Consider the following 230,686-nt stretch of genomic DNA (forward strand, 5'->3'; position numbering starts at 1 on the left):
ATTATTTTCGATCATGGTCTGGGTGATCTGTTCGTGATCCGGGTAGCAGGAAATATTGTTGCGCCGTCGCAGGTGGGCAGTATTGAATTCGCGGTTGAGTCGTATGATACGCCTTTGGTCGTCGTCTTGGGACATACCAGCTGTGGTGCAATTCAGGCTACATTGGAGGCACTGAAGAATCCAGACGCTAAGCATTCGCATAATTTGAATTCAATCGTCTCACGAATACGCCCATCGTTAGAAACACTCTACGAAACGGATCTGTCGAAAGATCCTGAAAATCTTGCCAAGTACGCCGTTCGGGCAAACATTCGTGCCTCTGTAAATCAAATTCGCTACTCGTCTCCGAGCCTGGAACAGCGAGTGCAAAGCGGTCAACTTAAGGTGATTGGCGCGCAGTACTCGATAGAAACTGGTGTCGTCGATTTTCTCGACTGAACTGTTACTGGTTGAATACTAGTGTCCCGAGTCGGAAGTTCGTAAAGTTTCAGAGCTAACGGTAAGCGCTAGTACAAGGCGCTCTTTGTAGAGAATATCGAGATCTTTTCAAGAAGAGCAACGCCGTAGTAGCGTTTACTACTAACTCCCTTCGGACGCGACATTAAAGCTCTATAGCGTTGTTCTGCCTCTTGTCAATGGAACAACCATTGACTACGAGACACGCCTAACTATAAAGCTTGAATGGCACGCTGAATTCATGCGAACTTCTGACTCAGGACACTAGGGCAACTTTGATTAATTCAAATCACCTCAGTCCTATCAGTTCGATGGTAGAGCAAGGCGTGTGTTGCAGGGAATGGGAAGTTCTTTTCAAAACACACAACAAAGCTCATTCATCGCTCTGAAGGACCCTGAAGGCGGGCCTGAAATGCCAAATTTCTTTGTTAAGTCCTTTGCTAAGATAATGAATATTGCCTGCAGAACTTGCCTCGAATTTTGCGCATTTCTTCACCCGCTGGGGTAGATAGCAATTATTCAGAGTTACCCTAGAGCTTTTGAAAGAAGGTTTGATCAGTCGCTTTTATGGCTCTGAGACTCAGAGTGTATCAGTTTACCTCTGCGATAGAATTTTTTGCCTGTTCGCCTAATGCCAACTCTTAAAAAGCTACGAAGCTTTGTAGAGCTCTGTCCGACAACAAAGCCGGAGTACATTGAAGATTAAGAAATTCTTTGAGGGAATCCACGTTGAGCAGTCACTAAACAAGTGTCACGGTGAAGGCGCTACGGGCGTCTGGGTATGTTTAGACCCTGTTCCGTCAAGGATATAGCCCCGATATCAAAGGATATTAATAACCACACCGCAAATAGGAGCAGCAGTGAGAGTGCAATTGCTCCAACCAGCTTCATACCAAAAATCATAGAGCGTTTTAGTTTCTCAACTGGATTCGCGGGTTGTTGAAACATCGCCTGAATAAAGGCAAATGATTCCGTGTACTGTTCTGGTTTATTAGGTTTCTTTTCGTTCATAGTTTCTTCGGTGGTCATGGTACTCGATTAAGAATAGACGTTGTTTTGAGGGGCAAAAATTAGATCCATCGTCTCAAATTTTTCTGCCACTGCGTGTTGCTCATTCCGAACCTATGTTGTGATACGAAAACGAATGCTGATCATGGTCGTCTTTCGCGCTTGAGTTCATTTTTCCCTAACGCCGGTCTGAACGCCACCGCTGGATTCGCATTTCCTGAGTTCCCGTCTAAACTGGTGATCGTTATTTGGTCAGAAAGTAACCGGAATGTAGTATACTTTCGAAAATTTACTTGATTTAGGGCAACAAAACCCCCTCAGGTGCTTGACCTTTGCCTCGAATTTTGTAATTTTACTACCAAATTAATTCACTCAAATCACACAGCAAACAGGGGATATAAAGCCCATGACTATCAAAGTAGGTATTAACGGCTTTGGCCGTATTGGTCGTTTCGTTTTCCGCGCTTCTTGTGAACGCGACGATATTGAAGTTGTTGGTATCAATGACTTGATTGATGTTGACTACATGGCATACATGTTGAAATACGACTCTACACACGGTCGTTTCAACGGTACTGTTGAAGTTGACAATGGTCATCTGATTGTAAACGGTAAAAAAGTTCGGGTGACTGCGGAGCGTGATCCAGCAAACCTAGCTTGGGGCGATCTGGGTGTGGACGTTGTAGCTGAAGCAACGGGTATCTTCCTGACTGATGAGACTGCTCGTAAGCACATCGAAGCTGGCGCTAAGAAAGTTGTACTGACCGGTCCTTCTAAAGACGCTACTCCAATGTTTGTTATGGGTGTTAACCACGAGTCTTATGCTGGACAGGACATCGTTTCTAACGCGTCTTGCACAACTAACTGTCTGGCACCGATTGCCAAAGTTCTGAACGATAAGTGGGGCATTAAAGATGGTCTGATGACCACTGTTCACGCCACCACCGCAACTCAGAAAACTGTCGATGGTCCTTCTGCTAAAGACTGGCGCGGTGGTCGTGGTGCTTCTCAGAACATCATTCCATCATCAACTGGTGCAGCGAAAGCAGTAGGCGTCGTTATTCCTGAATTGAATGGTAAACTGACAGGTATGTCTTTCCGCGTACCAACAGCTAACGTTTCTGTTGTTGACTTGACCGTTAACCTGGAAAAACCAGCAACTTACGAAGAAATCAAAGCTGAAATGAAGCGTGCTTCTGGCGCTGAGTTAGCTGGTGTTTTGGGCTACACAGAAGATGCTGTTGTTTCTCAGGATTTCATTGGCGAGACACAAACGTCAGTATTCGACGCAGCTGCTGGTATTGCATTGACAGATACGTTCGTGAAACTGGTTTCTTGGTACGATAACGAAATTGGTTACTCAAACAAGGTATTGGACTTGGCTGCTCACATCAGCAAGTAAGTTCAAACGTGATGTAGATAAGACCGCGCAAATAGCGCGGTTTTTTTTCGCCTAAAGATATCCTGATTCGGTATTTCATATTTTGGCGCTGACTGGAACGTATTGTCCCCGTGCCAACAATTTCAACCTTCTTTCGACCCATCAGCGTTTTTCATGAGACTCAACGCGTGAACTAAGATCGTTTAGGACTGATGAGCATTTTGTTGCAAACCCTTGTTGTTTGACCATACTGATCAGAGCCAGGCTTTTATTGCTGTCGAGACTGGCTTTTAAACCCACTAATTCTATAATCAGAATACCCCTGTCAAAATTGTGACTATTCGGTTTATGATTGGGTTCTGGTCGCTGAGTTTTCAGCGAGTTTCCATAAATCCCAGTTTAAATTGGTTTATCGATGTCATCCTGTTGCTGCACGTCTCAGCACAATGGATTAGTCGTGAGCTGGTGAGCGAGAAGGTAGTATTGCATGAATCGGCAATGTGTTCGTTCAACTTGGCTATGGCTCTTACTGAGCATATTGCTGCTGGGTAGTGCCTTGGGTGAAACAGAAGGTAATGTGAGTAACAGCCCGTTATTTGCTGAGTTGCTTGCTCAGGATCTGTTGCCAAAAAATAAGCTGATCGAGGTATTTGGGGCACTTGAGGTTATGCCGCTCGACCAGTTTAATGAGGAAATGTCTCAATTCAGCACTATGGTTCGGCAGCAAAAAAGGCATGAACTTACTCTTCAGTTTGCGAATCAGCTGGCCACGGCCGACTTTTCTGACTGGCAGCAGGAAAAACTGAATTATCTATATATGATTCTGAGCTACGATCTGATGTTTTTCGCAGAATTTCAGGTTGCATTTGACCTGTTGAGTTCGCATTTGGACAGAGTGCAGGCTTGGTCCGCAAATGAAACGTTCGGTCTTACTTCAAAAGCCAATCTACTGCATATTTACGGTCAGTTACTGGTCCGAAAGCAGCGGGTCTCAGAGGCACTACCTTTCTTCTATAGCGCAGAAACCATTTTTAAAAGACTTGATAAGCATCATCCGTCTATATTTACGATTCAGGTCATTGTTGGTGAGGCATTTCTCGAAGCAGAGCATTACCAAAGTGCCCTTGAATATTTACAAAAAGCCATTGCCATTTTTCCGGAGCAGCGCCTTGATGCACGCAGTTACGTCGCCGGATTATTGGCCAAGACGTACTTAAAATTAGATCGGTTCCAAGATGCCCATCGGGCAATACACGAGTATTTGGACAACCCGGTCGACCCCCGCGAAGACTATTTCCTGTTTTTTTCGTTGATTCATTTACAGGTTCTGCAGGCAATACAGGAATATGAAGAATACTCTGTATTGGCGAATGAAACTTACCAACTCGCGCAAAAAATTGGTAATGAGGACTATCTGAATGAAGCCAGGTTGCACCTAGGTTTTGAACAATTGAGGACGGGGAAATTGGACGCTGCGATTAATCTGTTAAACCAGGCTATCAATGGATCCTCTGATATTCGTAATCATGTGCTTCTCGATGGATACCTTTGGTTGGTTGATGCTTACAAGCGAACAGGGCTAATTCAGGAAGCGTTACAGAGTTATGAGGAGTATGTGACTTTGTATAAACAGCAGCAGAAGAGGTTGAATCAACGCGCTATTGCCGAAATATCCGCTCAATATGATGTCGAAAAAGCGAAGGTACAAGCCCAGACCGCTCAGCTGCAATTGTCTCTCCAACAGGAACAGGAAAAGCGCACTAAATTGGTGTTGTTCTTTTTGTTGTCATTGGTTTTATTGTTGATCACGACAACCTGGCTGATCAGTCTGGCTTTGTTGAACTTGCGTCGAAAAAATTCTGTATTGGATGAGATTTCCACAAAGGATCCTCTGACAAAAATTGGAAACCGCCTCGCGTTGTCGCGAGATACTCAAGATAACGTTCCTGCGTGTGTGGTACTGGCGGATATCGACTATCTGAAGTTTTATAACGATAAATTCGGTCATGATGCGGGTGATAAACTGATACAGACATTCGTACAGCAGTTGCAGCTGAAGCTGGAAGAGTATTCCGCTCAACTGTATCGAATTGGTGGCGATGAATTTGTGATTACATCCGATACTGATATAAGACAAAGTTTAGCGGCAATATTCGAAGATATTGAGCAAGAACTGAAGAAAACGGGCTTCAGCATGGCGGGCGTCAGTTACGGTGCCGCTTGCATTGCGGAGGCCCATTACTTTAGTAAACAGTTGTCCCTGGCCGACTTACGTATGTATGAAGCCAAAGCCAGGAAGAAACAACGAGACAATCACGCGGATCTTTCAACCGACAATCCCCATTCTTGAACCTTGGGGCGTCCATATACGTCCTAGATGAGCTGGTCGAAGAGCCAGATTGTGACTGTTTCACCCATCGCAACATCTCCTCTATCTTCTTCCAGTGCGATATAACAGTTGGCGTCGGCTAGGCTTGTTAAAATGTGTGATCCTTGAGCTGTTTTGGTTAATGCGACTTCCGCCGCCTTGCCATTCCATTGCCATTTGCCACGTTGAAAATCCATCCGTCCGGGTGACTTCTGAATGGCGGTTGAGCTGACAGCCTGCAATGCCGGCATGCGTCGACAGCCGAGATGTTGATGCTGACGAATGGCTTGACTGCCCAGTATATGGAACGTAACCATTGCGCTGACCGGGTTGCCCGGAAGGCCGATAAAGTAGCTGTTTGGCAATTCACCGAATGCGAAGGGTTTGCCAGGTTTAATGGCCAGTTTCCAGAAATTTATCTGACCTATTTCTTCCAGTATGTCTTTGGTGTAATCCGCTTCTCCTACTGAGACACCCCCGGAAGTGATGACGAAGTCGCATTCCTGATCAGCTTTAAGAAACGCCTGCCTGAACAGGTCTGGATCGTCTTCAATAACGCCGTAGTCTATTAACTCAACATTTAAGTTGTTGAGCATTACGGTCAGCGCGGGACCGTTTGAATTATAGATGTCGCCGAAAGCCAGTGCTTCGCCAGGAGTTTTCAATTCATCACCGGTCGATAATAGCGCAACACGGGTTTTCTTATAGACCGTTACCGCTTCGCAGCCAACACTGGCCAGAAGCGCAAGATGAGCCGCTTTGAGTTCGCATCCTGCGTTGAGAATCAAATGACCGGGCGGAATATCTTCGCCCTGTTTACGAATATTGTTGCCGACGTTGGCCAGCTTTTTAAAAGTGACTTCTGAATCCGTCGCCACCGTGTTTTCCTGCATGATGACGCAATCTGCTCCCGGTGGTATGGCGGCACCGGTCATGATTCGAATCGCGTGCCCAGGTTTTATCTGTTCCGTATAGGGTTTGCCAGCAAATGATTTGCCCTGAATTGGGTAAGCGATGTCGCATTCGACCCCGTTTCGTTGAATGGCATAACCATCCATTGCTGAGTTATCAAATCCGGGAACAGGTGCTTGGGCAAAAACATCCTCTGCCAGAACCCGATGCGCGCATTCCTGCAGAGACACTTTTTCGGTTTCCAGAGTCGGAGTAACAGCTGCCAGTAACATTTGTAAGCCGGTTTCTAATGGCATTAGGCCGGGTTGATCACAACAACTCATAATAATTCCTATAATTCTTTTGCGTGTTCATGAGCGAAAATGGCCGCTTCGACCCGAGAGCGAAGCCCGAGTTTCGCCAAGACCCGTTTCACATGAACTTTCACCGTACCTTCGGCAATGGTCAGCTGATTGCCAATAGCCTTGTTGCTGAGCCCTCCGGCAATCAGCCGCAACACTTCTTTTTCTCTGTCTGTTAAGTATTGCACTGCGGGATGTAGATTTTCCGGCAACCGTTTTGCCAAAGCGCTACGGACAACATCCTGAATTCCCGGACTGATAACCTGTTCATGGTTCATGCAGCGTTTTAACGAGGCCAGAAATTCTTCGGGATCAATATCTTTCAACAGGTAACCATCAGCACCATTGTGAATAGCTCTGTGAATATCGGCTTGGTCGTCGGATACGGTAAAAACGATGATCCGCGAATCGACCCCGGCATCCCTTAGTTGATTCAGTGTTTGCAGTCCGTCCTGTCCAGGCATGTTCAAATCCAGCAATATCAGGTCTGGTTCATGTTGCAGAACTACTTCCAGTGCTTTTCTGGAATCACCCACTTCAGCCACCAGATGAAACTCATCTTCTAATTCCAGTAGCTGCGAGAGCCCCTTACGCAGCATTGGGTGATCGTCAATGATTATAATATCGGTCATGGATTGGCTTCTTCTTTTATATAGTCTGGTTTAAAGGACAGGGTAACGCCAGCACCACCATAGCTCAGACGTTGATACTGAATCTTGCCTGAGATTCGTTCAGCGCGTTCGCGCATGATGTTCAAGCCATAGTGCATGGGCTTTTCCAGTTCAACATCGAAACCGATGCCGTCATCGTTGATTTTAATTTCCAGATCACCATCGTCCCTTACTTTTAGCGAAACTACCGCGTTTTCGGCTTGCGCGTGCTTGATGACGTTGGTTAACGCTTCGCGAATCACGTGGATACAATGGATCTCCTGGCTGGGAGCAAGATCTTGTGGCCATTGTTCATCGATATACAGGTGTACTTTGGTTTGTTGTGATATTCGGTTGATCTCATCTGCGGCGGACTTAACAGAGGGTATCAGTCCGGGTTCATCCGAATGAGCACGGAAGGTGACCAGCAGTTCGCGCAGTTTTCGGTAGCTTGAGTTCAAGCCTTCGCGCAGTTCATGGACAATCGCGTCCAAGGTCGCGTCGTCGGCGTTACGCTCGCGCAACTTGATCCAGCGAACGATTTGAATTTTAAGATAACTCAATTGTTGTGCCAGAGAATCGTGCAGCTCACGAGCAATAGAGGAGCGTTCATTTAACAGTGCGATCCGATTCTCTTTGGCCTGACTGCCTAGCCGGTTATTGGCGTTGTCGAACATTTCGCCCACGGTATTTAAAATGCGGACCTGCCAATCAGGGAGGCTGCTTGCAAAGCGGCATACTAAGTGAGTACGGTCTGATGTGCACTTCACCACATACTGATGTTCGTCTGAGAAAGTATCCTTGGTTGTCCAATAGATCTCACAGGGCTGACACAGTGCGCTCAGGTCCTTGGTTGTTCTTTGTTTCAATTGGGTGATATCAGGACGTTCGATGCTGAGCGCCTGGCTTAAGCTGAACAGAAATTCCAGAATCTGATTGTTGCGATACAGTTCCTGAGTCTGCACGTGAATTGTGTTTTCAAGTGAGTTGTGTACATCAGCTATTTCATCCGCCATCTTATTGAACGTTGTGGTCAACTCGCCGAATTCATCATTTCGGTCATAACTGGCACGGGCACTGCGATCGCCCTGACTGATATTGATCACGGTCCGCATCAAGGCCTGCAATGGTGAAACCACTCGGAAGAAAATGATCAGCGTGAATAAGCTGGCTGCGAATAGAGTAAAGCCATTAATGACAACCTGTTGCTGGCGCAGTCGCTTAACTTTGCCTTCGGACCATTTCTCCAAGCTTGCTACCAGTCTGTCAATATCTGCGACAAAGGCGGCAACTTCACTCAGATAGGTGTCAGGTTGATGCAGGGCAGTGTGTTTCATGGTCAGAAAGTGAGACTCAATACGACTGAATAGCTGGTTTAGCTCGGGTTCTGTGCTGGGTATGTGTCCTTTCAGCTGCGGTGATGTCAGTCTTTGTTCAAATTCTGCCAGCAAAGCTTGACGTTCTGTGGCAGGGGCGTTTTGCGCTATGGCAAACGCAATTCGATAAGACTGCATCCGCAAAGAGCCTGAAACGTTGACGGCTCCAGCATCACCAGACAATACCGTGGTCATCCAGATCGAATAGAGACTGGCAAGAATAGACAGCGAGGCGACGAGAATCAGGCCTAAAGTCAGCGATATGGCAATCGGATAACGAGTAAATTTCAACATGTCCTCAGTTTACCCAAAAATACAGCTTCATGAAGCGGATTCTCCTAACGGTTGACGTCAGACAATGGAGGTACCCCCTACTAGGTACGCAGAAAAGCTGGTACCCCACTAAGATGAAGACCGTAAGAATAATGTCAACAATGTATTGAATTAGTGAGGTCTTCATGTCATCTGAAACCCGTGCCAAGAATAGCGAACTTAAGGCTTTTCTGTTTATAGCCGTTTTTCTGTTTCCCCTGTTATCCGTAGCTTTGGTGGGTGGATACGGCTTTATCATCTGGATGTCGCAATTATTGTTTGGCACTGGTACTTACTAATTTATGGCTGAGCAGTCAGTAACGTCCCGTCGGGAGTTATTCAGAGGGTTTGCCCGCCGGGTGCAGGGTAAAAACGCTGAATTACAAGTCATCCGGCCACCAGGGGCATTGGAGGAGTCTTTGTTTATCGAGACGTGCGAACGTTGCGATAAATGTATTCGCGCCTGTACGCCCGAGATTATTAGGCCAGGTGATGGCGGCTTTCCTCAGCTGGACTTTGCCAAAGCCGGTTGCACGGGTTGTTCGGACTGCATCACGGCCTGTCCGTCTGGCGCGCTAGCCCAGCCGATACAGTGGCCATTGGGGCAGCTCGCGTTTACCGACCGGTGCCTGGCTCAACAGAGCATTACCTGCCAATCCTGTAAGGATGCCTGTGACTTGCAGGCAATTTCATTTCCGGTAACAACCAAAACGCCAACCCCCGTGCTGGCTTCGAACCTGTGTTCCGGATGTGGTGAATGTGTATCAGTATGCCCGGTGAACGCTATATCTATAACCCCTGTGACTCAACAAGAGCGAGTAATTGCCTAATGAAAAATGCAGTTTCCATTACCCCTTGGAACGATGAAGAGCACATTGTCAGTGTGGTCGTTCATATTCGACCGGAATACAGCGCTGCGGCCGAACAGGTCATGGACCGTCTGACTGGCGTCGAGCGCATCACGAATGATCCTGCAGGAAAGTATGTGGTCGTGATCAGCGCGCCCACGGCTCGCCAGGTGATGGAACAGATTGAAAGAATTCAGGACATCGACGGCGTACTGAGCGCAGCGATGATTGCCCATCACACCGAATCCAGTGAATCGCTGGATGAATCGATTGAACTATCCGATGTTTTGCTTGAGCAAAATATTGAAAATAAAAACACCAGGAGACTCCAATGAAACTGACCCGTCGAGATGTGGTTAAGGCGCAGGCAGCGGCAGCGGCAGCGTCGGTTGCTGGCATATCAATGCCAGCCCAGGCTACGAACTTAATTGCCAGCAGTAAAGAAAATCGAATTCAGTGGGATAAAGCCCCTTGTCGATTTTGCGGAACCGGTTGTTCGGTGTCTGTCGGTACAAAAGAAGGGCGGGTCGTCGCTACTCACGGCGATCAGTTGGCACCGGTAAACCGTGGTTTGAACTGTATTAAGGGTTACTTCCTGGCCAAAATTATGTACGGCAAGGATCGATTAACCCAGCCTCTGTTGCGAAAAACCAACGGCAAGTACGACAAAAATGGTGAGTTCACTCCGGTAAGTTGGGATGAAGCCTTCGATATCATGGCTGAGAAGTGGAAAACCACGCTGAAAAGCAAAGGTCCGGATGCGATTGGAATGTTCGGTTCTGGTCAATGGACTGTTTGGGAAGGATACGCGGCATCCAAATTAATGAAGGCGGGTTTCAGGTCCAACAACATTGAGCCCAATGCACGTCATTGTATGGCTTCTGCGGTAGCCGGGTTCATGCGTACTTTTGGTATTGATGAGCCAATGGGGTGTTATGACGATTTTGAACATGCGGATGCTTTTGTCCTTTGGGGCTCAAACATGGCGGAGATGCACCCGATTTTGTGGACGCGCCTGACGGACCGTCGATTGTCGTATCCCCACGTGAAAGTGGCTGTGATGTCGACATTCCAGCATCGCAGTTTTGATCTGGCGGATATTCCGATGGTGTTCAAACCACAAACGGATCTGACTATCGCCAATGCCATTGCTAACTACATTATTCAGAACGACAAAGTAAACAAAGACTTTGTCGGTAAACACGTGAATTTCCGGGAAGGGATGACGGACATTGGTTATGGCTTACGACCAGAACATCCACTTGAGAAGAAGGCAAAAAATGCCAGTAAGGCAGGCGCATCCGAAGGCATCGACTTCGCTACCTACGCAAAATACGTGTCTGAATACACTATGGAGCGGGCCGCGCGTGAATCCGGCGTTCCTGAAAATCGCTTAATTGAGTTGGCCGAGTTGTATGCAGACCCTAATCGGAAGGTGATGTCCTTGTGGACGATGGGTGTTAATCAGCATACTCGCGGTGTTTGGATGAACAACCTGATTTATAACCTGCATCTGTTGACTGGTAAGATCTCTGAACCAGGTAACAGTCCATTTTCCTTGACTGGTCAACCCTCTGCATGTGGTACCGCACGGGAAGTGGGAACCTTCGCCCACCGGCTGCCAGCAGATATGGTTGTTGCGAATGATAAGCACCGCGCTATTGCAGAAAAAATTTGGCGTCTACCCGAGGGTACTATCCCATCAAAGGTCGGGGCACACGCAGTACTGCACAACCGAAAGTTGAAAGATAGTGAAATTAATTGTTATTGGGTGCAGGTTAATAACAACGTTCAAGCGGCGCCGAACCTCAATGAGGAAACGCTGCCGGGTTACCGCAATCCCGACAACTTTATCGTTGTTTCCGATGCTTACCCCACAGTGACTTGTGAAGCTGCCGATCTGGTTTTACCAACGGCGATGTGGGTAGAAAAAGAGGGTGCTTTTGGTAATGCTGAGCGTCGCACGCAGTTCTGGCACCAGCTGACGAACGCACCGGGAGAGTCGAAGTCGGACTTGTGGCAATTGATGGAATTCTCTAAGCGTTTCACTACAGAAGATGTGTGGCCAGCTGAGCTGCTCGATGCCAATCCCGATTATAAAGGTATGACTCTGTTTGACGTGCTGTATCGCAACGGCAATGTTGACGCTTTCGGCATCGATGAGGTCAACAAAGAGTATGCTAACGACGAAGCTGAACACTTTGGTTTCTATGTACAGAAAGGATTGTTTGAGGAATACGCTGCTTTCGGACGAGGCAAGGCTCACGATTTGGCCCCATTTGATACTTACCACGAAACGCGTGGTTTGCGTTGGCCGGTGGTTGGCGGAAAAGAAACGCAATGGCGCTTCCGTGAAGGTTATGATCCATATGTTGAAGCTGGGAAGGGCGTGCAGTTCTATGGTAAGCCGGACGGGAAAGCGATCATCTTTGCATTACCGTATGAGCCACCTGCGGAAAGTCCCGATAAAGAGTTTGATCTTTGGTTGTCCACCGGTCGCGTGCTGGAACATTGGCACTCAGGTTCGATGACTCAACGTGTCCCCGAGCTATATAAGGCAGTTCCTGATGCGCTTTGCTATATGCATCCAGAAGACGCGCGCGAACGTGGGCTGCGGCGCGGTGATGAAATCAAAGTCGTTTCACGCCGTGGTGAAATTCGTACGCGCGTGGAAACGCGTGGTCGAAACAAACCACCAAGAGGGCTGGTTTTTGTACCGTGGTTCGATGCCAGTCAGTTGATTAACAAGTGTACGCTGGATGCTATCGACCCGATTTCTAAACAGACAGACTTTAAAAAATGTGCTGTGAAAGTGACGAAGGTTTAAGGAGACGATCATGAAAAAAATAATCGCTTTACTCAGCATGGTTGGCGTGATGGCCTATGTCCTTGCCGAACCTCAGATTGCCACCTTAAGGGGAACCACCGATTTGGATCAGGAAGGTCAGGCTCCGAGAATGGCTGCGGAAGTTAATGATGACAAACGCACCGACCGGGACTACCCAATGGCGGCACCCAGTATTCCACATAAGATTGACGGCTATCAGATCGACCTAAATGCCAATAAGTGTTTGTCGTGCCACAACCGACAACGGGTAGAGGAGTCGCAGGCGACCATGGTGTCGGTAACACACTTTATGAACCGAGATGGAAACTTCCTGGCGGATGTTTCTCCTAACCGTTACTTCTGCACCCAATGTCACACCTCCCAAATTGATGTGCCTGCGCTGATAGAAAATGAGTTTATCACCATGGATGAACTCCTCAACCGAGCTGGAAGCAGCCATTAAGGAGTACGCTATGTGGAGTCGAATAAAAGACATGTTGCTGCAGGGGTGGCAGTTGCTGGCCAAACCATCGGTGCATTTTTCGCTGGGATTTTTAACCTTAGGCGGTTTTATTGCCGGGGTGATTTTCTGGGGCGGTTTTAACACGGCCTTAGAAGCGGCGAATACCGAAGAGTTTTGTATCAGCTGTCACGAAATGCGCGAGAATGTCTATGTTGAACTGCAGGAGACCATTCACTGGTCAAATCGCTCTGGTGTCAGGGCGACCTGTTCGGACTGTCATGTCCCTCATGAGTGGACCTATAAAATTGCACGAAAAATGCAGGCTTCAAAAGAAGTGTGGGGGAAAATTTTCGGGACCATTGATACCCGTGAGAAATTTCTCGACAAGCGCCGTGAGTTGGCGGAACACGAGTGGGCGCGGCTGAAGAAAAACGACTCTCTGGAGTGTCGTAATTGCCACCAATTTGAATCGATGGATTTCACTCGACAAAGTGAGCGTGCTTCTGAACAGCACAGTAGCGCATTGGCGAACGGTGAGAAAACCTGTATCGATTGCCACAAAGGTATCGCACATCACCTGCCGGACATGAGCGGCGTTCCCGGTTGGGAATAAAAGTGCAATCACGACAGGCACGGTAACCCAACCGAGCCTGTCGTTTTCTCGTCATCGGCATCCAGGCAAATGAACTTTTTGCGACAGATCAATACTACCACACAGCGGTGAGGTGAGCTGAGTGAATCAGAGATATTCTGACCTTCAATTTTCTTCCAAACAGATGGCCACAGCAGCGGTATAGGATTTCCAGTTAATCGGGATCACATACGCTCGTGAGTTCTTTGGCAAATGCAGGGTAGATGGTGTGCCTTCTATGACCACGGGCACAGAGATCATAAATTCCTTACCCAATGATGCTCGGGCATTGCCAGCAATGGTATTGGCGACTTCGCCCACCAAATCAACGAGGTTCGCTTCTGAGGTATCAGGCTCTCCGATACTCAGTAACAAATGTTTCAACAGGACTCTGGGGGCGGAAAAATAAACGCACCCTTTGTCCGGACCAGATACGCCGATTAAACCCGTCATGTCCAGTGCCATGGGTTTGCCTTTTTCAGCAAGATAGGGCGTGCCGACCTGCACTGATTTGTCTGGTGTGTGATTGAAGTAGCGGACCACACCGTCAATGAATATTTGAATTTTATCTTCAGACATAGAGAAAATCCGTTAGCTCAAGTAAGGCTGCATTAATGTCTTGCTCCGTGAATGGTTTCAGAAGAAATCCTCGAGCACCTTTTTCCAATGCTTCAATGCCGGTAGCTTTGTCGGAAAGTGCCGATACCACCAGAATAAGAACATCTGGATTCAAACGGATCAATTGTTCGATACAGGCAATGCCGTCCATGTTCGGCATCGTCAGGTCCATTGTGACGACATCGGGTTTTGTAGCTTTAAAATGGGTGATGGCTTCAGCGCCATTGCTGGCGGACGCGACCAGTTTAAAGCGCTCGCTTTGCACAGATCGGCGGATCTTGCTGCGGATGACATTGGAATCATCCACAATCATTAGTTTTTGCATGTCATGGTTCCTGGTGGTCAGAATTTTACGCCGCCTGCGTGGCGAGGTTGGTGGCGGCTGGCAAAGTAATGGTGAAGGTGCTGCCCATGTGCGCACGAGTCGCCACGTTGATTTTGCCGCCCTGATCTTTCACTAAATCCCGGATGACCGTCATTCCCATGCCTCGACCAGCGTCCATATCTGCTGCTGACTGTGTTGATAGGGTTGGCGAGAAAATGAGCGCAATCAGTTGTTTTTGGCTCATGAGTTCGGATTGCTGTTCCGTCACCAGACCCGATTGAATGGCCTTCAATCGAATTTGTTCCGTATTAATGCCTGCGCCATCATCCTGCACCGTTAACCGCCAATGACCGGAGCGTAAACGGCAGAAGTGTATGTTAATTTCACTGCGGGGCGTTTTTTGCAAGTCCATTCGATCCTGTACCGTTTCAATACCGTGGCTGATTGCATTACGGATAAATTGAATGCACAAGCGGTTTACGGTAGACGCTAACTCAGCGGGAAGCGGGTAGTCGTTTAATCCAGAGCAGACGATTTCGACCTCCTTTCCTTGTCGTTGTGCCATATCATCGGCCAGGTTTTGAAAATGCGTCCAATCGGGTTTTTCGGCAATTTCAGGTTGCGCTGCCACCTGACTCAGTTTAGCCAGTCGTTCCAGCAGTTTTTCTGCGGCATCTAATTGCCTGAGTATCTGATTTAGCAGGACCGTAAGGCTGAGAAAATCATTCCCGGTCAGGTTTTCATTGGTTGCCAGGGCTTCCAATTGGTCTTCAAACTTGTGTGCCAGTTCGGCAAAAGGGGTTAGCCCAAGTGAGGTGGCTTCGCCTTTAAATCCGTGAATCAACGCGTAAATCTGATGTACCTTGCCCATATGCTGTACGTGCGAACGTGATGGCAGTTTCAGAATATTATTGATTTTCTCCAGAGATCCGACACTGTTGCGCACAAACATCGGCATCAGGTCCCCGTTGGCGTGCATGATGGTAGACAGCAATTCCATTTGAGATTCACTTTGCCGACGGGCATTGTCCAGATCGCGGCTCAACATAACTTGCCGCGTAATGTCTGAAACCGTCGCCAGGACGTGGGAAATAGTGCCGGTCACCACCACACGGGAGAACTGAAAATTCAGGAATTTGGATTGATATTGACCATTGTCATCCGCGATGTGAATTTCAATTTCGTTCAATGGGTTCAGTTCGCCGATCAGTTTTTGGTTGACCGTGGGTTTAAACAGTAACTTGATAAAGCTTTCTGCGGTGCTCATATCCTTTTCTGAAATGAGTGATTTCAACAAGCTTTGGAATGACGTACCGGCGATATCTTCACGGTGAAATATTTGCGTCAGCTTTTTCGAATACTGCTGTCCGATGGTCAGATGTTCATCTAGGAGAAAAAGGCCTTCATTGACGGTTTCAAGAATTTCTTCAGTTTCCTGTCTGGACTGTTCAATGATGGCGTCGCTTTGTTTCAGTTGTTTCAGGAAATGAAACAGAATCAGCAAAAAATTCAGAATGGCCAATGACATACCCACGGTTTGAATCATCCGCAGTCTGGACGCCTTCGCCGTCGCTTTGTCTTCCAGCGCAACGGTTAACTCGTTCATCAGGCGCAACAGTTCGAGATTGTTGGCAGTGCCGTATTGAACGGCGTCTTGCAGTCGAGCCGTAAAGTTGGGGTTATCAATATTTGAACCTTGCAACAGCAATAATTTGATGCCCGCCAGAAAAGGACGCCAGATTTCATCCGCCGCGTTCAAGGCATTTTGGGCTTTACCCGGATCTGCGGGGTTAAGCTGCACAGGAAACCCGTTTGCATCGGTGGTGACACCACCATTTTTAAAGGCTTTCAGTGTGTTGTCGAATAGGTTTACCGAGCGTTGCAGTTCATCGAGAGCATTTTGGCGAGCGTCGGAATTGAACAGCGAGACATCCGTTTCCAGTAAGGATTTCATGATGCGTTGGCTGAGCATGCGTTGCCGACCAGCCAGGTTAACGGCGGTGGCGTCCTCACTGATTTGAAATGACATATAAAAGTTGGTCAGCAGAACGCTGGCGTCCAGCAACAGAAATAACGCGACTGAAACTATGATGTTTCTGTACTTACCAATTCCGAATTTCTGCATCGTGGCATCCTTTAAACGGCATGGGCGGTTGTAACAAGACAGCAAAGGCTATGCCATACCGAGTCCTCATAAGATTCCCATGCGTTAAGCCCGTTTTGCGATTCTGTCGGTAAATCGTAAGCACTGATAGCTGGCACAGGGTAAACATTTGCCCAGTTACGGGGCGTGCAGGATTGTTGGCTTTTTTTTGCTATGATTGGCCCGTTTCCACTGTGTGTATTGTTATGGCTATTGTTTGCAGAACCGCGAAAGCTGAAGATTTAGATGACATCAACGTGTTGTTTCAGAGCGTCCAGCGTGGGGCGGTAGCATTCAGTCGACGTCAGGAGATCGTGTTTCAACGACTTCTGGATGAAGCACTTGTCGACTTATTGGTTGTTGAGCAGGATGAGTTTGTGGTGGCTTGCTGTCACTGCGCCATCATTCCAACGCTGGGGTTTGATGGACGACCTTATGCGATGTTAAATCATTTGATTGTGGATCCCCTTAACCGGCGACAGGGGCTGGCGACTCGCTTACTGTCCTACGCGTCGGAATACGCCAAGAAGAGCGGGTGCTATCAGATTTATCTAGCTGCCGATGCGACACAAGATTGGCAGCAAGCCTTTGTACGGAAATCCGGGTTTGTCGTCGATCAGAGTATTTTTGTTTATCGTTAAACGGGAAGAAGAATGGCTGAAAAATTATGCTTATTGGTGGGTGGTTCTAAAGGTCTCGGGCGAGCGTTGCTGAAGACTTATTGTGAGAAGGGTTATTCTGTCGTTGAGTTCTCTCGCACCGGTAATAGTGAGAACCACCGGACAGTGGATTTGTCTCGGCGGGAAACCGCCATCGATACCATTGATGACTCCTTTGCGGAGGCTGCTAAGGGCCGCTGGGATGAAATTCAACTCATTATCAATGCCGCCATATTGTCACCAATAGGACCGTTATCCATGAGCGAACCGAAAGAGTGGTGGCAACAAATCGATATTAATTTTACGTTGCCGATCTCGACTTTAGGGCGCTTTCAGACCCACATGAAAGAGATGCCTTGCCGTAAGGTCGCCGCCTTCGTGTCTTCAGGTGCAGCAGATCATACGTTTGACGGATGGGGCTTGTACGGTGCCAGCAAGGCAGGGGTCAATCAGTTTATCCGCAGTATGGCGCTGGAACAGGCGCGTTTGCCATCTCCAATATTGTGTGCGATTCTGAACCCCGGCGTTATGGACACGGATATGCAAGCGAGTATTCGCAATGCTCGTCCTGATCAGTTCAGCCAACTCAACAGTTTTGTGCAGCGATATGAAGCCGGTGAGTTAGCGCCACCGGAAGTCGTTGCTCATAATATCTATACTGCGCTGTCCCAACCTTTTTCTAACGGTGTTGAAATTCGGGTGGCGGGCTAACAGCCTCAAGCTGGTTTTGTACCCAATGGATGGCCGCGACGACATGCTCAGGTTTGGAAAAGGGGATAAAGTGATTCCCTTTCGGATCGTAGTCGAGCATGACTGCTGATCGGGTTAACTTGCGCTGCAAATAAAATGCATTTTCCGGTGCAACCAACCAATCTTTTTTGCCCTGTAAAATTGCGGTGGGTTGGGTGACGGAGTCGAGTTGTTGCGCCAGTATCATCAGTTCCGTATCCAATATCAGCATCTCTGCGTTTGAGCGAGTCATGTCCCGACCAATGATCCATTGGACCGGTTTTAAACGAGCCACCTTGTGATACCAACGAGGCTCGCTGACGAATGGGTCCGCCGGTGACGCGATCAGCACCATGCCATCCACCAGTTTTGGGTATTCAATGGCCAGTTTCAGAGCAACCGGACCACCCCAGGAGTGGGCGACGAGAATAACCGGTTTTTGCAAGGCTTCGGATTGTATCGCTCTGGCCAGAATGGCCGCTTGATCGGCCAGTTTCGGAAAAACATGGTTGTCGGCACTGAGGGATGTACCCCATCCGGGGCGGTCAAATGCGTGAAAGCTGAATGTGGTGGCGATCTGTTCTTCTGCCATTAGCGGTTTCCAGGCATCCCAACTTCCGGGTGTGCCATGAATGCCGATCAGTGTTGCCTTGGTATGGCCTGAAGATGGCTGCGTCACCCAGCCAATGGAACCGGCAAATTCGCCTACGTTGATGGGTGCTACCGTCATGGTTTGTTCGGCAAACGACTGCGCAGGCAATACAAGTAAGCCAGTAAACAACAATGCACTTACCGATTTCTGTAGCCTCATGACGCGTTCACCGGACATTGGGTTCTTAATAACAGGACCAGATATCCGGTTCCCCAGATTAAACCCGGCAAGATTGATTGGACGATATTGGGTGTCCCCGCCAGCGTATGCAAACCAGCTGGCACGGTACACAATACGGCAAAACCCAGCAGGAAACTTCCGATACGGGCTGCATGTGAGCTGCCCAGGCGACGAAAAGTGTGGATGACGGCAACACCCAGGGCAAGCGTCGAGACAAAGGCGTAGCCGCCCTGAATCAAGAAGGCGATAAGCGCAGTGTTATACCCATAGCTGACATTACTGAACGCCGCCCAACTGCCGTATACGATTAACGCCAGGACAGCAGAGATGTGAGGTTGGAGCAATTTGTGAATCATATGGGCCGTCATTTGGTTGAAATGACGTCAGACCGTTGCTCGCGTTAAAAGTTCAGTGCTTCGACATAGACCCATCGGTTTTTCAGTTTTCGGAACAACGATCGTTCGTGTACACAGGCTTCCCCTTCATCCGCAGCGTAATAGGCTTTAAATTCAACCGTTGCTTTTTTTAAGCCCGGTTTGTGATGAAGAACCTCTAAGCGTAACCATTGCGTGGCATTCAGCTCGGTCTGATTGAGTTCCGGACAATGATCCGGGTGCCAAGTTTTGATCAAATAAGGTACGTTCATTTGAGTGTAGGCGGTGTAGCGTGAACGCATCAGCTGTTCTGCCGTGATAGCATGGGCGCCCTGTTCAAGGTATCGACTGCAACATTGTGAGTAGGTCGTGGGTTGACCGCAGGGGCAAGGTTCAGTGTTTAGCATGGTTTTGCCCTCGTGTTCGCTGAATCAGAAGGCTCAATGCATTAGCCAGGTTTTCGGTTAAGGCCGGGTTTGCCAACGTGGTCATTACAATGCCTGCCATGCCTGGTTGCATCGCTAAATTGGTCATGACACGTTGGAACCCATCGGCGTCGGCCACTCGGGCTAAACGATCCAGTATTTGCGTGGCATAGGTTGCGTCTTGGCACAGGTGTGGAAAGCGAGTGAGCACCGTAAGCAGTAATTCGAGATCGACCGTTTCGTTGTCGATCCTGGCTGCAATAACGGGCTCAATCAGTTTACGGGCGGGCGATTGGGCGCACGCTCGAAGGCAGGCGGACGTCAATTCTGCGTTATCCGGGTTCTTCTGCGCGATCGACACCAGCATTTCAACGGTGGATGTTGGTAACTCTCGATGTTCAAATTGTCGCAGCAGGGCTAACAGGGGAGCTTGATCCAGTGTCAGCAAGGACGGATTCAGTTGTTGGATGTCGTTATCCTTGAGTCGGCAAACGAAGTCGGCAATACCTTGGATGCCCAGTTCCTGCCAGTGCAGCCCTGTATTAGGGGAAAGATAAAACCGATGCACGTCTTCAAAGTAAGGGCTGGGGGGTAATCCCAGAATTTTGGTCGCCCGAGCGTGCAACGCCGCCATCTTCTCTGGCTCTGGTTTGAACTGATAGGGGTGGTCGGTTAGTAATCTTTGTCGCTCTTTCGAATCCTGGACCTGTAATGCACGGTACAGCCGGTTGACTAAATCGCTGTGCACGGCGGCGGGCAGGATGCCCTGTTCATCCAGCGGCAATTTCAGGAACCAGAGACTGTTCTGCTGACTTTCGTGTTCATTCCACAGAAAAATGACCAGCCAGGCATAACCCAGATGCGGGCAGGGATAAGGCTGACCTTCATCGAAGCGTTCGAGAGTTGAGTCGGGCATTTTGCGCAGTTGAATGCCAAGGTCAAACAGTCGATAACTGGCTTCTGTCATGGTAAGAAAGCCAGAAAGGCTGGGTACATTCATGTGTCGATCCGTTTGCTGATTTACGGCGTTGTATTATACCTACTGCCATCTCGATAACCACGTTCAGGTCCGGGTGAATCTTATGTATTCTCTTTAGGATTCCTGATACTTCGTTAACCTTGTGTCCAGACCGTGCGACTACACAAATCAATCTCATATCTACAATGTTATGGTTTCAGCTTACCCGCCAGGTTTTCGAATTTCCCGTTGGTGTTGATATCGCTCTATGCTCCAGAGTCGGATACACTTTCCCGTTATGTCTTTGAGTAACAGGCTTGAACCATGGCGGAGTTGTATTTCACGATCGCGGTAAAATTTGTATTTCTGTTCGCCCCATTTTTCGTGGTCTCAATGTTCCTGGCGTTAACCCGCGGGGAAACGGTCGCGGTGAAGCGTAGTATTGTTATGCGTGCCATTCTGGCGTCTGCTTTTATCGGGGTCGTGTTGTTTTTTGCAGGTCCGGTACTGTTTGAAGTTATCGGTATTACGTTGGATTCATTCCGTATTGGTTCGGGTTCTTTGTTGTTTTTAACCGCAGTAAGCCTGGTGAACAGCGGCACCCGCAATCATGCCAAAGGATTGCCCGATGAGGAGCGTGATGATGTTTCAGTCGTGCCTCTGGCGATGCCGGTCATTGTTGGCCCCGCCACCATCGGTACCATACTGGTCTTGGGTGCGGAATTGCCGACATTCCGGGAAACTTTCGTCGGTATGTTGGGTATGTTGTCTGCGTTGTTGGTTTTGGCCGGAATGCTGTTGTTGTCCGGTATGCTGGAGCGGGCACTGGGAAAAACAGGGTTGAATATTTTATCGAAAGTCAGTGGTTTGATTCTGGCCGCCATGGCCGCTGAAATAGTCTTTACCGGTGTCGCTGGTTTCCTGGCTTAATTTTCATTGGCGTTTGGCTTGCCTTAGGGTATTCCCGCTTCTTTTTGACTTAGGTTTCAGGATTCTACTATGACACAGGCTGTTCTTGAATTACTGGCAGAGATTGAAGGACTGCTGCAGAAACACAACCAGTGGCAGACAATTCCACCAACAGCTGAAAAAATGGCCAGCACAGAGCCGTTCAGTATTGACACGTTGACCTTCCTTGAGTGGTTGCAATGGGTCTATTTGGCGAGGTTAAGGGCTGTTATTCACGCTGGTGCGACCCTCCCGCAGGGAGCTATGGTATTGCCATACGCTCAGGAAGCTTTGCGAGCAGACGGAATCCAGATTCCCGGGCTTTTGTCACTCATTGAACAGTTAGATGATGCTTTGCAATAGAACCAGGCAAAGAGGAGCATGCGGAAAATAAGGTGGCAAATGGAGGCGCCCTGGCGCCATAGCTTTCGTTGAAAAAGTTTGATATCGCACCACTGATGTCGTCGTCTATTTGCCTTGCTTTCGGGGCGACTGCTGTGCAATTTACTTTCATCACGTCACACACGAACCACTGATGGCGGCGCTCGCGTTGGATTTACGCGAAATACTCCTGCCAAACCCTGGCTGCAGTCTGATGCACAATACTGTGAATACGTGCTAGGTGCTGGCGATCTTTCATATAGCCTCCCCCAATCACACACGACACGGGAATACGGCGTTGAACACACTCAGTCAGGACAAAGTAATCGCGTTTTGCCAAGCCTTCCGCACTGATATTGAGTAACCCCAGGGCGTCGTGTTCGTAAGGGTCGCTGCCTGCGTCGTACAACACCAAGTCCGGCTGATGTAGTTCCAGCAAATAAGGCAGGTGGCCTTTTAAGAGTTGCAGATAGTGTTCATCTTCGGTGTGCCGATCGATGTCAATGTCATAGTCACTGGTTGCCTTGCGGGCGGGAAAATTCTGTTTGCAGTGAAATGACACGGTTATGGCTTTCGGCTCGTTTGCTAAGATATTGGCAGTACCATCGCCTTGATGCACATCCAGATCGATGATCATGACCCGTTCGACGTCATCACGGCGTAAAGCGTGCAACGCGCAAACGGCAAGGTCATTGAAAATGCAGAAACCACTGCCAAAATCCCGATGAGCATGGTGGGTGCCGCCGGCAAGATGGGCGGACAAACCACGCTCCAGGGCAAGTTCCATACTCAGCACGGAACCACCGACGGCAAGTCGTGTTCGCCTGACAAGGGCTTCGCTCCAGGGTAAGCCAATCCGGCGTATCTCTTTATCGGTCAATAGATTGGTTTTGAATCGCTCGATATAGTGTTTGTCATGAGCCAGTTCGAGCAGCGAGTCGTTGATCAGCGTTGGTGCAAACAGATCGCATTGCTTAATAAGGCCAATGTCATATAGGTGCTGGTGAAGTAGATGAAATTTTTCCATCGGAAAGCGGTGTGCGGGGTCGAAAGCAGGGCTGTAATCGTGATGGTAAACCAGCGGTAATTTCATCAAATCTATCATTCTCTGGGATGAATCTCTCGTTGATCGGAATGTGGCACAGGAATGATGATGAATTCAAGAAAATGAGACCATAAAAAAAGCGGCCAATGCCGCTTTTTTTGTCACACCTGAGTGAATTACTTGGCGAAGTTTTCTGCCGCGAATTCCCAGTTGGCCAAAGCCCAGAATGCTTCCAGGTACTTCGGACGCAGATTACGGAAATCGATGTAATAAGCGTGTTCCCACAGGTCAACCGTAATGATTGGTGTTTGATCACCCGTGATCGGCGTTGCTGCGTTACTGGTGTTAACGATATCCAATGAACCATCGCTGTTTTTTACCAGCCAAGTCCAGCTAGAACCGAAGTTGTTTACTGCTTTTTCATTGAATTCAGTCTGGAATGCTTCAAATGAACCCCACTTCGCCGTGATAGCATCAGCCAAAGCACCTGTTGGTTCGCCGCCGCCGTTCGGGCTCAGGCTGTTCCAATAGAAGGTGTGGTTCCAGATTTGTGCAGCATTGTTAAAAACACCGCCAGTTGAAGACTTGATGATTTCTTCCAGGCTCTTACCTTCAAACTCAGTACCAGGAATTAAACCGTTCAGTTTGGTGACATAAGTCGCGTGGTGTTTGCCGTGGTGATATTCAAGCGTTTCAGCAGAAATATGCGGCGCTAATGCATCTTTTGCGTAAGGTAATTCAGGTAATTCAAAAGCCATGGATACTCTCCCTTGGATGTTATCGTTCTGAAATGTGGCCACAGCCTATGATCGGGTCTTAAGTCCTGAGATTCAAGGTCTCATTGATGAATTTTAGCTATCGGCTTGTTTGGCTGTTCAAAACGACCAAGGTGTTAAATTTGCCGCTTTTTCACAGATTAAGGTAAGCGGTTGTGAATAATCTAGGTATGGAATAGGGGGGCTCAAACCCGAATAACTGCTATTAGGCACCGGCGTTTAAAAAGGAAAAGAGTGACATCCGTCTCGCTCCAGAGTTGCATCAGTGTTAGTTTAAGCCAGATAATAGTCCGTATTGTTCTGGTAATTAAGGTATAGGTTGACAGATGGCAGAGAAAACACCGGTAGGCGATATGCCTCGCATGGTTCCTGATCGTGAAGATATTCGCCGGCGTGTCGTGCCCGCTCAAGCGGATCGCAAACCGAATGTGAGTAAAAAAGAACCAGACGCCAAAGGTTCTTCGTGGCTGATGGCCGTGCTGTTAATCGTCGCGGGTATCGCAATTGGGTACCTGGCCCTGCAACAATATTCCCTGACTCAGTTATTGAACTCCTATGAAGAACGGCTGGAACTGGCCGATGAGCGCATTGTCAGCTTAGAACAATCCCTGACGCAAACAGATGAATCCGTGGCTCTGAACGGTACAGCCATCAATGCTCAGTTCAAAGCAATTAAATCTGAAACCGATCTGCACATGTCTGAGATCCGCAAGTTGTGGGATGTGACCAACAAGCGCAATAAAACGTGGATAGAAGAGAATCAGGCCAACCTGGCGGCGCAGACGAAAACCGTTGCGGCACTCGAGGCGTCTATCAAAACGCTGGAATCAGGCCAGACAACAAGCCAAGCCGAGGTTGCTGCGTTGAAGCAGCAATTGGATGAGCAGATCGCCGTATTTGCCAAGGTTGAACAGCAGATAACTCAGACAACAGAGGAAATGGCGACGGTTAATCGGGCTATCGAAAGCTTGATTAATGGGAATTATGAAGAGCGGTTGTTGACCTTAACTCTGAATCAGGAAAATCTATTGGCTGAATTGGGCAAAGTGGATCAACAGTCATCCGCAAATGCTGATCAAATAAGCGAAATGTTGGTGACCCTGAACGCGATAGATACCGGACGACTGGAAACCAATCAGCGATTGTCGGCATTATCAACCCGCCTGGATACGCTAAATGCCAAGGTGACTGCGTTGACCGGCACCAGCCAGTAACCCAACGAAGAGACCCTAGGTACAGCAGATTTACTGCATTTGCCCCTAAATCTTCTGTACCTATCTGAGCGCAAGCCTTTGGATTTGGAGTGCCCCCCTTGACTGAGTCAGACTTGAATGATCGACAGCGAAATATCCTTCGTTGGGTGGAGTCTGATGGCCATGTTCGCGTCGAGGATATGGTCCGTCGCTACGAAGTCACAGAACAAACTATACGTCGTGATCTGACTTTTTTGGAAGCGCAGCAATTGTTGCGGCGCGTTCATGGCGGCGCTAAGCCGACAAACTCGACTGAGAATATCGCGTATTCTGATCGTCAGATCATGAACTTCGCTGAAAAACAGAAAATTGCCCGCGTTATTGCCGAGCACATCCCAGACAATGCCAGTCTGTTTATCAATATTGGTACAACGACGGAAACCATTGCGCATGAGCTGATGCAGCATAAGGGCTTGCAGATTGTGACCAATAATCTGCACGTTGCCACCCTCATGAGTCAGAAGCCGGACTTTCGCGTCATTGTGACCAGCGGCGAGGTAAGAGCGAGTGATGGCGGTATAGTGGGTGAGGCGACGCTCGACTTCATTCAGCAATTTAAACTGGATTACGGATTGATCGGCATCAGCGCCATAGATAATGAAGGGACCTTGCTGGATTTCGATTATCGGGAAGTGAAGGTCGCACAAGCCATTATTCAACACAGTCGACAGGTGTTTCTCGCGGCAGACCACAGTAAATTTGGTCGTAAAGCCATGGTTCGCTTGGGCAACATCAGTCAGGCGGATATGTTTTTTACTGACAGGGCGCCAGGGCCGGAAATATTGGCAAAGATGAATGACGCCGATGTGTCATTGCAGATTTGTCGTTAACGGTGGCATTATGACGCGTCAGCAACGTGCGTTTGTTACTCAATCGCACAAATCTTTTCTTCACTCATGTCTTTACTTCATCGTTGAGCGCCTCAGAATACAGGGTTTAGATACTCATTCGATGAGATTGGGCAAATTTACGAGGGTTTACGGTGTTTTTAGACGAATTTCATGACGTGATTGATGACCAGGTGGTGGTTTCCGCAGAGCAGGCCAGCCGTTTCGCAAAGGAAGTCGCCGGTGATTTCAATCCGATTCATGACCCTGAGGCTAAACGTTTCTGTGTGCCTGGTGATTTGCTGTTTGCACTGGCCTTGTCGAAATACGGTCTCAGTGAAAAGATGTCTGTCACTTTTTCTGGTATGGTCGGAAAAGACAAACCACTGATTTTGCCTGAGAAAGATAACGGTGTGATCGAAATTAAAGACGACAGCGGTAAGGTTTATACCCATGTCGATCACAGTGGGGCAGTCAGTCATGATGCTACCCTGATTGAGCATTTAATCCGTCGCTACGTCGCCTTTTCCGGTCGTAACTTTCCCTACATTCTGGTGCCATTGTTAGAAAAACATCAGGTTATGTTTAATCCGACCCGACCGTTGGTTATCTATGAAAGCATGGCATTTCAATTGGACACGCTGGACATTGTTGAGCCTAATCTGGAACTGGTGAATTCAACGTTGGATGTGAATGGGAAGCGTGGTGATGCGCATTTCCTGTTTGAGATCCGTGACGGTGATAAAGTGGTTGGAAAGGGCGATAAAAAACTGATCGTCAGCGGCTTGCAACCGTACGACGCTGAGGTTATGCAGGGTGTAGTCGATAATTTCAATGGCTTGAAATCGACCTATCTCGCCAGCTTGTAATTCTTTTTTGATGGCGACGCGCCCTTGACTGAGGGCGCTTGTTGCGCTTCTTTCCGTGGCCGCTAACGTCCATTCTCCCGTCAATTATCACTTTACAAAAAATTACATCGCTAACTGATTGATTTACAACGACTGCAAAAACATGCCTTAAAAAACCTTGGATTTGCCAGTGCATTTTTAAACGGTTTGCTTATAATCCGCCGCCCTTTGTTACTAGCTCACTTTAAGGTTGATTGTTTGTATGATGAATGAGTATCAGGTTGAACAGCCACAAGGTCATCTGTGTCTGGCCTCTAGTTTGATATTGAATGAGCGTCCGATGCCAATTCGTTTTTTCTACAAGGAAGATCCGCAGCATGCCAATGATACCGGTTTCCGTTTTTACAGCGGTCAGGAAACCGATGAATTTTTAATGGAAGAGAATGCGGCTTGTGTCGCACCGTTAGACTGTATGGAGCGTCTGGACCCGAGCATTCGTGAGTTGTTAAAAAAGTCGGAAGTGGGAAGTGTTTGGGAGCGTTTGCCAAACAGTAACGATTGGGTGCCGGTTCACGATTATCAGATTCCAGACTGACGTCGCAGCCGTGAGTTGATGTGATAGGGCGATGCAGTGGGCCGGCATGACCTGCCTGCATCGCTAATTTTAGTAAAACCTTTCTTGCAATTTCATGCATTCAGTCAAGTCATTACAACCAAACCTTTTCTTGTTGGAAATCCTGAGCCCGCCTGCTTAAACGCAGTTTTGATGGTTTTCAATTAATAACGGGGTCAATGTCTCAACGTTGGTCTGGATAGATTAACCATGGTTTGGAGAACCAGTAATAGAAGTCACCACTTCGGCTTTGTGACGTGCAGTTGTAACGATGGCGACCGTCACTTAATTCAGAGGAACTGGTCAGGGTAAAGTGATTATCATCTTGCCATCCGGCGTCCTGCCAATGCCCATCGACAAAGCAGTTTAATGCCCGCGACAGATCTGACGTCTCAAGGAGGCTTGCGGTAAGCTGAGGTTTTTTTTCTGAGGTCAACATGTCTGGCAACAGAGTTTCATCGACCGGCATTGGCTTGGATTTCAGCTTCACTAACAGGGTTTCTGTATTGGCATAAATGCCAGCGGCAGCAAAACGAGGGATCGACCGCATGTCGGTACCGTGCCACAACCCACCGGAATGTTGCGCAAAGCCGATATAATCCATTTCATTTAGTAATGAGCGCAATGCGTCGTTGAACTCACCATAGGGATAAGCAAACCATCGTGGAATGTCGGTTCCCAGTTCGTCGGTGAGTCGTGTTTGCGCATGTTCAATATTCTGTCGAGTATTTGCCAGCCAGGTATCATCCCGTTTTGGATGTCGAACCAAGTAGGCATGATCCGAACTATGGTTGGCAATAGTGACGCCATTAGCATGCATTTCCCGTATCTGGTCCCAGCTCAGCATGTCGCCATATTTCTGGTCGATCGCATCCGTCGCGATGAACACGGTAAAGGGGTAACCAAATTCTTTCAGAAGCGGCCAGGCATTGTCGTAAATGTTGCCATATCCATCGTCGAAGGTTATTGCGACAGCGTGGTCTGGCAAGGGTTGTTGATTCTGGATGGCTTTTACCGCGTCCTGCAGATCAACCACGGTAAAGCCTTGGTCGTTGAGCCATTGCAGGTGCCCCCTGAATTGGGCTGGACATCACTGATGTACTGGCGGGTGTGCTTTCAGACACGTGATGATAAACCAGTATGTTGACATGGTTCGCTGCGAACAGCGGTTGCACGCAACACAAAAAAATCAGGCAGAGGCGTTTCACAGCATTTCTCCTTCCAGTCCCGTGGCGATAGGGCGTTGGTCGTCTGTTACCCATTCGCTCCAGCTGCCGGGGTAGAGTCTGGGCATCGCGAAACCAGCTTCGACCATAGCGAGGATGTTGTGGCAAGCTGTAACGCCTGAGCCGCAATAGCAAATCGTTGACTTTTCGGTGCTGAGTTGGAATCGTGCTTTGAGTTCAGCCCGGCTTTTAAATAATCCATCGGGCATCAGGTTTTTGCTGAAGTCTGCATTCCATGCCCCCTGGATGTGTCCCGCTTTAGGGTCCAGCGGCTCTGTTTCTCCGCTGTATCGATTCACGGCGCGGGCATCCAACAGCAGCGTATCGGTTGGAGGGTCGATCAGGTCGTCCGCGGTCACCGTCCAGTCTGTTTGAACTTCTATTGTAATCTGACTCGCTGGTGGCAATTGGACTTTCGTTTCAGGAATCCCTCCGGTTTTCAACCAGTGTTGAAAACCACCATTCAGCACTTTGACATTTGTCACGCCAGCCCATTTTAAAAGCCACCAGGCACGTACGGCAAACATGCTGTTCCTATCGTCGTAAACGACGACGGGCGAATTTGTTTCGATGCCCCAGTGGCGGAGGGTCGTTTCAAAATCTCCTTCTGCGGGCATTGGATGTCGACCGGTTTTGCCTGGGATGATCGGTCCGCTGAGGTCAGTTTCAAGGTCTGCAAAAATGGCGCCTGGAATGTGTCCTTCGGCATACAGCAAGCGAGATTTGGTTCGATCCTGTAAGTCGCTTCGACAATCCAGTATTCGCAAATTTGGATCGTCCAACTTGGTATTAAGTTCGGTGGGGCTTATAAGCTGAGACATGAGTAACCTCGTTGCAATTTTTAACTATGGTAACCCAGTTAAAGAGTGACTGTTAGCATATTGCCAGACACTGTGAAGCAGGTTGCAAAACGGTTTAACTCAGAAGGTAATCCGTTGTAGCTAATAAGTCTTCGAATTTTTTGTTTCTTATCTCGTGCTGGCTGAACGGCTGTCTGCAACTGGTCTGACTTTGACCACGAATGCTTCATACAGTTACGGTTTTAAATTGGGCATAGCATTCTCGTTATGTTTCTGCGGCAAGCCCTGTCTGCATCAGCGCTTCAAATTCCGGTTTACGGATAGGTTTTGACCAGTAATACCCTTGGGCCTGTTCGCAACCCCACTGTTTAAGTAGTTCAATGGTGCCACGATCTTCCACGCCTTCTGCAACCGCGCTCATGTCCAGTCCTTTGCAAATCTGTAAAATGGCTTTGACGATGGTTTTGTTGGAATCGTTGTCGGGTAGTTCATAGATGAAGGATCGATCAATCTTCAGGGTTTCAACATTGAATTTTTTCAGGTAGCCAAGGTTGCTGTATCCCGTACCAAAGTCATCGATGGAGATGCTGATCTCTCTCATTTTCAGGGCGGCAAGATTTTCTCTGATGGTTGTCTCCTGATCAGCGATTAGCGATTCGGTTATTTCTATGTCCAGTGTTTTTGGGGGGAGTTGATACCTTTCTATTTGCTCGTCGATGTCTTGAATTAATGAGGCGTGTTTGAATTGGGCGACGGATACGTTAATGCTCATCGTAAAGCCAGGCTTTTGTTTCATAAAATCTGCCGCGTCTTGGCAGGCGCGTCGAATGACCCACTGGCCCAATTCTACGATGAAGCCATTTTGTTCCGCCAGCGGAATGAACTCTGTTGGTGAAATCGTACCAAAGTCCTGGCTGTGCCAACGCAATAATGCTTCGGCACCGACAATGGCGTCGCTGGCAAGATCGATCTTGGGTTGATACAACAACTCCAGTTCCTGCGTTTCAATCGAGCGTTTCAACGCATTGGTTAGAATAATGCGGTATTGCAGTTTTTCCTGCTGCTGAACATTGAAGTAATGAAACTGATTACGACCATTTTCCTTGGCGTTGTACATCGCAATGTCCGATTTCTTTAACAAGGACTCAAAGGTCGTACCGTCTGTCGGGGCAATGGCAATACCGATAGATGTCGTACAGGTAACAGTACCCCCCTGAAGTTCAAAGGGGACGTCAAATGATTTCAGAATTTTCTGCGCGAGTTTGGAGGCTTGCCATTCTTCCTGTAAGTCTTCGGCAATAATTAAAAATTCATCGCCACCAATGCGACAGATGGTATCGAGTTCCCGGCAACGAGTCTCCAGTCGCTGTGCAGCCTGGATGAGTAAATCATCACCGGCGTCATGACCAAGGGAGTCATTGGTGGATTTAAAATCGTCCAGATCCAGAAACAAAACAGCAACCTTGTGTCCGTTGCGCTGGCTGCTGATGATGGCGTGTTCCAGTCGGTCTTTTGCCAGAATTCGGTTGGGGAGGTTTGTCAGTGAGTCGTGATGGGCAAGGTGTTCAATAATGGCTTTGGATTCCAACACCCTTTGGTTTTCCTGGGTAATGGTTTTAGCGGCGCTGACTAAATCCCGGTGCAGTGAAATGATCGCATAACCGATCACATTGAAAATCACTGCTAGCGAAAAAGCTGTTTCCAATCCGGTTAGTTGCTCGGGAACGATGATGATATTTAAATGGTACAGCAAACCATAGACAACACAGAGCAAGGTAATATAGCCAAGTAGGATCATGGTTAACCTGGGCCGGCCGATCATGGTCGAAAAAATCACCACGCCCACAAAGCCGAACATGGCAATATCCCTAAGACCGGCACCCTCGATCAACAGAACGGTCAGTGTCGCAACCAGTAGGAAAATCAACAGGTTGGCACCTTCATTGATGTAATCTTTGCGGGCCAGGAAAATGACACTACCAGACAGACAGGCGGAAGAGAGCAGAACAATACCTTCGAATAAGAAGCGATACCAGAATTGCGCCAAACCGATGAGTGTGAGGCTGAAAGCAACAGCAAATGTCAGTTGCAGAAGTCGCTTCTTGCGTATGCGTTCAAAATCCAATGCTTCGCCCAAGCCATGAGGTAACCGTTTAGCGTAAGCATAGATCAAAATAAGAAGGGAGAGTTGCTAGCAAAGATGGCTGGTCCGGCAGGATTCGAACCTGCGAATGACGGGATCAAAACCCGTTGCCTTACCACTTGGCGACGGACCATCATGCTAGCGTTGCGGTGTAAAAAACGGTGTTGTCCAATCTGTCAGACAAGTGTTTTGAACAAGCGCGGGGAACTGTTGTTGAAGTTGGCTGGTCCGGCAGGATTCGAACCTGCGAATGACGGGATCAAAACCCGTTGCCTTACCACTTGGCGACGGACCAGTATAATTGGTGGCTATAGCTGGACTTGAACCAGCGACCCCAGCATTATGAATGCTGTGCTCTAACCGACTGAGCTATATAGCCTCAACAACGGTCGCGTATTATCCTCATATTTATCCAGCTGTCAACAACAAAGAAATAATTTTTTTAAAGAATATCAAGGGCTTAGCAAGCTTCTTATTGCTGGCTTGCGCGGCGCTGTAATCTATTGTCCGCGTTGCCATGAATGCGCGCTCTGCCCATCGTTGGAAGACGATTAGGGGTTTAAAACTCAATCCCTTCAAAAAAATGTCATATGCCTGTGCTGATATAGTCGAAACATCAGTGGAGATTCGGCATGCAAACCGTTATTTCATGGCATGAACACCGGGTAGAGCGGCAGGCGCGCGCTGCGCAAAAAAACCAACGGCCCTGCGTGCTTTGGTTTACCGGACTCAGTGGCGCCGGTAAGTCGACCCTGGCCAATGAAGTGGAACAGTGTTTATTCCGATTCGGTCACCACAGCTTCCTTCTCGACGGCGATAACATCCGCCACGGATTGAACCGAGATCTCGGCTTTTCGGATGGCGATAGGGCTGAGAATATCCGGCGCGTCGGCGAAGTCGCGAAGTTGATGACGGATGCCGGGTTGATCGTGTTGTCCGCTTTTATTTCACCATTTCACAAAGAGCGTGAGTCGGTCAGGCAGATGTTTGCCGAAGGAGAGTTTATTGAAGTCTATGTTGATGCTCCCTTGGAAACCTGCGAACGACGGGATCCCAAAGGGCTCTACCGTCGAGCACGTGCTGGAGAGATTCGCAACTTCACTGGAGTCGACTCTGTCTACGAGCCGCCGTTGCATCCTGAAATTCATCTGCGTACTCATCTGCATTCGGCCAGCCAGTGTGCTGAACGCATAGTGCAGCAACTGAAGTTGCACGGGTACCTGAGAAGTTACCCGCGAAGTTAGGCCGGAACTGTAGATTAGTGTCATTAGTCTGTCATTTTCAGTGCATAGACTACAGATCTTGGTTATTGGTAAGGAGGTGTTGGTATGGATAATGGGTTTTGGTTAGCCGTCGGCCAGATGTGTCAGCTGTGTTTTTGGACTGTACGTTATTTGCCAATAGGTGATTGGCGTCAGTTACCGCGTAGAACCTTGATGTTCGGGCTGATTATCCCAGTACTGGTGCTTTTTCAGGTCATTCATTGGTTTGGTTTCGCATTGGATGAGCTGTTGTTTCTCCGTTATCGTCAAATAACCGTGCGCCAACCCATTTTCGTCACAGGCATACCGCGCAGTGGGACAACCCACTTGCACAGGGTGCTGGCCCAACATGAAGCCCTGACCACCATGCAACTTTGGGAGTGTCTTTTCGCTCCCAGCATAACGGAACGTTATTTATATCGCTTTGTCGGTTGGCTATCTATGCCTCTTGTACGCGCCGTGAGGAATCGTAAGTCACTGGCATTTTTTAGAAAAATGAGAGCAGTTCATACGCTAGGTTTGCACGAAGCCGAGGAAGACTTTATTGCTTTGCTGCCGGTTAACGGCTGCTTTTTACTGGTGTTAATGTTTCCGCAGGTGCAGTGGTATTGGCAGTTGGTGGATTTTGATGACCATGCTTCTAAACGTCAGAAGCGTCCTATTCTGAGTTTTTATCACCGCCTTCTGCAGAAACATCTGTATTTTCATGGCGCCAATAAACGTTACCTGTGTAAAAACCCGTCCTTCACTTCTTGGATTGGAAGCTTGATAGCGCAATACCCGGATGCCTGTGTTGTGGTTTGCGAACGCGAGCCGCAAAAGACCGTTCCATCGCAAATCAGTTCATTGCAGCCCGCCTGGTACCTGTTGCATGGTGGCGAGATGCCAGCGGACGTGACGGAAAAGTTTATCGCTATGTTGGCGCACTATTATGAGCTGGTGGATAGGCTGCCTTTTGGTGACACATTGATGCGTTTGCCTATGAAAGTATTGGTAGCGGATCTGCAGGGTGCTGTTGGGCAGGTACTGGAGCATTGTCGATTGTCGGGCTCGGTTATGTTTATGAATCGCCTTACCGATGCGGCAGAGCAGGCCAGACGGTTCAGAAGCGCTCATCATTATGAACAAAGTGCGGGTTTATGGAGTCAATACGCCAGCTGGTTTAATGCTGTCGCCACCGAATCTTCAGGGGGCCGCTTGTGACGCTGTCTTCGTTTTCCCTTGCTGAACAGCCTCAAATAAGCGGCCGGGTTCTCATTATTTCGGATGCTGCGCCGCATCGAAATGGTGTAGGTGCCTATTACGCGGACCTGATGGATGATTTAAGCGACCATGTTGATGCGATTCAGATGATTAGCCCAGAGTTGATTGATGAAAAATGGCAAGGCGGGTGGATGTTGCCCTTGCCCGGCGATAACACGCAGAAGTTGTGTTTGCCAAATGCGTTTGAATTACAGCAGAAAATACGCGATTTCCGACCCACGGTGATCGTGATTCCAACACCGGGTTTGTTTGGGTTAGTTGCTGCCCTGTTAGCCAAACGGGCGGGTCTGCCCATTATTATTGGCTTTCATACTTGGTTTGAAAAGCTCGCGGGTCTTTACTGGAATGGGGTGCAGAGCGGGCTTACTCGTACATTCTTCGAATTCTCCAATAAAGCCCTGTTTCGGCTCGCACAGAAAACATTGGCGAATTCCCATGAGATGGTTGCCATCGCCGATCAATTGGGCGCGCCTAATGCAGCGTTGATGGGCACGCCGCTGGATCAACGTCTCCTGATATCGCCGGTTGTGCCAGTACCGAAATCGGTGCGGCGTGTGTTGTTTATGGGGCGCTTGGCCGCTGAAAAAAATGTCATGGCGGTTGTTGAGGCCGCAAATGCCTGCCCGGATTTGACCTTTACCATAGCGGGTGATGGTCCATTGCGGGAGGACATCGAGACTCAAGCCTCCGTGGTTGACAACCTTCGGGTGTTGGGTTGGGTTGATCGATCACGAATTGTCGAGTTGATTGATGAACATGACGTTCTGGTTTTGCCCAGTCAGGTGGAGAGCTTTGGTACGGTTGCGTTGGAAGCGATGGTTCGTCAGCGCTTGGTGCTGGTTTCGGACGCTTGCGGCATCGTTGAATGGCCGGACCTGACCAGAGGGTTAAAGGTGATTTCGGACTCTAAAATTCTGGCAACCGAATTGTCGCGCTGCGCGGATTGGAGTGAGTTTGAATTGTACAGCCATTGCACCCGTGCCCGAGCATGTGCATTGCGTCATGTGCAGTGGAATCGCCGACAATGGCTGGACCACATCCGCGAATATAACCTTCTTGACCCGGATGCTTGCCCGGTGTTGACGGTTCAGGCGCGGTGAACATGACACGCCAAATTCCTGCCTTAATCAGTATTCATGACGTAATGCCATATACGTTGTCGCGGGTACAAGGAATACTTGAGGGGCTGTTAGTTGAAGTGCCTACTGATCATGTCATGTTGTTGGTTGTGCCGGGTTTGCCGTGGTCCGAGCCGCAAATTGGTGTGCTTAAGTCTTGGCAGCAACAGGGTTTTGTCATTGCCGGGCACGGTTGGCAGCATCGGGTCAGAAAAACGACGACCTGGTTTCATCGTTTGCACAGTGCTTTAGTCTCTAGGCAGGCTGCAGAGCATCTCTCACTTTCAGAAGACGAACTGGTCCGGCTTATGACGGCCAATTATCAATGGTTTATTCGACATGATTTTAAAGCACCACACTTTTATGTGCCGCCCGCATGGGCAATGGGCTCCATCAGCCGGCAGGCGCTCAGGCGCCTTCCATTTTCTGGGTACGAAACCACAACCGGCTGGATCTCCAATACAACTGGAAGAAGACGACGGTTACCGCTACTTGGGTTTGAAGCAGATACTGCAGTGCGTGCCTTCTGTTTGTGGCTCTGGAACCGAGTCAACCGACGACTCGCCCGAAAGAACCGTCCCGTCAGAGTAGCTATACATCCTTTTGATGATGAATTCCGGTTGGCGAGGCAACTGGTCGCGACGCTGACTCAAGTCGAAAGCCTTGCTTGGGGGGATTATTGGCGGGGCAATAAGAGTATATGCACTATCGAAGACGGAAGTCACAAATACGGTTGAAAGGCAGGACGCATCAGAATTCTGTTGATACACTTTAAGCGGATCTAATAACAAGCATGAGGTAGATATGGAATTCATTGGACCTGTGATTACCTGGGGTGTCCCAATTTTAATCATCGTCTTTTTGGTGGCGATTTATAACAAGTTGGTGGCATTTCGAAATCGTTTTAAAAACGCGTTTGCGCAAATCGATGTGCAGTTGCAACGGCGGCATGACTTAATCCCGAATCTGGTTGAAACAGCAAAAGCCTATCTGAAACACGAAAAAGAAACGTTGGAAAACGTAATTTCTGCGCGAAATCAAGCGGTTTCCGCGCAAAAAGCAGCCGCTGCGGACCCTGCGGATGGCGGCTTGGTCGGTAAGCTGTCCCAGGCTGAAGGTTTGTTGACTGGTGCGCTCGGCCGCTTGTTTGCCGTGTCAGAAGCCTATCCGGACCTCAAAGGTGATGCCACTATGCGAGACTTAATGGAGTCTCTTGAGAGCACCGAAAATAAAGTTGCATTTGCGCGTCAGGCCTACAATGACGCCGTGATGAATTATCAGACCTATAAGGAGTCTTTTCCCAATAATATCGTGGCTAATTTCGGGTCTTTCAAAGACGCTGCTATGTTTGAAATAGAGAACCCCGAAGCCAAGGTTGCCCCAAAAGTTTCATTTTAATCTGAAGTTGACGTCCAACCGACCGGTTGGGCGTCCTATGCCCGAGTATTGTTATGGATTTCTTCGATCACCAGGATAGAGCCCGGCGGAAGACGGGGCAGTTGATCTTGCTGTTTGCGTTGGGTGTGGCTGCAACCTTGGTGGCTGTTAACCTGATCTGTTTTGTTGGTTATTGGTTCTTTTATCAGCCTGAATCTGTCAGCCATTCTATCGACACTCGTCAGTTACCCTCCCTGTTTCAGTCGTTGCTGAATGGTCAGGATTTCCGTGCAACCTCGCAGAGCAATGACTTTTTAACCATATGGCGGGCCTGGTGGGGTTCTAATCTCAATTGGCAGGTTAGTATCGGGGTTGTTGCTGCAGTCGGAATCGGGACGCTTTTCCGTTTTCTGGAGTTGGCGGGTGGTGGTCGAAAGGTTGCCGAATGGGCCGGTGCACAACCCGCGGATATGACCAGTAAAGACCCGAAAGTCAGGCAGTTTATGAACGTCTGTGAAGAAATGGCGATTGCCGCAGGCATGCCCGTTCCGGAACTTTTTGTGATGGAGCGGGAGCAGGGGATTAACGCCTTTGTCGCAGGGTACAGTCCCTCTGAGGCAGTCTTGGTGGTCACTCGCGGCGCTCTGAACCGGCTGAATCGTGACCAGCTGCAGGGGGTCATTGGGCACGAATACTCGCATATTCTGAATGGGGATATGCGATTGAATGTAAGGCTGATGTCTTTCCTGGCTGGTTTAGTCATGATCGGCCAAATGGGTATGTGGCTCATGGAAAGCAGTTTTGGTTCGCGTCGACATTATTACGGGCGCGACTCGAGCCGCGGAATGGGTTTTGCCTCTTTTGGCGTAGGACTGGTGCTCGCCGTTGTCGGTTATATTGGCGTGTTGGTTGGGCGTATGATTAAAGCAGCTGTGTCCCGGCAGCGGGAATTTCTGGCAGACGCGAGTTCCGTACAATTTACCCGGAATCCAGACGGTTTAGCTGGTGCACTTTATGAAATCAAAATCAGTTCGGAAGGCTCGCAACTTGGACACCGACATGCTGAGGATATGTCACACTTCTGTTTTGGTGAAACTATTGCCCTCAGTGAAAAACTCGCCACACACCCGCCGGTTGCGGAGCGTATTCGTCGAATTAGCCCTAATTTTATTGCCAAAGAACGGACGCGCCGTCGGCAAACGGAAACCGCGGAACAAAGCGTGTCGCGGAACCGTCCGGATATGTTTGAATCGGTGTTGGCCTCTACGGGTATTGCGGCCATGGTTGGCCAGGTGACCCCCGATCATTTGCAGTACGCTCAAGGTTTGTACAAGCACATTCCAGAACAGCTTAAAAATTGGGTGCATCAATCGGACGGGGCAAGAGCCTTCGTTTACAGCCAGATTCTGCTGGGTAGCGAAGGTGTTCGTCAGGCGCTGGTTAATTTGATCAAAAAAGAGGATCCGCAAGTCGTCGCAACGCTACAGAAATTGTGGCCCTACAGTCAGCAAATTGACGAACAGTTGCGTTTGCCTCTGTTGGAAATGGCGATACCGACTTTAAAACGCTTTCCAGAAGCCGATCGGGTCATTTTTCTTGACCGGCTTGACCGTATGGTGGTTCTTGATGGCCGCGTGGACTTTGTCGAGTGGGTGACCATGACTCTGCTGCGTTTGCGGTTGGCGCAGAACCCCGTTGACCGTTCAGGCAAGCTCAACAGTAATATCGCGAATTTCGCGACGTCATTACACACATTATTTGCGGCCATTGCCCGTTTCACCCCAGATCAGGCTCTGGCTGAACAGGGTTATACTCAAGTCTGTCAACAACTGGGGATTGAGGAAGAAGGCTCTGGCTGGCCGTTGCGAATGACTTACGAGCAGCTGGGCGAGGCGTTGGCGGAGCTCGGCGGCATCAGTTTTATGTGGCGAAAAGTCATTTTGCAAGCCTGTGCCGACTTGATTCAGCAGGATGGGCATATAGCTTTCCGGGAATATGAGCTCCTGAGGATTGTGGCTGAATGTCTGGAAAGCCCGCTGCCTGTGTTGATGGTCAGTTTGGAAGCACATGACCCGAGAGATGAGTTGATTCCGTTTGAATAATGACCGGTTTTGTGGATAAGCCCTTTGTGGTGGGCTTTCCGAGCTATTAGCAGGGATTTAGGTTGATTCTTGACCGTCAATTCTATAGACTGCGCGCCCTCTGCTCTCACTGAGTAGAGAACGTTGTGCTTTACATACCCGTAAAGCTCGTTACTCCTTACCTTACTGTGTGTTCGACACAGGAGGTTTTTAAACCGAAAGGAGCATTTATGCGCCATTACGAAATCGTTCTGCTGGTTCATCCTGACCAGTCCGAACAGGTACCTGCCATGGTTGAGCGTTACACGTCTGTTGTAACGGAAGCCGGTGGTTCTGTTCACCGTAACGAAGATTGGGGTCGTCGTCAGTTAGGCTTCCCAATTCAGGATTTACACAAAGCTCACTACGTTTTGTTGAACGTTGAAGTTTCTGACGAAACCATCGACGATCTGAAAACGACCTTCCGTTTCAACGATGCTATCTTGCGTAGCATGGTTCTGCGTCGTAAAGAAGCAGTCACTGAAGCATCTCCAATGATGAAGTCAGTTGAAGCGAAGAAAGCAAAAGATGAAGCTCAGGCCGCTGCTCGCGCACCGCGCTCTGAAGATGAAGCCACTACTGAAGAAGCTGAAGAATCAGCCTCTGAAGAATAAGAGGAGCAAACACTATGGCACGTTTTTTCCGCCGTCGTAAGTTCTGCCGCTTCACTGCAGAAGGCATAACTGAGATCGATTATAAAGATGTTGACCTGTTGAAAGGTTACATTACTGAAACTGGCAAGATCGTACCAAGCCGTATTACTGGTACCAGCGCTAAATATCAGCGTCAGTTGGCGACTGCTATCAAGCGCGCTCGCTACCTTGCCTTATTGTCTTACACCGATTCACACAAGTAAGTTGGTGTAGGAGGAGGGTGACCCAGTGCTAGGTCTTGCGCGTTTTGCGATGAAGAGCCCGCTGCACACAGGCATCCTCGCAGCATTATTTGCTGTGGTGCCATTGCTGTATGTTGTTAGTGCAGCACTGGTGGCGTTAACCACGCTGAGACAAGGGTTAACTGCCGGCACGCGAATCTTGGTATTTGCGATGGTTGGTGGCCTGGTTTCCTGGCAATTGTCCGGAATCCCTTTGTCTTTGCTGGTTTTAGTGATTGTGACCTTGTTAGCTGGTGTGCTGCGAGTGTCGCAAAGCTGGAACCGTACCCTGTTGGTTGGTGCGTTTTTGGGGCTGTTGTTCGCGTTCTTAGCGCAGATGCTGTTTCAGGAACAATTCAACAACCTGGTTGAAATGGCCCAAAAGTTAGTTTCAACCGGTGCTGGTGATGATCAGACCAGGCAATTTTTCGAACTTTTAAAACCAATGGTTGGGTTCGTTATTTTGTCTTCGCAACTATTGGAAGCATTGCTTTCACTGTTGCTGGCAAGGTACTGGCAAGCCGGATTGTATAATCCGGGTGGGTTGACGACAGAAATGCACGCAATGCGTTTCACCCGGCACGAAGTGGTAATATTGTCTGGCGCAGCTTTGGTCGCCTTACTGTATTTACCCGGTGCGTTAATGCTGTTTGGTATTCCGTTTATTTTTGCCGGTATGGCGCTGATGCACGGAATAGTGGCGAAATTAAAATTGGGTGGGCAGTGGCTGGTAGCCTTGTATATAGGTCTGGTTCTGTTCAATCAAATAATTGTACCGTTGTTGATGGTTGCCGTTGTTGCGGATTCTTTTTTCGATGTTCGAAGCAGAATCCCGGAACGCAGCAGCCAAGACGACAAATGAGGTAAGCGAGATGGAAGTTATCCTGCTTGAGAAAGTTGGTAAGATGGGTGTTTTGGGCGATACCGTAAACGTTAAAAACGGTTATGCTCGTAACTTCTTGATTCCAACAGGTAAAGCTGTTTCTGCAACTGCAGACAACGTTAAGTATTTCGAAGAGCGTCGTGCTGAGCTTGAAAAAGCAGAAGCTGAGAAGCTGGCTCTTGCCAATTCACGTGCTGAGCAATTGGCTGAGTTGGAATTGACAGTAACTGCGAACGCTGGTGACGAAGGTAAGTTGTTCGGTTCTATTGGTCCACGTGACGTTGCTGACCTGGTGTCTGCAGCTGGCGTTGAGATTGAGAAATCTGAAGTTAAAATGCCTGAAGGCCCGATTCGTGCAGTTGGCGAATACAACATTACTGTGCAACTGCACAGCGACGTTACTTCTTCAGTTCACGTAATCGTGGTTGCTGAAGCTTAATCGAGCTATGACATCTCAGCCTGATGGTCTGGGATGCCTGCTGAATTAAGAAATTAAAAAGCGTGTCTTCTGACGCGCTTTTTGCGTTTTATGGGCAGTGAAAAACTGTGCGTAACTGGGTACACTAACGTCCTTCTTGCTTTTTTGGGTGTTCATCCGAATGACTGAAAATTTCGATGATGATTTGCTGCCGTCACTGGATGATGAAATCAATCAGATTAAAACGCCACCGCATTCGGTAGAGGCGGAACAGTCGGTTCTGGGCGCACTGATGGTAGACAACGAGCAATGGGATAACGTCTCCGAGATCCTCATGCCGGATGACTTTTTCCGCAATGAGCATCGGTTGCTGTTCCGCATGATGATGAAGCTGGCCGAAGCCAATTCACCACTTGATGTGATCACCATGGGGGAAACCCTGGAAAAGGAAAAGCTGCTCGAATCAACCGGTGGAATGAGCTACCTGACCGAGTTGGCTGAAAATACGCCCTCTATCAGTAACCTGGTTGCCTACGCAAAAATTGTTCATGAACGGAGTTTATTGCGCCAGTTAATATCGGTCGCCACCGATATCGCCGGCAAAGCTTACGACCCACGCGGTTTGAATGCGGAAACTATTTTGGACGAAGCAGAGCGGGCCGTGTTTAAAATTGCGGAAGCTCGGCCGAATCAGGGTGGGCTTATTCACGTGAATCCACTTGCGGACCAAGCGCTGGCGCGTATTGAAGAACTGTCCAAGATGGATTCCGACATTATCGGGGTTTCTTCAGGCTTTACCGATCTGGATAAAAAGACCAAAGGTTTTAAGGGCGGTGAATTGATCATTGTGGCCGCGCGTCCGGCTATGGGTAAAACCACTTTTTCGATGAACTTGGTGGAAGAGGCGATTTTAAACCAAGAAAAATCGGTGGTAGTGTTCAGTCTGGAAATGCCCGCTGAGCAATTGCTCAACCGTTCCTTTGCCTCTCTAGGACGTATCGATTTGGGGCGGGTGATTACCGGTAAATTGGCCGATGATGATTACCCTAAGCTGGTAAAAGCCATCAATCTACTGAAAGATAAAAAACTGTTTATCGACGATACCGCTGGCTTGTCGCCATCTGACATGCGTTCTCGTTTACGTCGTTTGGTGCGTGAACACGGTGATGTCGGTTTAATTATGATCGACTACCTTCAGCTCATGCAGATCAAAGGTTTTTCAGAAGGGCGTACCAACGAAATCTCTGAAATTTCACGAACCTTAAAAGCCATTGCCAAAGAATTTGATGCGCCGGTAATCGCTCTGTCGCAGTTAAACCGTTCACTTGAACAACGTCCGAATAAACGGCCAATTGCATCCGACTTACGTGAATCCGGAGCTATCGAACAGGACGCTGACTTAATTATGTTTATCTATCGGGATGAGGTCTACAACGAAGACTCGCCCGAAAAGGGCACTGCCGAAATTATTATTGGTAAGCAACGTAACGGTGAGATTGGTACCGTGCGCTTATCGTTCCAGGGGCAGTATTCCAAGTTCAGCGATTTGGCGCCGGAATACATGGGTGAGTACGACAATCAATGAGCCGAGGAACCCGCGCCCTGATCAGCCGATCTGCACTGAAGCACAATTTTGCACAGGTTAAGTTGCGTGCACCGTCGTCCCGAATATGGGCAGTTGTAAAAGCGAATGCTTACGGGCATGGTGCCAGTGCTGTTGCCAGAGTTCTGTCTGAAGCAGACGGATTTGCAGTGTCGACATTCGATGAAGGCATTGCGTTGCGCAATGATGGCATTTCAAAACCCATTATTCTGTTGGAAGGCGTTACCGACGGCAGTCAGTTGGCCGAAGTCGCCCGGCAGCGTTTTCATTGTGTTGTGCATTGTCGCGAACAGGTAGAACAGATTGCGTCACAGTCCACCACAGATCCGTTAATCGTTTGGTTGAAAGCAGACACGGGGATGCATCGACTGGGATTTTCACCAAGCGAAGTTAAGGCGGTACGATTGCAATTGCAGTCGTTCTCCCATGTTGAATTGAACGGGTTAATGACGCATCTGGCCTGTGCTGATGATCAGGCAAAAAATGAAACAACGAATGCTCAGGTCAGTCAGTTTCAAGAAATTACGCAATCGTCGGATATTACCAGTATCGGTAATTCCGCGGGCATCATCATGAATGAACGTTGGCATGGTGATTGGGTGCGGCCCGGAATCATGCTGTATGGCGCTTCACCGGTTGCGACGAAATCAGCGGCGTCCTTGGATTTGCAGGCTGTGATGACATTTCAATCGCCGGTTATCGCTGTCCGGCGTATTCAACGTGGTGAAGGTGCTGGCTATGGTCACCGCTGGCACGCACCAAGAGATTCGGTGATCGCCACCTTAGCCGCGGGCTATGGTGATGGTTATCCACGGCATGCACCCGATGGCACACCGGTTTGGTTAAATGGCCAAATCGCACCTTTGGTCGGACGCGTGTCTATGGACATGTTGATGATTGATGTAACTGATCTTGCACAGGTGCAGGTCGGTGATATGGCCGAATTGTGGGGTGAACACTTACCTGTCGATCAAGTTGCGTCTGCGATTGATACCATCGGATACGAATTACTAACCCGGTTATCGGGTCGTGTTCCGCTGGAGTTCGCAGACTGACTCGATATGACCTGCAGAACATGCCTCGATTGTTGCGAATGTTTGCACCCGCTGAGATCGATGGCCATTGTTTAGCAGTGACCAAGTCTCTGCGTTCTAAAACAAAAGCGTCAGAATCTGGAAACGATTCTTCTTTTCAGGTCAAAATGACTTTCTTGATTAGTCTGGCTGTTTTCAAATTTGGGACAGTCAGATAACTTCTCCTTGTTTGTCGCGACGGTTATTTTTTATTCTGGTGTGGATTCGTACTGATAACGAACACGGAAAAATAATAATGATCCGAAATATCCGCGGCTACTTCGTAGCAGCGTCTTTTAAACCTTTCTATCTCAGCGAGTGGTTCGACGAATAGCCACCGCGTCCTTGGGATACGGCTGCAACGTAAAGTCCAATTTGGATTGAGCGGCGGCATTCGTCCCGATATCTAACGGTACCATCGAGTTAACAGATCCCGTACCACAATCAAAACTCACGAAAAAAAATGATAAGCATCGATACGCAAATCGATCATGCTTTGTGAGAGGTCAAAATGAAAAGAATACTTGTTGTAGGCGCAATTGCGTCGGTTAGTTTGTGGCTGTCTGCCTGTAATCCAGATAAAAAAGATAACGACGATGATCAGGGTAATGAGACGGAAGTCGTCCAGGTTGGTCAATTGGCGTTAGTCGGTGGTGCATTGCACGGCTGCTCTTCGATGGTCACCAGTGATTGTGTTGATTGGGACGCCTATCGTACGACTGAACTGGCCAGTTTAACGGATGAAGAAATCCGCTCTCCTGTCGAGCTCGGGGTTTCACTGACGAATGCGAATATTGACGCTGTACTCAACGATGCAGCTTGGGACACCAATCTGTATTTCGCCGAGGCTGCTGAAGAAATTTTACTCGCGTTGCAAAATGGCTTAACGTCCCCTGATTATCTCTACGCCAGTTGGGAAGATTTCCGATCTGCCTTTATTAATTATGGCGACACCAGCATTGTCGATGGTGAAGGTAACACCATTACCGGTAATGACCTGTGGTTCAATTCATCCGATGCGCAATACAGCACACTGGAACGACTCGAACGGGTAGATGAAACATTTCAATATACCGTCACTGCGGAAAAAGTAGATGCGGTGTTAGGGCAACCGGATATTGCCGCGCTGGATTCCGTTTTATTGAACGCGTTGTCCGTGACCTTGGACGACTCTGTCTATGCATCACCTGTGTCTCAGGCCGATCTCATTGATTACTTTGGCGAAATTAATGTGGTCGATGCCTCTGTCAACGGCTGGAAACTGTTTAAGAAATACCTGAGTGATGATGAATTTGATTTTATGTTGGCTACGCTGGATCCGGAAAACGACGATACCTTTTTGGTTGATGCCACTCATATAACAACCATTGAAAACGACACGACTGTTTATAACGGTGGGGCTGGTTGGGATGAATACAATCGATCAGATTTGGTCACGGTATTGAATTATCTGCGGAATCAAGCCGGCGGTGACATTACATACGCCAGTTACGCAGAATTGAAAGCAGCTATCACCAGCACCTATCTGGATGAAAGCAATCAATCGGTTGCTTTTGACTATGAGCTGGGTTCCGATGTTTGGGCTGAACTTAGCACATTGGAGCAAACCCTTGTTTTACAGGGACTGGTAGATCCGTTGGTTAACTATTCACGCCCCGTCGAATATGTTCACTTAGAAGGCTCTGGCAGCACCGAATCGATTAACGTGGTCAAGGCCATTGTTGAGAAAGCAAAGGGTGATTCTGCGGAAACCCCCAAATTTTTGATCATGACATCCTCGTCCAACAACAGCTATGACGCTGTTGATTTCTACGTGTCCCTGTTCAACCAAGCCGGAGCAAGTGCACAGTGGTTGCCCATCGACCGGGCCTATCAGGATGCACGTATGTTGCAACGTTGCGATTTGCTGAATGCGATCCACGCGGACTATGCCAGCGATGCGCACGTCAATTTGTTGTATCCCGATTACGCTGCCGTGCATAACGCGGCGTGCGAAGACCCACAGTCGGTACTTGAGATGATCGCCGATGCCGATGCGATATTCATCAATGGTGGCGGTCAGCGCCGTTCCCTCGATGCGTTGATGCCCATCGTAAACGGAGATCGTATCGACAGCGCTGAAATGGCGTTGATCCGGGAGCGTTTTAACGCCAATGAATTGTTGATCAGTGGAACGTCCGCCGGCACAGCGGTGCAAGGGGGTGGTTACCTGAATAACGATAGTCATGTGAATCCGATGATTGATGGTGGCACCGCCCACGATGTTTTGGTCTCAGGCTACGATGAAGGGATCGCGGTGTTCGAAGGTGGCTTGGGTCTGTTTAATTACGGCATTACTGACACCCACTTTTCCGAACGTGCTCGTGAAACTCGACTTATTAAATTGGCGCAACAGACAAACGTGCAACTTGGTTTTGGCGTTGACGAAACGACGGCGTTGTTTGTCGACAAGTTGGAAGAAGACGGTCACGCCAGGGCTGAATTTCGGGTAGTGGGTAAGAGTGGTGTTTTTATCGCAGATCTTGCCGATGCTCATGTGCGCTCTGGCGAGAGTGATGTGTTGGAAGTTGAGCAGGTGAGTATTCACTATCTGCGCCAGGGTGACCGTGCTGAGTTGTCAGCCGACGATGGCAATTTAGATGTGATGTTAGCGGGTGACAATGTGTCCGTGGATGGTTCCGCCGCAACTGTTCTGGATAATGATGTGTTGTATGAAGATCATTTCCGCGACATGGCGTCGGACTTTGTACTGACCGGTGCTATGCATGCAACCGGGACATCCTATGAAGACAATCCAACTATTCAGGTCGAGTTGTCACGCAGTGCAGCAACAGTCACCGCAAAACAGGGTGATAGTGCCAGTTATACTAATGTACTAATGCTCATCTCGGCGCCCCAATGAACTAAACCCTTTCTCGGAAAGCCCCATAACTTGGGGCTTTTTTTATGTGACGCCTGCGAACCAATGCTTTTCGCATCATTATCATCCCCATGGATGATGGATATTAGTCCCGATATTCAAGACATTTATGATTGAATCCGTATAATCTGCGCAAATATGAGAGTAGGACGCATTTCTATTGGAAATGGACCCGTCCGAATCAATTCCCGGAACGTAACTCATTTTGTAATCCGAAATGGGGCTCGGGCCGTCAGTGAATTATCGCCCAATTTGATCAAAAACTAAGGGTTTCAACATGTCAGTAAAGTCTGTCGATGTTTTATTGGTCGGCGGTGGCGTCATGAGCGCAACGCTAGGTGTCCTGTTAAAACAATTGGATCCATCTATTAGTATGTTAATGGTGGAAAAGAATGAAAAAGTCGCCCTGGAAAGTTCTGACGGCTGGAACAATGCCGGTACCGGGCACGCTGCCTACTGCGAATTGAATTACACACCCATGATGCCGGATGGCAGTATCGATACCCAAAAAGCCGTCAACATTAACGCCGCATTCGAAGTGTCTCTTCAGTTCTGGTCTTATCTGGTTAACAAAGGTTTTTTCCCTGACCCAACCCATTTTATTAATCGGACACCTCATCAAAGTTTTGTCTGGGGTGAAAAAAATGTCGAATTTCTACGCAAGCGTTTTGCTGAGCTGAGTAAATTGCCGATGTTTTCAGCCATGGAATATTCAGAAGATCCAGACGTCTTACGTGAATGGATGCCGCTGGTGATGCAGGGGCGGGATCCGCAAGAAAAGGTTGCCGGCACTCGTGTACAGCATGGTGCGGACGTGGATTACGGTTCCATCACCCGGGATTTGATTTATAACCTCAGCAAAGAAACTGGTTTCGAGTTGCTGGTCAGTCATGAGGTTAAGGCGTTCCGCAAACGTCCCGATCAACGATGGTCGGTTGCAGTAAAAGACAAAATTATGGGCAAGACCCAATACATTAACGCGAAGTTTGTGTTTTTGGGTGCCGGGGGAGGCGCTCTGCCGTTGTTACAAGCCAGCGGTGTTCCGGAAGGTCTCGGCTATGGCGGTTTTCCGGTTAGCGGTCAATGGCTGGTCTGTAAAAAAGCAGAAATCGTCGAACAACATAGCGCCAAGGTGTATGGCAAGGCGCCAATTGGTGCGCCGCCGATGTCGGTTCCCCATTTGGATACCCGAGTGATTGATGGTGAGAAAGCGCTACTCTTTGGGCCATTTGCTGGTTTTACAACGAAGTTTTTGAAGCAGGGGTCGTATCTCGATTTAATCAAGTCGGTTCGACCGAACAACCTGTTTCCCATGATGCGCGTTGGTTTACGACACACAGATCTTACCCGATACCTGATCAGTGAAGTGATGCTGTCTCATGAAGATCGCGTTGAGTCTCTTCGCAATTTTTTCCCGGATGCACAGCTGGATGATTGGCATCTGGCGATTGCTGGCCAACGAGTACAGATCATAAAGAAAGATCCGAAACTGGGGGGCAAACTGGAATTTGGAACAGAAGTCATAACCACGCAAGACGGCTCTCTGGCAGCATTACTGGGTGCTTCACCTGGTGCTTCGACCGCGGTCGATACGATGGTCGGAATTTTGGAAATCTGTTTTGCAGACCGAGTTGGCAGTGAGGCCTGGCAGACCAAATTGAAGGAGATGATTCCTTCTTACGGGCAGTCTCTGAAGGAGAACCCAGAGTTGCTTAAAGAGGTTCGTCAATACACCTTATCGTCGTTGAAACTGAATCCTTAAATCTTTCTGACGGTATTGGAGCAGGGTGTTAGAACCCTGCGTCAGCTCATTCAGTTTTCACAAATTGAGCGTTCGCAAAGAATGTTGACATTTTTCTGACGTCCGCGCGGTCTTGCCGATAAACCTATGGTAAACTTCCGAAAAACCGGCCAATTGGTCGGTTTTTTGCGTTTTAGTGCAGTTAAAGTTGACCGAAAGGTTAATAAAAGGTTTGGAAGTATCAGGACATGCTTCTTAATTAACTGATCCGCCGGTTATCAGGGAGACAAAAAAGCGGACAGTTCTGGGAATCTCACCATGCTGGAAAAGTTATTTAAACTGAAAGAACACGGTACGAATGTCCGCACAGAAATGCTGGCTGGCCTTACCACCTTTTTAACGATGGCATACATCATTGCCGTCAACCCGGGCATTTTGTCTGAAACAGGCATGCCATTTGATGCGGTATTTGTCGCGACCTGTATCGCTGCTGCGTTCGGTTCGGCTGTTATGGGTCTGTGGGCAAACTACCCAGTCGCATTGGCACCGGGAATGGGTTTGAACGCGTTTTTCACGTTTGGCGTTGTCTTCGGTATGGGGCAAAGCTGGGAAGTGGCGCTTGGCTGTGTGTTTTGGTCAGGTATCATCTTTACCTTGCTGAGCGCATTTAAAGTTCGTGAATGGATTATCAACGCGATCCCTTCTTCGTTGAAAACCGGTATCTCTGTGGGTATTGGTCTGTTCTTAGCCATCATTGGCCTGCAAAATGCTGGCGTCATTGTCGATAACCCAGCCACTTTGGTCGGTTTGGGTGATGCTTCCTCGGTTTCTGTCATTTTGACCTTTGCGGGTTTTGTCTTAATTACTGCTTTATATCATCGCGGTGTTATCGGATCTGTCATTATCGGTATGGCAGTGGTGACTATTATTGGAGCGTTTTTCGGACTGGTTGAATTCAACGGCGTGATGAAAATGCCATCCGGATTGGGTGCAACCTTTCTTAAACTAGACATCATGGGTGCGCTTGAGGCCGGTTTATACGCCGTTATTTTTGCATTTCTGTTTGTCGATCTGTTCGATACCTCTGGTACATTGGTTGCTGTCGCGCAAAAAGGCGACTTGATGGATAAAGACGGCAAACTCCCTCGTTTGGGCAAAGCATTAATGGCAGACAGTAGCGCGTCCGTTGCCGGTTCCCTGTTGGGCACGTCCACAACGACCTCTTACATTGAAAGCGGCGCGGGTATCGCAGTCGGTGGGCGCACGGGTCTTACTGCGGTGACAACGGCAGTTTTGTTTTTGGTGGCACTGTTCTTCTCTCCGGTGGCACAAATGATTCCCTCGTTTGCGACATCTGCGGCGTTGATTTTCGTGGCGGTTTTGATGATCTCCACCATTACCAATGTTGCTTGGGACGATCTGACTGAGTCTGCTCCCGTGGTGATTACGGCAGTGATGATGCCGTTGACCTACTCCATTGCAGAAGGTATCGCCATTGGTTTCCTGACGTATGTGGCAATTAAACTATTGTCTGGTAAGGCAAAGGAAGTAAACGTTAGTGTTTACGTGATAGCGGCGCTGGCGTTATTGAAGTATATCTTTCTGTAATTAAGCTGCGCATCGCCTAATAAGTGGGGGGGGATCCCCCCCTGATCATTTGAGGTAATTATGTTTGATCCAAAACCCTTTATTCGTACTGTGCCTGATTGGCCAAAACCCGGGGTTCAGTTCCGGGACATCACGACGTTACTCGCGGACAAAAAGGTTTTTCGCCAGCTAATCGATGCCTTTGTCCATCAATATATTGAGGTCGATTTTGACGCTGTTGTGGGCATAGATGCTCGGGGGTTTATTCTGGGCGCACCCATCGCGTATGAGCTGAATAAGGCATTTATCCCGGTTCGTAAGAAAGGCAAATTACCCTTTGCGACATTAGAAGAGTCCTACGAACTGGAGTATGGTCAAGCCGAAGTACAGATACACGCAGATGCGTTATCTGCGGGTCAGAAAGTGTTGGTGATCGACGATTTAATCGCCACAGGCGGTACGCTGCAGGCGACCTGTCGTTTAGTTGAGCGCTTAGGCGCCGAAGTCCTGGAATGTGCGGCCATTGTCGATTTACCGGATCTGGGTGGCAGTCAGGCACTGATCGAGGCTGGCTACCGCATTTTTTCGCTGTCTAGTTTTGAAGGTGAGTGAGCTTTTATACCCGACCAGAAGGCATAGTGGAGGGCTACCCTCGGGTTTGTATTCTGCTGCTTTTTAAAGCGTTTTGTTGAATCCTGGCGATCTGCCTTAAGCTTACGTTTCGTTATTTCTCGGACCGTATTCATGTTCCTCAGTAACCCGATGTCTTCACGTCAACGCTCTTCATTGTCTTATCGGTGGAGCGCCTTGATCGGTTTGATTTTGATCGCGCCGGTACCCACCTTAGGTGTTGGGTTAGCTGTGTTCGGTGACAGTGGACCCGTGTCCAGCATAGTTTGGATGTTCGCGAAGGTTTGGTTGTTGGTCGGTCCCGGTCTTTGGTGGATACTGGTGCAAAAACACCCGATCGAGCGTCCGACCATTCATGTTAATGGATTGATTCCCGGCGTGCTCAGCGGATTATTACTCAGTCTGATCATTTTCTCAGCTTACTGGTTTATTGCGCGCCCTTACATGGATTTTACCGCTTTGCGGACATTTACCAGCCAGGTTGGAATAACCTCAGTCTCTGTCTATCTAGGGTTAGTGCTTTACTTAACTGTTTTGAACAGTCTGATTGAAGAGTATGTATTTCGTTGGTTTATGATTGAACAGTTAAAAGCTTGGCTCTCGCCCCTCATAGCGATAATTGTGTCCGCCATCATATTTACGATTCACCATACTGTCGTCCTATCGGCATATGTACCCTGGTATTTTAATTTATTGGCCAGTGTTGGCGTATTTACCGGCGGGTTGCTTTGGTCATTTTTGTACCAGCGTTATGGTCAGATTTGGCCCTGTTACCTGAGTCATATTGGTGCGGATATAGGGGTCTTTCTGATTGGCTACCATGCTTTATTCGGGTAAATGGGAATGAAAATAATAACACTATTAGGTGCAGAGAGTTCCTTATGCGCCTAATAGTGAGGCAAAGAGTTGGAATTATTTCTTAGCCCGGAATGATTGATGGCAGCCCCCACAGTTCTTTGCCATAGCTCGGAACTTCACGTTGAATTCGCTTTCATCACTGATTTGGCTCAGCTCTTTCGCGGTAGTCTCTAATCCGTAAGCTAACGATGAAAACTCGCTCCAATCTTCCCAAATAGCGGCTCGTGATTCACTTTTTTCATCGAGACTGCCTTCTGGAAACAACGCTAATAATGATTCACCAGAGTGTTGAGCAATGGTTTGTGCAGATGCCACGACGATGTCGAGATCGAAGGCTTCCCGCCCCCTGGAAATAGCGGTCAGTTTCAGATTGGCGTCGCCGATGGCTTCCATCGCATCCATACGTTCTTTGACGACGCCGGTGGCTCCGTTATGGGCGAAGGTTAAAGCGCTGACGGCCGTTAATGAAGCAATTGCGATGTTTTTCGTTATCATGGTGTGTACTCTCTCTCTGTCATTTTATTTTCAGTATTAACATCAAAATGCAGCGATTAGGTTTTTTTTTCAGTTCCTTTGCACGCTGGAAATTAAGGACGAAGAAGCCGATTTTCGGGAAAAATGGCCAATTAAGCAAATCTAGGCCGGAAATCTAGTAAGATGATAGCCATTACTCTAAGTTACAAAGATCACAAATTAAACAATGGTATCAATATTAAGTACATTAACCGGTACAACATGGCATGACATTCTGCAAACCGCGTTAACTGAAGATTCTAAGCACGATTTGCCGGCGTTTTTACAGGGTGAATTGGATGCCGGAAAAACTGTCTACCCAGACCAGAAATTTTGGTTTCGCGCACTCAATGACGTGTCCATTGATGATGTCAATGTGATTATTTTGGGGCAAGACCCTTATCATAGTGAAGGGTTAGCGCAGGGCTTGAGCTTCAGTGTAGCAGGCAGCACCAAACTGCCCCCCAGTTTGCGTAATATCTTCAAGGAAATTCAGTCTGATACCGGCATCAACAATGAAAATGGTGATTTAAGTGTCTGGTCGGTTCAAGGTGTCCTGTTACTTAATGCGGTATTAACGGTCGAAGCGGGCAAGGCTGGCAGTCATGCTAAGAAAGGTTGGGAAACCTTAACCGATGCCATTATCGCAGCCATCAGTGAGCGGCGCAGTGGTTGTGTGTTCATGTTGTGGGGTGGTTACGCAGAATCTAAACGCGTACTCATCGACGAATTACGGCATTTGGTGCTGACCGCCGCGCATCCTTCACCTTTGTCGGCCTATCGGGGATGGTTTGGCTGCCGTCATTTTTCGGCAGCAAACCATTTTCTGAGTGAACAGGGAAAGCAACCTATTGATTGGGCAACGCGCCCAGTCGCGCAAATATCGCTGTTGTAAAACAGTTAGATTGTTAACGTTTGGTGCCAGCGTTGGTCGTGTTTCTGGTAAGCAAAGTCGAATGCGGGCTTCTCAGGATGCGCATAAGATTCACGCCAACACTTGTCCAAAAAAGCAACCAAATTACCGATCACGTTTGATCGACTCTCTCAATATCGAACTTAGCGGGATAGGTATCAAGAAACTCATATTTTTCTTTTTATGAGGAATGCTCTGCAAAAAGTGCAGTACAGGTGAGCGTCAAGTTAACAACGATGTAAATATTTAGTAGCGCCAGAAAATCCTATCATTGATCGAAAAGCGCGCTTAAATCAGGCATCAACATGTCATCGAGCGCGGATTTCTGAACTTAAACTGACTATCGGTGTGTAAAAAAATCAGCAAGGAGTGAACAGCTGAACTAAGCTTTACGTAAATAGAACGGAGATCAATGACGATCCCTTTGTCCAACTGTTCATTGTAATTGTCATCAAGGTGGCACAAACGATGCACTGGATTTTTTTACCGTCAGTGTCGTGTCACTTGCTCATTTGTTTAGGAGAATCGTATGGATCTGTTTAAGCATTACCAGGAGCGTTACGAAACAAAACAACACGAAGAGTTTTCGCTTCAGGAATATCTCGAAATCTGTAAAGGCGACCCAATGGCCTATGCTACCGCACCAGAGCGTATGCTTGCAGCCATTGGGCAACCCGAAGTTATTGATACCTCGCGCGATTCAAGGTTAAGCCGGATCTTTTCCAATAAGGTCATTCGCCGTTACCCAACCTTTGCCGAGTTTTATGGCATGGAAGAACCGATAGAGCAGATTGTTTCGTACTTTCGGCATGCTGCGCAGTCACTAGAAGAGAAAAAACAAATACTCTATTTACTAGGTCCAGTTGGTGGTGGTAAATCGTCCTTGGCTGAGCGCCTCAAGCAGCTGATAGAAAAAATCCCCTTTTATGCCATTAAGGGTTCACCGGTGTTTGAATCCCCGTTGGGTTTATTTGATCCGACGGAAGATGCCGATATCCTTGCCGAGAGATTCAATATCCCAGCACGATATCTTGGGTCTGTTATGTCACCCTGGGCTGTGAAGCGTCTGCATGAATTTGGCGGTGACATCAGTCAGTTTCGCGTCGTAAAGTTGTATCCGTCGATCATCGATCAGGTAGCGGTGGCCAAAACTGAACCCGGGGACGAAAACAATCAGGATATCTCTGCATTGGTCGGTAAGGTAGATATTCGTCAACTGGAAGATTTTTCGCAGAATGATCCGGATGCCTACTCGTTTTCCGGTGCCTTATGTAAAGCGAATCAAGGGTTAATGGAATTCGTGGAAATGTTTAAGGCCCCCATCAAGGTGTTGCATCCGTTGTTGACCGCTACACAGGAAGGTAACTACAACGCGACCGAAGGCATGAGTGCTATCCCATTCAATGGCACTATCTTAGCTCACTCAAATGAATCCGAATGGCAACAGTTCCGTAATAACCGGAATAATGAGGCGTTTCTCGATCGGGTTTATATTGTTAAAGTACCTTATTGTCTTCGAGTTTCTGAAGAGGTTAACATCTACGAAAAATTATTGGAGCACAGTTCACTGCGTGAATCACCCTGTGCACCGGATACATTGAAAATGCTTGCTCAATTCAGTGTGCTTTCACGTATGGCCGTGCCGGAGAATTCAAATCTGTATTCCAAAATGCGGGTGTACGATGGTGAGAATCTGAAGGACACCGACCCGAAAGCGAAAACGATTCAGGAATATAAAGACGCTGCGGGCGTTAACGAAGGAATGGATGGGTTGTCGACTCGCTTTGCCTTCAAGATACTCTCTAAAGTGTTTAACTTCGACGCTACCGAAATAGCCGCTAACCCAGTGCATCTGCTTTATGTCCTGGAAGAACAGATTGAGCAACAGCAATTTCCTCAAGAGCTTCACGATCGATATCTGTCCCACCTGAAAGAATTTCTGGCACCTCGGTATGTCGAATTCATCGGCAAAGAAATACAAACCGCTTATCTGGAGTCCTACTCTGAATATGGTCAGAATATTTTTGATCGCTATGTAACCTACGCGGATTTCTGGATCCAGGATCAAGAGTACCGTGATCCGGAAACTGGGGAGATTCTGAATCGATCTGCCTTGAATGATGAATTGGAAAAAATCGAAAAACCAGCCGGTATTTCGAATCCAAAAGATTTCCGGAACGAAATTGTTAATTTTGTCTTGCGTGCTCGAGCCAATAATGAAGGCCGTAATCCGAATTGGCAGAGTTATGAAAAACTGCGCGCTGTGATCGAGAAAAAGATGTTTTCCAATACCGAAGACTTGCTGCCGGTTATTTCCTATGCTGCGAAATCGTCAAAAGGGGACGAGAAAAAACATCAGGACTTTGTCCGTCGCATGGTGGAACGGGGCTATACCGAAAAACAGGTACGCTTATTGAGCGAATGGTATCTGCGCGTTCGTAAATCTTCGTAGCGGGTGATTCTATGATGAATACCTATGTGATTGACCGCCGCTTGAACGGTAAGAATAAAAGCGCGGTCAATCGAAAACGGTTTTTGGAACGGTATAAAAAGCACATTAAGCGCGCTGTGAACGAAGCGGTAAATTCTCGCTCGATTACCGATATGGAACACGGCGAGTCGATTTCAATTCCTGCGGATGATATCCGTGAACCTATTTTTGGCCACGGTCAGGGTGGACGGCGCAATATTGTCAATCCAGGTAATAAAGAATTTGTCTCCGGGGATCGCATTGCCAAGCCACCGGGCGGGCAAGGGTCAGGAAGTGGTAGTGGCCAGGCATCAAATTCTGGTGAAGGATTAGACGATTTTACTTTCAATATCACGCAGGATGAATTTCTTGAGTTTTTGTTTGAAGATCTTGAGTTGCCCAATCTGGTGCGCAAAGAGCTCAAGTCGATGGACGATTTTGTCTATCGCCACGCTGGATTCACCAATACTGGCGTTCCCGCGAAAATTAATGTCGTCCGTTCTCTGAAAAATGCTCACGCTCGACGCATTGCATTGAGCGGAAAATCCCGTCGTCGGTTGAAAGAAGTCAGCAAGTTGATCGAAGCCGAAGAAGCGAAAGATAAAACGCTGCGTAATAAAAACTTATTGCTTGATTTGATCGCGGAAAAAGAAAAACTGGAAACAAAAATCGGTCGCCTGCCCTTTATTGATGATTTTGACTTACGTTACAACCTCAGTGCCAAAGACCCGGTGCCTAGTAACGCTGCGGTCATGTTTTGTCTGATGGACGTTTCTGGTTCCATGACTCAGGCGACAAAGGATATTGCCAAGCGTTTTTTTCTGTTGTTATACATGTTTCTAAGACGTAACTACGAAAAAATTGAAGTGGTGTTTATTCGCCATCACACCAGTGCCAAAGAAGTCGACGAAGAAGAGTTTTTCTACAGTCGTGAAACAGGCGGCACCATCGTTTCCTCAGCCCTGCGCATGATGCAGGATATCGTTAAGGAGCGGTATCCGGCCAATGCCTGGAATATTTACGCTGCTCAGGCATCGGATGGCGACAATTGGAATGACGATTCACCCATTTGCCAGCGGATTCTGGAAAAAGAAATTTTGCCCAAGGTGCAGTATTTTTCCTATATCGAAATTACACCAAGAGATCATCAGGCGCTTTGGCACGCCTATGAGAATGTCCGCTCTTCATTTCCTAATCATTTTGCCATGGAGCAGATTGTCGATCAGAGCGATATCTTTCCGGTCTTCCGGCAATTGTTTCAAAGGAAGGTGACATGAGTAAAACCATACAGCCACCTAAAGACCCTCGTCATGAACCGATCACCACGTCCAGTGAGTGGACTTTCGCTCATATTCAGGAATTTGATCGGGTCATTGGTAACATTGCGCGGGAATACCGATTAGATACTTATCCAAACCAGATCGAGATCATCAGTTCAGAGCAAATGATGGATGCTTATTCTTCTGTTGGCATGCCGGTGGGTTATCATCATTGGTCATTCGGTAAACAGTTTTTACAGACGCAAGGGAATTACGAGCGCGGCTTCATGGGTTTGGCCTACGAGATTGTCATTAACTCGAATCCCTGTATCGCATATTTGATGGAAGAAAATACAATGGCGATGCAGGCGTTGGTTATTGCGCATGCCTGTTATGGACACAACTCATTCTTTAAAAATAATTATCTGTTTAAAACCTGGACCGACGCGACGGCCATAATCGATTACCTGGTGTTTGCCAAAGATTATGTCGCCAAATGTGAGAATCGTTACGGAGTCGAAACGGTTGAAAAAATTCTCGATTCTTGTCACGCATTGCAGAACTACGGGGTTGATCGCTACAAACGACCTTCACCCATTTCTGCCGCGGAGGAGCGAGCCAGACAGGAAGAGCGTGAGTCCTATATGCAACAGCAAGTAAATCTGCTGTGGCGCACCATTCCCATTACCAAAGAGGAAAGCGAGCAACAGAAAACGCGTCGTTTCCCGCAGGAGCCACAAGAGAATATTCTGTATTTCATTGAAAAAAACGCCCCCTTGTTGGAACCATGGCAACGAGAGTTGATTCGGATTGTTCGTAAGATAGCGCAATATTTTTATCCGCAACGGCAAACGCAGGTAATGAACGAAGGCTGGGCCAGTTTCTGGCATTATACGTTGATGAACACGCTCTATGATCGGGGTTATGTGAACGAAGGCTTTATGTTTGAGTTCCTGTCCAGTCACGCTGCTGTTGTGTATCAACCACCTTACGATTCTAAATATTACTCTGGGATAAATCCCTATACACTTGGTTTTAATATCTTTTCCGATTTGCGCCGTATGTGCGAGAAACCGACTGGAGAGGATTATGAGTGGTTTCCGGACATCGCGGGTAAGGATTGGCTCGATACATTGCACTTTGCCATGGAGAATTTCAAAGACGAATCGTTCATTCAGCAGTACCTGTCGCCTAAAGTCATGCGGGATATGAAACTTTTCTGCGTTTACGATGACGAAGAGTCACCGGAGTATGAGATAAAGGCGATACACGATGACCCGGGTTACCGTCAGGTTCGCTCAGCGTTGGCTGACCAGTACAATCTTAGTACGAGGGAACCGAATATTCAGGTTGTTAATGTAGATTTGCGGGGTGATCGCTCCTTGACCTTGAAACACACCCGTCACAATAACATTCCGTTGAACAAGGAATGTAATGAGGTGCTGAAGCATGTGCACCGACTCTGGGGCTTTGACGTACACCTTCATTCCTACGATGGTGATGAGTTGATGAGCAGTTATCAGATCCCTGAACACTTGAACGCGGAAGACGACAGCAGCCTGGAGAATTTACGTTATGTGTAGCTTGGCGAGTCATTTTGAACGATTTGGTGAATAGGGGAGGTGCATACATAGTTGTTGTTCAACGCATTGACTGAGGTATGATGTAACGCAGTGAAATTACCTCATAAGGGGTACGTGCTTGCAGCGCGGATCCATTAACATGAATACATTACACCGAGTGACCGTCTTCTAAGTGGTTTACCATAAGAGACTGTCACCTCGCATTTTGCGACAGGGTCCTGACTGGAAACGGCATGGCCTCCCGGATTTGGAAAGGTGATCGATGTTACAAGACACATTTGGGCGCCGGTTCTATTACCTGCGTCTCTCGGTAACGGATGTTTGTAATTTCCGTTGTACCTACTGCCTGCCTGATGGTTATCAGGGTCGGCCAGAAGACGCCTTTCTCTCGCCCGCTGAACTTGAAAAGACAGCGCAGGCGTTCGCCAGAATGGGCACTCAAAAAATTCGCCTAACCGGTGGCGAGCCCAGCTTGCGTCGCGATTTGCCCGAGATTATTGATCGGATTAACCGGATTGATGGCATTCAGACTCTGGCGCTGACCACCAATGGCTATAAACTCCCTCAACGCATTCAGGAATGGGCCCGTGCGGGTCTGTCGCAGTTGAATGTGTCGATTGACTCCCTAGATGCGCACCAATTTCAGCAGATAACCGGCCATGATCGGCTGGATGAGGTATTGGAAGGTATTGAGATAGCGCAGTCGCTTGGACTGAAGGTCAAGGTCAATTCGGTGTTAATGAAGGGAGTTAATGACGACCTTTCCAGCATTCTCGCCTGGCTTAAACAGACGCCGGTGACCTTACGTTACATCGAAGTGATGGAAACCGCAGATCAGCAAGTGTTTTTCCGTGAGCACCATGTCAGTGGCGGCGAGGTAAAAGAACGGTTATTGGCCGATGGTTGGCAGGCTGTGTTGCGCGACGTTGCAGCCGGACCCGCGCAGGAATTCTGGCATCCCCACTATGAAGGCAGAATTGGCCTGATTATGCCGTACAGCAAAGATTTCTGTGCCAGTTGCAATCGGTTACGGGTGTCCAGTTTAGGGAAGCTGCATCTGTGTTTGTTTGCTGAACACGGCATCGACATACGCCCCTATTTGCAGCCATCCGTGCCGATAGATGATTTGATCCATGCCGTGACCAATCATGTACAGGGTAAGTCCGCCGCCCATTCGCTGCAAAACCATATCAGCGGCGCTATGGCCAACCTAAGTCAGATCGGTGGCTAAATGTCGGCCAGTATTCTGTTACTCAGCGGTGGCGCGTCGACCCGAATGGGCCAAGACAAGGGCTCATTACCGTTTGCAGAAGCCGATCTGCTCAGCTGGCAAGAACAACGGTTTGCACAGGCTGGTTTCCACGTGGTCAGCCGATTGCCTGACGTTCATACCGGTTATCTTGGGCCTTTAGCAGGTATTCATTCTGCGCTTTGGCATTGCCCAACGGTGGCGAACTGGATTGTTATTCCCGTTGATATGCCCTTGTTGTCGATCGCCGCAGTGCGCTATTTACAGGCTCAGGGTACCCATCATCAGCGCCCAGTCAGTTTTGAAGGCTGCCCGCTGCCTCTGTTTCTACCCAAGACCAATCAGTTAACCCTCACTCTGGACCAGTGGTTAGAAGACGAGCAGGGCAAGCGCTCGGTGTATGCCCTGGTCAATGTGCTAAACGGCCTTTGGGTCAAGCATCCGGACGTGCAGAAAGAACTAACAAACATTAATACGCCATCCCAATGGCAACATTTTATTGAAGGAGTCAGCAAGGTATGAGTCATGCTGCAAAAGAGTTTGAAGCTTTGAATATCGCCGTATTAACCGTTTCTGATACGCGCGATGAAAGCAACGATACGTCTGGTGCTCTTCTGGTAGAACGTGCCATAGAAGCCGGGCACCGCATCAGCGAAAAACGCATCGAAAAAGATGATGTGTTCCAGATCCGCTATCAGGTCTCAAAGTGGATAGCGTCAGCCGATACTCAGGTTGTGTTGATCACTGGTGGAACCGGTTTTACCGGCCGGGATTCCACACCCGAGGCAGTATCTGTGTTACTCGAGAAGCAGGTCGATGGCTTTGGTGAGTTGTTTCGTCAATTGTCGTTTCAGGACATCGGGACATCAACGGTCCAGAGCCGGGCTCTGGCTGGGCTGGCAAACGGAACATTGGTCGTATGTATGCCAGGTTCGACAGGTGCCTGTCGCACCGGCTGGGACGGTATTTTGCAGCAACAATTAGACGCCCGACATAAACCCTGTAATTTTGTTATGCACCTGAAGCAGACCTCTACTGAGTTATGCGAGACCCGCGGATGAGCTCGTTCAGTCATGTAAACGCATCAGGTGAGGCCAACATGGTCGACGTGTCTGGCAAAGCCGTAACGACTCGTGAGGCGAGGGCAGAAGCCTATGTCTATATGAGCGAGTCCGCTATTGAGCTGATTCAGCGGGGTGATCATCACAAGGGTGATATTTTTGGAGTATCGCGTGTGGCGGGTATACAGGGTGCCAAACGCACCAGTGATCTGATTCCATTGTGTCATCCGCTGATGTTGTCAAAGGTAGCAGTAGATTTGGAACTACAAGCCGCGAAGAAACGCGTTCGTATAGAAGCATTTTGCAAGCTCGATGGCAAAACCGGCGTCGAAATGGAAGCCCTGACAGCTGCGTCCGTGACCGCGTTAACGCTATTTGATATGTGCAAAGCTGTCGACCCGGCCATGCGCATCGAAGGTCTTCGGGTGCTGGAAAAACTGGGCGGTAAAACCGGACACTGGCACGCTGGCGGAGAGCAACAACCATGAATACGTTTACCTTGAAATTTTTTGCCCGTTTGCGCGAAGAAACGAAAACAGACGCGCTGGAAATTCCGTTAGGTGAGGTTGCCAGTCTCGGTGAACTCAAAGAATATCTTCAGAAGCAGTACCCACATTGGTCGGGATTTTTAAGTGGAAAATTATTGTCTGCTGTGAATCAACAGATGGTGAATGACGATGTTCCGCTGCAGGCCGGAGACGAGGTGGCGCTGTTCCCGCCGGTGACGGGTGGTTAGCATGATTCATATCTCGGTGCAGACAGAAGACTTTAATGTTCAGGACGAATATGACGCTGTTTGTCAGCAAAACAACGACGATGGTGCCGTGGTTTTTTTTGTCGGGCGGGTTCGGGATCTCAATCAGGGTGACGCGGTTTTTTCCATGACATTGGAGCATTACCCGGGTATGACCGAGTCGGCTCTGGCCGATATCATCAGCGAGGCACAGCAACGCTGGCCGCTGAACCGGGTCAGGGTGGTGCATCGGGTGGGTCCGCTGCAACCGTCGGATCAGATTGTGTTTGTCGCAACGTCCAGTCCGCATCGGGAAGCCGCCTTCGCCGGGGCAGAGTTTATTATGGATTACCTGAAAACGCGTGCGCCGTTCTGGAAAAAGGAGTCAACGGACAAAGGCGAACGCTGGGTCGATGCAAAGGACAGCGATGCCAAAAAGGCTGACACATGGTAGCCGTGTACCGGCTGCTGTTGCTGTTGGTGCCCTGTTTGGGGTTGGCGCAGGAACAACTCAATATAGCGGTAACCGCCAGTTTTAAGCCCGTTTTGGAAGCGTTGGCAGACCCCTTCACAGAAAGTACAAATATTCAGTTATCGCTGTCATCTGCGTCCACCGGCGTTCTGTTTCAGCAAATTATTTCAGGTGCCCCTTTTGATGTTTTTTTTGCGGCCGATGTCGAACGCCCCCGCCTGTTGGTTGACCGACTGCAGTTACCGGCGAATGCTCGCCGCGATTACGCAATGGGTCAGTTGGTGCTGGTAATCAATAACACGGCGTTGAGCGGCATCGCTGATTTAAAGGATTACTCGAGACGTGTGATACATGCGAACCCCGCACATGCGCCTTATGGCTTGGCCGCGCAACAGGTACTCGATCGGGTCGGTTTCCGGGGCGAACGGGTTCTGGCCAATAATGTCACCCAGGCAAGGCAGTACTTGTCACTTGGGCTGGCGGATGTCGGCCTCATTGCTGCGTCGGTTGCTCAGGGTTTTGATGACGTTGTTGAACTGGACAGAACAGAGTACGATGCCATTCGTCAGCAGTTGGTGATCGTCAAACCTTCCAATAGGGTAGATGCCTTAATACGGTTTCTGGACACACCATTCGCCAAAGACATTATTCAACAACAGGGTTATCGATTGCCGGAATCCCCATGATTACCAGTGCACTGTTTCTGACATTAAAACTTGCCTTAACGACCACACTTTTCTTATTGATCATTTGCTTACCCCTCGCCTCATGGTTGGCCAATACCCGGTCCTGGTTGAAACCCTGGGTGGAGTCGGTGGTGGCATTACCCTTAGTGCTACCACCCACGGTACTTGGTTTCTATTTGCTGTTATTAATGTCGCCTCAGCATCCTGTTGGCGCATGGTGGCAGAGCACATTTGGGCAGACGTTGGCATTCAGTTTTTGGGGGCTGGTCATTGGTTCCATGGCGTACTCATTGCCATTCGTATTGCAACCGTTGCAGAGGACCTTTGAAGGTCAGGGGCGGCAAATATCTGAAGCCGCCTACACACTTGGGGCCAGCCCCTGGCGGGCTTTCTGGGATATTCGTTTGCCTTTGGCTCTGCCGGGCCTGGTTGCAGCCACGGTGCTCGGCTTCGCGCATACCGTTGGCGAATTTGGCGTCGTGTTGATGATCGGCGGGAATATTCCCGGCCAGACTCAGGTGTTGTCCATACTGTTGTTTGATCAGGTTGAAAGCCTCAATTATACGTTGGCGCATCAGATTGCCGGTGGACTGGTCGTCACCTCATTGTTAACCCTGTTTTCGCTGTACCGTTGGAACAGTCATGCCGCCGTGAGGGTGGGCTGATGCAGTTTGATATTCGCCATACCATCACAGCAAATAATACCTTGATCTGCCGGGGTGAGTTCAGTCCGGGTGAAAAGGTTGCCTTACTGGGTAACAGTGGGGCGGGAAAAACGACGTTGTTGCGCTTGCTCTCGGGACTATTACCTTCGACTCAAGGGGCGGTGACTGATGCCGGCGTCCCGATGGGTCATGGCTGGCAGAATCAGGTAACGCTGGTACATCAGCAACCGGTCATGTTTGCTCATCATACCGTTGCGCAGACCATCGCTTATGGCGCTAAGTATAACCGGGTGCATGCGTTGCCGATGTCGCATTGGCTGCAACGATTGGATCTCGAAGCGTTGACCGACACATCCTGCGCCAAATTATCTGGTGGGCAAGCTCAGCGAGTTGCGTTGCTGAGAGCGCTGGCCACTGGGCGCCGGTGGGTACTGTTGGATGAAGCTTTTTCTGCGCTGGATTCTGCACGGTTATTAGCTGCCTGCGACATTGTCGCGGATTATTGTCGGTTAACCGGGGCTGGCTTGGTGGTGGCCAGTCATCAGGAAGCACCACAGCGGTTTCTTTGCCAAAGCGCTTATCTTATCGACGAGAATGTCGGCCGGTATGAGGCTAACGTATTCAGCGCTTTGAACAGTCGTATCGAAGGGCAACTCTGGTCGACCTTGTACGTTACCGCTGATCAGATTGAACACGGATTTTTACGCGTTTGCCTGGGTGACGATCCCTTGTACGTGTCGCAGCCAGAACACTGGCAGGAAGGGCACGCACGAGTATCTATCGCCGCAGGTGATGTCAGCTTGGCCATTGGGGTTGAGCATCAGACATCGATGGTCAATCGCCTCGCAGCCACCATTATCGAGATTCGCCCCCGTGAGGATGATCGAATGCTTGTCTCTCTCGATGTTGGCGGTCAACTGTTGCGGGTGCTCATCTCACCATGGTCGTGTGCACGGTTGGGATTACAGCAAGGGCAAGCGGTATTTGCGGAATTTAAAGTGGGTGCGGTACAGTGGCACGGTCAATTATAGGGCCTGACCGGTCGTACTGAACGCTCCGGGCTATTTACTGGAAGGGAAAAATCAATCATGGAAGCACTTGCTGCATTTTTGGGGTTGCTGTTACTGCTGGCGCTCGGTTTCGCGCTGATCGGTGTCCCCCTGTTGTTACGGCGTGTTGGACAGTTATCGCATCGTCTTCAAACGTTGGAAACCAATCTGACTCGGTTGACGCATGCAACCGCCGTCGACAAGCCGGCCGAAAGCACATCACCTGTCCTTCAACCGACGCATCAGAAGCCCGTTGAAGAACCTCGTTCAACGCCGCCATCTTATGAATCAAGCGTTATCGATGCGCTGTCGGGTGGCGAAACATCGGAAACTGAGGGCTGGGCCAGTACCCGAGCAGCCGTAAAACCAGTACCAGCGGCGGATTCGGTTGATATCTATGTTGCCGTCAAAGATGAAAAAGCCGCCTGGTGGCAACCATTACTGGATCGTTTGTTGGCAATGAATGTCACGGCGCAAGTTGGTGCCGTAGTATTGATTTTTGGCGCTATTTTTTTGGGCAAGTACGCATCGGATATCGGAGTGCTGACGCTGCAGGCAAAACTGATTCTGATGGCCACGGCATCGGTTGTTTTCGCAGGAGGCGGGAGTTATCTCTATCAACGACAGCCCCTGTATGCGCAGATCATGCAAGGTGTCGGCTTCGCTGGCTGGTTAGTGACCCTGTTCGTCGCCCATGTGTTGTATCAGCAGATCCCGTGGTTAGTCACCTTGATTGCCGGCGTTTTTGCGGTCGTTTTAATTGGCTACCGAGCTATCCGGCAAGACAGTCAGTGGTTGGCCATGCTCGCCTTTCTGGGCGGGTTCATGACGCCGTTTATTGCCAGTTCTGAGGTGTCTTCATTGTGGCGGCTGTTTGCCTTCCTCAGTGTATTGAACGTGGCAGTTGTTGGTACCGCCTTGAGCAAACCCTGGCGCTGGCTGGTCCGAGAAGCCTACGTCGCCAGTTTCGGCTTGTTGGCTGCTTTAATGCTGGCTGAACACCTGCAAAACGATTTGAATCAGGCGTCTACGCAGTGGCCTATGTTGAGCTTCATTGGCGTAACATTAATGGCGTTTTCGATATTGGCCTGGCGTTGGTTAGCCACCCAGCAATTGGTGTTTATCCGACATGCCTCTGGTTTGCTTTTTGGTGTGCCCGCAGCGGCAACCCTGGCACTGCAAGCTTTGTTTCACGAATCCGCCGGAACAGTGGCGTGGTGTCTGGGGTTGGCCGGTCTTTGGTATGCCGGGCTCTTTCAGGTCAGTCGTCAGAAAACCTTGCTGGCCATTGCCGTTGTATTGGCTACCGCCGCCGTCCCCTATGCCTTAAGCGATAATCTGACCAGTTTAACTTACGCGATAGAAGGCGCAGCATTTGTTTATTGGGCCGTTCGTTTTAATCGACGTGTCGGTTTTGTGTGGGGATGTTTGCTGCAATTGGTGGCCGCTGCGTTTGCGTTTCATCTGTTTCTGGAAGCGGAGATTCGCGCGGATCATTTGTCGGTTTCCTGGCTGCTTTACGGGGCGATTACGCTTGCCGGTTTTAGTTCGGCCGTGTGGCTGCGACGGTACCGACAACCTTTTTCGGGACTGCAACAGTATCTACAAGGGGCGTTACTGGTTTGGTCTGTCTCTATCTGGCTCTACCAGTGGGCATTCTGGCTCAGTGAGCTCTATTCTATGCAGTACACGCTGTGGTACCTGACCTGGGTTGTTGCTGGGACCTTGGGCGCGGTGTTTGCTGCCGCCATTGTCTGGCGGTGGACGCTGCTGCGTCAGGGTTTGCCCTTGTTGCAACTGCTTTTTGTCGTGCTAGGCATGTATTTTTTAGCCGAGTACGCGGAAGTGGCGTCTGGGTTGAAACTTTGGGTTTTGGCTGCGTTGTCGGTTGGCCTGTTTGCGGTACGGGGTTATCAAGCAAAATCGGATCACGGATTGGCCGATTGGGATGCGTTAATCGTTTGGGTTGTGTTGCCTGCCTTGACCGCATTGTCGTTGTTTCATGCACCTGTGATTCAAACCGATTGGAATCTGATTTGGCTGATGGTTTTCCCATTGGTTATCGCTTTTTATCTGCAACGGGGGCTGGCACTTTTCTTTCAAGCCGGCAAGGTACGCCGTTTCAGCCGCGTGCTGTCGCTGCTGATTATCAGTGCACTCAGTCTGGCCACGTTGAGTCGGCTGGGCAATTACTCGCCTTTACCCTTCTGGCCTTTGTTGCACCCGCTGTTGCTAGCAGCGATTTTCTGTGCAGAAATTTTGTACCGCTTTATTCGCCGGCACCGCTTATTGCGACTGGTTTGGGTGATGTGGCTGGGGGCTGTTTTGACCATTGAACTTAATCGTTGGCTGTTTCATTACGCAGGCGTCGCTTTTAACGTGGATGCGTGGTTATCGTCAGCACTGACCCAAACAGTCTGGTCATTGGTCTGGACCGTTATTGGCGGTCTGTTAATGATCACTGGCGCACGACTGCAACCCAGCCGAAGCCGATGGATGCTCGGCGCATCGGTGTTGGGCATTATTGTTCTGAAGATGTTTGTTTTAGACTTGGCGCAGGTGGGTACGCTTTACCGCATACTGTCGTTCATTGGGGTCGGTGGTCTGTTGTTGGCCATTGGCTTCATTGCGCCAATACCGGACACCGCGCAAGGAACCCGGCAAGACGCCGCTGATGCTCAGAACACGGCACCATAGAGTGCAATGAATGCCGAAATTGAGCAGAGCACAAGTAACAGTGGCCGGAATCGCAAATCGACCCAGCCGCGGATGTTGATTCCTACGACATAACCCAAAAAGGCGACCGGGATAAAACTGAACCCGGTCAGCCACAAAGTGGTATTCATGACGCCTAGTAATTGATAACTGATCAGCGACGTTATGCAGCTGTACACGAAATAGATAGACAGATTGGCGCGTGTGTTATGGCTGGCTGCGTGTTGCATGACCAGAGCCATTGGTGGGCCACCAATGGAGGTGGTGGTACCGGTAATACCGGAAATAAAGCCCGCCAGCGTCAGGTTTTTCGCGGTTGCCGGGAAGGGCCTGGCAAAGGCGGTAACAAAAATGGCGGCGAAGACCATGATCGCGACCATAACCTGCAACATCTCCACAGGCATTAGCGTGAGTACCCATGCGCCGAGAATCGTGCCGGGTATTCGACTGATCATGGCGGGGGAGATATGTTTCCACTCGATGCCCGATCGCTGACTCAAGGCATTCTGCACGCTGAGCACCAAGGCGACAATGGTCATGATGACCGGTACCCATTCTGGGCGGAATAAGACAATGATCGGGGCTGCAATGACCGCCATTCCGAATCCCAGCGCTGTTTGCACGGCGCAACCCAGGAAAAGTGCGCCAGCGGCCAGCCACCAATAGAGATCAAACATTCATTATTCCTTCTGCTCCAAACCCGTATTCTCAATTCAGGCGCGAAGACTATCGTTGATCCTGAGTACATACAATGATTCCGAAACAGGCGATGCGTTATGCCATGAAGTGGCTATGATTTGGCCCAATTTTTAAGCAAGGTTTTTTGCTTTTGAGCCCTGGCTGACCGACTCAGGTTTGTTATGGGTTAATGCACAAGTGTATAAAATTCTTGCAAGTTTTAAGTGAAATCGGTAAAACCCCGTTTCCCTGATTTGGAGTGACAGTGTGAAATTTGTATTGCGAAATATTCTGGGTGCCGTTTCTATGGTGTTGTTGGTTATCCATACGTTGATCATCGGCATATTCGTGTTTTCGTCGATTATCTGGAAAGTGTCGCTGCCGGCAAAGCATCGAGGTAAATACGCCGATCCTTTTGTTGTCGGTGTTGCCAATGTCTGGCTTGCGGTGATTCTGTTCTGGTTGCGCCACGTATTGCGGATTCGTTTCGAGGTCGAAAACAACGTCGAGTTATCCATGAACCAGTGGTACATGGTGATTTCCAACCACCAAAGTTGGGTGGACATTTTCGCCTTATTTCATGTGACCAAGGGCAAAATCCCGCTGTTGAAGTTTTTTATCAAGAAGGAGTTGGCTAAGGTGCCGGTCGTCGGACAAGCCTGGTGGGCGCTCGATTATCCTTTCATGCAACGCCATTCACGTGCCTATCTGGCAAAGCATCCAGAAAAAGCGGATGACGATCTGCGAGCGACTAAAAAAGCCTGCGAAAAGTTCTCTCACAAGCCCACCAGTATCGTGAATTTCTTGGAAGGAACCCGGTTTACTCAGGAAAAGCATGACAAGCAAAAAGCGCCTTACCAGTACCTGTTGCGCCCGAAAGCCGGTGGGATTGCCTTTGCTATACAGGCGCTAGGGGAACGGTTTTCATCCATGATCGATACCACCATTGTTTATCAGGGGACGCCCCCCAGCTTCTGGGATTTGGCGTGCGGTCGGGTCGGTACGGTGCAGATGCATTTGCGTCACGTTGAAATTCCGCATCAGTTTCATACGATGGACTATCAACACAATCGTCAGGACAAGAAAGACTTTCAGCAATGGCTGCACGAACTGTGGTTAGTGAAAGACGCGCACATCGCGCAAATCAAAGCATCCTGATTAAAACGGAGGACGGGGCTGCTGCTCAAGCAGCCGCCGTAAGCGGCGACGAATCGCTGGAATAAAAGCGAACCCAAGAATCAGCCCTGAAAGCAGACCACCAATATGGGCCGCGTTGTCGACTGGGAGAATAAACCCCATCCCCAGATTGATCACCAAAATAGTGCCGACGCTCTTCAGCCACTCATCTCGCAATTCCTTACGGATGATGTTACTTAACAGTATCGCAATAAAAACGCCAAACAAGCCGAAAATAGCCCCGGAAGCGCCGGCACTGAACACATCTTTATTGAACGTGAAGCTGGCGGCACTAGCGATAATGCCCGTTACAAAATAGAGCCCGGCAAAATTGAAATACCCCAAGAGCGGTTCGATGATGCGTCCCAGAAACAAAATGGATACGCAGTTGAAAACTAAGTGCATTGGACCGAAATGCAAAAACAGGCTGCTGATAAACCGCCACCATTGTCCCTGTTCTACCCAATTGGAAAAATTAGCGCCAAACCAATACATACTGGCCGGGCTGAATTGAGTAAAGGATAGATTGGCAATGGAAAAGGCAATAAACACCAAAATATTGGCCGCGACGAGTGTCGGGCTTACTTTGTAGCCGGGTTCGGGTTTTAGCAGATTCATGAATACTCACAGCGGTAGATAGCGATACTGGCTTTTGGGTCACTATGGTAGCGCTTTCCGATGGATACAACGGCCAGAGTTCAGTCTTACATCAATGTTACAAACGTCGAAAAAATAGTCAGGGTCTGCTAGTATTACCGGTCGAGTTACGTTTTAGCGAACAGTTATGAAACCGGTACGAACAAAAAAAGATCTGCAGGCTGATCTGCAAGCGCAGGTAGAGGCGTTTTTGTCGCATGGGGGCAATATCCGGCAGGTAGAGCGTGGTCAAAGTGGCTTGTCGCATGAAAAGCCTTGGATCAACCCCTTTAAATCGGGTGAAACCGAAAAGGCGGCCAGCCGAACGCCGCTCCCGGATGTCGTCGCTGCTATTGACGCCCGTAAACAAAGTAAAAAGAAACCCACGCCGAAACGACGTAAGCCGGAAAAAATCTGGATACTGGATGATTTTGGTGAGCCCGTGCGTTGGGTCTGGTCTGACCAATCTTAGTTCCTGCGCAGTGACGCTCGTTCTTTAGTTTCACCCTATAATTTTCTTCGTTGCACTTGGTATCATGCACGCAAAACCTGTTGGATACCTTCATGAAAGCGAATGCCGCTGATTACAAAGTTGTCATACTTGCCGCATGCGGCCTATTGATTCTCTCTTTCGGATACCGCGCCGGTTTCGGTTTGTTCTTGCAGCCGCTGAGTTTGGCGCGAGGCTGGGATCGCGACGTGCTTTCGCTGGCGTTGGCCTTACAGAACTTGGCCTGGGGAGTGATCGCAGTCTTTGCCGGGGGGTTAGCAGACCGCTTCGGGAATTTAAAAGTGTTACTGACAGGCGTCCTGTTGTACGCATCCGGGATGTGGGGAATGGCATACGCTCAAACACCGGCGCAGATTATCCTCACTGCCGGTATTCTGGTTGGCGGCGGTATTGCAGGGACTGCGTTCGGGATTGTCTTGCCTGCCATGGTTCGTGCCGTGCCTGAAGCCAAACGGGGTTGGGCTCTAGGAGTCGGTACCGCGGCCGGCAGTTTCGGGCAGTTTCTCGTGGTGCCGATCATGCAATGGTTGATTGAATCCGGGACGGTGTATCCAGCCATCCGGATGTTGGCGGTGTCAACGTTTATGATGGCCTTGCTGGCCATCCCGCTGGCGCCATTCAGCGGGGCTAACGAGGCAAAATCGAGCGGTCAAACAGTGTCAATGTGGGCGATCCTGGTCCGCGCTTTCCGGCTTAAGTCATACACGCTGCTGGTGTTTGGATTCTTTGTTTGTGGTTTTCACGTGGCGTTTATCACCGTGCACATGCCTGGATATGTTGTCGATCTGGGGTTCGCGCCCTCTGTTGGTGCCTGGAGCATCAGTCTGATCGGACTGTGCAATATTGTTGGAGCTTATTACGCAGGCGTTAAATCACAGACTTTGCCTAAGCATCGAATATTGGTGGCAATATATTCACTGCGCGTAGTGGCCATTAGTTTCTTTTTGGTCTTGCCTGTAAGCTTGGTGTCCATTCTGGTGTTCAGTGCTGTAATGGGTTTCCTCTGGCTGGCCACGGTGCCACCCACATCTGGGTTGGTGAGTGTGTTTTTCGGTACTCGCTACATGGCGTTTCTTTACGGAATCGTCTTTCTTAGCCATCAATTGGGCAGCTTTTCGGGCGTCTGGTTGGGAGGTTACCTGTATGAAACGACCGGTAGCTACAATGGCATCTGGTATGCCGGTATTGTGCTCGGTATCTTAGCGGCGATGTTGCATTGGCCTATTCGGGAAGCCGACGCGCAAGAGTCCTTGCAGGTGGCGTAATCGTTGCATAATTTGTTGCTCTGACGCAATGTAACCGGTCATTTATGACAAGATTAATAAATTTTTCATGAAAATGAATTATCCTTTGCGAGATCGCTTGACAAGGAAGCTGAAATTGATCAGTTTACAAAACTTGAGCAGTTGGTCGATTATTTAAGTCGGCCTTAAAATAATTCAAAAAAAGATAGCTAAGGAAGGGTAAAGCTCAGCCTCACGTCAGCTACATTACCTGAACGGCACCCGTCGCATCAGGGCATGGCAGTACGTAAACAGTGACTCCACAATAAACTAACCAAATTCGTTGTAGAACGTTGAAAGTTACAATTGAGAATGAATATTGATGACTTTTAAAATGGTGATAACGAAAACGGAGATAAGAATGAAAATCTGGAACAAAACGTCCGTAAGCCTTTTGGCGGCATCCATCGCATTAAGTGGGTGTATGACCATGGGTCCTGCCTATGAGCAGGACAAAGAATATCAACTGACTATCTTGCACACGAATGACCATCACGGTCGCTTCTGGCAGAACAGCAATGGCGAATATGGTATGGCAGCGCGAAAGACGTTGATCGACAATATTCGTGCAGAAGTTCAACAGGCCGGTGGTGAAGTTCTGTTGTTGTCTGGTGGTGATATTAACACCGGCGTACCTGAATCTGACTTACAGGACGCTGAGCCAGATTTCAAAGGCATGACCATGCTGGGTTATGACGCGATGGCCGTTGGTAACCACGAATTTGATAATGCGCGTGACGTGTTGATGAAGCAAACTGAATGGGCAGACTTCCCATTCCTTTCTGCAAATATTTTCGAGAAGGGCAGCAAAGATACCTTGTTTCCCGCGTATGAAATGTTCGAAGTGCAGGGTAACCGCATCGCAGTCGTCGGTTTCACCACGGAAGACACCGTGAAAATCGGCAATCCTGAATACACGGCAGACCTCGACTTCAAATCTCCAGTGGAAGTGGCTGAAAAACTCATTCCTAAGCTGAATAAAAAAGCTGACCTGGTGGTTGCTGTGACACACATGGGCCACTACGACAACGGTAATTACGGCGGCAACGCTCCAGGCGATGTAACATTGGCTCGCGCAGTGAGCGGAATTGACGTAATCGTCGGTGGTCACAGCCAGGTGCCTTTGTTTGAGCCGGATGTTCAGAACGGTACTTTGATCCTGCAAGCCCACGAATGGGGTAAGTACGTGGGTCGACTGGATCTGACCATCAAAAATGGTGACATCGTTGCGTCTAAGTACCGCCTGATTCCTGTCAACCTGAAAGACCGCGTGAAAGACGCTGAAGGCAACAGTACGTATGTGTTGAAAGAAGCTGAAATTCCTGAAGATCCAGCCATGCTAGCCCTGTTGAAGCCATACCAGGATAAGGGTGCGGAATCGCTGAACGTAGTAATCGGCACTTCTAATGGTAAATTGGTTGGTGAGCGGGCCATGGTGCGCAGCAAGCCAACGAATTTGGGTGTCCTGATTGCGAAAGCGCAAATGGAAAAAGCCAAGGCCGATGTTGCTATCATGAACTCTGGTGGTATTCGTGCGGATATGGCAGAAGGCGACATCACCTATAAAGATGTTCTGACAGTTCAGCCTTTCGCCAACATCCTGACCTTCGTAGACCTATCAGGTGTTGAATTGATGGAATATCTGAAAGTGGCGATCAGCAAAGAAGCGGGCAGCGGTGCGTTTGCTCAGTTCTACGGTGTTGAAATCATCGCTACCAATGGTGAGATTAATTCTGCGGATGTGAACGGTGCGCCAATCGACGCAAATAAAACTTATCGTCTGGCGATTAACTCTTTCATGGCGTCAGGTGGTGACGGCTATCCGAAAGTCAGCGATCACCCGAACTTCGTGAACACAGGTTTTGTTGACGCTGACCTGCTGGCGGAATTCATCAAAAACAACAGCCCGATCAAGGTTGAAGATTTTGACCCAGGTTACATGATCGATCGCATGTAAACGCGACTGTCTTTTCAACATCAAAACCGGCGCCCTGTGCGCCGGTTTTTTTTGCCTCTTATATCGTCCTTGTAGGGTGGTTAGGGTTTGTTTTTCGAATGCCAATCGTCAACTTACTGAGAAAAATCAATACCGATGTTTTGATAATTCACTTATCGTAACCCCAACCGCCATTGCGGATGGATAGAGCGTTGTAAAGGAAAGTCGTATGTATCGAGTACTGGTTCATTTGAATGTGATTGACTTTAATCGGCTTGCGGAATTTGAAGATCAGGCTGCTGACATCATGGCGGACTATGGTGGTCAAATCCGCGATGCTTATGAGGTGACTCGGCAGGGGATTGGCCCGGGAACGGAAATACATTTGGTCGAGTTTCCTAATGAAGACGCTTTTCAACAGTATCGATGTGACAATCGTTTGTTAGCTTTGGCATCACTGCGCGACTCTGCCATTGTCGGAATGAGCGTGCAGCGGTTGGGTGCACAAAAACAATACGGCACATCGCAGCATTAACCAAGACGGATTGTGACGTTACCGGATAGTAGACATTTTCTGGAGGAAAACGAAATGAAAGCTGCACAGCACACCCGCTATGGCGATGAGCAGAACCTGCATCTGCTGGAACTGGCGCCTCCTAAGCCCGGTCCAGATGATGTTGTTTTAAAGGTGGTCGCCACCTCAATTAACGCCAGTGACTGGGAGTTTCTCAGCGGTACTCCAGCCTACTCGCGAATCATGGGGCTGACCAGACCCCGTAAAGTCGTGTTGGGCTCGGATATTTCCGGGATCGTAGTTGCTGTGGGCGCAAACGTTAAAGAGTTTGCGATTGGTGATGAAGTGTTTTGTGATAATTTCGAAGTCTTCGGCGGGTTTGCCGAAATGGCGCGGGTTCCTGTCGGTAAGCTTTTGCGCAAGCCTGCCACCATCAGTCATGTGCAAGCCAGTGCGATTCCACAATCGGCCGTGATTGCGCTACAGGCATTGCGTAAGTACGGTGATGTTACTGCCGGTCAACAGGTATTAATTAATGGCGGTGGGGGCGGGGCAGGCAGCTTCGCAATCCAGTTTGCCAAACAGGCGGGCGCGCATGTGACCGCTGTCGATCATGCCAACAAGCTTGCTTTTATGTCAGAGCTGGGTGCCGATTCCGTTATCGATTATCAGCAGCAGGATGTCACACATGGTCTGCAACGCTTTGACAAGATAGTTGATTTTGTCGGTCATCATTCTGTCCGGGATTACTTCCGAATTTTGCAAGCCAACGGCAGTTATGTGATTGTCGGTGGTTTACTGCGTGATATTCTGTCCACTTTGACGTTGGGTTCCTTGTTGACCTGGGTATCTGGCAAGAGAATGAGCATCTTAGCGCATCAGCAAAATGCGACCGATATCATGTCGGTGGTCCGCCAGGTTGAACAGGGCAATATCCGCATTTGTGTTGATCGAACCTATCCTTTGCAGGATATTCGTTCTGCTTTTCAACATTTTCGTGAGCAGAAGGTTCTGGGTAAAGTGGTTATCGAAATTGAAGGGAAGTATTGATGTACATACGTGATGTGTTCGCACAAAAAAATCCAGAAAAACTGAGGCAATGCATGCAGGCCAATCCGTTAGCCATGCTGGTGGTGAATGGTGATCCATTTCCTCAGGTTTTTCATTTGCCATTGCTTGTTTCCGGCTCTGGTGAGCAGATGCAGTTACGTGGACATATAGCACGGGCTAACCCGTTGACTCAGCTGCACGGAGTTTCAATGTTAGCGGTATTTAATGGTCCGGATGCCTACATTTCACCAGCTTACTATGCCTCAAAGCAATTGGACCCGAAAGTGGTACCCACCTGGAATTATGTCACCGTGCAAGTACAGGGTAGGTTGGTATTGCATGAAGAACCCGAATGGAAGCTGGCATTGCTGTCGGAGTTGACGCAACAACATGAACAGCACCGCCGTGAACCTTGGCAGGTGACCGATGCACCGTCGGACTACATTGAAAAATTGAGTCGCGCGATTGTGGGCGTTGAGATCGCTATTGAGCAAATCCAGGGCAAATGGAAAGTCAGTCAGAATCAACCGGAACAAAACAAACAAAGTGTGGCCCGGAATTTAGCGGAGCAGGGTACAGAGAAAGCGAGTGCGATGTCGTCATTGATCTGACGTTAAAAATAAAAGGGAAACGCAAACAGGAACGGGCACAGAAGTGCCCGTTCTCATTTTTTAATTAGCGCAGGTAAGTACCGTTGACCCCAACTTTACCGGCCCCGTTAAGGACATACACGCCGATTGAATAACTGTTGACGTTAAAGGAAATAACACCGTTGTTGACCACGAGTGTGTTTCCAGTCACAGCATCTCGGTAGGTGCCGTTGCGTACGCCACTGACTGACACAGAACTGCCCGAACCCGTTGCCAGCCCGACCACTGCATAACTTTCACCCTGATTATAGTTACGGACAAAGCTCATGCCGGAACCCCATTCACTAACGTTTTCCATCACACCTTTTTGCAACGCAGGCACCGCTGAACGGATTTGATTCAGACGCTTGATGTGCTGATACAGTTCATGATTTTGCGCTTGGGCTTTGTTATCCAACACCGGACCGAAGTAAGCGCGCCCGGTATCCGATATAACGTCGTTGTTGCCTTGAATGTCCTGTGGCATACCAGCCTGGAACATGACTTCTTCGCCATAATAAAGTGTCGGTATTCCGCGAATCGTCCAGAGCACGTTGTAGGCTAATGCTGCATTTGCCTGTTCGCCGCCAAATCGGTATTTAAAGTCGTTGTCTGGACCGACATCATGATTCTGAAAAAACGTAACCAATTCCGTCGGGTCGGCATAAGTCCAGTCCATCGCTAATGCGCCACCGATACCACTGAGGGAACCTTTGGTGACATTGTCCCGGAACGTTGAAAACAAGGGGAAGTCAAACACAGACAGGTTCGAATCGCCGCTTGGGTTTGATGGATCCTGCCCGGAGCGGGTATACCACCATGGGCGGATTGCAGCGGGACCATTATCGTTGGCAATTTCCGAACCAAAACCAAGACCTTTGACCAGCACTTCACCGAAGACAAAGGTACCGGGTTTATGCGCTTGCCAATGATGAACGTAGCTGAGTAGCTCATCTCGTTCAACGTGCTTGGCTGTATCCAGGCGAATGGCATCTACGCCCATGTCGAGATACATCTCAATGGCACCGTTCATATAGTCTTTAACGTTCTGGTTTTCCGTCGCCAGGTCAATGGTGTCTCCGGCCATGTGTTTGCGTTGCAGAGAACCTGGGTTTTCCCAATCCCCGCCTGCCATGAAGCCATCCAGGTGATACCAGGTTGGATCGAGCGTATTTGCGTCGATGCCAAAGAATCGATTCGCGTCATAACCGGCTAGCGGCACAGTAATACCCGTTTTCGGATCGACCAGCGGCACGATACCGTCCGGGTCACTGTTGTGGCGCTCACGAAACCAGGCTGGTGCGACGCTGTTGTCGTTATCGTCACGGTTTGCACGTTGATAGTCACCCAGGTTACCGAAGTAAGGGTCGTTAATCATGTCTCCCTGTTCGGTGCCTGCCTCGACATAGTATTTAATGGGCAGATGATCGATCCAAACTTCATCGCGGATACCGTACTGACTGGAATGGTTGATCACAACATCCTGGACCACCTTTAAGCCGAGGGCATGCGCCGCATTGATGAAATCCTGATACGTGCCGCCGTCGGATTCAAGACGCGGATCGACGGTAAACCAGTCGTAGGCGTGATAGCCGTGATAGTCCAAGCCAGACCGGTTTTCAACCGGTGGCGTTACCCAGATGGCGGTAAAACCGAGGTCTTTGATGTAATCCAATTGCGCAATCAGGCCTTTAAAATCTCCACGCCATTGGGGGTCTCCCAGTTCAATTCGATCCCGGTTGTAATAGTTATTGGAAGCGTCGCCGTCGTAAAAACGGGCGGTCATCAGGAAATAAATTGTTTCTTCACGGAAGTCGACGGCAGCCGTTTGGTTAGGGTCAATCGTGTATTCAAATTGCTGTCGTGCTTCGTTGCCATTTTCATCAATGGCCAGCGTTCGAATGGTGAGATCAACGCCGGGATTGACGACATCGTTTACGGTTATGGATTCGCCCGCATAGAGACTGGCGTTGACCGTCGGTTCACTGCCGTCGAGTGTGTAGTACAGTTGTGGCGAAACGTCCTGATTGTCGGTAATAATGAGTTGAACGTTTTGCGGGGTTGTGAAAGTCCCCGTATTGGGCGTGCTCATTACCCAGGGAGGCTGGGTATCTTGGGCGTTAATGGGTGTCGCGGTAATGGCTTTGCTGCTGGCGTTGAAGGAGATGGTGTATGTCGCGAAATCCGTGACGATGACATCCTGACTCGGGTAGTTTTCGGTCCAGTCTGCGAAATGGTCAATTTTGAAGCGTGCGTTGCTGTCTTCACCGTTAAAGGTCACGTCCAGCTCGTACACGTCATTGCCAACATAGTTCATCACAGAGGCTGACCAGCCGTTGGCCGTACCTCTGAAATACCAACGGTCGACAGGGGCAGGTTCAATAATGTAGTTAAACGATTGCACTTGTTGGTTGCCGGATGCGTCAATCGACAGAGTGCGAATGGTCAGGTCAATGCCGTTATCAACGATGTCCGAGACCAGAATAGTCTCGCCATTGTAAACGGGTGATGATTCCGTCACCGCGCTGCCGTCGGTGGTGAAATGGAGAATCGGTTGGGTATCCTGATTGTCGCTAACGCTCAAGCTCACCGTTTGACCGGTGCTGTATGTTCCAGCAGCAGGGCTAGCTTGCGTTTGCGGCGCCTGTACGTCCACACCGTCGACTTCGGTTGCAGTCACAGTAAAGGTATTCGCGTTGAATCGTATGTCGTATGTGGTCAGATCGTTAACGACATAGTCTTGTGCAGGGTAGTTTTCGGACCAGTCAGCGTAGTGATCAATTTTAAACCTGGGGTTCGCATCTTCACCATTGAAGGTGACTTCCAGTTGATACAGATTGTTCCCCAGGCTGTTCATTGGTGTGGCTGCCCAACCGTTGGCGGTTCCTCGGAAAAACCAGCTGTCTTCGGTCACAATCGAGTCGCAATTCGACACCGGTGTGGTGGTGATTGCGTGAGTGGTGCTGTTGAAGGTAATGACAAGGGTCGTATTATTGCTGACCGTGACATCGGCAGTGGGATAGTTTTCACGCCAGTCACCAAAGCGGTCAATTTTAAAGCGCGGTCCGCCGCCGCTGTCGCCACTTGAAAACACTTGGCAGGTACTGAAGGAACCGTCGCCATTATCTGTTAGGGGCGAGGTAGCCCAGTTATTTGCCGTGCCCCGGAAAAACCAGTCTGCCACGGCCAGTTGGCTGAGGAGCACCATGCTCAACAGCAAAAATATTTTTTTCATCGTAATTCTCTTTTTTGTTTTTTAGGTGTGATGGAAGGCGCCCGCGAACGGGCGCTCCATAGTATTAATCTTGATACAGGATGGTAACGGCTGTGCCTTCAACGCCAATTGAGCCGCTGACTGTCCGGCCATTGCCAGCCGCAGGGTTGTTCTGTTCAACCGCCACTTTCCAGTTGCCGGAGGGCAGTGGATAATTGAAGTTGCCACCAGAAGCGTAAATCACCAGAATGCGGTTCCAGCTGTCTCCATTGGCGGCAGCGTTGATGTCGGTGACGAGAACGTCGTTCGCGTAACGGATCGTTGTCACGTTTTGATTGATTTCGTCCCAGGTGTTCATCCTGAAACCCGGGTGGTTTTTGCGCAGTTCAATGAGCTCTTTGTAGTAATTGAAAACGTCTGCGTTATCGAGCTTCCATTGCCAACGAATTTTATTGACCTCGTCCGAAGAACGGTACGAGTTGTGGTCACCTTGTTTATCGCGCATCAGCTCCACGCCGCCATGCAGGAACGGAATGCCCTGCGCAGTTAGAATCATGCCGTTGGCGTAATTGTGAATACGACGCAGATAACCACTGTTGTGCGAAATACCGTTTAGGTCCGCCCATTCCAGAATTTTATCGCGCAAACTCAGATTGTCGTGCGCGGATACATAGTTAATCGATTGCTCTGGGTCAGTGGCAAACATCGGATCCCATTGATCAATCACTTGCCACGGGCTATTGCTGTAACGGATTGAGGCTCTTGATCCGAAATCCATTTGCCAGATTTGCCCTTGGTTGAAGGCAAAGCCGCCCCCCGAACCACTGTCATTCGCGCCTTTGATTGCTTCTCGGTATTTCGGGTTAAACACGCCGACATGCGCATCGGCTTCGCGTGCGATGGTGCCCAAACGAACCCGTTGCGCATCGCGCGGGTCACTGGCATAACCATTCCACGGTTCACCGTAAATTAACAGATTGCGGTCTGGGTACGTTGCATTCAGGTGACGTCCCCAATCGCCGAATTCGTCGTGATCGAATATACCCACCAGATCAAACCGAAAACCATCAAGGTTGTATTCTTCGAGCCAATATTCCAATGAATCCTGAATCATTCTGCCAACCATCGGGACATTGGCATCAATGGAATTTCCGGTGCCACTGAGGTCCAGATCGGTATAGTACTGATTGGAAATCGCTTCGAACATTTCGAAGTCGTAAGTGTGGTTGTACACCACATCCATGACTACACGTATCCCTGCTTTGTGGAATTCGTTCACCATGGTTTTCAACTCGCGTGCTCGTTTATCATAGTCTTGCGAGATGCTGTAGCGTTCTTCGGGCACATTATAGTTACGCGGATCGTAACCCCAGTTGTAGCAGCTGGTGTCGTTAACATCCGGGCACGAGGCGAAATCGTAAAAAGGTAGAATCTGTACGTGGGTAACGCCCAGTTCTTTCAGATGATCGATCCCGGTCGCTACCGTTTGATACCGGGTGCCGGCTTCGACCATACCCAGGAATTTACCACGCTTCTCGGCAGAAACGCCGGAGCTGGCGTCGATGGTGAAGTCTCTGACATGAATTTCGTAAATGATCGCGTCTTCACGTTCAACGAGGGTTGGTCGGTCGGCCCATCCTCCGACCGGGTCTGAACGGTTCATATCCATGACTAAATTGATGTCTTCATTGGGCACCGCCATCTTGCCGTAAGGATCTCGAACCTGAATGCCACCCACTTTAAAGTAGTAGGGCTTGCGGTGAAGGTCTCCATCGACACGCACTGCGTAAACTTGACTGTAGCCGAGCTGGTCCTGTATTCGCGGCATCGGGTAGTCGACGCCATCCAGGTTCAAGACCACATTGGCCGTTTCGGGCGACCAGATAGCAAAGGTTGTGCCCTGCGCGTCGTATTCCGCCCCCAAACGCTGAATAGACAGCGAATTCGTGACGGTCTCATTGACGCTAAACGACTTTTGTTGGGTATTGAAGCAGATGTCAAAGGTTTTATTTGCACTGACCAGGTAATCTTGCGCTGGGTAGTTTTCACTCCAGTTGGCGAATCGATCCACTTTAAAACGTGGACCGCCATTATTGTCGCCGTTGGCAAAGGTCTGTGTTGTGCAATAGTTTATGTTGTCCTCGGTGGTCAGTGGCGTCGTGTTCCAGCCATTTGGTGTGCCACGGAAATACCAGTCTGCGCTGGCAATGCTGGTGAACCCAGCCAAGGTAAAAATAAAAATTGAAATGCGTTTCATAATGCCCTCGTTATTGGATTTGTTTGAGCACCAACAGTGTCTTAGATTGTTCAGGAGCTGTATTCCTCCAGGCCAGACGTAAATTGTTACAAGCGGTATGAATGGGCACTGCGTCTAAAAAAATCGCGCGACATTTTCTGCAATACAGACATATTTTGAAGGTTGTCTACCGTCTGAGTTTTCTGCGGCTGATGTAAAAAATTCGCGGTAACCCAGTGAACAAGCAAACGGGTTCGATAGGAGAAGGTAACATCAACGCTTGAATTTCACTGTGTGTGATCGTGGTTGTTCACAGGTCATCAGATCTCATCAACAGAAGGAAATGAAAACAAGACACACGATCCAGCGATCGCGGACTGTAACCCCCTGTGACGAATTACGCCCCCGGAGGAGGAATACAAGCATCACTCGACGAACCTAAAGTGACCCCCGATAAGGGAGCAAATACCGTTATTTTTTTGTAGAGGTTTGCAGATCGTGTATTCCGTAAAGTTCCAACCGATCCATGTTGCAGGGAAAAGAGTTTATCGACCTTTAGTGCAGCAGATACTGGATGATGTGCGTCCATTGACCCTGGTGTCGGCACCAAGAGGCTTTGGCAAATCTGCCTTGGCATTGCAAGTATATGAACAGGCAAGTTCCGAACGCTTGTGGGTGAATGCTGGGCAGTATGCCGACAGCCATGAATGGTCATCGTCTCTGTTGCAAGATATCGCCGTGAGGCTGAATCTGGATACGACAACCGACGCGGTGAGTGGCAGTTGCGCAGCACAGATACAGCAATGGATCCAAATTATCGCGGATGCTCTGAATGCTCGTCAGGGTACCTTCCTACTGGTGATCGATGGAATATGCAACACACAGTCAAATAGTCTGCTGCAAGCGTTTGTCGATATCTCTGCGTTGATTGCTTCCCGACATTGCATTGTATTGACCGTACGGGAAGAGCTTAATGAGTACCAGGGATTGCTCCGCGGGACACCCTCGTGTCGGGTGGTGACTGCCACAAAACTTAAGTTCACGAATGCAGAGGTGGCTGATTTAATTCCACTGTCTTTGCGCAATCAGGTTGATCTGATGCACTTGCTTGAACGTTGCCACGGTTGGCCAGCTCTGGTCGGATTTGTGTTGCGCGAATATCAACCTGGGAAACCGGTAGCCGAGTTGGAGCAGCAAATTCTGCAAACTATCCACGACAGTGTGAAATCCTATTTTTCAGCAGAGTTCATATCATCGGTTGCGCCTTTGTCGCAAATAACCCAGTTTGATGAAAGCCTGTTTCGCGCCTTTGATCATAAAATCACCGGATTCGTGTCGCGGCTGGTGGTGGCTGGTTTTCTCGAACAGACCGATCGTTTTGGCTTCGAATTTCATTATCGTTGGCCCTGTCTGATCCAAAAGGTACTACAGGCCGCCGTCAGTGAGCAGACGGAGACACTTTTTTCACGGTTGCGTCTACTGGCGTGGGCAGACAGCCAGCAACGTTGGTCGGACTCGCTGTATCTGGCTTTAGCGGTCGATACGCCAGAGGCCATTCGTCGTCGGTTAGTGGCGACAGGGCGGCGTGTACAGGAGGCGGGGCAGGCGCTGTTGCTGCGTAAAGTGTTAACGTCCATTCGTTGGGAGGCTGATTTAACGGCCGACGATTCACTGGAGTTACTGTTTATCGACCTGGCGGCCTATTGCATGCGACCGGTCGCTATTTTGGCTGACAAGATTCACCATTCATATCAGATTCTCGAACAGTTGCCGGTGGCGAAACAACGCATCTATGCCACCTGGGTAGAGTGTGTTGAAGCGCAATTGGCCATGCGAGAAAGTGCCACAGATCGTGCACATGCGTTGGTGCCAGGCATTCGCAAGCATGTTAACGAGCTGCCTCCTTATTATCGAGCGCAGGCCTACTCTGTACTTGGAGAGCTGTCACTGATGGCAGGTGAGCTATCGCAGGCGACGGACTATTTTAGTTTGGGAGCCGACATAGCAGAGCGAGATCGATGGCCATCGTCTCTACTCTGGCATAAGCATCAACTGGCACAAGTGTATTCACTGGCCGGGCAAACAACGCTGGCTGAGCAGGTGCGTTTCACGGCTATTCAGTTAGCCAGAGAAATGAACGCCACGCACTTGTTTCCGTATCGATGTTTGATGCGCGCGCATTGTGAATGTTTGCTCAATGAGTTACGGGTCAGGGAGGTCGAGCCGTTTTTACGTGAACTGGAACAAGCCTCGGTTCTGTTGAATGATAATGACGCGCTGTCTATTAACCTGATCCGTCTCGAATTTCACCGGCTTAGTTGTCTGTTGGATGGTCAGTACCGCAGTGACATTCAGAACACGGTTGGCGCGATTGAGCGCGCCCTGCTGCATCGTCATCACCCTCATGTGGTGGTTCGGGCCGAGCGCAATCTGTTGAATTTCTGGTATCAGTCCGAGCAAATTCACTTGATTGCCCAATGGTACCGTCGCCAATCCATTGTCGGGTTAGATATTGCGGGTCCAGATCATCTGATTCATCTGCGGAACCTGTTTTTTGCGCATTTGGTTTTACAGGATTTTGATATTCTGGCAGATCGTAAATGGGTGCTGTTTACGGCGCAGGAAATGCGCCGCTGGTTGCGTTGCTGGCCGAGTCTAGCGCCCGCGCCTGTGTTTTTACTGGCATTGGACGAGTCCGTGGATGATCCCGTGCAGAGCCGGGAATGGATGTCATTGGCGCTGGGTATGTTCAGCCAGAGTAATACGTTGGCAGAACCGTTAGCCTATCATTCCAGTTGGCTGGAACCGTTGCAGCAAAACGAAGTTCCCCTGCAACGCTATCAGGCGACGTTTATGTCGCGGTTGAATGCGATCTGGGGCAACCGGGTGAAATACAGCATTGTGCGGGATGCGGATGAACAACCGAATAGTGCAGCTCATGTTGGGTTGTCACCACGCGAATGGCAATTGTTGCAAAATGTGGCGCAGGGTATGAGTAATGAAACCATTGCCGAGCATCTGAACTTGAGTGTGGGGACGGTAAAAAACCAGTTAACCAAAATTTATCGAAAATTAGGCGTAACCGGTCGCGGCGCAGCCCGCTCACGTTATAAGTCTTTTGCCGAGTCTGCCTAGAATTTCACGAAGTCGCTCAAAATACAGCCATACCCAACGCTGGCCTGACCTCCAGATAAGTAGGTTTCGGTAACATTTTTTGACCACAGTTCGTCTTTTGAGTCAGTAAAAAATTCGTGGGAAATCGAACAAACTGTTTAGGCGATTTTCCCACAGTGCTCGACCTCTGATGAAGTTTCCGGGCAGGCGGGTTCGTTGTTCGCTTCAGACGGTAACAGGAGCATTCACTGGGTGAGGTTGATTTTTGAAATCGCCGCGTTAAATCGTTGCAAAAGATGCATCATAGACGTTCATGTTTCTCTTATTCTATAAACCGCACAGAGTTACATAATCTACTTGGCAGTGCCCTTCAACCAATCCCGTGCGGTTTCGGTAATGGCCAAAACCGCTGGATTGGAAAGCTTGCGTTCTGGCGAAATGGCGTAAAACTCCTCTCGGACATCTTCTGTAGTACCGACTTTCTCAACCTGGTATTGCAGAGCTACTTCGTCGGCAATAGCGGTAGGGACGGTAAAGACACCTGCACCAGCCTGGCCGAATACTTTCATTAACGCACTGTCGTCGAACTCGCCCACAACCCGAGGGTACAGATGGTATTTATCGAGCCATTGTTGCAAGCGATGCTGCACCATCGACAGATCACTGAGCATTAAAAAAGGTACACCGTTCAGGCAATTGGGAAAGTCGAGACTCAAGGTCGATGCCAGGGCGGGTGCTGCCATAAATGAGATACCACAGTCACCCAATGGATGATTAAACCCGCGAACACCCAGGCGTTGAGGCATTGGACCATCAGCAATGACCAGATCGAGCCGATGCAGTGCAAGTTCGCCCAGTAAACTGTCGAGGCTGTTTTCTTTACAAATAAAACGGATATGGTCGGTCAGCGTTAACGCGGGTGCCAGCAGGCGATAAGCAATCGACTTGGGTACTACGTCTGCAACTCCGACGCGCAGTACTTTTGGCCGGTTCGTGGGGGTATTGCGCACCGATTCGGTTAACTCATCGCCGAGCGAAAATATCTCATCGGCGTAACTTAGCGTGACCCTGCCGGTTTCGGTCAATTCCAAGTTCCGGCCGGTCTTCTGGAACAGCGGCGTACCCAGCTGTTCTTCCAACAGGCGGATTTGTCCACTGATTGTCTGCGGTGTGATATGTAAAGTTTCGCTCGCCCGGATTATTCCGCCCTGTTTGGCCGCAACCCAAAAGTAGTGCAAGTGCTTGAAATTAATCATGATCCACCAATTATTCGTAAAAAACTGAGTAATTACATAGTTTATTCGAATATTTCTTAGTATCAAACCTGATTAGGGTGTGACCTGAACTCAATATATTCCGAATGGAATACAGGAGAGCACTATGACATTGGACATCCAAGCGCGGCACCTTGTGCTGACTGACGCGCTGAAAGACTACATTAAACGGCGGTTGTCGTTTGCATTAAGTCATCGTTTTGAGCGTATCCATAGCATTATCGTGACCTTGTCAGACGTAAACGGACCCCGGGGCGGCAAAGATAAACGCTGTCAGATCCTGATCAGTGCGCCAGGTATGCCCGATATGATGATCGACGAAACGCAAATGCAGATGTCGGTTGCCATCGATAAAGCCGCAGCGCGAGCCAGCCGAACACTTGCTCGTCGAATGTCCAAGTTGCGTTTGAACGCTACCAGGAAAAACGCAGTGCCCAGTCATTTGCCCTCAAGCCAACAACCTTTTGTCAGTGATTCAGGAGAATACCGATGAACACCGAACTTTCCCGTCAACCGCAAATGGTGGCTAACGATTCAGCCACCGCGGGAAGCCGTAATAAAGTTATCCGCAATACCTACATGCTGTTGTCCATGACTCTGCTGTTCAGTGGCGCAACTGCGGGTCTGAGCATGGCGCTGAATTTATCGCACCCAGGGTTGATTGTAACCTTGGTCGGTTATTTCGGGTTGCTGTTTGCAACTTCTAAGTTCCGCAATAGCGGCTTAGGAATTGTCTTCGTGTTTGCTTTAACAGGCTTTATGGGACTCACTCTGGGCCCCATTTTAAATGCCTATTTAAGCTTGCCGAATGGCGGCCAGATCGTGATGAACGCAATGGGTGCGACCGGCGTTATATTCCTTGGTTTGTCTGCTTACGCCCTCACGACGAAAAAAGATTTTAGCTTCATGGGTGGTTTTCTGATGGTTGGCATTTTGGTGGCCTTCCTGGCGGGAATCGGGGCGCTGGTGTTCAGTATGCCCGCACTGTCGTTGGCGGTATCGGCCATGTTCGTGTTGCTGATGGGTGGACTCATTTTATTTGAGACCAGTAACATCGTGAACGGCGGAGAAACCAATTACATCATGGCGACTACCACGCTGTATGTGGCGATTTTTAATCTGTTTACCAGTCTGTTGCACCTGATGGGTGTATTAAACAACGACTGACCATTTGCGTGAGTGGGAGAAAGGCCATGAATGTACAGAACTTGCTAAACCAGTTTATGGGGTTAAACACAAGCACGACAGGCGCCGCACGTCCGGCTCAACCTAGCCTTAAAGGCAGCTTTGCCGGTGGCGCGGCTGTCGGCGGAGTCGCCGCACTTCTGATGGGCAACAAGAAAGCCCGTAAGGTTGCCGGTAAAGCGGCCACAGTCGGCGGCGCGGCTCTGCTCGGTGGATTGGCCTTCAGTGCATTCCGGCAATGGCAACAGGCTCAGACTGCAGAGCAGAATTTGGCTGCGCAAGCTCGGCAACCTATGGCCACTCAGGGCAGTTTTCAGTCGGCAGTGACTCAGGATGACCGCTTCCAGTTGACCTTGATTAAAGCCATGGTCAGCGCTGCGAAGGCAGATGGTCATATTGATGAAACCGAACAGGAGCGTATCTTTAATACGGTCGATGGTTTGCAGTTGAACGCTGATGAAAAAGCCATGGTTTTGGACTTGCTTCGCTACCCTGTCACCATTGCTGAACTGGCGCAAAGTGTGACAAGTCTGGAACAGAAAAGTGAAGTCTATTTGATTTCCTGCTTTGCGATTGACGCAGACCACGCCCGCGAGCGGGCGCATTTACAGGAATTGGAACGTGCGTTGAACCTCCCCAACGGTTTGGCGCTCCAACTCGAGCAACAAGCGGAACAGGCGGCTCTCCAGGCTGCTTAATGACCTGAATCTCCAAATTCAGGTTGGTTTCCGTATTGCAACTGGCAGTTTGCCCGCTCACCCTGGCGGGCGTTTTTTTGCCCCTTGGACAGAACACCCATTTTCATTTGAACCACCTTGCAAACATAACCCATGCACCATGCACCATGCACCATGCACCAAATCTGCGAGCTGCTATAGTTATTACGGCAATTCGGATACGGTGTACGCAATGGCTATTCGTTTCATATCTGCAGCATTATTAATTGTGGGCAACTTGTGGATTTCAGGTTGCGATTCAAAAACCGATGAGCGCGATACTCTCGCGACTGAACCAGCAAAACCTCGAGTATTGCTGGTGATGAAGTCGTTAGTGAATCCCTTTTACATCGCTATGGAGAAGGGGGCACGACAAGCCGCTGAAGAGCGTGGCGTAGAATTGGTGGTTAAATCTGGTACCAACGAAACCCTTGTTGAACAGCAAGCTGAATTAATTGAAGAGCAGTTAAATATTGGTTTCGATGCGCTGGTCATTGCCCCGGCAGATAGCATTGCCATTATCCCGGTTCTGCGAAGAGTTCATGAAGCTGGGATTAAAATTGTAAATGTTGATAATCAAATTGACCGAGCCGCAGCCGAACAAGCTGGACTCCCAGTGATTCCCTTTGTGTCGGTAGACAATTACGAGGGTGGTTTTTTGGCAGGGCAGTATCTTGCTTCACTGGCCAGTCCTGGAGCCAAAGTTTTAATTCTCGAGGGCCCGCGCAGTGCAGTGAACGCGCGACAACGCAGGGACGGGGCGCGTGATGCGTTCCTGAAACAGCAGGGTTTGGAAATCGTTGATTCCTTGGTTGCCGACTGGAAATTAGAACAGGCCTATGCTCGAACCAGTCATGTATTTAAAGAGCATCCCGATCTAGATGTTGTGTTTGCGGCAAACGATATGATGGCTCTTGGTACCGTGCTTTACGCACAAGAGAATGGCTTGGACCAATTGCTGATAGGTGGTTACGACAATATTCCGGATGCCAGCAAAGCCGTAAGTGAAGGTCGTTTAAAAGTGACCGTTGATCAACAGGCGGATCAACAGGGATACCATGGTGTGATGGCGGCGACAGATTTGCTGCAAGGCAAACCAGTCCAGCCAATTGTTCTGGTGGACGTCATGCTTATAACGCAATAAAGCGGAGCTTTGAATTTGGCCATATTATGGTTCCGCAAACTTCAGAATCGACTCGTCGTTTATATGGTTCTTGGGGCATTGTTGCCCGTGCTGATACTCGGCTATTCGTCCTATCAGATCAGTCTTGACGGTTTAAATACTCAGGCAAATGAACTGACACAGACCATCCTGCACCGGGAAATACGCAATCTGGAAAATTTCGTACGTGCCGCCCGTCGGTTAGCGAACAACACTGCGCAATCCGAAACCATTCAAAGAGTGATAGCCGCTGTTGAAAGTTCGGACGGTATTTCTAATCTGGTGCGCTTAAGGCTTCGCTCCAGCATCGAAGATGAGCTGGCATCAATGTTCAGTATTCAAGGCCTGATTGGTATCGATTTAATCGTTGGTACCGATTTGTTCAGTATTGGTGATTTCACAGCAGACATGGAGTATGACCAGAGTCTGGTTCTGCAATGGCTGGATCGTTGCGGTGATTTTACCGGGACGTTGTGTTGGCCCGGCATTGAACTCAATCCACTCACTGGTTCAGAGTACGGCTTTGTTATTCCTGCCGTTATTCAAGTGACTCGCTTTAATGAAAACTTACTGCAATATGACCGAGTGGGAATACTGATCTTAAAATACGATGTAGATACGGTTTATGAAGAATTCTTTAACGACAGCGACGGCAACATGTATAACATCGTTTTAGATTCGATCGGACGTACTGTCTATCACCCGCATCAATCAAAATTGCGTACTCAATTTCAGGGCGTTGATCTTCCACAGGCAGCCACTGTCGAAAAACCGGTAGACGCTGTTATCGACGAGAAACAAGTCCGGCTGTTGGTGAAAACCATTTCACCAATGAACTGGTATGTACTGGGTGTCATCGAACTGGACCCCATTTTAACAAGAGCCCGCAACATTCGGCTTTACACCTATGCCTCTTTTCTATTTGCGATGTTTTTGTTGGTCGTCGCTGTGTACTACCTGTCCAGAAAAGTTGTCGCTCCGATCGAGGCGATTACCAATGCGGCTAAGCATCAGGGACAAATGTCCGCGCCCTTGGAAAGCAATACTTCAATTATAGAAATCAATCAGCTCGAACATTGGTTTAATGTGTATCGGACCGTCGTTGATCGCGAAAAGATTCACCAGGAGGAATTGCAACAGGCCTATGAGAATTTGCAACAGACACAACAGCAACTTGTTGAAAGTGAGAAACTTGCGGCCTTAGGTGGCCTAGTTGCCGGAGTCGCTCATGAAATCAATACACCGTTAGGTGTTGCCATTACGGCAAACTCAATATTGGTTGAAAGAACACCAGAGTTAGAAAAGAAGCTAAAATCGGGTGCTATTACCGTTAGTGATCTGGAAGACTTTCTGGATCAATGTAAAGATGTAACCGGAATTCTTCAGTTTAACCTGGGCAGGGCTGCTGAACTTGTGAGTACCTTTAAGCGTACAGCAGCCAATCAGGTGCAAGACCATCTCACAGAAATAGAGTTGGTCGCTTATATCGAAGAGATATTGAGTAGTTTGAAGGTTGCAATGAAGGAATATTCAGTGACGGTTCATGTGAGTGGCGACTCGAGTATTCGCATTCAAAGTTACCCAGGGCTGCTTTGGCAGATAATATCCAACTTGGTCATGAATTCTCTCTACCATGGATTAGAAAAAGAAAAGCCTGCAATAATTAGTGTCGATGTCTCTGTCGTGGCTGAGAAAATTGAAATTATTTACCGAGACGATGGTAAAGGTATTTCGCAGGATATTTTAGCAAATATCTTTGACCCATTTTTTACCACACGACGTGGGCAGGGATCGACCGGTTTAGGGTTAAGCATTGTTTATAATCTGGTGGTGCAAAAGCTGAAAGGTAATGTTTATTGCACCAGTAAGTTGGGTGAAGGCGCAACATTTAAAATTCGCATGCCGAAAGCGCTGCAGGAATAACACCTGTTCGATCAATCCTGATCAGTTTCAAACATTCAAAATAAACGAATAATGAGATGTGTCGGCTGCAGTGATTGCGAAACTTGCCGAGGTCACCGTTAAACAAAGTCGAATCATCCTTATGATTACGGGTACTGTCATGAAGTCCATCATTTCGCCCTGATAGTAGGGAAGCCACGTGGATAAGGGGCTTTTGCATTCATGTCTATTGATCCCATTGCCGTGTTCTTGCGTATTGAGTGGTCTATGTCGTTAAAAAAGGTGGTGGCGTTATGTTTGCGTTTTTGAAAACAGATCCTGCTAAGAAATTGCAAAAAGAATTTAACCGATTATCCGAAAAGGCGTTCCACGCGCAACGCAATGGTGACATTCGCGGGTATTCAGAATTAACATCTGAAGCGGAAGCTTACCGTCAGAAAATCAAGGAGCTGCAAGCTGATGAAGATAAAAGCGGAACAGCGTGAAACGCTGTTTTACGATGGTCAGTGCCCTGTATGTTCAGCGGAAATTGCTAAGCTGAAACGACTGGCTGATGAAGATATTCAGTTTCAGGACATTAATTCACTTAATCAAAGCTCAGAAGAGCGTGAACGGTTGTTTTCGCAACTGCACTTGCGCAAGGCCGATGGCCGTTGGCTAACCGGGTTGGACGCGAATATCGCAGCTTGGCAGCACACTCGCTGGTGCTATTGCGCCGGCGTATTGCGCTTACCGGTTATCTATTCGGTTGCGCGGGTGGGCTATGGGCTCTGGTTGAGGTGGTATCAATACCGGCGAAAAATCCGTCAGAGTCGTGCCAGTTGACGAGATACAAAACCAGACTTCTAACGGCGTTCTTTACCAATGGAATGTACCTTTGCGTTTTTGGGGTGTATTCGCTGCATTTCCGATCCAGACATCAACTTGCGAGATCTCTTTTCGCCGGTGGTGTCAGTAACTAGCCCTCTCTCAGTCGGCTGACAGATATAGTGCAGGGCAACGTTTTCAACGCCATAGACGTCGTAGAAACGCCGTGCGAGGGGATGCACGCTGAAGCAAACGTTCGATCGAACAAAATAATTGGAAGTGCACTAGTGCCGAATGAAATTAAGTCGTGTCCCTCATTCACCCCTTACAAACAGCACGCATCAAAATTTCCGCCCCCAGAGGAGGAAGACACTCCTCCCCGAAAAATACACACTGCAACGTACCTTAAATACATCAAATAAAAACAACAAAGGTAATCGCAATGAAAACGAGTTTCCAAACGCTTGCTTTCGCAAGCTCGATTGTCGTCGCAGTAAATAGCTGGGCAGACAGTGCAACTTCTGCCAATGTCATGGCCCCCCTTGAAGTTTCCAATTGGGGTGAATTTGAATCCCAACTGAATACCGCGAAAAGCATTGGCGTCACTGGCGTGTCGGTTGACGTGTGGTGGGGCAAAGTGGAAAGTGCCGGTGATCAACAATTTGACTGGAGCTACTACGACACCATTTTCACCAAAATCAGTAACGCGGGTTTACACATCGTCCCCATCATGTCTTTCCACCAATGTGGCGGAAACGTTGGCGATACGTGTGATATCCCCATTCCCGGCTGGATCTGGAATCACTATACCGGTCAGGGTGTTTCGGCATCGGATCTGAAATACAAGAGCGAATATGGTAACGAATCCGTTGAGACTGTATCTCTGTGGCGTGATGATTATGTGCTGGACGAATACAAGGAATTCATGGAAGCCTTCGAGGCACATTTCGCAGGCATGGCCAAGGTCATTGACGAAATCAACATCTCCATGGGACCAGCAGGGGAGTTGCGTTACCCCTCTTATAACGGCCATGACAATGGTTTAACCGGGTATCCTACTCGCGGCGGTTTCCAATCTTACAGCGAACCGGCGAAAGCCGACTTCCGAGATTGGGCGATTGCCAAGTACGGCAGCGTAGCCGGTGTCAGTGCCAGCTGGGGATTTACCCTGAACAGCAAGGACGATATCAACCCTCCGTCAAATGCCGGCTCATTCATCAGTAACGGGGAACAGTACAATACGCAGTATGGTCGCGACTTTATTCGCTGGTATCACGACTCATTGATGGACCATGGCTACCGAATGCTGGATAACGCTTTACTGGCGTTCGACGGAAGCTTTGCGAATATTGAACTGGGCTTCAAAATCCCGGGAATTCACTGGAAGATGTCGGCCACCGATAACACGGTACGTAGCGCTGAAATGGCCGCTGGCTTGATTCCCAGTGATGTGGATGTGAGCCTGGATGCCACCGGACATGGCTATGCGGACATTATTGGTGTCGCCGCAGCTTATAATAACGAGCCGCGGGGCGTCACATTGCATTTCACTGCTTTGGAGATGAATGACGATCCCAATGGAGGCGGACAATCGTTGGCTCAGTCGCTCGTTTTCTGGGTAGCTAACGAAGCTGAAGTGCAAGGTGTCAACATCAAAGGTGAAAATGCTTTGTCTGGTGGTGCGAGCAGCGCAACCGGGTGGGATAACATTGAAAACGCCTTTACCTATGCGTCTTACTCCGGCATGACCGTTTTGCGTATTAATCAGGTCACGGATGGGGGCACCGGTCAATATCGGTATCAGCAATTCATCAATAACTTCCTGGTGACCAGTGGTGACTGGCAGCGTACCGTGATTTTCATTTACGGTCAGACTGAGGTTGGTCAGGATATGTTTGTTCGTGGTGGTATTGACCATAATTATGCCAACACGAACTTGGGACGTAACTGCCAGACCTATAACTTTGAATGTGCGATACCGGTCCGTCATAACAACCTTAGAAACAGCACCACCGCACCCTGGAAAAGTGGTGATGACTATCTGGACTGGTACGGCGCTGAAGCTGGGCAAAATGCTGCTTCTGTAGGCTCACCGTTAGATTGGACAACAAACAATGCCAGCAACCCCAATACTGTGTCAGTGCAGGGTTTTGGTTATGAGCCGTTGAACAGCTTTGGCGATCATTATTGGATGCTCGATGTTGAAATGGACTGCTCAAAAGCCGTGAACGGTTGGTTTGAACTGAAGTCCTTTATCTCTAACGGTCCTGGTTGGGAAGGTGACGTTGCGCAATCCGGCACACCCTATTCGTCGGGTAACCACTTTGCTCAATGCGGCAAAATGAATGTCTTCCAGCGCGGGTCCAGTTCCGCGATCATTGGTGACCTGTAAGCATGAAGGAACCGCCACGCCTGGGTTGTGGCGGTTCAACCCCTGGCTGTCGTAAGCCTCACTTGTCAGAAAGAACTGGTGGATAGTCCTCTGGATTACTCCACCGCTCTCAACCCTAAAATCCTACCGTACAATTTTTGCTACTGCCCACAGTGGTGTTGCAATGACTAAAATGCTGCACATACGTTTGTCAGGTTACTGCCTTAAATGTCTCTGAATAAAAATAACAATCAGAGCCTTTGGATTCAGCCTTATAAGTTAATTACGCCATCGATTAACCAAAAACTGTTAGCACGGGAACGTCTGTTAACGTTGCTGGACCAAAGCCAATCTATACCCATTACCTGCGTTTATTCGCCTGCGGGTTTCGGGAAAAGTACGTTAGTCGTAAATTGGTTGCAGGAACGTAAGCTGGCCAATGGTTGGTATTCGTTGGATATCAATGATAACGAACCCAGTTATTTTGCCAATCACCTGATTTATGCTCTCCATCACGCCAGTGGTGGGCAGTGTCCACACACACTGGCGTTAGTACAGCAACAGGAATACGCCAATCTTCATAGTTTGCTGGCCAAGGCAATGATGGAAATCGCGCAGTCGCCGAACAGCTTTTTTATTGTGTTGGATGACGTTCATACCCTGACCAACTCGGTTATTCTGGATGCCCTGCGGCATTGGCTGAAATTGTTGCCGGCGCAGGTGCATGTCATTCTCTGTTGTCAGAATGAACCACCGATGTCGCTTTCGGCGTTCCGGGTTAAAGGGCGCTTGATCGAAATTGGCGCTGAGCAATTGGCCTTTAATGAAGCAGAGACCGCCCAGTTTCTGGCTCAGAATCTGGATTTTCAGGTGCCCGTAACAGTGGCGCAAGAGTTGGCTGCGCTGACCGCGGGCTGGCCAGCAGCAATGCAATTAATTACCCGCAGTGCGCGTAGCGCCACAGATCTGCTGGACGCCTCTGGACGTCTCGGGCAAGGTGCCTTTGAGGTTGACGAATTTCTGATCCAGGAAGTCCTGCTGCAACAGCCGGAGAAAATTCAGAACTTTTTATTAAACATCTGCGTGTTTGAACAATTTAATGCCGCTTTGTGTGACAGCCTGTTGGGGACACAAGACAGCGATTCGTTAATTTACGAGTTGGAACAAAGACAATTATTCATTCATCGGGTCGAAGGGCAGGAACGCTGGTATCGCTTGCAGGATATTTTTCGAGACAGTTTATTGAAACAACAGTTGAAGCTCGGCAGTGAACAGCAGCAGGCCTTGTTAGGGCGGGCGGTTGATGCCTACCTGGATAATCAGCTGATTATTGAAGGCGTTCAACTGGGGCTGAATCTGAAACAAGAGTCCGTTGTGCTGTCGATTCTGTCGCGCAGTGGTATAGACCTGTACCAGCGTGGTCAATTTAATACCCTGACCAAGTTATTTGACTGCGTCCGAGTTGAAACCGTGAAGCAGGATGCTCGGTTAACGTTGTTGCTGTCCTGGGTGTTGCTGGCCACCTATCGCGAAGATGATGTTGGCAAGCTGTTGCAGGACTGCGTGGCGGATTCACAGGATGTGCCTGCTGAAGTATGGGCAGAACACAGCGTCGCGCAAGCTCAGGCGGCCATTAATGTCGAAGAGTTCGAGCGCGCACAAACGCTCGCTGAACAAGCCATTAATCAATTAAAACCAGAAAGTTTTGTATCACGCACCGTCACCTACTCAGTACTTGGGCAGAGCGCCTTGTGTCGTGGCGAATTGAGTAACGCTGTCTCTTTGTTAAAAGAGGCGGAAAAACACGCCTTTGAAAACAAACTGGTGCAGCAGAGGTTGTGGTCTATGTGTCTGATATCGGATGCTTACACCGCTTGGGGGCAAATAGACACGGCTTTGGCGGTGCAGCAGAGTGCAATCGACATGGCGCACGACAATTGCATCGAAGATGTTCTGCACATGGAGTTTCTGTACCGCAATCGAACTCATCTGTTAATCGAACAGGGGGATCTTAGTCAGGCGGATCGACTGTTGTTGAAAAGCGAACAGGTGATTGAGCCATTGGGGAATTATGGTTTGCTCAATATCCATGTGCATCGTGGGTTAATTGCCTTATGGCGCGGACAGCAGGAGGTTGCCCGGAACCTGGCTTTCCAGGTGAATTATCTGTTGCAAAGCTATGAATACCATACCGATTGGCTGGCCTACGCCAATGAGTTCTTAATGGCTTGTCAGCGCGCTGGCGTGATCAACTTTGAACCTCATCTGGTGTGGCGGGAAAAACATTTGAACTGCCCTCCAAATAATCATTTCTATCAGCACTACCAGCGGTTGCACGCCATTCACGGATACTTTCAAGGTAACCGGCAGGGCGCTATCGCAACCTTAAAGTCATTGGTAAACACAGCGGATCATTTCGGTCTGCGTTTGCAATCCCTTAAAAGTAAAATCCTGCTGGCGCTTTGGCACAATAACGAAGACGGATTAAAAATCTGGGCGGCAGAATTGGCGCAATTGGTCGAACTGAAACCCCTGCAATCGCTGTGGTTAAGTTCTCTGTTCTGTGATGAGCCTTTGGCCCGGGAATGGCCCGATTGGAATATTTGGTTCAGCCAGCATCAGATATCCTCAGAGATAAACACGCAGCAGAACGATCAATTACTGGAGAATCTGAATGCACAATACGCCGATCCTCAGGATTTGGTCACGCCCAAAGAATTGCAGGTTCTGCTGCTGATCGGTGCTGGGCTCAATAACGACGAAATTGCGTCCAGCATGCATATTGCAGTCTCCACAGTAAAGAGCCACATTCGGCGCCTGTATCGTAAGCTGGACATCAGTAAGCGTTCGCAGGCGATACAGATCTGTCAGCACCTGTAGTTGTATGTACACCTCACTTGCCTGATTTGTTGATGCTTTGTATCGTGTCCAAAAACAGGGAACTCAATAGTCATGAATCTTCAATTAATTCCGGCACTGGCGGACGATGCCACGTCTCTGGCGGAACTTCGTGTCGCCGCGATGCGACCCAGTTTAGAAGCCGTCGGTCGGTTTGATCCTCAGCGCGCACGTCGTCGATTTTTGGATGCTTTTCGCCCAGAGCAGACTTGGAAAATCCAATATAAAGGTGAATTAGCTGGTTTTTTTGTAGTGTTTAATAAACCGGACCATGTTTGGTTGGATCATCTGTACATCAACCCGGCCGTGCAGAATGCCGGATTGGGGCAACAGGTTTTGGCCTTGGTCAAAGCGCAAGCAACTGCCGCGAAGCAGCCTGTGCGGTTGTGCGCGTTGCGTGACAGTGACGCTAATGGCTTTTATCAGAAGCAGGGTTTCACACCCTATGCGGAAGAAGAATGGGATATTTACTACCAATGGTTACCCGCTTGATGGCGACTTGTTGGTCATGCACACTCAGAATTCGACTTCTGATTCCATACCCGACCGGATTCTTCGTTATACTTGCGTCCACGCGGACGTTTGCGCCGCTGTCAATGTGATAAGGATTTTATGTCAACTCAGTTACCCGTTAAGGCGGTGATCGCGTTTTTTTTCAGGAACGGCACTACGCAAGCCTTGTTCCGCTGGCTCAGTTTCCGGTTGTTTGTCGCGCAGCAGCCTTCACGCTTGGCGAATGATTCTGCTTCATTGTCGGTGATCGACTGCCTCGAACAATGGGAACAGCAGGCCCGTATTGTGACGCCGGTGCGCAGCCTGTTATGGTTGTTAACCGGGCTTGCCGCGTTGATTGGCTTCAGTGCTATGGCCACGGTGCTGAATGTCACCGGAAACCACCCCATTAATATTTGGGTGCCTCTGGCGTTATTTGCCTTCCTCCCCTTGTTGTTGACGCTCAGCAGCGTTTACTTTTCATTGTGGTCACCAGTGACGCTCCGCCCAGCCCATCATCCGTTTGTGGCGTTTTGGATGGCTCGGTTTCAGATCAGTCAATTTCAGTGTTACCATCGACTTTTGTTCGCCTGGATTGTCTGGCAAAGCCAGCGCATAGCGTTGGTGTTTTCGGTGTCAGCGGTACTGGCATTTTTTCTGTTAGCGACCTTTCAGGACTATCAGTTTGGTTGGTCTTCAACGTTGATTCGTGATGACAATACGATGACGACCATCATGCATTGGCTCAGCTGGCCTTGGCATTGGTTAGTGGATGCGCCATCCGCTGAATTGATTCACGACAGTCGGTTTACCATGCAAAGCTCCGCGGGTGGGCATGGCACAGATAGCGCCTGGTGGCAAACCCTGATCTTGGCGATTGCCGTTTACGGAGTTCTGCCGCGTGTCTTGCTTTCACTTGGCTTGCGCTTTCGCCTGGTCCGATTGTTACGGTGGAGCATACATAACACCGGAGACATTGAGCAGTTTATCGTTGCGCAACAACGCCAGGCCAGTGTTAACCCGATTCAGTCCTCGGATGCCTTTCAGGCACCCGAAAATATTGACCTTAGTGATAATCGGGTCGATCTCATCAGCTGGCAACAACCGGATTGTCGCTGGACCACAGTGCGCAATTTGGGCAGCGGATCGTGGCTGGAGGATGAGCAGTGGTTGCAGTCAGCCCAAAGTAAAAGGGCACGGCCCGTGGCTGTGCTGGTGGCTGCGAACCAAACACCAACTGGGGAGTTGGCCGACAGTTTGGCTATGTTGAAACAGGCCAATGCGGATGTCAGCCTGGTGTTGGTCGACAGTGAGCAAGACCTACCACGCTATGCAACGCAACAGAAGTCCTGGCAGTACTTTGCCCATCGCCAACAGATTGCTCTGAAGAAGGTCTTATAAGTGACGACACCAGTATTTGCCGTTGTGGGACATCCCAATAAAGGGAAATCGAGTATTGTTTCAACGCTGACTCGCCAGGATGCTGTAAAAATATCCGAGATTTCCGGGACAACGACGCAATCGCAAGCGTTTGAGCTTAGGTTGGATGACGTTACACAATATACGCTCGTGGATACGCCCGGATTTCAGCGCCCGCGTCAGGTTTTGTCCTGGCTAGAGCAGCATGCGCCGAACGCAGCCCAACGCAAGCAAACCGTTCAGGCCTTTGTCGATCAGGAAAATCAGAACGCGGCCAGCCGCTATCGGGATGAAGCCGAGCTGCTACAACCCATTTTGAGTGGCGCCGGTATCATTTATGTCGTCGACGGTTCGCTGCCCTACAGTCCTGAGTTCGAAGCAGAGATGACAATACTGCAATGGACTGGACAGCCTCGGATGGCGTTAATCAATCCAATCGGCGGCGAAGCCTACGTTGAGCAATGGCGTGATGCGTTGAGTCAGTATTTCAGTGTGGTTCGGGTATTCGACCCGATGACCGCTGATCCGCAAAAACAATTTACCGTTCTGTCTGCTTTTGCCGAGCTCTATGAACCCTGGCGTTCTGCGATCGAATCCAGCATTCGGTTTTTAAAGGCCTATGCTCAGCGGTTGCAGGAACAGGGTGCGCTCATCGTTGCGGAACATCTGGTGCAGATGCTTAGTCACGTTAGTGAGGTTAAGGTACCGGTGGAGTTTGCACAGAATCTGTTGCAAGACAAACTCAAAAGCGATTATCAGCAAGCTTTAAGGGCAACCGAACAGAGTATGCACAAGCAATTGCAGGCGCTGTTTGCACATCCGCAAATGCAACTGAGGTCAACCGATTTGACGGCTGATTACCCGGATCTGTTCGATGCCAGTCACTGGTTTATGTATGGCCTGGATCGACAGAAAATCATCGCGTTGTCGGCGTCGGCAGGCGCCGCTGCCGGAGCCGTTATCGATGTGGGGGTAGGGGGCGCATCGCTCATGGCGGGAGCCGTCGCTGGAGGTCTGGTTTCCGGCCTCGCGTCGCTGGCGGCGACCTGGAAGCCGGAAAAATTGAAAATTAAAGGCGTACCACTGGCGGGAAAAACGTTGACGGCAGGCCCAGCTAAAGAAGCGACCTTTGCGTTCGTCTTGTTGGGCAGAGCGGTCGACTTTTTTGAGATGATTTTGGCGCGAACCCACGCGGACCGCTCCGTTGCCGAAATGTCTGACACGCGTTTGAATGATCGACTGACCCGTTTGCCCAAGTACGAGCAGGTACAATTGACCCGTTTGATATTGCGTGCACACAAGGGGCTCAATGATCAGGAGCTGCTACAGTTAAGAGATTGGATTCTGAAATTACGGTAATCGTTTCTCAATGTCGTCGTGAAACGGTCGATACCAATGAAGATGGGACTGGTCTTGTGGTTTGGGTGAATTAATTATGGCGTTATTTACGTTCGATGCGGGCGACTCAGAGCTGATTGTCGACTTTTTTGAAGACTACAAAGACCTCTACGAAGCCGCCGAAAGCAACATACTGAAGCTGGAACACGAACCAAACAATGCCGAACTGTTGAATGCGTTATTTCGTGCCGTGCACACTATAAAAGGCAATTGCGGCTTACTTGGCATTTATCCGTTGGTCGATTTACTGCAATCCGTTGAATCGGTGCTGGATATGGTGCGCCATGGCGATATTGCCTTCCAGCCCTTAATCGGTGATCTGACCCTTTTGGTGTTGGATCGCTGTTCCAGTTTTATTGCAGCTCTGGAACGGAATATGGAAGCCGAATACGACGGCGGTCTGTTTAGTGTCGTCGCCAGTCAGATCAATAACGGTTTGACCTCCAACGCTAAAAACCCTATTCCAGCGTTGACCCGAGCGCTGACGTTACTGGATCCGCTGACCAGTCAATTGCAGGCGGACGGGGATGGGGAGTCACTGTTTAAACGATTCAAAATAACCGCCACAGACGATCTCGAATTTATCCTGCAATTGGCTGAGCAAACGCAATCAAGAGCGGCCTTCTGGCACGGACGAATAGCGCGTGTGATGAGCTGGATAATGAGCCTGAATAATCAAATGGGGCGGCCGGTTGAGCCTGAACAGCTTTTTGTGGCCGTCTGTTTGCATGATATCGGGATGGCAATGCTGCCATCCGACGTCATCAACAAATCGGCACAGTTGACGGAGCTGGAGCGTCAGTCAGTGCAAGACCACGTTTGGGTCGCCAGCCGCTTGGCTTCGTCATTTCCGCGTTGGCATGTGGCAAAGAAAATTATCGACCATCATCAGGAAAATTTTGATGGCAGTGGTTACCCGCTGGCATTAAAAGGTGATGAGATTTGTGTCGGTGCGCAGATGTTAGCGGTCGTTCACGCCTTTGAAGCGATTACACATGGCTACTCAAAATCGTTGAGTCGCAAGAGGCCGTTGATGCGGGCCGTGATGGAATTAAATCGCTACTCTGGGGTCCAGTTCAACCCCAAATGGGTCTCCGCTTTTATGCAAATTACCCGCGAACGTCGGGAAGATGTCTAGGGCAACTCTGATTAATTCAAATCACCACAGTCCTATCAGATCGATAGGATGAGCGAGGCGTGTGTTGCAGGGAATGGCGAGTCCTTTTCAAAACACACAACAATGCTCAGTCATCGACCTGAAGGACCCTGAGGGCGGGGCTGAAATGGCAAATTTCGTTGTTAAGTCCTTTGCCAAGATGATGAATATTGCCTGCAGAACTTGCCTCGAATTTTGCGCATTTCTTCACCCGCTGAGGTAGAGAGCAATTAATCAGAGGTGCCCTAGTGTCCTGAGTCAGAAGTTCGTATCGTTTCAGAGCTCATGGGAAGCGCTAGTACAAGGCGCTCTTTGTAGAGAATATCGAGATCTTTTCAAGAAGAGCAACGTCGTAATAGTGTTTTCCATGAGCTCCCTTTGGGCGCGTCATTCAAGCTCTTTAGCGTTGTTCTGTCTCTTGCCAATGGAATAACCATTGACTGCGAGACACGCCTAGCTATAAAGCTTGAATGGCGCGCTGAATTCTTGCGAACTTCAGACTCAGGACACTAGCTTCGGTCTGTCGTCCTTTTCATGTAGGTAAACGCTGTGTTTCACCGTTCCTCTGCGATTTTCGGGGCAACCAGGTCAGTTGCGTCTTGAATTTCAACTAAAAAGACAATGAGTGCACCTTAAGAATTAGACTTCTGACAGGCAGAATTTTGTTCGGACTTTGGGTATCCTGCGCCGCATTAACATGATGGAGCTGGAAATATGCGGATAATCGGGAATTTTTTGTGGTTTGTGTTGGGCGGGCTACTCATGGGACTGGCATGGTGGACTGTCGGTGTGTTGGCGTTCATCAGCATTATTGGTATTCCCTGGGCTAAAGCTTGTTTCGTTATGGGTCAGTTTTCGTTTTTTCCCTTTGGTCATGAAGCGATTAATCGTGCTGATTTAAATTTAAGAAAGGATGTGGGGACCGGTGGGTTAGGTTTTATTGGCAATGTGATCTGGTTTTTTGTGGCAGGGATATGGTTAGCCATTGGTCACACGATCAGCGCGATTTGTCTGTTTCTTTCTATCATTGGTATTCCATTCAGCATTCAGCAATTGAAACTCGCCGGGATCGCTTTGGCGCCCATTGGCAAAACCATTGTGTCGAAAGACGTCGCTGCTGCGGTACGTGCCGATAACGCCGCGGCGTATATCGCCGACCGGCGTCGTCATTAACGGCTTAGCATGTTTCCCCAGCGACTGGGGCTCAGTTTATTTTGCCAATAAATCCGGCCAGTACTGATCTGCGGCGTTGATAAACGAATCTCGCTCCCGCAACCACTTTTCCTGAATTTTTGCGTTGTAATTCAGGTACAGTTTGCCATCAACAATGGTGAACTGATCCGGATCGATTCCGGCGGTATTGTTGTTGGCGACAGCGTAGGCACAATAACCGCCATATTGTGGCGCATAGCGATTGGGGTCAGAGATAAACATATCCCGGTGTTGTGCGCTGGCAAAACGCCAGATGGCGCCCTGCCATTCGTATTCAAAATCTGCGTTGCCTTCTATGGCACTGTTGTCGGTAAAATAGGCGACAGGGTCAAACCCTTTAATTGCCAGATTGTTATGCCAGGGGGTGAAGATAGCGTCGACCGCCAACGCACTCCCGATCAACCCAAAGATCAATAGAAACTTACTCAGCGGTTTCAACATATTCTTGCTCTCTATCCCGTTGTTGTCGTTCATAGGTTGCCGTACCCGGTGCCAAACCAATGTGGTGCGGAACGCAGACGCCTCTGGTGCTGGCCAGCAACGAAGCGTAGGCCATGTGGTGAATGGAGTGATTGATCAGGTACAGCAGCTCGCGTTCTATTGTCGATGGCATTTGCTGCGACTGGCACCGGTGCAGATTAATTTCAGAAATAACCTGGATGCGGTGATCGACTGACTCCAATTGGGCGAGCCAATTTTTCAGCTCTTGAATGTTATCGAGCGCCTGTTTGCTATCGGTCTGTTCCGGTGAATTTCTTGTGCGAAAGTTGTAATCCACCTGACCGTTAACCAAACCATTGCGCAACGCGCGATAGTGATCAAGAACGTGTCTTACATGATCCCCGATACCGGCATGAGCACTGTCCGTCGGTTTAATATAAACATTCGCGCAGCACGCAATCAGATCTTTCAATTGGTTCAGTACTTCAATGTTTGCGTTACACAGTTCTTTCATGTTGCGTCCAGTATTGTTGATAACGGATAAGTCCTTCATGGCCCAAGTATCGTTTCAGATAACGCTCGGGCATGTTGTGCAAGTTGACCAGAATGAGTCCGTCGAGCGAATCATTGAAACCTTTGTTTACGGAAAAACCAACGAAGCGACCGTTTAACGCCAGGTAGTGGCGCAACAGAACCGGAATGGTTTTACCTGGATCACACTGTCCGACCAATTTGTTGAATACGCTGATGTCCCGGATAGAACTCAACATCCGTTTCGACCAGACTTTTCCTTTGACTCTTAACGGCATGATGGGTTGCACATTTTCTAGAAATTTTTGTTCCGCACGGAAGCTTTCCATCATCGCATCCGAAATAAATGCACGTGCTGTTTCGGAATGATCTGAAGAAATACTGACGCAACCGAACAAGACTTTGTACTTTGGGTGGCGGACCACAAATTGGCCGATTCCGCGCCAAAGTAAATCGAGTGCCGAGGGGTGTCGCTGATACGCTTGCGTGACAAAGGATCGTCCGACTTCTAACGCAGGCCCCAGGTTTTTGATGTAGTTGGCATCGTATCGGTACAGACTGCGGCTGTATAAAGCGTTCACGCCGAGCTTATCTACTATGGTATCGGTTTCGCCGAGTCGGTAGCCTCCTACAATTTTTTGTGCTTCACGGTCCCAGACAAAGAGGTGGTAGTAGTGAGGATCAAACCGATCTGTGTCTTTGTCGTTTCCAGTCCCTTCACCGGCCGCCCGGAAAGTCACCTCCCGCGCTGTGGCAATAGCGTCAAAAACCTCAGTGAGTGCTGAATACGGCGCGCAATAAACTTCAAATTGGTTTTTTTCCAACAGTTTATAATCGCTGAGATGGTCCAGTTCTTGTTGTAAGCCATGCGCTATCTGAGGATCGTCCGCACCGAGTAGTTCGTCATGGCGAATCGCAGAGGATAAGCGTTGACTGTTTTCGAGCAAATAGGTCGACATGCGAAACAGGTTGGTAATCGTGTTTGCCTTTTTAAGAGACTGACATTCGCGCGGAGAAATGGCTGTTCCCACGGTCATGCGGATGGTTTGGCCAGTTTTATTCGTTAGCTGCCTTGGTAATAACAGGGTTCTCAATCGTTTATGGATCAGGCCTGCTAGTTGGAAATAAGTTGGGTTTTTGCCATGCACAAATACCGGTACACAGGTGGCCTCGTATTTGCGCGCGAGGCGGCCGATCATAGGGTTCCATTGCCGGTCCCTGACCGAAAAATTTCCCCAGGTCATGGCACTGACCTGGCCCGCAGGGAAGATCAACAGCAAACCGTTGTTCTGCAGATGTTTTGCGGCGGCGCGCACACTGGAAGCGTTTCTTTGCGCCGCATTTTTTGCCAGTACATCAACACCGAAAAAAACCGGTGCCAACTCCGATATGCCGGAAAGCATATTATTGGTCAGTACTTTAGTATCTGGTCTTACCGCGAGCAGGGCCCGTGTCAACGCAACGCCCTCCAGGCCACCGTAGGGATGATTGGCAAATACCAGAGTAGGTCCATGCTCTGGAATAACCGCTGCCAGGGGTTGACCATCCAGGTAAACCTTACAGTTCAGTGACGACAAAGTGTGGTCGAGAAACTGCTCTGGTGTTGCCGCGTGCGGACGCAAATCGTATCGCTGTGCCAGCGGAGTCAATCCCAGAATATGCTCCAAGGTCCAGGCTAATGGTCGGGGCAGTGAAGACAACCGAAATGGATTCAGGGTTGAGTCGCTCATATCAATCAGTCTCCGGATAAAATTGGGTTAAGTTCTGTTCCAGGCGCCAATGCGCGATCAACGCTTTTAATCCGGGTGGGCGGTATCCTTGTTGTCGGTTAGCGTGGCCCAGCTCAAATAAGGTTCGGTATTGAAAAAGCAGTGATCGAACTGCCGCTCGAAAGGGCGTATTACTGTCCCAGATGTGTAATGGCTCAGAGCTGGCGGTGTTTATCTCAACAATTTGCAGGTCGGTGCCGGCAGTGAGTTGGTCAACATTTTTGAATTTCACGTCTAACCGACCGTAGTGGAAATTCGGAATGTCGTGCATTAGTGCATCCAGTTGCCGGGTCAGCTCAGGCGTGATCAGGTGGCTGGCATTTTTGAAAATGGCTCCCTTGCTGTGACTGGCAGAAAATATCAGCCGATAGGGCTTTCCGGCAGGTACAATCTCATGCCAATGCGCTCGATGACGGTTTTGATAGAGGTGTCGCAATTCACCGGCTCGGTCGTCACGGGCTACTAACTCGGCGAGAGTATGTTGCCCGTCTCCGATTACATAGGGCATGTATTTCAGCGCCATTGAGATAATTTCGCCCTGTTGTTGGTCTGGGTGGCGGACATAAAAAATGCCGGCTTCCGGTTCGTAGTCCGACAAACGCTGAATCATCATGGCTGCCCCGACCGGGTATTTGTTCAGGCACTGGACCAGTTCCTTGCGATTCTTGATGAGTTTCACGCCAGCGCCCCGGCAGCCAATATCTGGCTTACCCACGAAAGGGTAGTGCACATGATGGGCCTTGAGGTTTTGCTCCAATTTAACGATTTGCGTCTCCAGTGTGTCCTCTGTTCGGGTAACCGTAAACCAGGGCAAAACCTGCTTCTGTAGCTCCCCTTTGGCTTGCGACAATAACTGACTCTTAGGGACACCCACCATGCCGGACAGCGGTAATTTGGGGTTGGCGATAAGTGGTAACGTCAGTGAGCGGTATTTTAATGCCAGCGCCAGCCATTGGCAGACGACGGGAATGTACATTAGCCAAGTTGGCCAGAATTCAAAAAAAGAAAACCGTTTGCCCAACGTCAGTGGTGGCATTCCTGGACTGACGTAGGTGCGTGGCATTTGTTCTTGTATGGACATGACCGGCCCCTTCTTCCCATTTCATTCAATGGGAGCATAGACTACAGTCCATTCAGAAAGTTCCAGTACGTTGTTTTAATTGTTGTGGGCGAAAAGGAGATGCGAGAAAGGTCTTGCGGTGTTCGAAACGATAAATGACCGCGAGGTGGCTGATCACCTCGCGCGGTGGACAATTATTTCAAGGCGGAATGGACGACCTGCAGATGTTCAACCAGTTCGATTCCAGCATCGGTCAGATAGCCACCATCGTGAGCATCTGTAAAGCCTTTGTCGAACAACCTTTGAGCGGCCGCAATGGTAGCAGGCGCGGCGTCATGGTGAATTTTTATACCGGTCATCAAACTATCGGTAGGGAATTGAAGCAATAGGTTCATTTCACTGTGCATATCTGCGGTTATCGTCATAGTGTCACTCTTGTCGTTGTTGTGGACGTATCATGGTCAAGCCTTGCCACTATAACTAACACAGTCTAAAAAAACTTGATATAGCGCCATAAAAAACTCAGTTGTTTGTAGTGAAATCCGCGCATAAAAAAACCCGGCGGTACCGGGTTTTAATTGAAAGGCAACTATCAATGCCCCATAGAATAGGGGTTATACGTTAAAACGGAAGTGCATGACGTCGCCATCTTTTACCAGGTATTCTTTCCCTTCAAGACGCCATTTGCCCGCTTCTTTTGCACCCGATTCCCCCTTGAATTGGATGAAGTCGTCATAGGCAATGGTTTCTGATCGAATAAAGCCTTTTTCGAAATCGGTATGAATGACACCGGCCGCATTTGGCGCTGTCGCACCCACCCGTACCGTCCAGGCGCGAACTTCTTTAACACCAGCGGTAAAGAACGTCTGTAGTCCGAGTAGCTTGTATGAGGCGCGAATTACACGGTTCAGACCGGGTTCTTCCATGCCCAGATCGGCTAGGAACTCAGCTTTTTCATCGTCTTCCAACTCGACAATCTCACTTTCGAGTTTGTTGCAGATAGCCACAACTTCGGCATTTTCACTGGCGGCAATAGCACGTACTTTGTCCAGGTATGGATTGTTTTCAAAACCATCTTCATTGACGTTGGCGATATACAGCGTCGGTTTAGTGGTCAGCAGGTTGAATTGAGCCAGGTCTTTCTTTTCATCATCGCTCAGCTCGACGGTTCGAGCGGGTTTGGCTTCATCCAAAACCGGCTTTATTTTTTCCAACAAGTCCGCGAGTCGGCGGGCTTCTTTATCCTGACCTTTGGCTTTTTTTAGCAGTTTGTCCAGCTGTTTGTCGACACTTTCTAGGTCAGCCAATGCCAACTCAGTATTGATGACTTCAATATCAGCGACCGGATCAACCTGGTTGGCAACGTGGATAACATTGTCGTTGTCAAAACAGCGAACAACGTGCGCAATGGCGTCAGTTTCACGGATATTCGCCAGGAATTTGTTCCCCAAGCCATCGCCTTTGGAGGCACCCGCGACGAGCCCGGCAATGTCCACAAATTCCATCGTCGTCGGAATAACCCGCTCCGGTTTGACTATTTCGGCGATCTTATCTTGACGCGGATCCGGTACTGCGACGACCCCGGTATTGGGTTCGATCGTACAGAACGGGAAGTTCTCCGCATCAATACCTGCTTGCGTGAGGGCGTTGAATAGGGTTGATTTGCCGACGTTTGGTAAGCCGACGATGCCACATTTGATACCCATTAGTTGATCTCCAAAAATTATTCGGCTTTAAAGCTGTGTAGGTTATTCATTGCCTTCGACCATTGTCCGTCGATCGCCTGAGATGTGTTGTTCAATGCGCAATCGATAGCGCGCTCTAGGCAGACACGGTCTTCGACAGGACCTTTGCTCAATACATAGTTTGCAACGTCCCGGGCATTTCCCGGGTGTCCAATTCCCAATCGCAGGCGATAGAATTCCTTGTTATTACCCAGGCAGGCAATAATGTCGCGCAGACCGTTGTGACCGCCATGACCGCCACCCTTTTTAAAACGAGCCGAGCCTGGTGCAATATCCAGTTCGTCGTGTGCGACCAGAATATTCTCAGCGGGTATTTTAAAGAAGTTGGCAAAACTTGCCACGGACTGACCGCTGCGGTTCATAAATGTCATTGGCTTCATCAGCCAGATTTTTTCACCGGAAAGCGTAATACTGCAGGTTTCAGCCTGATACTTCGTATCGGTTTTCCAGCTGCCATTGTGCTGACGCGCAAGGGCATCAACGTAGTCGAAACCGGCATTGTGTCGGGTTTGATCGTATTGTGGTCCGGGGTTCCCCAATCCAACAATAAAGCGAATAACGTCTTTCATGGTTTATTCATTGCTAGGTTAAACGTAAAAAGGGCCTGTAAGGCCCTTTTCTGGAATCAGCTGTTAGATTACTCAGCAGCTTCTTCAGTGTCGTCTGCTGCTGCGCCACCGGCTTTAGCAATAGAAACGACAGGAGAGTCGTGGTCAGCACCCTTGTTCAATTCAACCAGGGTAATGCCTTTTGGCAGTTTCAATTCAGATAAGTGAATAACTGAGCCAACTTCCAAACCATCAACATCAACTTCGATGAATTCTGGCAGGTCGCCTGCTTTACAAGTGATTTCAACCTCAGAAGCAGTATGCATGACACGGCCACCGGCTTTAGCAACTTTTGCTTCGTTCAAGAAGTGCAGGGGAATGCGCTTGTGAACAATGGTTGACTTAGTAACACGTTCGAAGTCGATGTGCATAGGGAAGTCAGTTGCAGGGTGACGTTGAACATCCATCAGGATGGCTTGCTCAGTCTTGCCTTCGATATTGACGTTCAACACGTGAGAATAGAAAGCTTCGTGTTCCAGGGCTTTAACCAACTCACGTAATTCCAACGTCAGGCTTTGTGGCTTGCGATTCTTAGCACCGCCGTAGATGACAGCAGGTACCTTGTTTTCGCGACGCAGGCGGCGGCTCGCACCTTTCCCTGACTCTTCACGAAGTACTGCGTTGATATCATAAATAGACATTTTGTATAGCTCCAAAAGCAAACAAGCAGCACTTGCGACCAATGCTGCCTGTATTATAAAAGTGAGTGCCAATAGTTGAGTCGAAACCGACTCTAAATGCCGCGAATGTGCCGCTAGTTAGCGGAACATTGCACTGATGGACTCTTCGTTGCTGACGCGCCGGATAGCCTCTGCGAGGATGCCCGAGAGCGAAAGCTGGCGGATACTATCACAGTTTTCTGCGGCAGGCGAGAGTGGGATTGTGTCGGTAACCACCAGCTCAATTGCACTGTTGCTGATGCGTTCAACGGCGGGTCCGCTGAGTACTGCATGGGTCGCGTAAGCGACAACTTTGGTGGCGCCGAATTTGGTTAGTGCGTCAGCGGCCTGGCAGAGAGTGCCGGCAGTATCGACCATGTCATCGACCAGAATACAAGTTCGGTTGGAGACATCACCAATAATGTGCATGATTTCTGCCTGATTCGCCTTAGGTCGGCGTTTATCAATGATTGCGAGGTCTGCCCCCAGCTGCTTGGCGATGGCGCGGGCGCGCACAACTCCGCCCACATCTGGAGAAACGATGACCATATTTTCGTAGCCCTGCTTTTGGATGTCGTCCAACAGGATTGGCGAGCCATAGATGTTGTCAACCGGGATGCTGAAAAAGCCCTGAATCTGTTCTGCGTGCAAATCGACGGTCAGGATCCGGTCGATACCGACGACCGTCAGCATATCGGCCACGGCTTTAGCGGAAATCGGTGTTCGTGCTGAACGCGGACGGCGGTCCTGGCGAGCATAACCAAAATATGGGATGACTGCGGTAATTCGGCCTGCGGAGGCGCGCCGGAAAGCGTCTGCCATAAAGACGATTTCCATCAGGTTGTCATTGGTGGGCTGACAGGTGGGCTGGATGATAAATACGTCGGCGCCGCGAACGTTCTCTATGAGGTCAACTGAAATTTCACCGTCGCTGAATTTGCCGATTTCGGCTTCGCCGAGTGGAATACATAACCGTTCAACGACAAGTTTGGCGAGTTCGGGATTTGCCGTCCCAGTAAAAACCATCATTTTAGACACTTCTATCACCCTTGGTTTGCTTGAGCTGTCATCAAGATTGGGTGATTCAGTCACCCAATCATCTAAATTGGGTTACTAAGCCTGCCGCTTGTGCAGTTGCGTCACTGCCGTTGATACATTGGTACCCTGAGCCAGAAGTACATTAACGTCAGGCAAGTTGTTTCGTATCGACATAGCTGCGTGTTCGGCCATTTCTTTATTTTGCATGGACATAAATAGACAGGCACCGGTTCCGGTGAGTCTGGCGTTGCCATAAGGACTGCTCAATCGGAAAGCCTTGTCTATATCCGGGTAGAGTCGACGGACCAGCGGTTCAAAGTCATTATGGCCGCTGCCAGCCAATTCGGCGCGTATTGTGCTGGCTGGTGTGTCACGTGTCAATTCAGGATGAGAGAACAATTCAGCGGTAGAAACGTGTACATTTGGATGAATAATCACAAACCAGTGTTCGGGCATAGGCAGGTCGGTTAGTCGCTCACCGATACCTTCCGCCCAGGCTGTTTTGCCGCGAACAAATACAGGAACATCAGCGCCCAGTTTGGCGCCTATTGACTGCAACGTCTGGGTGTTCAGGTTCAGGTCCAGCAATTTGTTCAGTCCAAGGAGTGTCGTGGCGCAATCAGAACTGCCACCACCAATGCCGCCCCCCATGGGCAGAACTTTTGTGAGATGGATGTCGACATGGAATGTTTTTTCTGTATGTCTCTCCAGTGCATGTGCTGCCCGAAGAACAAGATTGTCGTCTGTTTCCAGAGTCGCATCGGAACAACTGAACCGAATGCCCTGTGACGAGTTTGGAGTAAAAGTCAGGGTGTCACCCATATCCAGCAGCTGAAACAGGGTTTGCAGTTCATGATAGCCGTCTGGCCGACGGCCGATAATGTGTAGAAAAAGGTTGAGTTTTGCCGGGGCGGGCAAGGTCAGTGTTTGGTCTGGCACAATCGGGCTCTTATTCGGGGGTGGTCAGGGCGTTCCATTCACGAATGACCAGTTTACCGCTGTCACGCTGGTTGGCAAACGACAGTTTTCTGGGTCTGGGAGTCGTTTCATCGAAATAATCGCTGATGATGACCGTCCAGCCAGACTGATCAATTTGAGATACCTGGCCGGAGTCGTTGAGATTGGCGAGGTGCGTCTCAAACGGCATGGGTTTGGCACGGACCCAATATTGCAGGTGATCCAATGGCAAATCCATGCCCGTTGACTCGTACAGCAGTCCATTCAGGCTGTGGGATTCCAGCCGCTGATCACCTTTTATCAGCGTCACTTGTTGCGGGTTTCCTTTAATGATGACCTCGCCCTGACCGAGCGGACCATAGAGCCTGATTTGAAAAGTTTCACCCATCTGCAGCCAGTCAACATTGAAGCTCTGTGCTTCCGTTTCATTGCGGATGGCCATTTTTCCGGTAAATGACCAGTCCAAGTCGGCTGGCGTCGGCTGTGTCCGGAAGGTACTGCAGGCGGAGAGTAGTAACATTGTGGCCGCCATAATAAGCAGTCGCAGGCGGCTATTCATTAAACAGTGCCTTCAAAATATCCAGGTAACGGCTGGAAGGGTTAATTCGCTCAATTTCTTGCAAAAACTGCTTTGCTTCAGCTTTGCGATCCAAGACCCACAGAACTTCTGCGATGTGGGCAGCAACTTCGTCATTTTCCATTTGACTGTAAGCTTTCTGAAGCCATTCCAATGCCTGAGTAAGTTTGCCGATCCGATAAAGGTGCCAGCCTTTGGAGTCCTGGAACGCAGGGTTATCTGGTTCCGCTGCCAGTGCCTGGTCGATATAATCACCTGCTAATGTCAGGTTTTTATTGGTGTCGGCCCATGAATATCCCAAAGCGTTAAGTGCATTGACGTTGTTGGGTTCGAGTTCGAGGATGGTCACCAGGTTGCGTTCCATCACATCGTTACGCTGTTCGTTGGCTGCGATCATCGCCTGATCGTAAAGCAACGGAACACTTTGGGGATACTCAACTAACGCTTGTTCTAACGTGGTCCAGGCTCTTTCATTCTGGTCCGTTAATTGGAAGTAATTGGCTTCCAAACGCCAGAAAACAGGCGCTTGCTCCTGTAGTGTTTGCTTACTGTCAGCAATGGCGATCATGATTCTGGCTTCGTCTTCCGGGCGGGCTAACGAAACCCATTCCGCAATGGCTGAACTGCGGAAAGGGGATTGCTGAACCGATTCAAAGTGGTTGATCGCTGATTCTGTCATCGCGTTAACCAGGTCAATACGGCCTAAAAAATAGTGGGCTTCATCGCTGTAACCCAGCTCAAGCAGATGTTGGTAAACGGCCTGTGCTGCGTCGTACTCTTGGGCGTCGAAGGCAGCACGGGCATAGGTCCGGGAAATGGTCGGTTCGGTTGAAAAACGGTTGTGTAGTTTTTCAAGTGCGCTCAGATTCTGAGGCTCATTTCGAAACAGAAAACGCGCGTATTGTACCGCGACTTGTCGGTTCTCTGGGTGTTTTTTGTCCAGTTTACTGATCAGGGTTTTGGCTTCATCCAATTTGCCGACGGTTTGCAGAAGTTGAAACTTAAACAGGTTGACCTGCAGATTGTCATGGATGGCCAGAGATTCGTTCGCCAGGGTCATGGCCTGATCAATATCATTCAGTGCCAGTGCGATCCGGCTTCTGGTGTAATACAAACTGGCCGACTTTTTGTGTTGCATTTGCACGGTGGCGAGTATGTCAGCCGCCGACTTAAGCTGATCGGCGGTTAGGTTCTGCAACCCGGGCAAAAGCAAACTGACATCGGCCTCTGGGTCTCTGGTCATCCAGTGTTCAACGCTGGTGTTGGCGATGTCCAGTTGACCAGTGGCGATGGCGCTGAGGCTATGAGCTTGTAAAGCGGCGGTATCGTCTGGTCTGAGTTCTATCCATCGGCTGGTCAGAGAAAACATACGGGGATAATCACCAATCGACTGATTTAATGCTGCCGCCCGCTGAATGGCCGCCACGTCGTTATGATTTTCACCAATTTCGCTGTACAGCGAAGCAGCAGCACCGAACTGTTGCCGATTGGTTGCTATTTCTGCCAGCAACAATTGAAACAGGCTTTCTCCGCTGAGTTCTTCTGCCACAATGGGGGTGGTCGGTTGAGTCGCCGGTACTGACACTTGATCTGAACTGGTTGCCATTTGTGCGCAAGAACTGAACAGTACGGCAGCGGAAAACGTCGTGAAAAAATGCGTGTGTGCTTTAAAGGCCATAAAATACCTGATAACAAGGTGGCAAGTTTTACATGATTTAAAACGATATTAGCATAGGTCTTATCGCCTATTTTCGGTAAAGCCGTTAGAATACCGCGTTTTTACACAATGAAGGTTCTACCTACGGCATGTCTTTGTTGGCCATTGGGATTAATCACAACACCGCGTCGGTGGAAGTGCGTGAAAAGGTGAGTTTTACCCCAGAGACGATGTCTGAGGCGCTGAAAGCTGTCTTAGATTTACCGGGCATCCACGAATCTGTCATTTTGTCGACCTGCAATCGCAGTGAAATTTATTGTTATACCGATGACCAGCTTAAAGCATCGGAACAGGTCGTTCACTGGTTATCTGAGTTACACCATCTGGACCCCAAAGAATTACGTGAAAGCATATACGTGCATGCCGACGAGCAGGCGGTATCACATATTAGCCAAGTTGCCTCGGGGTTAGACAGTATGGTTCTGGGCGAACCTCAGATTCTGGGTCAATTGAAATCCGCATATGCCGTTGCGCAGGAGCATCACGCCGTTGGCTCTATGCTGAACTATATGTTTCAACACAGTTTTAAAGTGGCTAAAAAAGTGCGCACAGAGACGGCTATTGGTGAGAATGCTGTGAGTGTTGCCTTTGCCGCAGTGAGTCTGGCGACACGCATATTTTCCGATTTGGCAGACTGTCGTGCTTTATTGGTTGGGGCAGGCGAAACCATTGATCTAGTGGCCCGGCATTTACGGGAAAAAGGGCTAACACAATTAACGGTGGCCAATCGAACGCTGGCACGCGCCGAAACCCTCGCCAAAGAATTTAATGCTCGTGCCTGCTTGTTATCTGATATTCCCGCCGAGCTGCCCAATGCTGATATTGTCATTTCATCTACTGCGAGCCAGTTGCCGTTAATTGGAAAGGGAATGGTTGAGCGGGCGTTAAAACGCCGCAAACATAAACCGGTTTTTATGGTGGATATTGCCGTTCCTCGGGATATAGAAAGCGAAGTTGCTGACTTACAGGATGTTTTCCTGTACACGGTTGATGACTTACGTTCCGTTATTGAAGACAACCGGCGCACGCGAGAAAAAGCAGCTGTTGCCGCGCAATCAATTATTGCTGAGCAAACCGAAAACTTTATTCATAACATTCAAGCGCGCACGGCATCCGATGCCATTAAGGTGATTCGCAATCGTGCGAATGCCATTAAGGATGCTGAATTGGAAAAAGCCACGAGAGCGCTCGCTGCCGGTCAAAATCCGGAAGATGTTGCCAAACAACTGGCGCACAATATTACCAATAAATTGATGCATGGTCCTACCGTTGCATTGCGCAATGCTCACCAACAAGGTGAGGAAGACGCAAGTGAGTGGGCATTGCGTTTATTTGATATCGACACCTAAGGTCATCATGAAAGAATCCATCCGTTATAAACTCACCGAGTTGTCTGAACGTTATGAAGAACTGGGCATGTTACTGTCACAGCCTGACGTTATTGGCGACCAGGATACATTTCGCAAGTATTCGCAGGAATACGCAGAACTGGAAGATGTTGTCTTGTGTTTTGCACAGTACAATGCATGCGAGGAAGATATCTTCGAAGCGCAGACATTGTGTGAAGATGACGACCCTGACATGCGGGATATGGGCAAAGAAGAGTTGAAAATAGCGCAGGAAAAACGCCAACAGCTCGACGAGCAATTGCAAATTTTGCTGTTGCCGAAGGATCCCAACGATGGCAAGAACGTGTTCCTCGAAATTCGTGCTGGAACTGGTGGTGATGAAGCCTCTATTTTTTCCGGCGATCTGTTTCGTATGTATTCTCGGTACGCTGAAAAAATGGGGTGGCGAGTTGAGGTGTTGTCGGCCAGCGAAGGCGAGCACGGGGGCTATAAAGAAGTGATTTCCCGAGTGTCCGGCGCCAACGTGTATTCCCAATTAAAGTTTGAATCCGGTGCGCATCGTGTACAACGTGTTCCCGAAACGGAAAGTCAGGGGCGTATTCATACATCGGCTTGTACAGTAGCGGTGATGCCAGAAGCCGACGAACTGGAAGCCGTTGAAATCGATAAAAATGAATTACGGGTGGATACTTTCAGGGCTTCCGGTGCGGGTGGTCAGCACGTGAACAAAACCGACTCCGCCATCCGTTTGACTCACTTACCCACAGGTATCGTGGTGGAGTGCCAAGATGAGCGCTCGCAGCACAAAAACAAGGCGCGAGCGATGTCTTTGCTCGCGGCAAAACTGAAAGATGTGCAAGAAAGCGCAGCGGCTAAAGAGCAGGCCGACCAGAGGAAATCACTGGTGGGTTCTGGCGATCGATCGGAACGTATCCGAACCTATAATTTTCCGCAAGGGCGCGTAACCGATCATCGCATTAATCTGACACTGTATAAGTTGGATGAGATTTTAGGCGGTCAATTGGAGCATGTGGTCCAACCATTGCTGCAGGAACATCAGGCACAGCTGTTCGCTGAGATGGGTCAATCGTGAGTGATCACTCCATAGCGTCTGTCAAACGACAGGCGCTATCGCAAGGTGTGGACCCTATCGATATCGATGTGCTTCTCGCCTTCGCCCTGCAGAAAGACCGTACGTTTCTGTTTACCTGGCCTGAAACCAGTTTAACGCCTGAGCAGTATTCCCTTTTTACAGATTTGCTTGATCGGCGCGCGCAGGGAGAGCCTATTGCTTATCTTGTTGGTGAACGCGAGTTCTGGTCGTTAACCATTAAGACGGACACCTCGACATTGATTCCGAGACCCGACACAGAGGTGCTGGTCGAAACCGTGTTGTCGCATTTTGATCAGCAACCCATCCGGTGTATTGATTTAGGTACCGGCACTGGAGCCATAGCGTTGGCTTTAAAGTCCGAACGGCCAAACTGGCAGGTGACGGGTACCGATCGTTTGCAAGCGGCGGTGGAGTTGGCCAGAGAAAATGCGCAACGATTGAAGCTCAATGTTGATTTTGAAACGCGGCACTGGTGTGCCGGGCTTGCGCCGGATAGTGTGCAGGTTTTTGTTAGCAACCCGCCTTACATTGATGTGGCTGATCCGCATTTAAGTCAGGGCGATGTCCGCTTTGAACCGGCAAGTGCACTGGTTGCCGGCGATTCAGGCCTTTCCGATATTCAGCAGATCGCTGTGGAGGCATTTGTTTGTCTGAAGGAGAACGGAGCATTGTTTTTTGAGCACGGCTGGCAACAAGGTGAGGCGGTGCGCTCAATCCTTCAGCAGTCTGGCTTTCAGCAGGTACAAACGGTTGTCGATTATGGCGGAAATGAGCGGGTGAGTTTTGGTTTTAAAAGGCCGTCACCGAAGCAGTGACGGATGTTGCATTTAACAAATAGCTAAGCAGATGTAGACGCCCTATCTCAGTACACAAGCATTATCAGGGTTTCCGCGACACAAGCTGGTCTGCGGCAACCTTCAATTTCAATGGTGATTTCTTCGGTGACTTCCAAACCCCGACGTACCGGAGTCACGTTAATAACGCGTTTTGTCGCACGTAAGTTGGAGCCCACCTTAACCGGGTAGGGGTAGCGTACTTTGTTGAGCCCCATGTTGACGACCATCTTAGCGCCAGGATAGGGCGGAGTGTCTGAATTCACGGCTCCGGTAAGTGTTGGTATGAGCGATAGAGTTAGAAAACCATGAGCAATTGTGGCACGGAATGGTGACTCTTGTTTAGCCCTCGCGGGATCGGTGTGAATCCATTGGTGATCATTCGTGACATTGGCAAAGTTGTTGATCCGTTTTTGGTCGACGGTTAGCCAATCCCCAATGTAGGTTACTTCACCTAACTGGTTGTTCAGTTTCTGCAGCATATTCTGCGCAGCAGAGTTGTTGTTCAGCGCCCATTGGTCGTGATTGTGCGAAGCGTCAGAACCTGAGGTCATTTTTTTCTGATCCAGCGCCCAGCTCAGCCATTGGCTGTTACGGGCATTGTTCATCGCTTCTGTGAAATAATCCTTGAATTGCGGGTTCAACATGTCCATCAACTCATCGCGATTTTTCGCAAGTCGATCACTTTTTTCTTTCAGAAAATCAATAACGCTCATTCCATATTCCTTCAACGCGGAACTGTGTGATTTCACCCTACACAGAAAACCCGTGTAATGCCCCATATTATAGGGCCTGAGACAAGGGCTTGAAACGAAGCGAAAATTAATATACGGCTGTTCAACAACCCTCCGCGGAAAGCTTAAGCTGAGGTTTCATGGGGGTTTTGGAGATATGGCTAATTTTAAGAATACACTTATTCTTTTTAAGAACTAATTGTGGCGTAAAAAGTGGATTTATGAACGCTTGTTCGCTAATTCATCAAAAGGTTTCCCAGCGATAAAAAGCTCTATTTTGTTCATGATCTGATCGATCAGAGTTTGCATGGCTTCATCTGCAGCCCAAGCGATATGTGGTGTGATGATAACGTTGGGTAGCTCGTTCAATTGCCAGATGATGCCGTCGCGACGCGGAGGCTCAGTGGCTGTGACATCCAGTGCAGCGCCGGCTAACTGACCTCGTTGGAGTGCTGCCAATAGATCTTGTTCATTTACCAATGGTCCACGACCAGTATTGACTAAGAAAGCCGAGGGTTTCATCAGTCCTAGCGTTTCTCGGTTGATCAGATTTTCGGTGGCAGATGTTAAAGGGCAATGCAGAGATACGAAGTCTGCCAGTGCTATGGCTTGTTCAAACGGTGTGTAACCCGGTCGGGTTTTCTGAGCGCCACGATGTTCCGCAATAACAATTTTCATATTGAACGCAGTTGCGAGCTTCGCAACGGCCTTGCCCAAGGTGCCTTGGCCGATAATGGTCAGCGTTCGGTTATGCAATAAATGAATTGGCGCGACCAAGTCGCAGAAAAAAGCGCTATTCGACCAAGATCTATTGTGATTCGAGGCTAAATAGGTCGTTAGGTTTCTCGACAGGCTCAGCATGAGCATTAGCACATGTTCAGCAACTGACTGAGTTCCGTAGTCAGTTGCGTTGATAACGTTAATGCCTGCGTCTCTGCATGCGTCCAAGTCAACATTGTTGGTGCCGGTGGCCGTCACGCAAATGAGTTTCAGATAAGGTAACTGTTCAATGTGTTGCCGGGAAATGACGACTTTGTTGGTCAGAATAACCTCAGCATTTTGACAGTGAGCAATCGTTTGATCAGCGTTTGTTCGATCAAATGCTCGCCAAGATGAAAGGCTGTCGGGTGGAGTTATTTTTATGTGAGATGGAAACGAACCTCGGTCAAGAAAATGGGCTTTCATCGATAGTGACTATTCTCTAGAATGGCGCTTCAGTTTCATTGAACTCTTACGAAAAAGTAAATAAGAAATTAGTAGGAGCTCTATCATCAATTGGGAAGTGACCAATATGCAATTAGTGGTGTTTGATCTGGACACAGCCTTGTGTCAGACAAGCGCTATGGATGGCCTGGCGATGTCCAGTGCAATTAAGGATGTTGCAAATTGTCAAATTGAACCGGAATCTATTCGGTCGATCCATGATTTAAAAGCAATCTGGTATCGTGCGACGCATCGTGTCGCGACAGCGATCGAATTGGCGGAATTACGCAGTCGTTTTGCTTTTCATTTGCGTCGACAGTTCTTAATTCGTCCCAGTATTGTGGCAGCCAACTACGCCTTAGTCGAACAGGTTAACATGTTGCAGCACAAACCTAAGACTGTTGTGGCCTTGGTTTCATCGCACACTACGCCAGTGCTGCAAATGAAAACTCGCGCCATCGGTTTGCTGTCGGATTCGCTGCCGGTTTCGACCGGTGACGACGCCGATTCATTGGAAGGCATATTGCAATCCATACAAACCCGCGTAAAACGTAGCTATGGTTTCAAATACGAGGAATCCACTCTCATTGCAAGTTGCAGTTGGCGCGAGGCGGCAAGCAGTCAGGATATGAAACATGTTTTGCCTGCGGACTACATTGTGCCACCAGAACAATTTCAAACCGGCCGCACAGCTTCTCGATTTGGCTGGACACGTTTTTAATTTCCGAAAGCCCTGATTTGATTAGTTAAGATTTACATTCAGGGCTCAGTTTGTCTTTCACTAGCGATTAGATTCTGAAACGTCGTAAATGAGATTGGACGTTTGCACCCAGCTCATTAAGTTGTTCAGACATTTGATACGCTGACTGTACGTTTTCTGATAGCCGTTGCGACTCATCCTGAATGGCCTGCGAAATTCGATTAATTTCATCGGTCGCCGCGTTTTGTTCCCTGGATGCTTCCGCAATGGTAATGGCTTGTCGATTAATGTCTTGTATCGCCGCTTTGATACTGGCTTGGCTACTGGAAACTGCTTCTGCAGTTTGCATTGTATCTTCAACCAATGATTTACTTTTGGTCATCTGTGTCACTGCGGAGGATGTTTGATTACTCAATGCTTCAATCATCGATTGGATCTCGCCGGTCGCTTCGTGAGTGCGTTGTGATAAGGCGCGCACTTCGTCGGCAACTACTGCGAAACCTCGTCCCTGATCACCGGCTCGGGCCGCTTCAATTGCTGCGTTTAAAGCCAGTAAGTTCGTTTGCTCCGCAATTCCCTGGATAGTCGCCAGGATGGTATTGATTTGCATGGCCTGCTCATTCAGTTTGTTAATGACCACGGTGGTTTCATCAATCTGACTGGTTAACGTCTGCATTCGCTTTTGGTTGTCCAGGGCATTGACTTCACTGTGCTCCGTTTCACTTTGGACGCTGGTTGCGGACTCTGCTGTTACCCGGGCGTTTTCTGCTACAGTGGCCGAGGTCGCTGACATTTCATGGATCGCCGCGGCGACTTGAGTAATCTCACTTTGCTGACTTTGAATGGCCTGGTTATTTTCACCGGCGACAGATTTGGTTTGGTTGGAAATATTTTCCAGTTGGTTTGCAGATGCAATAACGTCCGTCACCATGGTGTGGATGGATTCAACAAAGTTGTTGAAATACTGGCTTAAGGTGCCTATTTCATCGTTGGAATTGACCGCGAGTCGTTGCGTTAAGTCTGCATCGCCTTTGGCAATGTCTTCCATCGCATCGGCCAGGTTTTTCAAAGGATTTAACAGTACGTTAATCAATAACCCAACGACCAAGGTTACCACCGCGATTGTGACTATCGTAGAAATGAAGTTCTGAATGGTGAGGTTGGTTAACTCGCCCAAGGCTTCATCTTTGTCGACGCTCACGACGATAGACCAAGGTGTGTTCGCTATTGGAAAGGACGCAGCCAGTTTTTCGGTGCCTTCGAATACAACGGTGGAAACAGAGTTGTCAATTTGGCCTTCTGACACCAAATCATTCAGTTTTTGCTCATAGTAGTCTTGATTCTCATGAATTAAAATGGCGTTGGCGTTGTCAATTAAAAAAGCTTCACCACTCTTGCCCAAGGCAACGCTTAATATTTCTGTGGCCACGACATTCATTTTTACATCGGCTGCAATCACCCCCAGTCCAGTAGGGCGGGCAAAAGAAACGATGAGTTCACCGCTGGAAGCATCCACATACGGCGCGGTTAGAATTGCGCGGTTTTGTTGCTTGGCTTGTTTGTACCAGGGGCGAGTACGTGGGTCATAGTCTGCCGGCAAGTCCTCATTGGGAAACATGATCATTTCACCCTGTTCAGAGCCAATATACATGTAGAGAAAATCACCGGACTTTTGCCCTTGTTCCAAAATGCGGGTGTGATTGGACCTGTCTGTGGAAAACTGACTGGCAGCGGCCAAGATCGTCTGTTTGCTGCTGATCCAGTTACTGACAAATGTCGTCAGGTTTTCCCCGATGCTAATAATGTCAGTTTCCACTTGTTGAACTATTTGTTGTTTCGCCCGCGTGTAGTTGATATAGGAAAAAAAAGTCACTGAAATTAACACCACGAGAGCCGTCGCTATCGTGATTTTCTGTTTAACGCTGAAATTTTTCATGTTCTGTGCCTTACATCTGGATAGCCAACTGTGCGAGGGTCCATTTTGTTGCATTAGCAGCTCATCGGACATAACGCCTGATTTAAAGAATAGTTCGATTTACAGAGAATATCGGCAGAGAATGAAAAAGATTGATTAAAAAAAGACCCGCATGTAGCGGGTCAATTTGATTACTTTTCTTCCATTTGTGCCGCTTGGATAGCGGTTAAGGCAATGGTGTAGACGATGTCTTCAACCAGTGCACCTCGTGAAAGGTCATTCACTGGTTTGCGCAAACCCTGCAACATGGGGCCAATGCTGACCACATTTGCACTGCGCTGAACGGCTTTGTAGGTTGTGTTGCCGGTATTGAGGTCCGGGAATACAAAGACGGTTGCGCGACCTGCAACCTGGCTGTCTGGCGCTTTACTGGCAGCGACCGACGGGGTACTGGCCGCGTCGTATTGCAGCGGACCGTCAATTAACAGGTCGGGGCGTCGTTCTTTGGCAATGCGGGTGGCTTCTCGGACTTTTTCCACGTCGCTACCACTGCCGGATTGCCCAGTCGAGTAACTGATCATGGCAATGCGTGGTTCAATACCAAAAGCTTTCGCTGAATCGCCCGATTGAATGGCGATGTCCGCCAGCTCTTCTGCATTTGGATCCGGGTTGATGGCACAGTCGCCATACACTACTGCCTGATCCGGCAACAGCATGAAGAATACCGAGGACACCAGGCGACTTTCCGGACGGGTTTTAATCAGCTGCAAAGCAGGGCGCACAGTATTGGCGGTGGTGTGAATGGCACCGGATACCAGACCATCAACATCGTCCAGGGCCAGCATCATTGTACCCAATACAATAGGGTCTTCCAGTTGCGCCTCAGCCATTGGCGCTGTTAATCCTTTGTGCTGACGTAACCGTACCATCGGTTCGACATAGGCGTGCAGGGCTTCTTCCGGATTAATAATTTCAATGGATTCCGGGAGTTGAATATCCTGGCTTTGCGCAACGCGATGGATTTCTTCCGGGTTTCCTAGCAGTACACAGCGCGCTATGCCCTTTTCATGACAGATCGCAGCCGCGCGAATAGTTCGGGGTTCGTTGCCTTCAGGCAGAATAATTCGTTTGGCTGCTTTGCGGGCACGCTTAACCAACAAGTGTCTGAATGCTGGCGGAGAAAGACGGCGTTCTTCAATCACCTGCGCCCGTTCGGCCAACCATTTTGCGTCGATGGAGGACGCAACAGCGTCCATTACGCTCTCCATCCGGGTGACGTCGTCAGACGGCACTTCCGTGTTCATGGAATTCAGCAGCTGAGCGGATCGGAAGGTGTTATGGGTTGCTGTTAATACCGGTAAGCCAGTCGAAAATGCAGAATGACATAACTCCATAACCGAGTCGATCGGCATAATGTCGCCCGTTAAAATTACCCCAGCCAACGGTACGCCGTTGAGCGCTGCCATACACGCAGCCAGAAGAATGTCATCACGATCACCAGGTGTGACCACCAGTGTGCCGGCTTTCAGGGTGTGCAACATGTTCGGCATGGTGCGGGCGCAGACAGTAATACTTTGCACCCTGCGTTCTTGAATGGCACCTTCATTAATGATTTTTGCACCCAGGTGATCTGCAACATCGGATGTTCGCGGAGCAACCAGCAGTGGGTTCCAGGAAACTGAGCCAATGCAACGGAACGTGTCAGCGTGAAACACAGGCAAGCGTGAAGCCAGATTGTCTGTGACATCTTTCTGAGGGGATTCCAGATCATGATCCGGATCTTCCTCTGCGATGACTTGCTGGCTAGACGGGGCAGGGGCGCCTACTTTATTCAGAATGCAGCCGATGACGCGCTTGTGGTTTGTACCACCAAACAGGCTGGCGGTCATTTTAATGCGCTCGTTGAGTTGCGCTGTGCTGTCTTTGTTCTTCGCTGAGACCAGAATGACGTCGGCGTCCAGAGCTTTGGCCATGTTGCGGTTTAGTTCTGCGATGTAGTTTTCATCGGCAACGGGTACCAGCCCCTCAACAATCAGCACATCTGCTTCTTCACCGGAAGATTGTGCAATGGAAATAATTTCTTCCATCAAACGATCCGTTTGGCCTAACGCTAACTGCTGTTGTGCTAGGGACAACTTAATTGGCTTGGCGGGATTCAGACCCAGGGTGGCGTTGACCAGATGGGTAGAGCGTTCCGGCTCCGCATCGGAACCAAACTGTTGGGCAATCGGTTTGCTGAAAGCGACTCTGACGCCCAGTTGTTCCAGTGCACGAACCAAGCCTAGGCAAACCGATGTTAAGCCGGTACCTGCGCCTGTGGCTGAAACGAAATATGTGTATTTCACGTTAACCTGCTCCGTAAGGGGTGCAATTTAAACCAATGCTAAGGATTCTTTAGCAATCATTAACTCTTCTTTAGTGTTGACAACAACGATGTTAGGACCATTTGCTGCCGAGATGCGACCCAGTTCGTCGCCATTGTTGGCGTTCAGTTCTGAGTCTAATTCAAAGCCGAAAATTTTCAGATTCGCGACCACTTTGGCTCGTATCAAACGAGAGTTTTCACCGATTCCACCGGTGAAGACCAGAGCGTCGAACCGCGGTAATGAGGTCGCCAAGCCGCCGATTTGCCGGGCAAGCCGAAAACAGAAAACGTCCAATGCCAATTGCGCTTGCGCGTGACCTTCACCGGCCGCCTGTTCGATGGTGCGCATGTCGTTGGAGAGCCCGCTCAAGCCCAACATGCCGCTTTCTTTGTTGAGTACTGCGGTGACCTTCTCGATATCCCAGCCTTTTTGCTGGCTTAGGAATTGGTGCAGTCCAGGATCAACGTCACCGCTGCGCGTGCCCATCACCAATCCTTCCAAAGGCGTCAAACCCATGGTGGTGTCAACGGATTTACCATTGACAATGGCTGCTGCTGAACAACCGTTACCAAGGTGCGCTGAAATAATACCGTGATTGTCATTGATGCCCAATCGCCGTGCTGCTTCGGCGGCTACGTATTTGTGGCTGACGCCGTGAAAACCATAGCGACGAACTTTTAATTCTGTATATAAAGAATAGGGTACACCATAAAGATAGGCTTCTGGTGCCAGCGTCTGATGAAACGCTGTATCGAAAACCGCGACCTGAGGAATAGCGGGGTACAGTTCCTCAATTGCTTCTATACCCGCCAGATTGGCCGGATTATGTAGGGGGGCCAACGGTATGCAATCGCGAATTTTATCCATAACGTCACGGGTGATTACAACCGGGTCACTGAAGGCTTCGCCGCCATGAACGACACGGTGACCAATCGCTATGGGCAGCGTTTCTAATAAGCCTGCTTCAGTGAGTGCGGATATGATGACCTGCAGAGTCGATCGATAGTCGCTTTCAGTAAGCTCAACTGTGTTTTTTTGGTTTGCCGTTTTCACGGTCAGTACCGCTTCATCGCTGCCCAATCGTTCCGCTAGTCCACTGGCTCGTTCTGCTTCTGTGGTCATATCGAAAAGGGAGAATTTTATTGAGGAGCTTCCAGAGTTGATGACTAAAATATTTTGAGACATTGTCCAGCCTGATTGTGTTGGATTTTCAGTTTTTAAATAGGGTTTGCATCGTTTCGATTAACTATAGACAGCATTCAGCTAAGCTATAGGAATTAATGGTGTTGAAATTTAGCTGTATATTAGAAAGTGATAATGATGTTGATCAATCAGAAACGAATTGTGCTGATTTTTTGTCTGCTTTTCACCTCTTTTGTCGGTCAATCGACTGCAAACTTGATGACTGTCATACAAATCCAACCTATCAGTGGCGGATACGCCATTATTCAGGCCCAGCCTGGCTCCAAGGTGCTTTTCAGGGAGCGAAATTACGCTGTGGACGAACAGGGGTTTGTCGCCATTCCTTTTGGACGCGAGGTCGCCGGCTTGCACGAGATTACGCTGGTTGACAGGGACAGAACAGAACGCACGGAGGCGATTTGGATAGATACGCGTAGCTACGTTATTCAACGAGTTAATGGCGTGGATCAAAGTCGGGTCACACCTCCGGTATCGGTGACAGACCGGATAACGGCGGAAGCAGTGAAAGTGAATCGGGCACGTTCAGCAATGTCATCGCTCCAGTTCTGGCGAGAGCAGCAATTTATCCGCCCGGCACCAGGACCGGTGTCCGGTGTGTACGGCAGTCAGCGTTTTTATAACGGCATCGCGGGATCGCCGCACTGGGGCATTGACTACGCAGCCCCTACCGGTACCAAAGTGATAGCACCCGCTGGCGGCAAGGTCGTGCTTGCGGAGGCTGATCTTTATTTCAGTGGTGGCACTATTGTGCTGGACCATGGAGGGGGTTTAACCAGTAGTTTTTTACATTTGTCGCGATTACTGGTGAAGCCTGGCGATATTGTTGAGCAAGGCGCTGTCATCGGCCTTGTTGGCGCCACTGGCCGGGTAACCGGACCTCATCTGGACTGGCGTATGAATCTGCATGGTGAGCGGATCGATGCCGCGCTTTGGTTGCAGGCGCAATAATGTGCATTTAAACGGCTTCAGGCTGAATGAAAAATGAACGATTCAACGCCGCTGCCATCGGAGTCGCGCTTTACACTTGTATTTCCATAAAAACTTACGCAACATGACCTGCGTCCCAAGGGCATAAGAATAAAAGAGAGATCAAAATGATAAATAAAAAAGTTTTAGGCGTTGCTATTGCAGCTGCTTCTTTAATGAGCGTCGCTCAAGCTGAGGTAAAAATCGGGTTTCTGGGCGGCTTTACGGGTCCTATTGAAAGTTTAACGCCACCTATTTTTGAAGGTGCAAAAGTCGCTATTGCGCAGGTGAACGTGCAGGGTGGTATTCTGGATGGTGATATTCTCACCATGCCAAGTGCCGACACGACCTGTGTGGACGCGTCTGCAGCATCTAATGGCGCGGACCGACTGATTAACTCAGACGGAGTGATCGCAATCGTGGGTGGTTTGTGTTCAGGCGCTACCATCGCTGCGGCGAATAATGTTGCTGTGCCAGCGGGTGTGCCCATGGTATCTCCGGCCTCTACGTCACCTGCCTTAACCGGTTTGGATGACAATGACCTGGTGTTCCGTACTGCACCATCGGACGCTTACCAAGGGGAAATGCTGGCGAAATTGTTGGCATCAAAAGGTATCGATGAAATCGCAATTACCTACGTGAACAACGATTACGGTAAAGGTTTCGCGGATGCTCTTGAAGCGAACTTTAAAGGCACTGTAACCGCTAATGAAGCGCATGAAGATGGTAAAGCCGACTATCGAGCAGAATTGGGTTCTCTGGCTTCGACCGGAACGCAAACGCTGGTCGTGTTGGCGTATGCTGACGGGTCAGGTCAAACCATTTTGCGTCAGGCTTATGAAGCCGGTGACTTCACAACTTTCGTCGGTGGTGACGGTATGGTGGGTCAAGCTTTGGTTGACGCGGTTGGCGCCGATGTTCTGGATGGCATGATTGCTACCAAGCCAGGTATCCCAGACGTTCCAGGTCTGGATGCGTTTGAACAGGCGATGACGTCATTGGCGTTGGATCCAAAAGCTGTTTTCGCGGCACAGTCCTACGACGCAGCATTCTTGCTGGCATTGGCCATTGAAGAAAATGGATCTGCATCGGTTGATGGTCTGAGCGCAGCCTTGCGCAAAGTTTCTTCAGCGCCTGGTGTGGTCATTTTGCCGGGCGAATGGGAAAAAGCGAAGAAAGCCATTGCTGACGGCAAAGACATCAACTATGAAGGTGCATCTGGTAATCATGAATTTGATGCCAACGGTGACGTACCGGGTCTGATCGTCGAGATGACCGTGATGAACGGATCATTTGTTGAAAAAGGCGTGTTGAAATAATCAACTCTGCATAGCAAAAAAACGCAGCCATTGGCTGCGTTTTTTGTTTGTTCGGTCACGATCCTCTAAATGCCAAAGTCTGTATTACATGACCGATGTAGAACCGGATTATCGGCATCAAGTGGGATCACCGAGCAGTAGGGATTTATTCTTTCCCTTGCTGTGCTTTCAGTGTCTTGGCTACTCGAATGGCTTGCTGCGCTGCTTTACGAGATTCATTCATCTTTTTCATCGCTAAGCCGAAACTGGTGGCCATGCGATTGGTTGCCAGGGTCAGCTGATCAATTTCGTTTTTACTGTTGGAGTCGATGCCAATGGAGGCGACATCGGCACTTTCACCTTTGGATATTTTCTCAGCCATACTGGTTATGGTTCGTACTGGAACAATAATCCGTTGACGGACAAACCAGAGAATCAGTAACACGGACGCACCAATGGCAAGTACTTCAATTAACCCAAAAACGGATACTGCTCCACTGAACAGATTTCGCTGCGGAATGGTCACACTGATGATACCGGCGACGTCTCCCTCTTTAAAACCAAAACCGTTGTTACGTCCATAACGTTCAATGACGTCCGCCGGGGCTGTGCTCGCGTCGCCATGACAGGCAATACAGGATGCGTTGTGATAGACCGGTTTGGCGTAGCGGTAATCGTTGCCTACTACTTCAAAATATTCCGCCAATGTGTTGCCACCGACTGCGGCCAGAGCCCGACGCTCAAAACTGTCTGGTGCGTTGTTTGGGTTCATCACGTTAGTCGACGTCATTCGAAATTTGGCCGGTGAGCTGGATGCGGCGACGGTTTCAGAAAACTCACGTTGCGCCAGAGCAGGATTTTTAGAATAGAAATGAATGGCTTGGGAAGGAAACTCCGGATCGACAACAGAAACTTTACCCAAATAGCTTTTCGGATTGTCCTTTACCCAGACACGTCCATTATTGGCAACCCAGGTACCAAAGGCTTCGACATTTGCAACCACGGTTTGCGCCTGGGCTTTTAACTCTTGCTGGTATACATTTTTCAGCATGTAGTAAAAAACGACACCATTCAGCACCATTATGATCGCGAGAATGACCAGAAATTGCACGCTTATCGACAGGCGTTTTTTTGCCATGGTTTAAAGCCTCCCTTTCATGGATTTATTGTGATTTGCTGCCGCGTCCATAACTGTTTGGCTGCTTTGTTGAATAAAACGTTCTCGATCTGTTTTGGAATCAATATTCGCGGCGAGCGCTTTGATGTAGTTGCGCAGGGCAGATGGGCCATTCCATTGTTTTTGACGCCAAAGCAGTTTCGCGTCCTCTTTCAGTAATTGACCGATGGGGCCAACAATGTCGATGAACTGAGCATCAATGGTTGCCAAAAGCTGGCGACCCGTGGGCGTTTTGGCGATCATTTGTAACTACTTCCTACGTCAGAATTCCCTTTGGCTTCAGTGACCAGAATCAGAAATGTGATCCAGGTCAATAAATTTACCAGAAACGGGGCTGATTTTTGACCGCTTTTTCGGAATAACAACCTTTCATTTTGATATGGTTTGGGCTGGTCAAAGGCAACCTTTGTTGGATCATTCTCCATCTCAAAGAAGAGCCTTACTCCTTTACCGCAGCTGGGTAACATAACGGGCGCGTTTGTTCTGTCGATATGAGTTAAGCACCGAACCGCAAGCTGGGTATGGTGCAGGCTACAAATGACAAGAACAGTGACTGTGTCGGCGTCAACGTGAGTGGGCTGACGAAGAGCGATGATTGGAAAGCTCATGCGTTCAGCTTAAGCTGGCTTGTTGCTCGATATGATTGAGAAGCTCCACGATTAATTTGGACAGTATATTGGCGGTCAAATAGATCTGTTCAATTATGCTTTGATTGGTTTGCCTCATGGTTGAGGCCGTGTTTTCGATGTCGAGGCTCATCGGATTTGCTGTGCGTGAAGCTCAGTTGGTTTAGTTACTGGTGTGTTGCAGTATTGCATCAAGAGTGGTACGCAATTGGCCAACTTTGTTGACCGGCTCATTGTTTAAAATACTTGAATGACGATTGAATGGGGTAGAGAGTCAAAGTATAGACTCAATTTGTCGAGGGGTTGCATGAAGACTGATGAGAGACCCATCTGAAAGACGAAAAAGCCAGCTCGCTAGCTTTTTCGTCTGGAGGTGCCGTCAGGTGTGATGCACGATGCGTTCTGGGATAACCCCCTTCGGTGCATAGCGCAGCACCAGAGTGATGGTTAAGCCGATAACAAAAACCCGTGCCTGTAGTGCCCGGCTATCCAGGTCACCGGGTGCCTGCCAGTCAAACCAGCTTTCACCCAGATGACGAACAACATCGAACACCCAAAGTGCGACAGGCTCGGACATGGTCCAAATAATGTAAACAAACACCGCACCAAACAATGTGCCCAGGTTGTTACCCGCGCCGCCCAGAATAACCATAACCCAAATCAGGAAGGTATGGTTCAACGGAATGTAGCCTGAGGGATCGAAAATACCGTTGAATGTAGTCAGCACTGCACCGCCAACACCCATCAAAAACGAACCGAATATGAACACTTCCAGGCGACGACCGTTCACGTTTTTACCCATTGCCAGAGACGATGTTTCATTATCGCGGATTGCGCGCAACATACGGCCCCAGGGCGCGTTGTAGGCCCGGGTCAGCAGGAAGAAAATGATCGCAATCATGGCTGCCGTCAGAGACAAGTAGAGTGCCCGAGCCATAATGAAACCAAGATCTGACGGTCCCGGTGTTGGCCACGGTAGGGGAGACACGGTTAACGTGCCATGCGTTAACCAGTCCGCGTTCTTCAGGAAGGCTTTGATAATCTCGGCGATTCCCAGTGTGGCAATGGCAAGGTAGTCACTGCGTAGTCCAAGGCAGATATGACCAATGCCATAGGAAATAGCACCAGCAGCAACACCGCCGACTAACCAGCCTAACCAGACGGGCAAACCAAAACCACCAATGAAACCGACATCTTTTTCAATAGCGTTCGCAACGGGGTCGAGTGAAGCCATGAAGGTGATGTAAACCGCACCGATTAAAATCAGAGTAATCAGTCGTTGCCATTTCTGTGCGACCCCGAAACGGGTCAGTTTGATTGACCCCCAGATCAACGCGATGCCGAGCACGAGTTTGAAGAAAACGCTGCCAAGGTCGGACGCGTGACCCGACGCCCAGAAGTCTTCGTTCACCGGAAAGCTGAACAGCATGGTGATAAAGCCACCCAAAGCAATAAATCCCATGATGCCCGCGTTAAACAGACCGGCATAACCCCATTGAATAGTCAGGCCAAGCGCAATAATGGCGTAACAGGCTGCTTCGACCAACATACGTGTGCTGTAGGCAGCGCCCATGAAGGTCATGACCAGCATAATGAGCAGGAACAGACCTGAAAACAGAATAACTTCTCGTTTGTAGTTCGCAAACATCAGAGCACCTTCCCTTTCAAAATACCGGTCGGACGCATAACCAGAATGGCAATTAATATAAAGAACGGCACCGTGATTTTATATTCCGTCGGCACCAGTGCCAGATTCGCGGGTAAATCCCAGCCCCATTTTTCAGCCATTGGGCGTAATAGAATCGCCCAGTTAAATACCGCCAGTGATTCGGCAAACCCGACCACGAAGCCACCGATGACCGCGCCATAAACATGACCGACACCACCGACGATAGCGGCTGCGAAAATGGGCAACAGAATGTTGAAGCTTAAGTCAGGCTTTAAAGCGACATCGAGTGACAGCAAGGTACCTGCAGCGGTTGCCAGTGAACCGGCGATAACCCAGGTGACAATGACTACCGTGTTGACATTGATGCCCGACACCCGTGCGAGATCTGCGTTATCGGACATGGCGCGCATGGCCTTACCCAACCGCGATTTGGTCAGGAAAAGATGCAGCGCTACAACGGCTATGATCATAAAAACAAACAACAGAATCTGTGGCTCGGTAATGACTAACTTGCGTGAGGCCAGTTCAAAAGGAAGATCTAGGCGGAAAATCTCCTTACGATCGTCGATATACAGGTTGCGAGAGCCGGTACCGAAAAACAACCGTACCAGACCCTGCAACATGAAGGTTACACCGATGGATGCCATCACAATGACAATGGGCTTGACGTTGTGTTCGCGCAAGGGTTTATAGAAGGCCTTGTCGATGCTGACCGCCAGTAGACTCGTTATCACCATGGCGATGGGTAGCATGACGAAGGCCGTTGGTAAGCCGATCGCGGGACCTGCAGCTGGAAACATCGCCGTCAGGAAAAAAGTCAGAAAGGCGCCTGTGGTCATCAAGTCACCGTGAGCAAAGTGTGCAAAACGCAGAATGCTGAACACGAGGGTAATGCCAATGGCACCCATCGCGTAAATCGCGCCGATCACCGCGCCGGAGATCATCACTTTGTTAATAAAAAATACGAGTTCGTTCACGTCAGGTATCTCCCGTCCATCATCCGCCAAGGAAGCTTTTAGCGACTTCCGGATCGTTCAATAAATTTTCGCCGGTATCGGTAAAACGATTACGGCCCGCAGCCAAGACAAAACCTTTGTGCGCAATACGCAGTGCTTGTTTGGCGTTTTGTTCCACCATCAGAATGCCGACGCCTTCGCGGTTAATCGTCACGATGCGGTCAAAAATTTCATTCATATACAGTGGAGACAGGCCTGCTGTCGGTTCATCGAGTAGCAACACTTTCGGTTCAATCATCAATGCGCGGCCCATGGCGACCATCTGCCGCTGACCACCGGAAAGTTCACCCGCGGGCTGATAGCGTTTGTCTTTCAGGTCAGGGAAATAATGGTAGACCGACTCCAACGTGTGCTGGAAATTGTCTTTGCGTAAAAACGCGCCCATTTCGAGGTTTTCTTCAACCGTCAGGCTGACAAAGACATTTTTTTCCTGCGGCACAAACGCCATACCCAGTTTCACCAGGGTATTCGGGTCGGCATTGGTGATGGTTTCACCATTCAGTTCGATAAAGCCTTCGCTGACGTGTAGCAGACCGAAAATAGCTTTTAACGAGGTCGATTTACCGGCACCATTTGGCCCGACAATGACACCGATCTCACCGGCGTCGATGGACATGTTGACGCCATTAAGGATATTCATGCCACCGTAGCCGGCATGAATGTTATTGGTTTCTAAAATAGCCATGCGCTCTCCAACGAATTATGCGGCGTCACTGCCAAAATAGGCTTCGATCACTTTTGGATTGTTCTGGATGTCTTCGATTTTGCCCTCTACCATGACACTGCCTTGGGCCAGTACGATGACCGGATCGCAGAGTTTGGCGATCATGTCCATATCGTGTTCGATAACCAGGAAGGTGACACCCAAGTCTCGGTTCATGCGCAGGATGTTATCGGTTAAACCAGTCAGCAGCGTTCGGTTTACACCGGCGGCGACTTCGTCGAGCAAGACCACTTTGGAATCGGTCATCATGGTGCGACCCAATTCCAGTAGCTTTTTTTGCCCACCGGACAGATTCCCCGCCAGTTCATTTTTCACGTGATCAAGCCCGATATAGTCGATGACTTCTAACGCTTTCTGGCGGATTTCCGTTTCCTGAACTCGGATTTGGCTGGGTTTAAACCAGGTGTTGAATAAATTTTCGCCCAATTGTCGCGATGGAACCATCATCAGGTTCTCCAGCGCAGACATCTGCGAAAACTCATGTGCAATCTGGAAGGTACGGAGTAGCCCTTTGTCAAAGAGCTGGTTGGCTGCAAGGTTTGTAACATCTTCACCATCGAGAATAATACGGCCGCTGTCGAGCGGGAATGTTCCTGCGATGATGTTGAAAATAGTGGATTTACCGGCGCCATTTGGACCGATCATGCCGGTAATGGACCCTTTTTCAATGTTAAAACTGCAATCATTGATGACTTTCAGGCGACCGAACGATTTCTCGACGTTCCTGACCTCGATCATAGATGACATATTGTTTGACTCTCCACGAATCTGTAACACACGACCGGCCAGCGCTGACAAGGTGTGTCCCATGTGGTTTTTGTTTACCTGCTTTTTGAGCTGTTTACCCGGCAGGCTTGTTATTAGTGATCAGGCTGGGTGGCAACGGTTACGCAGCGGTCAGACCTGACCCATTTTTAATGGTTGGCAAGTGTACCCACTCTTGACGATCAGGTCAGCCAATTCACCTCGAAAATGAAGTGAATTGGTGAAATTATGAAAAACTGTTGGTTGTTTAAACAGTTAATCACTGTTCGATTGCAGATTCGCTGGCCGCGCGACGGGCAAATACCCACAGACCCGCCAACACGAGAATGCACAAATAGACGGGGGTTGCTGCGGGCAGCCTCTGGAAGGGTGTTAGACCACTGCGCAAGGTCAGTTCCCCAATAACTTCTGCCTCAACAAATTGTTCGGATCGTTTCACAATGGTGCCGTTGGCGTCAATCAGCGCTGAAACCCCATTTTGGGTCGCGCGCAGTACCGAGCGGCCGTTTTCAATGGCGCGCATTTGCGTGATTTGCAGGTGTTGATGCGGCCCCAATGAGTCGCCGAACCAAGCATCGTTACTGACCACCGTTATCAGGTCCGCATCTTTGGCCAGGTTACGGACTAAATCCGGGTAGGCCGCTTCATAACAGATGACCGGTGCCGCAAAATAGGGCTGTTCCGCCAGCGTAAAGGGAATGGGCGATTGTGCGGTGGGCGCTGGGTACATGGTCGACATCGGCAAATCGAAAAAAGCGATTAACCCGCGCAGGTATTTTTCCAATGGAACGTACTCTCCGAACGGCACCAGGTGCTGTTTCAGATATTCGCCACTGGCGGTGCCATAGCCTTTCATCGAATTATAAAAGCGACCATCCTTCAGCAATAAGACGCCGGTAATAATAGCTTGGTCGCGCTGTTCGCCGATGTTTTGGATTTGACTCATGAAATAAGGTATCTGCTCTGGTCGCCGGGTCATGGCGGCTTCGGGCCACAGGACCAGGTCGATGTCGGTCATCGCTCCAATAGAAGTCCCATAAAAATTCAGCGTGGGTGTCTGTTGTGCGCTGCTCCATTTGGTGCGCTGATCGACATTACTCTGTACAGCGGCTGTTTTCAGCGTGCGCAATTCCTGGGTCCAGCTAGAGGCTGGTTTGGCGATGCCGAGTAGAAAGAGTAACGCCAGAAAACCGAGGGCAACTCCTGCGTAGCTGAAGGACCTAACCGTTCGATGACGAGCCCAGTGCAACAATGACTTCAACAACCATGCGCTGCTGAGTGCTAACATCAGGCTCAGGCCGTAAATCCCGACGACGGCAGCCAATTGACCAATAGCTAAGTCCGTAAAAGCATAACCGGCCAACAGCCAGGGCATGCCGGTCAAAAACCATTCCCGTATCCATTCGTTAATGACCCACCACAGCGGCGAGACCAAGAGCAGGGCAAGCGGCAGGGCACGCAGAAATCGTTGGAAAAACCACATTTGGAACAGGTGAAACAGAGCCATAAGCAGGCAAAACCCACCGGTGAGCACAAGTGACAACCAAACCGGCGTGTCCACCGTTTGCATACTGCCATAAATCCACGAAACCCCTAGGGTGAAGTAGCCGACGCCATATAACCAACCGAACCAGGCGGCTTCTTTGGTCGTACTCGCCTGAAAACTCAGCCAGAAAAACCCACCGACACCGATAAACATCAACGGCCAGAAATGAAAAGGAGCAAGAGCAAGAGGTACACAAAGACCGAAGATGATAGCCAGAGCAGCGCGCATAATGATGTCAGTAATGTCCGTGGTTTATTCGAAGCTTTACACTGTAACCGAGCCCGACGGCTAAATCTATTTGTCTGCAAGTATTAACTTTTTGAAGAACACGATACTGCCTTTCCTTGGACGTTCGTTCGACTCCTAAGTTTTAATTCATTTTTTTGAATGATTAGAGTTATTACACAGCGAAGTGCATTCAAATGCACCGCGAATTCTTGGTGTGAATGACGCTCGCACAATCCAAAAGCAGAGCAGTGGCGTGGGAAGGTGATACTTATTGAAACTCAAATTTTTAATTAATATCTGGTTGTCAGTAAGTGTTTTCCCATATCCTAAGCAAAGCAAAGTGACTATGGAAAGTTAAGAATGATAAAGACCCTATCGACAACAATCATGTATGAAAACAAATGGATGCGGGTGCGCGAGGATATAGTGGAGCGTGCCAGCGGTGCCGAAGGATTATTTGGTGTCGTGGAAAAACCAGATTTTGCCGCCATTATCGCTGTGGATAATGGTCATATCCATTTGGTTGAACAATACCGCTATCCCGTGCAAATGCGCAGCTTGGAAATACCCATGGGCGCTTGGCCTGAACAACCCAACGCCGACCCTTTGGAGTTAGCCCATGGCGAACTGCAGGAAGAAACCGGGTATCGCGCTGGCCGTATGGAGAAAATCGGGTTTCACTATGTGGATAATGGCGGTGCGACCTTAGGGTGTCATGTATTCTTTGCCACGCAACTGAGCTTTGTTGGTAAAAATCTTGATGCCGAAGAAGAAGATTTGGTGTCCCTGACCTTGCCCGTAGCCGATTTCGAACAAAAAATTATTCAGGGGGATATTTTGGATGCGTGTACCATTGCCTGTTACGGGTTGGCTAGGCTGAAGGGGTTGGTTTAATCGGAATTGGCTGGGTTATGAGTTCGGAGACAAAAATATCGCCTGAAGAGTTTCATATCAAGTTGGAAAAGAGACTGCGCACGTATAGCGTTTCGCTAATGAATAACACAAAGTGGCGAGAGTTGTTTTGCAGGATTGCTGCTACTGGTTTGTGGTTTAAAGTTTCGACGATTTGGAACGTAGAATCATCGATTCTCCAGAAGATAACTCAGGCGCATTTTGAAAAAGAGTTTATTGGGGATGGTTGTCTTGTCGGTGGTCCCCTTTTTTATAAGGAAATTTTCCAGCTTCGCGTATTGAGATATCAACCGGAGTCGAAAATAAATGAAAAAGTTGAATATGATGATGTCCGTTGGCAGTCGTTTCTAGCCTCCTTAGATGAGGTGGGGGAGATTCCTGTAACGATACACAGATCTGAAGCAGTGATTCAAGGATATCGGTGATCGTTTTAAAGCGTTAAAAAGTTGCTGAGTTGGGCTATTTTTAAAACCAGTCAGCAACTCTGACTGTCAATCTGCTTGCGCTAAAAATTGCTCCAAAATTGCCAGCTCTGGGTTTAATCTCCTGACTGCCGACTCCGCAAGAGTGAGCGTTTTTGTCGGGTTGAACGACTGTAGTAGCTTCAAATAAAAGTAAGGGTTTTTGTTGCGATTTTTCTTATCAAAAACTTCTTTTACGAAGGCGTCCAACAACTTGGTCGGTGGTGATGCTTTTTGCAGATCACGGGAAACAATCAGTTCCTGAACTTCGTTATCTAACGTTTTTACTTGGTCTTTTATTGCGGTCATTAAATCGCGGTAGCTGTATTGTTTTACCCGCTCAATGCCCAGTAAATCGGCGCAGACTTCCAGCGTTTTCAGCAGTACCCGGCGATCGTGCTTCATGTTGTCCGGAAACAGGCTGTGCAGTGACTCGGCACTATCTTTGTTTAGTTGTTCCGACCATTCTCGTTCCAGGTTGTCATCCGGTTCGAGGAAGTACTTGTAACCAATCAATTGCCCGAATGCGGCCCTGGTGTCCAGATAACCCAATTGCCAGAATTTCTCAATAAATTCGGGATTGAAGTCAAAGGCGTTGCCCATGTCGATGGAGTTTTTGATATAGACAGTTTGAGTGCCGTCGGTTTTCGGGCGGCGGTTAAAGCCGATGCCGGATATGTCGACCAGAATGATTTTCCGGTATCCGCGGCGACGGGCCATCCGGAAAGGGACGTTGTCGTATAACCCACCGTCGAGGTATTTTTTTCCGGCAATTTCGGGGCTGGAAAATCCAGGGAATGCGGCGCTGGCCATAACGTAATTGATCAACTGCCCCGGTTCCATGTCTTCAACAAACACTTCCCTGGGTTTAAAATCACTAAGGTTAACGGTGGTGACGCCAAAATCGATGCCCTTGTCGCGGATGACATCTTCTTTGATGTTGGCTTCCAGAGATTCCCGCATAGGTGTCGTATCTAAGCCACGTTTTTCAACAACATTGCGGTACACGCCTTGCCAATAACTGAGGTCGTGTTCTTTAAAACTTAATTCGTCGGCGAGCGCTTTGTCCTTGTGCAGGCGGATAAGCGACTTCAGGTTCATTGAACGTGCAATCGTCAGCAGTTCCTGTTCGGCACCCTGTACCAGAAAGGCAGAAATAACGGCACCAATTGAGTTGCCGATAAAGGCGTTTACGGGAATGTCCAGTTCTTTCAGAGCCTGCCATACACCGATATGATAGACACCTTTAGCGCCACCACCGCCAAGGACCAGACAATAGGGTTGTTGTTTCATAAGTTCAGCGACCTTTGGAATTCCGTCTCGATGGCGGCATCTTACCACTAATCGAAATAGGAGGTCTTTGAGTGAGCGCAACGAAGCGTTATTCGATCGAGTTTGCCCGACGCGAACAGCTCAGTGATGTTTTGGGTTTGATTGATCAGTTTGAGCGGGACGTCACTGCGCGTCCATGCGACCATGTCTTAGACCAAATCTACGATCAGCTGACATCGTGCGGTGGCGTTGTGTTATTGGCGGGTAGTGACGGCCGGTCAGTAGGGACCTGCACCGTGAATATCTGCGCAAACCTGAGTTGGGGTGGGCGCCCTTATGCCATAATCGAAAACGTGATCGTTGCCGCAGACTACCGCCAACAGGGAGTCGGCAAAGCATTGCTGGAAAAGGCGATAGAACACTCCCGGAATGCCGGTTGTTATAAGGTAGCTCTGATGACCGGTTCAACAAAAGAAAGCACATTGCGTTTTTACGAAAACGCCGGTTTCGAACAATCCAAAACCGGCTTTCAGATTCGGTTCAATGCGTAACAGGTATCGTTAGCCGGGTACCTGAAGCTGATACTTATCGACCACACGCAGCAATTCTGCGACTGACCAGGCTTGATTGAAGCAACCACGGGCAGTATTCGGGGCATCGCCATCAAAAATTTCTGATACGCCCAGAATACCGGCTTCGTAGTAAAAATGCTGTTTCAGACCCATCAATAGCTGCTCAGCAAAGTGTTTGTCTTTGGTGACTGTCATCAACGCATCAATAAAGGACCCCATCGGCCAAGCCCAGACGGTCCCCTGATGGTAGGCGATATCCCGTTCGTGAAGCGGACCATAGTAGCGTCCCTCATAACTTGCATGAGTCGGGCTTAAGCTGCGCAAGCCAACGGGCGTGTACAGCTGTTGATAAACGACATTAAATACCCGCTGTTGTTGCGCCGGTGTTAGCGGTGAAAAGGGCAAACTGACGGCGATAATCTGGTTGCAGCGGATGTCATCGTTTTTCTCCGTTGGCGTGACATAATCAAAACAGTAGCCACTGGCTTCATTCCAGAAAGTTGACTGAAAACTCACCCGCACGCTGACGATCAAATCGGCGTAATCACATTGATGGTCTTCAAAACGCTCCTTACATTGCTGAGCAAAACACAGTGCGTTATACCAAAGGGCATTGATTTCGACCGCTTTGCCAAAGCGCGGCGTCACCGCAAAATTATTAAACTTAACGTCCATCCAGGTCAGTTGCGTGTCTTTATCCCCACCCTGAATCAGTCCGTCGTCATCCATACCGATCCCATAGCGGGTTCCAATGGTGTGATGGCGGATAACCTCTTTCAGGTCGTCGTACAGTTTAAGGTGGACAAAATCCCAGTCGCCACTGTACTCAACGTATTGTTGAATCGCCCAGAAAAACCATAATGTGGCGTCAATGGTGTTGTACTTGAGGGGCTCTCCCGAACGATCAGGAAATTTGTTGGGCAGCATGCCACCGTTTAAATAGTGCGCGAACGTTTTCAAAATCGATTTGGCCAAATCGAATTGTCCGGTCGCCAGGGTTGCACCGGGTAGTGCAATCATCGTATCCCGCCCCCAATCGCCGAACCAGGGAAACCCAGCCAAAATGGTCTTACCATTAACAGACTTTCGGTCGGCGACCAGCTGCAGTGCGCTGTGCGCGAGATCGTTGGCAAAATCATTGTGGCTGAATCGTGTTTGTTTCGCGGCCAGTACTTGCTGATAGGCCTGCTCACCGTTAGGCCAGTGGTCATGCAAGGTGCCTATCATGTAGCAGCTATCCCCCGGTGAGAGGACAACCTGTGTGGTTTGGACTTTTAAACTGCAGTCGCGTTGCGGGTAACCCTGATCTTCCAGCTCTATCGGGTAAACCAGGTCACTGGTTTGGTTAGCCACATCTGGCGTTAACCACTGCGTACTTGTCGCTTGTGGATTTGACGTCACCTGCACCCCAAGCTTTAAAGACAGTTGCCCAGAACTGACGCACTGCCGTTGGCTATCTGTTATCCAGTTTGTCAGATTCTGTTCTGAAAAACGGGGTAAGTGGTCGCCTGCGGGGCGGAAGTGGACAAAGTTGCTCAGTTCTAACGTCACTTCGGGTTTGGGTGAGCGTAACAGGCTGTATTTGATCAGCGTGGTTTCCTTGCCCAGCTCCATGAACAATTCTTTTTTAAGCAGATGACCATTCACCTCATAGTGCCAAGTCGGAATGGGGGCAGAGGTATAGTGCAGTAAATATTGTTCGCCGCCATCCCCGGTCACTGTTGTGCCATCCAACCATTGACGGGCATCGAGGCTTACATTTTCGAGCGTTTCAACGCATGCGTGCCAGGTGAGCATTCGGTCCATGGGTGGAATAACGGAATGAATCAACAAACCATGGAATTTACGTGATAACCCCCCATTGACGCTTAAACTGGCAAAACTGCCAGTACCATTGGTGACTAAACATTCGGTTTTGTTGGCGATAGCAGGGGTATGGAGCAGGGCTCTGGGTAAGACGCGCATAAGTGACTCGACATTATGATTATGCCGGAGAATTCTAGCGAGTTCAGATGGTGCCGTCGGATGGAATTATCAGCGGGCTTGAGAACGCAACCCGCGGTGCGAGTTGCGCGTTTGTAGGCTGAGAAATGGACCTACAGCAGGTGGGGGTTGGCGCGCTTATAGTCGCGTAACGCTTTGCGGGCACCCTCAACCTGGCCATACAGGCGCATGCGTTCGGCTTTATCGCCGGTACCGTTTGGGTTTTCCTTTACAAAGGCTCTTTTTTCTTCTTCGGCTCTTTCAATCGCTAATTCTAGTGCTTCTAGTTGTTCGTCCATTGGTTCCCTCGATCTGTCTGTGTAAGCAATGGTTTAGTGTTGGCTCCCTGCCGTTCTAACCCTGCTTTTAAGTGTAGTCGACGCCCTCTAATTTTCGAACTTCCGATATCCGGGGCGTTTTAACGCGGTGCATTGTGACAAATCCGCCGTTTCTGTTCTACTTTTTGTGATGGGTTTCAAAAAAGTTTACATTAGAAAACAATTATGTAGTGCCCAGAATGAAACGATTGGAAACTAGAAATGACAACGGCGGAATTGCCTTTTTTACGGGCAAGCGTTGCAATTTAGGGTGTACAACCAGACTCTTTATCAACTGAATTTCTAAAAATAAGAGGGCATTGCATGTCGAAAGACCTGTTAACTCGTCTACCCGAGCAGCTTCGCAGCCTGAAAAGCGAAGGATTATTCAAGGCAGAACGGGTCATCGAAGGACCGCAGGGCGCCAACATTCATACCAAATCGGGTGATGTCATTAACCTATGCGCTAACAATTACCTGGGGTTGGCCAACCACCCCGATCTGATTAAGGCGGCGAAGGACGGTTTGGACCAATATGGTTTTGGTGCCGCTTCTGTGCGCTTTATCTGCGGAACCCAACAGGTCCACAAAGAATTGGAACGGGCCCTAAGTGATTTTCTGGGTATGGATGACACCATTCTATATTCCAGTTGTTTTGACGCCAACGGCGGCCTGTTTGAGACACTACTCGGTGAAAATGACGCCGTCATTTCGGATGCGCTGAACCACGCTTCTATTATTGATGGTGTTAGGCTTTGCAAAGCGAAGCGCTATCGTTACGCGAATAACAACATGGCTGAATTAGAGCAGGCCCTGAAAGACTCGCAAGATGCGGACACCAGACTGATTGTGACCGACGGTGTTTTTTCGATGGATGGGGTCATCGCCAACCTGTCTGCTATTTGCGATCTGGCCGACCAATATGATGCTTTGGTCATGGTCGACGATAGCCATGCCGTGGGCTTTATGGGTGAAAACGGCAAGGGTAGTCATGAATATTGTGGGGTTATGGGCCGGGTTGACATTATCACCGGCACGCTGGGTAAGGCGTTAGGCGGTGCCAGTGGCGGGTATACGGCAGCACGCCAACCCATTGTCGACTGGTTACGGCAGCGCTCACGCCCCTACCTGTTTTCCAATTCGCTGGCACCCAGTATTGCCAGTACCACACTGAAAGTCCTGAGTATGATTGAACAGGGGCACGCCCTGCGGGATGCTCTTTGGCAGCATGCGAGTTACTTTCGTGAAAAAATGTCAGCCGCCGGATTTACCCTTGCCGGGAAAGACCACGCCATTATTCCGGTAATGATCGGCGACGCGGCACTGGCCACGCGTATGGCTGATGCCTTGCTGGCTAAAGGCGTCTATGTGATAGGGTTCAGTTTCCCTGTGGTGCCCAAAGGGCAGGCGCGTATACGTACACAGATGAATGCCGCGATGACACATGCCCAACTGGAGTATGTGGTGAATGCCTTTATCGAGGTGGGGAAAGAATTTGGAGTAATCGCATGAAAGCGCTGGCAAAGTTAAAAGCAGAACCCGGTATCTGGATGACCGATGTACCTGAACCAGAGGTGGGTCATAACGATTTATTGATCAAAATCCGTAAAACAGCGATATGCGGCACCGATGTCCATATTTATAACTGGGATCACTGGTCTCAGGAAAATGTTCCGGTGGGGTTGGTCACCGGCCATGAGTATGTTGGGGAAGTCGTGGGCATTGGTCAGGAAGTGAACGGGTTCAAAATTGGCGACCGAGTCAGTGGCGAAGGCCACATAACCTGTGGTCATTGCCGTAACTGCCGCGCCGGTCGCCGCCATCTGTGTCGAAATACGCAGGGCGTCGGTGTGAATCGAGCCGGTGCTTTCGCCGAGTATCTGGTGATCCCTGCCTTTAATGCGTTCAAATTGCCGGACGAAGTCACCGATGACATGGCCGCAATTTTCGATCCATTCGGTAACGCAGTACACACGGCCTTGAGTTTTAACATGGTGGCAGAAGATGTTTTGATCACCGGGGCAGGTCCCATTGGTATTATGGCCGCTGCAGTGGCCAAACATGTCGGTGCCCGCAACATAGTGATCACTGACATCAATGATTTCCGATTGGATCTTGCCAAGCAGATGGGTGCTTCGCGTACGGTAAACGTAGCGCGCGAATCGTTGACCGATGTGATGGCTCAAATTGGAATGAACGAAGGTTTTGACGTGGGTTTGGAAATGTCCGGAGTCCCGAGCGCGTTTCGTTCCATGCTGTCGTCTATGAACCATGGCGGCAAGATTGCCATGTTAGGCATTCCACCAGAACAAATGGGTATTGATTGGAGCAAAATTATTTTTAAAGGACTGGAATTGAAGGGCATTTACGGCCGAGAAATGTTTGAGACTTGGTATAAAATGGCAGGTCTGATTCAATCCGGACTCGATCTGAAGCCGATCATTACTCATCATTTCGGAGTCGATGATTTTCAAGAAGGTTTCGACGTGATGCGTTCCGGTCAATCCGGGAAAGTGATTTTGGATTGGACCTAAATCACGATTATTACCTAGGGCAACTCTGATTAATTCAAATCACCTCAGTCCTATCAGATCGAAGGATGAGCGAGAAGTGTGTTGCAGGGAATGGCGAGTCCTTTTCAAAACACACAACAATGCTCAGTCATCTATCTGAAGGACTCGCTGATGTAGATAGCAATTATTCAAAGTTGCCCTAGGACAAAGCGCTCACTTGAGCGCTTTTTAACGTCTTTACCTTGAATAAATGGCACAACAAATCCCTTTTTAAAGAAATTATTTACAGATCCCCGGTGATGGCCTATTCCGAAGGGAGAATGAGCTCCCCCTGATAACATCCATTGGTTTTTATCAGGGGGCTAACCCGAATCATCAGACCGGATGAGACCCTGGACGACATAAGCAGAGTTGGATCCTCACACAGAACCAGTGAAAATCCAACATGAGTTCGTCAGTCACTCCCCTTAGCAGAAAACTTTTTAGCCCATACCAGGATGATTTTCTGCAGCAGAATGAACAGTAATAAGAGCGCGCCGATGACGATTCGCGTGGACGCGGCATTCAAAGTGCCATCAAAGTTGATGAGCTGTTGAATAACACCAAACGTCATGCCGCCGATAAACGCGCCAAATACATAACCAACGCCGCCGGTCAGCAGGGTGCCGCCGAGCACGACCGCCGCGATAGCATCCAATTCCACGGCGATGCCAATTTCCGGATAGGCTGAACCGGTGGCAACAGCAAACAGAACTCCGGCTACCGAGCTGTAAAACCCACTTAAAGCGTAGACTTTGACGGTTGTCCAGGGAACATTCACACCGATTAATGCGGCGGATTGAGCATCACCGCCAATCGCATAAACATTGTGGCCGAACCTTGTGTAACGGGAAATAATGACGCCCAGCGCAAGAAACAGAATCATGATGATGGCCACAAAATTCAATTCGCCCTGGCCGATAATGATGCCGAACTCTGACAATGACGACATGAAAGGGTGGTCGATTTTTACTTGCTGAGTGTTGATGACATAACCCAGGCCGCGAAATAAAAACATGCCGGCAAGTGTGACAATGAAAGGTTGGATTTTGAAGATAGCAATGACCAAACCCATGACCGTACCGAACAAGGTACCAACACAGACTGAAATGGCGATTGCCACGACAGGGTGAATCTGAAATTTAACCACCAACAGCGCCATCAATGCACAGACGAACGCGATCATTGATCCGACGGATAAATCAATCCCACCGGACAAGATGACGAATGCCATGCCTACCGCGGTGACAATAATAAAGGCGTTGTCGGTTAACAGGTAACCAGCCAAGCGAAGTCCGAAAAAGCCCTGATAGGCGATACTGCCAAAACCATACAGCAACAGTAAAACAATAATGGCCGATATGAGGGGAAGCGTACGTTCATTCAGCATGACGGTTCTCCAGAGATTTTGTTCTGAGCTGACTGACATAGTTTTTTGTCGTCTCAGATTGAATGAGTAGCACCGCAAGAATAATGCAGGCTTTGACGATTAGGTTGTATTCCACGGGTACACCACTGCTGAAAATAATCGTGGTCAGTGTTTGAATGATGAGCGCCCCGATGATGGTTAAGCCAAGGTATATCCGACCACCGTTGAGGGATGCACCGGCCAAAACCACTGCGAGAATCGCATCCAGTTCAAGCCACAATCCCAGACGATTGATTTCGGCGGTACTGACATCGGCAATGAGAATCATGCCTGCTACGGCAGCGCACATGCCGGAAAAAATGTAAGCGATCACTTTTAACATTCGCGCTTCAATGCCCAACAGACGGCTGGCCTTTGCATTAGCGCCGACAGACTCCAGAAACAAACCAAGCGCAGTTTTTCGCAGTAATAAAACGGTGCACAAAACCAAGGCGGTCATAATCCATAAGCGCACTGGTATTGCCAGTAGGGCACCGCTGCCAATGATGTCCATCGCGGTACTGTCAAAGCTGACTGCCCGACCACCGGTCACCAGTTGCGCGATGCCGCGACCGGAGACCATGAGGATCAGCGTCGCGATAATGGGTTGAATGCCGATGAATGACACCATTATTCCGTTCAGAAAACCAATACCACCCCCGACAAGCACCGATACAATAACCACCATAAAGAAGGGCAGTTGGGTCTCCACAATCAGCACTGCGGCGACGGCACCACAAATGGCGACGACAGAACCGACAGACAAGTCGATACCTTTAGTGCCAATAACCACGGCCATACCCAGAGCGATAATTGCGGTCGGTGTAGCGCGGACTAAAATATCAATCAGACTGCCGTAGAGACGTCCGTCTTTGAATTCGATTTGGATAAAACCAGGATCGATGATGCCCATGATCACGATGATAACCACCAGTGAGAAAATGGGTCCCCAGATCTTTGGATTGATATCCAGAAACTTTTTACGTTCTTTCATAATTGTCACCCGAGTACTGTGCTATTGCGCAATGGCATTGACGATTGATTTCTGGCTGATGTCAGAACCAGTCAATTCCATGACTTTTTTGCGATCTTTCATCACGACGACCCGGTGTGCAAAGATCACCAGCTCTTCAAGTTCGGAAGAGGCGACAAGCAAGCTCATGCCCTGTTCGCAAAGTTCTTTCATGATCGCGATAATATCGTGGTGTGCACCGATATCGATTCCCCTCGTTGGTTCATCCAGCAATAATAAGGTTGGCTGGGTGAGTAACCAGCGGGCGAGAATCACTTTTTGTTGATTACCGCCACTGAGTTCGCCGATAGGTTTATTTAGGTTGGGCGTCTTGATTGATAAGCGTTCTATCATCGATTCCACCATGGCTTTCTGTTCCGTCATAGGGATAGGTTTTAACCAACCACGTTTTGCCTGCAAGGCAAGGATCATGTTTTCGCGTACGCTTAATTCAGCAATGATGCCGTCGATCTTGCGGTCTTCCGGGCAGTACCCCAGACCGTGATCAATCGCTTGTTTAGGCGATTTAATGTGCACCGCGTTCTGTGCTATTTCCATTGAACCCTGATCAACGGCTTGTGCGCCAAAAATAATCTCGCACAACTCCGAACGACCGGAACCAAGCATCCCCGCCAAGCCAACGATTTCGCCTTTGGCTATGCTCAGATCGACGGGTTTCAAGAAGCGTTGTTTACCAAAGTTCTGAATGCGTAAGACATCGTCAGCACTATCGCTGGTTTCGCGGTTGCTACCACTGGTCAATTCATCCAGCGATTTACCCACCATGGCATGAATTAACTCAGCTTGTGGTAGTTTTTTAGTCGCGTAGGTGCCAATGAAGCTTCCGTTGCGCAATACCGTAATTCGATCGGTAATTTCGTAAACCTGATCCAGAAAATGTGTCACAAAAATAATACTGATGCCCTGAGACTTCAGTTGTCTCATTAGCTCAAATAGCCGCAGGACTTCTTTAGCATCCAAACTGGCAGTGGGTTCATCGAGAATTAATAGTTTCGCTTTTGTGCCAATGGCCCGTGCAATGGCAACTAATTGCTGAACAGCGATGGAATAGGAATCGAGTTGTTTGCTTGGATCAATATTGAGCCCAACCCGCTCTAGCATCTCCAAGGCTCGCTGCTTCGCACGCTTTGGACTGATCAAGCCGAAGCGCTTGGGCTGTTGTAATAAAGTCAGATTTTCAGTGACAGTCATCGTTGGGATAAGATTCACTTCCTGATAAACCGTGCTGACACCTTGGGTTTGTGCATGGCCTGAACTTGTAGCGTGGAAGTCCTGACCATCAAATAGAATTTTTCCTGAATCTCGTGTGTACACGCCGGTTAAAACTTTGATGAATGTGGATTTTCCAGCACCATTTTCACCGAGAAGAGCATGGATTTCACCGGGTGCTATTGAGAATGACACCTTATTCAGCGCTTGAACGCCAGCAAATCCTTTCGAGATGTTTTTTATTTCAAGTAGTGGCTGTACGTCGACAACCGGTTCTAGAACACCCATAACGCACCTGTTGATTGTTTGAATAGTAACCTGGTGACAGGCAATAGCGTGTGCTATTGCCTGTTGGCGAAAATCAGCGGAAGGTTACTTGCGCTTCGCCCATTCTTCAGCAGCAGTTTCTGGGTAGAACAGACCACCTGGAACGGTAATGCGTTTTGGAACGTCTTTACCAGCCAAATGTGCTTCCAGTGCATCAAAAGCTGCAGCACCCTGATAAGGGCTGAGCTCAAGAGTGACGTTGGTTTCACCATCGGCCATGGTTTTAAAGATTTCAGCAATGGCGTCGACAGAACCAATAAGGATGTCTTCACTGGGTTTTAAACCAGCTTCTTTAATCGCTTGTGCTGCACCAATCGCCATGTTGTCGTTGTGTGCCCAAACGGCGCAGATATTTTCTCCACCAATGGATTTTAAGAAACTCTCCATAACTTCCTTACCGCCGGTCGCGCTCCAGCTGCCGGTTTGTGAAGCAATAATTTTCATGCCCGAGAAGTTCTCAATGACATTCGCGAAGCCCGTTTGTCGTTTAATGGCAGCATCGGCACCTACAGCACCCTGCAGTTCAACGATGTCACAGGTGCCTTCGGTTTCAACAGCTAACCAGGCAGCGATCATTGCGCCTTCCTGAGTGAAGTCAGACCCCACACTGGTGACATACAGGCTTGGGTCGGAATCCAGTCCACGGTCGACCAGGACTACCGGAATTTTCGCACGTTGCGCTTCTTTCAGAACCTTGTCCCAACCGGTGGTGACCAGTGGTGCCAGAACAATCCCGTCAACACCTTGCGCGATGAAAGAGCGAATGGCCTTGATCTGATTTTCCTGTTTACCTTGCCCATCGGAAAATTTGAAGTTGTAGCCTCGAGCTTCGGCTTCAGCCTTCGTAGCATTGGTGAAAGCAGTACGCCAGCCAGATTCGGAACCGGTTTGTGCGAAACCAATTGTCAGCTCTGCCATAGAGGCAGCTGACGATAAGGCGATTACTGTGGTGCCAACGGCTATCTTGATCAACTTAGTCAAATTGCTAATATTCATGTTTTTTCCCCATTTTTTATATTTGTTGTTACCTAGCAATACCCTTGCGTGATGAACAGTATTAGCCAGGTCGAGTTTATTAAATGTAATGTGACCCGTGAAGGGAATAGCCACGGAAAAGGTGAGTTAATTTGTCCATGTACCTAGCTATTTTTTCCACAAAAACAAGTACTGCTCTGCGCACTGCAATGGGTTCAAGGTCTTTATGCGCAGTGTCGGTTTTTTTTGCATCGTCTTCTGCTATCGTACATTAACATCGAATCGCTGTTTGCTGGGATATCCATGAATTCAACCTTTTTCTTTAATGCGCTGACCAGTTATTTTGTCGTTATTGACCCGATAGGTTGTGCGTTGATTTTTTACTCCCTGACCTTGGGTCAAAGCACAAAGTTAAAAGCAAAAACCATGGCGACAGCAATGTGTATTGGGTTTGGAATTATCCTAATGTTTGCGTTATTTGGTGAGACGTTGCTCACTGCCTTGGGTATTGAAATGGACGCACTACGCATAGCGGGTGGTATCTTGTTGTTTAATACGGCATTTCGCATGATTACCACGGAACCTACGCATGAGCAGCCTCATGATGTTCGGATCGGACACATTACTGTATACCCACTTGCCATACCGCTCATGGCCGGGCCGGGCACGCTGACGTTAACTGTGTTATTAATGGCGGGAGCTCCTACTGTCGTGGATCAGGTGATGGTGATTGTCGCGGCGCTGATTACATTGACCGTGACGCTGTTGCTAGCGTTGATATCGTCTCAGTTGCGCAAATGGTTGGGCAAAACAGGTGATGAAATTATTCAGCGCTTGCTAGGAGTGTTGTTAGCAGCGTTGGCGATTCAATTTGTGGCGAATGGTATCAGCGGATTGTTTTTAAGCGGCGCGTAGTGTTGGCTGGAACTCAAAGCGGGCGTCTTATCCTGGCCTTGGTTGGTAAGATGAGGCTGCCACCGTCCCGAGGGACGATGACAACCGTTAGGCAATTGCGTTGCGGGCTATGGCTTAATGCCCTTTGAACCAACGGTCAGTCCCATGATCAACTGACCATCCACGACTTGGATGTTTTCCGGTGCAAACGTGACCAGATTGCTGTCGAATGTCCAGTTTCCTTTGCCCCAGCGTTTTGAATCGAAGTGATTAAAATCGTCGCGCCAGGCCAGTTTAAATTCGCCGTTATCCTGCAGGTTATAGTATTCAATCCAGTCGATGATCTGGTATTGAGGTAATTCCGTTTCGTCAAATTGCCCAACCCAATCGACAACTTCAGAAACCCAGACATTTGAGCGGTAGGTTTGTGGCGTATCGGCCATGTCTCGCACCTGTTGTGAAGCGCTGGCAAGATCTTCCCGGATCGTTTGACCATCGACTTTCCAGACGATGCGTTCCGGTGTCCAGATCAGCGAATAGGTGTGGAAGTCCGTGATATCGTCAACAGGTGTTGTTTGCTCCGACATAACTCTGGCCTCTGCCGTGCCGGTAATCAGGTTGGTTTGCAGTAAATCAGGATGGCGGCCAATGGTTTCAAAATCAATTTCTCGCCAGGGGCGTCCTTCGCCTTGCCAAGACTCATTGTCGTAGGTAAAAAAGGATGAGACAACGCCTGGTTTAGACACCATTTTTAAACGGAGGTTGAATTGTCCGTAGAGTACTTTTTTGAGACTGTACAGTTCAGCACCATAAACGGGTTGGCTTGCGGTATTTTTCTGGCTGGTAGCCGCCAGGGTGTCCTGGTTCAGGTCGTCCGCCAGTGTCATTGAGCTGATCAGGCTGAATAATATAAGTGCATTCTGTACGCGCATTTACGGTCCTTAATGGAATGTTCTTTCGGTGTTTGATGGTGTGTTTGGGACGCCATCTCGCTGTTATGTGCGGCGCTCTTGATTTTTTGTAACCGCTTACATGCTCGAATTTAGCCAGTGGTGAACTGAAAGGCAAGAACCGTCTGGTGTTTACCTGAAATTACAGGTTGTTTCAGAAAATAGCTGACTTTTATTTTCAGGTTGTTACAGTTTTATCAGTATTTTCCTGTTATTTTCAGGCTGTTTCAGTGGTGTTTCATGACATTTCAGCGAACCCGATAGGGGCAGTGACGGCAGCCAGTTTGGCTTCCAGCCCATTCATGACCGGCCAGCGATGGTCTGTCCACTGCGGTTCAATGAGCAGGTCTTTTCGGCTAACCGTGGACATGACGCGGTGCACGATGATTTCTCTGGGCGTATTGATCAGTGCATCACCAACAATATCGAGATAGCTCTCTCTGGAAATACTCCGGTAATCACCTTGCTTCCACATTCTGGCGAGTTGAGTACCTTTTACAACATGTAACGGGTGCCATTTCACGCCTTGAACGCCGGCATCCAGAACCCGGTGCCAACTGTCCAGAACCATGGATTTGGTTTCGCCGGGTAACCCTGCGATGAGGTGTGTGCAAACGTTCAAACCATAGCGGCTTGTTTTCTTTATGGCTGACTGGTAGTCCGCAAAGGTGTGACCTCTGTTGATGGCCGCCAGAGTGGTGTCATGAGTGCTCTGCAAGCCCAGTTCCAGCCAGACTTCATAGCCACTTTGCTGAATCTGATGCAGCAGTTCCAATACGTCTTCGGTAATACAATCGGGTCGCGTTCCGACACATAAGCCAATCACATCCGGCGATTGTAGGGCTTCTTGATATAACTGTTTCAGGTAATTGATGTCACCATAGGTGTTGGAATAAGCCTGAAAGTAAGCGATGTACTTTCGGGCGCCGGTTTTCTGTTGCAAGCGGTTGATGTTGCCGGTGATTTGCTCGGCAATCGGTCGAATTTTGAAATCGTTCGGAAAGAAGCTTTTATTGTTACAGAAAATGCACCCGCCGATGCCTTTGCTGCCGTCCCGGTTCGGGCAAGTAACGTCTGCGTGCAATGACAGTTTGTAAATTTTTTCGCCGTACTTGGCTTTTAGATATTGACCAAAGGTGGTGATGTAATCGCTGAGTGCCATCTGCGCCGACTCTGAATGAATTGGCGCAGAGTGTAGGGGACAAAACCAGCAAAGTGTTGAGCTGCATCAGGTGTCCGGGATCAGGCGTTTACCCATGCCAATGGCATTGTCTTCGGAATAACCCAGTGAGCGATAGTATTCCACAATGTGCGTGTTAGTGGAGCGGACCTGCAGGTTCACTTTTGGGCAACCTAACGCCAGTAGAGAAGCTTCCGTTTGTTCAATGAGTTTTCGGCCTAACCCGGTACCTTGATGGTCGGGTAATACAGCGAGATAGTTTATCCAGCCGCGATGACCTTCATAGCCTCCCATGACCGAACCAACGACCTGTTCGGTTTCGTTCGTGTTTTGTACGGCCACAATAAAGAGTTCCGGGTTCACGGCAAGCTTACGGGCAATATCTTTTTTGGGGTCATTCCACGGCACGATCAATCCGCATGCGTGCCACAGGTCGATAATCTGGTCTTCATCCTTGGGTAAGTAGGGTCTTATCTGCATTCGTAAAGTCTCTTTATCCTTCGTGGTGGGTTAGCGTGGAAAAAAGTCCCATTGATAGACGGGAATGGTGGCTAAATCGAGCATCGCTTGATCTTCGGGTGTGTCACCATATGCATAGATATCCCGGTAATTTTTCAGATTGACTGCAGCGCGCAGACGCTTGGATTTTTGCTGATGGCTACAGTCACCCTGTTGATATTTGCCGGTGTAATAATCGCCTTGTCTGGCCAGGGTGGAGCAAATCAGATCGACTTTCATAGCCCGGCACCAGGGTCGCAGGTAGGTATCAAGCGAGGCCGATACCACCACAATATGGTCACCGCGAGACTGATGCCAGCGCAGCTGTTCCATGGCTTTCGGGCGTAATATGCTAGGGATATGCTGTTTCGCATAGCGTTCGCCGAGCTTATCGAGTTGTTTTTGGTGCAGGCCACGAAAGCAAAAGTAAACGGTGAATGGACGCATTACTGATGCTGGAACGATCCCCAGTTTGTATGCGGCCACGACAGGCGCCAGTAACAGCCGACCCAGCCATAAGCGTTTTTTGGGGGTGGCGTAAAAAAGGAAAGGGGTAAAGCTGTCTTTTGAGGTCAGAGTGCCGTCAAAGTCAAAGAGTGCCAAATTCGTCATGGTGTCGGTACCTGGTTATGCGGATCTTAGGGTAGCAACGACAGCCGTTAAATGCGATCCGTTGCAACAATTGAATCACAGACCACCACAGTTGCCTCTGAGAAAACCCAGACATAAAAACGGCGAGCAGTGGCTCGCCGTGTCTGAACTGCAATCAATGTCAGTCGGAGTAACGGGCAAACACCAGCGTTGCATTGGTACCGCCAAAACCGAAGCTGTTTGACATGACATTGTTCAAGGTTACATTGTCAATACGTTCGGTAACGACATTGGCGTTGCCGGCTTCCGGGTCCAGGTCGTCGACGTTTTTACTGGCCGCAATGAAGTTTTCTTTCATCATGATCAGTGAGTAGATCGCTTCCTGAACACCAGTAGCCCCCAGACTGTGGCCTGTCAGAGACTTGGTCGAAGCGATAGGCGGCATATTATTACCCAGTGCTTCACGCACGGCATTTAACTCGGTGATATCACCCGCGGGTGTGCTGGTTCCATGGGCATTGATGTAATCGATGTTGCCTTTTACATTCTGCATAGCCATTTGCATACAGCGTACCGCGCCTTCGCCACTGGGTGCGACCATGTTATAGCCATCGCTGGTGGCGCCATAGCCAACCAGTTCACCATAGATTTTCGCGCCACGGGCTTTGGCATGTTCGAGTTCTTCCAGGACCAACATGCCACCGCCACCGGCAATAACAAAACCATCACGATCGGCGTCATAAGCTCGGCTTGCGCGGTCAGGCGTGTCGTTGTATTTGGTCGACAGCGCACCCATGGCATCAAACAGGCAGCTCATGGTCCAGTGTTCGGCTTCACCACCGCCGGCGAACATAACGTCCTGTTTACCGAGCTGGATTAATTCCATCGCATTGCCGACGCAATGCGCGCTGGTGGAGCAGGCTGAACTGATGGAATAGTTCACGCCTTTGATTTTGAATGGTGTGGCCAGGCACGCTGACACCGTTGAGCCCATGGTTTGCGTCACACGGTAGGGGCCAACACGCTTGAGCCCTTTTTCCAACAGAATGTTGGCGGCTTCCGTTTGACTGGCAGAGTCTGCACCGCCAGAGCCAGCAACAATACCGGTTCGGACGTTTGACACCTGATCTTCCGTCAAGCCCGCGTCGTCAATGGCTTGCTGCATCGCAACGTAGGCATAACCCGCGGCTTCACCCATAAAGCGAATAGCTTTACGGTCTATATGATCGGCCAAGTTGATGTTCGGTGTACCGCTGATGTGGCTGCGCATGCCCAATTCAGCGTATTTTTCATTAAACGAAATGCCGGATTTACCGGCTTTCAGGGATTCAGTGACGCTGGCAATATCGTTGCCAATGCACGATACAATGCCCATTCCTGTAACTACTACGCGTTTCATTGGACTACCTCACTTCATCTGTTCTGGTTTAAACAAACCAACTTTCAGGTCTTTGGCGAAGTAAATATCCTTGCCATCGCATTCGACGATACCGTCCGCAATGCCCATGACCAATCGGCTTTCGATGACACGTTTGATCTCAAGCTTGTAAACGACTTTTTTTGCATCCGGCATGATCTGGCCTTTGAAGGTCAATTCACCCACACCCAACGCTCGACCCTTACCCGGGTTGCCGCGCCAGCCGAGGTAAAAACCGACTAACTGCCACATGGCATCAAGACCTAAACAGCCCGGCATGACCGGGTCGCCAGGAAAGTGGCATTGGAAGAACCACAGGTCCGGATTGATGTCGAGTTCCGCTCGGATAACGCCCTTACCGTATTCACCACCTTCCGAAGAAATCAGCGTAACGCGGTCCATCATCAACATGTTGTCAACAGGAAGCTGGGCGTTGCCAGGGCCAAACATGCGGCCATGGCCACATTCAATAAGGTCGTTTTTATCAAAAGAAGATGGACGGTCAGACATTTTCAGTTCCAAGATTAAGATTATCGGCACGCACAATAGCAAAAAAACAGCGGTTGATTCATGCGCAGGAGGAAAAAGATCGTTTATTTCGGGGGAAAGGCGGGGATTTCGGAAGCAAGCGCGGCGCGAAAAGTGGCTGCGGCCAATAAGCCGCAGCATTCACTGTTAATATTTTCGCTATTTAATGACGAACACGCCTTGAGCTTGGTGTTGATCGTCGGTGGTTTGCAAACCAAAGCCTCCGACAAAGCCGAGACTGGTATTACCACCGGTAAACAGACCATCGACGTGGCCCACTGCATCGTGGGTGTTATTCGCCGTGGTCAACGTACCGTAGCCGTAATCGCTGAAAAACTGGGCGCCCTTAATAGTGCCGTAGTAATCCACTTGCCAGGCCCAGTCTTGGTCGACATTGGACAGGGCCAAGGTTCCTGTGGCTTCAGCACTGCCAAAGTCGACGGCGAGGGTGCTACTCAAACACGTCAAGGCGGTATTGTTGCATCCTGGGTCAGTGGCCGAGTAATCTTGCATGCCTGCCGTGGTCGAGCTGGTGGCATGCCAATCGACAATCGTCGTCATGGTTTTTAAACCGACCATATCTGCTGCTTTCGCCGGTGGTGCAGAGATGAAGTAATAAGGTGCTGTGACTGTTTCTGCCAGACTCAACTCCTTCGGATCTTTCAACAGCAGGGCTGGATTGACAGTACTGGTGTTCCAGTACCCCCACTTAACCATATTGCTGCCGTCGCTTGAGGTGTCGGCACTGGTAAATTCGGTTAGCGTCGCATTGGGGTTGCCGCGGAAGACGTTATCGGGTGTTTTATAGCCTGTAGCCAGGACATTAAGGCTCTCGTTGTCGAAATTGACAAAGACCGGACCGTCTTCTCCCTTGACCATATAGCCGAAGTGGACCGCGCTGTTGTAGTTAGCGACACTCGGTGCGCCGAGGTTATATGTGCCATTACAGGCTATGGAGCTGCTGTTGCACAGACCCAGAGCTTCAGCGAGAGCGATGGCGTCATTGCCCTGGAAGTTCGCGAAAATCACCTCGGCACCGGAACCATCAATGATTCCCTTAACCACGAGTTTTCCGCCGATTAGATCAACCTTCAATCTGGGGAGGATTGCTTTGCCGTCAATGTCCCCTGCAATTGTTGAAATCTGTGTACTGATTTCGGAAATGATGTTGGACGCGGACAGGTTCGAAAGGTCAATGGTGTAAGTGATGTCACCGGAATCGGTTTTCAGCACCAGGTCAAAGGTCAATGATCCTGTCGAGGTAAATGACCCGCCCGCATAACCAAAGCTTGCGGTGTACTCGGGTAATCGATACCCGGTCGGGTCTTCATTGACCACCACAAAACCAACCGGCGCTCCGTTTTCTAACGCTCGGATCTGTTCTTGGGTTAACCGAACATCCTGAAAGGCACTGAGATCGGTCGTTGTTGAAATCTGTGTTACCGTTTGCTGAACCGGATCAGGTTCACTGATACCGCTCAGTTGGGAGCCCAGCGGACGTACATCTGGAGTATCTGTGTCAGACTGTCGTGCTGGTTTGTCATCGAAAATGGCTTCGACCAATAAACCGTTATCTTCATCTTTAAGGGTTGCGGTGGCTTCGCTGTCATCGGCCTCATTGGTTGCTGGAGGTGCATTAAAGGAAGTCGCAAGCGGTTGGGATAGCTCTGCCGGAGCTTCCAGTAAGCCCTGTATGGCGGCGTTTTGACCGGCCACCTGTGCGAAACTGAACGCACTGTCTATGCCCAGGTTGAAACTGCCTGCCTGATTCTGGAGCCGAACACCGCCCTGGTACACGCCTACTATGAGATTGTCTTGCGTTAAAATCGCTTCGTAATTGGTGCCGCGAATACCAATACTGGCATTCGGTGTTTTGATTTGATAAGCATCTTTGTTGGATTTACCGAAAGAACCCGTGATGGTTCGAAAACCACCGGACAACAGCTCCATGAGTACCCGTTCTTGGTTGCCGTCCTCAGCGTTTTGGTACTCACTGATTTTCAGTTGCGAATCGGCCCGTAAGGCCAACACAGCGTTATCTTTAAACCGGATGTGAATTTCACTGTCAGCACCGGTTACCAGTGTGTCACCTTCCAATACATCCGATCGTCTTTGCAATGGACGAGGATTATTGGCGCTGTCCAGTGCGTAGGTTTCGCCTTTGGCGATAATAACTTTGCCGATGCTGGCGTACGCCATATCGACGCCCAAACCGGTCAGTAAAACCAGAATGAACACGTGCCACAGTCGAGTCTTCATCACAGTGCCCCTCTAAAATCTAACGCTGATGGCCTGACTGGCCGTGATTCGGTCTCGACCATAAACGTTGATGTTGCTGTCTACCCATTCCCAGCTCAACTGAGTTTGTGTTTGCAGCCAATTTGTTGGTGCCCATGCACCTTGCAACTCCATCGCAATTACCTGATCCTGGCGAAGCTTCAGATCTGTCGAGACATCGTTCTCGGTAAAAAAAAGATCGTCTGCCTTATAACGTCGCCACTGGTGTTCAGCTGCGAAGTTCGCCCTGATGTTCCAAGGGAGCGTCCATACCAATTGATACCGATTGGCGATTCCCCGCCATTCACTGTGACCATCATCTAACCCGGCTTGCATCGTCTGCAAATAGAGTGACGAAAAAGTGTGAACTCGCCCACGTTCCTGAGCGTCAAAGACGATACCTGCCAAATCTTTGGCGTTCGAAACATTGGCATCGTCCAGTGCAACGTTCATTTGTGTTCCAATTTTGACGCCCGCCCATAAGGGACCCCAAACCCGGTAATGTTGGCTGTATCCGGCTGAAACTGAGCCTTGCCAGGTCTGTCCGTCTAGCCAGCTCAATTGACCCGTTAACGGTATTTGTGAGCGCCATCGGCCTTGCTGGCCGTTTATCACGGTGCCCAGCGTTAAGGCACTGGTATCGTTCAGCGCAGCATCTAAATAGTTTTTGTTGGTGAAGTCGACCGAGAATTGGTTCCGTGCGGTTTGGCTCGTTGGTGTTGACATTCCGGTCGTGACTGACCACTGCACAAAGCCCGATTCAACCGGTGTGGATACGCCACTAAGTTCAGTCAAGCCAAGCAGGTTCGGGTCCAGTGGACCATCCAAATTGCTACCGGCGTTGCCGTTACTGTCCCATCCTGCCACGATGGTGCCACCAAACTCAGTTTTTGACATGGCGCGTAACTCGGCTTCATCGACCTGTTTTAAAAGCGTTTCAACGTTGCGACGGACATTCGTGGGGGGATTCGCCAATAAAACCTGATTCAAGGCATCGCGTGAGCGGTTGAAGTTGCCGGTCATCAGGTAGGCTCTGCCAAGCTCCAACCGAGCACGATGTTGTTCCGGGTTAAACACCAGCACCCGTTCAAAGGAGAAGATCGCCTCATTCGGGTTGTTTTCTGCCATCAGTAATAGGCCGTGATAGAGATCGAACCGGGGCAGACCTTCAAATCGCTCAATCAATTCATTGGCCAGCAGTCGAGCCTCGGCCCATTGGTTGTTATTAACCATGGCGACAAAGGCTTCAATTGGTTCCAGAGATTCAGACCGAGAGCCGGTATCAACGGGCGTATTGCCGTTGGCCGATAGGGGAACAACAGCCGGTACAGCGACGACGGCGACGGGAATCAGAGGTGGAGCGCTCAGGCTATTGGCCAATTCAAGAATGTTCGCAGGTATCGGACCCAGAGACGGCGCACCGGGAGCATCCATCAACTTAGCCGGTGAGCCCAGAGTGACGGATGCCCTGGGGTGACTTTCTGTCAGTTCCACAACCTGACCCTGAAATTCCAAACTGCGAACAATGACGGAGCCAGAGTGCCGCAGTACCTGAGTTTCGGAATCTGAAACTAGCTGAACCTCAAACTCTGTGCCTCTTACGCCAATACTGGCGTGGGCTGTTCGTAAATCAAATGCGTTCGGTTCTTTGGCCAGATTGCCCGTAATGGTGCGTAATTTCCCCGTCAGTAACTCGAGAAAAACGTTTGCTTTACCCTGATCCGAGTCCGGGCGGAATCGGGTAATTCGTAATGTGGTGTTTTCGCTAAGATCAACGACCGACTGATCGGCAAATTTCAAGGTGGCATACGCATCATCCCCGGTACTGATCTGGTCACCCTCAGACAAGGTATCACGACGTTTTACCGGAAGCGTGTCGTTACTGGTACTGGTTTTCACCACGTCACCGCCGGTACGTACCACAATGGCGACGGAGTTTGCGTAACACACTCCGGACACCAATAGGGTCACAACAAATACAACAAAACGCATGCCAGTAAACTCCTGGATAAAAGGCACAATAATTTTAGTTTAGCAGCGCCCTTGAATTTGGCTGCGGTAATTACCGGTTCGTTTAGAACCTTTAAGAGCAAAAAGGACAGAAAAAAGTGTAACGACAGAATGCTGTTCGTTTTGCCAAGTGTTCGGCTAACCTATTGGCTGGTGTCCCGCTCAATTGCTCATCAACCATTGTTAGCGGTCATGAAGCAAAAATCTTTAATGTGGTCTAGATTTTATGAATTGCTGCAAGAATGAATGCTATGGATCTGACAAACTTTAAAAATAAAAAAGTAATGGTCGTTGACGACTTTGCCAATGTCAGACGGTCAATAAAAGCACAGTTGATCGATCTTGGTTTAGTTAATGTTTTTGAGGCCTATGACGGAGAGTCTGCCACTAAAATCCTCAAGGAAGCCAAGGTGGATCTGATTCTTTGCGACTATAACCTCGGAAAAGGTCGTGACGGTGCTCGACTGTTGGAAGAATGGCGAGTTCGGAAAATGATGCAGCAAAGCACCATTTTTGTGCTGATTACCGCAGAAACCGCCCGGGATGTTGTGGTTAGCGCTATGGAATTTGAACCGGACGACTACCTGGCTAAGCCATTTACTATGGAAGTATTGGCGAATCGATTGCACCGCTGGTTTGAGCGTCGGCAGGTGTTATTGCCTTTGCTGGTGTCCCTGGAAAAACACGATTGGGCGGCGGTCGCTGATGCCTCAAGGCAAATTATCGAAGAGCACCCTCGCTATCGCTCTATCGCGCAGAAGAACTATGTCGAAGCGTTGTTTCAGTTAAAACAATTCACTCAGGCTGAGCATTTTTTACACGGATTATTGGATAAAAGGTTCGTCAGTTGGGCGCAAACCGCGTTGCATCGTATCGATCTTATACAGAATAAATACGAATCTGCGGAAACCGGTTTTAAGGAAGTGTTACGCAAGGACCCGAATCTGGTAGAGGCCTACGACTATCTTGCCCACTCTTTACAGGCGCTGGATAAAGAAGAAGAGATGCAGGAGTGGTTGGAGCAAGCTGTGCAGAGGGCCCCGAAAAACATTGACCGGCAACGCAAATTGATCCGTATTGCTCAACGCAACCTAGACTATCGCCGGGCGAGTCAAGGCTTGCGCGATGTGTTGAATATGTCCACCGGAACCATGCATGAGCACGTTGGTATTTTTCAGGAATATATCAAAAACCTGCAAGTCGAAGAGCAGAACACCGACAATGACCAGCGCAAGCGTGAGATCACTAAGGAAATTGCCAGCGTTAACCGTCGCATGAATGAGCGATATTCTGCCGACCCAAATTCCCGGTTGTTTAGTAAGGCTCTAACCATTCGTAACTCAAAAGATAAGCTGGCGGCCAAAACACATGAAGCCGTCAATGAACTGCTGGCACAAACGTTTGAACATGTGGATGAGGTGATTGAGGATACGGCTTACTTTATTTGCGAAACGCTCTATGAAGCCGAGCGAGAAAGTGACGCTGACGAGTTGGTAAATAAATTCAAAAAGAAATATCAAGATTACCCAGACATCGTCAGGCGATTCGATGAATTGCAGGCAGAACCGGTGTCGATGGAATCGAGAAAGCAAGCTAAGGCTCTGAACCTGAAAGGCATTGAATTGTATAAAAATAAAAACTATGAGCAAGCCATTCCATATTTTCGTAGTGCAATGGAGTTATCGCCCAGGCACCCAGGTATCATTCTGAATTTTGTTCAGTCCCATATGTTAAGAATGAAAACCGACGGCATTGATGAAGATGAAGTCAATTTATGTCTGGAATACATGAGCAGACTTAAATATCTGCCAGAAGATCACAGTCAGTACGAGCGTTTTGTCAAACTGAACGCAAATCTAAAAAAAATTCAATAGGGTTCCTTATGGATATGCAAACCATCATGGCATCGACGGTGCACGACGTAAAAAATTCATTGGGTCTGATAAACAGTCAACTGAATGATGTGTTCCGGCAACTTCAGAAAACTGACCCGGAAAGCGCGCAGGAAATCCGTCGCATTCAACTGGAGTGCGGTCGGATCAATAACGGCATGGTTCATATGCTCGGGCTGTACAAACTGCATAAAGGAACATTTTTACCGGCCATTGAAGAAGTTTATGTCCCCGACGTCATCAACGATGCTGTCTCGCGCTACAGTGAACTGTTTGATTCGCTCGGAATTGCGTTGACGGTTCATTTTGATGATGAAGAATGCATGTGGTACATGGATGCCAATCTAATTGAAGGACTCTTGGGAAACGTTCTAACCAACGCTATCCGCTATACCAAAACTATGCTGCGCTTTGATATCTGTGAGCGGGACGGTTGGCTGAATATCCGTATGACCGACGATGGAGACGGATACCCGGAAAAAATGTTGAATCTGTTGGATCAACCGGACAGCGTCTGTTTTCAGTCAGGTGCCACAGGCTTGGGGTTGTTTTTTTGCCAGAAAATTGCGGAAATGCATTCGAACGGAGAAAAAAAGGGTTATATACAGTTAACCAATGACCCTCGTAGTAAAGGTGCCATTTTCGATCTGTTTTTACCTTAATGCAGCCCTTAACAACGGTTTTTTATGCCGCCATCAGAGTTGACGTGCCCTATGATAAGCGGCGTTTGTGCGGGATCGGAACCATTGAGTTGCGAAATCAGCGCAATTCGCCCATACCCCATCTGAAATTTATTGTGGTACATTAGGTCAGGATTTTGCCCATAGCCCTAAGAGAGACAAGATTTTGGATACCGCACAGCAACGACTCAATGATGCCTTCCGAACGCGCAAGAAAGCCGGTCGCATACGCCAGCAAAACGAAGCGAACATTTTAAAAGCCGCCGAAATAGAATTCGCACAAAACGGCTATAAAGGGACTTCATTGAATGCCGTCGCAGACCGGGCCGACTTGCCAAAGTCCAACATTCTGTATTACTTCAAAAGTAAATTTGGATTATATGGTGCGGTATTGGCGGATATCCTGGAAATGTGGAATCAAGCGTTCAATGATGCAACTGTCGAATCTGATCCCGCTGAAGTTTTATATAGCTACATTGAAGCAAAAATTAAGTACTCATCAACACATCCATTGGCATCCCGTATTTTTGCCATGGAAATCATTCAAGGAGCCCCCCATTTGGAGCAGTTTTTAGCCAAAGACCTGCACAGTTGGGTGAATGACCGGGGTGACGTGATTCAAGCCTGGATCGATGCCGGTAAGGTCCGCGCCGTGTCTCCCTCTCACTTGATTTTTCTGATTTGGAGCAGCACGCAGCATTACGCAGACTTCGGGACACAGGTCGCATGGGCGTTGGGTAAAGAAAGCTTAGACGACAACGATTTCTCCGAAGCGACCCGCACCTTGGCTGCGATTATACTCGGTGGCTTGGGATTGGATTTACCTTCTCGTGCAAATGCGGGTTAATCCTGACTAACCAGGCGCAGAATAATCCGCTTCATGTTGGCTGAGCAATTCATCCAGCGTTAATTGATAGGATTCCACGAAGTGGCTCATGAAGTAGTCTACCTCCGGTTGATTCAAGTGCCGGATCTGATGTTCGATTTCAGATTCGGCGCGTGAAAACTCTTGGTTTCCCGCATAAATTTCTGCCTGACATTTCAGGTATGCGCTAATCAAATCCGCAGATTTCACCAAACGGGCAACGTCCGGGTGAATTTCTTTGTGCAAAAGAAATTTACGGAAGGAACCCTGAAGTGGGGTTGGTAAAAGCGACAAAATTTCTTGTTCTGCTTCGTCCTCGATGCGTTTATAGGCATCGGTAATGGTGTCGGAATGGTATTTGATCGGGGAGGGCAGATCACCGGTAATAATTTCACTGCAGTCGTGATACAGGGCCGTTGTGGCGACTTCATCGGGCGTGAACTCGTCGGATGGTTTGTTTAAAATCTCAAATCGGATGATGGTCAGTGCATGGGCGATGGTGGCAACCTGCCAACTGTGTTCCATGACATTTTCTTCGATAACATTGCGCTTTAAGCCCCAACGTTTTATCCATCTTAAGCGGTCTAAGTAAGCGAAAAACCGGAAAGTTGCCATAGTTACAGATCCTTATTTTTGTTTGATGTCATACCGGCACCGTTGCCCTTCTGACAGCAGGTGTTCACTTCGGGTCACTTCAAAATCGTCCCCCAGCGACTGTCTGAAAACCGATAGCTCTGAAGAGCAGAAGCCCTGACAGTTTTCAGCCGCCGCACAGATAGGGCAATGGTGTTCAATTAATTGCCAGCTGTTTTGATCGGTTGCAATCACTTCTGCCATGTACCCTTCTTTGGACCTTTCTGCTGCCAGTCGCTGAACTTTAAGCAAAGGATCATTCTGGTCAGCAAGAGCCTGTCGGTATTTGAGCAAGGCGTTTTGCTCGCGAGCGGCTATTAATTGATCGACTCCGTCCTGTCCAAAAATTGTGCGGATATTGTTCAACAGTTCAATCGAGAGATGGTCGTATTGCTGCGGAAATTGTAGGTGCCCTGCGCGGGTCAGAAACCAGAATCGCTTGGGACGACCACGACCTTCCTTTACTTCCCGGAAACTGACCAATCCCTGTGATTCCAGGCGTTCCAGGTGTCCACGTGCCCCCATGCTGGTTAAACCAGTTCGGTCAGCGGCTTCCTGCGCCGTTAACTCGCCGTCCGTTTTCAAACTGTTCAGAATGGCTTGTCGTTCACTCATATGTCGCCCAGATGGTTATCTACGGTCATTTTGCCACAGTCTGATAAACTATGCCGCTGAGAGCAATCCTTAACTGCGGCGAAGCCAAAAACTCTAGCTATACTCACGTCTAAATGCTGAATTTTCTGTGGAGTTTGAATGGATCACACTGTTTTCAACCGCATGGTAGAGTCGCTCAGTCAAAACCGGTTGGTTTTACCCGCGTTTCCGCAAGCGGCAATGCGGGCGAGGGAGGTGGCCAGTTCGGACGATGCTTCCGCTATTTCAGTTGCCCGAGAAATCGCTAAGGACCCGGCATTATCAGCACGGATACTAAAGGTTGCCAACAGTTCGCTGTTTGGTTTCAGCTTCAACACAGGTAGCCTTCAACACGCAATCAGCCGAGTCGGCTTGGAACACACCAAAACGCTGGTGACTAACTTTGCCCTGATGCAGCTGATGAATCCGCCGAAGGGGGCCTACGGTAACCTGATCCGAACCGTACGCGACCATAGTGTGGAAGTTGCAGCATTAGGCTATGTGATTTGCGAAAAGGGTAAGGCATTCAATGCTAATAAAGCTTTGCTGGGCGGTATGCTGCACGATGTTGGCTACCTCCCTCTTATCCAGTTTTCAAAAAGTGAACCCGAATCGGTCTTGTCGGATCCAGGTTTTTTACCTGGCTTGAAAGATCTGCATGGGCAAGCGGGAAATTTACTGCTGATGTATTGGCAATTTTCACCGGAGTTGGTTGATGTAGTGACGGCTCATGAGTCACTGGAATGCAATCCAGAAAGCGATGTATCTCTGCGCGAGGTGGTTGCATTTGCCAATGCTTTGGTCAATGCACCGGACCCGGATGCTGCGAGTCTACTCACCCAATCTGCGCTGGCTGCGAAACTCAATATCAGTGAAATATCAGATGCAGATCTGGAACGTAAAGACGAAGTGATCCGTTTTTTCGCCTAAATGGAACATTCAATAAAAAATGGCCAGCAAGGGCTGGCCATCGGCTGGGGTATATATGGATAATTAATGGCAGGCGATCTGGTCCAGTTCCTCGATGACATAACGCAATGTTGGGCTGATTTCAGTCATATGGACCTTGGTACGGGTGCCGCTGTCGACAGTCACGATTTTGTGTTGACGAGGATAGATAAACCGGGCAGTTCGCTTAAAGAAGTGGCCTTTCGTGGTCCGGAAGCGAATTTTCAGGATGTCTCTGTTTTTTTCTGTCGATAATGTGTAACCATTGATATTATCAAGGTCGTTAATGCCAAGTGCTAATAGATTGTTGTACATGAGGTTGCTCCGATTTACTGTAAAAAAGTCGGTCTTATCTCTACCCTTGTGAGGTTATGAGTCTGACGTTCAAAGATGGTCGTTAATTCTGCTCATGGCGTACAAATGAACATCTTTGAAAACCAATCAGGCCGTTTCAGTAATCACCTTTTCATGCACGCTAATATAGTCTAATTCACGTTTAGTTACGCCTCTGAAAATTGAGCTGGCGCAATAAAACGACGCTATTTTTCAAAGACTTATACCGGAGTATGATGGTGTTCATGTTTTCTTCGATGTTCCTTGTGTCTTTTGTCTCTGCCACTCTTTGGCCGCTGGCTTCTGAGGCTGTTTTCTTAGCTTACTTGCATCAAAATTCTGACGCTTTGTTACCGTTGTTAATGGTGGCATCGGTGGGTAATACTCTGGGGGCTATGCTTATGTTCGAACTTGCCTATCGATCAAAAGCCTGGGTAGAGCGTCGTTATGGACACAGCGAAGGTGATATGGCGCGGTGGCAAAATCGGCTGAGGTGTTTTGGCTCGCCGTTCTTGGCGTTGTCCTGGTTACCGCTGGTCGGTGATTTTTTACCCATTGGCGCAGGCTTGCTCAAAATGTCGCGCTGGACCAGTTATGGTTGGATCGCCGTTGGGAAAACGGCCCGTTATTCGATGTTGAGTTGGTTAGTTTACTAGGGTCTGTTCACACTCATTTTACAGTGATCGTTGTTTCTAAATGTCGGCCAGTCTAGGCTAGATGAGCTTTGTATGGTTATTCCATATAAGAGAAGAGCAACAATGAATGGCCGGTAAATAGTTACAACCCAAAGGCCCACGCTCCTATTCCCGAGCGTCTGCGTTGTCACTGACTCAGGTGCATTAACTACCCAGCGCGCGTTCCGCTTTGCGCTCTGGAATAGGATCACACGCAGAAGCAGGAAAATGAGTGTGAACAGGCTCTGATCACCGGCAGGATTGACCCGGTCAACCTGTGTTCACGTATTATTAATAGATTTGCCGTTAAAAGAGGACATAATGTTAACTGGTATAACCCATTTATTACCCCGCAGCTACAACCAGACGGACCGTATACAGGGGATGGCCAGGTATATGAATGGAGAAGGGTCATCAAGTGAGCTGATGACACTGCTGCTCATTTTCGCAGGTATGCTTGGCGTTATTCTGGTCTTAAAAATGATTTCCGCGCACAGCCAGCGCAAGCGCGAAGCGCAGTTACGTAAAAAACTGGCCCAGAAAAAGGCCGCCGCTGAAAAATCGGTTGCCGGAAAAGGTGCCTCAACGACATCCGGTCGAGGAAGGGCAACCCGGCTCCGCTAAATCAATTCAAACTCATTCGAGCTACCGTACTTTCGACAAAGCGAAGGGAGTATTGCCGTGAATGGCGGGCCCTTTGCCCAGATACTGAATATTGACTTCAGATATTAATTTGAAATTCGGGTCTTTCTAAACCAGCAGAGATAGACCCTAACCCTTCCGAGCTGCTTCAGACTTAGGATTGTTGCTCCGCGAACGCTCCCATGGTACTTACCACCGTCTGCAATTGAGAAGGACTCATGGAGTAAGCAGGCATAATGTAAACCAGCTTACCAAACGGCCGCACCCAAACGCCCCGTTCGACAAAGAATGATTGCGTTTGCATAACATCGACCGGCTCTCGCATTTCCATCACCCCGATAGCGCCAATGACCCGCGTGTCCGAGACAGATGTCAAGTCTTTAAGTGGGTGCAGAGCGTCAATCAGAGCGCTTTCAATGGTCCGCACCTGCTGCTGCCAGTTCTTGGTTTGTAAAAGCTCGATGGAAGCATTCGCGACGGCACAGGCGAGGGGGTTTCCCATAAAGGTCGGTCCATGCATAAATACGCTCGCTTCAGAAGCACACACATGGTGGGCGACGTCATCCGTAGCCAGGGTCGCTGCCAGGGTCATATAACCACCGCTGATGGCCTTACCCAAGCAAAGAATGTCCGGCGTAACATCAGCGTGCTCGCAAGCGAAGAGCTTGCCTGTGCGGCCAAAGCCGGTCGCTATCTCATCGGCAATCAGCAAAATCTCGTATTGATCGCACCAACGTCGGATGTGGCTGAGCCAAACCGGGTTGTAGATCCGCATCCCACCGGCGCCCTGGACCACCGGCTCTATAATGAAAGCCGCCAGTTCATCCTTTTGGGCCGCTATTGCCTGCTCAAATTGAGCCAACTCCAGTACATCGGGCTCACGGTCAAAGCCCTGTGGGATGTCTCCCAGAAACAGGGATTTCGGTAACACCGATTCAAACAAACTGTGCATGCCGTTTATCGGGTCGCATACACTCATCGCTCCGAACGAATCACCGTGGTAACCATTATTGACGGTCACCATACGGGTTTTCTGCGGTAAGCCTTTGCCTGCCCAATACTGAATGGCCATCTTAAGCGCAACTTCGACAGCGATAGAACCCGAGTCGGCAAGAAAAACCTTCTGCAGTTTTTCCGGGGTCATGGCCACCAGTTTTTTGGCCAATTCAATGGCGGGTTCATGTGTCAGGCCACCAAACATGACGTGTGACATTTTGCTCAACTGCTGGTACGCGGCTTCATTTAATTCGGGAACATTGTAGCCGTGAATTGCCGACCACCAAGATGCCATGCCATCAATCACTTCGGTGCCGTCTTCAAAAACCAGGTTTACACCCGCTGCACGTTCCACCGGATAGCAAGGTAAAGGGTGGGTCGTTGAGGTGTAGGGGTGCCACAAATGGTTTTTGTCAAATTCCAGGTCGATTGTCATAGGTTAGTTTCTCCCGGTTTTGGTGTATGCAGAAACAATGACACCCGCCTGAGCGGGTGTCATATGTTATTGCAGCAGGCTGTCTTACAGGGCGTCTAATTGCGCGACCTGTGCATTCAGATCGATGAGCTTGCTATTCAGTGCCTCGGCTTTTTCTTTTTCTTTAGCGACAACATCATCCGGCGCTTTGCTGATAAACTTCTCGTTCGTCAACTTGCCTTCGATGCGAGCCAGTTCTTTTTGCGTTTTTTCCACTTCTTTCGCAATTCGTGCTTTTTCGGCCGCAACATCGATAAGTCCAGCCATTGGCACCAGAACTTTCAGATGCCCAACCAACGCCTGTGAACTCGCCGGGGCTTGATCTGCGGCTTCCAGCCATTGAATGTTGTCGAGTTTCGCCAACTGTTTCAGGAAAGCTTCGTTTTCCTGATATCGACGTTTGTCTTCAGCATCGCCATTCGCCAGTAAAACAGAAATGGCTTTACTCGGTGCGATATTCAGTTCGCCACGAATGTTGCGAACCCCCATGATCACACCTTTAACCCATTCCAGGTCAGCTTCAGCAGCACTGTCGATGCTCGCATTGTTCGGCATTGGGAAAGGCTCCAGCATGATAGAGTCGCCCGTTTCTCCAGATACAGGCTTCAGACTCTGCCAGATTTCCTCAGAAATAAACGGCATGATGGGGTGTATTAACCGCAACAATGCTTCGAGGACACCGACCACGGTTTTCCGTGTTCCCCGTAATTGAGCGTCGGTGCTGTTTTCATTCCAGAACACTGGTTTCGACAATTCCAGATACCAACTGCAGTATTCGTCCCAAATGAAGCTGTAGAGCGTCTGGCTCATCAGATCAAAACGGTATTGTTGGTAATGCTTATGAACTTCGGCTTCCAGTTTCTGAAAGCGCGAGCGAATCCAGCGGTCCGCCAGCGAAAATTCCATTTCGCCACCATGCTGACCGCAATCGAGTGGCGCACCGAGTTCGTCGCTGCCTTCGACCTGTGCAAAAGTGTTCATCTGCACCAGGCGTGCGGCGTTCCATAATTTGTTACAGAAGTTCCGGTAGCCTTCTAAGCGTTTGACATCAAAATTAATGTCACGTGACAAGGAGGCTAGCGAAGTCAACGTAAAGCGCAATGCATCCGTTCCAGATTCAGCGAAGCCGTCCGGAAATGATTTTCGTGTATTTTTTTCAATTTTTGCAGCCAACTGGGGCTGCATCATGCCACTGGTTCGTTTACCAACCAGCGTTTCCAGGTCAATACCGTCAATCAAGTCGATTGGGTCAATAACGTTGCCCTTGGATTTGGACATTTTCTGGCCGTTTTCATCACGGATCAGACCCGTCATATAAATTTTCTTGAAAGGAATGATGCCTTTGCCGTTTTCATCTTTGATGAAATGCAGGGTCATCATGATCATGCGGGCAACCCAGAAAAAGATGATGTCGAAACCGGTTACCAGGACATCCGTCGGATGGAAGCGGCGCACCATGTCCATGTCGTGTGGCCAACCGAGCGTTGAGAATGTCCATAATGCAGAACTGAACCAGGTGTCGAGTACATCTTCATCTCGTCGCAGTTCCAAAGATGGGTCCAGTGTGTACTTCGTGCGAACTTCTTCTTCGCTGCGACCAACGTAAACGCCGCCGTCCTTATCGTACCAGGCAGGAATCTGGTGACCCCACCAGAGCTGGCGTGAAATACACCAGTCCTGAATATTATTCATCCAGTTGTAATATTCGTTCTCGTACATCTTGGGCACGAATTCGATGTCGCCGTTTTTAACGGCATCAATGGCCGGCTGTGCCATTTTGGTAGCAGCCACGTACCACTGATCGGTGAGCCAAGGTTCGATCACGTCATGCGATCTATCACCGCGGGGAACCATCAGGGTATGGTCTTTGATGGAGTCCAGCAAGCCGAGTGCGTCGAATTCAGCGACGATTTTCTTACGTGCATCGAATCGATCCAGGCCAGCGTAACCGTCTGGCAAGGTACCGTCGAAATCTTCCAGTGCTTTACCGCTGTATTCAAAAGCTTCGGCGACAGGTAAGACGGCTGCGCTTTTATCAAAAATATTGATTAATTGTGCGCCGTTACGCTTGCCGACTTCATAGTCATTGAAGTCGTGCGCGGGCGTAATTTTGACGCAGCCGGTTCCAAAATCCATTTCTACATAGTCGTCGGCGATGATAGGAATGCGTCGGCCAACCAAGGGCAGTTCAACATATTTACCCACCAGAGCAGTATAACGCTCATCGTCTGGATGAACGGCGACTGCGGAGTCTCCGAGCATGGTTTCTGGGCGAGTCGTGGCAACAACCAGATAGGATTTGCCATCTACCGTAGTCACACCATCGGCTAATGGGTAGCGGAAGTGCCACAAAGATCCCTGTTCTTCTTTGTTTTCTACTTCAATATCTGAAATGGCCGTATGAAATTTGGGGTCCCAGTTAACCAGGCGTTTACCCCGATACAACAGGCCTTCATCGAACAGTCGTACAAAGACTTCACGCACCGCTTCACTCAGACCCTCATCCATGGTGAAGCGTTCGCGGGTCCAATCCACGGAGTCACCCAGGCGACGCATTTGAGAAGAGATGGTCCCTCCTGACTGAGCTTTCCATTGCCAAACTCGGTCAATAAAGGTTTCCCGGCCCAGATCATGTCGGGTTTTACCGTCTGCAGCCAATAGGCGTTCTACCACCATTTGCGTGGCAATGCCGGCGTGATCGGTCCCGGGTTGCCACAACGTATCCCGGCCCATCATACGATGGTACCGCGTTAAGGCGTCCATGATGGTTTGCTGGAAAGCATGACCCATGTGCAGCGTGCCCGTGACATTTGGCGGCGGAATCATAATGCTGTAAGGGGCGCCATTGCCGCTGGGTTGGAAGTAATTGCTTTGCTCCCAATGTTCGTAATGTTTAGTCTCGATCGAACTTGGCTGATAGGTTTTTTCCATGAGGGTCTAGATCTCTTTCTCGGTCGTGTGGTTAGTTGGCACAAGTCTGCCGATTATACATAGATGATTTGCTCAGGTCAGGGGTGTTGCGCCGAACAGGGGGGCTTATTCACCGGAATCAGGTTTGGCTTGCGGTTCATCTTCCGATTCGTCGGCTGGATCCTGGCGGTGTTCAAAGCTTTTTGGCAATGGCAGTTCATGCTCTATATACCATTGGCCGACCAGGTCCCGAAAATCCTGTTGCAGACGATTGCGCAATTCGCTTTCAAAAATCTCCATATATTGCGATACCGAGTTTTCGACCCACGAATCGAACATGGCTTCCATCTGTTCAATGATAACTTCCGGGTCCGGCGCTTTCGGTGGTTCTGCCAATATTTCCTCAATCGATTTGACCGGCGCCATGTCTGCCAGTTCTTGTGCGGCACGGGCTTCGGCTTCATTGCGGATTTTTATCAACTCTGATAATGAAGAGCTGGACAAGAACGGGTTTGACGGGTTGACCGTTGTAGGGGCCCGGTGCCCGACGATTTCTTCAAGCGTGGGGATTTCAGTTTTTGATTCCGCTATTTTATCGAGGCTTTTACGTATCGCCTCTAAATCTTCAATGAGTGTTCTTGGGCTGGATTGATCGGTCATGGTGCAACCCGGTCTCGCAAGTCATGACGCTTTAATGCATAACCATGATCATTATAGTATCGATATCGATCACGACTGGCATTGAGTCGGTCCGGATGTTGGCTGACCAGCTCGAAGACACGTTCAAAACGCGAAAAATAGGGCGGGATATCTGAACGCAGATTTACCAGCACATCGTGGTGATCACCACACGTATCGGTATGGGTAATCTGTAGGCTGAAGTCATTGCTGTCTATGAGAGTGTGAGCCAGGAAAGCCTCCGGTTGAAACCCCCACAACGCCTCACTGACTTGGTTGGTTTGCTGATTATCTTTAGTCGCGATCAACACTCTATGCGAACGATTTAATGCTTTCTGAACCAGGCGGGCCACGTAGTGGAACACATCTATTTCTTGGTCTGTCGGTAAGATGTGAAAATCTATTTTGGTCATAATTTGATCATTATTGGCACGCTGAATAGCCCTGAATTCTAAAATGAAATGAACCAATTCACAAAGCATTGCTGATTGTGAATTGCTCAACCTCTGGCATGCCCAGGTAATAAGGCTTTGCTCCAGGCCTGTAGGGCATAAAAAAGCAGGCACTATGGCCTGCTTTGGTCTGGGTTCGCTTTATCTTACTGAATTCGATCCAGTAGGTATTGGGTTAACATGCCCACTGGGCGGCCGGAGGCTCCATCTTTGGCGTTACTCCAACCAGTACCGGCGATGTCAAGATGGGCCCAAGTGTAGTTTTTGGTGAACTCCGAAAGGTACATTGCGGCCGTGATGCTGCCCCCAGCGCGGCTACCCACATTTCGGAAATCCGCATATGGTGATTTCAACTCTTCTTTATAGTCATCCCAAAGAGGCATTGGCCAGCCTCGGTCCCAAGCTGCCTTACCCGCGCTTAGCAGTTGCTGCTGCAAATCATCAGAGTTTGCGTAAACCGCCGTAGCGTGGTGGCCGAGGCCGATGACGATAGCACCGGTCAGGGTCGCGATATCAATGACGCTGGCCGGATTAAAACGTTCCACGTAGGTTAAGGTGTCGCACAGGACCAAGCGACCTTCGGCATCGGTGTTTATGATCTCAACCGTTTTGCCGTTCATGCAGGTCACTACATCGCCAGGGCGGGTTGCGCCACCACTGACCATGTTTTCTGCCGTCGCCACTACACCAATCACATTTAGTGCCGGTTTTAGCTCGGCAATCGCATTCATGACGCCAAAGACAGAGGCCGCCCCTAACATGTCCCACTTCATTTCTTCCATGCCTGCAGCAGGTTTGATGCTGATGCCGCCGGAATCGAAGGTCAGACCTTTACCCACTAATACGTAAGGTTGCTGACTTTCACTGCCACCATTGTATTTTAAAATGATTATTTTGCCGGCTTTTTCACTACCACGGGAAACGGCCAAAAATGCACCCATACCCATTTCTTCCATCTGCGATTCTTCGATAACCTCCACTTCGATTTCATCGTAGGCGTCAGCCAGATTGGTCGCTTGCTCTGCCAGATAGGCTGGGTCACACACATTCGCCGGTAGATTACCCAGCTCCCGAGCCAAGTTAATGCCATGAGCCATCGACTTACCGGTTTTGATGCTCAACTCGAGATTCTGCTCGTCTGCCAGTAACGACACAGAGGTCAATGTAGTCGGTTCCGCCTTAACACTTTTGGTTGCATCGTATTCATACATGGCCGTCAGTAATGATTCAACCGTCTTTTCAGCGCACCACTGTGCCGTGTGATTCGCAGGTTTGATGTCATCAATAGGAATGGCAATTGACGTGGACGATGTTTTCTTGACTTCTGCTGCCAGGCTTTTAATGGTTTTAATAAATGCGTTTTCGTTGAATTCGTCTCGCTTGCCGCAGCCAACAATCAAAATGTTTTGCGCTGGCAAGTCAGCATGGCCAAACAGAGACGTGATATGTCCGCTAGTGGACTTGATGATTTTGCGTTCCAGCAGTGAATCAACCAAATTGCCATTTGCCTTCTTTAGGGCGGTGAAGCTGGCCGATTCGGCGTTATCAAAATAGAAAACGGCCAATAGTTCCTGTGCAACCTGGTTATAGTCTGGAAGTGAAGCGGTAATTTTCATGGTCTAAACCCATTTTTAATTGGTTATTAATGGTGCGGTTGAATCACGCGTTGGCGAACAAGGCTAACTGTTGAGTCGTTGCCAATCATCGCATTATGGTTGTTATCGTGTTCAACTCTGGTTAATGACGTCTGCAGTAACAGTTTTATGATTGGTGTTTGCAAAACACACTGTTTACAGGCGTTTCTCAGAGTAGCCATTGTCGTGTCGATTTCTGGAATTACAACCGTATCAATACAGGTAAACTCTCAATTCTCTAAAGACTGATTGATTCGAGTATCGAAACGTAAACAGGCCCTTACAGGAAAGCTTAGACGAGGTCAGGCAAATGTACGCTTTTAGCTGCATGTTTAGATGAAACTAAACAGTGTAAGAAGTTGTTTGAATTAAGACACAAAAGTACTTTAACTGGGTTTGGCTGGAATTGTTCCAGCCAAGCGGTCATTTTTTGGGTATATGGATAAGTTTGGTATGGCTAGCCTTGTCTTGCCAGGTTAAGCCGTCTTTCGACCAATACTGCCAAAACACCCCGACGCACAGCAACGTATAGGCTGGAAGAGCAATTAATAAACGAATCAACATTTGTTTAGAAGTGGGTGCTCCTGATTTTAGGTTGACCAGCTTAATGCGCCAAGCTTTCATACCGACGGTTTGACCAGATTTACGCCAGAAGTATAGAAAATACCCGATGATGATAACCAGCAGGTAGAGTTGAAAGATCAGATTGTGCGGAATAACTTCGGAACCTGTTACCCAGAAATGCAAGCCGACAGCGATAAAACCAGCAATCATGAGTAAGCCCAGCAGGATTAAGGCATCATATATGACACTACCGATGGCTCGATGAATGTGAGCTTGTTTGTATACTTCCACCAATTTTACCTCCCGTGCCTGCAAAATTTGACGCAGGATAGGGTATTGGATCGCTGAAAGGAATAGCGCAACATAGTGCTGATGATAAATTTGCTTTAGAATGAGCGCTTTGAATTATGGGTGATTGAATGGAAACGAACAGCCTTCCCATTGAACAGTTAGAAACCAATGCAGGTAATGCGGCTGCGCTATTGAAAGCCCTGAGTAATGAAAGCCGGTTATTGATACTGTGTAATTTGGTGTCGGGCGAGAAATGTGTTGGCGAGCTCAATGAGCGAATACCGCTAAGCCAATCAGCCCTGTCGCAGCACCTTGCACGACTTCGAAAAGATGAATTGGTGAGTATTCGAAAAGAAGCTCAAACAGTGTATTACCAAATTGCCAGTCGAGAGGCTGAGCAAATCATTGAAGTTCTGTATAACGTCTACTGTAAAACCTGATATTTCGCGCTGAATGTCACCGGTAATTTGTTGTTCCGGTGATATTGGCGTAGTGCCTCCCTTGTACATTACCCCGTTACCGGCATTCGCCGAATATTTGATCTGTTTCACGAAATTGCAGTAAAAGTGCCGGAAAATTGGCCAATAATTTGACAAATTTCCATTTTCTGTATAGTAGTGATGCATTAGAGCAGGCGAAAGGACATCTCTGCACACTTCAATCGAGGCAAATAGAATGACTGAAGCGAATGTCCGCCGAATGCATACACCGGTTTACAAGAGTTCTGAATACCCACCCATGCCACCGAGAATACGTCTGGCAGCAAATTGTTGGGAACGGGTGTGGTGGTTGACTTTAGTTGCGCCACTGGCCACGCCTGACCGGTTAGCCCCTCTGGTTAATCGTTTTGCTACAGAAACTGTCTCTATTCGCGCACAATTGCGCACCTGTCGACGTATCTGCTTCGCCATCACAACGCAAGGTCTGGACGATCAAAGTGAGTTTGAGATTGCCATGTTAATCATGGCGCAGATAAACCGTGAGTTGGGTGAGATTGAGCGTGTTGAAGATCGCCCTGCGAATATGTGGCCGATCGACCTTTTTTGAATCTGCAAACTGGCGAGAATAGTCCGATGATCGTTACCGGATTGCGCTGCTTCATATAAAAAAGTTTCTGACGTTTCGGCAGAACCTAAAAAAACTTCTGCATAATGGACACAGCCCAGATCATTCCCGCCAACGTAATACTAAGGAATACCGCTGCCGATCCCATGTCTTTTGCTCTTCCGGATAATTCATTGTATTCCAGCCCGACACGGTCAACTAACGCTTCAATCGCGCTGTTCAGCAATTCAACAATCATGATAAGAATAACCGATCCCAATAAGGCAATCGCGTGAAACCAACTTTGTGATAACCAGGGCGTTAACAGCAACGCAACCAGTAACATTAACAGTTCCTGGCGAAAAGCTTCTTCATGCTGTGCGGTAGCCCAGAGTCCACGCCAACTGTACTTGGTCGCGTTTACAAGTCTTCTCAGACCTTTGGCGGGTTTTGTCGTTTGCTGTGTTCGCATGGTGTCTGCTTTTTTCTTCGAGTTTACCTTGGTGTGAGAGGAAACACTATGAACCTGCGTTGTTGACGTGAATTTCCCCGTCTGCCTTATTGACCGGTGAACAATTAAGGCGTTATTCGTTAACCTGATCCGTTCTCTGAACGCAATTGACGGTTGGTTTTTGATGTCGCTGTAAATGACAATGGGTCTTCTGGCCAAGGGTGTTTGGCGTATCGACCTCTCATTTCTTTGCGGACTTGTGGGTATATAGTGTTCCAGAAAAATGAAAGGTCTGTGACAGAAGCCAACGGTCGGCCGTTTGGTGCCGTCAGATGCAGTGTTAACGGGATCGTTTGCAGCAGCAACGGTGTTGCCGATAACCCGAATGCCTCTTGTAATTTAAGTGACACCGACGCTTTTAATTGGTGGATGTCGTAGTCAATAGAGATTTTTCGACCCGTTGGTGATGTCCAGTAGTGCGGTAATTCAGCGTTGAGTTTTTTAATAGCGTCGTAGCCCAGCGCTTGTTCCATCATCGCCGTAATCGGCAAAGCCTCGAATGTGTCGATACCCATCATAAAACTTTCCGCAATTTTCACCCATTGAGCCGACGACGGGTAGTCAGGCCAATCAGATCCCGCCTTTAAGGCGAATTGCCAACGTTGTTTCAGGTTGAGGGCTTCATCTGTCCAAACAAAGGCTTCGTCACCTCGATCCGAAATGTATCGTAACCAGGCCGATGTTTTTTCTTCTTGCGACGGTTTTGTCGGCTGTTGCGATAGCACAATCTTGCCGAGGGTCGTCGTTTTCAGGAAGGCGGGTCGTTCGTTTGGTTTAAATTGTACGTGGTCTTCGACCGTCAGAACCTGAGTCACTGCGTTGCTGGATACGGGCAAAGTATGAGTTGCCAGGATATGTTTTTGCTGGCGAACACCATCGAGCAATATGCCCCATTGTTCGTCTGACGGCTCTCTGGAACGAACTTCGGTACCACTGATCAATTGCCCTTGCATTGGTTTGCGCCAGCAGATAAGGCGGTCAGCCAGTGCCCGAATTAACAGTGACTCATTCATGGCACTGGTAACGGCAGGCAGAGATTGGCCAAAGCGATTCAAGATAATCTTGCATTCGGCAACAACTGGGGCTGGCAGAGATGGTGTTGGTAACGGTTGACGCGGATCGAAATTGATTGGCGTCCCTGTCATCAGGTAGGCCGCCAGAATCGAAGCGCTCGCAAGGTTGCCTTCTGCCTCGGCCAGTGCAATGAGATGACTGAGCCAGGGATCCAAACCGACGTTTTGCATGGCACTGCCATGGTTTGTCAGTTGCCCGTCGCGGGTTATGGCTTGCCAGTTTGCCAGTTTGTCACACGCCAGTTGCCATCTGGATGCGGCCGGCTTATCCAGCCAAACCAGATCATCCCGTTGTGCGCCCCAGTGCAACGTTTGCAGAACAAGATCCGTCAAATCGGCATGAGTGATTTGCGGCGGTTGATGGGGGATCAGCGCGGCATGGTCATCGATACTCCAGAGGCGGATACAGTTGCCGGGGCCTAGCCTGCCGGCTCGACCTGCTCTTTGTGCAGCGCTGGCCTGGCTGATACGACGCGTTTTTAATGTGTTGATGCCCGTTACCGGGTTGGTGTCTGCGTATCGCTCCAAGCCCAGGTCGATAACCGTATGTACCTTGGGAAGCGTAACACTACTTTCGGCAATATTGGTGGCCAGAATAATGGTCGGTGGATCAGACGCCAAGGTTTGAATGTTCGGTGTTTTATCCAGTTGCCCATGCAAGATCAGAATCGGTTGACGGTTGCCCAGTTGTTTTTCCAGCTGGCGGATTTCGCGCAGTCCAGCGCAAAAAACGAGAATGTGGTGGTCTGTGTTGTCTGCCTGCGCTTCGATGATGCGGCCAACATCCGCTGGGCGATTCACGTCACATTTTCGATATTGGATGTCGACCGGATAGCTGAAGCCGTCTGATTCAATGAGCGGCAAGGCGGTTTGTTCCAGAATGTTCTGAACATTCAATGTCGCTGACATGATCAGGCGGCGCACGCTGCTATCGAACAGTTCGACGTATTGATTTATCAGCGCGTAGCACAGATCCTGTTCAACCGATCGCTCATGAAATTCATCGAAAATGATCGTGCTGTGCGCGATCTGATCCGGATCATTCAATAACAGGCGCAAAAAACTGCCATAGGTAGTGACGATCAGCCGTGTTTCTGCACTGGTTAGACGTTCTTGACGCAGTTGATACCCCACTGTTTTTCCTGGTGGTTCGCCCAGGTTTCTGGCCAATTGCTGACTGGCGAGTTTAACGGCAAGCCGCTTCGGAATGAGCAGATAGATGGTTTGTTGACTTTGTTCTAGCAGCCACAGCGGGATCTGGGTTGTTTTTCCAGAACCCGGTGGTGCGGAAATGACTGCACCACCTGAGTGCCAGGCAGGTAAAAGGGATGTTTTTATCTCTTCGATGGGAAGTGTGTCGGTCATCCAAGAACATTGCCGTATGGAAGGAAGCGATTGTCTGAGTTTTCTTTGATCCACGCCGTAAGCGTTTTATCGGGAAACTCGCCGCGCTTCTTTAACTCTTTGCAAATCCAGATCACGGGGTTTTTATCACCGCCAAACCAATCACTCCAATGTGCTTCCGCCAAAGTAAAAAACCGACACAACCGTTTTAACTGTTCACTGTCGAGTTCGCTGAAGGCGGGTTGCCACTGAGACTTAGTGACCTTTACAAAGGCCTGTAAGGGAAGGAGTTGCTCCGGTGGTTGTTCCGGAAAAGAATGTTCATCGTGGTATGACAGGGCGCGGAGCAATACATCTGTCGGGATCTGTGCCTGCTCTGAACCCGGCTCCCAGTTTCCTACCGTCATGGGTTTGCCTCTCATTGAAATTGAAAGTTACTATTGTACCAGCGAATAATCAGAGGATATCCAATGCCATACAATTTTTTACTCTGGGTTTTTCATCAATCTTGGCTGACGCGGTTTCGGCGCGTGCATGAGTGGCTTATGAAAGGCTTCTCCCAGCAGGCGGACAAAGGCAATAAAGATGCGCAAGAACTCTATGGTTTTTTGTTGTTGCATAAGGGCAGTGATGACGCCAGTAAGTCTGCCGGAGCCCGCTATCTGATGATGTGTGTGGGGCTGGATCGGCCCAAGGTTTGTTGGCAACTGCATCAGATTTTTGCCAACGGTGGCATTTTAGGTTTTCCGCAAGACAACGAAAAGGCGCAAAAATATCTGCAGTTAGCACAACAGGCTGGGCACCCACTCGCGTTAAACATCAATGATTGAATCAGTGCGCGTCTGGCTGATTTTCCCACTCTCTGGCCAGTGGTTCGCGAAAAACTTGAATTATATCGTCAGCATGGTCGAATTCTGAGCAAAGTATCTGGATTTTCGTGATGGCCGCTTCCAGCGGCATCATGCCACAGCTGATGGCGCCGTGTTCCGTAAACACGGAGCTCGCCGCGTAGAGCCCAAAATCCACATTCCCTTCAAAGCATTGGCTGGTGACAAACACTGGAATAGCGCGATGTTGCGCCGAGGCTAGCATACGGCGCAGCGCAGCGGTATTCGCCGCATTACCGTTGCCGTAACTGCTGATTAAGATGGCCCGGGTCGCTGGATTATCCGAGATCCGGTCCAGTTGGGTCTCTGGAATGCCTGGATAAAGCGTGAGCAGCGTGACCTCTGGATTGCGCCAAGGCTGCGTAAAGCGCCTGGTTGAGACTTTTTTTGAGTTTGCCCAGTGACTGGCATCCCAACCTGGGCAACTGAAACTGGCCATGGCTTGGGTGCTGTATTTGGTCACCCTGCTTCCGGGTAGCACTTCTTCGCCCACGGCGACCATGACTTCCGGGCGATTTGATTCCAATGCGATCAGTGCACGTTGCAGATTGTCCAGCGCATCGGTGCCTGTAGCAGAAATCGGTAGCATGGAGCCGGTAATAACAACAGGGATCGTCAGATCGGCGAGCAAGAATGACAGTGCGGAGGCGGTGTAAGCCAACGTGTCAGTGCCGTGTATTACCAGAACGCCATCGATATTTTCAGCCTGGGCTATGGTGTGGGTAATTCTGTACCAGTGGCTTGGGTTCAGGTCGGATGAATCCAGCAGTGGTGACCAGTGTTCCCAGTTCAATTGATGTTGGTGCCAGTCGGTCAACTCAGTGTGCTGTTGTAAGGCATTTTCGACTTCGCCCGCATTGGGTGTCAGACCATGGGGACCCTCTACCATACCAATGGTGCCGCCGGTGTTAATAATCAGATAATTCGCCAATTTGTCGCCCCTTTATGCTGTCCGGGGCGATAGTAGTCGTTTGCCTACTTGCCATCAATTGCTTCAAGCATGCATGAGGTCTTATAAGTCCGCCAGGTTCAGGTTTTGGGCTTCTTTAAAATCTGGGTACCGGTCTTTCAAGGCTTGTAATGTGGATTCGGCGTCCGCGGTACGGTCCAGCTTATACAGTGTCTTGGCTTTCCATAACCAAGCGTCTTCCAAACCCCATGCTTCGGTTTGCTGATAAATCGTCAGGGCCTTATCAAAATATTCAAGCGCTTTCGCTTTGTCACCACCCAGTAACGACGGTGTATTGTGCAGGGCAATACCTTTCACCATTAAAGTGGGGGCATGTTCCTCGGATATCTCCAGACTGTATGCCAGGGCATCTTCAGCGTCGCCGGCAATGAATGCCGCCTGCCAGGGTTTTAATGTGATCGATAAGCCCAACGCAGCCGAATACAGCGCCGCCTCGTCTTGAGTTTGATAGCTCTTCTTCAGCGAATCTTTAATGGTTTCCAACGACACTTTAGCGGTTTTCTTATCGTCATTGTTCAAGGCGATCATGGCCAGCCTGTAGTGGATGTAGAGTCCAGCAAAACGATCCTGTGATATTAGTTTCTGCAGGTGATCGCTTTGTTCGGCACGCCAAGCGCGGTCAATATCGTTGTTATCCCAGCCGAACGCAGGCGAGAGACTGAAGGCAACTAGAAGTGTGACGAGTTTTTTCAATTGGGTGGTCCGGTAAGGTGTCGTGATCAAAGATACGTGAGGACTGGGCTAATGGATGAACCGCAGGGTAGGGCTTACTGCCCTGCGGTTGCGGCACCGTCAGAGACTATCCAGAATGGCCAGTACGTCTTCATGATGGGTTTTGGTTTTGACTTTCTCAATGATATGGGCCAGCTTACCTTCCTCATCAATGATGAACGTCAGGCGGTGGATGCCCACATACTCCTTGCCCATAAACTTTTTTAACGCCCAAACGCCATATTTTTCGGCAATCTGGTGGTCTTCATCGCTGAGCAGGTCGAAATTCAGGTTTTCTTTCTCAATAAACTTGACCAACCTGGCCGGAGCGTCAGGGCTAATGCCCAGAACCACAGTATTACGAGCGTCGAAATCGGCTTTTGTGTCACGAATTCCGCAGGCTTGTGTGGTACAGCCTGGTGTCATGGCCTTCGGGTAAAAATAGAGAACGACTTTTTTACCTTTCAGCCCTTTCAATTCGACGGTTTCGCCATGTTGGTTCACGGTTTTGAATGCAGGGGCTTTGGTGCCTGTTTTAGGCAGTTTCAGCGCGGGTAGGGCCATGTCTTTCTCCTTATGAGTGAAGGGCATCAAGGTTAACGGCTCCATGATACGTGTTCAACGCTTGTTTTGGATTTAGAATGCTGATCGATAGCTGTGTTGCCGGTCAAATTCAGGTATGCTTGCCCACTGTTTCCAGGGTAGCCAACCGGCTGATTTTATTATGTTTTTTGAGCAAAGTCGGGCGCAATTCTTTCGCCCATTGACCAGTAAGTACCGCGAACAGATCGTAGAGTGCCTGCGCGAGCTCTACCGTCGTCTTTACACCAGTTCCAGTGCAGATTATGGACACGCGCTAACCCGCGATGATGTTATTGAGACATTCAGTGCGGCCCTGGTACGAGCACCTGAGTTACAGACTGAAGAGGACGACGGAGAAGGTCGTTTCCGCACCACACGCGAACACGCCAGTTGGGTGCTGAATCAGTTGATCGAGTATGGCTGGATCGAGAAACAGGTCGACGAAGCCTCCTTGCAAAGCAGTTTTAATTTCAGCCGCTTCGGACGAACCTTTACTGAGCCCTTCGTATCGACTGATTTATCCAGCGTACGAACCCGCCACCGTAATACCCGTAATGTCCGAAACGCCATGAGTTCTTTTTTGGAAAATGGTGAGGCGTACGACCTGCTCGACGCCTGGGAATATTCGGAGCGCATTATCAGTGATTTTACCGATGTCATCGCTGAGTTGGACGACCGCAAACGCTCGTTGGTCAAACAGATGGAAAGTCAGGTGATGATACAACAGGCCACGAATGATTTTTTCGATTTCATGGAAAAGCGCTTTCAACCCGATTTGGCGATCCGCTTATCGGCGGACAACGTTGAGAAATACCGTAACGAGATTTCAGCAAAAATTCAGCAAATCCGTCAACAGGATAAAGCTTTTAAGCAGCAGGCTGAGCGGCGCTTGCGTGAACTCTTGCCGGAATTTGTCACAGAAGGTCAGAGTGTGTTGTGGATGTTGTTGGACAGTATCGAACATCGGCTGCAAGCTGCCAGTGACATTATGTTGCCCGCACTGCGTCGAGCACTGCAGAGTTTTACCAAGCGCGCTGATATCATCATCCGGCAGATGAACTACCTGTCCAGTTCAACCCACAATGATATGGTTAAGGTATTGCAGGCGTTGTCGGAAAAAACCGCCGCTGAACAAAATGTTTTGTTAGACCGTGCCAGTGATCTGATGAGTGTGCCGCAAATTGGTTTGCTCGATCCTGCTCACATGCGTTTGCACAACCGACGGGCGAAACGGGATTTCAGCCTCGACGTTGCGCAAGATAACGAAACTGAATTCGATCAAGATGCTCATAAAGAATTGGTGGTGCAGCAAATGCTGGACCAGGCATTTCTTATTAACGATAACCAGGTCAGGCACTACTTAGTCAGACACCTAATGGCGGGACACTCTGTCACCACCGCAGATTTGCCAGTAAACAGCGCTGCAGATCTGCTGAATCTGTCACACGCAATCGAAGTGGGCAGTGCCAATTCCCTGAGCACAGACCTGCAGTTCAGTGTTGACTACACAGGCAAACCACCAGTGACCACTGAGTACTTCAGTCAACAGGATCTTTTTGAAATAAAACTGCGTGATATCTCCCGAGTCGACGCAGAGGACGATAAACATGTTTCATGAATTGGAAAAATATCTGGAAAAAGCCGGAATTTCGCGCAATGAATACAGTGAGTTGCTGATTCGACTTCTGGACTATGGCGTGCTGTGTCGCGATGAAAGTCAAACCGAACAGGTTTTGTATGATCGATTCCTGCGTATTGAAGGTCTGGTGGCTGATTACCTTGATCTTATTGGCGTGCGCATTCAACACGACAGTCGTTTTAATTTTGTGCGTTTGTTTCCACCCGGTGCGGAAGTGCCCGGGTTACCCGATGTGCATGACCACCCATTCAATAACGGTTTCCGCGTTAAGTTGAATCAGACTGAAGTTGCGCTGGTGCTTATTTTACGCAGTCTCTATGACCGCGCTTTACGGGAAGGGCAACTGGATGAACAGGGCTGTGTTCTCGTATCCATTGAAAACATCACCATCTCGTTACGTAATCTGCTGAAAAGGACGTTGCCGGAAAAGCTTACCGAGCGTCGTCAGCTGTTTGGTCGTCTGCGACAGTTGCGACTGATTCAGTTGAATCAGGAAATCAATGAAGATTCAGCTGATCTTTGGATTCGAATTCGTCCAATGATTATCAGCTATGTATCGGATGACGTTCTGTCTGCTCTGTTAGGAAATGGAGAAGCACTGACCGAGACCTATGACGACGATCCTGAGTCGTTGGTGAAAGACGATGAACGTATAACGGAAGACGAAGCCGAGACGTCGGCGGTTATTCTCAATTCTGTACCGACGGATCATTCGATTTTTGAGAAGGAATAAGTACCCATGCGCTTGAAGAATTTTATTTATGTGAATTGGGGCAATATTCCTGTGATGGAATTCGAGTTTGGCCCGATTAATTTATTTTCCGGTGGCAACGGTTCCGGCAAAACGACGGCTGCCGATGCACTGCAGACCATCATGACGGCTGCGCATGACACCCTGTTTCACTACAACCCGGGACAGGACGAAGCCACGCAACGTGGCCGTGGCAAACAGGTTCGAACGTTGGCCTCTTATGTACTCGGTTGTGACGATGGCTCTTTTGCGCGTACCGAGCCCACGGTCGGATATCTTGCTGCGGTGTTTCATCCAACGCAGGGCGAAAGTGCAGATCCATTTACAGCCATTATCGGGGTGACTGCTTACATCGATAAAGCCGGTGCGACACCAATCGCTCGCCAGTCCGACATGATGTATATGATAGTGCCGGATGCTGAGCTGACCAAAGCCGATTTTGTACAGGAAATTGAAGGCCGCAGTCAGGTGGTATCTCTGGATCGTCTGAGCGCTCATTTTGCCCATCAGAAAATTGAAGGCGCTGAAAAGTACGATACCAAGAAACAATATCTACGACGACTTTATGCCGCCTTGCGCGGACGCAAAGATGCCATCAGTGAGCGCGAGGCAATGAACGCCGCTCGCGCATTTTCACGATTCATGGCTTACAAGCCCGTGAAGAGCATTGACGGTTTTGTTGCTCAGGAAATTCTCGAGAAAAAGGATCTGGGCGAAGCCATCCGCACCGTTTCGGATCTGATGAAAACCATCAACGGGTTGGAAGGTGAAGCCAATCGACTGAAAAATATGATTGGACGGCTGGACAAAGCGCGTATCCAATCCAATGCCTATATTCAGAGCTGGATCGAATACAACGTGGCCGATTATGTTGCGGCCAAATCCCGTTTTCTGGTCGACCAGAAAAAGTACCTTGGAACCAAAGCCGATCAGCAACGAGTGCGCAACGAGCTGGATCAGTTGATTGAAGATTTGGAAGTGACCACAGAGCGTCGCAATCAAACCGACGAACAGCGGGTCTCACTGGAAGCCCGCCGTCTGGGTATTAATGCCCTGCAAGACAAAGATAAGTTTGAAGCGAAAATTCAAAACTGTACGGCGACACTGCAAAAACAAGCTGCACCATTGCTGACTCAGAACGATGCGCTGGAGAAAAGCCTGAACGCAAGTTTTGATATTCAAAAAGCGTTGTTGAAAACATCATTGGCCACCGAAATTCCTGCGCTGGCGGATAAACGTTTACACACCAAAGCTCGTGACGTTGTGCAAACACAGAAACTGGGTGTGGATTTCCGCAGCTTGCTGAATCAGGATTGGATTGATATCAGCCCGCTGGAAGAACACCTCGATCAGGCCATGCAACAACAGAGTTTGCTCAATGAATGGCGCGAACTTTGGTTTGACGAGACGACTCAGGCAGACGGCATTTCCCTGCGCGACCAATTGCAGCGTTTGGTTGACCGGCGCGAGCAACGTTTGGTGCAGATTCGCACGAACCTCAGCCGTAAACAACAAGACATCGATAGCCTGGCGTCGGCGCAAGTCAATTACCCACATCATGTTCGGCTGGCGATGGAGGCTATCCGGCGCGAATGTCCCGAAGCGGACCCGCGGGTATTGTGCGATCACGTCTCTGTCGTCAACGAAGATTGGCAGGCGGCCATAGAGGGTTATATGGGCGGCGCCCGCTTTGCCATTCTGGTCGAGCCCGAGTTTGAGGCTACCGCTATTCAGATTGTCCGTGCGTTGCCGAAAGACAACCGGGCACGCGTGATTCAAGGTAGCAAAGCCCGAGAAGACGCCGCCCGCATAAAGCTGCCAGCGAATTCCGTTGTGCATCTGATGCACTTCGATCACGCCATTGCCAAAGCTTATGTGACAGCCAGTTATGGATTGGTAGAGCAGTGCAAAGACGCAGAACAATTGCGCAAGACTCGACGTGGCGTGACGGCACAAGGTTTAGGCAGTGGTGCCTACGCCATGTACCGGTGCGACATTCCGGAAAGTGATCTGGTGTTTGGTCAGGGCGCGCGTGAGAAAGCACTGTCGGCTAAAAAACGTGAGTTGAATGAATTGGCCGGACAGGCCAATGACTTGCAAGCGTTGGTCAGTGAAGTAAAAAGCCTCTATGAGTCGGTGAATCAATTGCGGCATTTGCAGCACGGTCAGCTGATTCGCGAAATGCTGGAAACCCAACGGGAACTGCGCAAAGCCGAACAGGCGTTGGCCGCACTGGACTTAAGTGATGTTCAGGGGATTGAAGACGAATACAAGGTTATTGTTAATCAATTAAACGAGCTGAATACCCGTATTCGTGAAGGTGACGAGAAAAAGGGATCACTGAATCAGCGCATTACAGCCTTAACCAAACAATGTGAAGTGCTCAGTGATCAACAGGAAAAAACTCAAGAGCGGGCAGAAGAGAAAGAGGCCTATCTGCGTAACATTGTTGAATTCTGGCCGCCTTTCGATGTCGAAAATCGTTTGGCGGAAGCGGACAAGCAAGCCGAAGATTCCGATGCTGACGTGGAAGAAAACCTGCGCAAATCTTTGGAAAGTGAGCTTAATGCAAAATCACACGAATTCGAACAGCTTCTGAAAGAGCACAATTCGGAATGTCAGCCACAGGATGCCATCGTGGTTGAGCTCAACTACAGTGTCCTGCATAACGTTGAATTTTTCCGTGGTATGGTGAATTTGAGCCGCGATGTAGACCGCGTACATAACCGGGTTAAAAACAATGTGCTGGTGGAAAAGGTTGACCAGCTTGGGGTCTTGAAAGAAAGCTTTAACAGTGCGTTTGTAACGAACTTATGTCATTCCATACATCAGGCGATTAATGACGGTAAAAAAGTTCTGACTGATTTAAACAAAGAGTTGGAACATCATCGTTTTGGTGCCGACCGTGAGAAATATTGGTTCGACTATCAATGGGTTCCTGAGTTCAAAGAATACTGGCATTTCTTCGATGAAGTGTATAAAAGCCCATCCATTGGTGAGGGTAAGACACTCTTTGACACGCAGCTGAGCGAGCGTTCTCGGAAAATTCGCGATCAGTTGATGGAGATGCTATTGGACAGTGATGAACAGCGTGCCTTGCGTGAACTGGAGCGGATTTCAGACTATCGTAACTACCGTAGTTATGAAATTTACAAACAGCCGGATGGCAAGCAGCCGATTGCATTGAGTCAATACGGTACCGGATCAGGCGGACAGTTGGAAACACCCGCCTACATTATTCGCGCCGCAGCCATTACATCGGCTTTCCGGTTTAACGAAGGCGACAGTCATTTGCGTATGGTGTTAGTCGATGAAGCCTTCTCGAAGATGGATGAAACACGGTCTAAAGAAGTCATCCGGTATTTGACCGAATCGTTGGGCCTACAACTGTTGTTTATCATGCCGACTAGCAAATCCGGTCCGTTTATGGACATGATTTCGAATCAGTTTGTGTTTTCAAAAGTACCGCTGTTAAATGGCCAACGTCGGGGCGAATTGAATACCAAAGTTTTGGTTGATCGTCAGCAGTGCAATCAAGATAAAATTCAAGAATTATGGGCGAATCACCGAAAAGTGATTCGCAAACAAGCAGAATTGGATTTCCTGGAGGGATTATAAATGGCGGTTATTGAAATTAATCACCCGTTGCTGGCGCACAAAGTCGGTATCATGCGTGAAGCTGGCATCTCAACAAAACAGTTTCGTGAGTTGGCGTCTGAAATCGGCAACTTGCTGACCTATGAAGCTACTCGGAATCTGACGACCGATGAGGTCGACATTGACGCCTGGGATGGTAGCAAGTTAACGGTTGAACGGATTAAGGGCAAAAAAATCACCGTGGTGCCCATTTTGCGCGCTGGTTTGGGCATGATGGACGGCGTATTACAGCTGATTCCTTCGGCGCGTGTCAGTGTGGTCGGTTTGTATCGGAATGAAGAGACGCTGGAACCGGTTTACTATTTTGACAAGGTCGTTGAAGACGTCGCAGAGCGGACCGCCCTTATTGTTGACCCGATGTTGGCCACGGGCGGTTCAATGATCGCCACCATCGATTTACTCAAGGACAAGGGTTGTCAGAAGATTCTGGGGTTATGTCTTATCGGTGCACCCGAAGGCGCTGCAGCAATTGAAGCGGCCCATCCGGATGTGGATATTTATGTAGCGCAGATGGATGAGCGGCTCAACAGCGATGGTTACATCGTGCCCGGGCTTGGCGATGCCGGTGATAAATTATTTGGTACGCGCTGACAACCACCTTCGCGGAGAAAAGGGCGGCTGTTTTTTACAGCCCGCTTTTCCATAGGTTGGATAAATATTACCGGCCCCGCTGCTTAACTCAGACGAATCAATACCCTATCCCGAAGTGGTTTTAGAGCGGTAGTCGCTCTCCAGGCTAGCGCCTGTTTTCGACATTTGAAATTGGTTTTCCAGCTCGGTCACATTCTTTAACATTTCTTCACCAAAATCTCGCATTTTGAAAAATACCGTCTAAATTAAGCCCAATAGGACCTGGATTCTAAGGTTAGAAATCAGGGCAGCGAATCATTGTGACAGGGCAGGTTATTTTGTGGGATACAAAGCCGAAACAGTCGTGAAAAAGCGCATCCTCATCGTTGACGACGATGTTGAATACGCAAGTCACTTGCGTGACTATCTCAGCAGCAACGAATACGACGTTGAAGTGGAAACTGAAACCAGTACCGCACTCTCGCGAATTCGAGACGAAAAGCCCGATTTAATTCTGATCGAAGTGGACTTACGCGGTGAATCGGGTCTGACCATTTGTAAACTCAGCCGCAAGGATTTTTCAGGTGGTATCGTTCTGATGAGCCATCGTACCGATGAACTGGATCAGGTTCTGGGGTTAGATATGGGCGCGGATGATTATGTGGCTCGAAAAACATCACCGCGACTCATTCTGGCCAGATGCCAAGCCATACTAAGACGTGCGGATCGGGCAACGATGGCAGAACTGACCCATTCAGATGACCGTCTTGAATTCGGCGATTTGGTGATCGACAACACCATGCGAGAAGCCTGGTTGGACCGAAATCCGATTGACCTGACCAGTGCCGAATTCGACCTGTTGTGGTTGCTGTCGAGCCACGCAGGCGAAGTGTTGACCCGAGAGCAAATTTTCTCGCAGTTAAGAGGCATCGAATATGATGGTCAGGACCGCTCGGTCGATGTTCGGGTGTCCCGAATTCGTCCCAAAGTTGGCGACGACCCCATCCACCCGAGACGCATAAAAACAGTTCGCTCCAAAGGTTATCTGTTTGTTGGTGATGTTAAACATTAACGACCACAGCAAGCCGATGCCGTGTCAAATTCTTGCGTCAAAGTCGCTGCGCGCTGTAAACACTAAACCCGTTTTTGTGCACTAACTGGGTTATGTTTGTAAAATGACCCTTAAGCAGATGGTGGTAGGTCAGAAAGTCGTTCGCGACCCAAACCAGGTGTCCACCCGTTTTAAGCCAGTTATGCGCTTCCGAAAAAAACGTTTCTGTCGGCCCGTATTCTGTTTGAATTCCTTTGTGAAAAGGAGGGTTAGTGACCAAAGCGTCATAACGTTTTGGTTCCAACTGTTCTGTGCCCGCAGACCAGGTCACACTGCATTTGTCAGCTAAGCCGTTTTCCGCCAGTGTTTTTTTAGTCGATCGCACAGCGCACAAATCAATCTCAATGGCGTTCACGGACTTCACCTGTTTCTGTATGGCCAGATGCGCCGTTAATACCCCACAGCCACTGCCAAATTCCAGAATATGCCCGCTGAGTTCAGGCAATGCAGACAGCAATACATCGGTCCCGCGATCTAATCGGGCGGCACTGAAGACGCCCGGCAACGTATAGCAGGTCATGTCACCGACCGAGAAGGTTGACCATTTTGGTGACTGAATACCTTTGTCCGTGAGTGTCAGCTCAAACAACACACAATGTCGCGCGGACTCTATTTTTATGCAGTTAAAATGGCCAGCCACACGTTTTGGGAGGCTTTTGATGCCACCGTTGTTTTCACCCACCACCCAAAGGGTTTGATCAGCCTGAAGGGAGTTCGATAACATTGCCAGCCACCAGTCGAGACGGTCTTTTGCCTTTGGGTAAAAAAGAACGTTACGGGTATTTGTTGGCCATGTATCGGCATCTAGAAGGGCATTGTTATTCTGGGACCAATGCAGATTAAATTGCTTGTCGCCAGATTTAACCATGGGGGATGCTTCAGGAATATCAAACCAATGGACAGGACTTTCACCTAACTCGGATGAATGTCGTTCCAGTAATTGCAAGGTGGGATGCATACGTACACTTCAATCTTTAAGAAAGCGCAGTGTATCAGAGGCCCCGAAGATTATCAGCGTTTGGAAAATTGTTCGTTGATTTTTTTATAGTTCTCAACAGCACTGACTGACAACATTTTTTGCCCGTTTTGTATTTCGGATGGAATAAGCTTTTCACGGATAAATCGTTTAACAGTGATTTCAGATACACCTAAATAGGCCGCAGCTTGCGCCACATTCATATATTCTGAGGACATAGGAAGGCTCCTTGCAAAAAAAACGGACACTGAGATCAGTGTCCGAAAATTCATGGGGCATAGCCCACATGGGAGTAGTCACCATACTGCTGCTGCTACGATCAACAGTAAAAATAAATATAGTCTACTATTTGAACATTGCAGTACCGCAAACAACCTTATTTGGGTTGACGGCTTGACAATTTGGCTGATTTTTGAAAGTGCCCGCTCTATGGCTGGATTTCAGAGGAAAAATGAATTTGCATTGTTTTAAGAATAATTTGTTATTAATTTGCATGCTTTTAATTCCAGTCCTCGGAAATGCAGAGCTGGTGGGGGGACATGATCGTCAACGGCTCTTGATGATTTTTACGGAAACCCTAACGGATTATTTGCAACGTCATCCTATAACGATTAGTGCAAGCCAATTTCCTGTGTCAGTGGCCAATATTCCCGAAAATGCCGAAAAGCTCGCCTTGTTTGACACACTGACTGAAGAAGGTTGGTTGCAGAAAACCTCGACTGTTGCTGACGTGGGCAATAAAAAGGTACTTTTTACCCGTGTTTTTAACTATGAGTTGAATCGAAGCCGACAGGACCAGCCCATTATTGTGGGCTATGTACAGCTGGAGCATGTCATTTATCTGGAGCTACTAACGTCGAACGATTCGGAGGATACGAGGTATCGGGTTGGTTTTACCTGGCTTTATCACCAACCTTCGCCTTGGATATGGGCTCCTGCCTTGAGTGCAAACCCCGAACTGACGTTTATTAAGTCGGCATTAAAGGTGCCTCAAACCGCTGACATCCACCTGGTTTGGGAGGCGGATCAAAAACGCTGGAGTCTTCAACAATGGCCAACGTTTCTTAACGCAGAATAATGTTTTAAAGGCTTACCGGTAGCTTTGCTCTTTGATTTTTTTTGTTTCTGGGTGGTTGGTGAATGCTGACTCAGGGAGGTTGAAACAATTGGAGAGACGGTATGTCTCTTTTAACGCAGGAAATCCCGTAAGATTGGAATGAAGTACCTGTTAATGGGTATGCGCGGCGAGTCGATTGGCAATTCTTGCGAGCAGATCTGAAAGGTGAGTGGGCATCCTTGCTCCGCTTTTGCTTTCCTGCTGTAGCAACACATGGGTGACTTGTTTAAGGATGACGTACCAGTCGTCGGCGATAAAACATTCGGTTGGAATTTGATACAAGGCATCCAAAAGCAGGTTCTTAGCCAGTGACGGTTGCGCTGGTCCATCAGCCAGAGAAATCAGGAGGTCGGCCGCTTGCCTGCGTCTCATGAAAAGCAAATTCGATGACTGGCTGTTCAGTTGATCATCAGCAGTATTCATCCGGCTAACCTCCGTAAATGGCGCGCTAAACGTTACTCCTGATGCTAAACCCTTTGCAAAGGATAAGGCTGGGGACGTTCTGTGGATAAAGTGTGATTTACCTGAGTAAGAGTGGCGACTTACTGAATAAGCCCGTCAATTGGCCGTTTTTTGTTTCGTAATAAAATGTAATTTCCTTTTTCTGAGAGGACGATCTGAAGAACCCATACACACGTTTAAATAAACCAGTAGATTTAATGCTCCTCTGAATAATTGCCATCTACCTCAGCGGGTTCAGAAATGCGCAAGTTTCGAGGTAAGTTCTGCAGGCAATATTCATCATCTTGGCATAGGACCTAACAAAGTCATGCGCCATTTGAGGCTCGCCCTGCGGGTCCTTCAGATTGATGACTGAGTATTGTTGAGTGTTTTTAAAAAGGACTCGCCATTCTCTGCAACACACGGCTTGCTCAATCTTCGATCTGATAACGCTGAGGTGATTTGAATTAAGCAGGGCTGCCTTTAATATCAAGAGTCCCCATGACTCAGTTCAACCCTGTGTTTTGGTTGTTAAGGATCAATCCAATCAGTGTGCTGCGGTTTGGTTAGAGAATAGTCGATCTCCTGGAAGCTTTTTTCTCCCAAGGGGAGCCTCCTTTGAGCTCCTATTTTTTGCCAGCTTTGGTGCTTTCACCGATATTGAGCTCGGTTGAATGGTCGTTCAGGCGTGCCCCGACACGTCGGTGATGCCTGCACGCCGACCTTGGGGTTGAATCCGTTGCCTCATACAATACCTGTCAGCCAATTTAGTACGGACTAATTATTTGCACCAGCTCTGGTGATATCAATAGATGGTGTTTTGTGTCCATCTCTGGAAATGCGGTGGCTGGTGCTGTTTTTCTCGCATTGCAAGCGACCACGTGAAACCATTCACGTTGAGAACGCCCTGTCTAAGACAGAATGGATGGGATTGATCATTCGTTTGTGGCGACGGCTGGGAACGTTAAGGGCCGCGTTCGAACGCTCCGACAGATTTAGTCCTTGAAGGAGAAAATCACTTAATGAGACAAGGTCATTGAAATTTGCACACGCTACAGATAAAAACCAAGTATGCTTATGAAAGTGCCATTCGGGACTCACCCCAATGCGGACAACAACCGTGTTTTCCTGCAACACACGCCTTGCTCATCCTTCGATCTGATCGGGCGGAGTTGATTTGAATTAATCACAGTTGCCTTTAATATTCTCATCTGGTTCTTGGTTGTGGTTATTTGAAAAAATGTAGGCTTCGTCTATCGCTCTGTGTTTATCAAGTTTTATGTTTTTTAAAATAGTCAACTTCTGCAGTTGTGTCGGGTCGCCGATATACAGTCAAATGCGAATTTTCCGGATAATTCAGGTTGATCGCAACACGCCGTTTCCTCATCTCAACGACCAAAATGACCGGACGATGGTGAATTGTAGGTTGTCGTGCTCTAATTCAGGTCTCGATTATTGTGGAAGTGGAACACCGGGTTTTATGTTTTGTCAGGTAAGAACTCCATTTCCTCAGTAAAACCATTGTGTGCACCTGCTTCTATTTATTAGATGATTTTCGCAAAGACTGAATTGGTTTTCATGATGAACCGTGCGTTGCTTTGTATTTTTTGAACTTTAATTTAGTGTTATTTAGTCCTTTTCTTCTAATTTGACCAAACAAAGGTAACTGTTCCTGTCGCAATTCAACCCAGCCATTCGACGGTAAACACGTAGGGAACGTTTCAGCGTGATACTCAATTTTTCTGCCGTCACATTCAAACCTATAGTGAATAACACTTAATAAAGCAGCATTTAACCCGGGGTAACAATGGTAAGAGTCACTTTCTCTGTAGTTAAAGCTAACCTCCAAATCCTATGTACCAAGGGCTGGCGTAAATAAATCTTCCGTCGCTTTTGCTTTGGCTGACTTATTTGGCACGTCGCAACGGTTTCAAGGGCATGGATGCCCTCGAAAGCGGCGCGCGTGCAGGGATGCACTCTCAATCGATCGTTCGAAGAAAGTGGTAATTAAGGCAGAATACCAAAGAAGGCGATAAAAAATGGGGGGGCAAGGGGATCTCCCCTTGGAAAGAAAGCACCTCTGTACGATTCTTTCGTTAAGAACTATAAGCGATTTGTCAGATCTGACTTGCACTTAACGGCAAGGGACATACAGTTAAATCAAATCGTAGGAGCTCTCGAAATCAAAATTTTCATGCCAAGTCTGCTTAAGCAAGTGCTATTCGGGAGCACCCTTTGGTCAAGCCATCACCATAGGTGAAGTTGTGAAAAATGATAAAAACGCCATTTTAGGTTCGATTTGAACGATTTTAATCGCCCGTCTCCGTTGGTGGACTTCCTGTTATTGTGCTCATGGGAAAAGTCGCTAGAGCGTGCGCTGACACGTTGGTGTTTCTGAACGGAGAGTGCTTTCAACGCCGTCCCTGGCATTGAATTGGTTGCCTTGCGCCATACTTGTTAGTCAGCGCAGTACGGCTGGCTATTTTAAGCCGACTTCGGTGAAGTCATTTTTTGTACTTTGTTTTTTGTGATCGGCAATGTGGCGATGGAGGATGTTTTTTTCGTCTTGCAAACAATCTGTCGAAGATGATTTGGTGACAACTATGGGCTAATCAGGACTTTGAGGGCGATCTAAAACTATTATTAAAAATCGGTCACATACGTCATGGGTTGGTGAGCTTTTGGGGCGGGAGTCTGTCATTTTGGCAGAGGCGCGTTTGAAAACGTCTACGGAAGGTTCGATTGATACTATTCATCACTTTGAAGGCTTTTAACAACGAATTTTAGGATATCCGATTATCGTTGAGCGAAATTGTAATTTTTCAAAGGCACTTTATCAGCGAAGTCTGCTTTTTTCAGCCGAGATTACTTTCTCAGTTAAAAGGTTATTCGTGTTTTGATCCGTTTTGGCTTTTACCCTGTTTATGACTTTATGCCATGAAGTAAATCATCTATGAATAAAAAGTAGCGATATGACAAAAAGCACCGTCAAAAACGTTCGGGTCACTACGGTGCAAAAAAGGTTTTTATCTGATACCGAAGTATTAAAAAATAAAACAGATGATCTGGAACCGAGGACAAATATGTTGAAATCAGACGAACGGACACAAAAAAAGAAAGAATTGAAAAAAAATTAAAAAAAAAACACGAAAAACAGATAAAAAAGTGCTTGAAAGTTTGCAATTTATATCGATAGAGCTAAATTAGCCTTATCGATGGTTTTTAATTAAACCTTTGTTTTATTAGTGCGTGAAAACGAGGATAACATCATGGCAGCAGCCAAGAAGAAAGTAGCTAAGAAAGCTCCAGCAAAAAAAGTAGCTAAGAAAGCTCCAGCAAAAAAAGCAGCAGCAAAAAAAGCACCGGCTAAAAAGGCAGTCGCCAAAAAGCCAGTTGCTAAAAAAGCTGTTCCAGCCGTTGCAAACAAAGCCGTTTTAGCAGCAACTAAGGCAGTAGAGAGTGCAGATGCCGCGGTTAAGAAAGCTGAAACTCAATTGGCTGCTGCAAACGCTAAAAAAGACGCAGTGTCTAAGAAAGTTCAGAAAACCAAGACTGCTGCAAGCAAAAAGCAAATGGAAAGCGCGAAAGCCGGTGTAGCAAAAGCAAAAGCCGCTGTTGCTGCCGCTAAAGATAAGCTGAAAACAGCTCGCTTTGACCTGAAAGTAGCTGAAATTGCAGCAACCGTTGAAGACAATGCCGCTCAATCCGCTGCAAAAGCTGAACAGTTTGCCGCGTCTTTGGAAGCTAAGCGCAGTGAAGATCTGGCAAAAGCTGTCGCAGCATTTGAAACTAAGTGGAAAGCTGCACGTGCTAAAGCAGATGATAAGAAAGTAAAAGCCTTTGAGAAAAAAGAGTCCGCCAAAGGTAAGGTTTTTGCTAAAAAGGTTAAGGCCAAAATCACCGCTTTAAAGAAAAAAGCAACGGCTAAGCCTGCAGCGAAGAAGAAAACTGCGAAAAAATCAGCGCCAAAAGCTAAAAAGTAAGCTGATCTCTCTCTAAAAAGGCCCAATCGGGTCTTTTTTTTTGCTTGTTTTCCCGAAGTAGAGGCTTTTAATTGTTTCTATTTGTCATTTATTAAATTACAGAGGGGTAAGAGCATGCCAGGGTTTAGCTCGTCACATTACCTCAAGGCTCGTTCATATTTTTAGAAAACGGGTCAATTTTGTCACATATTGGCCTGTCGGGAGGGGGATTCGTTGGGCAAGACCTATCGTAACAGCCATGAAGGGAACCCATTCCATCCTGCGTCAGTCATATAGATGCGCTGGTCATTTATGGTAAACTGCGCGCTCTTGTCAGCTTACAGATCTGTGAAATGAATATTCTGTCTATCGATACCACCGCAGACATCTGCTCAATTGCTTTATTAGCTGGAAACTCTGAATTTATATTCCATGAGGTTCGTCCGCGCGAGCATGCCAAGATAATGTTGCCGGAAATTGAACGATTGTTATCTGAAGCAAGACTCACTGTCGGTGATCTGACTTATGTGGTATTTGGTCGTGGACCAGGGTCCTTTACCGGGGTGCGTATCGCTACTGGTGTTGCTCAAGGTTTGGCCTATGCTGCGGGCTGTCCGGTATTGCCCGTCAGTACCTTACAGTCTTTAGCCTTCAGCACGCGCGAAAAAGCTAGTAGTGGTATATGGGTTGCGATTGATGCCCGGATGTCAGAAGTTTATTTCGCTAAATTTTCTGTTGATGAACAGGGTATTCCGATGCCGGTTTCGGAAGAAGCAGTATTACCGCCATTGGATCTGCCGTCGGATGTTACTCCGGACACAGAGTTTGCGGGTAATGGATGGCTTGCGGGCTATGAATTTGCCCCGGTTTTGCAGGGCTTGACGGAAAAATTCAATGGCATTCCTGAACTGCCCCATGCACGGGACAGCGCGAAACTGGCGCTCAAACTGCTTGAGTTGGATCGCATAACACCGGTTTCGGCTGAAAACGCTTTACCGGTTTACCTGCGTGACAAAGTCACCTGGGATAATAAACCCAAGGTAGGATCCTAATCGTTTAGATCAGGGCTGAAAGCCAATATTATTAATTTTCTTTATTAAGAGGACAGTATGACGGTAACTCAATGGATTGTATTGGCTGTTTTGCAAGGGGTGACAGAGTTTCTGCCGATTTCCAGCTCGGCACATTTAATTCTTCCCTCGCAGTTATTGGGCTGGGTGGATCAGGGGTTGGCATTTGATGTTGCCGTTCATGTTGGTTCTTTATTGGCGGTCATTCTGTATTTCAGGAAAACCATTGTGCAACTGGCGCTCCACTTTTGCCTCTCGCTCATTAAAAAGAAACATGACTCGGGTTTGGCCCGGCAGGGTTGGTTCATCATTATTGCCACCATTCCTGCGGTTATTGTTGGTTATCTAGCAGAAGGATTTATTGAAACCAGTTTGCGCAGTATTCTCGTGATTGCCGTGACCACGACCCTGTTCGGGTTGGTGCTTTGGTGGGCTGACGCGAAGGCCTCGCAGCACCGCAATCTGGAACAGTTGACTTGGAAAGATGCTTTATTGATAGGTATGGCTCAGGCGTTTGCGTTGATCCCAGGTACGTCACGGTCCGGCATTACAATGACGGCCGGATTGATGCTCGGATTAAACAAAGTAGATACGGCACGGTTCAGTTTTCTGTTGTCGATCCCGTTAATTATGGCGGCGGGACTCCTCAAGACCATCGAGCTGATTCAAACGCCCTCTGCGTTCGATATCCAGGCACTGATGGTTGGATCCGTCATTTCTTTTGTTAGTGCTTTCGCTTGTATTATGTTGTTTTTGAAATGGATTGAACGGTCAGGGTTCCTTCCTTTCGTCATTTATCGACTGTTCTTGGGCGCTGTCCTGTTTTTTGTATACTTTTCGTAACTTGGACTGGTGAATTGCGCCGGATTCGCTAGATTTGATCTATTCAAATTTGCGGTGGGCGTTTTTCCATGCAATTACCAACCTCGATAACGGCTGTTCCTTATACGCCTCCCAGTAATACCGGAAAACCCGCACAACCCCTAAGCAATACTTCTAAACCGGTCAGTCCGTTGAATAACAATCCAACGGTGACTGGTTCAGATTTTGGTCAATCCTCAAATACCAATCAGACGGCTTCGCCCCAACCGCAACGGTTCGCTCCAGTCGAACAACCCAATAAAGCGGAAGCCCCTAGGGGGACATTGGCAACCCGTTCGTCTCTGGAAAATGAATCGTCAAATCCCGCGATAAACCGATACCAACAGATTGCCAAAGAAGGGGTGAACAATGCAGAAGCTCAGGACCCAAGCTTGTTTCGGGTTGATGTCTACGTTTAGGCGTCAACTTGCCATACAATACCGGCGCAACGAATTCAAACAGCGCCAGGAACATGAACATCCAACTGTATTGCCCGAAACCGAAAAACGAATTAAACCTAAATCTGCTCGCTGAGTGTGAGCAGCTCGATTGGATTGATCGTATTGGAAAACCATCTGATCGACCTTTTCTAATCATTGAAGAGGGGCACCTGGGCTTGGCTGATCCGAGCTGGCCAAAGATTTTGCCTGTGTTCGTCGATTTTCAGTCCGCTGCCAGTACGCACCGACGTTTACATGGTGGAGGTGCAGGGCAAGCTGTCGCTAAGGCAGTGGGCTTGAATAAAAAACGCGATATAAGTGTATGGGATGGAACCGCTGGTTTGGCTCGAGACAGTTTCGTCTTAGCCAGTTTAGGCGCCCAAGTGATACTGTTTGAACGTAACCCGGTTGTCTATCTGTTGTTGAAAAATGGCTTTGATAACTTAAGCTTGACCGGTGACAGTGAGCTGATGGCGATTCATCAGCGCTTGGTGTTACATTCAGGGAGTTTTCTTGATCATTCTCAAACAGATGCTGCGCCACCAGATGTTATTTACCTGGACCCCATGTTCCCGGAACGGCAAAAATCGGCCAAGGTTAAAAAAGACATGGCCTTATTTCATGATATTGTCGGGGCGGATGAGGATGCGGATTCGTTATTGGCGCCTGCACTAGACTTGGCGACGTTTCGAGTCGTCGTTAAAAGACCTAAGCAGGCACCGCCGCTGGCGGGCAGAAAACCATCGACAGAATTGATCGGCAAAAGCAACCGCTTTGATATCTATACCAAACGGGCCATTGCCTGATAGTACGAAATGTTACTCAGAGCCTTAGGGCTCTGAGTGTGCGACGGATCGTTTTGTTACCTGATAGATGTTGTACCAGATTTCATCGGGGATAACCGCTCCAGCCTGGTTGATAATCGTTGGTATGCGTTCATCAAATTCCAGGTTCCCTTCTGCGTTTAGCGTCAGCACTCGGCGATCTTTCATGGTCTGAATGAAGTTTTTAAACAGGGCTTTGTCGAAAAATTCCGGTGCGTCCAGGCCGTTGAGGAGTGCCAGACGCTGCGCCATTTGCTGTGCTTGATTTTCGAGGATTGTTTGACTGCATTGACCGGAACCCAAGCGCACTAACACAGATAAAGTCAGTAGGTAACGCTCCAGCGTCGGCAGCATGATGTTGGCAAGATACTGCAATTGAAAGCTTTGATCTTGAGTTTTATCCGGGCCGTGCAGCAAGCCATGTTCATCTTTTACAAGAATCTGTTTGGCGATGAGAACGTCAATGATGTCTTTTGCCTTTTGCAGTGCGGTATCGGTATTGTCTTGAATGAACAGTTCACTGCGGATGTACGGATAGATCATCGAGATTTGTTCAGCGATCTTGTCGAAACTGATACCTCGCGCGCGCACGGTAAGTGCAGCAATTAATGAGGGTAGAGCGAACAAGTGTTGCACATTGTTACGGTAATAAGACATCAATACGGTGTTCTGGCTGTCCAACCCATACAAGTTACCCAGTTTTTGCGGGATATTGCGTAATGTGCCCATTTGTACGGCATAGTCGATCCAATCTTCGACTTTTCCGTCTGGCACCGTCACATACTTGCTATACGGTGCTTCAAGCTGTAAATCCGCCAACAAGCGCAATTGGTGTCGCAGCAACTTGCCTTCAATTGCCTGCCGGGGAGTCGATAGTAAAGTCGTGGCAATCAGGTTAATTGGATTCAGTGCCGCCGCTGAATTGATCCGGGTGACGACGTCGGTCGACAGCTGATCGACGAAATTAAACATCCAGTTGGGACGATCGTCCGGTCCATATTGACTGTCTTTCCAATCCGGTTGCAGATTATTCAATTGATCATTTAATTTTAAGGGCTCCCCAAAATTTAGGTAGACATGACCATAATTGTTCAGTTGTTTGACGGATTTGACCAGATCGAAGAGGTTCTCTTTTTTCTTGTCTTTGCCTTTAAGTTCGCCCAGATAGGAGCGACTTTCGAAAACTTTTTCGTAGCCAATATAGACCGGAATAAACACGATCGGCCGGCTGTTGTCTCGCAAGTGACTGCGCACCGTCATGGCCAGCGTGCCCGTGGCAGGTACCCGCATGCGCCCGGTACGTGAGCGACCGCCTTCTACGAAATACTCAACCGGATAGCCGCGGGAAAATACGGTATGGATGTATTCGTTGAATACCGCTGTATAGAGTTTATCGCCACCAAACCGACGGCGAATGAAGAATGCACCACCACGACGTAATATGCTGCCGACAATGGGCATATTCAGGTTTTCACCTGCGGCAATATGCGGCACGTTCAAACCGTGTTTATAGAGACAATAGCTGAGTAGTAGGTAGTCAATGTGACTGCGGTGGCAGGGGACATAGACTATTTCATTATCTTTGGCTAGTTCCCGTACGGGCTCAATGCCGTTCAACAGCACGCCATTATAGATTTTGTTCCACAACTTAGTGAGTAAAACGTCGAGAAATCGGATAGTGCCGTAGGAAACGTCTGCCGCAATGGTGATGGCTTGTTTGCGTGCGTAAGACTGGGCTTTTTCAAGTGGCACGCCTTTCGTTTTTGCATGCTGTTCAATAGCCTTGCGGACCGGGTCAGTTTTCAATAACTGATCAATCATGACTCGACGATGCGATAAATCCGGACCAATGACTGCCGAGCGGACATGTCGGAAATGAACCCTCAGTACTCGGGCTACCTTGCGTGTGGCCGTGTTGATGTCGGGATTGTCATCAACCAATTCCCGCAGGGAAATGGGTGTATTTATTTCCAGGTAAGTGTCGCGACCGTTAAATAGTACAGTGAGAAGCTTCTTAAATCGGCCAACAACAGACCAGTTAGAACTCAGTAATGCGTTCAATAGTCCATTGCCGCTTGTCGCGGCGCGTCCCCAATACAATGCTATAGGAACGAGGATGATGTCTTCTTTGGTTTGGGTTGTCAGGTAGGTCAACAGGGTTTCAATGCGAGGGGCGATCCCTGCTTTGTGGCGCTTTATAACCGATGGGCGGGCGTGTACGGTCAGTAAGGATGTTTCTTCGTGCAGTTCGTCTATATCGATTTTCCGGTACAGTCCGGGAAGTCCGAGACGCCTCAATTCGTGGTCTACTACCATTGCATCCGCGCTGGATTGGTGCTCCAGGACATAGACGCAGTGTTTTTTCTGCTTCAATTGTTCCAAGTCAGTATGGTGTGGGTTCTGCGGGACCTTTACCCACCAGAACAAAATAGTTTGGACGGTGTGTCTGAAACGGGCACGAATGGAATGCATGGATAATCTGATTTCCTGAAATTTAAGAAACGCATTTTAGCGTTTTATGCGTGTAACTGCGAAGGGTCTTATGGTGAATATCGGTTTCGTATCTAATTTTTCGGGCAAGCATAGGCCGGAACAATGTCAACGTGCCTGCGCGCAGATCCTTGATGACTCCTGCCAGACGTCAATAGTGTGGCGGGCGACTATCAACGATGTCGGGTGCAAGTTGTTCTTTCATTTCTGAGTGCTCTCGCGCCATTTTGATGATCAGGTGTTCTAACCGATCAATGGTTTTCTGTTGCGCCGTGACCACCTGGTTCAGTTGTTCAACGGTATCATCCATGTGGGTTAGCCTTATTTCCAGGTCGATCAGTTGATCTTCAATATTCATTATCGGGTATCGCTTAAGTTCGTTGCATTCTGGGGCTGAATTTTGGCATTATGCGGGCCTGATCGCCAATTTTTGGGCGATTTTTAGTGAAAACGGACGTTCATTTGTGAGTTTGGTCTTCTTTCTAACGACCAAACTGTAGATTCCGGGAAGAAGCAGTGGCGGCCCGTTAATCAACGTGCCGACGATTAGTGTTAAAAACAGTCAATATAACGAGTTGAATTATGAAGTTTAAATTGTGGTTAGTTCGATTGGGTGCGGGTGTAATTGTTGCTGCCGTTGCGCCTGTTATCCTCGCAGGTGCGTTGTCCGTAGTGCCGGGTCTGCAGACTTTGCAGGTCAGTGAAATCTTAAGTTTGGGTATGTCGTCAGTAAAGACATTAGCCTATGTCGTTGTTGCACTGGTGGTTCTGGTTTTGGTCATTTTATATCAGGCAATTGCTCAGCCTTTGGTCGCACAATTTGATGAAGACGACCGTGAAGAAGGTCAGGTCAAATGGTTCAACGTCAGTAAAGGATTCGGTTTTGTAACCCGTGAAAGCGGTGAAGACGTGTTTGTCCATTTTCGTTCCATTCGGGGCCGCGGACATCGTTCCCTGCAGGAAGGTCAACGTGTTCGTTTCGGTGTGGTTGAAAGCTCTAAAGGGCTGCAAGCAGAAGACGTGACCATTATGCGTCAGAAATAAACGTCTCCAAAATTATAATGAAGCGGCTTTAAGCCGCTTTTTTAATGTCTACTGTTTCGGACAGTGTTGGTTTTTACGCGGTTTTCCAGATAATGGGGGTTTGTTCACCTGCATGATTGACCTCAATCCAAGCATCGGGATCTGCGTGGGCGTTCCAACCACCGGCTGTCACCCGGACGGATCGCTGAAAAAACGGTGCTGCTTCATGTGCACAGGCCAAATCGTCAACCCATGGCAATGACGTTGCATTAAACCAGATGCTGGTAAAGCCTTGTTCGACGTTGTCGAAGACGATGACCTGAAACTGGCGGGATTGCCAGTGCACCTGATAAGGAAAACTGTTTTTGGGCATGCCTTTCTTTTTGGGCTGGGGTTCGATGGTGTTAAACAGGCTGGAAAGCCATCGCTCTGCATCGGAGGCGGTAATATCATTGACGTAAATTTCAATGTCAGGGGCGTTTGTCATCGTTGCTGTTGGGTTCCAGTATATAAATAATAACTTTTATGAGACTTATATTGAGATAGCCCCACAGTGCAATGCTGCCGCCAATAGATACCATTATTAACCCGAATAGGGCAATGATTTCCTGGGATAATCCGTCATTGGCGAATTTTTCCACGAGCAAAATGACCATCAGTCCACCCGCAAATAGAAAACCGCCACTGGTGAAGTAGCCTAAGGATTTGACCGGACTCGGTGAATAGTGTTTTAACCAATCCGTTAATCTCTGTCTTACCTGCATCTAAACCTCTTAAATCCCTAGCTGATTGTGCGTATGATAGCGACCTTTTCCGTATAAGTGTGAGCTGAGTCAAGATGAAATCTGAAACCCTTGAACTGACCTGTCAGTTAATCGCCCGTGATTCCGTGACGCCCGACGACAAAGGCTGTCAGCAATTAATGGCCGATCGTTTGGCAAAATGTGGGTTCCAGAACGAATCCATGCGAATTGAAAACGTTGATAATCTCTGGTCTGTGCATGGTCAGGGCGGTCCACTGTTCGTGTTTGCCGGTCACACTGACGTGGTACCTACCGGAAGTCCAAATGCGTGGACTTTCCCGCCCTTTGAGCCGACTGAAAAAGACGGCATGCTATACGGCCGTGGCGCGGCCGATATGAAAGGCAGTCTTGCAGCCATGGTGGTGGCCAGTGAGCGTTTCGTGCAGCAATACCCAAACCACAAAGGTCGCATCGGGTATCTCATTACTTCGGATGAAGAAGGTGATGCCTACCATGGCACTGTTGCTGTGATGGAGGAATTGGGACGTCGTGGGGAGCAGATCGATTGGGCATTGGTCGGTGAACCTTCGAGTACTGAGCAGGTCGGAGATACCATCAAAAATGGCCGTCGAGGTTCCATGCTAGGTTATCTGACCATTAAAGGCGTGCAGGGGCACGTTGCGTACCCTCATCTGGCCAAAAATCCGGTTCATTTAGTGGCGCCTGCGATTGCCGATTTATCCACTGAATTGTGGGATGAAGGCAATGACTATTTTCCGGCCACCTCCTTTCAGATTTCAAACATTAGTTCCGGTACCGGGGCCTCGAATGTGATTCCCGGAACCGCAGAAATAATGTTCAGTTTCCGTTTCAGCACCGAAGTGACAGCGGAAATCCTGCAACAGAGAACTCGGGATATATTGGATCGGCACAACTTTGATTATGACCTTCGTTTTGAAGTTAAAGGGCAACCCTTTCTCACCGACCGCGGAGCGTTGGTCGCGGCCGCCGTGCAAGCGGTGGCAGATGTGAATGGAAAAGAACCCATTTTATCTACTGCCGGTGGTACCTCTGATGGTCGATTTATTGCGCCAACTGGTGCTCAAGTTGTCGAACTGGGACCGGTTAACCGTACTATTCATCAGGTAGATGAATGTGTCGCCATTGATGATTTAGATAAGTTGACTGAGATGTACTTCAATATTCTGGTGAACTTGCTGGCCTGAGAGTAGTTTTGAAAGGGCATCGTCGCAGAACAGACCCCGTTTTCGCGGGGTCAGCAGGCCGTCTATAGGTTATTCTTTTCTGTGTTCCAGATTTTTTAATTGCAAATTCAGAGCCTGACCACTGATGTGAACTTCATATAAGCTGAAACACAGTGATATCAGTAATAAAATCAGCGAAGTCGCAAACAGGATATTTGCTAGCAGCACCCAGTTAAAAAACAATGTGAACATCGTGATAACACATAGAATAAAGGAACTGACACCGGCGACCTGCATTCTTCGTATGGCTTCGATTCTGACCCGCAAGTGTAAAATCTGTTTGCGGATGTCCACATTCGGGTCTTCATCATTTTGTTTATAAAGTGAGCGGATAAGTTGGGCAATAACCAAAAAACGATTGGTATACGCGAGTAACAGTAGCGATATTGCCGGAAAAAGCAGGGCGGGTGTCGTGAGGTTCATACCGGATATTTACTCCCAGTTCTGGTTTCATTGTGAAAAACAAACATTATGATGAAGTGGATATCTGTTCAGGTCAGGTTGGCCGGAGAAGACCACTACCGTGAGTTTTTGCCAACATAACAAGTTTGCGTTCAAGACGCACGAAGCATTTCATTCGTTAAGAGGTTTGCAAATCCCTTAATGGTCAAACCCGTGAAAGGAGCGATTCAGCCATGTTTTCTCAGATTTTAAACTTTTTTAAAAGCCATGAATCGGGTCCCGTTAGCTTATCAGTTGATGATGCCGCGGCGGTATTATTAATAGAAGTCATGATGGCTGACCATGATATGGATCAGACCGAAATAGAATGTGTAAGCCAGATTTTAAGTGAGCGGATGAGTTTATCTCGTCAAGAAGTGCGCGAATGTGTCGATACAGCGATGCAGCGTCAGAAAGAAAGTTATGACCTTTTCCAGTTTACTCATATCATCAACGAACATTATGGAGAGCAGGAGCGTTATTTGCTGTTAGTTGATTTGTGGCGAGTCGCCTTTGCCGATGGCCGGTTAGATAAATATGAAGACCACCGAATCCGGCGTGTCAGCGATATGTTGCACTTACATCATTCGCATTTTATCCGGGCCAAAGCCGAGGCAAAGGAACGGAGTTGAAGGTCTTGAAACGCCGAAGTTGATCATACGTTCGTCGGGAATTTGACACTCGCTTCCGGTTTTTATTGTCTTATGGAAAGTTTTGTGGATTTTGTGTTTAACATAGATAGTGTCATGATAAAGTACTGGCATATATGAAAAAAACGACAATACTTAATATCGACCATTGTTTAGATTGTTGTCCGGAGACCCTTAGTGAAGCGTCGTGATTTTATTAAACAGTCCCTGTCTGCCTCTGCGGTGCTTGTCGGAGGTGGTTATGCTTCATTTGACATGCTCAGACAGAACAATTTAGCGATCCCTATACCGGTTGAACACCGAGCTAGTCAAGCCGCAGCCAAAGTCCTCAACGCAGCAAATCCGACCAGTGACGAAGGGATAATGATTCAAACGCTCACCGAACAGATTGTGCATCCGCCAGTGCACGCACAGTCTCGTCCTGCGTTGGCTTACGAGCAACATAAAACTGACCAATTGCAAGCTGACGTGACGATTGCCCAGGCTGAAACCGCGCCTATTATTGAGCAACCCATTGAAGAAATCGTTCTGACCAAAGAGCAAGCCAGCAACAAGAATGTTGAAATTGCCAAACCTGAAGGTAGTGCGAAAACGGTTCAGGAAAAAATCACTAATTTTGAAACTAACTTTAATGACGATGTGATTCTGACGGAAGCCAATTATAAGTTACTGGTCGATACTCTGGAGCGCATCAACCGCGTTCAAGATTACGTCGGATTTGGGAACTTCAATGTCATTTCGTTCGATGATGCGCTGAAATACGCGAAATATTCTCCACGCATTGGTGCTTTTACCGAGAGCGAACTGCAGTTTCTGGACTTTATGTTCGACTATGATTCAAGCCAGCTGGGCTTTTTAGGTGAAAAAGTCATCAGCAAGCAAACCAATGTTATACCTGACAAAGAAGTCGTGAAAATGCCCGGTACGGGACATTACGTTTTTCGAGGGCATCCTGAAGAGTTTTATAAAAAAATTCGCGGTGAAGTCGGCGATTCTCTGATTTTGACCAGCGGTGTACGTAATGTCGTCAAACAGTATCAACTGTTCATGGCAAAGACGGTGCAGGCATCCGGCAATCTATCCCGAGCGAGCCGGTCTCTTGCGCCTCCGGGCCATTCCTACCATGCGATTGGAGATTTCGATGTCGGTCAGGTAGGCGGTGGTTTACAAAATTTTACAGCCGCTTTTGCCAGTACCGATGAGTTCAAACGCCTTCAGGATCTGGGTTATGTTCAGATCCGCTATACAGCGAACAATAAACTCGGGGTCCGTTATGAGCCCTGGCATATCAGAGTGGTCTAAATCGCTCTCTCAGGAAAACTCTGAGATAAAAAAAAGCGCCGTTTGGCGCTTTTTTGTGGTTATCTTTTCTACTAACGTGCGGACTTCAGCGCATCGGCAATCAGGAAAGCCAGTTCCAGCGCCTGATTTGCGTTCAAACGTGGGTCACAATGGGTGTGATACCGGTCGGCAAGGTCAGTCTCACTGATCTGGAAAGCACCGCCGATACACTCAGTGACGTTTCTTCCGGTCATTTCAAAATGAACGCCGCCAGCGTACGTACCTTCCGCTTTGTGAATTGCGAAAAAGTCTTTCACTTCCGACAGTATCGCGTCAACTGAACGGGTTTTGTATCCGGTGCTGGCTTTGATGGTATTGCCATGCATTGGATCTGAACTCCAAACCACGTTACGGCCTTCGGCTTTAACCCGTTGTAACAGGGCAGGGAAGTGTTCCGCAATATTGTCAGCGCCCATGCGGACAATCAGGTTCAGTCGACCGGCTTCGTTTTCCGGATTGAGTATATCGATTAATCGAATCAAATCGTCTGGGTCGGTGGACGGTCCGGCTTTTAATCCCAGGGGGTTTTTAATGCCACGGCAGAATTCAATATGTGCACTGTCTAACTGTCGGGTTCTATCGCCGATCCAGAGCATGTGAGCAGCACAGTCATACCAGTCCCCGGTGAGACTATCGCGCCGGGTCAACGCTTGCTCATAAGGCAACAACAGCGCTTCATGCGAGGTATAGAACTGGGTTTCTCGGATGTGCGGGGTATTGCCGGGGTTGATGCCACAGGCGCTCATGAACGCCAATGCTTCATCGATCTGATCCGCCAAGGTTTGGTACCGCTCGCTTTGCGGGCTTTCCGCGACAAAATTTTGGTTCCATTGATGAACCTGATGCAAATCCGCTAACCCTCCCTGTGCGAAGGCCCTTATCAGGTTCAGAGTAGAAGCCGACTGGTGATAGGCTTTGAGCATACGCTCAGGGTTAGGCTCACGGGATTCGGCCGTGAACTGGATATCATTAATGATATCGCCACGGTAGGATGGCAAAGTGATGCCATCGATTGTTTCATCGTCAGCCGAACGAGGTTTGGCGAACTGACCGGCAATTCTGCCAACTTTCACAACCGGACTCTGACCGCCAAAGGTCAATACAACCGCCATTTGCAACAGCGCCATAAAAGTATCGCGTATATGGTTACTGTGGAATTCACTGAAACTTTCAGCACAGTCACCACCTTGCAATAAAAAGGCTTCACCACGGGATACTTTCGCGAGTTCACTTTTCAACTGACGGGCTTCCCCCGCAAATACCAAAGGTGGCAATAGAGCAAGTTGGCTTTCAACGTCGGCTAAAGCCTGTTGATCTTTGTATTGAGGTAATTGGCGAATGGTCTTTTCGCGCCAGGATGCGGGCGTCCATGTGGTCATGAGAATAGGATTCCAAGTTACTAATTAAAAGCAGAGCTGGCATTCTAAGCAACGAGCACATAATTGCTATTGATAAATGCGCAAAACAGGTTTTTACCTTGGATGACCGTCAGTCAGGGTCATAGATTGAAGCCTACTTATTTGCAACGCTCCTTGCCCCAATCAAACTGAGGGTCACCATAAACGGGGCACAGTTCAGAGGATTAGACTTCGGGCAGAGACTTTTGTGTGCCTAATGATTTTTGCTGTTGAAATAACTCAATGAAATTCGCGAAAGGTAATGGTCTGGAACAATAATACCCTTGAATGGTGAAAATCCCGGCGGATTGAACGAATTCCAGCTGATTTTGGGTTTCCACACCTTCGGCGACGATGGCCATATCGAGTGTCTCTGCCAGAGATTTAATGCTGGTAATAACACCAATGGCGGCAGTGGAATTGTAGTCTTCAGAACTGACAAAATCTCGGTCAAGCTTCAGGGTGTCGAATCTGAATTTCTTCAGCTGTCCGAGCGATGAGTAGCCTGAACCAAAGTCGTCTAAAGCCGTACGAAAACCAAACTTCCGCAGCAACTCCAGGTTTTTACTGACCACTTTAAAGTTAGTAACCAGCTCTTCTTCGGTGATTTCAAACTCTATCTGGCTGGGTTGAATGCCATAGCGCCACATAATGCTGCGAATGTCTGCAATCAGACGTAGATCATTCAGTTGACTGGGCGAAATGTTTACCGAGGCAACAAAGTCTGGTTCATTCAGTTGCTGCAACAGTTTGCACGTATGTTCGGTAACTACATAAGTGATGTATTCCAGTACGCCGTTTGCTTGCGCCGCTGGTATGAACTGCCCGGGCGATATCAGTTTACCATGGCTGTCTTTCAATCGGGCTAAGGCCTCAACACCAACGATGGTATCGGTACGGCTATCGACTTTTGCCTGAAAATGAGCTTCGAAACGATTGAACTCAATTCCTTCGCGTACCGTATCTTCAATGATCAGCCGCTGCCTTTCTTGCTCGGCCATTTGTTGGGTAAATGCGCAGTAGCGCATTTTACCCGTCGCTTTGGCGTTGTACATCGCAAGGTCTGCATACTGTATTAACAACGCCGGTGAATTTGCGTCCCTTGGGTAATTGGCAATTCCGATGCTGGTGCCGGTATAAAAAGATTTGCCTTCAATGATAATGCTGGATCGGAATGCGTGAATGATGCGCTGCGCAATCAGCGCTGCATTGCAATCGCCAAGCAATACCACCGTGAACTCGTCTCCTCCCAGGCGAATGACAGCATCTTGTCGAATATTCAGGTGATCTATCTCCTCCAGTGTTTCGCCGCGAACCACGGAGCTGAGCCGTTTACTGACTTCAATCAGGAGTTCATCTCCAATATCGTGCCCATAGTTATCATTAATCTGTTTGAATCCATCCAGATCGATAAACAACACAGCATAGGGCTGCTCAGGATATTCCTGACATTGCTTTTCGAGTAAATGATAAAGGGCAGCGCGATTGGGTAAACCGGTTAAGGTGTCGGTGAAAGCCTGCTGTTGTAATTCTCTGGATGAGCCGTGCAAACGTTGCATCAAGTCATCGAAACGTTGCATCAAGCGACCGAATTCATTGTTTTTGTAAGCCGTTAGCTTGCGTTCAGCTGTGGTTGAAACATCGGATTGTTCTATCAATGCTGTAAAGGTTGCCAGCGGTTTCAGGATAACCAGTTTTAATAAAACAAAGGTCAGGAAGAGCAAGCTGATGATGGAAATGAGTATCCAGACAATGCTGTTCACAAATAATTTTTTAGATTCATCCACTAATGTCGTTTTCTTAACGGTCGCTTGTAATTCAAAAATATCGCGAATGTTGCGTTTTTCACTGATTAGCGATAAATCACCTGACATGGGATCATCGATGCCGAGTGAATCGGCAATCTGCGGATCGAATATGTGTTCGTTGCTATGGTTTATGGACATCAGTATTTGTGGGGAACTTATTTTGCGAGCCAGACTGGTGAGTTCGATGGACACTTTCAGATAACCCATCGTCGGGTTGATGTCCGATTTCAGCAAGCTCGACAGACGGACGATAGGGGTATAAGCCACGAGTGCAAAATAATTGGATTCGACCTGCTCGATCATAAACGTTACCGGGGTATTAGAGTCGAAAGGCTTGCTGAGCAGATTGTTGAGGTTATTGTCGTAGTCACTCGTCGGGTAGCTATGATTGGCGACGTAAACCTCTTTGAAACTGTCGGGGAGAACTATGGCAATTTCCGCATAGCTGTCACGGTGAATCAGGTATCTTTTCAAGGTACGGGTCAGTTCCGTATGAAACAGTTGATAACGCGTAATTTCTTCCGTCGAGAAGTATCGTCGGGTAATGCTGTCCTGGCTGATCAGGTCGAGGTCTGATACCAAGTTGTCCAATACATCTGATATAAAGGATTGGCTTAAGGCCATATGGCTAGCCAAAGCGGATTCGGTTTCCTGCTGTTGTAGATTGTCGATACCCTGACGTAACACCAACGTGAAGGTAACAATGGTGACCAAGGCCAGGAGGCCGAGATCCAATAAAAACCGAGTTTGCAGTTTCATGCATTACTCTAATTCAAGGGCATTTATTATTTTCATCATCGTACGAATAGAGTTGCGATCTGGTTCTCCCAAAGTGGTAAACCCTTCCGCCAAGCTTGGAAATACGGCTTTGTTCTGCCTTATTTCGTCAGGGATCAAGGTTAAGGCAGTTTGGCTGAACGTCGCGGTGTATTGGTACTCAACATTTTCAGCGATCACGTCAGGTCTCATTGTAAAATTGAGGAATTGAACCGCGAGATCTGGCTGTGTGGATTTTGCACTGATAGCCCAGAAATCGATCCAGAAAATGTTGCCTTCCATAGGCGAAACATACTGAAAATGCTCAAACTCCTCCTGTAGAACCACCGCGTCAGAGCTGTAACAGACTGTGACCTTAACGATGCCTTTGTTAAGCAGGTTGCTGTCTTCGTCGTAGTCCGTCGTTTTATAAGCCTTCACCAGAGGTTTCTGTGCGATCAAGGCCTGTTCGGCAACTTTTAATGCGGCCGGATCATGCGCATTAGGCGGATAGCCGTGGGCCATGAGTGCTATGGCTAGCATTTCCGCGGATTGCGGCGTCATCTGAATGAAGCCGGCTAATTCATTGTCAGGGTTGAACAGGTCAGCCCATTTACTGGGCGGGTTTTCAACCAGATCCTCCCGATATAGCAAACCATAGGTTCCCCAACCGTAGGGCACAGCAAAACCGACCGCCTCGGGAACGATGTTACGCCATGTTGTTCCATGGTCTTTTAGGTAGGGAAGTGTGTTTTCGGCTATCGGTTGTACCCACTGTTGTCGAATATAAGCGGGCAATTCAACTTCATCCACCAAAATGACGTCGAATCCGAAACCAGATGACTCCGCCATGATCTGATCACGAACTTCATCGTTGTCATAGTAAATAAATTCGAGTTGCGCGCCTGTTTCCGATTCAAACAGGCTTGCCATTTCAGGGGCGAAATACTCTTCCCAGGTTAGGATTCTAAGCGCTTCTTTGCCTTCAGCAGCCGCGGAAAGGGTGGAAAAACAGGCAAAACAGAGCAACACTAAAAACTTCATGGCAGATCTCTGCGAAATAATTTTTAGTGTAGTTCAGGTTTGTCAGTTTTTCCGGTCTTATCTTTTTGACGCGGTTGGTAATACACTGAGCAACAATTTACGGAACAGCCATTCTTTTGGCGAGTGCGCTGTATCTAGTCTCATCCGCGCCAGATAGCGCCGGTTATCTTCGATCTTACGCTTCGAAGTGGGTAATAAGATGGCTGGCAGTAGTGGCCAAACTTTACTCAGGTTCGCTTGAAGACGTCGTAGAGCCCCGCCGATAACGACTTCTTCATCAGTCAGTTCTTTACCGAACGGAAACGTAGGAAACAACTGTTGCCCGGTCGCAGCCATGATATCTGAGATTGCCTCAGGTGTATTATTGTGCGCACTTTCTGGCAACTGATAATCCAACGGAAGCTTTCCGGTTCGTTGTGCCTGTTTAATCAGCGCAGGCTGGAATCTAGAATCGGCCACTTTCAACAGTTCGTGGATGATTTCCTGATCATTTTTGCCACGCAAGTCGGCAATGCCATACTCGGTAATGACCACATCGCGCATGTGCCGGGGGATGGTAATATGCCCGTAGTTAAAAACGATGTTACTGATTAGCTTGTTCGCTTTCTTGCGTGACGCCCGCATCATCAGGATCGAACGGGCATTGGGAATGTCATGGGCCATACTGACAAAGTTGAATTGCCCACCTACGCCAGAGACGACCTTACCATCGGCCAGGCCATCGCTGACCGCGGCACCGCTGAGAGTCATTTTCATACAGGCATTGATGAATCGGGCATGATGTCGTTGCTCTAGTTTCAGCATTTCATCGCCGTGCAATTGGTTGGTGAAGCTGACCGACGTCATGTTGAATTCTGCCAATTGGTCCGCTGGCATCTGATGCAGATCTTGATAGAAATAATGATTGCCAACAAAAAAACCAGCGTGTATCAGTGTCGGGTGTTGGATAACGCTACCCAGCGCATGAGATTCAATCCACTGTAGCGTATCAGCATTGATCTGAGCTGTAGAATTGACATTTTCCCCTTGCCTGAGTTCGCCATGTTCCAACGTGACATCGGACTTAAATAAGCCCCAATGTTTCAGATAATTAACGTCTGTTTGCGTTAGTATGGATTGAATGGCACCCAGTTTCTGTAGCGTGGTAATCCATTCTGTTGATGGTTTTTCAGGGTCCAGGCCGCTGTTAACGCATTTCTGAATAGCGAGATCGTCGTAAACCCGGCGTTTCAAAACTCCACCCTTAATCAGTTCAATATAGCCAGGCACCAACATCTCGGTATTGCCATAGAGGCCTGTCGTAAAAGGCGAGAACCCACCTTCACTGTTCAGAATGGGGAATTTTTCTGAAGCATCGGTATTTTCCAGTAATTGGCGGTAATCGGAATTTTGATTGTGACGGACCAGTAGGGCATTGACCACGGCATCGCCCAATGAACCAATGCCGATTTGTAAGGTGCCGCCATCTTTCACTAGGGCGCTGGTGTAAAAGCCAATCATATGATCGACGGGTGAAATGGGTTGATGTGGTGTACAGAATAGCGGGCTGTATAGCTTGGGATCATCGTGTATATAGTCGAAGAAATCGGGTTTGATTTCTGCGTCGTTTGGCATGAAGGGTAATTCGGTGTTGACTTGCGCGATGAGTAAGCGTGTTTTGCCGTCCTCGATATTTTTTTTGCGCATCAAGCGTTGCAAGTCGAGGGTAACGTCCGGGTTTGAAGACAGACTGTAGCGCCATGTGCCATCAATCTGCTTTTTCGAAATCATTTGCGTGACAAGGTTTACCTGTCGATCCACCATGTCGCGGGCAACATGGGTGTAGTTCGCTGAGAGTACATTCTGCTGTGACTTAGCTGCGTGGAGCATTTCGCCGGGCTTGAAATAGAATTCGATAATATTCACATTGCCCGGAAGGCAATTGTGTTTGGCATCTTTTGTATAGTCTAGTTCAGGTACATCCTTAAATTGACGGTCAAAAAATGGCTCCAGTAGCCTTTTTTCGAGGTCTGTTTTTAGTTCTGGTCGACTCAATGACAGCGCCGTATGGATGTCCAGACGATAATCTGGGTTTCGTTTCGCCTGGTGATACAGGGCATTGACCAATTGAGTGGCTTTGCCGATACCAATGGGAATGCCCATGATTATGTGACCATCCAGACGGCGATATAAATCGTCGGCTAGTTCAAGTAAATCGTTGTAGTGATGCGCGCTGAGAGCATTGGACATGGCTAACTCCAGAAGCCTTATAGGGTGGCTTTTCTTGATGATAGGTTAACCTTGGGCGAAATAGTAAAAATGAGAAATGACGGACGTCAGATAAATGAAAAATAACGCGAATCGATTGGATTATCGGTTGTGCGGAAACCTTTACAGCTCGTCCCTTGTTGCCTGATTCGCAGCAATCCGCACACCTTGGTATCGAGATTGTGTGGCTCTGGTGACTTGCTTTGGTGCGTGTTTCCAATGATATTAATAGGACAGCAATGAGGTGGTTAAAAAGCCTGACTGGGAACCAGAGTTCGGCGGTCAGGCAGTTTCCCTATTTGGTGTACTGGCTAAGCAAATACTGCAAAGGATGCATGATAATTTTCTTATCCAGTCGTTTGACCTGACTACGGCAGGAATAGCCGGTGGTGACAATGTTTGTTGGCGAGTCTGTTTGAATAATGTCACGCCAGGAAAGATTATAAATGGTCTCCGACGTGGCTCGGTTACGGGTTTCGTGGCCGAAGGTGCCAGCCATACCGCAGCAGCCCACAGCGATATGGTTGAGCTGCTGATTCAAGCTGGCAAAAACATTGCTCCAATCTTTCATTGAGCCAGCGGCATTGGTCTTTTCAGTGCAATGCCCCAGGAAGTCGATTTCGCCGGCGCTAAAGTCGGACGCGCGTGCTTTAAGGTGGTCAAGATGCTGAGCCAAAAATTCCTGCAGCAGGAAAACATCGGGTACGGTTTTCGAGGCGTATTTCGCGTACTCGGCACGGTAAGTTAAGGTCATGGATGGATCAATGCCCACTAGCGGAATACCACAATTCGCAAGCCGTTTTAGTTTCTTCTGGTTGCGGTTGGCAACCCAACGGAAGGTATGCAGGAATCCGTGCACGTGAAGCGGTTTGCCATTTGCGGAATAAGGCATAACCCAGACCCGAAAACCAAGCACCTGCAGACATTCGATGATGTCCATGACCACATGCGTTTCAAAGAAGCTGGTGAAGGCATCCTGTACCAGAATGACCGAACGTTGCCGTTCGCTGGTATTCAAACCGGGCAGCATGTTCGCATCAGCGTAGAAAACACCGCGTTTTTTCATTTCTTTTGAAAAATTCATACGATGGATCAGAGGACTGTCGACCATGCCGGCAATGTCGCGCAGCAGTGCTTTAACCCACTTCGCTGACATAGTTTGGTTGTAGAGCCATTTAAACGGTGCGAGGGTCAACAGCGGAATGATGAATTCCAGTAAGCCAATGAAGTAATCCTTTAGTGGACGCAGATAGCGACCGTAGTAAATCTGTAAGAAACGTGCCCGGAATTCCGGAACGTCAACCTTAATTGGGCATTGGCCTGTACAGGATTTACAGGCAAGGCAACCCGCCATTGCGTCGGCGACTTCGTTGTTAAAATCGTATTCACCTTGGCGTGCCCGCCAGCTGTTCAGTGCCCGGGGAACAATATGCAGCAATGGAAATTTTGTTTTTTCCCGAGCGCTGAGTTCTGTTGTGCTGATGCCTTGATCAGACAACAACCTTAGCCATTCGCGGATCAACGAGGCCCGACCTTTGGGGGAGTGCTTGCGTTCTCGGGTTGCTTTCCAAGAAGGGCACATAGCATCAGTGGGGTCAAAGTTAAAACAAGCGCCATTGCCATTGCAGTACATACCGTCGCCAAATTGGGTCCAGCTTTCCAGGCTAATGGTTCGGTCCAGTTCTCCGCGAGTCGTGACTTCATCAATTTTCAGTAACGGTATGTTCTGATGGTTGGTCGCAATTTTTCCCGGGTTCAATTGGTTGAATGGATCGAAAGCGCGTTTTATGTTTTGCAATTCTGGATATAGGTCGCCAAAAAAAGCGGGCGAAAATTCCGAGCGCACCCCTTTTCCATGTTCGCCCCAGAGCAATCCATTGTATTTTTGAACCAGTTCAACAACCTGATCGGTAATCTTGCGAACCAGTTTAACCTGTACTTCGTCTTTTAGATCCAGTGCTGGGCGAACGTGCAACACGCCTGCATCCACATGACCAAACATACCGTAACGCAGGTTTTCAGCATCCAATACCGCTCGGAACTCCATGATGAAATCAGCAAGATTTTCCGGTGGTACAGCAGTGTCTTCCACGAACGGCACCGGGCGGGATTCGCCTTTTGCGTTACCCAAAAGGCCCACCGCTTTCTTGCGCATGCCCCAGATTTGCTGAACATTCGCGTTGCCCATCGCAATAGAGAAGCCGATGTTTTTTCCTGGGGTTCCGGTTTGCTCGGTTAACTGTTGAGTCAGCCTGTCAACCCCGGCTTGTAAGTCTGCTTCAGTATCCGCTGTGTATTCCACCAGATTAATACCGGCTATGTCGCCTTGGTCGGTCGTGAAAAAGTCACTGACTGAATGCCAAACGATATCGCCCTTGGCCAGATTTAATACGGTTGAATCGATGGTTTCGATAGACGTGGGTTGTGCAGCCATCAAACTTTGTGCGTCACGCAAAGAGGACTCGAAGGAGTCATAAAAAACGTTTACCAGCGCGGACAGCTTTGGAATCTTCAAAACACTGAGCTTGGCCTCAGTGATAAAACCAAGCGTGCCCTCAGAGCCACACAAAATATTGTTCAGATTGAATTGGTCGTTGTCATAAATATGCGCAAGATCGTAGCCGGTCAAGCAACGGTTCAACGGTGGAAACTTGGCTTGAATGTCGTCTTTACGTCGTTGGTATATGTCATCGACCGTAGCATGAATTTGTGCAATACGGTCGGTTCCTTGACGCAGAGTGGTTAACTCATCGCCGGTTAGACTTTGGCTATTCAGGATATCGCCACTGAGCAAGACTGTTTGCAGTTCCAGGACGTGGTCACGCGTTTTGCCGTACATGACCGAACCCTGGCCGCTGGCGTCGGTATTGATCATGCCACCGATTGTGGCCCGGTTGCTGGTGGATAACTCCGGGGCAAAGAACAGGCCATGAGGTTTCAGCGCTTTGTTCAACTGATCTTTAACCACGCCTGTTTGCACCCGTACCCACCCTTGTTCGGCGTTAATTTCCAGAATGGCATTCATGTGTTTGGATAGGTCGACAACTATTCCGTCAGATAATGACTGGCCATTGGTGCCGGTGCCGCCGCCTCGGGGTGATAACACTACGTGTTGCCATTCATCGCTTGCAGCTAAACGGGTCAGTATTTGAATGTCTGCAGTGCTGCGAGGATATACAACGGCTTGCGGTAACACTTGATAAATGGAATTGTCGGTCGCCAAAACCGTTCGGTTGGCATAATCCGGACACAGTTCGCCGGAAAACCCCTGAGCCTCAACTGCGGCCAGATAGTTCAGATATGACTGTTGAACTTCGGTCAATTCATGTAAGCGAGGTAGCATTGCGACGGTTTCCATTCATTCAAAGCAGGGCGCTATTCTAATGAATTTCGGGATGATTACGAGATTGATGTCAGGGTTTGATAAAGAAGCGGTCAAAAGATGTATTGCAATATTCGCAGAATAGTTTTTCAGCGAACGAGAGAGCTAATACAGCGCCTCCGTGTTAGAGGCGCTGAAGCAGACTTAGCTAGGTTGGCCGTCCAACAGAGCCTTTAAAATATGCGATCGATTGATAACTCCAACCAATTTCCCATTTTCGCAAACTGGATACTTTTTAGGCTTGTCGCCACACATCATTTGAGCGAGATCGATGACAGACATTGTTGGCTCAGCGAATAAAACGTCATGCTTCATAACGTCGCCAACCAGGTCGCGTTGATCTGAGTAGTAGTTGTCGCTGATCATATAGCGTAAGCAATCTTGCTCGGAAATATATCCCAGAACCTGGCGCTCTTCGTTCACAACGGGTGCGCCAATGAGTTTTGCTTCGAGCATCATTTCAACGGCCTTTGGAATCGTGGTTTCAGGCGTAATGATGAGCCGGGCGGGTACCATGCAATCTGCAACGGTTAAGGCTTGAATACTCATGAGCTGTTCCTTTTTTATTTATTGGTGATTTGAGCAACCTTATCAGTTTTGCGAATGTGCAAAAGCTGACGAAACGATTAGGTTTTTGGTTCCTGATTTTTGCGTGACCCTCGAATTAAATAGTAGACCCGAAAAGCCATGCTGTAAATCTTACTGTGTTCGTTTATTCCGGCTTTGTTCGGATTTTTACCGTTGTTAACCGAAATAAAAAAACCAGGCTTAGCCTGGTTTTTCAAGTTTAAAAGTCTTGTTCTGGCGTCAGTTATTTCGACTGTTGCTGAACGTATTGCAATACATCCGCAATGTCGATTTCGATCTTGTCTTGCTGACCACGGGCTTTGTATTCTAGCTTGCCGTTTTCCAGCCCCCGATCACTGACGACAATTCGATGTGGAATGCCGATCAGTTCCATATCCGCAAATTTGACCCCAGGACTGGTTTTCTTATCGCGGTCGTCCAACAGCACGTCGAAGCCTGCTTCCTGCAATTGCTTGTACAGTGATTCAGCGACTTCCATGACTTCAGGAGACTTATGCGCATTTAAAGGCACAATGCCAACGTGGAACGGCGCGATAGCGTCCGGCCAGATAATGCCATTTTCGTCGTAATTCTGTTCAATGGCAGCGGCCACAATACGGGTGACCCCTATGCCGTAGCAACCCATCAACATGGTTTGCGCCTTGCCTTCCTGGTTCAGCACTTCCGCTTTCAATGCTTTGGTGTATTTATCTCCCAATTGGAATATATGGCCCACTTCAATGCCTTTTAGGATTTTGAGTGTGCCTTTGCCATCGGGGCTTGGATCGCCTTCCACAACATTACGGATATCAACGATGTCAGTTAAGGCAACATCACGGTCCCAGTTGATGTTGAAGTAGTGCTTACCATCCGTGTTGGCGCCAGCGCCGAAATCAGCCAGGGTGCTGACGGCACGGTCGACTAAAAACGGAATCGTCAGGTTAACAGGGCCGAGTGAACCGGGTCCGGCACCGATGGCTTCGCGAATCTGAGCCTCTGTCGCCATGGTTAAGGGCGCTTTTACTTGCGGCAGTTTTTCCGCTTTCACTTCGTTAAGTTCGTGGTCACCTCGAATCAACAAAGCGATAAGCGCGTGATCGGACTCTTCACTGGCTTCAACAACTAATGTCTTCACCGTCTTCTCAATCGGCAAATCAAATTGTGTGACCAACTCGTCGATGGTTTTCGCATCGGGCGTATCAACCAATTGCAGTTCTGCTCCAGGTGTTGGGCGCTCTCCTTTGGGCATGAGAGCTTCTGCCTGTTCAATGTTGGCGGCGTAATCGCTGTCGGTTGAATAAACGATGTAGTCTTCGCCTGAATCGGCCAGTACCTGAAATTCGTGCGAAGCTGAGCCACCCATGGCGCCGGTGTCTGCCAGAACAGGGCGATAATCCAACCCTAGTCGATCAAAAATCCGGCAATAGGCCCGGTACATATTGTCGTATTCACGGCTCAGACATTCTTGGTCGATATGGAACGAGTACCCGTCCTTCATGACGAATTCCCGTGACCGCATGATGCCAAAGCGTGGTCGAAATTCATCGCGGAACTTATTTTGAATCTGATAGAAATTCATTGGCAACTGTTTGTAGCTGCTTAATTCATTACGCGCAATGTCTGTGATGACTTCTTCGTGGGTAGGACCATAGACGAAATCCCGTTGGTGACGGTCCTTCATTCTCAGCATCTGGCCTTCCATTGCGTCAATGCGGCCTGACTCTTCCCATAGCTCAGCAGGCTGAATGGTCGGCATCAATACTTCCTGTGCACCAGCGCGGTCCAGTTCTTCACGGATGATATTTTCGACTTTCTTCAGGACTCGCCAACCTGTTGGCAGCCAGGTGTACAAGCCAGACGCCAGTTTACGAACCAGCCCGGCACGCAACATGAGTTTATGGCTGACGATGACAGCGTCGGCAGGGGTTTCTTTGACAGTCGCGATTAAATATCGACTTGCGCGCATTGAGCGTTCCTTTAAATGTATTGATTCAGGGATCGGCGATTGTAAACGGGTTCGGAAATAGTGACCAGCATCACTTACCAGTGCCCGGTATTTTCCATGCTGGCCCAGGGCTCCATGGAGGGTAGGTCATCCCCTTTTTGCAATAATTCTATGGAAATGTTGTCAGGGCTGCGCACGAATGCCATGTGACCGTCGCGCGGTGGACGATTGATTACAACGCCGCCATCCATAAGCTTTTGGCAGGTTTCATATATATTGTCGACCCGGTATGCTAGGTGTCCGAAGTTCCGACCCTCGTCATACTCTTCGGGGTCCCAGTTATGGGTGAGTTCCAGTTCCGGAGCGCCTTCTTCGGTCGCTAGGAAAATGAGACTGAAGCGCCCCTTGGGGTAGTCATTGCGGCGGATTTCTTTCAGGCCGAGTAGGTCGCAATAGAAGTGTAGCGACGCATCCAGATCGGTTACGCGCACCATGGTGTGTAAATATTGCATGTGTTTTCCTATGTATCTGACTGTTTAAAGGGCAGATTCGCCTGTACGTCGAGGTAGTACTGCCGGGACATTTTGGCTTCATCATCGCAGAATCGTCGAGCGGCTTCAAAAAATTGCGGGTGACTGAGCCAGTGATAGGAGTGCGTGTAAGTGGGCTCAAAGCCTCTGGCAATCTTATGTTCACCTTGGGTTCCCGGATCGAATCGGTCCAGCTTGTTTCGGATACAATATTCTATACCTTGGTAATAGCAGGCTTCGAAATGCAGATTATTAAATTCGTCGAAGCAACCCCAGTAACGACCATAAAGCGTATGCTCGTCTTTGAAGAACAGCGCAGCAGCCACTGGCTTAGAGGCCTGATAGGCAACCGTTAATACCAGTTGCGTTCTCATGTTTGCCAGTACATCGTCAAAAAAGGCTTTGTTCAAGTATCCTTGCCGACCCCGTTTCAGATAGGTTGCATGGTAAAACTGATAAAAGGCGTTCCAATGCGATTCTGTGATGTCTTTACCTTCAAGCGTCTGTAGCTGTAGCCCTTGCAGTGAAATCGATTGGCGTTCCTTCTTCACATTTTTGCGTTTTCTGGAACTGAAGGTATCCAGGAAATCGTCAAAGTCACGGTAGTCACGGTTTTTCCAATGAAACTGAACATCCGTTCGCTTCAGCAGAGGCAGTTGGTCCAGCCAACGTTGTTCTTGTACGCTCGGAAATAAAATGTGAAAACCACTCAAGCGTTCAGCGATAACCAGGTTTTTACAGGTTGTCATGATGGCGTTGATATCCTCTACTCCGCGCGCACCGAGGAAGCGAGGACCCATAGACGGCGTATAAGGGGCTGCAATAACCATTTTTGGGTAATAGGAAAGGCCGTATTGTTCATAGGCATTAGCCCATGCCCAGTCGAAAACATACTCCCCCCAGGAATGGGATTTCAAGTAAGCGGGGACACGAAGTCGATCGTCTATGAGCAAATGGTTGGGTTGCCATCCGGTTTCCCGATGGCATACCACAGACGATTCAAGAGCGGTGAGAAAACCATCGCTGACGAAAGGGTTGTCCGTTGTTCCAGGCATTGAAGGCCAGTTTGCTAACCAATGTGATGTCATAAGCCCTGATTGTTAGTTTGCATGGATTGAACGATTGTTGTGCCCGCCATTCCGGGGTTGCCATACGAATGTCGTCATGTTCCTAAAAAGGTTAACTGGCGACGATTGCACTACTCACAAGCGAACATTCTACGATTGCGCCACAGGATCAGTTCTGCATAATTGATGATGATAGCGATCATGCGTCACTTTTGTATTGTCAATTGTTGAACAAATCGACATAAAGTGTAGAGTATCGCCCGATTGAAAAGCTTTTCAGAGGATTTGGAATGTTTGAACTGGATTATCGACTGGAGAATGACTGTGTCTTCATTGGCTCATTATCACTGTGTCGGATAATGCTGATGAAGGATGCAAACTATCCGTGGATCATCCTGGTGCCTCAACGGGAAAACATCAGCGAAATATACCAGCTTGATACCGATGATCAGGAACAGTTGGTATGGGAGAGTTCTTTTGTTGCTGAACGACTGATGGAGCTCTTTGACGGCGACAAAATGAACATCGCTGCCTTGGGGAATGTAGTGCCACAACTGCACATTCATCACGTGGTGCGGACCCAGCACGATCCTGCCTGGCCTAATCCTGTTTGGGGGGCTGTTCCTGCCAAAGCGTATCTGATGACAGAATTGGATGAACGGGTTGAACAGCTGAAAAAGGCTTTGGAAACCTCTACCTTTAAACCGGCCGAATAATCATTCCAACTCTCGCAGATGAATGGGTTGGTAAAGCTTATTTGTGAAGCTTGGCTAAGATCATTTTTTTAAATCCGATCGTGCCGACCCTTTAATCTGCGAGCTTCGGTTGCCCCTTGGTCTGCTACTGAGCAGACCCCTGTCATGAAAATTTCACCGCACTGACCCAGAACTGAAACACTGACCTGAATAATGTGTCCTGAGGATTAAGAGGACAGGCTATGAAATGGTTAGAACCGATCCAACAATTTGATTTGACTCTGTTTCAGTGGTGTATGGCGCGGCGCCGGCGTGAAATGCTAACGTCGTTAGGCCGCGCGGTTTCAAAAACAGCGGATGGCTGGGTGTACGCATTGTTTGCCATGTGTTTTGCGGCACTTTCCTGGCCTTCCCATGCCACTTTTTTGAAGGTTTACCTACTCGCGTTTGTCAGTGAGCGGCTCATTTATTTTGTGTTAAAAAACAGCTTTCGACGGAATCGCCCAGCCGATGCAATATCGGGATTCCATAGCTTTGTCGTACCTTCTGACAAATTCAGTTTTCCTTCGGGCCATACCTCCGCTGCCTTTTTGTTTACGGTGCTCGCCTCGAGCCAGTTTCCTGTGTTGCTGCCATTTCTATTGTTCTGGTCGGTTTGGGTTGCGTTGTCTCGGGTGTTTCTCGGGGTGCATTTCCCGACCGATACGGTGGTGGGTGCCGTATTGGGCTCTTCGGTCGCGTTTTATGCGATTAACGCAGGAGGGTTACTATGAAAATTTTATACGGTGTTCAAGGTACCGGGAATGGTCACATTACCCGGGCCAGAGCCATGCAGGCTGCCTTATATGAGCAGGGTATTGCGGTCGACTGGGTGTTCTCCGGGCGTCCTCGGGAGAAGTTTTTTGATATGGCTGCGTTTGGTGAGTTTAAGGTGTTTCGCGGGCTGTCATTTGCAACCAAAGCCGGCAAGGTAGACTTGATAAAAACCTTTGCCGAGGTCTCGCTTGGGCAAATGTTGCAGGACATTAAAACCCTGGATCTGCGCCAATATGATCTGGTGGTGACTGACTTTGAACCCGTCGTGGCATGGGCGGCGCGCAAGCAGGGCATGCCCTGTATCGGTATCGGGCATCAATATGCGTTTGACCATGCGATTCCAAAGACGGACAACTCCTTTGCCTCCGACGCCATCATGAAATGGTTTGCGCCGGTTACTCTGGGTATTGGCGTGCATTGGCATCATTTTAACCTGCCTATTTTGCCGCCTATTATTGAGGCGGACAACCATCATGGCGTTCCGGGGTCAAAAACCCTGGTGTACTTGCCCTTCGAGAAGAGCGAGCGTGTGTTAACGGAACTAAAGACGGTGGATCATCAGTTTATCTTTCATTGTGCAGACTTACCTGAAGGTCGACACAACAATGTACTGGTGAAAGGGTTCTCAAGGGACGGTTTTAAGGAAAGCCTGCATACGACCGATGGCGTGATATGTAACGCAGGTTTTGAACTGGCTTCGGAAGCGTTGAGCCTGGGCCGCAAAATTATGGTCAAACCGCTTAAAGGACAGATGGAGCAAGCCTCCAATGCGTTGGCCCTGGTGCAGTTGGGGTTAGGTCTCTCTACCGATGATATTAATACCAGTGCTATTCAGCATTTTCTGCACCGGGCACCGCTGCAACGTATTGACTACCCCAATGTTGCTGAAAGACTTGCTGTCTGGCTGTCCCGTTATCCTGAACAGACGTTGGATGATCTGGTTGCCCAAGTCTGGCAGGGAGTTGCTATTCCGGAATATGGTGCCGAACCCGATTTGGGCATGCCGGTGGCTTCTTAGCATTTCTGGCGATTCGTCTCTTTCTGTTAGGCTAACCAGCCAAATGGGCAGGGATGCCAGCAGAGCAGGGTAGGTGTCCTACTCCTGTAGAACTGGTTTTAATGACGCATTGGTGTAAATGCCGGTGTTTTTAACTGTAAAGTATGGTTGACAAAACCAGGGCTTTCGGGCAATTTCCTCTCTCGCAAATAATTAATTACAAAAACAGGGCAGCGTACTTGCGTAAGCCCGGTGATATTGTCGGAGAGAGCTGGCATGAGATTGTATATCCGCTGTGAAGAACGGCTTGGTATCTGTGCGGAAATTCTGGATATTCTGGTTAATCATGAGATTGACCTGCGTGGTATTGAAATTGATCCATCGGGCGAGATATTTCTGAATTTCCCCAACGTTGAATTTGATGAATTCCAGCATCTTATGCCTGAAATACGATTGATCCCTGGCGTTCATGATGTTTCTCTGGTGCCCTATATGCCGTTGGAGCGAGAGCAACAGGAAATGCGTACATTATTGCGTACGTTGCCGGAGCCAGTGATTTCCATTGATGCCCGGGGCTACGTCGTCGTTGCGAATGAGGCGTCACTGGATATCCTGCAGTTACCCGAAGACGAAGTACGTCGGAAATTACTGAAAAATTGGGTTAAAGGTTTTAACTTTAACAAGTGGCTGTCCGCTGAAATACCAGAAGCCGAATCCGTGCATCTGCAATTGAAAGGCCGTACTTTTCTCGCCGATATTTACCCGGTTCATATACAAAACGACGATGCAGATCGTCTGTTCGCCGGCGGCGTCATTACCTTTAAATCGCCCGAGCGATTAGGGCGTCAGATGACGGCCTACCACAAGCAAACCGGTCAGTTCGAAATGATCATCGCTGAAAGCCAGGGGATGAAACGAGTAATTCGGCAGGCGAAACGGATGTCTGGCTTGGATGCTCCTTTATTGATTACCGGCGAAACGGGTACAGGAAAAGAACTACTTGCCAAGGCTTGTCATCAGCATAGTCTGAGAAAAGACAAACCCTTTTTGGTTCTGAATTGTGCAGCGCTGCCGGATAACGTTGCTGAAAGTGAATTGTTTGGCTATGCCGCCGGCTCTTTTGAAGGTGCAACAACTGAGAAGAAAGGCATTGTTGAACTGGCGGAAGGTGGCACGGTGTTCCTGGACGAAATTGGTGATATGTCCCCCTTGCTTCAGAACAAATTTTTGCGTTTGTTACAGGATGGCTCTTATCGCCGGGTCGGCGATGAAAAGGAATATCATTCGGATGTGAGAATTATTTGTTCGACTCAAAAAAATCTTCTCGATCTCTGCCAAAAGGGCAGTTTCCGGGAAGACTTGTATTATCGATTGAATGTATTAACCCTGCATATTCCGGCTTTACGAGATCGAAAGTCGGACATCATTCCCATGGCGGAGCGATTTATCGCTCGCTTTGCCGAGCCTCACCGTCAACGCATCCGGGTATCTTCGGCTTGTCAAAACGCGTTGCAACAATACCCATGGCCGGGTAACGTCCGGCAAATGGAGAACGCCTTGTTGCGCGCTGTTTCATTGGTCGAAGGCGATGTGCTTGAGCCGGAACATTTGCAATTACCAAGTTTTTCCAGCGGATGGGGTTATGTGGATGAGAGTTTTGAAGGCACATTGGAAGACGCCATGAAACGGTTTGAGTCGGAGCTTCTGAAACGGCTGTATCCGGCTTACCCAAGCAGTCGCCAACTGGGCAAAAAGCTTGGTGTTTCGCATACTGCCATTGCCAACAAACTGCGCGAATACCACATTGGAAAACACGCCAGCAATAGTTAAAGCCGCGAGGCGCGCTTAAGTAAAAAGTGTTGCCTGTTGGTTTAAAGTTCGTCCTGCTCTTCAAAAGGAAGTGGCAGGTTCTCCCCTATGTTGGTTGACGTTTTTTCCGGTTCGTACTGCCAGTTGAGGTAATCCTTGAATGGCATGGGTCTGGCAATTTGATAGCCTTGAATCTTGTCGCATCCTAATCGAATCAGTGCTTGCAGCGTTGATTCATCTTCGACTCCTTCCGCCGTAATAATCAGCCCCAATTCCTTGGCCATCGAAATTGTGGCGCTGACAATCGCGATTTGACGATTCGATTGCAGAAGTTCTTGAATGAATGAGCGGTCTATTTTCAGATCAGTAAAAGGATGGTCGTTTGCGTAGGTCAGGGATGAGTAGCCGGTTCCGAAATCGTCGATGGCAAATCGAAATCCCATATCTCTCAAGGTCCTAAAGTTCTCAGCAAAGGTTCGCCGATCGGTCAGGTGCGATGTTTCGGTTAACTCCAGCGTAAAACAATCCGCCTGCATGGAATGTTTAGCGAGTAGTACCTCGATTTCATCGACAAATCCAAGGCGAGACAAATCATTTGCCGAGATATTGATCGAAACGTTAATGGCCGATTGGCCACTGTCTATTAGGAGTTTTGATTGAGCGAATGCCTGATTAAGGACCCATCGGGTTAGCCGTTTTATCAGTCCGGTTTCTTCGGCGATTAGGACGAATTCCGAGGCAGGAATTGGTCCGAGATCCGGGTGCGTCCAGCGCAACAGAACTTCAGACGATGCCGTCGTGGTGTCGTGAATATAAAATTGCGGCTGATGATACAGCTCCAGTGAGTCGCCTCGTATGGCATTGCCCAGATCCTGAGCCAAGCGAACCTTGCGATCGCTGTTTTCGGTATTGTCTGAATTGAAAACATAGTAGGGTGCACCAGATTCGCTCGCCTGATTAACAGACTGCTTCGCTTTGATGATCAGTTCCATCGGTTGTTCTGAATAGTCATTTAAGATTGCAGCACCAAAAATACACTGGATACGATAGGGGATGATTTCCTGCATTGGGTTAAAGTTGTCTTTGTTGCTCAGATTTTTTAGCGTGTTTTCAAGCAAAAGCCGCTTGTTGGTATTAACCAGGTAACTGAACATCTCTCCGCGCATCAGCGCAACGTTGGCATGCTTTTTATGGTCAGGATCAATGTCCAGTAGCGGCAATGTGCGTTTCAGTTGCGTCGCAAATTCACTGCCCAGTTTCAGCATCAAGCCTTTTAACTCGCTGTCGGGAACATAGGGAATGACAGCGTCATAATTGGATATTTCGATTGTAATGAGACTCAAACCATGGCGATTGGTATGCGTGCCATGTCGCTGAATCGCAGACTCCAGCAGGGCTTCATTGGCCAGTCCTAGTTTGAAATCGTGGGTAGCCTGGAATAGTCGACGCCGTTCGGTGTCGCCCAAGCGATCTGCCAACGCCATGGAGATAAACGCCATTTCAAAAATAACGGAAAACATCAGCGCGTGACGGTTCAGAAAGGTATATTCCAAATGGGCCGAGTATAGTAGGTAACCAATTGCTGCGCCGATGAAAAAGGGAATCCAGCTAATAAGATAGTATTTTGTCCATCTGAATTTAGTTTTTAATTTATTGAAAATTAGGGCGCCAGTGACTACATATGTCAGCACTTGTATCGCCGCGAACAAAGTGGCAGCGATGTATTCTGGCGCTACCAGGGCAAAAAGCGTGAATGCCAGTAATGCTAAACTCACATACCTTGTTATCGAAAAGATAGCACCATCTTTTGGTTGGAAACGTAAAAAATAGAGGGCGAACTGCAGTGTAAAATAAGCTGCAATGGCATTAATCGCGATAATTTTTGCACTCAACCAGCGTTGTAACGTTTCCGGGAAAATATAGTAGCCGTAACCGTGCACCACGCCCAACAGCAATAGCATGGTGCAGATGTAACAGATGTAGACAAAGTAAGCTCGGTCTCCAACACCAAAATATAAGACCATGTTGTAAGCAGACATCAACAGAATGATGCCTATGAATGTTCCCCAGATCAGATGCAAGGTTTTCTGGTACTCGTGGAATTCACTGTGTTCAATAATAGCAAGCGGTAGGTAAGGCGCGCCGGTGGTTTGTACGTTTACCCAGAATTCGACTTCAGAGAGGGCAGGTAGTTTGAACTCAATGTTCGGTAGGATTCTCAACGCCCTGGGTACGCTTCCCACCCGGTCCCCGAGTTCAGCAAGCAATGCGAAATGGTCATAACCTGTTTTCTGAAAGACACGAATCCGGTCAGACATTGGGTTGTCTAACAGCAGATTAAAATGCCCGGCCACATCGGCGGTGTTGGTTACCGTCAGTTGAAACCATTGATTTACATTACCGTAGGTGACGGGTGCTCGGTTCAGTTCGGTTGCCAGAAAATGGTCTGACTGGATAAGTTCTGGTTGAGTGCTTTGGCTGTCTAACAAATATCGGTATTGCAGCTGAAGATTAAGGAGGGGGGCGTGATTCAGTAAGCCGTTGGTTTGGTACCAGGCGCCAACAAACCCCCATAAAATCAGCACCATTAAGAAGCTGATGAATATGCCATGTAAATATTGAAGCCGGTTAAGGTGAGCGAGCATATCTGAGTCGATTGGCAAAGGTATTTTCACTATAGCATAGGCAAAAAAGACTGCGTCCTAACTGTGTTCTAAAAGTGACGTGGTTGGATAATAATGAAAAGACGGTGTGCCTTTTTAAGACTTTCGTCTAAATCAGTAGGCCCGGTTGACACCAAGAGCATCAACCGGATCTATGTAGAATGGGAATGACTTGAAAGGGTTTCGAGCGTTACAGTTGAGGTTCGTAGGCCAACAACGGACTTAACCACCGTTCAGCCTCTGATAATGTCATCGCTTTTCGCTCAGCATAGTGTTCCACTTGGTCTTTGGTGATTTTTCCAACACCAAAGTACTTGGACTCTGGGTGGCTGAAATACCAACCTGAGACACTGGCAGCTGGCGTCATTGCAAAGGAGTCCGTAAGCTCGACGCCGGTTTCGGCTTCCGCTTTCAGTAATGAAAACAGTTTTCGTTTTTCCGTATGGTCGGGGCAAGCAGGGTAACCCGGTGCCGGGCGAATGCCGGTGTAGCGTTCCTTAATTAGTTCTTCGTTACTGTATTGTTCATCCGCATCATATGCCCAGAATTCTTTGCGAACGCGTTCATGCATGCGTTCCGCGAATGCTTCGGCCAATCGGTCCGCGAGAGCTTTGAGCATAATAGAATTATAATCGTCGCCAGCGTCTTCAAATGCTTTTGCCCGTTCCTCAACGCCGTGTCCCGCACTGACCACAAAGCCACCTAAGTAATCCGCAACGGTGCCTGCAGGCGCAATAAAGTCAGCCAGCGAATAGTTGGGTTGCAAATCCGGTTTAATGGTTTGTTGACGAATGTGCTCCAATGCCACGGTTTGGTCTGCTTGAGTTACGGTTATGGTGTCTGTATCAGTGCGAGTGGCCGGCCAGAAGCCAATGACACCCGTCGGCGTAAGCCATTTTTCATGAATGATTTTTTCAAGCATGGCTTGCGCATCGGCAAATAAGTTACGAGCAGCTTCACCTACTTTTTCATCCTGTAGAATTTTTGGATATTTACCGTGCAAATCCCAAGTCATGAAAAACGGGGTCCAGTCGATATAGTCTTTCAGCTCTTCTACAGAATAGTCGGCAAAGGTTTTCGTGCCGGTAAATGCCGGGGCCTTTGGCTGGTATGACTCCCAGTTCAATGAAAATGCATTTTCACAGGCGTCTCTGTATGGGTGCAGGGCTTTGGATTTCCGGTTTTTATTGCGTTCGCGGACCTTGTCATATTCAGCGCGACGTTCAGCAACATAGTCGGCCTTCTGTTTTGAGTTCAACAGCGTTTGGACGACGGAAACAGCCCGTGAGGCATCGGTGACATAGACTGTGGCGTCATTCAGGTACTGCGGTTCAATCTTAACTGCGGTGTGTGCTTTCGATGTGGTCGCTCCACCAATCAGCAGCGGCAGGTGGAAATCCTGTCGTTGCATTTCTCTGGCCAAATGGACCATTTCATCCAGGCTAGGTGTAATCAATCCAGACAAGCCGATTACATCGACATTTTCTTCACGCGCTGTTTTCAGTATTTTATCGGCCGGGACCATGACGCCCAAATCAATAACTTCGTAGTTATTACAGGCCAAAACAACACCCACGATATTCTTGCCGATATCGTGAACATCACCCTTGACGGTGGCCATCAACACTTTACCCTTGGGTTTCGCATCCCCGGTTTTTTCTGCTTCAATATACGGAATTAAGTGCGCGACCGCCTGCTTCATGACTCTGGCAGATTTCACCACCTGAGGTAAAAACATTTTACCGGCACCAAATAGATCACCGACCACATTCATACCATCCATTAATGGGCCTTCGATGACATCGATGGGGGCGCTGGCTTCGAGGCGCGCTTGTTCGGTATCTTCGATAATGTGTGCTGTGATACCTTTTACTAACGCGTGTTCGATGCGTTTGTTAACCGGAAGCGAGCGCCATTCGAGGTCTTCTTTAACTTCGACACTACCATCACCCTTATACTTATCGGCAATTTCCAATAATCGGTCGGTGGCGTCGTCACGTCGATTGAGAATGACATCCTCAACGCGTTCCCGCAATTCCGCAGGAATGTCATCGTAAATGACCAGTTGCCCGGCATTGACGATACCCATATTCATACCGACCTGACAGGCGTGGTACAGAAACACTGAGTGAATGGCTTCGCGGACTGGGTTATTGCCCCGGAACGAGAACGATACGTTGGATACCCCGCCACTGACACTCGCGAAAGGCAGTTCTTTGCGAATGAATTCAGTTGCTTCGATAAAGTCAACGGCGTAGCGGTTATGTTCCTCGATACCGGTTGCGACGGCGAATATATTCGGGTCAAAGATGATGTCTTCTGGCGGAAAGCCGTTAGCAACCAGTAAGTCATAGCTGCGCTTACAGATCTGTGTTTTACGGTCACGGGTATCGGCTTGGCCGTCTTCATCGAAAGCCATGACCACAACAGCGGCACCGTATCGTTGACACAGCTTTGCGTGATGCAAAAAGGTTTCTTCGCCTTCTTTCAACGAGATGGAGTTAACAATGCACTTACCCTGTACGCACTGTAAACCTGCTTCAATAACCTCCCACTTAGACGAGTCAACCATAATTGGCACTCGTGAAATGTCCGGTTCAGATGCAATCAGATTCAGAAACGTCACCATGGCTTCTTTCGAATCCAACATGCCTTCGTCCATGTTTATATCGATTATCTGTGCACCGTTTTCTACTTGTTCACGAGCGACATCGAGCGCTTCGTCGTAGAGCTCTTCTTTAATCAGGCGTCGGAATTTTGCGGAGCCTGTGACGTTAGTGCGTTCACCGACATTGATGAAGTTCAGGTTATCGGTGACATAGAAAGGTTCAAGACCCGAAAGGCTCATCTGGTGCTTGTTTTTTACCGGCGTTCGCGGTGCGTGTTTCTGCATTGCTTCTGTGATCAGCGCAATATGCTTTGGCGTCGTGCCACAGCAGCCCCCAATGATGTTGAGGAAACCCGATTCTGCAAATTCATCGACAATAGTCGTCATTTCCTCAGGAGTTTCATCGTATTCACCAAACTCATTAGGCAGACCCGCATTAGGGTGGGCCGATACATAGCAATCTGCGATGGCGGACAGGGTTTCGACGTAAGGTCGCAGTTCATTAGCGCCGAGGGCGCAGTTGAGCCCGATCGACAACGGATTGGCGTGGCGAACGGAATTGTAGAAAGCTTCTGTTGTTTGCCCGGACAGAGTGCGGCCGGAGGCATCGGTAATGGTGCCGGAAATCATGATGGGCAATTCGCTGCCTAGTTCGTCAAACACCGTATGAAGCGCAAAAATAGCCGCTTTTGCGTTCAGGGTATCGAAGATGGTTTCGATCAGAATAATGTCTGCGCCACCATCGATCAGACCCTTTGCAGCATTCTTGTAGTCATCAACCAGGGCATTAAAGGTGATAGCCCGAAAACCCGGGTTGTTAACATCGGGAGACAGTGACAGGGTTTTGCTCGTAGGACCGAGGACACCGGCAACCCATCTGGGTTTCTCAGGCGTTTCTTGGCTTTTGGCGTCACAGGCCGCGCGCGCAAGTTCAGCGCCAGCTTTATTCAACTCATAAGCCAGATCCTGCATACCGTAATCGGCTTGTGATACTGCGGTACTGTTGAAAGTATTGGTTTCAATGATGTCAGACCCTGCATCTAAATATGCCTTGTAGATCGCGCTGATGACTGTTGGTTGCGTGATCGACAGCAGGTCATT

At 48.8% G+C, this 230,686-nt stretch carries 205 protein-coding genes, 3 tRNA genes and 1 riboswitch (2 of these 209 only partly in view); of the genes, 110 read left to right on the forward strand and 98 right to left on the reverse strand.

Annotation, left to right across the window (positions count from 1 at the left end):
- Positions 1–438 carry the 3' portion of a carbonic anhydrase gene (locus IYN85_RS03210; RefSeq protein ID WP_196157390.1) on the forward strand. Its footprint begins 174 nt before the window's first position, so only the last 438 of its 612 coding nucleotides appear in the window; its start codon lies off the left edge, out of view; it ends in the stop codon at positions 436–438.
- Positions 439–1,221: 783 nt separating this feature from the next.
- Here the strand turns inward: IYN85_RS03210 and IYN85_RS03215 are convergent.
- Complete coding sequence (locus IYN85_RS03215; protein WP_196157391.1) at positions 1,222–1,485, reverse strand: hypothetical protein; 264 nt, start codon at positions 1,483–1,485, stop codon at positions 1,222–1,224.
- Between the two features lie 385 nt (positions 1,486–1,870).
- Here IYN85_RS03215 and gap point away from each other — a divergent pair, with 385 nt between their 5' ends.
- The gene (gene gap / locus IYN85_RS03220) at positions 1,871–2,866 is read left to right on the forward strand and encodes a type I glyceraldehyde-3-phosphate dehydrogenase (RefSeq protein ID WP_196157392.1); all 996 of its coding nucleotides are present in this window, start codon (positions 1,871–1,873) and stop codon (positions 2,864–2,866) included.
- 466 nt (positions 2,867–3,332) lie between these two features.
- A complete protein-coding gene (locus IYN85_RS03225) occupies positions 3,333–5,195 on the forward strand; it encodes a tetratricopeptide repeat-containing diguanylate cyclase (protein ID WP_196157393.1) in 1,863 nt (620 codons plus the stop codon).
- A 23-nt stretch (positions 5,196–5,218) separates the two neighbouring features.
- Here IYN85_RS03225 and glp read toward each other — a convergent pair whose 3' ends face one another.
- Genes glp through IYN85_RS03240 form a run of 3 tightly spaced genes read right to left on the reverse strand, consistent with a single transcriptional unit; the run spans position 5,219 to position 8,786 of the window.
- Complete coding sequence (gene glp, locus IYN85_RS03230; RefSeq protein WP_196157394.1) at positions 5,219–6,448, reverse strand: gephyrin-like molybdotransferase Glp; 1,230 nt, start codon at positions 6,446–6,448, stop codon at positions 5,219–5,221.
- Between the two features lie 8 nt (positions 6,449–6,456).
- Positions 6,457–7,098: a two-component system response regulator NarL gene (gene narL / locus IYN85_RS03235; RefSeq protein WP_196157395.1), complete on the reverse strand. Its 642-nt coding sequence runs from the start codon at positions 7,096–7,098 to the stop codon at positions 6,457–6,459.
- The gene (locus tag IYN85_RS03240) at positions 7,095–8,786 is read right to left on the reverse strand and encodes a type IV pili methyl-accepting chemotaxis transducer N-terminal domain-containing protein (RefSeq protein ID WP_196157396.1); all 1,692 of its coding nucleotides are present in this window, start codon (positions 8,784–8,786) and stop codon (positions 7,095–7,097) included. The genes narL and IYN85_RS03240 overlap by 4 nt, the downstream gene beginning before the upstream one ends.
- Positions 8,787–8,950: 164 nt before the next feature.
- Here IYN85_RS03240 and IYN85_RS03245 point away from each other — a divergent pair, with 164 nt between their 5' ends.
- Genes IYN85_RS03245 through IYN85_RS03270 form a run of 6 tightly spaced genes read left to right on the forward strand, consistent with a single transcriptional unit; the run spans position 8,951 to position 13,555 of the window.
- Entirely contained in the window at positions 8,951–9,103 is a 153-nt protein-coding gene (locus IYN85_RS03245) for a periplasmic nitrate reductase, NapE protein (protein ID WP_196157397.1), read from the forward strand.
- Positions 9,104–9,106: 3 nt separating this feature from the next.
- A complete protein-coding gene (gene napF / locus IYN85_RS03250) occupies positions 9,107–9,634 on the forward strand; it encodes a ferredoxin-type protein NapF (RefSeq protein WP_196157398.1) in 528 nt (175 codons plus the stop codon).
- Complete coding sequence (locus IYN85_RS03255; protein WP_196157399.1) at positions 9,634–9,987, forward strand: chaperone NapD; 354 nt, start codon at positions 9,634–9,636, stop codon at positions 9,985–9,987. The genes napF and IYN85_RS03255 overlap by 1 nt, the downstream gene beginning before the upstream one ends.
- On the forward strand, positions 9,984–12,479 hold the full coding sequence (napA, locus tag IYN85_RS03260) for a nitrate reductase catalytic subunit NapA (RefSeq protein ID WP_196157400.1): 2,496 nt from the start codon (positions 9,984–9,986) through the stop codon (positions 12,477–12,479). The genes IYN85_RS03255 and napA overlap by 4 nt, the downstream gene beginning before the upstream one ends.
- 10 nt (positions 12,480–12,489) lie before the next feature.
- On the forward strand, positions 12,490–12,942 hold the full coding sequence (locus tag IYN85_RS03265) for a nitrate reductase cytochrome c-type subunit (RefSeq protein WP_196157401.1): 453 nt from the start codon (positions 12,490–12,492) through the stop codon (positions 12,940–12,942).
- 10 nt (positions 12,943–12,952) lie between these two features.
- Positions 12,953–13,555, forward strand: a complete 603-nt coding sequence (locus IYN85_RS03270) for a cytochrome c3 family protein (RefSeq protein WP_304627142.1) — start codon at positions 12,953–12,955, stop codon at positions 13,553–13,555.
- 144 nt (positions 13,556–13,699) lie between these two features.
- Here IYN85_RS03270 and IYN85_RS03275 read toward each other — a convergent pair whose 3' ends face one another.
- The 3 genes from IYN85_RS03275 to IYN85_RS03285 are packed head-to-tail and all read right to left on the reverse strand — an operon-like array spanning position 13,700 to position 16,641.
- Entirely contained in the window at positions 13,700–14,152 is a 453-nt protein-coding gene (locus tag IYN85_RS03275) for a chemotaxis protein CheX (RefSeq protein ID WP_196157402.1), read from the reverse strand.
- Entirely contained in the window at positions 14,145–14,516 is a 372-nt protein-coding gene (locus tag IYN85_RS03280; protein WP_196157403.1) for a response regulator transcription factor, read from the reverse strand. Before IYN85_RS03280 ends, IYN85_RS03275 begins: the two co-directional genes overlap by 8 nt.
- Positions 14,517–14,541: 25 nt before the next feature.
- Positions 14,542–16,641: an ATP-binding protein gene (locus IYN85_RS03285; protein WP_196157404.1), complete on the reverse strand. Its 2,100-nt coding sequence runs from the start codon at positions 16,639–16,641 to the stop codon at positions 14,542–14,544.
- Between the two features lie 224 nt (positions 16,642–16,865).
- Between IYN85_RS03285 and IYN85_RS03290 the strand changes: the two genes are divergently transcribed.
- Together IYN85_RS03290 and IYN85_RS03295 are read left to right on the forward strand one after the other, a co-directional pair.
- Positions 16,866–17,300, forward strand: coding sequence for a GNAT family N-acetyltransferase (locus IYN85_RS03290; protein ID WP_196157405.1), 435 nt, complete (start codon positions 16,866–16,868; stop codon positions 17,298–17,300).
- Positions 17,301–17,312: 12 nt separating this feature from the next.
- Positions 17,313–18,029 (forward strand): SDR family NAD(P)-dependent oxidoreductase, encoded by a 717-nt coding sequence (locus IYN85_RS03295; RefSeq protein ID WP_196157406.1) that lies wholly within the window; start codon positions 17,313–17,315, stop codon positions 18,027–18,029.
- Here the strand turns inward: IYN85_RS03295 and IYN85_RS03300 are convergent.
- The 4 genes from IYN85_RS03300 to IYN85_RS03315 are packed head-to-tail and all read right to left on the reverse strand — an operon-like array spanning position 17,998 to position 20,678.
- Positions 17,998–18,858 (reverse strand): alpha/beta fold hydrolase, encoded by an 861-nt coding sequence (locus IYN85_RS03300; RefSeq protein WP_196157407.1) that lies wholly within the window; start codon positions 18,856–18,858, stop codon positions 17,998–18,000. The genes IYN85_RS03295 and IYN85_RS03300 overlap by 32 nt on opposite strands.
- Positions 18,855–19,235, reverse strand: coding sequence for a hypothetical protein (locus IYN85_RS03305; protein WP_196157408.1), 381 nt, complete (start codon positions 19,233–19,235; stop codon positions 18,855–18,857). The genes IYN85_RS03300 and IYN85_RS03305 overlap by 4 nt, the downstream gene beginning before the upstream one ends.
- 44 nt (positions 19,236–19,279) lie before the next feature.
- Positions 19,280–19,660 carry a YchJ family protein gene (locus IYN85_RS03310; protein WP_196157409.1) on the reverse strand — a complete coding sequence of 127 codons (381 nt, stop codon included), beginning with the start codon at positions 19,658–19,660 and terminating at the stop codon, positions 19,280–19,282.
- Positions 19,647–20,678, reverse strand: a complete 1,032-nt coding sequence (locus IYN85_RS03315; RefSeq protein WP_196157410.1) for a DUF3549 family protein — start codon at positions 20,676–20,678, stop codon at positions 19,647–19,649. Before IYN85_RS03315 ends, IYN85_RS03310 begins: the two co-directional genes overlap by 14 nt.
- A 282-nt stretch (positions 20,679–20,960) precedes the next feature.
- Here IYN85_RS03315 and IYN85_RS03320 point away from each other — a divergent pair, with 282 nt between their 5' ends.
- Together IYN85_RS03320 and IYN85_RS03325 are read left to right on the forward strand one after the other, a co-directional pair.
- Complete coding sequence (locus IYN85_RS03320) at positions 20,961–21,566, forward strand: MarC family protein (RefSeq protein ID WP_196157411.1); 606 nt, start codon at positions 20,961–20,963, stop codon at positions 21,564–21,566.
- A gap of 69 nt (positions 21,567–21,635) precedes the next feature.
- A complete protein-coding gene (locus IYN85_RS03325; protein ID WP_196157412.1) occupies positions 21,636–21,947 on the forward strand; it encodes a YqcC family protein in 312 nt (103 codons plus the stop codon).
- Positions 21,948–22,140: 193 nt separating this feature from the next.
- Here IYN85_RS03325 and IYN85_RS03330 read toward each other — a convergent pair whose 3' ends face one another.
- Together IYN85_RS03330 and IYN85_RS03335 are read right to left on the reverse strand one after the other, a co-directional pair.
- Positions 22,141–23,058 carry a histone deacetylase gene (locus tag IYN85_RS03330; protein ID WP_196157413.1) on the reverse strand — a complete coding sequence of 306 codons (918 nt, stop codon included), beginning with the start codon at positions 23,056–23,058 and terminating at the stop codon, positions 22,141–22,143.
- Positions 23,059–23,186: 128 nt separating this feature from the next.
- A complete protein-coding gene (locus tag IYN85_RS03335) occupies positions 23,187–23,768 on the reverse strand; it encodes a superoxide dismutase (protein ID WP_196157414.1) in 582 nt (193 codons plus the stop codon).
- Positions 23,769–24,112: 344 nt separating this feature from the next.
- On the opposite strand from IYN85_RS03335, the gene IYN85_RS03340 reads away from it, so the two are divergent.
- The 4 genes from IYN85_RS03340 to IYN85_RS03355 all read left to right on the forward strand — a co-directional run bounded on the left by IYN85_RS03340 (position 24,113) and on the right by IYN85_RS03355 (position 27,309).
- Positions 24,113–25,000, forward strand: coding sequence for a hypothetical protein (locus IYN85_RS03340; protein ID WP_196157415.1), 888 nt, complete (start codon positions 24,113–24,115; stop codon positions 24,998–25,000).
- Positions 25,001–25,098: 98 nt separating this feature from the next.
- Complete coding sequence (locus IYN85_RS03345) at positions 25,099–25,869, forward strand: DeoR/GlpR family DNA-binding transcription regulator (protein ID WP_230390456.1); 771 nt, start codon at positions 25,099–25,101, stop codon at positions 25,867–25,869.
- Positions 25,870–26,021: 152 nt separating this feature from the next.
- Positions 26,022–26,735 carry a DUF3581 domain-containing protein gene (locus IYN85_RS03350; protein ID WP_196157416.1) on the forward strand — a complete coding sequence of 238 codons (714 nt, stop codon included), beginning with the start codon at positions 26,022–26,024 and terminating at the stop codon, positions 26,733–26,735.
- Between the two features lie 241 nt (positions 26,736–26,976).
- Positions 26,977–27,309: a DUF2185 domain-containing protein gene (locus IYN85_RS03355; RefSeq protein WP_196157417.1), complete on the forward strand. Its 333-nt coding sequence runs from the start codon at positions 26,977–26,979 to the stop codon at positions 27,307–27,309.
- Between the two features lie 202 nt (positions 27,310–27,511).
- Here the strand turns inward: IYN85_RS03355 and IYN85_RS03360 are convergent, their stop codons facing one another.
- The 6 genes from IYN85_RS03360 to IYN85_RS03385 all read right to left on the reverse strand — a co-directional run bounded on the left by IYN85_RS03360 (position 27,512) and on the right by IYN85_RS03385 (position 31,875).
- Positions 27,512–28,363 (reverse strand): polysaccharide deacetylase family protein, encoded by an 852-nt coding sequence (locus IYN85_RS03360; RefSeq protein ID WP_196157418.1) that lies wholly within the window; start codon positions 28,361–28,363, stop codon positions 27,512–27,514.
- Between the two features lie 168 nt (positions 28,364–28,531).
- Positions 28,532–29,374 carry a sulfurtransferase gene (locus IYN85_RS03365; protein WP_196157419.1) on the reverse strand — a complete coding sequence of 281 codons (843 nt, stop codon included), beginning with the start codon at positions 29,372–29,374 and terminating at the stop codon, positions 28,532–28,534.
- Between the two features lie 244 nt (positions 29,375–29,618).
- Positions 29,619–31,478, reverse strand: a complete 1,860-nt coding sequence (locus tag IYN85_RS03370; protein WP_196157420.1) for a bifunctional diguanylate cyclase/phosphodiesterase — start codon at positions 31,476–31,478, stop codon at positions 29,619–29,621.
- 76 nt (positions 31,479–31,554) lie between these two features.
- A tRNA-Gln gene (locus IYN85_RS03375) sits at positions 31,555–31,629 on the reverse strand.
- 87 nt (positions 31,630–31,716) lie between these two features.
- A tRNA-Gln gene (locus IYN85_RS03380) sits at positions 31,717–31,791 on the reverse strand.
- Between the two features lie 7 nt (positions 31,792–31,798).
- Positions 31,799–31,875 (reverse strand) — tRNA-Met (locus tag IYN85_RS03385).
- Positions 31,876–32,128: 253 nt separating this feature from the next.
- Between IYN85_RS03385 and cysC the strand changes: the two genes are divergently transcribed.
- From cysC to IYN85_RS03470, 17 genes are all read left to right on the forward strand, one after another.
- Entirely contained in the window at positions 32,129–32,740 is a 612-nt protein-coding gene (gene cysC, locus IYN85_RS03390; RefSeq protein WP_196157421.1) for an adenylyl-sulfate kinase, read from the forward strand.
- An 84-nt stretch (positions 32,741–32,824) separates the two neighbouring features.
- Complete coding sequence (locus IYN85_RS03395; protein ID WP_196157422.1) at positions 32,825–33,961, forward strand: sulfotransferase; 1,137 nt, start codon at positions 32,825–32,827, stop codon at positions 33,959–33,961.
- Positions 33,958–35,121, forward strand: a complete 1,164-nt coding sequence (locus IYN85_RS03400) for a glycosyltransferase (RefSeq protein WP_196157423.1) — start codon at positions 33,958–33,960, stop codon at positions 35,119–35,121. Before IYN85_RS03395 ends, IYN85_RS03400 begins: the two co-directional genes overlap by 4 nt.
- A gap of 2 nt (positions 35,122–35,123) precedes the next feature.
- A complete protein-coding gene (locus tag IYN85_RS03405; RefSeq protein ID WP_196157424.1) occupies positions 35,124–35,876 on the forward strand; it encodes a polysaccharide deacetylase family protein in 753 nt (250 codons plus the stop codon).
- Between the two features lie 67 nt (positions 35,877–35,943).
- Positions 35,944–36,537, forward strand: a complete 594-nt coding sequence (locus IYN85_RS03410; protein ID WP_196157425.1) for a LemA family protein — start codon at positions 35,944–35,946, stop codon at positions 36,535–36,537.
- Between the two features lie 53 nt (positions 36,538–36,590).
- Entirely contained in the window at positions 36,591–38,618 is a 2,028-nt protein-coding gene (locus IYN85_RS03415) for a M48 family metallopeptidase (RefSeq protein WP_196157426.1), read from the forward strand.
- Positions 38,619–38,827: 209 nt separating this feature from the next.
- Positions 38,828–39,250, forward strand: a complete 423-nt coding sequence (gene rpsF, locus IYN85_RS03420) for a 30S ribosomal protein S6 (protein ID WP_196157427.1) — start codon at positions 38,828–38,830, stop codon at positions 39,248–39,250.
- Positions 39,251–39,264: 14 nt separating this feature from the next.
- A complete protein-coding gene (gene rpsR / locus IYN85_RS03425) occupies positions 39,265–39,492 on the forward strand; it encodes a 30S ribosomal protein S18 (protein ID WP_196157428.1) in 228 nt (75 codons plus the stop codon).
- A 25-nt stretch (positions 39,493–39,517) separates the two neighbouring features.
- Entirely contained in the window at positions 39,518–40,372 is an 855-nt protein-coding gene (locus IYN85_RS03430) for a hypothetical protein (protein WP_196157429.1), read from the forward strand.
- Positions 40,373–40,382: 10 nt separating this feature from the next.
- Positions 40,383–40,832, forward strand: a complete 450-nt coding sequence (gene rplI / locus IYN85_RS03435; RefSeq protein ID WP_196157430.1) for a 50S ribosomal protein L9 — start codon at positions 40,383–40,385, stop codon at positions 40,830–40,832.
- A gap of 160 nt (positions 40,833–40,992) precedes the next feature.
- Positions 40,993–42,396 (forward strand): replicative DNA helicase, encoded by a 1,404-nt coding sequence (gene dnaB, locus IYN85_RS03440; RefSeq protein ID WP_196157431.1) that lies wholly within the window; start codon positions 40,993–40,995, stop codon positions 42,394–42,396.
- Positions 42,393–43,469: an alanine racemase gene (gene alr / locus IYN85_RS03445; protein ID WP_196157432.1), complete on the forward strand. Its 1,077-nt coding sequence runs from the start codon at positions 42,393–42,395 to the stop codon at positions 43,467–43,469. Before dnaB ends, alr begins: the two co-directional genes overlap by 4 nt.
- A 529-nt stretch (positions 43,470–43,998) precedes the next feature.
- Entirely contained in the window at positions 43,999–46,389 is a 2,391-nt protein-coding gene (locus tag IYN85_RS03450; RefSeq protein WP_196157433.1) for a cyanophycinase, read from the forward strand.
- Between the two features lie 295 nt (positions 46,390–46,684).
- Positions 46,685–48,169, forward strand: a complete 1,485-nt coding sequence (gene mqo, locus IYN85_RS03455; RefSeq protein ID WP_196157434.1) for a malate dehydrogenase (quinone) — start codon at positions 46,685–46,687, stop codon at positions 48,167–48,169.
- 297 nt (positions 48,170–48,466) lie between these two features.
- Positions 48,467–49,756 (forward strand): NCS2 family permease, encoded by a 1,290-nt coding sequence (locus IYN85_RS03460; protein WP_196157435.1) that lies wholly within the window; start codon positions 48,467–48,469, stop codon positions 49,754–49,756.
- A gap of 60 nt (positions 49,757–49,816) precedes the next feature.
- Positions 49,817–50,347, forward strand: a complete 531-nt coding sequence (locus IYN85_RS03465; RefSeq protein ID WP_196157436.1) for an adenine phosphoribosyltransferase — start codon at positions 49,817–49,819, stop codon at positions 50,345–50,347.
- Positions 50,348–50,479: 132 nt separating this feature from the next.
- Positions 50,480–51,202 carry a CPBP family intramembrane glutamic endopeptidase gene (locus IYN85_RS03470; protein ID WP_196157437.1) on the forward strand — a complete coding sequence of 241 codons (723 nt, stop codon included), beginning with the start codon at positions 50,480–50,482 and terminating at the stop codon, positions 51,200–51,202.
- A gap of 75 nt (positions 51,203–51,277) precedes the next feature.
- On the opposite strand, the gene IYN85_RS03475 is transcribed toward IYN85_RS03470, so the two are convergent.
- Entirely contained in the window at positions 51,278–51,718 is a 441-nt protein-coding gene (locus IYN85_RS03475; RefSeq protein WP_196157438.1) for a cytochrome c, read from the reverse strand.
- A 205-nt stretch (positions 51,719–51,923) separates the two neighbouring features.
- On the opposite strand from IYN85_RS03475, the gene ung reads away from it, so the two are divergent.
- The 14 genes from ung to IYN85_RS03545 all read left to right on the forward strand — a co-directional run bounded on the left by ung (position 51,924) and on the right by IYN85_RS03545 (position 66,573).
- On the forward strand, positions 51,924–52,631 hold the full coding sequence (ung, locus tag IYN85_RS03480; RefSeq protein WP_196157439.1) for a uracil-DNA glycosylase: 708 nt from the start codon (positions 51,924–51,926) through the stop codon (positions 52,629–52,631).
- A 547-nt stretch (positions 52,632–53,178) separates the two neighbouring features.
- Positions 53,179–55,101 (forward strand): PrkA family serine protein kinase, encoded by a 1,923-nt coding sequence (locus tag IYN85_RS03485; protein ID WP_196157440.1) that lies wholly within the window; start codon positions 53,179–53,181, stop codon positions 55,099–55,101.
- An 11-nt stretch (positions 55,102–55,112) separates the two neighbouring features.
- A complete protein-coding gene (locus IYN85_RS03490; protein WP_196157441.1) occupies positions 55,113–56,396 on the forward strand; it encodes a YeaH/YhbH family protein in 1,284 nt (427 codons plus the stop codon).
- Positions 56,393–57,961 (forward strand): SpoVR family protein, encoded by a 1,569-nt coding sequence (locus IYN85_RS03495; RefSeq protein ID WP_196157442.1) that lies wholly within the window; start codon positions 56,393–56,395, stop codon positions 57,959–57,961. Before IYN85_RS03490 ends, IYN85_RS03495 begins: the two co-directional genes overlap by 4 nt.
- 139 nt (positions 57,962–58,100) lie before the next feature.
- Positions 58,101–58,235: riboswitch (molybdenum cofactor riboswitch) on the forward strand.
- Positions 58,224–59,192 (forward strand): GTP 3',8-cyclase MoaA, encoded by a 969-nt coding sequence (moaA, locus tag IYN85_RS03500; protein ID WP_196157443.1) that lies wholly within the window; start codon positions 58,224–58,226, stop codon positions 59,190–59,192. Its footprint overlaps the riboswitch before it by 12 nt.
- Complete coding sequence (locus IYN85_RS03505; RefSeq protein WP_196157444.1) at positions 59,193–59,732, forward strand: molybdenum cofactor guanylyltransferase; 540 nt, start codon at positions 59,193–59,195, stop codon at positions 59,730–59,732.
- Positions 59,729–60,271: a molybdenum cofactor biosynthesis protein B gene (gene moaB / locus IYN85_RS03510; protein ID WP_196157445.1), complete on the forward strand. Its 543-nt coding sequence runs from the start codon at positions 59,729–59,731 to the stop codon at positions 60,269–60,271. Before IYN85_RS03505 ends, moaB begins: the two co-directional genes overlap by 4 nt.
- The gene (gene moaC, locus IYN85_RS03515; protein WP_196157446.1) at positions 60,268–60,759 is read left to right on the forward strand and encodes a cyclic pyranopterin monophosphate synthase MoaC; all 492 of its coding nucleotides are present in this window, start codon (positions 60,268–60,270) and stop codon (positions 60,757–60,759) included. Before moaB ends, moaC begins: the two co-directional genes overlap by 4 nt.
- Positions 60,756–61,007 (forward strand): molybdopterin converting factor subunit 1, encoded by a 252-nt coding sequence (gene moaD / locus IYN85_RS03520; protein ID WP_196157447.1) that lies wholly within the window; start codon positions 60,756–60,758, stop codon positions 61,005–61,007. Before moaC ends, moaD begins: the two co-directional genes overlap by 4 nt.
- Before the next feature lies 1 nt (position 61,008).
- Positions 61,009–61,458: a molybdopterin synthase catalytic subunit MoaE gene (gene moaE / locus IYN85_RS03525; RefSeq protein ID WP_196157448.1), complete on the forward strand. Its 450-nt coding sequence runs from the start codon at positions 61,009–61,011 to the stop codon at positions 61,456–61,458.
- Positions 61,452–62,162: a molybdate ABC transporter substrate-binding protein gene (modA, locus tag IYN85_RS03530; RefSeq protein ID WP_196157449.1), complete on the forward strand. Its 711-nt coding sequence runs from the start codon at positions 61,452–61,454 to the stop codon at positions 62,160–62,162. The genes moaE and modA overlap by 7 nt, the downstream gene beginning before the upstream one ends.
- On the forward strand, positions 62,159–62,827 hold the full coding sequence (gene modB, locus IYN85_RS03535; protein WP_196157450.1) for a molybdate ABC transporter permease subunit: 669 nt from the start codon (positions 62,159–62,161) through the stop codon (positions 62,825–62,827). Before modA ends, modB begins: the two co-directional genes overlap by 4 nt.
- On the forward strand, positions 62,827–63,858 hold the full coding sequence (locus tag IYN85_RS03540) for an ATP-binding cassette domain-containing protein (RefSeq protein ID WP_196157451.1): 1,032 nt from the start codon (positions 62,827–62,829) through the stop codon (positions 63,856–63,858). Before modB ends, IYN85_RS03540 begins: the two co-directional genes overlap by 1 nt.
- 57 nt (positions 63,859–63,915) lie before the next feature.
- The gene (locus IYN85_RS03545; RefSeq protein WP_196157452.1) at positions 63,916–66,573 is read left to right on the forward strand and encodes a DUF2339 domain-containing protein; all 2,658 of its coding nucleotides are present in this window, start codon (positions 63,916–63,918) and stop codon (positions 66,571–66,573) included.
- Here IYN85_RS03545 and IYN85_RS03550 read toward each other — a convergent pair.
- Positions 66,555–67,268, reverse strand: coding sequence for a sulfite exporter TauE/SafE family protein (locus IYN85_RS03550; RefSeq protein ID WP_196157453.1), 714 nt, complete (start codon positions 67,266–67,268; stop codon positions 66,555–66,557). The two genes, IYN85_RS03545 and IYN85_RS03550, sit on opposite strands and share 19 nt — an antisense overlap.
- 268 nt (positions 67,269–67,536) lie before the next feature.
- Here IYN85_RS03550 and IYN85_RS03555 point away from each other — a divergent pair, with 268 nt between their 5' ends.
- The gene (locus IYN85_RS03555) at positions 67,537–68,427 is read left to right on the forward strand and encodes an acyltransferase (protein WP_370592149.1); all 891 of its coding nucleotides are present in this window, start codon (positions 67,537–67,539) and stop codon (positions 68,425–68,427) included.
- Here the strand turns inward: IYN85_RS03555 and IYN85_RS03560 are convergent, their stop codons facing one another.
- Complete coding sequence (locus IYN85_RS03560; RefSeq protein WP_196157454.1) at positions 68,428–69,063, reverse strand: rhomboid family intramembrane serine protease; 636 nt, start codon at positions 69,061–69,063, stop codon at positions 68,428–68,430.
- A gap of 166 nt (positions 69,064–69,229) precedes the next feature.
- On the opposite strand from IYN85_RS03560, the gene IYN85_RS03565 reads away from it, so the two are divergent.
- The 6 genes from IYN85_RS03565 (at position 69,230) to IYN85_RS03590 (ending at position 74,986) form a co-directional block, all read left to right on the forward strand.
- Positions 69,230–69,553: a hypothetical protein gene (locus IYN85_RS03565; RefSeq protein WP_196157455.1), complete on the forward strand. Its 324-nt coding sequence runs from the start codon at positions 69,230–69,232 to the stop codon at positions 69,551–69,553.
- A 92-nt stretch (positions 69,554–69,645) separates the two neighbouring features.
- Positions 69,646–70,857: an MFS transporter gene (locus IYN85_RS03570; protein WP_196157456.1), complete on the forward strand. Its 1,212-nt coding sequence runs from the start codon at positions 69,646–69,648 to the stop codon at positions 70,855–70,857.
- A 379-nt stretch (positions 70,858–71,236) separates the two neighbouring features.
- Positions 71,237–72,832 (forward strand): bifunctional UDP-sugar hydrolase/5'-nucleotidase UshA, encoded by a 1,596-nt coding sequence (gene ushA, locus IYN85_RS03575; protein ID WP_196157457.1) that lies wholly within the window; start codon positions 71,237–71,239, stop codon positions 72,830–72,832.
- A 208-nt stretch (positions 72,833–73,040) separates the two neighbouring features.
- Complete coding sequence (locus IYN85_RS03580) at positions 73,041–73,346, forward strand: hypothetical protein (RefSeq protein ID WP_196157458.1); 306 nt, start codon at positions 73,041–73,043, stop codon at positions 73,344–73,346.
- 54 nt (positions 73,347–73,400) lie between these two features.
- Entirely contained in the window at positions 73,401–74,375 is a 975-nt protein-coding gene (locus IYN85_RS03585) for an NAD(P)-dependent alcohol dehydrogenase (RefSeq protein ID WP_196157459.1), read from the forward strand.
- Entirely contained in the window at positions 74,375–74,986 is a 612-nt protein-coding gene (locus IYN85_RS03590; RefSeq protein ID WP_196157460.1) for an FMN-binding negative transcriptional regulator, read from the forward strand. Before IYN85_RS03585 ends, IYN85_RS03590 begins: the two co-directional genes overlap by 1 nt.
- 64 nt (positions 74,987–75,050) lie before the next feature.
- Here IYN85_RS03590 and IYN85_RS03595 read toward each other — a convergent pair whose 3' ends face one another.
- Complete coding sequence (locus tag IYN85_RS03595; protein ID WP_230390458.1) at positions 75,051–78,239, reverse strand: alpha-amylase family glycosyl hydrolase; 3,189 nt, start codon at positions 78,237–78,239, stop codon at positions 75,051–75,053.
- A gap of 64 nt (positions 78,240–78,303) precedes the next feature.
- Complete coding sequence (locus IYN85_RS03600) at positions 78,304–80,475, reverse strand: alpha-amylase family glycosyl hydrolase (protein WP_196157461.1); 2,172 nt, start codon at positions 80,473–80,475, stop codon at positions 78,304–78,306.
- Between the two features lie 477 nt (positions 80,476–80,952).
- Between IYN85_RS03600 and IYN85_RS26320 the strand changes: the two genes are divergently transcribed.
- The gene (locus IYN85_RS26320; RefSeq protein ID WP_196157462.1) at positions 80,953–83,589 is read left to right on the forward strand and encodes a LuxR C-terminal-related transcriptional regulator; all 2,637 of its coding nucleotides are present in this window, start codon (positions 80,953–80,955) and stop codon (positions 83,587–83,589) included.
- A gap of 332 nt (positions 83,590–83,921) precedes the next feature.
- Here the strand turns inward: IYN85_RS26320 and nhaR are convergent, their stop codons facing one another.
- A complete protein-coding gene (gene nhaR, locus IYN85_RS03610; protein WP_196157463.1) occupies positions 83,922–84,824 on the reverse strand; it encodes a transcriptional activator NhaR in 903 nt (300 codons plus the stop codon).
- 124 nt (positions 84,825–84,948) lie between these two features.
- Here nhaR and IYN85_RS03615 point away from each other — a divergent pair, with 124 nt between their 5' ends.
- The 14 genes from IYN85_RS03615 (at position 84,949) to IYN85_RS03680 (ending at position 101,521) form a co-directional block, all read left to right on the forward strand.
- Entirely contained in the window at positions 84,949–85,335 is a 387-nt protein-coding gene (locus tag IYN85_RS03615) for an HPF/RaiA family ribosome-associated protein (RefSeq protein ID WP_196157464.1), read from the forward strand.
- The gene (locus tag IYN85_RS03620) at positions 85,332–86,009 is read left to right on the forward strand and encodes a Bax inhibitor-1/YccA family protein (protein ID WP_196157465.1); all 678 of its coding nucleotides are present in this window, start codon (positions 85,332–85,334) and stop codon (positions 86,007–86,009) included. The genes IYN85_RS03615 and IYN85_RS03620 overlap by 4 nt, the downstream gene beginning before the upstream one ends.
- A 26-nt stretch (positions 86,010–86,035) precedes the next feature.
- Positions 86,036–86,725 (forward strand): tellurite resistance TerB family protein, encoded by a 690-nt coding sequence (locus IYN85_RS03625; RefSeq protein ID WP_196157466.1) that lies wholly within the window; start codon positions 86,036–86,038, stop codon positions 86,723–86,725.
- 211 nt (positions 86,726–86,936) lie between these two features.
- Entirely contained in the window at positions 86,937–87,887 is a 951-nt protein-coding gene (locus IYN85_RS03630; RefSeq protein ID WP_196157467.1) for a substrate-binding domain-containing protein, read from the forward strand.
- Positions 87,888–87,902: 15 nt separating this feature from the next.
- Positions 87,903–89,828 (forward strand): ATP-binding protein, encoded by a 1,926-nt coding sequence (locus IYN85_RS03635; protein ID WP_196157468.1) that lies wholly within the window; start codon positions 87,903–87,905, stop codon positions 89,826–89,828.
- A 272-nt stretch (positions 89,829–90,100) separates the two neighbouring features.
- Entirely contained in the window at positions 90,101–90,292 is a 192-nt protein-coding gene (locus IYN85_RS03640; protein WP_196157469.1) for a DUF6435 family protein, read from the forward strand.
- Entirely contained in the window at positions 90,267–90,632 is a 366-nt protein-coding gene (locus IYN85_RS03645) for a thiol-disulfide oxidoreductase DCC family protein (RefSeq protein WP_196157470.1), read from the forward strand. The genes IYN85_RS03640 and IYN85_RS03645 overlap by 26 nt, the downstream gene beginning before the upstream one ends.
- Before the next feature lie 424 nt (positions 90,633–91,056).
- Positions 91,057–93,006 (forward strand): family 14 glycosylhydrolase, encoded by a 1,950-nt coding sequence (locus IYN85_RS03650; protein WP_230390460.1) that lies wholly within the window; start codon positions 91,057–91,059, stop codon positions 93,004–93,006.
- A gap of 207 nt (positions 93,007–93,213) precedes the next feature.
- On the forward strand, positions 93,214–95,865 hold the full coding sequence (locus IYN85_RS03655; RefSeq protein ID WP_196157471.1) for a LuxR C-terminal-related transcriptional regulator: 2,652 nt from the start codon (positions 93,214–93,216) through the stop codon (positions 95,863–95,865).
- A 72-nt stretch (positions 95,866–95,937) separates the two neighbouring features.
- Complete coding sequence (locus tag IYN85_RS03660; RefSeq protein WP_196157472.1) at positions 95,938–96,375, forward strand: GNAT family N-acetyltransferase; 438 nt, start codon at positions 95,938–95,940, stop codon at positions 96,373–96,375.
- 120 nt (positions 96,376–96,495) lie between these two features.
- Positions 96,496–97,776 (forward strand): DUF2868 domain-containing protein, encoded by a 1,281-nt coding sequence (locus IYN85_RS03665; protein WP_196157473.1) that lies wholly within the window; start codon positions 96,496–96,498, stop codon positions 97,774–97,776.
- Complete coding sequence (locus IYN85_RS03670; protein ID WP_196157474.1) at positions 97,777–99,153, forward strand: DUF3482 domain-containing protein; 1,377 nt, start codon at positions 97,777–97,779, stop codon at positions 99,151–99,153.
- Positions 99,154–99,229: 76 nt separating this feature from the next.
- Positions 99,230–100,330 (forward strand): HD-GYP domain-containing protein, encoded by a 1,101-nt coding sequence (locus IYN85_RS03675; RefSeq protein ID WP_196157475.1) that lies wholly within the window; start codon positions 99,230–99,232, stop codon positions 100,328–100,330.
- 732 nt (positions 100,331–101,062) lie between these two features.
- The gene (locus IYN85_RS03680; protein WP_196157476.1) at positions 101,063–101,521 is read left to right on the forward strand and encodes a YccF domain-containing protein; all 459 of its coding nucleotides are present in this window, start codon (positions 101,063–101,065) and stop codon (positions 101,519–101,521) included.
- Positions 101,522–101,557: 36 nt separating this feature from the next.
- Here the strand turns inward: IYN85_RS03680 and IYN85_RS03685 are convergent, their stop codons facing one another.
- From IYN85_RS03685 to IYN85_RS03740, 12 genes are all read right to left on the reverse strand, one after another.
- Positions 101,558–102,001, reverse strand: coding sequence for a YHS domain-containing (seleno)protein (locus IYN85_RS03685; RefSeq protein WP_196157477.1), 444 nt, complete (start codon positions 101,999–102,001; stop codon positions 101,558–101,560).
- Complete coding sequence (locus IYN85_RS03690; protein ID WP_196157478.1) at positions 101,982–102,515, reverse strand: DinB family protein; 534 nt, start codon at positions 102,513–102,515, stop codon at positions 101,982–101,984. The genes IYN85_RS03685 and IYN85_RS03690 overlap by 20 nt, the downstream gene beginning before the upstream one ends.
- Entirely contained in the window at positions 102,499–104,262 is a 1,764-nt protein-coding gene (locus tag IYN85_RS03695) for a lysophospholipid acyltransferase family protein (RefSeq protein ID WP_196157479.1), read from the reverse strand. The genes IYN85_RS03690 and IYN85_RS03695 overlap by 17 nt, the downstream gene beginning before the upstream one ends.
- 1 nt (position 104,263) lies before the next feature.
- Entirely contained in the window at positions 104,264–105,382 is a 1,119-nt protein-coding gene (locus IYN85_RS03700) for a D-alanine--D-alanine ligase (RefSeq protein WP_230390461.1), read from the reverse strand.
- A 173-nt stretch (positions 105,383–105,555) separates the two neighbouring features.
- Positions 105,556–105,786, reverse strand: a complete 231-nt coding sequence (locus tag IYN85_RS03705; RefSeq protein WP_196157480.1) for a TIGR02647 family protein — start codon at positions 105,784–105,786, stop codon at positions 105,556–105,558.
- A gap of 189 nt (positions 105,787–105,975) precedes the next feature.
- Entirely contained in the window at positions 105,976–107,067 is a 1,092-nt protein-coding gene (gene ychF / locus IYN85_RS03710) for a redox-regulated ATPase YchF (RefSeq protein ID WP_196157481.1), read from the reverse strand.
- 17 nt (positions 107,068–107,084) lie between these two features.
- On the reverse strand, positions 107,085–107,675 hold the full coding sequence (gene pth / locus IYN85_RS03715) for an aminoacyl-tRNA hydrolase (protein WP_196157482.1): 591 nt from the start codon (positions 107,673–107,675) through the stop codon (positions 107,085–107,087).
- A 68-nt stretch (positions 107,676–107,743) separates the two neighbouring features.
- Complete coding sequence (locus tag IYN85_RS03720; RefSeq protein WP_196157483.1) at positions 107,744–108,355, reverse strand: 50S ribosomal protein L25/general stress protein Ctc; 612 nt, start codon at positions 108,353–108,355, stop codon at positions 107,744–107,746.
- A gap of 117 nt (positions 108,356–108,472) precedes the next feature.
- Entirely contained in the window at positions 108,473–109,411 is a 939-nt protein-coding gene (locus IYN85_RS03725; RefSeq protein ID WP_196157484.1) for a ribose-phosphate pyrophosphokinase, read from the reverse strand.
- 75 nt (positions 109,412–109,486) lie between these two features.
- Complete coding sequence (gene ispE, locus IYN85_RS03730; protein ID WP_196157485.1) at positions 109,487–110,350, reverse strand: 4-(cytidine 5'-diphospho)-2-C-methyl-D-erythritol kinase; 864 nt, start codon at positions 110,348–110,350, stop codon at positions 109,487–109,489.
- Positions 110,351–110,360: 10 nt separating this feature from the next.
- Positions 110,361–110,927 carry a lipoprotein insertase outer membrane protein LolB gene (gene lolB / locus IYN85_RS03735; RefSeq protein ID WP_196157486.1) on the reverse strand — a complete coding sequence of 189 codons (567 nt, stop codon included), beginning with the start codon at positions 110,925–110,927 and terminating at the stop codon, positions 110,361–110,363.
- The gene (locus IYN85_RS03740) at positions 110,920–112,623 is read right to left on the reverse strand and encodes a tetratricopeptide repeat protein (protein ID WP_196157487.1); all 1,704 of its coding nucleotides are present in this window, start codon (positions 112,621–112,623) and stop codon (positions 110,920–110,922) included. Before IYN85_RS03740 ends, lolB begins: the two co-directional genes overlap by 8 nt.
- A 128-nt stretch (positions 112,624–112,751) precedes the next feature.
- On the opposite strand from IYN85_RS03740, the gene hemA reads away from it, so the two are divergent.
- Genes hemA through prmC form a run of 3 tightly spaced genes read left to right on the forward strand, consistent with a single transcriptional unit; the run spans position 112,752 to position 115,940 of the window.
- Positions 112,752–114,011 (forward strand): glutamyl-tRNA reductase, encoded by a 1,260-nt coding sequence (hemA, locus tag IYN85_RS03745; protein WP_196157488.1) that lies wholly within the window; start codon positions 112,752–112,754, stop codon positions 114,009–114,011.
- A gap of 7 nt (positions 114,012–114,018) precedes the next feature.
- Positions 114,019–115,104 carry a peptide chain release factor 1 gene (gene prfA / locus IYN85_RS03750; protein WP_196157489.1) on the forward strand — a complete coding sequence of 362 codons (1,086 nt, stop codon included), beginning with the start codon at positions 114,019–114,021 and terminating at the stop codon, positions 115,102–115,104.
- Positions 115,101–115,940, forward strand: a complete 840-nt coding sequence (gene prmC / locus IYN85_RS03755; RefSeq protein ID WP_370592152.1) for a peptide chain release factor N(5)-glutamine methyltransferase — start codon at positions 115,101–115,103, stop codon at positions 115,938–115,940. The genes prfA and prmC overlap by 4 nt, the downstream gene beginning before the upstream one ends.
- A gap of 47 nt (positions 115,941–115,987) precedes the next feature.
- On the opposite strand, the gene IYN85_RS03760 is transcribed toward prmC, so the two are convergent.
- Entirely contained in the window at positions 115,988–116,674 is a 687-nt protein-coding gene (locus tag IYN85_RS03760; RefSeq protein WP_196157490.1) for a MaoC family dehydratase, read from the reverse strand.
- A gap of 237 nt (positions 116,675–116,911) precedes the next feature.
- A complete protein-coding gene (locus IYN85_RS03765; protein WP_196157491.1) occupies positions 116,912–117,877 on the reverse strand; it encodes a D-2-hydroxyacid dehydrogenase in 966 nt (321 codons plus the stop codon).
- A 106-nt stretch (positions 117,878–117,983) separates the two neighbouring features.
- On the opposite strand from IYN85_RS03765, the gene IYN85_RS03770 reads away from it, so the two are divergent.
- Positions 117,984–118,616, forward strand: coding sequence for a hypothetical protein (locus IYN85_RS03770; protein WP_196157492.1), 633 nt, complete (start codon positions 117,984–117,986; stop codon positions 118,614–118,616).
- A gap of 67 nt (positions 118,617–118,683) precedes the next feature.
- On the opposite strand, the gene IYN85_RS03775 is transcribed toward IYN85_RS03770, so the two are convergent.
- The 3 genes from IYN85_RS03775 to IYN85_RS03785 form a co-directional block, all read right to left on the reverse strand.
- Positions 118,684–120,531 (reverse strand): methyl-accepting chemotaxis protein, encoded by a 1,848-nt coding sequence (locus IYN85_RS03775; protein ID WP_196157493.1) that lies wholly within the window; start codon positions 120,529–120,531, stop codon positions 118,684–118,686.
- A 170-nt stretch (positions 120,532–120,701) separates the two neighbouring features.
- Positions 120,702–122,855: a phosphate acetyltransferase gene (gene pta, locus IYN85_RS03780; protein WP_196157494.1), complete on the reverse strand. Its 2,154-nt coding sequence runs from the start codon at positions 122,853–122,855 to the stop codon at positions 120,702–120,704.
- Between the two features lie 27 nt (positions 122,856–122,882).
- A complete protein-coding gene (locus IYN85_RS03785; protein WP_196157495.1) occupies positions 122,883–124,061 on the reverse strand; it encodes an acetate/propionate family kinase in 1,179 nt (392 codons plus the stop codon).
- Positions 124,062–124,277: 216 nt separating this feature from the next.
- Here IYN85_RS03785 and IYN85_RS03790 point away from each other — a divergent pair, with 216 nt between their 5' ends.
- Together IYN85_RS03790 and IYN85_RS03795 are read left to right on the forward strand one after the other, a co-directional pair.
- Complete coding sequence (locus IYN85_RS03790) at positions 124,278–125,027, forward strand: M23 family metallopeptidase (RefSeq protein WP_196157496.1); 750 nt, start codon at positions 124,278–124,280, stop codon at positions 125,025–125,027.
- Positions 125,028–125,173: 146 nt separating this feature from the next.
- On the forward strand, positions 125,174–126,364 hold the full coding sequence (locus IYN85_RS03795; RefSeq protein ID WP_196157497.1) for an ABC transporter substrate-binding protein: 1,191 nt from the start codon (positions 125,174–125,176) through the stop codon (positions 126,362–126,364).
- 145 nt (positions 126,365–126,509) lie between these two features.
- On the opposite strand, the gene IYN85_RS03800 is transcribed toward IYN85_RS03795, so the two are convergent.
- The 7 genes from IYN85_RS03800 to lnt form a co-directional block, all read right to left on the reverse strand.
- Complete coding sequence (locus IYN85_RS03800; RefSeq protein WP_196157498.1) at positions 126,510–127,481, reverse strand: DUF3365 domain-containing protein; 972 nt, start codon at positions 127,479–127,481, stop codon at positions 126,510–126,512.
- Positions 127,482–127,484: 3 nt separating this feature from the next.
- On the reverse strand, positions 127,485–127,763 hold the full coding sequence (locus IYN85_RS03805) for a hypothetical protein (RefSeq protein ID WP_196157499.1): 279 nt from the start codon (positions 127,761–127,763) through the stop codon (positions 127,485–127,487).
- A 762-nt stretch (positions 127,764–128,525) separates the two neighbouring features.
- Entirely contained in the window at positions 128,526–129,794 is a 1,269-nt protein-coding gene (locus IYN85_RS03810; protein WP_196157500.1) for a branched-chain amino acid ABC transporter permease, read from the reverse strand.
- Positions 129,794–130,792 (reverse strand): branched-chain amino acid ABC transporter permease, encoded by a 999-nt coding sequence (locus IYN85_RS03815; protein WP_196157501.1) that lies wholly within the window; start codon positions 130,790–130,792, stop codon positions 129,794–129,796. Before IYN85_RS03815 ends, IYN85_RS03810 begins: the two co-directional genes overlap by 1 nt.
- Before the next feature lie 19 nt (positions 130,793–130,811).
- Positions 130,812–131,516 carry an ABC transporter ATP-binding protein gene (locus tag IYN85_RS03820; RefSeq protein ID WP_196157502.1) on the reverse strand — a complete coding sequence of 235 codons (705 nt, stop codon included), beginning with the start codon at positions 131,514–131,516 and terminating at the stop codon, positions 130,812–130,814.
- Positions 131,517–131,531: 15 nt separating this feature from the next.
- Complete coding sequence (locus tag IYN85_RS03825; RefSeq protein ID WP_196158481.1) at positions 131,532–132,302, reverse strand: ABC transporter ATP-binding protein; 771 nt, start codon at positions 132,300–132,302, stop codon at positions 131,532–131,534.
- A gap of 277 nt (positions 132,303–132,579) precedes the next feature.
- The gene (lnt, locus tag IYN85_RS03830; protein WP_196157503.1) at positions 132,580–134,094 is read right to left on the reverse strand and encodes an apolipoprotein N-acyltransferase; all 1,515 of its coding nucleotides are present in this window, start codon (positions 134,092–134,094) and stop codon (positions 132,580–132,582) included.
- 360 nt (positions 134,095–134,454) lie between these two features.
- On the opposite strand from lnt, the gene IYN85_RS03835 reads away from it, so the two are divergent.
- Complete coding sequence (locus IYN85_RS03835) at positions 134,455–134,988, forward strand: NUDIX hydrolase (protein WP_196157504.1); 534 nt, start codon at positions 134,455–134,457, stop codon at positions 134,986–134,988.
- 98 nt (positions 134,989–135,086) lie between these two features.
- Complete coding sequence (locus tag IYN85_RS03840) at positions 135,087–135,431, forward strand: hypothetical protein (RefSeq protein ID WP_196157505.1); 345 nt, start codon at positions 135,087–135,089, stop codon at positions 135,429–135,431.
- A gap of 66 nt (positions 135,432–135,497) precedes the next feature.
- Here the strand turns inward: IYN85_RS03840 and IYN85_RS03845 are convergent, their stop codons facing one another.
- On the reverse strand, positions 135,498–136,760 hold the full coding sequence (locus IYN85_RS03845) for a patatin-like phospholipase family protein (RefSeq protein ID WP_196157506.1): 1,263 nt from the start codon (positions 136,758–136,760) through the stop codon (positions 135,498–135,500).
- 71 nt (positions 136,761–136,831) lie between these two features.
- Here IYN85_RS03845 and IYN85_RS25770 point away from each other — a divergent pair, with 71 nt between their 5' ends.
- Positions 136,832–137,290, forward strand: a complete 459-nt coding sequence (locus IYN85_RS25770; protein WP_196157507.1) for a GNAT family N-acetyltransferase — start codon at positions 136,832–136,834, stop codon at positions 137,288–137,290.
- A 9-nt stretch (positions 137,291–137,299) separates the two neighbouring features.
- Here the strand turns inward: IYN85_RS25770 and IYN85_RS03855 are convergent, their stop codons facing one another.
- Together IYN85_RS03855 and IYN85_RS03860 are read right to left on the reverse strand one after the other, a co-directional pair.
- On the reverse strand, positions 137,300–139,276 hold the full coding sequence (locus IYN85_RS03855) for an amylo-alpha-1,6-glucosidase (RefSeq protein WP_196157508.1): 1,977 nt from the start codon (positions 139,274–139,276) through the stop codon (positions 137,300–137,302).
- A 131-nt stretch (positions 139,277–139,407) separates the two neighbouring features.
- Positions 139,408–139,593 carry a hypothetical protein gene (locus IYN85_RS03860; RefSeq protein ID WP_196157509.1) on the reverse strand — a complete coding sequence of 62 codons (186 nt, stop codon included), beginning with the start codon at positions 139,591–139,593 and terminating at the stop codon, positions 139,408–139,410.
- Between the two features lie 342 nt (positions 139,594–139,935).
- Between IYN85_RS03860 and IYN85_RS03865 the strand changes: the two genes are divergently transcribed.
- Together IYN85_RS03865 and tdh are read left to right on the forward strand one after the other, a co-directional pair.
- Complete coding sequence (locus tag IYN85_RS03865) at positions 139,936–141,123, forward strand: glycine C-acetyltransferase (RefSeq protein WP_196157510.1); 1,188 nt, start codon at positions 139,936–139,938, stop codon at positions 141,121–141,123.
- A complete protein-coding gene (gene tdh, locus IYN85_RS03870) occupies positions 141,120–142,145 on the forward strand; it encodes an L-threonine 3-dehydrogenase (protein ID WP_196157511.1) in 1,026 nt (341 codons plus the stop codon). The genes IYN85_RS03865 and tdh overlap by 4 nt, the downstream gene beginning before the upstream one ends.
- Before the next feature lie 433 nt (positions 142,146–142,578).
- On the opposite strand, the gene yjfF is transcribed toward tdh, so the two are convergent.
- The 4 genes from yjfF to IYN85_RS03890 form a co-directional block, all read right to left on the reverse strand.
- Positions 142,579–143,553: a galactofuranose ABC transporter, permease protein YjfF gene (gene yjfF / locus IYN85_RS03875; protein WP_196157512.1), complete on the reverse strand. Its 975-nt coding sequence runs from the start codon at positions 143,551–143,553 to the stop codon at positions 142,579–142,581.
- A complete protein-coding gene (locus IYN85_RS03880) occupies positions 143,543–144,565 on the reverse strand; it encodes an ABC transporter permease (RefSeq protein WP_196157513.1) in 1,023 nt (340 codons plus the stop codon). Before IYN85_RS03880 ends, yjfF begins: the two co-directional genes overlap by 11 nt.
- Before the next feature lie 21 nt (positions 144,566–144,586).
- Complete coding sequence (locus IYN85_RS03885; protein WP_196157514.1) at positions 144,587–146,101, reverse strand: sugar ABC transporter ATP-binding protein; 1,515 nt, start codon at positions 146,099–146,101, stop codon at positions 144,587–144,589.
- A gap of 84 nt (positions 146,102–146,185) precedes the next feature.
- A complete protein-coding gene (locus IYN85_RS03890; RefSeq protein ID WP_196157515.1) occupies positions 146,186–147,136 on the reverse strand; it encodes an ABC transporter substrate-binding protein in 951 nt (316 codons plus the stop codon).
- Positions 147,137–147,418: 282 nt separating this feature from the next.
- Here IYN85_RS03890 and IYN85_RS03895 point away from each other — a divergent pair, with 282 nt between their 5' ends.
- Positions 147,419–148,030 (forward strand): MarC family protein, encoded by a 612-nt coding sequence (locus tag IYN85_RS03895; protein WP_196157516.1) that lies wholly within the window; start codon positions 147,419–147,421, stop codon positions 148,028–148,030.
- A 107-nt stretch (positions 148,031–148,137) separates the two neighbouring features.
- On the opposite strand, the gene IYN85_RS03900 is transcribed toward IYN85_RS03895, so the two are convergent.
- From IYN85_RS03900 to IYN85_RS03935, 8 genes are all read right to left on the reverse strand, one after another.
- Complete coding sequence (locus IYN85_RS03900; RefSeq protein WP_196157517.1) at positions 148,138–148,941, reverse strand: family 16 glycosylhydrolase; 804 nt, start codon at positions 148,939–148,941, stop codon at positions 148,138–148,140.
- 256 nt (positions 148,942–149,197) lie between these two features.
- Positions 149,198–150,121 (reverse strand): TIGR01212 family radical SAM protein, encoded by a 924-nt coding sequence (locus IYN85_RS03905; RefSeq protein WP_196157518.1) that lies wholly within the window; start codon positions 150,119–150,121, stop codon positions 149,198–149,200.
- 66 nt (positions 150,122–150,187) lie between these two features.
- Complete coding sequence (locus IYN85_RS03910; RefSeq protein WP_196157519.1) at positions 150,188–150,619, reverse strand: GNAT family acetyltransferase; 432 nt, start codon at positions 150,617–150,619, stop codon at positions 150,188–150,190.
- 30 nt (positions 150,620–150,649) lie between these two features.
- Positions 150,650–151,249 (reverse strand): HAD family hydrolase, encoded by a 600-nt coding sequence (locus IYN85_RS03915; RefSeq protein WP_196157520.1) that lies wholly within the window; start codon positions 151,247–151,249, stop codon positions 150,650–150,652.
- A gap of 160 nt (positions 151,250–151,409) precedes the next feature.
- Positions 151,410–152,627 (reverse strand): beta-ketoacyl-ACP synthase I, encoded by a 1,218-nt coding sequence (gene fabB, locus IYN85_RS03920; RefSeq protein ID WP_196157521.1) that lies wholly within the window; start codon positions 152,625–152,627, stop codon positions 151,410–151,412.
- Between the two features lie 9 nt (positions 152,628–152,636).
- Complete coding sequence (gene fabA, locus IYN85_RS03925; protein WP_196157522.1) at positions 152,637–153,155, reverse strand: bifunctional 3-hydroxydecanoyl-ACP dehydratase/trans-2-decenoyl-ACP isomerase; 519 nt, start codon at positions 153,153–153,155, stop codon at positions 152,637–152,639.
- 177 nt (positions 153,156–153,332) lie between these two features.
- Positions 153,333–155,432 (reverse strand): FecR domain-containing protein, encoded by a 2,100-nt coding sequence (locus tag IYN85_RS03930; protein WP_196157523.1) that lies wholly within the window; start codon positions 155,430–155,432, stop codon positions 153,333–153,335.
- 12 nt (positions 155,433–155,444) lie between these two features.
- Complete coding sequence (locus IYN85_RS03935; protein ID WP_196157524.1) at positions 155,445–157,442, reverse strand: FecR domain-containing protein; 1,998 nt, start codon at positions 157,440–157,442, stop codon at positions 155,445–155,447.
- A 269-nt stretch (positions 157,443–157,711) separates the two neighbouring features.
- Between IYN85_RS03935 and IYN85_RS03940 the strand changes: the two genes are divergently transcribed.
- From IYN85_RS03940 to IYN85_RS03950, 3 genes are all read left to right on the forward strand, one after another.
- The gene (locus IYN85_RS03940; RefSeq protein WP_196157525.1) at positions 157,712–159,334 is read left to right on the forward strand and encodes a response regulator; all 1,623 of its coding nucleotides are present in this window, start codon (positions 157,712–157,714) and stop codon (positions 159,332–159,334) included.
- Between the two features lie 8 nt (positions 159,335–159,342).
- Positions 159,343–160,014 carry a sensor histidine kinase KdpD gene (locus IYN85_RS03945; protein WP_196157526.1) on the forward strand — a complete coding sequence of 224 codons (672 nt, stop codon included), beginning with the start codon at positions 159,343–159,345 and terminating at the stop codon, positions 160,012–160,014.
- A 184-nt stretch (positions 160,015–160,198) separates the two neighbouring features.
- On the forward strand, positions 160,199–160,879 hold the full coding sequence (locus IYN85_RS03950; RefSeq protein WP_196157527.1) for a TetR/AcrR family transcriptional regulator: 681 nt from the start codon (positions 160,199–160,201) through the stop codon (positions 160,877–160,879).
- Between the two features lie 6 nt (positions 160,880–160,885).
- Here IYN85_RS03950 and yfbR read toward each other — a convergent pair whose 3' ends face one another.
- Both yfbR and IYN85_RS03960 read right to left on the reverse strand, forming a co-directional pair.
- Positions 160,886–161,512, reverse strand: coding sequence for a 5'-deoxynucleotidase (gene yfbR, locus IYN85_RS03955; RefSeq protein WP_196157528.1), 627 nt, complete (start codon positions 161,510–161,512; stop codon positions 160,886–160,888).
- Between the two features lie 12 nt (positions 161,513–161,524).
- Positions 161,525–162,145, reverse strand: a complete 621-nt coding sequence (locus IYN85_RS03960; RefSeq protein ID WP_196157529.1) for a metalloregulator ArsR/SmtB family transcription factor — start codon at positions 162,143–162,145, stop codon at positions 161,525–161,527.
- A 138-nt stretch (positions 162,146–162,283) separates the two neighbouring features.
- Here IYN85_RS03960 and IYN85_RS03965 point away from each other — a divergent pair, with 138 nt between their 5' ends.
- Positions 162,284–163,093, forward strand: coding sequence for an HDOD domain-containing protein (locus IYN85_RS03965; protein WP_196157530.1), 810 nt, complete (start codon positions 162,284–162,286; stop codon positions 163,091–163,093).
- 63 nt (positions 163,094–163,156) lie between these two features.
- Here the strand turns inward: IYN85_RS03965 and IYN85_RS03970 are convergent, their stop codons facing one another.
- A complete protein-coding gene (locus tag IYN85_RS03970; protein ID WP_196157531.1) occupies positions 163,157–163,426 on the reverse strand; it encodes a DUF3461 family protein in 270 nt (89 codons plus the stop codon).
- Positions 163,427–163,689: 263 nt separating this feature from the next.
- Between IYN85_RS03970 and IYN85_RS03975 the strand changes: the two genes are divergently transcribed.
- Both IYN85_RS03975 and IYN85_RS03980 read left to right on the forward strand, forming a co-directional pair.
- A complete protein-coding gene (locus IYN85_RS03975) occupies positions 163,690–164,100 on the forward strand; it encodes a YqaA family protein (RefSeq protein WP_196157532.1) in 411 nt (136 codons plus the stop codon).
- A gap of 339 nt (positions 164,101–164,439) precedes the next feature.
- Positions 164,440–164,742: a hypothetical protein gene (locus IYN85_RS03980; RefSeq protein WP_196157533.1), complete on the forward strand. Its 303-nt coding sequence runs from the start codon at positions 164,440–164,442 to the stop codon at positions 164,740–164,742.
- A gap of 172 nt (positions 164,743–164,914) precedes the next feature.
- Here IYN85_RS03980 and bioA read toward each other — a convergent pair whose 3' ends face one another.
- The 6 genes from bioA to IYN85_RS04010 form a co-directional block, all read right to left on the reverse strand.
- Entirely contained in the window at positions 164,915–166,192 is a 1,278-nt protein-coding gene (bioA, locus tag IYN85_RS03985; protein WP_196157534.1) for an adenosylmethionine--8-amino-7-oxononanoate transaminase, read from the reverse strand.
- Positions 166,193–166,276: 84 nt separating this feature from the next.
- The gene (locus tag IYN85_RS03990; RefSeq protein ID WP_196157535.1) at positions 166,277–169,162 is read right to left on the reverse strand and encodes a valine--tRNA ligase; all 2,886 of its coding nucleotides are present in this window, start codon (positions 169,160–169,162) and stop codon (positions 166,277–166,279) included.
- A gap of 105 nt (positions 169,163–169,267) precedes the next feature.
- Positions 169,268–169,801, reverse strand: coding sequence for a hypothetical protein (locus IYN85_RS03995; RefSeq protein WP_196157536.1), 534 nt, complete (start codon positions 169,799–169,801; stop codon positions 169,268–169,270).
- On the reverse strand, positions 169,798–170,232 hold the full coding sequence (locus tag IYN85_RS04000) for a DNA polymerase III subunit chi (protein WP_196157537.1): 435 nt from the start codon (positions 170,230–170,232) through the stop codon (positions 169,798–169,800). Before IYN85_RS04000 ends, IYN85_RS03995 begins: the two co-directional genes overlap by 4 nt.
- 185 nt (positions 170,233–170,417) lie before the next feature.
- Entirely contained in the window at positions 170,418–171,887 is a 1,470-nt protein-coding gene (locus IYN85_RS04005) for a leucyl aminopeptidase (RefSeq protein WP_196157538.1), read from the reverse strand.
- Positions 171,888–172,328: 441 nt separating this feature from the next.
- Complete coding sequence (locus IYN85_RS04010) at positions 172,329–172,760, reverse strand: RDD family protein (protein ID WP_196157539.1); 432 nt, start codon at positions 172,758–172,760, stop codon at positions 172,329–172,331.
- A gap of 128 nt (positions 172,761–172,888) precedes the next feature.
- Here IYN85_RS04010 and IYN85_RS04015 point away from each other — a divergent pair, with 128 nt between their 5' ends.
- Both IYN85_RS04015 and IYN85_RS04020 read left to right on the forward strand, forming a co-directional pair.
- On the forward strand, positions 172,889–173,200 hold the full coding sequence (locus tag IYN85_RS04015) for a helix-turn-helix transcriptional regulator (protein ID WP_196157540.1): 312 nt from the start codon (positions 172,889–172,891) through the stop codon (positions 173,198–173,200).
- A gap of 235 nt (positions 173,201–173,435) precedes the next feature.
- Positions 173,436–173,807, forward strand: a complete 372-nt coding sequence (locus IYN85_RS04020; RefSeq protein ID WP_196157541.1) for a hypothetical protein — start codon at positions 173,436–173,438, stop codon at positions 173,805–173,807.
- Positions 173,808–173,892: 85 nt separating this feature from the next.
- Here IYN85_RS04020 and IYN85_RS04025 read toward each other — a convergent pair whose 3' ends face one another.
- The 3 genes from IYN85_RS04025 to IYN85_RS04035 all read right to left on the reverse strand — a co-directional run bounded on the left by IYN85_RS04025 (position 173,893) and on the right by IYN85_RS04035 (position 177,139).
- Entirely contained in the window at positions 173,893–174,276 is a 384-nt protein-coding gene (locus IYN85_RS04025) for a diacylglycerol kinase (protein ID WP_196157542.1), read from the reverse strand.
- A gap of 119 nt (positions 174,277–174,395) precedes the next feature.
- The gene (locus IYN85_RS04030) at positions 174,396–176,753 is read right to left on the reverse strand and encodes an ATP-dependent helicase C-terminal domain-containing protein (RefSeq protein ID WP_196157543.1); all 2,358 of its coding nucleotides are present in this window, start codon (positions 176,751–176,753) and stop codon (positions 174,396–174,398) included.
- Positions 176,750–177,139: a hypothetical protein gene (locus tag IYN85_RS04035; protein WP_196157544.1), complete on the reverse strand. Its 390-nt coding sequence runs from the start codon at positions 177,137–177,139 to the stop codon at positions 176,750–176,752. The genes IYN85_RS04030 and IYN85_RS04035 overlap by 4 nt, the downstream gene beginning before the upstream one ends.
- Before the next feature lie 63 nt (positions 177,140–177,202).
- On the opposite strand from IYN85_RS04035, the gene IYN85_RS04040 reads away from it, so the two are divergent.
- The gene (locus IYN85_RS04040) at positions 177,203–177,562 is read left to right on the forward strand and encodes a hypothetical protein (protein ID WP_196157545.1); all 360 of its coding nucleotides are present in this window, start codon (positions 177,203–177,205) and stop codon (positions 177,560–177,562) included.
- Position 177,563: 1 nt separating this feature from the next.
- Here IYN85_RS04040 and IYN85_RS04045 read toward each other — a convergent pair whose 3' ends face one another.
- From IYN85_RS04045 to bcp, 3 genes are all read right to left on the reverse strand, one after another.
- Entirely contained in the window at positions 177,564–178,550 is a 987-nt protein-coding gene (locus tag IYN85_RS04045) for an asparaginase (RefSeq protein ID WP_196157546.1), read from the reverse strand.
- Positions 178,551–178,631: 81 nt separating this feature from the next.
- A complete protein-coding gene (locus IYN85_RS04050) occupies positions 178,632–179,282 on the reverse strand; it encodes a tetratricopeptide repeat protein (RefSeq protein WP_196157547.1) in 651 nt (216 codons plus the stop codon).
- A 99-nt stretch (positions 179,283–179,381) separates the two neighbouring features.
- On the reverse strand, positions 179,382–179,864 hold the full coding sequence (gene bcp, locus IYN85_RS04055) for a thioredoxin-dependent thiol peroxidase (RefSeq protein WP_196157548.1): 483 nt from the start codon (positions 179,862–179,864) through the stop codon (positions 179,382–179,384).
- A 160-nt stretch (positions 179,865–180,024) separates the two neighbouring features.
- On the opposite strand from bcp, the gene IYN85_RS04060 reads away from it, so the two are divergent.
- From IYN85_RS04060 to IYN85_RS04080, 5 genes are all read left to right on the forward strand, one after another.
- Positions 180,025–181,500, forward strand: a complete 1,476-nt coding sequence (locus IYN85_RS04060; RefSeq protein WP_196157549.1) for a Wadjet anti-phage system protein JetA family protein — start codon at positions 180,025–180,027, stop codon at positions 181,498–181,500.
- Entirely contained in the window at positions 181,490–182,254 is a 765-nt protein-coding gene (locus tag IYN85_RS04065) for a DUF4194 domain-containing protein (protein ID WP_196157550.1), read from the forward strand. Before IYN85_RS04060 ends, IYN85_RS04065 begins: the two co-directional genes overlap by 11 nt.
- Positions 182,255–182,260: 6 nt before the next feature.
- Positions 182,261–185,890: an ATP-binding protein gene (locus tag IYN85_RS04070; RefSeq protein WP_196157551.1), complete on the forward strand. Its 3,630-nt coding sequence runs from the start codon at positions 182,261–182,263 to the stop codon at positions 185,888–185,890.
- Complete coding sequence (gene upp / locus IYN85_RS04075; RefSeq protein WP_196157552.1) at positions 185,891–186,520, forward strand: uracil phosphoribosyltransferase; 630 nt, start codon at positions 185,891–185,893, stop codon at positions 186,518–186,520.
- Positions 186,521–186,839: 319 nt separating this feature from the next.
- On the forward strand, positions 186,840–187,571 hold the full coding sequence (locus IYN85_RS04080; RefSeq protein WP_196157553.1) for a winged helix-turn-helix domain-containing protein: 732 nt from the start codon (positions 186,840–186,842) through the stop codon (positions 187,569–187,571).
- Between the two features lie 37 nt (positions 187,572–187,608).
- Here IYN85_RS04080 and IYN85_RS04085 read toward each other — a convergent pair whose 3' ends face one another.
- Positions 187,609–188,568, reverse strand: a complete 960-nt coding sequence (locus IYN85_RS04085; RefSeq protein WP_196157554.1) for a class I SAM-dependent methyltransferase — start codon at positions 188,566–188,568, stop codon at positions 187,609–187,611.
- 53 nt (positions 188,569–188,621) lie between these two features.
- Positions 188,622–188,804 carry a helix-turn-helix domain-containing protein gene (locus tag IYN85_RS04090; RefSeq protein WP_196157555.1) on the reverse strand — a complete coding sequence of 61 codons (183 nt, stop codon included), beginning with the start codon at positions 188,802–188,804 and terminating at the stop codon, positions 188,622–188,624.
- Positions 188,805–189,145: 341 nt separating this feature from the next.
- Here IYN85_RS04090 and IYN85_RS04095 point away from each other — a divergent pair, with 341 nt between their 5' ends.
- On the forward strand, positions 189,146–189,664 hold the full coding sequence (locus IYN85_RS04095; RefSeq protein ID WP_196157556.1) for a hypothetical protein: 519 nt from the start codon (positions 189,146–189,148) through the stop codon (positions 189,662–189,664).
- A gap of 150 nt (positions 189,665–189,814) precedes the next feature.
- Here IYN85_RS04095 and IYN85_RS04100 read toward each other — a convergent pair whose 3' ends face one another.
- Positions 189,815–190,126, reverse strand: a complete 312-nt coding sequence (locus IYN85_RS04100) for a hypothetical protein (RefSeq protein ID WP_196157557.1) — start codon at positions 190,124–190,126, stop codon at positions 189,815–189,817.
- Positions 190,127–193,413: 3,287 nt separating this feature from the next.
- Here IYN85_RS04100 and IYN85_RS04105 point away from each other — a divergent pair.
- The 5 genes from IYN85_RS04105 (at position 193,414) to IYN85_RS04125 (ending at position 197,283) form a co-directional block, all read left to right on the forward strand.
- A complete protein-coding gene (locus IYN85_RS04105) occupies positions 193,414–194,127 on the forward strand; it encodes a hypothetical protein (protein WP_196157558.1) in 714 nt (237 codons plus the stop codon).
- A 332-nt stretch (positions 194,128–194,459) separates the two neighbouring features.
- Positions 194,460–195,158: a tRNA (adenosine(37)-N6)-threonylcarbamoyltransferase complex dimerization subunit type 1 TsaB gene (gene tsaB, locus IYN85_RS04110; RefSeq protein ID WP_196157559.1), complete on the forward strand. Its 699-nt coding sequence runs from the start codon at positions 194,460–194,462 to the stop codon at positions 195,156–195,158.
- 57 nt (positions 195,159–195,215) lie between these two features.
- Entirely contained in the window at positions 195,216–196,019 is an 804-nt protein-coding gene (locus IYN85_RS04115; protein ID WP_196157560.1) for an undecaprenyl-diphosphate phosphatase, read from the forward strand.
- Positions 196,020–196,087: 68 nt separating this feature from the next.
- Positions 196,088–196,456, forward strand: a complete 369-nt coding sequence (locus tag IYN85_RS04120; RefSeq protein ID WP_196157561.1) for a hypothetical protein — start codon at positions 196,088–196,090, stop codon at positions 196,454–196,456.
- A gap of 53 nt (positions 196,457–196,509) precedes the next feature.
- Positions 196,510–197,283, forward strand: a complete 774-nt coding sequence (locus tag IYN85_RS04125) for a class I SAM-dependent methyltransferase (RefSeq protein WP_196157562.1) — start codon at positions 196,510–196,512, stop codon at positions 197,281–197,283.
- 24 nt (positions 197,284–197,307) lie between these two features.
- On the opposite strand, the gene plsB is transcribed toward IYN85_RS04125, so the two are convergent.
- Complete coding sequence (gene plsB, locus IYN85_RS04130; RefSeq protein ID WP_196157563.1) at positions 197,308–199,773, reverse strand: glycerol-3-phosphate 1-O-acyltransferase PlsB; 2,466 nt, start codon at positions 199,771–199,773, stop codon at positions 197,308–197,310.
- 169 nt (positions 199,774–199,942) lie between these two features.
- The gene (locus tag IYN85_RS04135) at positions 199,943–200,149 is read right to left on the reverse strand and encodes a SlyX family protein (RefSeq protein ID WP_196157564.1); all 207 of its coding nucleotides are present in this window, start codon (positions 200,147–200,149) and stop codon (positions 199,943–199,945) included.
- Between the two features lie 224 nt (positions 200,150–200,373).
- Between IYN85_RS04135 and IYN85_RS26270 the strand changes: the two genes are divergently transcribed.
- Complete coding sequence (locus tag IYN85_RS26270; protein ID WP_304627145.1) at positions 200,374–200,835, forward strand: cold-shock protein; 462 nt, start codon at positions 200,374–200,376, stop codon at positions 200,833–200,835.
- A gap of 73 nt (positions 200,836–200,908) precedes the next feature.
- Here the strand turns inward: IYN85_RS26270 and IYN85_RS04145 are convergent, their stop codons facing one another.
- Both IYN85_RS04145 and IYN85_RS04150 read right to left on the reverse strand, forming a co-directional pair.
- Positions 200,909–201,301, reverse strand: a complete 393-nt coding sequence (locus IYN85_RS04145) for a hypothetical protein (RefSeq protein ID WP_196157565.1) — start codon at positions 201,299–201,301, stop codon at positions 200,909–200,911.
- Entirely contained in the window at positions 201,285–201,578 is a 294-nt protein-coding gene (locus IYN85_RS04150; protein ID WP_196157566.1) for a hypothetical protein, read from the reverse strand. Before IYN85_RS04150 ends, IYN85_RS04145 begins: the two co-directional genes overlap by 17 nt.
- 74 nt (positions 201,579–201,652) lie before the next feature.
- Between IYN85_RS04150 and dapE the strand changes: the two genes are divergently transcribed.
- Positions 201,653–202,783 carry a succinyl-diaminopimelate desuccinylase gene (gene dapE, locus IYN85_RS04155; RefSeq protein ID WP_196157567.1) on the forward strand — a complete coding sequence of 377 codons (1,131 nt, stop codon included), beginning with the start codon at positions 201,653–201,655 and terminating at the stop codon, positions 202,781–202,783.
- A gap of 69 nt (positions 202,784–202,852) precedes the next feature.
- On the opposite strand, the gene IYN85_RS04160 is transcribed toward dapE, so the two are convergent.
- Positions 202,853–203,245 (reverse strand): DUF2721 domain-containing protein, encoded by a 393-nt coding sequence (locus tag IYN85_RS04160; protein WP_196157568.1) that lies wholly within the window; start codon positions 203,243–203,245, stop codon positions 202,853–202,855.
- A 212-nt stretch (positions 203,246–203,457) separates the two neighbouring features.
- Here IYN85_RS04160 and IYN85_RS04165 point away from each other — a divergent pair, with 212 nt between their 5' ends.
- Both IYN85_RS04165 and IYN85_RS26325 read left to right on the forward strand, forming a co-directional pair.
- Positions 203,458–203,895, forward strand: coding sequence for a TerB family tellurite resistance protein (locus IYN85_RS04165; protein ID WP_196157569.1), 438 nt, complete (start codon positions 203,458–203,460; stop codon positions 203,893–203,895).
- Positions 203,896–204,090: 195 nt separating this feature from the next.
- The gene (locus IYN85_RS26325; protein WP_196157570.1) at positions 204,091–205,215 is read left to right on the forward strand and encodes a M15 family metallopeptidase; all 1,125 of its coding nucleotides are present in this window, start codon (positions 204,091–204,093) and stop codon (positions 205,213–205,215) included.
- A gap of 71 nt (positions 205,216–205,286) precedes the next feature.
- Here IYN85_RS26325 and IYN85_RS04175 read toward each other — a convergent pair whose 3' ends face one another.
- From IYN85_RS04175 to IYN85_RS04215, 9 genes are all read right to left on the reverse strand, one after another.
- A complete protein-coding gene (locus tag IYN85_RS04175; RefSeq protein ID WP_196157571.1) occupies positions 205,287–206,633 on the reverse strand; it encodes a class II 3-deoxy-7-phosphoheptulonate synthase in 1,347 nt (448 codons plus the stop codon).
- A 203-nt stretch (positions 206,634–206,836) separates the two neighbouring features.
- Positions 206,837–209,218, reverse strand: coding sequence for a bifunctional diguanylate cyclase/phosphodiesterase (locus IYN85_RS04180; RefSeq protein WP_196157572.1), 2,382 nt, complete (start codon positions 209,216–209,218; stop codon positions 206,837–206,839).
- Positions 209,219–209,221: 3 nt separating this feature from the next.
- On the reverse strand, positions 209,222–210,259 hold the full coding sequence (locus IYN85_RS04185; RefSeq protein ID WP_196157573.1) for a PotD/PotF family extracellular solute-binding protein: 1,038 nt from the start codon (positions 210,257–210,259) through the stop codon (positions 209,222–209,224).
- A 57-nt stretch (positions 210,260–210,316) separates the two neighbouring features.
- Positions 210,317–212,488 (reverse strand): acetyl-CoA hydrolase/transferase C-terminal domain-containing protein, encoded by a 2,172-nt coding sequence (locus IYN85_RS04190; RefSeq protein ID WP_196157574.1) that lies wholly within the window; start codon positions 212,486–212,488, stop codon positions 210,317–210,319.
- Positions 212,489–212,801: 313 nt separating this feature from the next.
- The gene (locus tag IYN85_RS04195) at positions 212,802–215,849 is read right to left on the reverse strand and encodes an FAD-binding and (Fe-S)-binding domain-containing protein (RefSeq protein ID WP_196157575.1); all 3,048 of its coding nucleotides are present in this window, start codon (positions 215,847–215,849) and stop codon (positions 212,802–212,804) included.
- 183 nt (positions 215,850–216,032) lie between these two features.
- Entirely contained in the window at positions 216,033–216,437 is a 405-nt protein-coding gene (locus IYN85_RS04200) for a CBS domain-containing protein (RefSeq protein ID WP_196157576.1), read from the reverse strand.
- A 262-nt stretch (positions 216,438–216,699) separates the two neighbouring features.
- Entirely contained in the window at positions 216,700–218,421 is a 1,722-nt protein-coding gene (locus IYN85_RS04205) for a proline--tRNA ligase (protein ID WP_196157577.1), read from the reverse strand.
- Between the two features lie 74 nt (positions 218,422–218,495).
- Positions 218,496–218,912, reverse strand: a complete 417-nt coding sequence (locus IYN85_RS04210; RefSeq protein ID WP_196157578.1) for a VOC family protein — start codon at positions 218,910–218,912, stop codon at positions 218,496–218,498.
- A gap of 8 nt (positions 218,913–218,920) precedes the next feature.
- Positions 218,921–220,018, reverse strand: a complete 1,098-nt coding sequence (locus IYN85_RS04215; RefSeq protein WP_196157579.1) for a GNAT family N-acetyltransferase — start codon at positions 220,016–220,018, stop codon at positions 218,921–218,923.
- Between the two features lie 269 nt (positions 220,019–220,287).
- Between IYN85_RS04215 and IYN85_RS04220 the strand changes: the two genes are divergently transcribed.
- The 4 genes from IYN85_RS04220 (at position 220,288) to tyrR (ending at position 224,335) form a co-directional block, all read left to right on the forward strand.
- The gene (locus IYN85_RS04220; RefSeq protein ID WP_196157580.1) at positions 220,288–220,713 is read left to right on the forward strand and encodes an HIT domain-containing protein; all 426 of its coding nucleotides are present in this window, start codon (positions 220,288–220,290) and stop codon (positions 220,711–220,713) included.
- 221 nt (positions 220,714–220,934) lie between these two features.
- Positions 220,935–221,465 carry a phosphatase PAP2 family protein gene (locus IYN85_RS04225; RefSeq protein WP_196157581.1) on the forward strand — a complete coding sequence of 177 codons (531 nt, stop codon included), beginning with the start codon at positions 220,935–220,937 and terminating at the stop codon, positions 221,463–221,465.
- Positions 221,462–222,526, forward strand: a complete 1,065-nt coding sequence (locus IYN85_RS04230) for an MJ1255/VC2487 family glycosyltransferase (RefSeq protein ID WP_196157582.1) — start codon at positions 221,462–221,464, stop codon at positions 222,524–222,526. The genes IYN85_RS04225 and IYN85_RS04230 overlap by 4 nt, the downstream gene beginning before the upstream one ends.
- Positions 222,527–222,781: 255 nt before the next feature.
- Positions 222,782–224,335, forward strand: a complete 1,554-nt coding sequence (gene tyrR, locus IYN85_RS04235; protein ID WP_196157583.1) for a transcriptional regulator TyrR — start codon at positions 222,782–222,784, stop codon at positions 224,333–224,335.
- 41 nt (positions 224,336–224,376) lie between these two features.
- On the opposite strand, the gene IYN85_RS04240 is transcribed toward tyrR, so the two are convergent.
- Both IYN85_RS04240 and metH read right to left on the reverse strand, forming a co-directional pair.
- Positions 224,377–226,959, reverse strand: coding sequence for an EAL domain-containing protein (locus tag IYN85_RS04240; protein ID WP_196157584.1), 2,583 nt, complete (start codon positions 226,957–226,959; stop codon positions 224,377–224,379).
- A gap of 208 nt (positions 226,960–227,167) precedes the next feature.
- Positions 227,168–230,686: the 3' portion of a methionine synthase gene (metH, locus tag IYN85_RS04245; protein ID WP_196157585.1), read on the reverse strand. Its footprint extends 165 nt past the window's final position; the window shows 3,519 of its 3,684 coding nt (coding positions 166–3,684); its start codon lies beyond the right edge, outside the window; its stop codon occupies positions 227,168–227,170.

The sequence above is a fragment of the Reinekea sp. G2M2-21 genome (genome assembly GCF_015687175.1).
GTDB lineage: Bacteria > Pseudomonadota > Gammaproteobacteria > Pseudomonadales > Natronospirillaceae > Reinekea.

Excerpts from the sequence above, each read along its gene's own strand:
- IYN85_RS03215 (WP_196157391.1), bottom strand. The coding sequence starts at position 1,485 with ATGACCACCGAAGAAACTATGAACGAAAAGAAACCTAATAAACCAGAA.
- gap (WP_196157392.1), top strand. The coding sequence starts at position 1,871 with ATGACTATCAAAGTAGGTATTAACGGCTTTGGCCGTATTGGTCGTTTC.
- IYN85_RS03225 (WP_196157393.1), top strand. The coding sequence starts at position 3,333 with ATGAATCGGCAATGTGTTCGTTCAACTTGGCTATGGCTCTTACTGAGC.
- glp (WP_196157394.1), bottom strand. The coding sequence starts at position 6,448 with ATGAGTTGTTGTGATCAACCCGGCCTAATGCCATTAGAAACCGGCTTA.
- narL (WP_196157395.1), bottom strand. The coding sequence starts at position 7,098 with ATGACCGATATTATAATCATTGACGATCACCCAATGCTGCGTAAGGGG.
- IYN85_RS03240 (WP_196157396.1), bottom strand. The coding sequence starts at position 8,786 with ATGTTGAAATTTACTCGTTATCCGATTGCCATATCGCTGACTTTAGGC.
- IYN85_RS03245 (WP_196157397.1), top strand. The coding sequence starts at position 8,951 with ATGTCATCTGAAACCCGTGCCAAGAATAGCGAACTTAAGGCTTTTCTG.
- napF (WP_196157398.1), top strand. The coding sequence starts at position 9,107 with ATGGCTGAGCAGTCAGTAACGTCCCGTCGGGAGTTATTCAGAGGGTTT.
- IYN85_RS03255 (WP_196157399.1), top strand. The coding sequence starts at position 9,634 with ATGAAAAATGCAGTTTCCATTACCCCTTGGAACGATGAAGAGCACATT.
- napA (WP_196157400.1), top strand. The coding sequence starts at position 9,984 with ATGAAACTGACCCGTCGAGATGTGGTTAAGGCGCAGGCAGCGGCAGCG.
- IYN85_RS03265 (WP_196157401.1), top strand. The coding sequence starts at position 12,490 with ATGAAAAAAATAATCGCTTTACTCAGCATGGTTGGCGTGATGGCCTAT.
- IYN85_RS03270 (WP_304627142.1), top strand. The coding sequence starts at position 12,953 with ATGTGGAGTCGAATAAAAGACATGTTGCTGCAGGGGTGGCAGTTGCTG.
- IYN85_RS03275 (WP_196157402.1), bottom strand. The coding sequence starts at position 14,152 with ATGTCTGAAGATAAAATTCAAATATTCATTGACGGTGTGGTCCGCTAC.
- IYN85_RS03280 (WP_196157403.1), bottom strand. The coding sequence starts at position 14,516 with ATGCAAAAACTAATGATTGTGGATGATTCCAATGTCATCCGCAGCAAG.
- IYN85_RS03285 (WP_196157404.1), bottom strand. The coding sequence starts at position 16,641 with ATGCAGAAATTCGGAATTGGTAAGTACAGAAACATCATAGTTTCAGTC.
- IYN85_RS03290 (WP_196157405.1), top strand. The coding sequence starts at position 16,866 with ATGGCTATTGTTTGCAGAACCGCGAAAGCTGAAGATTTAGATGACATC.
- IYN85_RS03295 (WP_196157406.1), top strand. The coding sequence starts at position 17,313 with ATGGCTGAAAAATTATGCTTATTGGTGGGTGGTTCTAAAGGTCTCGGG.
- IYN85_RS03300 (WP_196157407.1), bottom strand. The coding sequence starts at position 18,858 with ATGAGGCTACAGAAATCGGTAAGTGCATTGTTGTTTACTGGCTTACTT.
- IYN85_RS03305 (WP_196157408.1), bottom strand. The coding sequence starts at position 19,235 with ATGATTCACAAATTGCTCCAACCTCACATCTCTGCTGTCCTGGCGTTA.
- IYN85_RS03310 (WP_196157409.1), bottom strand. The coding sequence starts at position 19,660 with ATGCTAAACACTGAACCTTGCCCCTGCGGTCAACCCACGACCTACTCA.
- IYN85_RS03315 (WP_196157410.1), bottom strand. The coding sequence starts at position 20,678 with ATGAATGTACCCAGCCTTTCTGGCTTTCTTACCATGACAGAAGCCAGT.
- IYN85_RS03320 (WP_196157411.1), top strand. The coding sequence starts at position 20,961 with ATGGCGGAGTTGTATTTCACGATCGCGGTAAAATTTGTATTTCTGTTC.
- IYN85_RS03325 (WP_196157412.1), top strand. The coding sequence starts at position 21,636 with ATGACACAGGCTGTTCTTGAATTACTGGCAGAGATTGAAGGACTGCTG.
- IYN85_RS03330 (WP_196157413.1), bottom strand. The coding sequence starts at position 23,058 with ATGAAATTACCGCTGGTTTACCATCACGATTACAGCCCTGCTTTCGAC.
- IYN85_RS03335 (WP_196157414.1), bottom strand. The coding sequence starts at position 23,768 with ATGGCTTTTGAATTACCTGAATTACCTTACGCAAAAGATGCATTAGCG.
- IYN85_RS03340 (WP_196157415.1), top strand. The coding sequence starts at position 24,113 with ATGGCAGAGAAAACACCGGTAGGCGATATGCCTCGCATGGTTCCTGAT.
- IYN85_RS03355 (WP_196157417.1), top strand. The coding sequence starts at position 26,977 with ATGATGAATGAGTATCAGGTTGAACAGCCACAAGGTCATCTGTGTCTG.
- IYN85_RS03365 (WP_196157419.1), bottom strand. The coding sequence starts at position 29,374 with ATGTCTCAGCTTATAAGCCCCACCGAACTTAATACCAAGTTGGACGAT.
- cysC (WP_196157421.1), top strand. The coding sequence starts at position 32,129 with ATGCAAACCGTTATTTCATGGCATGAACACCGGGTAGAGCGGCAGGCG.
- IYN85_RS03395 (WP_196157422.1), top strand. The coding sequence starts at position 32,825 with ATGGATAATGGGTTTTGGTTAGCCGTCGGCCAGATGTGTCAGCTGTGT.
- IYN85_RS03405 (WP_196157424.1), top strand. The coding sequence starts at position 35,124 with ATGACACGCCAAATTCCTGCCTTAATCAGTATTCATGACGTAATGCCA.
- IYN85_RS03410 (WP_196157425.1), top strand. The coding sequence starts at position 35,944 with ATGGAATTCATTGGACCTGTGATTACCTGGGGTGTCCCAATTTTAATC.
- IYN85_RS03415 (WP_196157426.1), top strand. The coding sequence starts at position 36,591 with ATGGATTTCTTCGATCACCAGGATAGAGCCCGGCGGAAGACGGGGCAG.
- rpsF (WP_196157427.1), top strand. The coding sequence starts at position 38,828 with ATGCGCCATTACGAAATCGTTCTGCTGGTTCATCCTGACCAGTCCGAA.
- rpsR (WP_196157428.1), top strand. The coding sequence starts at position 39,265 with ATGGCACGTTTTTTCCGCCGTCGTAAGTTCTGCCGCTTCACTGCAGAA.
- rplI (WP_196157430.1), top strand. The coding sequence starts at position 40,383 with ATGGAAGTTATCCTGCTTGAGAAAGTTGGTAAGATGGGTGTTTTGGGC.
- dnaB (WP_196157431.1), top strand. The coding sequence starts at position 40,993 with ATGACTGAAAATTTCGATGATGATTTGCTGCCGTCACTGGATGATGAA.
- alr (WP_196157432.1), top strand. The coding sequence starts at position 42,393 with ATGAGCCGAGGAACCCGCGCCCTGATCAGCCGATCTGCACTGAAGCAC.
- IYN85_RS03450 (WP_196157433.1), top strand. The coding sequence starts at position 43,999 with ATGAAAAGAATACTTGTTGTAGGCGCAATTGCGTCGGTTAGTTTGTGG.
- mqo (WP_196157434.1), top strand. The coding sequence starts at position 46,685 with ATGTCAGTAAAGTCTGTCGATGTTTTATTGGTCGGCGGTGGCGTCATG.
- IYN85_RS03460 (WP_196157435.1), top strand. The coding sequence starts at position 48,467 with ATGCTGGAAAAGTTATTTAAACTGAAAGAACACGGTACGAATGTCCGC.
- IYN85_RS03465 (WP_196157436.1), top strand. The coding sequence starts at position 49,817 with ATGTTTGATCCAAAACCCTTTATTCGTACTGTGCCTGATTGGCCAAAA.
- IYN85_RS03470 (WP_196157437.1), top strand. The coding sequence starts at position 50,480 with ATGTTCCTCAGTAACCCGATGTCTTCACGTCAACGCTCTTCATTGTCT.
- IYN85_RS03475 (WP_196157438.1), bottom strand. The coding sequence starts at position 51,718 with ATGATAACGAAAAACATCGCAATTGCTTCATTAACGGCCGTCAGCGCT.
- ung (WP_196157439.1), top strand. The coding sequence starts at position 51,924 with ATGGTATCAATATTAAGTACATTAACCGGTACAACATGGCATGACATT.
- IYN85_RS03485 (WP_196157440.1), top strand. The coding sequence starts at position 53,179 with ATGGATCTGTTTAAGCATTACCAGGAGCGTTACGAAACAAAACAACAC.
- IYN85_RS03490 (WP_196157441.1), top strand. The coding sequence starts at position 55,113 with ATGATGAATACCTATGTGATTGACCGCCGCTTGAACGGTAAGAATAAA.
- IYN85_RS03495 (WP_196157442.1), top strand. The coding sequence starts at position 56,393 with ATGAGTAAAACCATACAGCCACCTAAAGACCCTCGTCATGAACCGATC.
- moaA (WP_196157443.1), top strand. The coding sequence starts at position 58,224 with ATGTTACAAGACACATTTGGGCGCCGGTTCTATTACCTGCGTCTCTCG.
- IYN85_RS03505 (WP_196157444.1), top strand. The coding sequence starts at position 59,193 with ATGTCGGCCAGTATTCTGTTACTCAGCGGTGGCGCGTCGACCCGAATG.
- moaB (WP_196157445.1), top strand. The coding sequence starts at position 59,729 with ATGAGTCATGCTGCAAAAGAGTTTGAAGCTTTGAATATCGCCGTATTA.
- moaC (WP_196157446.1), top strand. The coding sequence starts at position 60,268 with ATGAGCTCGTTCAGTCATGTAAACGCATCAGGTGAGGCCAACATGGTC.
- moaD (WP_196157447.1), top strand. The coding sequence starts at position 60,756 with ATGAATACGTTTACCTTGAAATTTTTTGCCCGTTTGCGCGAAGAAACG.
- moaE (WP_196157448.1), top strand. The coding sequence starts at position 61,009 with ATGATTCATATCTCGGTGCAGACAGAAGACTTTAATGTTCAGGACGAA.
- modA (WP_196157449.1), top strand. The coding sequence starts at position 61,452 with ATGGTAGCCGTGTACCGGCTGCTGTTGCTGTTGGTGCCCTGTTTGGGG.
- modB (WP_196157450.1), top strand. The coding sequence starts at position 62,159 with ATGATTACCAGTGCACTGTTTCTGACATTAAAACTTGCCTTAACGACC.
- IYN85_RS03540 (WP_196157451.1), top strand. The coding sequence starts at position 62,827 with ATGCAGTTTGATATTCGCCATACCATCACAGCAAATAATACCTTGATC.
- IYN85_RS03545 (WP_196157452.1), top strand. The coding sequence starts at position 63,916 with ATGGAAGCACTTGCTGCATTTTTGGGGTTGCTGTTACTGCTGGCGCTC.
- IYN85_RS03550 (WP_196157453.1), bottom strand. The coding sequence starts at position 67,268 with ATGTTTGATCTCTATTGGTGGCTGGCCGCTGGCGCACTTTTCCTGGGT.
- IYN85_RS03560 (WP_196157454.1), bottom strand. The coding sequence starts at position 69,063 with ATGAATCTGCTAAAACCCGAACCCGGCTACAAAGTAAGCCCGACACTC.
- IYN85_RS03565 (WP_196157455.1), top strand. The coding sequence starts at position 69,230 with ATGAAACCGGTACGAACAAAAAAAGATCTGCAGGCTGATCTGCAAGCG.
- IYN85_RS03570 (WP_196157456.1), top strand. The coding sequence starts at position 69,646 with ATGAAAGCGAATGCCGCTGATTACAAAGTTGTCATACTTGCCGCATGC.
- ushA (WP_196157457.1), top strand. The coding sequence starts at position 71,237 with ATGAAAATCTGGAACAAAACGTCCGTAAGCCTTTTGGCGGCATCCATC.
- IYN85_RS03580 (WP_196157458.1), top strand. The coding sequence starts at position 73,041 with ATGTATCGAGTACTGGTTCATTTGAATGTGATTGACTTTAATCGGCTT.
- IYN85_RS03585 (WP_196157459.1), top strand. The coding sequence starts at position 73,401 with ATGAAAGCTGCACAGCACACCCGCTATGGCGATGAGCAGAACCTGCAT.
- IYN85_RS03590 (WP_196157460.1), top strand. The coding sequence starts at position 74,375 with ATGTACATACGTGATGTGTTCGCACAAAAAAATCCAGAAAAACTGAGG.
- IYN85_RS03595 (WP_230390458.1), bottom strand. The coding sequence starts at position 78,239 with ATGAAAAAAATATTTTTGCTGTTGAGCATGGTGCTCCTCAGCCAACTG.
- IYN85_RS03600 (WP_196157461.1), bottom strand. The coding sequence starts at position 80,475 with ATGAAACGCATTTCAATTTTTATTTTTACCTTGGCTGGGTTCACCAGC.
- nhaR (WP_196157463.1), bottom strand. The coding sequence starts at position 84,824 with ATGATTAATTTCAAGCACTTGCACTACTTTTGGGTTGCGGCCAAACAG.
- IYN85_RS03615 (WP_196157464.1), top strand. The coding sequence starts at position 84,949 with ATGACATTGGACATCCAAGCGCGGCACCTTGTGCTGACTGACGCGCTG.
- IYN85_RS03620 (WP_196157465.1), top strand. The coding sequence starts at position 85,332 with ATGAACACCGAACTTTCCCGTCAACCGCAAATGGTGGCTAACGATTCA.
- IYN85_RS03625 (WP_196157466.1), top strand. The coding sequence starts at position 86,036 with ATGAATGTACAGAACTTGCTAAACCAGTTTATGGGGTTAAACACAAGC.
- IYN85_RS03630 (WP_196157467.1), top strand. The coding sequence starts at position 86,937 with ATGGCTATTCGTTTCATATCTGCAGCATTATTAATTGTGGGCAACTTG.
- IYN85_RS03640 (WP_196157469.1), top strand. The coding sequence starts at position 90,101 with ATGTTTGCGTTTTTGAAAACAGATCCTGCTAAGAAATTGCAAAAAGAA.
- IYN85_RS03645 (WP_196157470.1), top strand. The coding sequence starts at position 90,267 with ATGAAGATAAAAGCGGAACAGCGTGAAACGCTGTTTTACGATGGTCAG.
- IYN85_RS03650 (WP_230390460.1), top strand. The coding sequence starts at position 91,057 with ATGAAAACGAGTTTCCAAACGCTTGCTTTCGCAAGCTCGATTGTCGTC.
- IYN85_RS03655 (WP_196157471.1), top strand. The coding sequence starts at position 93,214 with ATGTCTCTGAATAAAAATAACAATCAGAGCCTTTGGATTCAGCCTTAT.
- IYN85_RS03660 (WP_196157472.1), top strand. The coding sequence starts at position 95,938 with ATGAATCTTCAATTAATTCCGGCACTGGCGGACGATGCCACGTCTCTG.
- IYN85_RS03665 (WP_196157473.1), top strand. The coding sequence starts at position 96,496 with ATGTCAACTCAGTTACCCGTTAAGGCGGTGATCGCGTTTTTTTTCAGG.
- IYN85_RS03675 (WP_196157475.1), top strand. The coding sequence starts at position 99,230 with ATGGCGTTATTTACGTTCGATGCGGGCGACTCAGAGCTGATTGTCGAC.
- IYN85_RS03680 (WP_196157476.1), top strand. The coding sequence starts at position 101,063 with ATGCGGATAATCGGGAATTTTTTGTGGTTTGTGTTGGGCGGGCTACTC.
- IYN85_RS03685 (WP_196157477.1), bottom strand. The coding sequence starts at position 102,001 with ATGTTGAAACCGCTGAGTAAGTTTCTATTGATCTTTGGGTTGATCGGG.
- IYN85_RS03690 (WP_196157478.1), bottom strand. The coding sequence starts at position 102,515 with ATGAAAGAACTGTGTAACGCAAACATTGAAGTACTGAACCAATTGAAA.
- IYN85_RS03695 (WP_196157479.1), bottom strand. The coding sequence starts at position 104,262 with ATGAGCGACTCAACCCTGAATCCATTTCGGTTGTCTTCACTGCCCCGA.
- IYN85_RS03700 (WP_230390461.1), bottom strand. The coding sequence starts at position 105,382 with ATGTCCATACAAGAACAAATGCCACGCACCTACGTCAGTCCAGGAATG.
- IYN85_RS03705 (WP_196157480.1), bottom strand. The coding sequence starts at position 105,786 with ATGACGATAACCGCAGATATGCACAGTGAAATGAACCTATTGCTTCAA.
- ychF (WP_196157481.1), bottom strand. The coding sequence starts at position 107,067 with ATGGGTATCAAATGTGGCATCGTCGGCTTACCAAACGTCGGCAAATCA.
- pth (WP_196157482.1), bottom strand. The coding sequence starts at position 107,675 with ATGAAAGACGTTATTCGCTTTATTGTTGGATTGGGGAACCCCGGACCA.
- IYN85_RS03720 (WP_196157483.1), bottom strand. The coding sequence starts at position 108,355 with ATGTCTATTTATGATATCAACGCAGTACTTCGTGAAGAGTCAGGGAAA.
- lolB (WP_196157486.1), bottom strand. The coding sequence starts at position 110,927 with ATGAATAGCCGCCTGCGACTGCTTATTATGGCGGCCACAATGTTACTA.
- IYN85_RS03740 (WP_196157487.1), bottom strand. The coding sequence starts at position 112,623 with ATGGCCTTTAAAGCACACACGCATTTTTTCACGACGTTTTCCGCTGCC.
- hemA (WP_196157488.1), top strand. The coding sequence starts at position 112,752 with ATGTCTTTGTTGGCCATTGGGATTAATCACAACACCGCGTCGGTGGAA.
- prfA (WP_196157489.1), top strand. The coding sequence starts at position 114,019 with ATGAAAGAATCCATCCGTTATAAACTCACCGAGTTGTCTGAACGTTAT.
- IYN85_RS03760 (WP_196157490.1), bottom strand. The coding sequence starts at position 116,674 with ATGAGCGTTATTGATTTTCTGAAAGAAAAAAGTGATCGACTTGCGAAA.
- IYN85_RS03765 (WP_196157491.1), bottom strand. The coding sequence starts at position 117,877 with ATGAAAGCCCATTTTCTTGACCGAGGTTCGTTTCCATCTCACATAAAA.
- IYN85_RS03770 (WP_196157492.1), top strand. The coding sequence starts at position 117,984 with ATGCAATTAGTGGTGTTTGATCTGGACACAGCCTTGTGTCAGACAAGC.
- IYN85_RS03775 (WP_196157493.1), bottom strand. The coding sequence starts at position 120,531 with ATGAAAAATTTCAGCGTTAAACAGAAAATCACGATAGCGACGGCTCTC.
- IYN85_RS03785 (WP_196157495.1), bottom strand. The coding sequence starts at position 124,061 with ATGTCTCAAAATATTTTAGTCATCAACTCTGGAAGCTCCTCAATAAAA.
- IYN85_RS03790 (WP_196157496.1), top strand. The coding sequence starts at position 124,278 with ATGACTGTCATACAAATCCAACCTATCAGTGGCGGATACGCCATTATT.
- IYN85_RS03795 (WP_196157497.1), top strand. The coding sequence starts at position 125,174 with ATGATAAATAAAAAAGTTTTAGGCGTTGCTATTGCAGCTGCTTCTTTA.
- IYN85_RS03800 (WP_196157498.1), bottom strand. The coding sequence starts at position 127,481 with ATGGCAAAAAAACGCCTGTCGATAAGCGTGCAATTTCTGGTCATTCTC.
- IYN85_RS03805 (WP_196157499.1), bottom strand. The coding sequence starts at position 127,763 with ATGATCGCCAAAACGCCCACGGGTCGCCAGCTTTTGGCAACCATTGAT.
- IYN85_RS03810 (WP_196157500.1), bottom strand. The coding sequence starts at position 129,794 with ATGTTTGCGAACTACAAACGAGAAGTTATTCTGTTTTCAGGTCTGTTC.
- IYN85_RS03820 (WP_196157502.1), bottom strand. The coding sequence starts at position 131,516 with ATGGCTATTTTAGAAACCAATAACATTCATGCCGGCTACGGTGGCATG.
- IYN85_RS03825 (WP_196158481.1), bottom strand. The coding sequence starts at position 132,302 with ATGTCATCTATGATCGAGGTCAGGAACGTCGAGAAATCGTTCGGTCGC.
- lnt (WP_196157503.1), bottom strand. The coding sequence starts at position 134,094 with ATGCGCGCTGCTCTGGCTATCATCTTCGGTCTTTGTGTACCTCTTGCT.
- IYN85_RS03835 (WP_196157504.1), top strand. The coding sequence starts at position 134,455 with ATGATAAAGACCCTATCGACAACAATCATGTATGAAAACAAATGGATG.
- IYN85_RS03840 (WP_196157505.1), top strand. The coding sequence starts at position 135,087 with ATGAATAACACAAAGTGGCGAGAGTTGTTTTGCAGGATTGCTGCTACT.
- IYN85_RS03845 (WP_196157506.1), bottom strand. The coding sequence starts at position 136,760 with ATGAAACAACAACCCTATTGTCTGGTCCTTGGCGGTGGTGGCGCTAAA.
- IYN85_RS03855 (WP_196157508.1), bottom strand. The coding sequence starts at position 139,276 with ATGCGCGTCTTACCCAGAGCCCTGCTCCATACCCCTGCTATCGCCAAC.
- IYN85_RS03860 (WP_196157509.1), bottom strand. The coding sequence starts at position 139,593 with ATGGACGAACAACTAGAAGCACTAGAATTAGCGATTGAAAGAGCCGAA.
- IYN85_RS03865 (WP_196157510.1), top strand. The coding sequence starts at position 139,936 with ATGTCGAAAGACCTGTTAACTCGTCTACCCGAGCAGCTTCGCAGCCTG.
- tdh (WP_196157511.1), top strand. The coding sequence starts at position 141,120 with ATGAAAGCGCTGGCAAAGTTAAAAGCAGAACCCGGTATCTGGATGACC.
- yjfF (WP_196157512.1), bottom strand. The coding sequence starts at position 143,553 with ATGCTGAATGAACGTACGCTTCCCCTCATATCGGCCATTATTGTTTTA.
- IYN85_RS03880 (WP_196157513.1), bottom strand. The coding sequence starts at position 144,565 with ATGAAAGAACGTAAAAAGTTTCTGGATATCAATCCAAAGATCTGGGGA.
- IYN85_RS03885 (WP_196157514.1), bottom strand. The coding sequence starts at position 146,101 with ATGGGTGTTCTAGAACCGGTTGTCGACGTACAGCCACTACTTGAAATA.
- IYN85_RS03890 (WP_196157515.1), bottom strand. The coding sequence starts at position 147,136 with ATGAATATTAGCAATTTGACTAAGTTGATCAAGATAGCCGTTGGCACC.
- IYN85_RS03895 (WP_196157516.1), top strand. The coding sequence starts at position 147,419 with ATGAATTCAACCTTTTTCTTTAATGCGCTGACCAGTTATTTTGTCGTT.
- IYN85_RS03900 (WP_196157517.1), bottom strand. The coding sequence starts at position 148,941 with ATGCGCGTACAGAATGCACTTATATTATTCAGCCTGATCAGCTCAATG.
- IYN85_RS03905 (WP_196157518.1), bottom strand. The coding sequence starts at position 150,121 with ATGGCACTCAGCGATTACATCACCACCTTTGGTCAATATCTAAAAGCC.
- IYN85_RS03910 (WP_196157519.1), bottom strand. The coding sequence starts at position 150,619 with ATGCAGATAAGACCCTACTTACCCAAGGATGAAGACCAGATTATCGAC.
- IYN85_RS03915 (WP_196157520.1), bottom strand. The coding sequence starts at position 151,249 with ATGACGAATTTGGCACTCTTTGACTTTGACGGCACTCTGACCTCAAAA.
- fabB (WP_196157521.1), bottom strand. The coding sequence starts at position 152,627 with ATGAAACGCGTAGTAGTTACAGGAATGGGCATTGTATCGTGCATTGGC.
- fabA (WP_196157522.1), bottom strand. The coding sequence starts at position 153,155 with ATGTCTGACCGTCCATCTTCTTTTGATAAAAACGACCTTATTGAATGT.
- IYN85_RS03930 (WP_196157523.1), bottom strand. The coding sequence starts at position 155,432 with ATGAAGACTCGACTGTGGCACGTGTTCATTCTGGTTTTACTGACCGGT.
- IYN85_RS03935 (WP_196157524.1), bottom strand. The coding sequence starts at position 157,442 with ATGCGTTTTGTTGTATTTGTTGTGACCCTATTGGTGTCCGGAGTGTGT.
- IYN85_RS03940 (WP_196157525.1), top strand. The coding sequence starts at position 157,712 with ATGGATCTGACAAACTTTAAAAATAAAAAAGTAATGGTCGTTGACGAC.
- IYN85_RS03945 (WP_196157526.1), top strand. The coding sequence starts at position 159,343 with ATGGATATGCAAACCATCATGGCATCGACGGTGCACGACGTAAAAAAT.
- yfbR (WP_196157528.1), bottom strand. The coding sequence starts at position 161,512 with ATGGCAACTTTCCGGTTTTTCGCTTACTTAGACCGCTTAAGATGGATA.
- IYN85_RS03960 (WP_196157529.1), bottom strand. The coding sequence starts at position 162,145 with ATGAGTGAACGACAAGCCATTCTGAACAGTTTGAAAACGGACGGCGAG.
- IYN85_RS03965 (WP_196157530.1), top strand. The coding sequence starts at position 162,284 with ATGGATCACACTGTTTTCAACCGCATGGTAGAGTCGCTCAGTCAAAAC.
- IYN85_RS03970 (WP_196157531.1), bottom strand. The coding sequence starts at position 163,426 with ATGTACAACAATCTATTAGCACTTGGCATTAACGACCTTGATAATATC.
- IYN85_RS03975 (WP_196157532.1), top strand. The coding sequence starts at position 163,690 with ATGTTTTCTTCGATGTTCCTTGTGTCTTTTGTCTCTGCCACTCTTTGG.
- IYN85_RS03980 (WP_196157533.1), top strand. The coding sequence starts at position 164,440 with ATGTTAACTGGTATAACCCATTTATTACCCCGCAGCTACAACCAGACG.
- bioA (WP_196157534.1), bottom strand. The coding sequence starts at position 166,192 with ATGACAATCGACCTGGAATTTGACAAAAACCATTTGTGGCACCCCTAC.
- IYN85_RS03990 (WP_196157535.1), bottom strand. The coding sequence starts at position 169,162 with ATGGAAAAAACCTATCAGCCAAGTTCGATCGAGACTAAACATTACGAA.
- IYN85_RS03995 (WP_196157536.1), bottom strand. The coding sequence starts at position 169,801 with ATGACCGATCAATCCAGCCCAAGAACACTCATTGAAGATTTAGAGGCG.
- IYN85_RS04000 (WP_196157537.1), bottom strand. The coding sequence starts at position 170,232 with ATGACCAAAATAGATTTTCACATCTTACCGACAGACCAAGAAATAGAT.
- IYN85_RS04005 (WP_196157538.1), bottom strand. The coding sequence starts at position 171,887 with ATGAAAATTACCGCTTCACTTCCAGACTATAACCAGGTTGCACAGGAA.
- IYN85_RS04015 (WP_196157540.1), top strand. The coding sequence starts at position 172,889 with ATGGAAACGAACAGCCTTCCCATTGAACAGTTAGAAACCAATGCAGGT.
- IYN85_RS04020 (WP_196157541.1), top strand. The coding sequence starts at position 173,436 with ATGACTGAAGCGAATGTCCGCCGAATGCATACACCGGTTTACAAGAGT.
- IYN85_RS04025 (WP_196157542.1), bottom strand. The coding sequence starts at position 174,276 with ATGCGAACACAGCAAACGACAAAACCCGCCAAAGGTCTGAGAAGACTT.
- IYN85_RS04030 (WP_196157543.1), bottom strand. The coding sequence starts at position 176,753 with ATGACCGACACACTTCCCATCGAAGAGATAAAAACATCCCTTTTACCT.
- IYN85_RS04035 (WP_196157544.1), bottom strand. The coding sequence starts at position 177,139 with ATGACGGTAGGAAACTGGGAGCCGGGTTCAGAGCAGGCACAGATCCCG.
- IYN85_RS04040 (WP_196157545.1), top strand. The coding sequence starts at position 177,203 with ATGCCATACAATTTTTTACTCTGGGTTTTTCATCAATCTTGGCTGACG.
- bcp (WP_196157548.1), bottom strand. The coding sequence starts at position 179,864 with ATGGCCCTACCCGCGCTGAAACTGCCTAAAACAGGCACCAAAGCCCCT.
- IYN85_RS04060 (WP_196157549.1), top strand. The coding sequence starts at position 180,025 with ATGTTTTTTGAGCAAAGTCGGGCGCAATTCTTTCGCCCATTGACCAGT.
- IYN85_RS04065 (WP_196157550.1), top strand. The coding sequence starts at position 181,490 with ATGTTTCATGAATTGGAAAAATATCTGGAAAAAGCCGGAATTTCGCGC.
- IYN85_RS04070 (WP_196157551.1), top strand. The coding sequence starts at position 182,261 with ATGCGCTTGAAGAATTTTATTTATGTGAATTGGGGCAATATTCCTGTG.
- upp (WP_196157552.1), top strand. The coding sequence starts at position 185,891 with ATGGCGGTTATTGAAATTAATCACCCGTTGCTGGCGCACAAAGTCGGT.
- IYN85_RS04085 (WP_196157554.1), bottom strand. The coding sequence starts at position 188,568 with ATGCATCCCACCTTGCAATTACTGGAACGACATTCATCCGAGTTAGGT.
- IYN85_RS04090 (WP_196157555.1), bottom strand. The coding sequence starts at position 188,804 with ATGTCCTCAGAATATATGAATGTGGCGCAAGCTGCGGCCTATTTAGGT.
- IYN85_RS04095 (WP_196157556.1), top strand. The coding sequence starts at position 189,146 with ATGATTTTTACGGAAACCCTAACGGATTATTTGCAACGTCATCCTATA.
- IYN85_RS04100 (WP_196157557.1), bottom strand. The coding sequence starts at position 190,126 with ATGAATACTGCTGATGATCAACTGAACAGCCAGTCATCGAATTTGCTT.
- IYN85_RS04105 (WP_196157558.1), top strand. The coding sequence starts at position 193,414 with ATGGCAGCAGCCAAGAAGAAAGTAGCTAAGAAAGCTCCAGCAAAAAAA.
- tsaB (WP_196157559.1), top strand. The coding sequence starts at position 194,460 with ATGAATATTCTGTCTATCGATACCACCGCAGACATCTGCTCAATTGCT.
- IYN85_RS04115 (WP_196157560.1), top strand. The coding sequence starts at position 195,216 with ATGACGGTAACTCAATGGATTGTATTGGCTGTTTTGCAAGGGGTGACA.
- IYN85_RS04120 (WP_196157561.1), top strand. The coding sequence starts at position 196,088 with ATGCAATTACCAACCTCGATAACGGCTGTTCCTTATACGCCTCCCAGT.
- IYN85_RS04125 (WP_196157562.1), top strand. The coding sequence starts at position 196,510 with ATGAACATCCAACTGTATTGCCCGAAACCGAAAAACGAATTAAACCTA.
- plsB (WP_196157563.1), bottom strand. The coding sequence starts at position 199,773 with ATGCATTCCATTCGTGCCCGTTTCAGACACACCGTCCAAACTATTTTG.
- IYN85_RS04135 (WP_196157564.1), bottom strand. The coding sequence starts at position 200,149 with ATGAATATTGAAGATCAACTGATCGACCTGGAAATAAGGCTAACCCAC.
- IYN85_RS26270 (WP_304627145.1), top strand. The coding sequence starts at position 200,374 with ATGAAGTTTAAATTGTGGTTAGTTCGATTGGGTGCGGGTGTAATTGTT.
- IYN85_RS04145 (WP_196157565.1), bottom strand. The coding sequence starts at position 201,301 with ATGACAAACGCCCCTGACATTGAAATTTACGTCAATGATATTACCGCC.
- IYN85_RS04150 (WP_196157566.1), bottom strand. The coding sequence starts at position 201,578 with ATGCAGGTAAGACAGAGATTAACGGATTGGTTAAAACACTATTCACCG.
- dapE (WP_196157567.1), top strand. The coding sequence starts at position 201,653 with ATGAAATCTGAAACCCTTGAACTGACCTGTCAGTTAATCGCCCGTGAT.
- IYN85_RS04160 (WP_196157568.1), bottom strand. The coding sequence starts at position 203,245 with ATGAACCTCACGACACCCGCCCTGCTTTTTCCGGCAATATCGCTACTG.
- IYN85_RS04165 (WP_196157569.1), top strand. The coding sequence starts at position 203,458 with ATGTTTTCTCAGATTTTAAACTTTTTTAAAAGCCATGAATCGGGTCCC.
- IYN85_RS04175 (WP_196157571.1), bottom strand. The coding sequence starts at position 206,633 with ATGACCACATGGACGCCCGCATCCTGGCGCGAAAAGACCATTCGCCAA.
- IYN85_RS04180 (WP_196157572.1), bottom strand. The coding sequence starts at position 209,218 with ATGAAACTGCAAACTCGGTTTTTATTGGATCTCGGCCTCCTGGCCTTG.
- IYN85_RS04185 (WP_196157573.1), bottom strand. The coding sequence starts at position 210,259 with ATGAAGTTTTTAGTGTTGCTCTGTTTTGCCTGTTTTTCCACCCTTTCC.
- IYN85_RS04190 (WP_196157574.1), bottom strand. The coding sequence starts at position 212,488 with ATGTCCAATGCTCTCAGCGCGCATCACTACAACGATTTACTTGAACTA.
- IYN85_RS04195 (WP_196157575.1), bottom strand. The coding sequence starts at position 215,849 with ATGCTACCTCGCTTACATGAATTGACCGAAGTTCAACAGTCATATCTG.
- IYN85_RS04200 (WP_196157576.1), bottom strand. The coding sequence starts at position 216,437 with ATGAGTATTCAAGCCTTAACCGTTGCAGATTGCATGGTACCCGCCCGG.
- IYN85_RS04205 (WP_196157577.1), bottom strand. The coding sequence starts at position 218,421 with ATGCGCGCAAGTCGATATTTAATCGCGACTGTCAAAGAAACCCCTGCC.
- IYN85_RS04210 (WP_196157578.1), bottom strand. The coding sequence starts at position 218,912 with ATGCAATATTTACACACCATGGTGCGCGTAACCGATCTGGATGCGTCG.
- IYN85_RS04215 (WP_196157579.1), bottom strand. The coding sequence starts at position 220,018 with ATGACATCACATTGGTTAGCAAACTGGCCTTCAATGCCTGGAACAACG.
- IYN85_RS04220 (WP_196157580.1), top strand. The coding sequence starts at position 220,288 with ATGTTTGAACTGGATTATCGACTGGAGAATGACTGTGTCTTCATTGGC.
- IYN85_RS04225 (WP_196157581.1), top strand. The coding sequence starts at position 220,935 with ATGAAATGGTTAGAACCGATCCAACAATTTGATTTGACTCTGTTTCAG.
- IYN85_RS04230 (WP_196157582.1), top strand. The coding sequence starts at position 221,462 with ATGAAAATTTTATACGGTGTTCAAGGTACCGGGAATGGTCACATTACC.
- tyrR (WP_196157583.1), top strand. The coding sequence starts at position 222,782 with ATGAGATTGTATATCCGCTGTGAAGAACGGCTTGGTATCTGTGCGGAA.
- IYN85_RS04240 (WP_196157584.1), bottom strand. The coding sequence starts at position 226,959 with ATGCTCGCTCACCTTAACCGGCTTCAATATTTACATGGCATATTCATC.